Source organism: Paenibacillus sp. FSL P4-0176 (genome assembly GCF_037975265.1).
Classification (GTDB): Bacteria; Bacillota; Bacilli; order Paenibacillales; family Paenibacillaceae; genus Paenibacillus; species Paenibacillus amylolyticus.
Map to the genome: position 1 here is coordinate 4,671,391 of NZ_CP150242.1, position 230,686 is coordinate 4,902,076.

The window sequence follows — 230,686 nt, forward strand, 5'->3', positions numbered from 1 at the left end:
CATTGAAATTGTGAAAAAGAGACTGGGATCATTATTATTTTTTGCCGTTATCGTCCCTTGATTAGCGATACTATTTAGATTTGTATTCCACGATTTGGGCTGTGCGTAGCTATTAGTGTTGCTATAAGACCACTCCCAGTGGACATCGCCATACAAATCCTGTGTTACTGTATCGTAAAGGGTCTTAATAAACGTTGAACAATACGAGTAAAACTCATAACGACGCAGTGCACCTAACAAAATATTTTCAGCCAACTATCCCACCTCCTTAAGCACCAAATCGGATTTTCATTTCGTGAAAGATGTTCTCTTTAAGTACGATTAACAGAATTGATTTCACCATGTCACTTCTCTCTGTTATGAGATTCTCTTGATAAGACTGCTCTTTGTCCCCAGCTCCATCCTCTGTCTCCACACCACTAGCGGCCTCATGAATTTCAGGTAGCCCTTTAAGTGAAGGTAGAAACTTATGAGCCACATTATCAAACAGAATATTGCTTTCAAAAGCAAAGATTAGAATTTCAATTTCCTCTGTACTGAATGGCTCTAAGTGATTGCCCACTAATTTATCCATGATGGTATGTAGTGCAAACTTCACATCCTGCACGGTCCTCGTCACGTCAAATCACAACCTTTCTAATTTTTACTTGTTTGATGTTACCGCTAGCATCATATTCAAATCCCTTCTGAACTCCTTGGCCATCATAGATCAAGGTCTCAGTCTTAACGGTACCGTCTGCATTGTAAGTAAACGATGTTTTCTTCAATAGCTGTGGAGTCAATTCTAATGAGAACACTTCTTCTGACTCAATGTCACCATTAGAGAAGTAGTTATATATGACATCCAGCTCAAGTGTACTTCCTTCAAGAAAGACAAGTCTCCTCCGGATGTCCGTGTCATCGAAGGTAGCACCTCCTTGAAGCACATAATACTCTGCACCATTGTTGATTTCGCGCAGTACTCTACCCGTAATGTCACGCTGATACTCAATGGACTTGATCTGTCCGTTACTCTCAGTAACCTCCTGTCGTTCCAGATTTCCATCCGGGCTATAGAAGTGCTCAATGGTGCGGTTGATCCCTCCATCAATCTTCTCCGTATGCACTTTTCCATCTGGATAATAGGTATATTCGGTTACCGAAGTGGTGTTAATAATTGACCCACGACCAATGACAGTTACTCGGGCTTCTTTGGGCACATCAAAAGTAAACCGTATAAGCGTATCATTATATTCAATGTAATCGTCTCCTGCATCCATGCGTATTCCATCCAGAAATACCTCTGCAGAATCTGAACCAATCACATATCTGGGCACTTGAAAATCTCTAGTCGTCGACAACCTGCTGTTAGGAGCAGAAGTGAAATGGAATACGGATTGATGCTCCATAGTGCCTCGACTCTCAGCGAGTTCAAGACGACTCTGCATGTTGTCGAGTCTGTCCTTGAGAGCATCATAGACGACTCCATTTTTGTCTTCTCTTGAAACCACAACTTCTTTAGCAGTTGCTTCTAATTGGGCTTCCATCGCTTTGATCGCCGTATGATGTGTAACAATTGTTGTGGTTTGCTCACCAACGGTTTTTTCCAGATCATCTACACGAATTCCCAATGCTGACATGTCATTTTCAACAGATCCCTTTGTTAAGAAATACCTGAAATCCAAAGCCGTGAGTGAAGTTGTTGGAGAAACTCCAACATCGAGTCCACCAATGATCATGGCATCCTTGGGCTCTTCTTGATCTGAACTGTAAGAGTACTGCCCATTTTCATGAAGAAAAATATAATATGTCGTATTTGCCACAATGTCTGGAATGCTGAATGTCTGGGTAAATTGATCTACAATAACCTTGTTGATACTGGCTCGTCCTGCATTAATCGTAACTTGGACACTGTTATTTGCATCTAGGTACGTGGGGTTGGTAACACTGAGATCCTGAATGGGTTGCTTCACTACAACTTCAATCGCTTTCTCCAACGTGTCAAATCGATGATCTATGGATGCCTCTGCTCCACGTGCTTCTTTTATCTCCGTCTCCGCAAGACTCAATCTCTTTTCATGGTCATCCTGACTCTTGGAAATAGTATTGACATCTGCTCTTGCCGTCACAATATCCTGCTGAACATCATCCAATCGTGAGCTGTTTGAAATAACCTTAGTCTCGACATCGCCTAATCTCTGCTCATGATCTTTTACTGCGTCTCGGCTATCGTGTGCAGATTCTTCTACGAGTGTGATTCGATCACCTAGACTAAGCGCATTCCCTCTGGCTTCATCCAACTCTGCAAGATAGGAATCAATCTCATCATGCGTACGGACCCCAATATCACTTAATTCCTTATGACTCTTGGCGGATGATCGATGAGACTGGTTAATTCTTACTGACATTTGACCACCTCCATTCATGCCTTACATGATCTATACGTAATTACTCCAATACTATTAAGTCATATGTATGTCGAATACATCTGTAGCGAAAATTTGACCTGGGAAGCATACCTGTCTTGAGATTCTTCCCTTTCCATTCGCAGCCAGAATGGATAGGACGCTCCTGGCAAAATAGTAAACGCGGTGATCGAGAAGCTGAAGGACCCAGGAATGCCTTCAACATCAGGCGCAATCTGCACTTTATCCGTCCCGCTTGTGAGCGCAAAGATTACATTTTTAAAGTCTCCTGATATCATGGGGTTCTTGGCAAACATTCGAACTTCTTGTGTAACAGAACCACCTGCCGTTAAATAACCTAGAAACCTATCCGTGTTGGGATAAAGAAGCACATCGAAATCTTCTCCTGTTTCAGGATTCGATTCTTTGTAATATAAATCTGGTGTAACCTCAAAATACATTAGGTCTCCCTTGTATACCTTTATAGAATCCATCGCCTGAAACCGATTTCCATCCGGAAGCCTAATCCCGAAATTGCCCTCAAACGGATATGGATATGGATCCATGTTAAAATGTACAACCGTTTCTTCAGATCGGCATACTCTGGACTCAAGCACAACACCATTCTGATCGATTAGATAAACCACAGTTCCTTTGGTTAGATTGTCTACGGCAATAGATGTTCCTTTGTTGATTCGAATATACTGAATATGCATGGGGTGATCCCCTTCACCCTTCAGATACAGACCAATTTTAGGGGTTCCCACCAGTTCTACAGAACCAATGATGTTCCAAATCACGCCATCATCCGACCAATACGCCGTATAATAGTTATAATCTCGAATCAAACGTATCCACGGGTAAGTCTTCAGCAAAGGCTGTGGCAAGGACATATCCAAAAACTCTTCAATCTCCATGTAGTTATGTTCGTCTACAAACACGATAACTCCACCGTAACAACCCTCTGTATCGGGATTGTAACTGTTCTTCACATCCATGACGAATTGCTTCATATCTGTCAGAGGTTTATAGAACATATACAACGGATCTTGGCCATGTTTGAGCACCAGGCTGCCACTACCCGCTTCATAGCGAGTAGCATCGTTAGGGAGTACTTCCCATTTGGAATCCAGGTTGGGGCTTACGAACGCATCCTCATAAATCCTGCCTGACTCTTTCAATCTTGCAACACCCATACAGAACCTCCTTTCTTTACGTAAATAGCCAGATGCGTTTACCGATCACACACATCTTGGGCCTTGCTTTCCAAACTTCCAGCAAACATTTAATCAGTGCTTCAACACACTTGTCTCCCCCACCACCTTCGCAGTAAGGAATGACATAGACGTCATCACATATCCAGTTGGTCAGCTCCATCCAGTCCAGATTAGCATATTCATAACTACGCGTACCCACTTCCTGAAGTGAGGTGAACACCCATTTGAACTCATGTTTGCCTTTGGGCACTGGATGTGAAAATGTATAGTATCCACCCTCTTGGGTGAATGTTTTGATAAGCTCATCGTCAATGAAGAAGTCCAGTTGACAATCAAATGGTTCAGGTACCCACACCCATCTTTCGTAGGCTTTGAAGTCATGCACCCGGAAGGTGGTTAGATATCGTTTTCCTGTCCAATCGCTGATTTGCCCCTTCTGATCTGTTGTAATCTCCACCTTATACTTGCTATAAGGCTTGGGAGCTAGATCATTCAGTTCGAAGCCACGATACCCATCCCCGTAATACTTTTCATCCCATAACACTTTTCCGTCCTCGCGGGTAATTTTCACGCGCATATTACTGTTATCGCAGCCACCCATCCAGATCGGTTTGTTATTCCAAACTTCAAAGTGAGTCACCTCAGCCCAGGATGGATCAACTTTGCTAATATCGTCAAGTTGCATCGATCCGCCCCAGATCATCGCTCCATCTCCCGGGCAGCTCTGTTCAAATCGAATGCGAACCTCATAACTTTTCTTCTGATCTGATGTATTTTCTACCTCAATAGAAATGATTTGGTCATCTTCATTTGTGAATGGTCGAGTATCAATTACTTGGCCTTCTTCAAGAGTTTCGATGACAATTTTCGTTCCGGAACAAGCTCTACTTGTATTTTTATATAAACGAATTACATCGAGCCAGGCATGACTTCCACCATCTGGCGCAGTCGTAACTGGTCCGGGCGGATTCCATGAGTCTTCACTTGGATGTGGAGACTCTCCTTCTCCATACAGTAATCCCTGAGCGTCTCCGCAGAAAGCATCCCATGTCTCTAAAAAGCTACCTCCGCTGAGAGTGAATCCACCAGCATCCAATCCAGAAGCCGTAGTTTCACCCCTTTTTTTATGAAGGGTGTACTCAATTCGATAGGTATGACCAGGTGTTAAAGTTTTAAAGCTGTCTGTAAATTTTCTAGGCTCTCCGTTTAATAAATTATAAGTGGCACTTCCCGCTTGCATATCTAGTGTTAAATCCCATATTACTGCTTGTACTTTCGTTTCATAATCATAATCGGGATACCCAATCAAACTATTTTCATTTTTACTGTAAGGGTCTTCAGTATGTATCTGCAAATTACCAATAGTCGCATGATAGCGGACATTTTGCTTGTTTTGATCATTATCTGGATAGGTATCCGTAACTCCAATACTTACTGTATACCTACCTGGTCGGGGTACATTAATTACATCAGATTGATAGGATGCTGCCGATTTTTCCCAAAATTCATCGGTGAAACTGTCATAATCAACAGTGGTACTATTGTATCCTCTGTTGTTATTCTCTTCATGGATTAGCTTTTTTTGTTTTGACTGACCTTCAGGATAGAAATATACTCTAAGTTTAGCTCTTGGGTTCTTGTCTACAAGGTAACTAATAAATTTATAGTTAAGTCTGAATTTTCCTTCACAATGAAAAGAAATTTCTATTTTTTTCGTGTATTTACTATCAAAATCAGAATTATTATCTCCTGGCTCTGTACCTTTAACGTTTACAGAATAATAAGATGTTCCCAAAAATTTAGGGTATCTTACTCCTGAACTTGGAATGATAGTTGGAATAATTTTTCTTAGACCTTGAACTTTTTTATTTTTCACCGGATAAACGGTAATTTGCTCATTGTATAAGATACTTCCAGTAGGTGGAGCTTTAAAATACCGTGTGACTGTCTTACCTTCATCCAGCACTTTAATACCCTGCATACCATTATCACTATAAATTAATCCATCGTTCTTCCATCCCCACTGGCTAGACTGTGCTGAGTTTCCGTCATATGGGACTTGCCCATATTGAATTTTGTGAGTTTGAGTACCTGCTGGAAAACAGCTTTGTCCAAAAGGATCGGTGACTACATCTCTTATTTGCTCATTTGCTGGACCATCTCCACCGGTATTTCCAGAGCCTCCGGAGCCTCCTGAACTTCCCGCACTAGGAGTATATGCCTTCCCATCCTGGTATATCCAGCGGAATATATGATTACCAGCAGGGAGGGGATACATACAATCTGTACCTTTATCACCGTTGGATTGACTTCCTGTCCATACGCTGATGCCATCTATTTGTAGTTCCAACTTCTCCCCCGTATCAAAGTCGCCACCATACTGCCAGCATATATATCCAGAGTTATTCATTGAAGCTGTAAATTCACAAATAAAATTTTGGTTATGTCCCTGCGCCCACATTACACCATCTCCAACCGGGATTGGATCAGGGGGATTGTCAGGGTTATATTGCGGAGGTTTGATATCTTTCCATTTCCAACCACCAATAAATTTCAAAGACGGTTTATACACATCCTTTTTATTAAATAACTCTCCAAATATTTCGATATCTCTTGAAGTCCCTTTATCTGGGTCATAATTTGAATCCATTGCAGGATAGATTCGCATGTGCTCTTTAATTTTTAATTTGGCACCAGGATTGAGCTCTGCGCTGTATGTAATTGTATCTCCATTTGTTTGTGTAGATGCTCCAGCATCGGTTACATCCCATCCACGTGTCACATCAACATATGAACCTAGCGGTGACGTTGTACGGTATGTATTACCCGTGTTATTACCATAGGTGAACAAATGATTCTTCTGATACTTAAATGGCTCCTCTGTCAATCTATCTTGAATATGAAACTCTATGATGTTGTGTCCAGCCTCTAATGGAATACGCACTAGTTCCCTGGCACTTTGCATGGACGTATAATGTACTAACATTCCGTTAACTTTTACTTCAAAAGCTTCAGTAGGTCTAAGCAAATGCGCGTAACTGAATACAAACCACCCCTCATGATCTAATATCACCTCTGTCTGTGCTATCATATTCCCTTCCGTTGGTTCATCCAAACGTAAAATATCTTCTTTACGGATCCATCTCGGATTTCCCGACATTAACCATTGATATTTTCCAATTCCTTGTCCATAGTGAAACGGCTCCCAATGATCAATCTCTCGCGGAGGACAAGTTACTTCGAGCGAACCTCTCAAGTCCACGGTCGTATCCGGCCCTGCAACAATTTCATATTCGATTTTAGCCTGGTTAGTCTCCGTTTCTGAATATTCCCCATTCAGTCTCCACTCCACACCATGTACTGATGTAGCATAACTGCCATGATCTCCATCCCCGCGCTGAGTGCGTTCAAGCATTTTATCATCAAAAAATAACTGATAATCATGATCGGGATACGGCTCTTCATCCACCCCCATCTTGTAAGCAAATGAAACCGTTCCATCACATTCGTTATCCAGATCCATCGTCATGGTTTTCTTACGTAAATCATCCGTAATGAACTGTCCTTTAAAATGGGCCTGTGCCACACTTTGCGGTGATCTTACAACCCAGTTTCCATACTCATATACGTCCTCACCATCCAGATCGTAATCTTTCGGTGCAGGCGGCTTGCGTGTATCCACAATCTCAACGACTTCTACATCCTTGATATAGATGCCATTGTTCTGCCATACTTCGGGTCTCATTTTGCGGATCAGCCAGTCGAACTTGTACATCTGTCCTGGCTGCAACGTAAAAGCCGCTTCCTGCCATCCGCTATTCTCGCTCCATTCACCTCCGACTTGCTGCCCATTAATATAGAACAGCATGCCATTACCGCGCTTGGCACTAGCCAGGTACTTGAACCTGATCTGTCCATAACGCTTCACACGCCAGTTAAATGTGATTTTGGATGAGTTGCCAATCTCCAGAAGCCCTAAATCCAGTTTTAAGATCATCTCTGATCCAGATTGTTCATTTCGGCCTACGGAGTGGACAGCTACCCATTCCTGATCCTCCGTTGATGATACATATCTGAAGAAATCAGGGAATTTATTCGAGAACGGGACGTCCTTTTTCATTGAAAAGAGCGGAATCTCATATACCGTTGCATCAAAATGATTAAAGTAATTCCCACTAAAATGATGGTAGTAGGGTGCCGGACAGACGGGCAATGATACACCATGATGACTACCGCCAGGCTTCTGAGCATTTTCAAGAATCTTGTGAATACAATCTTTAATCATCTGCAGTACTCGCTGATATTGTGTTTTATCTGGAGGCTGCTGTTGTTCTACCCACCATTCAATCCTGCGATACATATTCCACAGTGCTTCACGGCATCGTACACTCGCATACCACGACTTATCTTTCAGATATTGCTCAATGATTTGATCAATACTGTTTTCCAGTGCATCCAATTGAACCGTCTGCCATCGTCCTATCTGACCGTAACCTGGATCACCCAGAATAGGATTATTTTCTTCGCCATGCCGGTCCGTTTCACTCCTCGGTGCATTGGGACTCTGCGGTAAATACGCAGGGTTATTGGGGTTGCCGTAACTTTCGTCCGCAATCTTCGCTCTCATATTGGCGAACAATACACCTTTCTGTGATTTGGAGAACAAACCAAATGTATGACCCATACCAATCACCTCCCAATCTCTCTATACGACAAAAAGAGCACCGAGTTAATCGGTGCCCGTCAGATCATATTGCAATTTCGAATCTGTGTAGATCTGGAGTTTATTTTTCATGACCGACACGGACAATGTATACCATTTATCCTTCTCCCACTTAAAGGGTTGCATCGGAGAGCCCACTGCAGTTGGATTACCAGCAACGATTTTATATAGCTGCATCGGCGTTCTCATATCCAGACTGTTATCGCTGTCTCCTCCGTGAACCATAAACATCCAATAATTATGTTCATCGAAGTATTTGAAAATAATTCCTGCGCCATCCCCATCCGTACTTGTATCCACCTTGAAATCAATGGAGAACTTATACGTCTCAGCCAGGAAATTATTGCGGTACCATCCACTGATGTCCTTCGTATCTGCCTTGGAATAAAACTTTCCAAGCAATGGATCCCGATCCCAATCACCTTGACCGAATTTAGTCCAATCGTCTGATTGGGATAATTCCAGCGCATCCATATCCTTGGAATACGGATAGTACACATTAAATGGATCATTCGGATCATAGTCCTCCGGCACACCCAAACCACCTTCCCAATCTTCAGGATCCATCCCTCGATCGAGCAGATCTTCCGAGTAATCGAATATGAGACCCTGTGCCATGGTATCCATCATTGGAATGTAAGCATCAGCGGATTCCCGTTCAGCCACCGGGTGATCAGTCAGTGTGAAGCTCTCACGCGGTTCCATCTTGGCTTCGTGATACATTTCCATAAGATGAGCTGTTCTCTCGGGAAGGAACGCGTGCAACTGTTCCAGATACTCTGCTCTTTTCTCAGGTCTTTCAGCGAAAATAAAACCTGTGATGACTTGAGAACAGCGTTCTTCAAATGAAGCCATGAGAGAATCAGGATCTTCAATTTCAGACAATCTGGCGTTCGCTATACCAGTCGGCAACTCTCTTGCAATGCTAGATTCACGTTCCTCTGTTATCCCTTCAAAATCATCTTCACTAAGATAACCCGGGTCTATTAACTTACTGCCAAAGCTCTCGCCGTCATTAACAATGTAACTTGTGTATGGAAGACTATTTCCGTAACTTAACTCCTCACTGGAGAAAGCAAACCTCTGGAGTGTGGTACCATATATCCCATCAAAATGCTCACCGGCTCGCTCACCCCCAACGCCACTTTCCATTTCATGTGAATGACCATATCGATCTATTTTCTCCGTTGCGAATTGCTCCCAATCCAGAGTCGTGCTTCTTAACAAGTTCATTCCAGAATCCAATTGATGGTTATACGCGTCATAAGAACTTCTGGAGCTCATGAACGAGTTATCTTCAATATGAACGTCTCTCGTTTTAAGGTAAGCATATTCGCTTTGGATCAGGTCTAGCTGTTTATATTGGAAGCCAACCAGTTCCATGTCCAAAATGGATTCATTAAATTCCTTGTTTCCGTAGAACATGTCCTGATCCAACGATCCATTTCGCAGTTTCACTACATCATTGATCGTCTCATGGGTATGCGCCCATCTTTCAGCTTTTACCGCCAAAAGGTTGTCATGAAGGAATGCTGACCTATCCTCTTTATTTAACTCAAGCGTTTGGATCAAATCAGCTTCATTACCGTTTTTAAACGCATGAATTTGCTCATCAATAGTGGAATCTTTGGCATTTTTCAGACCGTACATGTTCTCTTCCAAATATGCATATTGCGGTTTGTCGGCGAGCAGATTCTCTTCCATATTGCCGTACTGGGGTTTGTCCGCTGAGAGTACAATCTCTGTTGTTCCATACTTCAAGTTTGTTCCACCAACGATCTCAACTGGAACATCACCGTACTTCAGATTCGTTCCGCCAACAATCTCTACAGGTATATCTCCATAAGTGAGCCCCGTCCCACCCACAGATTCCACTGGAACATCTGCATATTTCAGATTTGTACCGCCTAGTGGTAACGTGAGGTCAAGGTAACCATTTTGCGGTTTATCCGCTATAAGTTGTTCTTCAAGATTAGCAATCTTTTCAATCGTGCTATCAGTTGTCTCATGAAGGTAAGCGTCATGAGTATGCTTGTATGCAAGAATCACATCATGATCCAGTGCTGAATCCTTTTTACTCTTTATCGAATCATAGATCAGTTCGACCAAGTCAGTATCTCTGATACCTTTACCACCGTACCAACCCTCACCATGCAATTCACTCAAGCGTAACTTGACAACTTCACTCTCAATTTCATGAACTGATGCCTCTTTCACGATTCTTGTAAAATGGTTATCTTCAAGCATGAGGGATAATCTGTTCATGTTATCCGAAATGATTTCAACGTTTAATTGTCCTTTGCGCATGATTGAATGAGCCGTCAGCATATCGTCAAGATACGCAGATTTCATTACAGTAGTGGCTAGAGATATCTCATCTTGCACCGATCCATATCGATCTACCCTAATCGCTTCAGGAGTAATATTTACCAACGTGGATTCCCAAGCTTGCCGCATACCTTCGTTAAACTCGATATCCATCGCACCTTCTCTTGCCCACGATGAACCAAGCGTATATCCAATCTCAGCTACTCCATCTCGATATTTCGAGCTGCTTATGGAATAATCCTCGCTGAGCAGCGCAGATCTCCATTTCAAAGTCGCCAGTGAGTAATCTATATCAATAGCTGCCTGACGTGGTTCAATCATGCCAATAGAGTAGCTCTCATTCAAATACAACTGTCTGATCTTGGCTGTGCCTATGGAGTACTCACCACTGATTAAACCTTCTCTTATTGGATTAGTAGCCATAAGTTGTTGATCATACGAGTATCCCTCACGAGTCTTTGACGTTCCAATAGCATATTCGCTGTTCAAAAGCATCTGGCGCAAGTTCGTGCCACCCATGGTGTATTCATCATCAATTATTCCATATCGATACCGGGAAACCCCGCCCATATTAAATTCGGTATGAATCACACTCTCACGGTTCATGTTGGAGCTCACGATATGATGGTCGAGAGCCATTCCGTCCCGTTTATATTTTGCGCCTATCCCGTACTCATCAAAGGTTTGTCCTCTGCGTTCAACTTGACTTCCTTCATACGCTGGGTCATCCGGGAATAATCCCCCTCCAGGATTCAGGTAACCTAATGAATCTTCAAACTCAATAATAGCCGGTCTTGCATTAAAATCTGCGCCGTAAATGACTTCCGTAATTTCGCCATGCTGATCTTCCTTTACTTTCACTCCCTCGAAAACGTCTGTCTCTAGAGTAGAATTACGTCTGTTCAGTTCAGCCGATCGAGATTCATCCTCAAGTACTGTTATGCTCAAATCTTTGGATGCTTCTGAGAGTTCCGTCCCTATATCACCAAGCTGAGATTCCTTCGCACCTTCGAAATTGAAGGAAATGATGCCTGATCTGCTTCCTTCTTTATCAGCTGTTAAGATCCCACAATCGATTAACGCATCTACCCGCTCTCTAATCCCGGCCAAAAACGGTTCATCAAAATAAACCGAAGCGTCTGCATTATTCACAGCTTCCATCATCATTTCCAGGATGACTGCCGGGCTGTTCTCCAAGATCTCCCCAACAATAAATTCCTCGTCCAGATATCCAGGGTATGCTTTATTCCCCAACCATCCTCCACCAACCAATTTGTCTAAAAGCTCGTCTCGAATCATGGTTGGTCGGCTATTATCTCGGATGGATTGCAGGATTGTTTCCAGGTGTAGCTTTTTAGACTCTCTATGTGATACAAGTGGTTTGTCAGTCAGATGTACATACTTCTGTTCATCGTTCTTTCCATACGAATTTAGCTTTTCGAGCATGGTAGAACGTAATAATTCTTTGTCAGCCAAATGGTCCTCAGACTCAGGTAACCACAAATCATGAGCCAACGCTCTTTCTGCCGTTGTTGAACCTGCCGTATAGCTTTCAAAGGATGCTTTTCTTTCTGCGCCTTCCTCGCTGTTCGGGATGAACAAATTCCTTTTTTCTGTTTTTGCAGTATGGAACTTGTCCTCAATATAGCTATCGAACTTGCTTTCCCTTTCACCAAGTGATTGCTTGTTGAGTATTTCAAGAGCCTCTGCAGTCACTCGTTTGCCTAACCTACTCTCCTTCTCTACATACCCAGGAACCTTACTGATCCTTCTGCTCTCCTGCAAATCTCTGAAAACAAAACCGTGCTCCTTACTTTCACGATAAGCCTGTTCTGCATGACGGTCCACCTCACTATGAACCACATAAATTCGTCGTGCCTTAGGACGCTTATGCTCAATATACATTTTCTCCACATAAACTCTTTGCCCCGTAGTCAAATCACCTATGACGTTCATATCTTCTACTTGATCTCGAACAGCCCAAGGAAACTGTCGTTCCACATCCGTAATAGTCCCTATATCTCTGGATGCCAAAATGATACCGGATGCTGTAGTTGCTGGATGTTTGTCTATAATTCTGTGAGCTTGGAGCGGATGCCAAAGGGTATCACTCGGACGAAAGACTAACGCATTTCGATGTTGGTCATGGCTGCTTTGACTGAGATCATCATGAAAGTAAAGTTGCTTGTTGACTTCTCGCGTACTTCTCATTTCGGTATGTAGAACAGTGGGGTACTGACGATCCTTCAGTTTGGCAAGAACATTCTCATGAGTTGTCATTTCATTCTCAATTACCCGCGTAGCCTGATTCAGTCGTGAAAGAAACATGTTCTCTTCGATGTCTCTGATTGCTTGAACAATTGTGCCTGTAGTCGTTCCACCAAAAGTTGTTTCTCGCACAGCTGTTCCCAGTGTATGCATGAGTGTCAATTGTGAAATGTTATCCACTCTTTGGGCTAACGGCAACGTCCGATCAAGGTGCATATACTTTATTTCCTGAAATCTACGAATATAAGCAGTCGACATATCAGAGAGAATGGATAATTGCTGATGATCATCTACCCTTTTCCCAATCATGGTAGCTTGATCAGCAAATGTTTCTTTATGATCATCACGTAAACCTAACAGGTCCTGATATAGAATTTCCACATCTTGTTTGCTTACTTTCCGGGACTGGAGACTTCTCTCAAGTTCTGTACTTCTGAAGTGGTCTTGAATGGCTTCTAACAAAAATTCATTTTGTGTGGATCGTCCAATGATCTTCTCCACTTTCTCGAAAACCTCTGCCACATCCATATCCGGTTTATCGTTTCGAACAGAGTGTATCAATTGTTTAATCACCAGTTCAGAGCTGTTATCTTGCTCTGCACTATCTGCATAGTCCGCAATCATCCCAAATTCACTAACCCTGAAACTGATTTTTCCAGGCTCCAGCTTATCCAGATTCTTAACAAAGTTACGAGTTAAACCCAAATTACGGACAATCTTCAGCTCTTTATCGTTATCTACGCGCCAGCCCTCTGACATATCTTCAGGAATGAATGAGTCCTTTAAACCTCCGGGTCTGTGGCCCTCATCTTGATGATCCATCTCCAAAGCTTCAATTAACGCAGACCGCTGCATTTCAAACGAAAATTCCATGACATCGCCTTGCTTGGTAGCTGAGCTCGATCCTTCCATGGAACTGTGCAGAAGTCCTTCTTTATCCTGTTTAGCTTCACTTAGGACAATAAATCGTTCTTCTCCTTCCAGATCCTTGCGAATCGCTTCCACAAGTTGATGATTAAATCCATGTGAGATCGATCTTGCCATGTAAAAATCAAGCATCAGGACACTTGGATACCGGCTGTAAGGCATGTATATAAATCGATAATCCTCAGGCCTGCTTCCTGTAGTTCCGACTGTAAACAGGTAACCGTACTGAGTTGTCGTGTAATCTATAACGGTGAAATCAAACTTATTGACTACTTGACTCACGTCACTGCCCCCTTCCAACTAAAAAAAAGGGAACCCCTGAGTGGAGTCTCAGAAAGTTCCCTCTCACTGAATCTATACGACTCAGCTTTGATTCAGTTTAACTTACGCCGTATAACGGACTTCCTTCAGAATAGCCACACCCATACGTTGGTTGGCAGACAGATTCATGAAATTCTGCGCTGTATCGGTATCGAAGTAACGATACACTTCTTGGTCCCAGGACTTGCCTTCCACATCAATAATTAACTCATCCAGGTGAAGGATATTATGCTTCGTAACCGCGATGCAGTTATCGAATTGACCGCGGTAGCCCTCGTAAGGGTGAACCACGTAGATCGGAGACAAGTGATATTTGGATGTCCATTTGGACGCCTGGAAGCCTTGAGGCTCCAGTTCCAACCCCGTATCCCCCAATTCCGGATCTTGATAAGCTTTACCTTTCGGTGGAGCTTGTGTGATAAAGGAAGGATAGTGCTGCTGGAATTCAATACCTGATTTGGTTTTCAACATCTGAAGTGTGTTGTTACCTGCAGAAGTATATTGACCGTAGTAATACGTTCCTGTTGTTGCAATCTGAGAGATATCTGGTTCTTCGATTACTGCTCCAGCTGTCAGCATTACGTTTCCGTCTACGTCATTCAGGTTGTATTTGAACGGTTTCAATGCACCTGCGTACAGGAAGGATTTTTTGTAATCAAGGAAGTTTACTGCTGGGTCAGCGACGAGAACCATCGCCAAGCGATTGTTCATGACATTTACATACATGTATACAGGTTTTTCTTTATTCCGATCCGTTGGTGTATAGTTTTCCAGTGCCCATTGGTAGAGTACCGGATGTCCTGTTAGCTTGAATGTAGGGCGAGTGGTAACTGGTAGTGTAGTTGGTTCGCTGCCTTCCAATCCTTCAAGCAGCTGAACAGTCAACGTACTATGCTCCTCATAGGCTGGAACTGGTGCAACGACGCGTGGTACCAGAGCATGATTAATGAAACTTACATAGAAATGTTTAGTAATCGGTGTTGCTTGTGTTCCAATGGTCATGATCCCGCGAAGAATAAGTTCCTGAATACGGTCACTACTGTCCTTTTCTTCGTAAAATACTTCCCACAGATTTTGTTCCTGAGACTCGCCTGCAGTGGATTCAAATGGGAAACTCTTAAACCCTGTAACTTCCTCTTTCAGTTTTGTCAACACGTCCTGTGAAGTAGTGATTGTTTCTACATATTTAAAATTTGCCATTATGTAATCCTCCTTATTTTATCTCTTTCAAAAATGCAATCGTAATTACATCTGGTGATGGGGAATGCTTGAATAGATTCAACGGACTCTTGATACTGAAAAACTTGTAAACCTCTGTCCATGTACCCAATGCAGGTTTGGAAGGATCTTTCAGAATTTCTGTGTCTACGATCAATTCATCGCGATTGACCAAATTATGGTCGTATATCGCAACTACACCGTCCATATAACCTCGGTATCCTTCTGCCTGATGCACAAGGTAGATTGGGCTCGCGTGATACTTTCCTGTCCATAGGGACTTCTGGAACCCATCCGTATCTACAATCAATTTCGAGAGGCCCGGGGGAAGTTTACCCACAGAAGGATAGTTCGGAAGATGCGAAATAAATGCCGGGTAATACCGCTGGAACAAGACATTACTGCGTGTCTTCAACATGGACATGGAGTCCATACCATTTGAAGTGTACTCACCGTATTCGGCATAGGTATCCGGATTAAGATCCGTGAGAATATCATTTTTCGTATAACCTGTCATATCTGTTCGCAGATCACCCATACCTACAGTGACACCAAAGTTGCCTCCATGGTCGTAATCATTGAACGGAACGATCTTGCCTATGTATCCAAAACTGCGGTAATAGCTGTGAATATTCGGTGAAGGATCACCTTCCAGAACAAGAACTACTCGATCATTGTTTACCGATAAAGTGTAAGCTACCAGGTAATCCGGTCTGCGTTTTTTGTTAGGCAACCATGACGTTGTAGAATGTCGTCCGTGGAAAAACCGAGCTGCAGGGCTTACGATCTCTGTCTTGCCGTCATAATCGAGCTTCCACTTCGTGGACGGTGGGATGAAAGGTTTAATGGCTGATGAATCATTCCATGTCAAATACATATAATGTGCCTTCAATTGGTCAATGACTGTAGGTGCCTTCCCAATCGTTATGGTTGCAGGATCACAGATCCCATCATACGTTTCGCGCTGGCTTCCTTGAGCAACTTTCCCCTCGAAACCTTCTCCATAGTAGATGTTAATGTAATTCCAGTCATGGGCTGGCTGTTCAAACATGACATAATAATCTCGAACCTGAATCCCTGTGGGAACTGTAGGAGTTGCTTTCACTACGGTCTGAGCAGTTACATTGTTCAATACATCAGCTGTATAGAACAGTTCATCGAACTTGTAAAGTTGCTTTACAGGTTCATAGGAATAATCCACAATATTACCCCAAGCCCAGTAAGGATTATATTGATAGTCGTTAACTCTTCTGGTTAAGTTGTATTGGTACTTGCCTTTAGACACTAGCTTGATTGCATATGCCCAATCTGTAGGCATCTCTGTGACAATCTCAAACTGATTCCATTCCTTTGTTGGTTTTGTTGTGCCATCCAGGTTTCCAATCACCTGTCGTACCAGATATGCTCTGTACCCATCAGGAACTGAATTATCTACAACAACAGTTACCAAACAACCAGGAACATCAACATATATTGTTTCATTTGTCTGAGCATCTTTGTAATTGAATTGTACAACCTGAATTTTACGTCCTGTCTTATAATTGCCGTAAGTTTTTCCGATGTTTGCTGTGCCAGGTTGAGTCATACCTTCAGCTGATTCGTCAAAATAGGTTTGTCTTACTTCCCATAAACACCCATCCGCATCTAAGGCAGATTCTCCTGTGTAATTTTTGGCTTCAGTCCAATCCGGAATTTTGTATACTTCATACTGATTTCCATCCGAATGGGTGTACATGCCAACAATACCTTTGTGATAACTTTTACTGTAGGTCACCCACTCAGCTCCGCTAGATTCGTATACCTTCTCCCAGCGATTGGCGTCAATCCCGCCCTCTACTTTGGGAATATCAGCACCTACGATTTCATCGGCCAGCGTGTTGATTAGTTTTTGTGCTTCCGACTCTCCGTCAATATAAGCGGCAAAGTTCGTCTGCGGTTTTTGCAGTGCCATCGTCACCCTCCTTATCTCAAAAATTTGATGTTGTACCAGACCGACTTGGCTTCAGCCACCGCGTTGTAGAAGTCAAACTTAATGGTCGTCCCCGCCGGAATCGGGTAGACAATTCCGAAACTGTTCCCCATAGAAACCGACTCGGGAAGTTCCTTCGCATAAATGGTGCGGCACACCTTTTCAGTCCCGATCATCAGCTCCCAGTAATCGCCGACACAGTAGTGGCTCGCAGCAAATGCAATGCTCAGAAACTCTGTGTCATACGCCAAGGTGAACGTATCAGACTTGGTGGTCTTGGCCGCCGGAATGTCCAACATCTGTCCCCGAATGAACGGGATCGTCTTTTTACTGAAGTGTGGGTACGGCAGCTCGCGCACTTTGTCGATGACGCCACCCGCGATGTAAGATACATTAAATGCCATGGAACCACCTCCTACATGTTATATACGACTTACGCTCGTTCCAGTTAAGCGTCCTTCGTCATCATAATTTAGACCAATATTGTAAGTGAACATCGACTCTCCACTCGGATCATATGTACGGGCCGTCACCTGCGTTAGTCTGAAATACTTGTAATAATCATAATCCGGGTGGGAATAGCCCACTCCGGAAGGAAAGTCTTCCTCATCCTCTGAGCCAAACTTCATCCAGATCGAAACCTTCCATGCCGATTCATACAAGAGGTCTGCTCCAGTCACCCTGTCCGGGTCCTGCATGTGCTCCCGATATAATGTAACGGAAGGTTCACCTTCAAGGGGAGAAACATTCGAATTGGAGATACTGCTATATTTGCGAAGCTCCCGGTGGATTAGATCCAGCACGGGAAATACAATATTTTCATTCACAATGCCGGCCATTACACCATCACTCCCTTTCTTGCCCACATCATATCAATGACCTGTAACATGCCACGGTCAACCGAATAACTGGTTTTAATACTTTTAATCGTATATACAGCTCGTGTGGTGGTCGTTTTATCCGTCACAATAACGTTGTCGAGCAGATCAAGCGCAGGATTCGCAGGAATGGACACCTGTAGCGTACGGCACATCCGTTTCATATCAAAAAAAGCTCGTTCTGCCACCTGTCTCTTGGCTTCAACCGTCTTCGCCCAAGGAACGGCCAGCACCATGGTTCGGATTTCTCCTTTGAGTTCGAGCAGAATCTCCTTGTCCACGAAACTGCTCTGACTATCATTCGAGTCGATAACAACAATGTGGCTTCTTCCTCTGGACCAATCCGTGGATTTGGTAATGGAGATCAGATTGTCATTCTCGGAAAACTCTGCCACGACCGGTTTGTCATAATTCAGGCGCTCCAGTCGGTACGTACCATAACGGTCACAATAGCTTCGATAGGGAATCTCCGAGATCACCTCCTGAACAGCTTCCGTAACTTTGGCAGACCATTGCTCAAACGTCCTGCCATACTCCTCAATAAATGGATTAAGCCATCCGTTCGGTGTCAGCACAGTGCTTGCGTCCTTGACTTCAAACTCACCTTCCTGACCCGGTACGGGGACAATGACCCTGCCCGTCTTTTGATTCACTTCAATCAGATAGGTCTCGTCAATCACGTAGTCAGGATAAGAGCGATCCTCACTGGTTGCCCGCCAACCCACCATACCCGCATGTTTAACCAGATCTAGTACAACCGTTGATTTGACCCAAGCCGGCTTTTCAAATTCTACAGGCTGAGCTGGTGTTGGTGTAACTGCCGGGGTGGAGGTTGCTGTAATGGTCCAGCTTGCCGGATCTGCGAGCATCTCCTGATAATAGGTCCATACCTTGTCCACCCAATTCTCCCGATCTTGACTCCAGGTCATGGGAGCAATGTCTCCACCATTGTGGAAATAAAGTACATCGGCTTTTGAAGTCACTTTTTTACCTCTGGAAGCTAGTGCTTTGGACATCCGTTCTGCTCCGCGCTTCATTTGCTCCTGAATTCCCTTGTAAAGGGGATTGCACTCGCTTTTACTAGGACAGCCATATCCAAGAATAAAGCTACCGTTCTCATCTTTACCCTTACCTTGTGTTCCGAGAACGGTCTCGTGCCTGCATATCGCAAGCAAAAACTTATGATCAGGTACACCATACGCTTCAGCTTGGGCCTGTGCGGCCTGAATTATGGATGATGTCCGGTCCGTGCCAACTGCTGCAGGCGGCACCGGATCTGGCACATTATCAATCTCATCTACTTCTGGATAAGCTTTTTTCTCGGAAATGACTTTCTCGATAATGCGCTTGTACATATCTCGGGCCGTAATCTCCAGCGTGGAGCCTTCGCCATTGATGTCCACCTTGTCAATCAGTCCAGTAAATACCCGCATCATGTGCTGACCATATCCCATATATATGCGTATCGGTGTATTTTCACTCAGCACCCCGATATGGAATCCGTTTGCGAAATAAGACCATGGAGACGGCACACCCCCAAGCTCAGGAAAATGAGCAGGATTATAATCCGGGGAGAAGAATCCTCTCGGATTGGAGATGGTCAGCCGTGCTTCCCTGGCTTCAGAATCAAACTGATCATCGATTTCGGCACTAATGATATTGGGAAGAACCTGCGTGTCCATATAGACAAAAGACCCGACCTGAATAACATCCGTCTCTGTCCTTCTATTATTGATAAAATCTCCGTAGCTGTTCGTTTGATAATATCCTTTAGACGGATCGAGCCCTTCTTCACTCTTTTGATTCTTCAACGGAGCAGGTAACAACTCTTGTATGCGAATATAATCAATGGCGAATTTTTTATACTTCTTACTCGAAGCAGGAACAGACCCGGTTGGGACAGTGGGGTTTTGTTTGCCCCCATAGGTCACCTTAATCTTGATACTCTTGGCTTTTGCAGGGATCACAATATTATTCAATTCCGTGAGTTTGGTCAGATCATATGCCCCGTTAAACTTATTGACAAAGGCATACGTTTTACCATCAATCACCACAGCGAAAGAATCCCCTTCCACTTCACTAAAATTAGTCCCCATTCCAATACTAAGCAGCCCTTGCGTAGGCATACTCAGTTTCGTAACGTTAATCTCAAATTCAGCTACGGCAGCTTTGCCTTCAAAGGTGTATAGCAACTTGCCTCCTGAATCAAACATAGTCCAGCCCGATTCAATCTTGGCATAATCCAAAAATTTCAATCCGATTGTATAAACGTTTTTCTCATGCCAGTTTCGCTTGTCGAACTTCTCATTCAGTTTGATCTCTCCAGGATATCCTTCGACCTGAACCGGCTTTATATCAGTAAATGTTGTTTTCGCATTTCCGTGCAACTTGCGCTGTCCCTTGAAATACAATTGAGGATTAACTGCCTTACCACCTTCTCCAGTTCTCGTTGTTGGATTGACTCCTTCCCAAATTTCAAAATGTAGATGTCGTCCCTTGCCCACCGCACGTTCAGCCGCAGACACCTTATGACCACCGGTATATACGCCACCCGTATTGCCTAGTGTTCCAATGACAGCCCCTTGAGCTACTTCATCATCCACCGAACAGAGTATCTCTTTTAAATGGAAATACTTAGTGATTACACCGTTTGCATGTCTTATATTTACGGCATTACCAGCACCCTTTGTTTTACTATAGGATATTCGAACAACCTTTCCAGCCCATGCAGCCAAAATCGGCGTTCCAATCTCATCAAACAAATCAATACCTTTATGAATTCTTGTACCTTTATCACGAGGAGAGCCAAAATTATCTGTAACTGTAATACTATCAATCGTTTTACCCTTAACCGGAAAAAAAATCTCCTGAGCATTCGCTTGAGTCGAACCGTTATATATACCATTACTCGACTCATCCACCCAAACGGATTCTGTACTGATGATGGGTACCTGCTCGGTTACGATATGCCTGAACTCTTCTGTCCGTCCCGGGATAAATGCCAGCCGATCTACTTCGACCCGGATATTGGGAAGCGCTCCTTCACCCAGCTTCAGACGCTGGGATAGCACATTCATAACCTCATCCGAAATTGGAATCATATTGTAATCTCCCCCTTACTTGAATCGCTCGATGGTCCATTTCATGAATCGGTCCAGGAAAGCTACGGCTTCAGCCCGGGTCATAGCGGAATTCCCAAGGAACCATACCTCTGCCTGCTCTGTGCCATTTGTAGGTCTCCCCATATCTGTTACTATCGCTGCACCATCCAGCTTGTTATTGATCGGAATGCCAGCAATTAGTGGATCATTGTTCGCAAATGTTTCGTCTTCCATTTCTGAGACGGCTATTTTCCAGAAGGCATCCTTGTTCTGTACAACTCGCTCCTCTTTGTCCCGATAATAAATGGCCGAATCTTTGCCGACGTCTGCGAACCTTTCGCTCACATCTTTGAGATAATAGAATGTCACTTCGTCGCCTTCTGAGAAAGGTTGATTAAAAACAACCGTGTGGTTGTCAATTTCCGAATAAGTCGGTGTTTCTTGGTCTTTATCTTTTTTTTCGTCTTTAAATTTCACTGTAACTTTAAGTTTCTTTTTACCTGCTGGATAATTGCCGTTAAGTCTAAAAACCCGTTGACCTTGAAATGCCGTAATAGGCTGATTAATCTCCGTCGTTGGTGCTTCCATGTCCGTAAATCTGGCATAGAACACCTTGCGTAACTTATTAATCAGATGAAAGGCTTCTCCCCGTTGTATAATGGCATTAGGAAAGAAACAATTGTTGTATGCTGGTTTGAGGGTTGTCGCTTTGATATCTTCACTCTTGAATTTGTTATTCTTCGTCCAATAATTGAACTTGCAAGTGACACCGTTCAGATTAAAAGGAAGAAACACCGATCCCCCCGGGCTGACACAATATACATCCGTTCGGTAACCAATAGCCTTTGTTGCAATTTTGGTTACCGCCGCGGCATCCCCCTTGGTATCACCCCATACCTCGGAAGGAATACTGAGTCTGCGAAGCGGTTGGCCTGCTGCATACAAATATTCCTGATGATTACGACTGAATGGATCGTAGAAATAGGTCGTCGCTGCACTAAGTTCAGCTCTGGGCAGATCTCCAGTCCAGGAGACGGGCGGCCTTTTCCAAGCACTGTCCAGCAACGGTTCACCATAACTACAGAAGGACACCACCTGTCCTGCTTTTACACCCGTATACAACTCCACATCAGTTAATCCCTTACTATTGGTTTCAGCCGTTTGGTAGATCGTTTGAACACCATCAATAAACACATACAGTGGATTGTCATCTGTTGGTTTAATCAGCACAGGCAGACTAAATGAGGTTTGCCCCGCTTTCCCTTTGATTTCTTCATATACAAAAGGCTTGCCTTCCTCAAACTTGTTATAGTTGATTCCGGCCACAAAGACTTCACCATCTTCCAAAACCATATTCGTGGCTTCCATAACATCGTTATAGAACCAGTCCCCTTCGTTTACATCAACCCATTTTCGTATGATAAACACCTCCTATCTTTAGAATAGACAGAAAAGAGAGTAGGTCACCCTACTCTCGAATTGTTCGTTCCAGCAAACGCTTAGTACGCATCAGGAAAGTAACAAACTCTGCTCTGGTTATGAAGTTTTCCGGTCTGAAATATAGAATGGGTGTGCCATCCAATTGTGTTACAACCGTCAGTCCCAAATCAGCCAAGCGTTCAATGGAATCTCTTGCCCAGTGGTCCTTCCCTTCTGTCGTCTGTAAATCCTGAAACTGTATGGCACTCTTACGGTCATAACCATCTTTTTTGATCAGGGTCATGGTCAATTCGACCTTGTACCCCTTCTGATCTTTATCCATCGTATCCTGATGGTAGAAAATAGGGTCAACTTTGATGGACTCTACTACACCAACATAAATATTGCCCTTCTCATCATAAAATTTGTGTGTCCAGCCTACGTACATGGCGTAGTCGTGATAGGATTGTTTATCTTTAAACAAGATGTTAATGATGGCCTTGTACGAAGACACGCCCATCTGATGAAAATGTGAGGGAGCATTAATCATTTTAATTTCCCTCACTTGTGGATTGGGCGAAGGTGAAGAGTACGGATCAATAATTCTTCCGTTCACTGGCTCAAACTTCATGCCTGTATCTACATACAGCTTTCTTTTATACCGGTCATTAACTAAGCCAAACGGATCTTGCTGAGTCATATCAGATTTCCTCCTTACCTATTTTATCTGGGGATATGATTGCTTCCCATTCTTGCACCTACATTGCTGGCCATTCGGTTTGCAATACCAGGACTGTTCTGCCGTAGTGTCTTGTCCAACGTAGATGTAAGTCTCTCCACATCTTTTGTGCTGCCTGTCATATTATCGATGTTCACATGAACCGTAACATCCCCCGAGCCAACCATCACACTTTTATGTGTATTGTTCGTCGTCATGTAGTCAAAGTAATCCATGACCTTAAGACCTGCTGGAATGTTGAATGAAGATATCGGTTTATCCATTTTTTTGCTAATTTCATACAAATTTTTGGACTGTTCTACACCCAATGATTGGATTTGTTTAAAAATCTGCATATATTCATCCGAGCCCGGTTTAAACACACCACTATTCAACAGATTCTTCCAATCTTGCTTGATCGAACTTATTTGTGAGTTCATTTCAGATGCACGGGATTTGTTCAATGCAATTAATTCTGGTGCATCTTCCTTACCCCCATTAGCCGCAAGGAGATCATACATTCGTTTATCATAATCCAACTGCGTCAACTCAAACTGATCATTCATCTTGCGTCTAAGCTCATCAATCTGGCTGTTTTTAACACCATTCAGTTCAAGCTCTGATTGTGCCTTCTGCTGTTTCTTCTCATTGATCTCCAGGCCCAGCTCATCTTTATCCTTACCTTCAGCCATCTTGTCGTACGTCTTCTGTAAATTTGCAATGGCCTTATCGAAGAACTTGATATTCTCTTGCAAATATTTCTCCATTAGCGCACGCATCTGACCAGAATCTTCGCGAACACCACTAATCAACAGACGGGATCGAGTGACTTGGTAATTGGTTTCGTTATCACTTGTCGATTTGTTAAGCTGCCGATTAATCTTGGCGATCATTTCATCAATACCATTGCTTTGCGGCTGAGGCCTATAACCGTTAGCAATAGTTCCTATTCCGCCCGCAGCAGGAATATACTGCATTTGAGGTTGAATGTATTGTATCTGCGGTTGTTGTTGTTGCTTGTTGTCCCCAGGCGGTTTTCCAGACTCTTTATCCATTTGAATCTGGGCTTCTTTTTTCTCCTGCTTGTAGTTGTATTCCTTGCCCAGTTTCTTCTCAACTGCATCTCCGCCATCTTCACTCCAAACCGCCTTAAATCCCTTCCAGTAATCCCCGAACTTGTTATTGGTAGCACTTTTTCCGAATATTGAACTCATTGTGCCAGACACAGCGGCATCCATCCCCAGGTTTAACCCTTTCCACACTTTCCCTACAAAAGATGACTGCTCCATATCCTTGAAATCTTTGGCCAACTCTTCTTTATTGGTTGCGCGAATACTCTGCTTCTCCGCTTCTGACTTACCCATGTTGTTTAATGGATCGACAAGACCAGAGACGACATCCATAGCGGTCATCGCTAACCCAAGTGCTGGTACAGCTTTTAAAGGCCTCAATAATCTCCCGCCGGATTTGACTAATTTCGAAAATTTTCCGGGTGTTTTAATCCCACGGGCAGCTTGCTCCGCATTGATGTCACGCTGAGTAATCGAGTTGCCTTGTCTATCTCGAAGAATATTTCCATCTTTATTACGGATCGGGGCATTGCTATCAAAAAATGCTTTGCGATTGCCTGTATCTTTCATATCCTTAAATCTGGAAAGAAGGCCTCTTTTGGGTGTGTTTTTATTCCCTTTTTTCGAGTCGCCCCCCGGATTGAATTCATCCATTATCGCGTCTTTCATGACATCTTTGATCAGGTCTTCATGACGAGCTACAAAGGTTTTGTTCTTGGGTTCTTCCTTGTCATCCTTAACAGGGGATCCAGGGGATCCAACGCTTCCTGCACCTTGAGTAACTAATAATCCTCCTGGACCACTCATCATACTCGCGAGCTGAACCTGTTCAAGTTCCTTCAGTTTGGATATGTATGCTGTAGCATCGATCATGCCTTGTCTAAAAGAAGCATTTAACTCATTGACTTCGGTTCTCAATGTGGAGAGAGCGTCATTCAATAGAGTTGACTGTTTACGCAGCTTCTGGATCTCGGATTCGTAGCGCTGAACATCGGTTGAACCGTATGTAAACTCAGCATTAAGGAAATACAACTTGTTTCGTAGTTCAACTGCATCCAGGTCCATGTCATCCATCGCCATCATCAAAACTCTAGCTTGGTGTTCAAGTTGCATCATTGCTCTACTCGTGTCATCCAGCTCTCGCCCAAGAAACTCAAGACTTCGCTTCGTCTTTGCAATCTGAATATCGAGTGAATGCATTTCTTCTCGCAACAGAAGAAGTTCTCGACTATACGTTTTGACTCGCTTCTCAGCTTCGTCACGTTTTTCTGCATGAATGGGAGAAGCCGCTGTATCCCCATTTTGTATAGCCTGATTGTACATTTTATGTTGATGATCTCGGTTAGTCCGTGCCTGAAGTACATCATCTTGCTTGGAGGCGGCCCTACTTTGAATTTCTGTTCTGCGATGTTCCAGCGTCTGCAGACGACTCTGCTGTCTGCCCATTTCTTGCGCTACACCAGCACGTTGCACATCCGTGACTCGAAGTGGCTCGGGAACATCGCTCCCCGTATTTTCGACTTTCCCTGGATCCGCATTTGTAGCACTGTATCGCTTCTGATCGCCTTCATTCATCACTTCACCGAACTTATCCCACGCAACCTGAACTCCGACTTCATCCATAATTCGGTTAAGCACTTCCATATGATCAACAATGCCACCCGTACGATCTCCAATTAACCGCATGACTGCGATAAGATAATCGCCCAGCTCGGCAAATTCCTCTTTCAACCCTTGCATCGCCTCATGTGTTGCAATCTGAAATGCGATTTCGATCTCTCGTTGTCGGAATTGAAGGTTGTCTCTGCTTCCAGTGCGCTGATGGACCGACGCGTTTGCATCCGTAGCCTTCAATTGTTCAGCAAGAAGATCGAATCTAACTCGATTCGATGCAAAGCCCTGCTGAGGATGATCTCCTTTTGACTGAACCAACAATCCAGCCTTGCTAATCCAGTTGGCTAATGCATCCTCTTGTGCAAGCGTTCCATCAGGGTTACCAGCCATTGGAAGGGTCTGACGCATCATATCCATCAAGTCCTGAATGCCAACATCCAACATCGTTGAAGCTCTGATCATCATGTCTGTGACTTGGGACAGATCAAAGCTACTGCTTCCCCATGCCGGAGTAACAGCTTCCAGACCTGTTGCCGTCTGTTCTACATCCATATTGCCCACTGAATGCAGCTTGGCTACTTCTTCAGCAAACGCGACAGCTTCAGATGAATGATCATAATTACGAGAACCAATACGATAGGCAAGACCTACATCTTCCTGATCCATACCATGTTTCAGTGCAATTCGTTGCAGATTTTTGACCGTTCCGGTTTGTGTGAATTGCCCACTGCCATTTGTAGTCCCAGACGATCTAAGCTCCAAATTTTGGTCGGCCCGGCTTATCTGTTGATCCATCTGCTGCGACGAGTCAAGGGATTTCTTAAGTAATGTTGTTGAATACCCCTTGGTTTCACCTGCTGAAATATATTTCATCGTATTCATCACGGAGTCTATCAACCCCTGTGAGCCAGCTGCAGATACATCCTTCATTTCACTGAACGCTCCACGATAAAAGTGCTCCAAATCGGTCGTCAGTGTTTCAATCATTTGCGACTGCATATCACTTCTGATTGTCTCCACTCGTCTAATCAGTGTGCTAACGCCTGAAGGGGAACTCTCTTTCAGTACTGCGTTTTGTCCAGTTAATTGATCCTTATCCGTTAATATTTCTTGTGTTAAGGAATGTTTATCTCCTTGTCCTTCTGTTTCAGTCAAAAGAATCACCGCCTTTATGCATAAATCCCGTTCTACCTTCATTTAGGCAAAACGGGATATCTCTCTCTTATCCTCCGAGCGCTTGTGCAAGCATACCGATATCATCTTCTGATATCTCTGCGTAATCCTCGTCATTGAAGGTTCTTTTACGTCTGACGGTCCCATCTTCTTCGACTTCCTCGCCCCCACCGCCACCGAACATGCGAAGAGGTGCTGTCATAAGCTCAACCTCAAATTGAATATATTTCTCGGCTGACTTGCACAGCTCCGCAACCTGAGGGAGTGTGTACTCCCAAATCTCCCACTTGTTCAGCCCACAGTGTTTATGGAGGGTGAAGAAGATTTCTCCCCAGTGAACAGGTTCCTGTGTTTCCGTATCACGGATTTCGGTTCCCTCCAAAGACTCCCCCTCGGTGCGTTCTACTTTTTTAAACCATTGAGTCCAATGAGCATATCAATGACTTTGCGAGCTGTGTTCAGATCAAGGTACTCATCCAGATACTCTCGATTGATGATATACTCACCATGCTCATCTTTGGTCACGATATGTGGATAGTTTTTGAATGCCATTGCCAATACATCAAATAAATCCTGCTGCCGCTTTTCATCCAGTTCATCATTCTCAGTCGGAATGAAGTTAAGAATAATGGCATCGATATTCACCGTTTTTAGCAACTTCATCAGACGGCGGGCATCCTTCAGGTTACATGGCGGAATACGATATTTCCGTCGATCCCGCAGCGTAATAATCTCATCATCTTCAAAGAATGCACGCTCAGCAGCTTCCACTTCCTCCGGAGTCACCCGTTTGTTTTCCGGATCATCTTTGATTCGTTTCGCCGCTTCCTCATTCAGCTTTTCCGCAAGCTCACGCTCGGATTTTTCTTGTTCTGTTTCCATGAATTTAAAGACCTCCCCAGGACATTCTCCCCCATATAATAAAAAACCTGGCAAGGCAAGGCTCTGTGAAGGGGAGGACACAGATGCCGTTTGATACCTTGCCAGGAGCAATCAACCTTATTTAGATATTAGATCTTGCTTGGTGCGCTGAAGCGTTTGATACTTCCGATTTTTCCGTCAGCACGTTCAGGATCAAGAATCTGCAAGGAGATTGCAGAAGCAGAAGCGGCAGCGCGCTGGGCATTGATGCTGAATGTACCTTTTGCACGGCACATGTACAGCTCGGTTTCAACACCTGCATACGAACCATCTTTTTGCTGGAACGTACCGTGATGAATGACAGAGATCGGGAATGGTACTTCGTCAACCAACAGATCAACCATGTCTACAATTTGATCTCGCTTGTAATTCAACACAATCTCTTTACCGATATGGACCGCATTCAGGATGACTACACCATTTGCTTCGTCGTAGAAGAACGCATTGGGTTCCACGGCCGTTCCTTTCGAAGTGAGTTGTTTCAACAACGTGTTGGAATCTTTGAGACGAACCGTGATGCCACCGTTGCTTCCATAGATTTCACTCGCATGCTTCGGTTTGGCTTCCGCAAATCCAGAATTGGAAACGCCTGCAGCCACTGTAGACTGCTCATTCAGCACCCATACATAAGACTTCACTTGCTCTTGTACCGTTGAACCCATCATCAGCTGGATCGCATCCAGATCGAATTTAGCATCTGTTGCCGATACTTCGATCGATTTCGACTTCACCAGTACATCAATGGCGAACAGACCGTCACCACCAAAGATGTCCTCAAGCTCCACGTTAAGGTCAATTTTCAGATCTTGCAGGGTGCCCAGGGTAACTACCTCAATTTCGCCCATCGGATCTTTTGGAAGGCGTTTAGCCATAAACGTACCTACACCTTTGATAATCATTTTTTTAGCCATTGAACAGTCCACTCCTTAGGATAGTATGTATTTTTAGCTACGGAGACTTGCTTAAGCCGGGATCAGGTTAAAGGACTTGATGATCGGGAGATCCATTTCGTTTAACCCGTCTGGCTGTTCGCCGTCTCTGCTTTTTATAGTGTAGAACGCTATCTTCAATCCCTAACGATAATGATCAAAGAAAAGACCCCTACATTAGAGGGGCCATTCTGTTTGGCAAAGCATCTATAATTTGCGCTACCTGTTCTGCACGTTCCTTGATCTCAAATTCATCGGCAGTAACCAGATGAACATGCGAGCAATATTTGCCATGCTCATAGATTCTCTCGGGTGTAATGAAGACAACGTCAGCAACAGCTTCCATCTTGTGTTTGTGCTTCTCGTACTGATCCGGATCAGTCAACGAATCAAATACGACTAGATCAGGATATGCTGTCTCGACAGAACTTGCCAGCCGGCTATCGTTCACCCAGTAGATCACGCGATCACCCTGAAACAGCGTACGGACATTCTGGCCCACACGGGCTACGACAAAGTTTGGAAGCTCCGGATATGGATACTCCAAGGCATCAACCTGATAGAACTCATCACTGGAGTTGATATATATTACATTGTAGCCTACTTCCGCGAGTGCTTTTAACAGCCGTTGTGGTCGACGCCCGAATCGTTCACTATGGAAATCGATCGCAGGCAGATATACAATCGTTGTATCCGTGTTTGGGGTGTATGTCGTAACATTGAACTCCGTCGCGTCAATCTCTATTTCTTCAAGCTCAATTGTCGGTGTAGTCGATTGGCTACCAAACATTCGTTTAAATATCTTTTTCATTTTTCATACCTCCTATGACCTGATTAATCATCTTCACGGCATCCATTGCCCTGCCATCCCAACTATTAGACTTAGCCACCCTTACTCTTGCCGCAATTTTGGAAGCACTATTCTCACGAATCGCTTTCTCCAACATCAATCCACAATTATGCTGATTCATAAAGTAAGTTACATCGCTGTACTTATGAACAATTTCCTCCATACGCGTTGTCAACACAGGTTTGCCCGCAGACAAATATTCATAATACTTGATCGGATCGCAGCCACGGATCATCTCTGTCAACTTAAATGGCACGATACAAACATCGAATTGAGCAATGTAGGCGGGAAGCACTTTATAATCTTTGTGCGGAAGACAAGTCACATTGGGATGCACAATATTTTTTTGATAGAGGGCATTGTTTCCAATCAAAACAACACGATAACCTTTATCTGCAATAGCGGTAATCAGCGAATAATCCACCCACGATGCCATTGCACCGTGGAAACCCACAATCTTTTGCCCATCATGAACATCGGGTAAGTCGGCCGGTTTGGGCAGAATTGTCCGCGCTTTCTCAAAATGTTGGTAATCTGCCCCGTTAGGGCACATAAAGATTGGTTTGCCGTCATGTTTATGTGCCTCGTACATCACCTTCGCAGTCGTCGCAATAAGATCTGCACGGTCAAAACATTTCGGGATGTAGGATTTCCACACAGCAAACTCATCAGCCGAATTATCAAGGTAATCAAATACGGTAAAATCAAACTTCCGTCCATCCGAATAATTGTACTGACCTGGATTCGAGAACCAGAGTACCTTCTTTCCTTTCACCAGGTGATCGTAGTTCACACCTTTTTGCACAAGGAACAGATTCTCATTTAACTTTTCAATCGGGCGGGTCTGCTTTCTGTACGTTTCTTCATTGATAAATATAGCCCGTATACCTGGAATATTAGAGAAGGCGGTCATCAATTGCTGCGGACGTTGGAACAAGAGGTTCCAGTCAAGTGCAGGCGGGTAAACAATGGTCATTTCTATACTTTCAAAAACCGGATTTTCTCGTTGTTTTCTACGAAGCAGCCAATTGAGCAATCAACTCCACCCCTTCCGCATAGGCATGAACGGGACGCAACCGAGTGTCTACAAACAATTGAAATCCCAATCTTCTAGCTTGCTCACAGAATGGTGCATCTTCACCTGTTGGATGGGAACCATAACGAACCCCAGCTTCGATCACTTCACGCTTAATCAAATATACGGCACCTGTCAGTTCTACCGGGAACAAACCCGCTTTGAATTCAGGTATATGTTTTCCGCCGCTCATTGCATTATGAGCCTTCAATTTTGGGTGATTCCGTATAAGCATTGCGCATATATCTTTGTCATTATCCATTAACTGCCGTAGGCTACCCTCAGGAATGATGATATCCGTATCAATTGAGAACAGATAATCACAGTCCGATTTCAGAAACTCATCTAGAAGCATATTCCTCAACAACGCCAGGTTGTGATAGGAATATTGTCCACGTATATGACCATATGTTCTCCCCAGATTATGAGTCAGATAAGGAATCTGATGACAATCAAGGATATGCTCCGTCTGATCTTCACTATCATTCAGGATGTACATATAATGCTTCTGCACTGCTTGTTGCTCAAGTGATTGCAAGTGCCGTTCCATAATCCAAGCCCGATTACGTACAGGACTACCTATAAATACGTTTTTCACAGTCCATCCCCTCTCCCTTTTTACATAGTCTAGACTGTTGCTCAATAACCTTCGCACATTGAACAAAAAAGGAGTGATTCCTCAAAAGAAGAGAGAGAACGAAGCATTTTTCCTATTCTAGTACAGAAGGAGTTGATGAATATGTATTCCAAAGAAACCATTATTCACACATGGGAAGAAGGTGACAGGCATGTTGGGGAGTGTAGAACTAATCCACAACTGGTTCCAAATGGCCTCTGATGGAGAAGCCCATGCTTCTGTTCGATTTGGGGATGCTTCCAACACCATTCTGGCCCACGATACCGTTCTGACTATGGATTTCATCAAGTCTCATTACGGCTGGTTGAACGACCCTACCTATTGCGGGATAACCTTACCCAATGCAAGTGCGAGAGAAATTATCGTACACTGCCTGCGAAAAGCGGATTACGTCGGACATCTGATCCAGACAGATCACTGGTATTTCAAGCCGTTATTCGATATGTGCCTTGAATATTACAAAGTTGAGCCCAGAGAGACCTTCTATGCTTTTGAGAATAATTACATCGCCCGATTCAAGTTATTCTACGAAACATTCAAGACCATGCCTATTCTGATCTGCGGAGCCAAGGCCGAGCAATATCGAGAAGTTCTGGAGCGGAGATACGGGTGGACAAGCATCGTGGGAACGGTGGACTGCCCCTCGTGGTCTCATGTGAGCACAGCATCCAAACAAATGGAAAATATCTACCAACAGACACCGTGGAAGCTTGCTTTGGTGTGTGCAGGTGCACCCGGCAAGGTACTGGTTATTAAGGCCAAAGAACTGCAAACCGTAGGTGTTGACTTTGGTTCCGGAGCAGATGTTACCATTCAAGCCGACAGCGAAAATCTGAACGCATGGGATTACAACGGATTTCCTGATTATTGGGAAGGCAGACCCAAAAAATGACCCTCTCCGGGTCTTTTTTTCTGGATAAAACTGTGATTCCAAATCCGATTTTATTGACTTAGTAGCTGTTGATAATTTAAACTATCTGCCTTATTATTGTTAAGATAACTCCTAATCTAACCTGGTTTAAACTTGCATGAAGAGGAGCTCTGCTAAGATATTCAAACCGTTGGAGGGAAATGTAATGGCGTACTCGCAGTCAAAGACCGAAATAGTAGCAACTCATTTACGAACAAGATTTATGGAAGGTAACGTGGAGGGACATGAGATCGTTGTTGCTTTGATCAGTATGGTCAAAGCTGAGAAGATTAATTTAGATGAAGTTGCCCCTATTCTCTCTACAGTCTTTTTTGAACAACCGCAAGGTATTCTGTTGGCACTCGAAAAAGCTAGCACTCTGATTGATGATGAATTAATTGATTCCATTCTCCACGAAGTAAACGAAAAAGCTTAATCTTACATACAAAGGAGAGCTTATCATCAGATTTTAATTTACAACAACCAGTTATTCTCTCCACACTTTTAGATTGAATAGATTCATCACTGAGAAATTGGAATTTCTCGTTATTTTCTGTCCTCCTCTGCTTATTCTAGTAGTATTACGAAGGAGGGGACACCAATCGAGACAGTGAATAAAGCCATTTTATTTTTAGCAGTTATTGAAACCATGCTTGAAGCGCTCCACCATACAGAAGTAGATCAGACAGAACTTGTGGATTCGCTTGTCATGTTAGGTTTTGATCCCATTGAGATGTTGTATGAGACAAATACCATTAGATCTTTCCAAAAGATATGCAGGGCTTTCGCAGAACTCCATCTTACAGATGAGGCCCTGGACACGTTCTCAAAAGAGTAGTTACATAACCAGAACCCCACATCACATTCGACGTGGGGTTCTGGTTTTTTTTGAATTTGAACCTTTTTTGAAACGGATCAGTTTAACCTTCCCCATCCTGCCTCGTATAGGTCATCTAGGGACTATGGACATCTCCATCGCCCCTGTTGACTCTGACTTAATAAACGAAAGGATGGTTGTATGAGCTCACCCACACCAACACATGTGATCGAAACAAATCAACTCGCTGTTATTGGAGTCGTCGATGAATCCTCGATTCAGACCCAATATGAACTTGAGTATCCTGATCATATCGTGATTATACAACATTTTTATTTTTTGAAAGATCCAGCACACTTTAACTCCTGGTTAACCAGCAGACAGGCATAACCTCTATCTGAGATGTACTTTAGGTCAGGACTTTTTACGTCTGCGCTCATCAATTAAAACTTTCAGTAACAGCAACTCTCCATAGGTTAACTTCTTCTTGCGTACCTTCTCTACCCATGCCCAATCTTCAATCACCTTGTCGTTGTAGGCATCTCCAATGTACTGATCAAGTTCATTCCAGGCCCATTGTGCGTAATTAAGAACGGTATTCATATCATCATCCTCCGTGACTGCTATTTCTTGCAGTGGGTTTAATTTTATATGTACTGCTTGCTTAAATCTTTCATATTCACCTGGTTGTTTAATCCATGGCAGCGGGCATTCCTTCCATCCAACCACTTCTTTATGTGTGAAGAAGACGGGTGGAAAGCCCCGTTCCCTGATTAGGTATACCGCGAGGTCTACAACGTTATTAAATGTATCTTCATGAATACTGCCATCCTTTTCAATGCACATCTCAATGCCCACTGTACTATTGTTAGGATATGTCCCAAGTTTGGCTATAGCTTCCTTCGTGTATGTTGCACTCCCGCAGTGGTAGGCCAGTTCATCATCCGGTAGACTGTTATATATCGAAGTTCGATCTACCGAGAAGTGCGCGCTTGCATAACGACCTTTCACTGCTTTATTGGAATCCTGCTGTGCCAGACTTGCAAAGTATTTGCTAATGTTCTTCGCGGGCGCTCCGGGAGAAGCCGTATAATGCATCACAATTCCACGTTTCGCTTTTAACTTAAGTCCGGCCCGACTGTATTTATTAACAGGTATGTAATCCTTGGTGATCTGTATCATGACATCTTCTCCTTATCTTCAACTTGATCTTCATTCCCTCGAAGCTTAAAGAGTGCTGAAGTGATAAACTTCGGTACAGGCAGGCCCAGTTTCCCCATGTTCTCCAAAATACTGATTCCTTCGGTACCAATGATGAACATTAACATTGCATCTCGCATAAAATCATTGGAATTGCCTGCAACCATATCCAGTTGATGTGCAATAATGACAAAAACAAATGTCAATGACTTACGAGCAAGCCCCCACCATCCAACCCTGCTGGATAACTCCTTCCTATACCATGCAGACAGTACCCCTGTGATGTAATCCAGCCCCACAAAGATGGTCACGGCAATAAACAGGTGATCAATTCCTCCTACCAAATACACGACTGCCGATAGCAGCCAGCCAAACAAAACCATAAACACGGTATCTCTGTGCATTAACGTTCCCCCTTTAATAACCTATTTCATGTCTAGGTTAGGCGGATCATAGACATAAGTCTCATGCAATACGGAAACCTCCGAAAAAACACTCACCATCCGCTATACAAACAGCAAAAATCCCTCACGCTTGGATGCGGGAGGGATCATAACGAAATGATTCAGCTGTACGTTGATGGATCTGGTGTAACCGGTACACCTGTAGTATTCGTTGGTGTTGTATTCCGTTGGAACATGCCTTGAATACGGTCCAGAACATAAGGGGTGGAGTCAATGAGTTTCTCAAACAGATGTGTGGAGTTATCAAGTGGTACAATGTGTACCCCCTGTTTACCTACCACCAGGAACGCAATAGGACGTATGGATACACCGCCCCCACTACCGCCACCAAACGGAGAAGCAACTTTAGCTGAACTCGCATGTTCAGCAGAGGTACCCGTAGCACCACTTTTGCCACTACTTTCTCCATTAACGTGAAAATCACTACCACCGGCAGCAAATCCGAATCCTACCTTACTGATTGGCAGAATCACGGTACCATCTGGTGTTTCGACTGCATCGCCAACAATTGTATTGACATCCACCATGGCCTTGATATTTTCCATTGCGGTTTCCATTAAGCCTTGAATTGGATGATCTGACATTTAAATTCCCTCCAGTTTCAATGTAAGCTAGGTTTGATCTAACCATATCATCCCCAAACTTGAAGGGACTTATGTAATAAGCATTTTAAATACACTCACCAAATCCCAACCTTACATTCCCAAAAACAGACCGACTATGATGGGTTTTTATACTGTTGTCCCACTAAGTTTCTTCTTTTGCTTCTCCTTATGCCTGCGGCGCTGTTCCTGAAGAAGCTTGAACCACATCCGCCATCCGCCTTCGACTTGAAACACACGGGTGAGTAGTGTAACTCCAGCGATCAGAACGGCTGTAATCCGAATTTTCACTCTGAAATCAAGTTCCGTTCTAAATTCCATTTCATCGGACCATACCGGCATAACCTGAAGCACAGGTGTTTCATCAAAGCGGATCTGATAGGTGAGAAAACCAATAATAATGGACTTGATACTCCACACCCAACCCGTCAGCACCGCTGTATATGCTGCATGACCAACGCCGATGTGGGTAGCCCAGGACAGTTGGGTCATATGTACGCGTGTGAGTGTTTGCTTCAGCCACAGCTTGAGCGCGTCCGTTGCCCTAAGCATAATTTTCACATCTTTAGCCCACTTCTTGACTTTGCGTTTGTTGACCCGCTCGCTACCCTGGGCCTCGCCTCTCAAATGATTCATGGATTGTTCGGTCTTGACCAGAAAACCTTCCTTCATATTGCGAAAAACGATACTCGGGATCTCATAGTTAATCCGCACAATCCCATAGAGAAGACGAACATTAATATTGGCGTAATCATCACTTTTATGTTTACTGAATGTAAAATGTACATGAACATTTGAGATGAGGACTGCGGCAATCAGCAATGCGAACAACAAACCGATTCCTCCAAGCCAAATCCACACAGGCCTTACCTCCAAGCCCTCAATTCTTTTCTCGTCTAGTATGGCACTCTGGATAGGAAAAAATTCACGTCTCTCCTAAAAATCCCATTACATATTTGTTTGGAAACTGTTCTATTCACCATTTATCTAAAACAATGCACAAAAAAACCGACTCCACTGATGGGTGTCGGTTAGTATGAGCTTGCAAATTAGAGTGAAGAATCGTTATTATCGTCTTCGTTGTCGATATGACTTAGATCATCCGCCGGATCAGCACTTTCCGGTTCCAGTTGTTGCAAATCCAGTTTGTTGAATAACAGTTGTGTCTCTTCTTCCAGGTTTTCCGAATCTTCGAACAAACCTGGTTCCGGAAGGTCTTTAATTGAAGCCAGTCCGAAATAATCCAGGAATGACTTGGTCGTTCCATACAGAATTGGTCGTCCGATCGCCTCGGCTCGTCCCACTTCAATAATTAGATCCTTATTCACAAGCGTATGGATGGCCCGCTCCGATTTTACACCGCGGATTTCCTCAATCTCTACCCGTGTAATGGGCTGCCGGTACGCTACAATAGCCAGCGTCTCCAGAGCCGCTTGGGATAAGGACGTACGCGCGGGAGAGTATGCCAGTTTCTCGAAATATACAGCGTGGTCAGGCAAGGTGCCCAACTGAACTACACCAGCGATCTTGAGAATCTGTACACCTCGTCCCTGCTGTGAAAATTCATGAATCATCTCCTCAATCGCGTCCGTTACAAGCTCCACTCGCTGGTCGACGATCTCGGCGATTTGTTTGATACTCAGACCTTCTTCTCCGGACAAAAACAGCAGGCCTTCAATAATCGATTTCAATTTCGGAAAATCCATGATTCTTTGTTTCCCCTCTCCACTCCATAACGATATCCTCAAACATCCGTTCCTGATAACAGACAATCTGCTTCATCTTCATCAGTTCCAGCACCGCCAGAAAAGTGACAACAATCTCATGGCGATAGATATGTTCATCCATCAACTTGGAGAATAACAGCCTGCCTCCCGGCCCCATACTTTCCAAAGCGCCGATGACATCCCGTATCCGATCCTTAACCGAAATCTCATCCCGTTTGATCCGGGTTACGGTTGTACGCTTCTCAGCCTTGCGTAGCGCCTTCTGAAATGCTGCAATCAGGTCAGAGGTGTGTAAACCCTCAACCGGGTTCGATTGGGCTTCTACGGGCATATAGGGGCGCAGATCCTCGGGCTCTTTGGAAAATATAAGACTGCGTTCCCACTCCCGTTCATGAAGATGACGCGCAATTCCCTTGTACTTGCGATATTCTATCAGACGCGCAATCAGCTCTGCACGTGGATCATAATCTTCTTCTTCCATATAATCATAATCCTCTAAGTCCTCAATGACCGGTGGTTTGGGCAGTAAAAGTTTGCTCTTGATCGACAGCAATGTTGCTGCCATGACCAGAAATTCACTCGTAATATCCAGTTCCAGTTCCTGCATCGAATGCAGATACGCCATGTATTGATCGGTAATATCGCTGATGGGAATATCCTGGATATGAATTTCAGCCTTATCAATCAGATGAAGCAGCAGATCCAAAGGCCCTTCAAAAGTCTCCAGTTTGTATGTAACTACCGTCACTAGACGAATCCTCCCGCCAGAAAAATCCAAAACCCTGCTAAGCCGTCCGAATCCGGTTTCCCGTGTTCGTCTGCGCAAAGCAGGGCACTACTATTAAATAAGCACTATTTTAGCTGTTTCGTCAAGTTTGCCATCTCAATTGCCGCCGTAGCTGCATCCCATCCTTTGTTACCCGCCTTGGTTCCGGCACGTTCAATCGCTTGTTCAATATTTTCTGTTGTAACCAGTCCAAAGATCGTAGGCACGCCAGTTTTCAGGTTAATTGCTGCTACCCCTTTAGCCATCTCGTTGCACACATAATCGTAATGCGTAGTTGATCCACGAATAACGGTTCCCAGGGTAATCACCGCATCATACTTGCCGCTCTCCGCCATTTTCTGCGCAATCAAAGGGATTTCGAACGCACCTGGAACCCAGGCTACATCCACTTCATCATCCTGCACGCCGTGGCGTTTGAATGCATCGAGTGCTGCGCTAAGCAATTTACTGGTAATGAATTCGTTAAAACGTCCAACGACAACTCCATATCTGGATCCTTCTGATACTAAATGTCCTTCAAAAAATTGTGGCATTCAAGTCATCTCCCTAACGGTATAATGTAATGTAAGTAACGGAAATCCCTAAGTAATCTCTTCCATAAATTACATGGTGAACGTTATTCATCTAAAATATATTTACTGTTCGTTCTGCTCGATATCATCAAACTTGAGCATATGCCCCAGCTTGGCTTGCTTGGTATGAAGATACACCGTATTGTCCTCGTTCTCCTCCATCTGGATCGCGACACGCTCTACGACTTCAAGTCCATATCCTTCAAGGCCTTTAATTTTACGAGGGTTGTTAGTTAGCAGTCTGATCTGACGAACCCCAAGGTCTTTCAGAATTTGAGCGCCAATTCCGTAATCACGCAAGTCAGCAGCAAAACCCAAACTCAGGTTTGCATCAACAGTATCCATACCTTCCTCTTGCAACTTATAGGCTTTGAGTTTGTTGATCAGGCCAATACCCCGACCTTCCTGTCTCATATAAAGCAGTACGCCATTGCCTTCCTCGTGGATCTGTTTGAGTGCCGCATCAAACTGCGGACCACAGTCACAACGATGCGAATGGAATACATCACCTGTCAAACATTCAGAGTGTACACGTACAAGTACGGGTTTCGAACCATCAATTTCTCCTTTGACCAGAGCCACATGTTCCTTATTGTCCACAGCGTTTGTATAAGCCACCGCTTGAAACTCACCAAAGTCCGTCGGCATACGCACAGCCACTTCACGTTGAACCAGTTGCTCTTTTTCGTTACGGTAACGAATCATGTCCTGAATACTGATCAGCTTCAGATCATGCTTGCGGGCAATCTCCTGCAGATCCGGAAGTCTGGCCATCGTGCCATCTTCCTTAATCACTTCACAAATAACGCCAGCAGGGTAGGAACCACACATGATAGCGAGATCTACAGCCGCTTCCGTATGTCCGGCACGACGAAGTACACCGCCGTCTTTTGCAATCAGCGGGAACATGTGACCAGGCTTACGGAAGTCCCCGGCTTTTGCCTCAGGATCGATTAGGCCTTTCACAGTAATAGAACGTTCATGTGCCGAGATACCTGTTGTTGTATCTTTGTGATCCACAGAGACGGTGAAGGCTGTTCCATGGAAATCCGTATTTTGTTGAACCATCGGTTTCAGGTTAAGTTCGTCCGCACGTTGTTGTGTAATCGGAACACAGACCAGACCTCTACCTTCGGTAATCATGAAATTAATGACTTCAGGCGTCGCCTTTTCGGCCAAAGCGATAAAATCGCCTTCATTCTCCCGATCTTCATCATCCACAACAATGACAGGTTTACCTCGCATGAGATCATATATGGCTTCTTCTATTGTGTCCAGAATGGATTGTTCTGACATTGGTCCACCTCCAGTTAATTTCTGTTCTCTATTTATGCAAATCCGTGATTGGAGAGAAAATCTTCACTGATACTGCGCGGCTTGCCAGCATCTGTCTCCCGATGTCCTCTCCCATACTGGAGCAGATGATCCACATATTTGCCCAAAATATCGCATTCGATATTAATGGTATCCCCTGTCTTTTTCACATTTAGTACAGTTTCACCAATGGTATGCGGGATAATGGAAACCGTGAATGCGGTATCCGACGTATGGACAACGGTCAAGCTAATGCCATCCAGTGTAACCGATCCTTTGGGGATCAGATATTTGAACAACTGGTGATCATCAGGCTTAATCTCAAACACAATTGCATTCTGATCACGTGTTATACTGCCAATCACTCCAGTACCATCAACATGGCCCTGTACGATATGTCCGCCAAAACGACCGCCTGATTGCATGGCCCGCTCCAGATTAACTTTACTGCCAGATTGCAGCTGACTGAGATTGGTATGGCGATAGGTTTCAGGCATTACATCGGCGGTAAAACCTCCACCTTCGAGCGTTGTCGCAGTTAAGCACACGCCGTTCACTGCTACACTATCACCAATCTTCAGATCGTCCATGATGGCGGAAGCTCCGATATTCAGGACCATCGCTTCGCCTTTCCGACCAATACGCCGGATCTGACCGACTTCTTCCACCAAACCGGTAAACATGCTGCCGCCTCCCTTTTTCAAGTTATAAAAAACCTAACTTTCTACTTTCAAATCCATTTATTTATTCAGGCCACACCGGAATACCACCAATGCTGATATTATCTCCAACTTGTTCAATCTCCAACTGATTCAATTGAATCGCCTGATTCATACGTTCCACACCCTCGAAGCGGAAGCTTCCAGGTGTATCATAACCGCCTACAATCTTCGGAGCGATAAACATAAGCAGTCGATCAACCAACCGTGCCTCCAACATGGCTCCATTCAAGGTGCCTCCACCTTCAAGCAAAATCGAACCTATATCACGTTCACCCAACTTGCTAAGTCCGCTCAACAGATCCACACGTGGTCCAGGACCACAGCGTATAATCTCGACGCCGTAGGCTTCCAAACGTTCAGCAGCTTCAGGACTGGCTTCGTCTGTTGTCAGCACCCATGTTAGAGCAAGACCATCCTTAACCATTTTGGCACCTACGGGAAGACGTAACTTGGAATCCACTACAATGCGCACTGGACTAATGCCTTCGACTTGCAAACGGGTAGTAAGTTCCGGATTATCGGCGATTACCGTGTCGACGCCAACCATGATTCCCTGGTGACGATGACGAAGGGCATGCACAATCTCACGAGCGGGCTCGTTAGAGATCCACTTGCTGTCTCCGCTGCGAGTAGCAATTTTCCCATCCAAAGTAGTAGCCGTTTTCAGTGTCACAAAAGGTAGACCCGTTGTAATAAACTTAATGAATTTTTCATTCATACGTCTTCCTCGCTCACGCAGTACGCCAACTTCAACTTCAATGCCTTGTTGACGAAGCATGCTTATGCCCCTGCCGGATACTTGCGGATTTGGATCTTCACAACATACCACAACACGTTTCACCTTTTCATGAATCAGGCGTTCACTACAAGGTGGCGTCTTGCCATAATGACTACAAGGCTCAAGTGTAACGTATACCGTACTTCCTTCTGCATCACTGCCTGCCATGTTAAGTGCATGCACCTCTGCATGACCGGTTCCACGTTTCAGATGGCTCCCCAGGCCTACAATACGACCCTCTTTCACAACTACACATCCAACAACCGGATTAATCCCGGTCTGTCCCTGTGCTCGTTCCGCCATATCCAATGCCAGTGCCATATAAAATTCATCATTGATCATTTCCAAATCCGTTCACCCCGCGGTTTAAAGTCTTGTTTATTAAAAAATCCCCGTCGAACAATCAGTTCGATGGGGATGATGAGAGACAAATGTCACCAGCAGGAGTGAAATGGATACAGCACGCCAACACTTTGCCCAAATCTTCATTTCGGGCAAGTGAAAATAGACACATACCTTAATGAACATCAATCACAGGTAAAGAGCTTTTATAGTGCGGCATATGTATGGAACTGTCCGGCGTATCCGGATCTTCCCTGCACAGTGCAAGACATCATAAAATCGTGACTGTGCAGCAATACTCCTGCTGAATGCAAACCTGTTAGGTCTGCACCTCTCCTTCTCCCATCCAGACTATACTGTCGGTTCTGGAATTACACCAGATCAGCCATCTGCCAATGGCAGACAGGTCACGGACTTTGCATCAAGTGCTGGACACATAGGTCCTTACACTTCCTGCATCACCGCCGGTAGGGAATTACACCCTGCCCTGAAGGATTGCTTTCGTTATTACTTGGATGTTAGCACTTTAATGCCAAAAAATCAATTGTTTTTTGTTCCTTTTTGTCACATACTAACTTTTAATAAGCTAAGAAACAACAAAAAACCGCTTCCTCTCAAGGAGGTACGGTTTTTGCTTGGTGGCCCATTTTCACATCCATCGCAACATTCTACATATCAGGAAAACACCAGCTCGCCATATGCTTTAATTCTTTGGCATTATGGAATGGAGTGCGGTCAGGTTCTTGCAGGGGCGAAGTCGGAAGCGGAAACTCTCTTGCCACCCTTCTGACCCAACTTGTGGAATCAATCGCAATAGCCGAGCATTTCCAGCGTCCATTCGCTCTCGGTCGAAACGTCCCATGCAAATCTGCTTTTCCCGGCATCTCTGGGAAGACTCCATCCAGATATTCGACAATGACGCGCTTGTCTCTGACTTCATGACAATATACAGTCACCCATACACCTTCCCGGACCCGAACAGCATACACATCGCCAGACTGTACCTCCCCGGTACCTGCATCAGGAGATGCCTTTGGTACTTTTCCGCGAACACTTCTCTTCTTCTCCAATGCCCCTAAGATCGTGTCCTTTACAGCTGGACTCTCATCAGGCTTATCCGCAAGTGATATGTTATTCAGATCAAAATCATGAAATATCTTGTTCAGGTTGTTCTCATTAATTCCGACAGATGAGTCCCACCACGCCAGAGGGGCCTGCACTTCAACCCGCACATTGGGGCGTGCGTCACGCTGCATGTAAGAGGTGAATTCCGTGATCATTCCAGGATGTTCCGGCGTATCCAATATGCCAATCAGAGCTAACGTCTCAAGTAAATCACGGTAGGCATATTCCTTCTGTGTAGGCAAAAGACGTTCCTTCTTGAGCGCTACTGCTGCCTTGCTGTAACGTGTTTTGGGAGGTAATTCGCGCAACACCGTTAACACCGCACGGAATGTCCAGCGGTCGTACTTATTGGGTATTGGAAGCTCCTGCGCGGTAGCCAGCTCTCGAAGTGCCAACACATATCCAAAAGGATCACCGTCCAACGGTGTTCCATTGGTCATCCGCCAATACCATTGTAGCGTTGTGTCGGTTGCTTGATCTACACTTAATCCGCAGATCTTACAAGTGTTCGAAGATGGATATGGCGTATGTTCATGGCTTGGCATACTGCTCGCAATAAGCTTGCCCGTAAGCAACGAACGCCAGATCATGGGTGCTGACCACAAAGAGGATACAAAGGCCTGCGCTGCATCATTGATCGTCCATTGATTCGCAACTTTTTTCAGCTCAGTAATCGTTTCATCATGTTGCGGACGTACAAAGCGATTCGGTTCATGCCCGGCTGCCTCAAGCGCTTCTCGATCCTTTACCGATAGACTATCCGGAACGACATGGCGCGATGCCTGCAGTTCTTCATCCCACAACGTGCGCTCACTATAAATTTGTTTTAACAAGCTTAGCTGAGTAACCATATCCAAGGTTATATTCATCCTTTCTAATTATCGATTTGAAGTATGTAAAAAATAAAAAAAGTGCTTCTATAAAAGAAGCACTTCATGTTTGGATCCAGTTAAGGTGAAGGTATTAAGCTTCTACAACTTCAACAGTTTCCATTTTGTCTTTACCTTCTAAAGCGTCCACGAACTCCATACCTTTAGTTACTTTACCAAATACAGTATGTTGTCCATCCAAATGTGGTTGTGGTTGGTAGCAGATGTAGAACTGGCTTCCACCTGTGTTACGGCCAGCATGTGCCATAGCAAGTGTTCCGCGCTCATGTTTGTTCGGGTTAATTTCACAGTTGATTGTGTAACCTGGGCCACCTGCACCGCTACCGTTAGGGCATCCGCCTTGAGCTACAAAGCCCGGAATAACGCGGTGGAATGTAAGACCATTGTAGAAACCGGAGTTAGCCAGTTTCTCAAAGTTTGCTACTGTGTTTGGAGCTTCTTGATCGAACAGATCGATCAGAACTTCTCCGCCGTTTGCCAATTTAATTTTCGCTTGTTTCGCCATATGTAAATGACTCCTTTCGTATTGACCATCGTTAATGGTGCCAGAACGCATGACCCTGGGCCAAGCATTACAGCACTTTTCTTAGTGTACACCGAAAATGTCTGGATCGCAAAAAAAACGGCAACTTTTTTCATGATTTAGCTCAAATACGCAAAAAGCAGACGAAAAAGGAAGTTCCCTTTTCATCTGCTTCAACTGCAAAATCCCTATATCTTGAATAATGCAGAATCGCATTATCTTTTGACGAATTAGCGAGTAACTGGCTGCTTTCCAATGCGCGCAGGTACCAGGTCATTCTGGATGATATCTTGATACGTCTCACGGCGTACCACGACATCCCCTTGACCGTCTTTGACAAATACAACGGCCGGACGACGAATCCGGTTGTAGTTGCTCGCCATGGAGTAGTTATACGCACCTGTGCAAGCTACAGCGAGCAGATCGCCACTTTCCACTTTTGGCAGGTCCAGATCCCAGATCAACATATCGCCACTCTCGCAACATTTACCCGCAACAGATACCGTTTCCTGAGCAGCCTCATTCGCACGGTTGGCAAGCACAGCTTCATACTTGGATTCATACAAAGCAGGACGTGGGTTATCAGTCATACCACCATCAACGGCAACGTATTTACGCACGCCTGGAATGTCTTTGCTTGTTCCAACGGTATACAGCGTTGTTCCCGCTTCACCCACGATGCTGCGGCCTGGCTCAACCCAGATCTCAGGTACGGCATAGCCGATTTGAGCAAAATGATTTTTAACGGCGTCTGTAATAGCCTTCACGTATTGTGCAACTTCAAGCGGCGTATCTCCATCGATATAACGGATTCCGAATCCACCACCAAGGTTAACCACTTTGAAAGCAACATTAAGACGCTCATATACACTTGCTGCAAATTCAGCAACACGTTGAACCGCCATCTGGAAGCCTTCAACTTCGAAGATCTGGGAACCGATGTGGGAATGCACACCGAGCAATACCAGGTTAGACTGCTTGGAAGCCAAGTCAATCGCTTCAAATGCTGTACCATTGCCGATATCAAATCCAAATTTCGAATCCGTTTGACCTGTGGAAATATATTCATGCGTATGTGCCTCAACACCAGGCGTCACACGAAGCAAAATGTTTACTTTACGATTTTTGTCCGCTGCTACAGCCTGCAACAGATGCAATTCATTGAAGTTATCAACAACAAAACATCCAATCTCTGCATCAAGAGCCATTTCGATCTCTTCCAGCGTTTTGTTGTTACCGTGGAAGTGAATGCGCTCAGCCGGGAATCCTGCTTGCAGTGCAGTAAACAGTTCACCGTCAGATACGACATCCAGGGAAAGTCCTTCTTCAGCTGCAAGGGCACACATCGCCATTACACAGAATGCTTTACTTGCGTAAGCAACCTGGAAGCCCAATCCGGAAGCACGGAATGCTTCCATGTACTCTCTGCAACGCTCGCGAACCAATTGCTCGTCCACAACGTACAGGGGAGTTCCAAACTGTTCTTTCAGATCTGTTGCATCAACTCCGCCAATCTCCAGATGTCCTTGCGCATTTATTTTACTTGTACCATGTAAATACATAATCTGCATTCCTCACTTTTTATATACTGGAACAATTGATATTCCAATGATTTTACACCAGTATATCAAATTAGGCAGCGAGATGAATGGATTTTTCGGAAGATCATTTGTGTTTTTTACTTTTTTGCAGTTCTCCGTCCGGATCATCGGACATTTTGGTGTTGTCACGGGTTTTATTGAATGATGGACGTTTTTTATTTTCCAGTAGCGGAAGCCGGAATAAAAAGTTGCCCAGGGCCTTTGCATTAAACGGTATAAAAGGCCAGAGATACGAAGAATTGTACGACCGGTGAACGGTGAGCGCCAATATGAGCAATGTACAGCCCACGACCAAACCCGGAACCTTGAATATCGCAACAGCGACTAGCAGAACCAGCCTGACCAGCCTATTGGCGAGACCCAATTCGTAACTTGGCGTGGCAAACATACCGATGGCTGCGATGGCCATATAGAGCACAACCTCATTGACAAAGTATCCTGTTTTGACGGCGATATCCCCAACTAGAATGGCCGCGATCAAGCCCATGGCCGATGCCAGAGGTGTAGGCGTATGAACCGCTGCCATCCGTAATAAATCGACGCCCAGTTCGATCAGGAGAAACTGTAGAATTAACGGCAGCTTTACATTTTCCTGCGGACCAATGAAGTCAAGTCCCATCGGTTTAATCGAAGGGTCAATAACCATGAGAAGCCATAATGGTAGCAAAAACAACGAGATGAGAATCCCTGCAAAACGCACCCATCGTAAATATGTTCCCATCAAGGCCGTCTGTCTGTTCTCCTCCGCATGCTCACATAGGTCGAAAAAGGTCGTTGGTAGAATCATCACACTGGGGGAAGTGTCTACGAAAATGACGACTCGTCCTTCCAGCAAATGAGAAGCTGTAACATCTGGTCGTTCCGAATAACGAACGAGTGGGAACGGATTCCATCCCTTGTTGATAATCGCTTCTTCCAGCTGTTTATCGGCGGCGGGAATACCATCGATATCCACTCGTTGAATTTTTTCCCGGACTGAATCCACCTGCACTTTATCCACAATATCGTCAATGTACACCACGCAGACATCGGTTTGTGTTCTCCGCCCCACCTGCATGATCTCAAATTTCAGTCCAGGGTCGCGTATTCTGCGACGCACTAAGGTCACGTTGGTCAAGAGCGTTTCGGTAAAGCCGTCTCTGGAACCGCGGACCACCCTTTCCAATGAAGGTTCTTCTGGTGAACGAACTGGGTAACTCCGGGTATCCATAATTAAGACCGAGCGATCTCCTTCAACGAACATTGCGCTCATACCGGTAAGGACCTTGTTGATGACAGCACTCATCTTCTCGACTTTTTCCACCTGAATGTGGGGAATGTAACATTCAAAATAGGATTTGAGTGCATGTCCTGAGACGTCATCCGGCGTGAGATAGGTTAATCTTTTCAAGACTTCAAGCAAAATCTCATCCTTGGCAAAGCCGGTGATCATCAGCAATCCAACGTGCTTACCACCTAGGACCATTTCCCTCATATTCACGTCGAACGATTCTCCAAGCCCCAGTACCTGTTGCAGTGTATATCTATTCTCACTCATGCGTGGGGAGATATCATCGTTTTCCTGCCAATATTGTACGGATTCCTCAATGCTGTCGGACATCTCATTTTGTTTTTTCTTATTGTACGCTTTCTCTTCTTCTTCCTTCTGAATCTCATAAGCAGACTTGTGTAACATCTCTTCCGTTATACCTTCACTATTTTCCTGGCCTGTGTGCTCCGTTCGTTCATCCATCTTCCATCCTCCTATGGCCACGAGTTACCGCTGATATATGAAAAAATCAAACAGGGAACCTGTCATTTTGCCCAAAATCATGGCGAGCAGTAATCCAAACAAATAAGGTTTCATGCCCAATCGTTTGGCTAGCACGGGCAGTACATTGAGTACCTCGGTGAGCGCTGCGGCGAGCAGACCGATGAACACGCCACAGAACAAACCAACGATTGGGCTGAGCAGCAGCACCCCATGCATTTTCCAATGCCAGAAGTCCGCCACCGTCCCGAGCAGTGAACCACCAATTATTGCCCCTTCGTACCAGTGAGTCTTGTCATAAGATTGCGTAAGTTGAGCCAACCTGGGAATCATATCGAGCACCAGAATGAGCGCAATTACGCCGCTCCCTACGGCAATTCCACCTGCAATACCCAATACAATGCTGATTGCTCCATTAAGAACGCTCATCCGCATTCATCTCCCTGCGTTCCTGCTCATGCATCCGTTCGCTCTCTTCAATCACCACATATTTATCTACATTTTGCTGGTATAGAAACATCTCCACTTCTAGCGGGGTAGGTTCCTCATTCCACTTTTTCTTGAACAAATGATTAAAAAATACGGCCATTCCGAATCCAATGCCAATGGAATACGCCACTTGGAACAGATAGGGATGTTCGTCCCGATGCCCAGTAAGCATCTCCACAATACGAATCTGTACTTCCTGCATGTTCACATCGGCATGAAAATTCATAATGGTTAAGGCCGATCCGAAGAACAGCAGCAGCCAAACCAATATGAACAGAGACTTGGAAGGTTGACCATTTCCCGCAATGACTTCAACCAACGTATGGCCTGATCCTATCAGTTCCACACTTACCTCCGGCAAGATGTGCCGAATTTGGGGAATAATCTGCAATATATCAATGAGGATCAGATTGCCATCCTCTGGTCCAGGGCTTAGCAGTTCAAGCTCCAATAGCCTGCCCTCTTGGTCTTCTGAAGAGGTCAGTACATGTGCAATGTCTCCAAGCTTGACTGCTCTGCCCCTCTGGATGCGAATACGGCTGCGTAGACGAATATAGACCATTGGAGTGGGTGTCTGGGACATCCATAGCACTCCTTTACTGCGTAATTTAGGTTAGTATTTGAAGAATGTGCAAATTTATTACAAACTGGTTGGAAAAAAGGTGGAATGTTTAGTTGACGCTGCGGGATGGATCGGTCATTGGTCGCTGTTGCTCGGGGGGAGGATACACGCAGACACTCCGACGGCAGACCAACCTTCTGATCGCTGTTGTCTCCAAATTCTTATGATTGATTTCTAAGTGTTAGAAATTTGGAGACAAAGGCGAACGCTTCGCTTCTTCAGGTCTAATCTGCCGCCTGCGTTGCTTATGTATCCTTAGATGAACCCTCACGCTTCGCTCCTTTCGACCGATTCCATCCCTCCGCTGCCCATCGTCCTCCCGTTTCCAAACGTTTGAAATAAATATGCTGGGGAGGTGGCAGGAAGGGAATTGAAAGATGAGCTTTTTGGGGGTGTTTTTCTCAAAATTCTATGACTTTTGAAGTTACCTTCTGCATGCGTCTTAGAATACAACTGGGTAGAAATTTGGAGACAAAGGCGCACGCTTCGCTTCTTCAGGTCTAATCTACCGCCTGCGTTGCTTATGTATCCTTAGATGAGCCCTCACGCTTCGCTCCTTTTGACCGATTCCATCCCTCCGCTGCCCATCGTCCTCCCGTTTCCAAACGTTTGAAATAAATATGCTGGGGAGTGGGCAGGGAGGGAATTGAAAGATGAGCTTTTTGGGGTTATTTTGCTCAAAATTCCATGACTTGTGAAGGTAGCTTCTGGATATTAATTTTAGAAATTTGGGGATTTGAAGCGCAACTGAGTGTGAAGCAAAAAGTCGCCGTATGGGCGACTCTTCGGTATTGGTAGATAGGTTCACGGATCATGAACAATAATTCAAGAATTATGTTCTTTTTCTCTTTTGTTCAATTCCCTTCTAAATCGTAAAGGGGTTGAATTCATTGTTTTGCGGAATTGGTTAATGTAATAACTCGTGCTGTTAAAACCAACCTCATAGGCAATTTCGGTGATGCTACGCTTGGAGGATTGCAATAGTTCAATGCTTCTTTGGATGCGGTACTCGATCACATATTGCATGGGTGTGGTTTTCAGGATTTGCTTGAAATAACGGCATGTCTCCGATCGACTTAACTGTCCGGCCTTCGCAATATCTTCAAGCTTAATTGGATCGGCATAATTGAGATTAATCCATTGCAACATGTCTTTCATTCGGTTGTTTCTGCTCATCTCTGATGGATCATGTTCAAGAGAATATCCGTTCATAATCAGCAGTTTCCACATATTAAGCACCGCCGAAGCAATATTCACTTCGTAAAAAGGAACTTGGTGCACTAGCTCCTTTCTAATCCATGCAACAGCATCCAAGATCTGTTCTCCCCAAGCGTTAGCTCTTTCGATATACAGAAAAGGCAAATTAGTTGCTGTTACATATGGATGTACGTACTTTATATACAAATCCGAAGGCATGATAACGTGTGGGGACAAATTCAGACATAAATAAATGCAGTTCTCGCTCACCCCGTGATCTTCGGCCATATGCATTATTCCACTGTTGATAAAAATCCCGTCACCTTTGGACAAAATCATCTTTTGATCGTTGATATGAAACAACGCCGTACCCTGAAGAACGGCAACAAACTGCAATTCATCATGCCAGTGGAGTGGAATATGTCTGTGAACATTTTGAACAATGGTTGTCTCATAACAAGCTATAGATAATGTATCGGTACGGTGTTCCGTCATTTCTTTCAAATGTTGATCAATGATAAATTCGATCTTCTGCATGGCCCTCATCTCAATATAGTTATATTTTTAAGTGTAATATTGATATAAATGTATCGTATTCCTCCTTAATATAACACTATTCTTATATTTAAGGTGAGGCGAACAAGAATGACAACTTCTGCAAAATCCAAAATTTCAGGTATCGTACTCGTTCTGACGGGAGCCATCTGCTGGGGCATTGGGGGTACGGTATCTCAAAAACTGTTTCAACTGGATGGAATTGAGGTCAATTGGTATGTCACTGTACGATTGTTGATTGCTGGGTTACTATTACTGGTTATTCAATCGTTTACAAATGGACGATTTCAGATTTTTGATGTATGGAGAAATAAAAAAACGGCTGGGCAGATGATCATTTTCGGATTGGTGGGCATGCTCGCCGTCCAGTATACGTACATGGCATCCATTAAACACGGCAATTCGGCGGTGGCTACACTCCTGCAGTACCTGTCCCCTATCATGATCATGATTTACATCGCACTCCGTAAGCAGTCGGTCCTCACACGCAATGACCTTGCATGCGCCGTTCTGGCTCTCAGTGGGTGTTTTCTCCTGCTCACGAATGGCTCGCTTACGCAGTTATCTGTCTCCTCGCTCGCAGTGATATGGGGACTGTTATCTGGGGTTTCAGCAGCATTTTATACGCTGTATGCCGTGCGACTGATTAAAAAGTTCGATTCACTTGTTGTGGTCGGCTGGGCTATGATCATCGGTGGTTTGGGAATGAGTTTTATTCACCCGCCCTGGAAAATGAATTTTGCTAACATCACGCTTGAAACCTACGGTTATTTGATATTTACGATCCTTTTTGGAACCATGATTGCTTTTTGGTTTTACATTGCGAGTCTCAAAAGTCTTACACCCAAGGAAACTAGCCTACTCGGGAGTGCAGAGCCCCTTGCTGCTGTTGGAACAACCGTCATATGGCTCCATGAACCTTTTGGATTCTATCAATGGATTGGTATGGCATGTATTCTTGGCATGATGCTGGTCATGCAGTCCAATCGTTTGAGATCTCCCCGTATTAACAACAAATAACCTCCCTCGCCATAATGCGCGATAGAAGGTTGTTAGTTGTCGTATAATGGTGTATATGCACCAATATTGTTGTTGCAACCCACGAAATCACTGCGCGATCTGGTCGCGGATGGATTGCAGTATTTTTTTCTCCAGACGTGATACCTGTACCTGAGATATACCCAACCTGCTAGCTACCTCGGACTGGGTCTGATCCCGGTAATACCTAAGATAAACGATTAATCGCTCCCGCTCGCTGAGACCACCGATGGCTTCGTTCAGAGCCAGCTTGTCAAACCAACGTTCCTGAGACTCGTCGGCAATCTGATCCATTAACGTAATGGGATCACCGTCATTCTCAAATACCGTCTCATGGATGGAGGTCGGTGGTTTGTTCGCTTCCTGGGCAAATACAACTTCCTCCGGGGTTACCCCCAGCTCTGCGGCAACTTCCTTAATCGTTGGTAAACGATCCAGATGTTTGGACAGTTCGTCCCTTTTTTTGCGGACTTTATTCGCCATCTCTTTCAGTGAACGACTGACCTTCAGGGTACCGTCATCCCGCAGGAATCGCTGGATTTCTCCGATGATCATCGGTACCGCGTAGGTTGAGAACTTCACGTCATAACTGAGATCGAATTTGTCCACTGACTTGAGCAGACCGATACAACCAATCTGGAACAGATCTTCCGGATCATATCCCCTGTTCATAAAACGCTGTACGACGGACCAGACGAGTCTGATGTTGCAGTTCACCAGCGTATCCCGTGAGACATGGTCACCCGACTGACTGAGCGCAATCAGCCGTTTGACCTCGGCATCGTCCAAATAGGTCTGTGAAGATGGTTTCACTTCAGCATCCATAAGAACACCAACCCCTAATTATACAATGCTTTCTTGGATTCAATCCTTTTTTTCATCTTGATGGAGGTGCCTCTGCCGGGCTCACTGCTGACTTCGAATTCATCCATAAAGTTTTCCATAATGGTGAAGCCCATGCCCGACCGCTCAAGTTCGGGTTTGGACGTATATAGCGGCTGCTTGGCCAGTTCAAGATCTTCGATTCCTTCACCGCGGTCTTCCACGATGATAGTGATCATGTCTTCCCGAATCTCCGCCTGGATGGACACCACACCCTCGGAGTTGTTGTTGTATCCGTGGATGATGCTGTTGGTCACGGCTTCCGAAATGACCGTCTTCAGGTCACTGAGCTCGTCCATCGTTGGATCAAGCTGGGAGATAAACGCAGCAACGGTTACCCGTGCAAACGACTCATTCTCTGACTTGGCCGCGAATTGCAGATTCATGAAATTTGTCCCTGTTCCTTCATTCATGAGACGACCTCCAGACCTGAGAGAGCAGTTCCCTCATTTTCGTATATCGGCATAATCTTAAACAGCCCCGACATTTCCAGCAAACGGTACACTGGCGAATTGACGTCACAGACCACCATCTTGCCACCTTTATTCTTAATGAGCTTGTATCTTCCCAAAATGACACCCAGACCTGAACTGTCCATAAATTGCAGATCTTTCAGGCTGAGTACGAGATGCTCGCTTTGTCTCCGCTGGATGGCTTCATCCATTTGCATCCGTACCATGTCAGCTGTATGGTGATCCAGCTCCCCGGATAATCGTACAATCAGAATCCCGCGATGGTGTTCCATTTCCACATGCAAGTTCACGTTTGCTCACTCTCCTCCCTGTCTTAGAACAAGGATTTCTACGCTTCCGAAGGCTTTTCCTGCCCCCCGACAAAACTAGAAGAAAACCCCTATTTAACTACAAAATATGTTCGAAGGATACGTGCAACTCGCAGAAATCGCCGTTTAGTCAAACAGATTGGACGTTGTCCGCTTAAACAGCTTCCACCAGCCCGCCTTATTCACATCCTGCGGAGCCTGAATGTCGAACTCCTTAATGACGTCATTACCCTGATAAACCACCAGTTTACCTATACTTTGCCCGGCTTTGATCGGAGCTTTCAATTCTTTGGCGACCAGCAATTCATGCCGGATGTCGTTGGATTTGGCTCCTTTGCGCATCAGCACACTATAATTTTGCGTGGCATTCAGAGGCAATTCGGCAACTTCACCTTTTTCGATATTCAGACTTCCCAGCAGATCCCCTGCCTTGTAGAGCGCCTTCATCGTATATTGACTAAACGCATAGTCAAACATCGAAGACACTTCACTGTTCCGTGTTTTGGTATTTGGTTCACCGAGTACCACGGAAACGACACGTAGTCCGTCCTTGGACGCTGTTGCGGAGAGACAGAACTTCGCTTCGGATGTGTAACCTGTTTTCAAACCATCTGCCCCTTCATAAAAACGAACCAGCTTGTTTGTATTCACCAGCCAGAAGGGCTTTTCCGTATCTTTGCGAAGGTAATCCTGATATGCACCGGTGTACTTCGTAATCCCGGAATGCTTCAGCAGTTCACGGCTCATGACGGCAATGTCATGGGCGGAAGAATAGTGATTATCGACCGGGAGGCCGTTACAGTTGGCAAAATGAGTATCCTTCATGCCCAGCTCCTTCGCCCGCTCATTCATCAGCTGTACAAAGGCTTCTTCCGAGCCAGCGATCTTCTCAGCCATCGCTACCGAGGCATCATTGCCCGAAGCCATCGCGATCCCTTTTAACATATCGTCGACCGTCATTTCTTCCCCAGGCTCCAGAAAGATCTGCGAACCGCCCATGGAAGCTGCGTATTCGCTTGTTCTTACTTTGTCGGTCAGCTTCAGCTTGCCTGAGTCGATCGCTTCGATCGTAAGTAGCATGGTCATAATCTTTGTAATGCTCGCTGGAGGCAGCTGATCATGACTGTTTTTCTCATAAATAACCGTTCCCGTATCTGCATCCATTAAGATCGCAGAGCGCGCCGACGGGGCCAGATCAGTTCCTCCCGCTGCCTTCGGTGTTTCTTCAGCCAATGCTGTTGATGCCATAAGGGACAGCAGGATACAAAGGGTCATGAACGATGCCATTATTCTTTTCTTCACAAGGTTACCTCCTCAAATGACTTGCTTACTGCATGTTCCATGCATGTACTGCTAATCATTGTCGGCCCGTTTCCAGTAAATTATTCCATGTAAAGCATGATTTCCCGAACTTTTATTGAAAATGTGGTCATAGCCAAAAAAACGCACTGTACTCAAGGAATGAGTAACCGTACGTTCAACACAACAAAAAAAGGTTACCCCCCGATGATTTCTCATCCAAAGAGGTAACCTTATCTACTCAAATCTTGCTTACATTTGTGGAATAACTGCCACTACCAGCGCCAGGAACGACTCACGCACACGTTCCGTCGTCTCCATAACCTCATCATGTGACAGCGGCTGGTCCAGAATTCCAGCAGCCATGTTGCTGATACAGGAAATACCGAGTACTTCCAGGCCCGCGTGGCGTGCCACAATCACTTCAGATACAGTGGACATGCCCACTGCGTCTGCGCCCAGTGTACGCAGCATTCTGATCTCTGCCGGTGTTTCATAGTTCGGACCGAGCATACCTGCGTATACCCCTTCACGTACGTTAAAACCTTGTGATGCGGCCGTATCCTTCGCCAGCGCACGCAAACGGCGGCTATATGCTTCGGACAGATCCGGGAAACGCACGCCCAGTGCAGCGTCATTTGGTCCGATCAGTGGATTTTTGCCTGTGAGATTCAAGTGATCCGAGATCAGCATCAAGTCTCCAGCTTCATACGACGTATTCACACCACCCGCAGCATTGGTTACAAGCAGGCTACTTACACCCAGTTCTTTCATAACCCGTACCGGGAAAGCTGTCAATTCCGGACCATATCCTTCGTACATATGGAAACGGCCTTTCATCATCACAACTGGACGACCTTTAATGGTTCCGACCAATAGTTCACCTTCATGTCCTTCTACTGTGGACACCGGAAAATGTGGAATATCCTGATAAGCGATACTTACGCCATCTTCAATCAGTTCTGCCAGTACGCCAAGACCCGAACCCAAAATCAAACCGACTTCCGGCTTGATGGAGCTTTTGCTTTGAATATAAGATGCTGCTTCCGAAATCATTTGTTGGTTTAATGCTGTCATGCGATGTATGTTCCTCCTTGAGTTGAAACGATCCGTCTTATGTATAACGGCGTTTGGATGTATTCAATTTATTTTATCCTAAATCGGCCCAATGTTCCGCATTTATTTGTGAATGCCCTGCGTCAAAATCTATCTTGCCCTCGGATGATGGGTTTCATAGATTTCTTTCATGGTTTTGCGACCATGATTGCCATATTGTTGTCCAGGTTGCTCCACGTGACCCAGCATGTCTTGAACCGCACGTGTATCCGCCCCATTGGCAATCAGGTGTGCTGCAAAAGAATGACGAAGGGTATGCGGCGTAATTTCTTCCGAGATTCCCGCATCCACCGCCGCTTTTTTGAGCAGCTTCCAGAAGCCCTGCCGGGTTAAACGTCTACCAGATACATTCACGAATAGTGCCTGCTCGTCCGAATCGGTTTTGAGCAACTTGTTGCGGAATTCCTCCACATATACACTTGCCCAATGTGCAGCTGGTGCACCAATGGGAAGGATACGTTCCTTGCCCGCCCCACCGCATCGTATAAAGCGCATCCCTGGCTGTACATCCCGAATGTCAAGGGCAATCAGTTCCGAGACCCTAATGCCTGTAGCATATAACAGTTCAAGCATCGCTCGATCTCTCACACCCTGCGGTGAACGAGTATCAGGCGCTGTCAGCAGCTGTTCGATCTCCTGGATACTTAACACCTGTGGTGGCGTCTTGTCCGCCTTGGGAGCTTCCACATCAAACGTAGGGTCCTGTATAATATCACCCCGTCGCATCAAAAAATGAAAGTAGGAGCGCAGAGATACGATGCTGCGGGCAATGGTTGCATTGGCACGTCCTGCCTGTTTGAGCTGACCTGCAAACAGGACGACATGTGTACGTCTGACCTGGTCGGCTTCGCGTATGCCATATTCCTTATCTGCAAATTCAATGAACTTGTCCACGTCTCGGAGATACGATTCAAGCGTGCTGCTCGACATCCCTTTATCATCTTCCAAGTATAAGGCATAGGCGTGTATCGTCTGTTTCATGTACAACGCTCCTCAACTGACAGATCTGCCGCTCTGGCAGACTGCTCCCGTATTTGCATCCCTGGCTGTTCGAAGCTACTCCCCGTACCAATAGAACAAACGGAGACGCTCTGCCATCGTAGGACGTCCTTCTCCATTACCCGGCCAATCCGTTTCCTGAAATACTTTGATTGCATTGCCAGTTGGCATCTGATACTGATCCACAGGTGAGATCCAGCCATTAAACAGATCCAGAACATGATAGAACAGATAAACTAATGCAGCAAAAAATATAATAAATCGAATAAAACGGAGCCCTCTCCGCACTGATATAATCATGGGCGCGTCCCCTCCTGATTCGAATCCGGTAATGTCCTTGAATCAGGGTATGTCCATAAACACAGGTTTATGCCATTTGGGCGAAACTCCAGATCATGTCCGGTGCCAAAAAAGCTCTCCCGTCAAAACCGCCGGTGAGAGCTTGAAGATATGCTATGTTATTCTTCATCTTTGGGTTTCTGTTCATTTTTAGCTTTGCAACGATAACAAATTCCATGAAAGTCCAGTCGGTGATCTACTACCGAAAAGTTGAATTCCCGCTCCAAACGCTCTTCAAGCGGTCCAAGCCAGTCTTCACGTATTTCATCCATACTTCCGCATTGAACACAGATTAAGTGATGATGGTGATGCTTGGATGTATCTCCGCGCAGATCATAACGCGCTACACCGTCGCCGAAGTTGATTTTCTCTACAACATGCAGCTCACTCAGCAGTTCGAGGGTACGGTACACGGTTGCCAGACCGATTTCGGGAGCCTTTTCTTTAACGAGCATGAATACATCTTCTGCGCTCAGATGATCTTCTTCATTCTCAAGAAGTACTCTTAAGGTGGCTTCCCGCTGGGGCGTTAATTTATATCCTTGGGACTGTAGTTGCTGCTTAATTTTATCAATCCGTGCTTCCATTTTCTCCCTCCCCCTAGGAAATCACTGCACACTGCAACTTAACCCACTCTTTTCATTATAGGGGGAGTGCGTAATTAAAGTCAACATTTTACACTATACGGTGCACGTTAGGCCGGTAGTAACATTGGCGTGACCCAACGCATCATTGCAGGTGTAACCCATGTTTCAAAAGACGCCACGCCGAGCAGCAATGCAGCCATAACCAAAGTTAACACTATATATGAAGCAAAAGGCCTTTGTCGACCAGGTGTTCGCTGCATCAAAACACGATTACGAATGATGTATAACGAGAACGTCATCGCCGCTACACTGCAGATCAGGAGGATCGGAATGACAAATAGATTATGCGGTGCCACGGACACCAGTGCAAACAGCAGCCCTTTCCAGGAATACTGTCCAACAAGGTACCCCACTGTGAATCCAATGAGCACACCTTTCAAAAAATCCAGAACCAGTATACCGGGTAGTCCAACGACGGATAAACCCAGAATAAAGATCAGACCCACCCATTTCAGATGGAGCATGGCAATGTCCCAATATGCCCCGGTCTCAGTCACTTGTGCACTGTGCTGCACGGTCATGAAGAAATTGCCGAGATAACCCTCCAAATCCTGACGTTGCTCAAGAGACAATGCGTTCACCATGAGCGCGCCAAAAATCACGCCGACCAGAAACAAGACAGCCACGAATACATATAACGAAGTCTGACCTTTAAATGTAAAGTAGGAAGAGCGCATACAGGTACGAGTCCCCTTTCCGGTATCATGCTGCAAGGATTCTCATTTACATCCTCATAGTCATTCTTATGAACCGGAATGCACCTGTATGACTTCTTGTCCAGATTGGACCTCTGTATAGCGAAAGCTATATGAGTTGAACTAAAGATTATTTACACCGGTCACTCCGAGGCTTTTTCCTGAACAGCAACCTTTCCATACGTACCGCCACCTCCGGAGGACAGCTCCAGTTGTCCGTTCCGTGCAGCCACAATCAAGCCTGCCAGCACAGGTCCAACAACCGCAGCAAGCTCTTCCTCACGCGTGCGATGAAGTACGTTCATTTCTGTACCAAAATGGTCCAGTAGCTGGCGCAGTTTGGCTTTGCCAAGTCCCGGAATGAACTCCAGTGGCACCTGATAATGATAGGCTGGTCTGTTTGCAGGAACATGAGGACTCTCTCGATCAGAGATCGCCAGGATGCGATCCAGCACCCCCTGCACCAGCTTCAGACTACCACAGTGCGGACAACGCTCTGCTGACATCGCTTGCTCGTCCATAATGCTGCCACATGCTGCACAGTAAGTACGGTGATATTTGCCTAGCCTTGGATTCAGTCCATAATTGGCAGCTATGCTCCTGCCGGCTTCTCCTTGAAGTGCCATACGGAATTCATCAAAAGAAGGGGCAGCCACTTGCAGTTCGTTATACTCCCGTCCAATCTTACCGAGTGAATGAGCATCCGAATTGGTCAGAAAAGGGACATGATCCAACTCCCGAATATAACTGGCCATGGATGAGTCCGAGCTTAACCCCAGCTCTACCGCATCCACGAGGCTAGTATCCAGCACTTCGCCCATACGGGGGGCTGTACTGCCATAGATGCCTTTATGCGGTGTAAACACATGTGCAGGCACAATAAGTCCCCCACGTGCCTTAATCTCGGCCTGCATCTCTAGAGCGGGCACGTACACCCGCTGAGAACTGAGATTCACATTTTTCATATAACGTTTCATCCAGTCCGTGAAGGACTTCATCCTTTTCAAATCACGGAAGTACGCCAGCATATGGAACTCACGCATTCCAGGCTCGCGCAGCTCAATCTCTGTACCCAGCAGAATGGTGGTGTCCTGGTAGGCAATACCGCCGCCCTCAATCTCGGACATGGTGCCACTCTCCAGCAATTGCTCGATATCCATCTGTACAACCGGAGAATGACAATCAATAACACCAAGCAAATGAATTCCTTTGCGATCCGATGCTTCCCGGGCAATATTCTCAAATGTCAGATCACGACTGCCACTGATTTTAACAGCCTCACCCCGAGAGGTTCGTCCGATGTGGATATGCAGGTCTGTATAACAGGGCTCCCACGTCGTGGACGTTTCCAGTTGGTCTTGCATGCCTAGAACCGTCCTGTCGTTCTGTAAAGGTCCCACGCGTACACGGCCATCATCGTTTTGGCATCGCTAATCCGGTTCTCGTCCATAAGCGCATAAGCTTCCTCCAGAGTTATTTCGGCAACTTCAAGGAATTCATCTTCGTCCAGCGCCATGTCCCCTGCTTCCAACTCTTCAGCGATGTAAAGATGAATAATCTCATCTGCGAACCCCGGTGACGTGTAAAACGAACGCAAATGACGCAGCGACTTGGCTACATATCCCGTCTCTTCTCGCAATTCACGTGCTGCGGCAACCTCTGGTTCTTCACCCGGGTCCAGTTTCCCCGCAGGAATCTCCACTTCGGTGCGTCCCATTGCCTGACGATACTGATCCACAACAAGCATGCGATCCCCATTCAGAGCGAGTACAGCTACCGCTCCAGGGTGCCGGATTATCTCACGTGTAGCCGTTTGGCCATTCGGCAGTTTAACGGTATCGACTTGAAGTGAAATCACTTTGCCCTCGAAGATTGGCTTAGTGGATACGGTCACTTCATCTAGTTTTGGATTGGCAGGTTGCGCCGCGTGGATGGATTGGGCAGATTGATTTGGTTTCATTGGTTCTTCAACTCCATATCGTAGAATTATATATTCGGTTAATGTATATATCTCTGATTTTGGGCATATGGTGAGCGTATAGAATTCTCACAGCAAATATAAACGAATCAGGGGGACTTTCAATGAATAGTTATATGACGCCTCAATCCTTACACGTGGTAGGACAAGCCCGGCAAGTACAGCTTATACTCAAACAATGGTTGCGCGAGTGGGGCCCGGATGCCAAGTTAATCGATCTGCTCGCTGGACGTAAATGAATGGGTCATTGATCCATTCATCCAATGATTCAATTTGACCCTAAATTAACGAGTCTTCTCCCTTGAAATATAACATGAATTCGCAAAAAGTCCGAATCCGATACAGACCGGGTTCGGACTTTTGTTTAACAACATGTGAGGTAACATGTGCTCTATATTATTTCTTGTCAGCTGCCGTTTCCTGAATAATAGCTACGACTACCTGGGATAACTTCACAATGTCTTCGGCACGAATACGTTCTTTGGTTGTATGAATATCCTCATACCCTACCGCCAAGTTCACTGTTGGAAGGTCGAATCCGTTAAAGATATTGGCATCACTGCCACCACCGGAAGCAAACGTACTTGTCTCCAGCCCAATACTGCGGATGGCACGCTGTGCAAGTTGTACAACTTCGTGTTCATCATGGAAGCCAAATGCAGGGTAAAGGATCTCACTTCTGAATTCAGCTGTTGCACCGTATTTGCGACAAGTCGTTTCCAACGCGTCACGCATCTGTGCAACCTGCAATTCAACTTTCTCCTGAACAATACTGCGAGCTTCCGCTTCAAGCTGTACAAAGTCACATACCACATTGAGTGCTGACCCACCCTGGAATTTGCCAATGTTTGCTGTTGTCTCGTCATCAATTCTGCCCAGTGTCATCGCTGCAATTGCTTTTGCGGCAACCTGAATGGCGCTGATCCCGTCTTCCGGATTCACGCCAGCATGGGCAGACTTACCATAGATGCTCATTTGAATTTCAGCTCTCGCTGGAGCAGCAACACAGATCGTGCCTACAGCTCCATTAGAATCCAGCGCATAACCGAACTCGGCATCGATATCCTTCGGATTCATGGCACGTGCACCCACCAGTCCAGACTCTTCGCCGACCGTAATGACAAATTGAATTTTACCATGTGGAATCTTGTTTTCCTGGATCACTCGAATCGCTTCAAACAATGCCGCAATCCCTGCTTTGTCATCTGCTCCCAGGATCGTTGTTCCATCACTGCGGATCCAGCCATCTTCACCCAGTTCAGGCTTGATTCCCTGTCCCGGCGTCACGGTGTCCATATGACATGTGAAAAAGATCGGTGCAACCCCTTCAGTTCCTTCGGCTTCCCAGGTAATGACGAGGTTTCCTGCGCCATGTCCGGTTTGCTCCATGGTATCATCCTCATAGACATGAAGACCAAGCTCTGCAAACTGTTCTTTTAACACCTTCGAGATGTTCTGTTCATTTTTCGTTTCACTATCAATCTGCACCAGTTCCATGAACTGATCGATAACACGTTGTTGTTTAATCATAGGACTTTCCTCCCTCTCGTAGATACGGTACAATACAATTACTATGGTTTGTTTACTTTATGTTGAAAGGAGTTCTCTCATCATGCAAAAAAAGAAATGGTTCAAAATCATCATCTATCTCATGCTGATCGCCATGATCGGGTCCACCCTTTTCATAGCTCTCGAACCGTTGCTGTTTGGATAGCAACCTAAAGCCTTTCGACGACCTGTTTACAGACGTTGAAGGGCTTCTTTTTCCGTGACCCAATTAATTTGATATGGAAAAATACGATTAAAGTACGGAACAATCTCCTGCGCTACTTGCTCCACCGCATAGGACTTGCCCGTTATATCCTCCAGTGAGGTAACGCCATACTGTTCAATCCCACAAGGAACAATCCCCTGAAAACCTGCATGTTGAATGCCTGAGCTGATGTTAAAAGCAAACCCGTGACTGGTCACAAAACCGCGGCGGTGTTTGCAACGATTAAACTTGATGCCGATTGCAGCAATCTTCATATCACCAATCCACACACCCGTGTACCCCTCTTTGCGTCCAGCTTCAATGCCCTGGTCTGCGAGATAATCCATAAGCACCTGCTCAAGTTTCCGTAGATAGCCGTGCAGATCCAGGTCTTCATCCCGACCAAGAATCAATAACGGGTAACCTACCAACTGGCCCGGGCCATGATAAGTAATATCACCGCCACGGTCAATTTGAAACAAAGAAATCCCTTGCTCACGCAACTCTTCCGGACTGAGAAGCAGATGCTCCGGATGATTTTGTGAGCCGATCGTATACGTTGGTGGATGCTGTAAAAGCAACATCTGCTCCGCTCCCTCGCCCTCGTCCAATCGCTGCACAATCGCTTTCTGGCGGTTCCAAGCCTCTTCATAATCAAGCATTGGTATGTATGCAACATCCAGCGGCTTGCTCATGATTCCCCACACCCTTCTGCTTCAGGTTCAGTGTACAATTGAGCACCTGTCCGTAGACAGCAGGAAAAGTGCACGGCCTCCGGCACATACACTTTCCCGACAACTATTTACTTAATACACCTTGGTCTCCATGGTATATCCTTCAAGGTTTTCTTTGACACGTTGCAAGAAACGTCCGCTGATTACCCCATCCAGGATTCGGTGATCCAGCGACAGACACAGGTTAGCCATCGAGCGAACAGCGATCATATCATTAATAACCACTGGTTTCTTGACAATCGACTCGAATGTAAGAATGGCTGCCTGCGGGTAGTTAATGATTGGCTGGGACAGGATCGAACCAAATGAACCGGTGTTGTTCACCGTGAACGTACCACCTTGCATATGGTCCAGCTTCAACGTACCTTCACGTGTTTTACGAGCTAGCTCATCGACTTCACGGGCCAGACCTGCAATATTTCGCTGATCGGCATGTTTGATTACGGGTGTAAGTACAGAATCTTCGGTTCCTACCGCCATGGACAGGTTAATGTCCCGTTTGACGATAATTTTGTCCACTGCCCATACCGAGTTCATGATTGGGTAGTCTTTAATCGCGTTAACGACTCCCTTCATCATGAAGGACAGATATGTCAGATTGATGCCTTCCTTACGCTTGAACTCATCCTTGAGTTTATTGCGCAGCATCACAAGATTGGTTACGTCCACTTCGATCATCGTCCATGCATGCGGGATTTCCGATACGCTTTGACGCATATTCCGGGCAATGGCATTACGCACAGGGGTAACATCGATGAAATACTCCGATCTTCCCTGGCCGCCACCTTCCACTTCGATCTGTGGAATTTTCGGACTTTCGGTTAGATGAATGCCTGAATGTCTCACAGGAACACCTGCATCGGACGCTGAGATCGCTTCTCCAGCGGTTAAACCCATTTCTCCATTTCCACGATTCACTCCGCTGAATGGAGAAGCAGACGGCACACCAGAAGGTGTATGCTGTGCTACAGGAGATGATGCTGGTGCAGACGATCCAGCCGCGTTACCTCCCTGTGCAACAAATGTCAGCACATCTTTGCGGGTAATACGGCCACCGGCACCGGTGCCTTGGATGCTTTGCAAGTTCAAGCCATGCTCTGCTGCCAAGGATTGCACTGCCGGGGAATACCGATTACGCATCGGCTGGTTCGGATCATGTCCTGCTGTATTTGACGCGGCAAGAGGAGTGGGGCTCGCATGTTGCTGCACTTGCTCCTGTTGCTGCGATACTTGTGTTACTTGCTCAGCCGCTTCTTCGTCAGAAGCTGCGACCTGCATGCGGCAGATTGCTTCACCAACAGCAATCGTTGTGCCCTCTTCCACCAAAAGGTCACCCATAATTCCATCCACAGTGGATGGAATCTCGGCATTAACTTTATCAGTGATTACTTCACAGATCGGCTCGTACTGTTCCACACGGTCGCCCGGTTTTTTCAACCATTTGCCTATGGTAGCCGAGACCAGCGATTCCGCCAATTGCGGCATAATGACCTCGATCCATTTCATACGTTCAGCCATTTGATTATCACTCCAAACTTTACTTTTAAACGATCCAAAAAACGAAATTAAAACTCGGCAAGTGTACGCATTGCTGCTTTGGCTTTGTCTTTGCTCAGCATGTAGAATTTCTCCAATGTTGGGCTAATTGGCATGGCCGGCACATCAGGTCCGCAGAGACGCTGAATCGGTGCATCCAGTTCAAATAGACATTCCTCACTAATAATTGCGGCAACTTCGGCACCTACACCACCCGTTTTGTTATCTTCGTGTACGATCAGCACTTTGCCTGTCAGACGAGCGGAAGCAATAATCGCTTCACGATCCAACGGTTGCAATGTGCGCAGATCGAGAACGTGTGCTGTAATGCCTTCTTCACGCTCCAGCTCCTCAGCAGCCTGCATGACAAAATGCAGCGGCTGACTGTAACCGATCACGGTAATATCCGCACCCTCACGAAGTACATTGGCCTTACCAATCGGAACGATGTAATCATCTTCAGGCACATCTTCCTTAATAAGTTTGTAGCATTTTTTATTTTCAAAAAAGAGTACCGGGTCCGGGTCGCGAATAGCGGCCTTGAGCAGTCCCTTAGCATCGTATGCCGAGTAGGGAGCTATAATTTTCAGACCAGGCGTACCAAAGAAAATCGATTCCGGACATTGGGAGTGATACAACCCACCGAAGATCCCGCCACCAATCGGCGCACGGATAACAATCGGACAGCTCCAGTCATTGTTGGAACGATAGCGAATTTTTGCCGCTTCACTAATGATCTGGTTGGTTGCTGGCAACATGAAGTCCGAATATTGCATTTCGGCAATCGGCTTCATGCCATACATCGCTGCACCAATGGCAACACCTGCAATAGCGGATTCAGACAATGGTGTGTCCATCACTCGCATTTCGCCAAACTGATCTTGCAGCCCTTTAGTTGTGGTAAACACACCACCTTTTAGACCTACGTCTTCACCAAGGATAAAAACATTCTCATCCCGTTCCATCTCTTCTTTCATCGCGAGACGGATTGCATCAATATATTCCATCACTGCCATACTTACCGTCCCCCTTCTTCGCTGTCCGCATAAACGTGCGTCAGAGTGTCCTCAGGTTTAGGATATGGCGCGTTGTCTGCATATTCAGTTGCTTCTTTCATTTCCATCGCAAGCTGGGAAGCCAGATCCGCATCCCGGGCTTCGTCCCAGATGCCACAATCGATCAAGTAGTTCTTCATGCGAGGAACGCCATCTTTCTTCCAGTTCTCCTCAACTTCCTCTTTAGTCCGGTAAGCCAGATCATTATCGGAGGTGGAGTGAGGTGACAACCGATACATCATCGCTTCAATCAGTGTCGGGCCTTCCCCGGCTATAGCACGGCGACGCGCTTCCTTCACTGCAGCATATACTTCTAATGCATCGTTACCATCTACACGCAGTCCGGGGAACCCGTATCCTTGTGCTCGATCGGATATTTTGCCGCTCAACTGTTTGTGAATCGGTACCGAAATTGCATATTGATTGTTCTCACACATAATAATGACAGGCAATTTATGCACACCTGCAAAGTTGGCTCCCTCATGGAAGTCACCCTGATTGCTTGATCCTTCGCCAAACGTAACAAAAGAAACAAATTCTTGCTTCTTCATTTTGGCAGCCAGTGCAAATCCAACAGCGTGCGGAACCTGTGTTGTAACCGGGCTGGAACCTGTCACAATCCGCAGCTTTTTGTGACCGAAGTGACCCGGCATTTGCCGACCGCCACTATTCGGATCTTCCGCCTTCGCAAAAGCAGACAACATCAACTCACGCGGAGTCATGCCTACCGCCAGTACAAAACCGTAATCGCGGTAATAAGGTAAATAATAATCGTGATCCCGATCCAGACCAAAAGCAGCGCCTACTTGCGCAGCTTCCTGTCCTACACCGGATACGTGAAAGTTAATTTTGCCAGCCCGTTGCAAGAGCAAGCAACGCTCGTCAAACTTGCGCGCGAGCAGCATGTATTTGTACATATCCAATACTTCACCATCGCTAAGTCCCAGCTGTTGATGCCGGTGGACCGCGTCTGCAGTACCTTGTGAACTCATATGAGGTACCTCCTTTTAATCAGAGCCTGTGCCACTCTTACTACCCGATCTTATAACCTGGTACTAAGACTTGGCTTAACCTTATTATAATCCCTTTTACCCAAAAAAGGAAAGGACCTTTCTCATAAGCTTGTTTGGCTTACATTCCAATGGCCTTTCCATCGACCGCCAACATGACTTCACCCATAATTTCCGACAGAGAAGGGTGCGGATGAATGGTTTGTCCGACTTCCCAAGGTGTGGCATCCAGCATCTGAGCCAGAGAAGCCTCAGCGATTAATTCCGTCACATGGGTGCCAATCATATGTACCCCCAATATATCATTCGTCTTGGCATCTGCGATCACCTTCACGAATCCATCCCGACTTCCGTGAATGAGTGATTTGCCAATAGCCGAAAATGGGAACTTGCCTGTTTTAATATCATAGCCACGTTCTTTGGCTTCACGCTCGGTGAATCCGATGCTTGCTGCTTCCGGACGTGTGTACACACAGCGCGGGATACGGTGGGATTCTACGGCATGTACCGTTTCGCCCGCCAGATGATCGACAGCGAGAATGCCTTCATGACTTGCGGCATGTGCAAGCTGTAAACCGCCGATGCAGTCACCAATGGCGTAGATGTGACCTTCACCGGTCTGTAACTGTTTGTTCACAGCGATGAACCCACGCTCCAGTTTGATATCTGTATTTTCGAGTCCGATATTTTCGACATTAGCCTGACGTCCAACCGATACGAGCATTTTCTCCGCTCTCAGCGTTTCCTGTTTATCTTCACCAAGCTGCACATCAATCTGGATGCCCTCTTGATCTGTGCTATATGTTTCCGTTAGAACAGTGGCACCTGTCAGGAAACGAACACCTCGTTTGCCGAGCAATCGCTGCATTTCTCTGGCAACATCCTCATCCTCGGCAGGCAACACGTGAGCAGCTGCTTCTACTACTGTGATGTCTACGCCAAAGTCATTCAGCATGGATGCCCACTCCAGTCCAATCACACCCCCACCGACAATGATGAGTGATGCAGGAAGTTCATCCATACGCAGTGCTTCGTCGCTGCTCATTATGAATTTGCCGTCCGGTTCCAGGCCCGGCAACACACGTGGACGCGAACCAGTGGCAATGATGAGATTGGTTGGAACTACCGTATCCATCTCGCCATCTTCAAACTCCACAGCGACTGCTCCGCTCTGCGGTGAGAAGATGGATGGTCCGATGACGCGACCTTTCGCGTGTACAACCTGGATTTTATTTTTTTTCATCAAATACTGAACGCCCTGATGGAGCTGTTCGACAATTGCATCCTTGCGCGCCTGTACTTTGGGAAATACAAGTGTAGCTCCAGCTGTCTCGATACCATACGTCTCGCTCTCCTGGATCTCGGCGTATACTTCCGCACTTTTCAGCAAAGCCTTACTCGGAATACAGCCTCGATGCAGACAGGTACCGCCAAGCTTGTCCTTCTCAATGATAACAACCTGTTTTCCCAGCTGTGCAGCCCGGATCGCGGCTACATATCCACCGGTTCCTCCTCCAAGAATTGCAACATCACATGTAATTGGCATCTCTCATGCTCTCCTCTATGAATCAAATTTCAATATAATTTATGATGGCTTAAATCATAGTTTAGCTTATACCCTCTATATGCCATTGTACTCTCCTTGAGCGGTCAACTCAAAGTTTGAACCAATCACACATGGACAGCCTATGCATTCCAAGCTATGATGGAATCAGGTATGATCTGTAAGCGTAACCTTTATTTAATGTCGACTTTGGCAGAAAGGGTATAATGCTCATGAATACAAGATTAGTCTTTGCGCGATTTTTGGCAATTGTTGTCCTGGTCATCCCCGGTTTAATGGCAATGAAGGGTTTTCTGATGATGAAAGATGCCCTGTTCCTATATTATGCCGAGCACGGGAACGAACTGATTTCACCAGGGTTCCAGTGGCTTTCCTTTGGTGGTGGACTTGTCCTTTTTGCCGCAGGTATGAGTTTTCTGGGAGGCTGGATCTTGTTCCGTGACCGCAAGCGTAATTATGTAGGTCCCCGTTTCCGGTCCAAAAGTGTACCCGAAAAAGCAGAGACGCCCGGAAGGACTCCATGAGTCCGGGCTTTTTGTGTGTTTAGACAACACACCGCCTACTTTACATAGACAGGATGGATCATCATGGTATCATTTCTAATCACGTTACAACGATTGCTCAAAGGCATTTTCCATGCGTTCAAAGACCCTAAGTTTCTGGCTCTGTTCGCGTTAACGGCAGCAACGTTGCTGTCAGGCACTTTATTTTACACTCGTGTTGAAGGTCTGCACTGGATCGATGCGTTATACTTCTGTGCGGTTACCCTGACTACGGTGGGACATCCTGAATTTGTGCCAACCACCGGATTCAGCAAAGCCTTTACCGTGATCTACATGTTTGCAGGCATTGGTCTCACCTTTGCCATGATTGCCAGAATTACAGCAGGTATTTTGTTCCCTCGCAAATTAAAGACAGAAGAGGACCCGGAGTAATCTCCGGGTCATTCGTATAAGGCATCCCGCAGTTTGGTAGACATACGTGATTCTTTGGAAGAAGACTTCAAGATCGTTCTACGCAAGGTAAGGTTACTTGCCTGCAGTCTCTCCGCTTCTGCGAACAGTTCTGCAAATAACGCCTGCGCCGCTTCATCTAGTGATCCCTGTTCTTTCAGGCTTTCATATCGCTCTTGAAGTGATGATAATGCTTCACTCATACTAAACACCTCTTTTCACAACTCCTGTTAACTAGCTGCCGTAACCAATACCTTAACAATCCATATAGTAACACAAAGCTGCGCAGATTAGTTCTGGCTCTTTTCAAAGATTTTGTGGTACTCTGTAAAGGTCGCTTTTTTTGTTGAATCCCGTATGTGAGAGGAGTAGCAGCACCGTGCAAACAGGACGTATTACCGTAATTACTGGACCCATGTTCAGTGAAAAATCCGGTGAACTCATTCGCCGTTGTCAGAAATTAATACAATTTGGCCGTAAAAAGGTTGTGGCCTACAAACCAGCCGAGGATAATCGGTTTGCCCAGGACGAGATCGTAAGCCGAATTGGTTATCGACTCCCTGCCCATTCCATTCCCCGGCAATTAACCCCGGAATCCGTAGAAATGATCTTGAACCAAACCATAGATGCTGATGTTGTTGCATTTGATGAAGTACAATTTTTCAGCAGTGCCATTATGGAACTTGTCTCGGAGTTAGCGTATTGTGGCAAACATGTCATTGTGGACGGACTTAATATGGATTACCGTGGTAAGGAATTCGGATATGTCGGTGGTTTGCTTGCCATGGCAGATGACATTGAGAAACTCTCGGCTTTCTGTGCGGTATGTGGCAGCCCAGATGCAGCCTTTACGCAACGTATCGTCAATGGGGAGCCTGTTACCTTGGGTCCGGTTGTAATGATTGGCGATTCAGAAGCTTACGAGCCACGCTGTCGTTGCTGCTTCATTCCTCCTCACAAAGTTGAATGCTCATCATAATTTCTAAAAGATCGATCTTAGATTTCTTCCAAAAAGGCCCCTTGGGGCTTTTTTTGTTATAGAAGTAACATCGCACAAAAAAGCACCGCTTCGCAGCGATGCTTCCAGAGTCACTTCCCGCTAGTCCCGGGAAACAAAATATTTGTTGGTCATGTAGTAAGCGTCACCACGCGACGTTTCCACCATTCCTTTTTTGGCATCCAAAAATACAATTTCTTTACACTTTGTACAGTACCATTTTGTGCGCTTGTATGGGGATTCCGTCACATAAGCCGTGCCACATTTACAATCAATCTTCATTAATAACTCGGTTGATTTATAAGCACTGGACAAGCGTTCCAGGTTATCCTGCTGCTGTGTAGGCATAATGGTCTGTTGATAATCCGATAAATGATTTTGAACCTTGAAGTCTGCTACCAATCCTGCATTCAATCCAAAAAACTCCTTGCCGATTTCGGTCACGAAGCGCTTCTCATTTCTGTAGCAATCCAGCCACTCAATAATCTGCTTATTAGACAGTGGAACCGTACCCTTGATACCGCTGTTTAAGGTGTAGGTCATGATGTATAAAGTATCGTCTTGTCTACCTGAGTACATTAGAATCCTCCTTCGAATACATTTGCTAATGTACTACAAAAACGCGCATAAATCAAAAAAATCTTATTTCCTGAGCGCATCTCTTCTTATTAAATGGGAAACATTCCACGTTCATCCGCCAAAGACTTACAAGAACTGCATACACCTGAAACATTTCCCTGTGGCGCCGCATAATGCACGACCGATTTAACGTTTTTCTTGCATATGGAACAGTAGTGCCTCCTTTCCTTTTTTGGGATATAGTCCGATAGCTTAACCACGTTTTTGTTCGGTCGGAATCGTTGTAAGAAACCCGGCCATTTCATCTCGCTTCACTCTTTCTTGTTCGTCTACTTCGTAGTCATTTTTTTCTCTGGGCTAATAATCATCTCGTCTTTTTTTATGTATACGATTCCAAGTTGTGCGTGCCTATCTCATAATCTATTCGACGTTTTGGGCGTTTTTCCTGTTTTTAATCTCTACACATATAAAAAAAACCGACAGAACCTGCTCTCCTTTTTTTCGGAAGAACAGTATTTTAGTCGGTTCCAGCCTTATTTATAAAAAGTTCCCAGAACGTCCAGCTCTGATGAACGCTCAATTCGAAATGGATAGATATAACCCTGATTCATTCGGGTAAATTTGCGGCTCCACAGATCCAGTCCCGATGTGAACTGATAGGCCTGATATATAAACTTGGAGCAGTAATTGCGCTCAATACTGCGCAGATTGGTCTGCAAACGGTAGAATTTTACCTGCTTGTAATGGTCGTGTACCCACCCGGCTGCTTTCATTCCTGCCTCATTCAGTCTGGAACGGAATACAATGAAACGATCTCCTTCATAAAAACGCGTGAGATACCACTCTAATGAATCAGCAAATACAGGCCCATAAGGGTGCACATGATACACCTTGCCGTCGAGGCCAATAATGCCCATATGCCCGGCGTAATACGTCGATTCTGAGCTTGGCGTGTACACAATATCCCCTGGCTCTAGCTTCATCTCGCCCAACACGTTAATAGGTAAGTCCTGATGCAGCCGTTTGGCTGCTGAACGTTCACGCCGCCCTTCAACCAACAAGCGATGAAGCGCACCAGCAAGTGCGAGATACATTTCAGACCATTTGATCTTTTTTTTATCAGATCGTTTGAACCACCGCTGGATGAAGGTGAAACCTCGTTGTGGCTGTGATCCCTTTTTCATACGCTGCACTCCACTCTGACCTAGTTATTGTATCTATATAAGTTGAATTAAAGTTTATTTACACTGACACTACGATGACAGAACAATCTTCCAATCGCTGTTATCCCCAGATTTTTTCGATTCCCTTTTTCTTAAGGGAAAATCCGGTGATAAAGGCGACCGCTTCGCTTTTTCAGATTTTTTCTGTCCTCTCCGTTATCGTGTAAATGATTATTTCAACTTATATAGTGTCATTCTACAGTTTCTCAGCCTTATTATAGACATTTGGTGGTTCATGTTCAATTCTAAGCGTGTTCTATCTTGTGCCATTATGCCTTCTTATTACCCATTTTATGCAAAAAAGATGACTTCGGAATGAACCGAGGCCACTGAAAAAGTCCAACATCTATAAACAGATATCCCTCCTCATTTTTTTGAGGAGGGATATTTGTTTTCCTGTATAATTAAATGATTAATTTCAGGTGGTGTCTCGGATGATTTCAAACCAACAATCTCTTAACCTTAGTGCATTTATGGACATATACGATATCGTCGTACCTAAAGATAATATGCTTCGTCAAATCAATGATCTCGTAGATTTTTCATTTGTTCAGGTAGAATTGCAGCATAGATACTGCCTCGACAATGGTCGCAATGCAGTGCCTCCCATTCGAATGTTCAAATACCTATTGTTGAAATCCATTTTCGATGTATCCGATGCGGATGTTGTGGAACGTTCTAAATATGACATGTCCTTTAAGTACTTTTTAGATATGGCGCCTGAAGATGAAGTCATTAATTCTAGTTCACTAACGAAGTTTCGCAAGCTTCGCTTGAAAGATGTGAACCTCCTCGACATACTAATTCAAAAGACCATGAAGATCGCGTTGGAGAAAGAAATTATCAAAAGCAGCGCAATTATTGTGGATGCCACCCATACGAAAGCGCGATTTAATCAGCTATCACCCAAAGAAATATTAATGCAAAAGTCTAAGTTGTTGAGAAAATCCGTTTACAAGATCGATGAAAAAATGAAGGATAAATTCCCACCGAAAACAACGACGAACGAATTATCTGATGAACTGGACTATTGCCAAAAAGTTGTAGATGCAGTAGAAAAAGAAGAATCTCTCCGTGAATACCCAAAGGTGAAAGAAAAGCTGAACTACTTAAAAGAAATCATAGCTGATCACCATGAGCACTTTCAACTCAGCAATGATCCAGATGCACGAATAGGTCACAAAACGGCAGACTCCTCGTTCTTCGGTTACAAAACACATTTTGCTATGAATGGAGAACGAATTATTACAGCTGCGGTAATTACGACTGGTGAGAAAAGTGATGGAAAACAACTCCAAACTCTCATTGAAAAAAGTCGTGACACAGGTATGAAGATCGATACCGTCATTGGAGATACTGCCTATTCTGAAAAAGATAATATTCAATATGCCAATCACAACGAACTACAATTAATATCAAAATTAAACCCTAATATCACACAAGGAACTCGTAAAAAAGAAGATGAATTTGAGTTTAATAAAGATGCATGTATGTACGTTTGTAAAGCTGGACATATGGCGATTCAAAGAGCGCGCACAGGTAAGAAAGGTATGAATAATAACCAAAAGAATACCTACATGTTTGACATTGAAAAATGCAAAGTATGCCCAATGAAAGACGGGTGCTATAAAGAAGGTGCGAAAAGTAAAACCTATTCTGTAACCATCAAATCGACCGAACATAAGGAACATGAGGCATTTCAAAGTAGCGATAGTTTCAAAGAAAAATCGAAAGAACGTTATAAAATTGAAGCGAAAAATAGCGAACTCAAGCACAGACACGGGTATGATGTTGCATCGTCCTCGGGTCTTGTTGGCATGCAAATGCAAGGTGCCATGGCCATATTTACTGTTAATCTCAAGCGAATCATTACACTCATGGAAGACTCAAAGTAAAAGGATAGAGAAAAAGGCTATATTCCGTTCCAATGTGAACGAAATATAGCCTTTTTGATTTAAAATGAATCTTAACAAATTAAAATCGTAAGTTTTTCAGTGGCCTCGAATGAACCCGAAGTCATCTTAATATAACCGATCGCAGACCTTTATTCTTCTACAACGCCAAGGGCTTTATTTTTCTCTTTAAAGCGACTGTTATGGGAAGAAACATAAGCCACTTTTTCCGCTTCAGGGTCCATGTATAGCTTCGCACTGTTTACCGCTAGGGCTGCATCTGTGAAAGTACCCGCAATCAGGTACAGTTTGCTACCATAATCTACAAAATCGCCTGCGCCAAACACGCCGGGAATATTGGTTTGCAATCTCTCTGTTGTAGTGACATGCCATTCGCCAAGATCAAGTCCCCAATCCCGGATTGGACCAAAGTCACTCTTCATGCCATGGTTTACAATGACAGCATCGACTTCAAGCAGTTCAGTTTCACCTGTATCCACGTGTGAGATGGTCACCTGTTCAATCACATCACCACTCATACTATGCAGTGTCTCTACCGCATATGGTGTACGGACATCTACAGAGGATTCTCTCATACGCAGTACATTACGCTCCAACCCGCCAAAGCGGTCACGACGATGCACAACCGTAACTTGCTCTGCCAGGGCTTCCAGTTCATTCGCCCAGTCCACAGCAGAGTCGCCTCCACCCGAGATCAACACACGTTTACCACGGAATGGCTCCAGTTCTTGCACAGTATAGTGGAGATTGCTAACCTCGTAACGGTCTGCACCTTCAAGCTCCAGCTTGGCCATTTTATATATACCATATCCGATTGCCAAAATGACGGTACGTGTCCAGTGTTGCTCACCTGTTGCAGAAGTTAACAGAATTGTGCCATCAGGTTGACGCTCGAATCCTTCGATCTGTTGTTCAAATACGAGGGTTGGCTCAAAAGTTCTCGCCTGTTCTTCCAATTGTTTGATCAGATCTTCACATAGAATTGGCGTCACACCCCCGACATCCCAGATCATTTTCTCCGGATAAAAGAGCATGCGACCTCCCAATCTGTCACGTGCCTCAATCAACTTGGTCTTCATATCTCGCATGCCGCTATAAAAGGCAGAGTACATGCCCGCAGGGCCACCGCCGATAATGGTTACATCATAAAGTTCCAACTGCTGATTCATATTAAAAATACCTCCGTTAATTCGATCCAGAACATCGAGTATTTGATATCGATTCTCATTATCACTTAAATCCTAGTGTAATGGTAATCTTATCAAAATACAATGGCTAAAAAACAAACATTTCTTGTACAAAAATTCTACGAACACATCTGCTCTTTACTATTGCGCTCTTGGAGCCGCCAACAACTTTTCAACAACAAAATCAAGTTGTTTATTAATTGAATAGATATCCGAATAGTAGAAGAAATCAAAATCAATCTCAATTAGGCGACCTTCTTTAACAGCCGGGATGCTACTCCATATTGGATCATCCGTAAGGTTATCTGCCCCTTCATACACCGAACGAAACACGTAGTCCCCGATATACTCAGGCAGTACTTCCATGGATAAATTGGAGCCTCCCGCTTCCGAAACTACATCAATTTTCTTTTGTACCACTTCAGGTGCTTTCATCCCCAAGTATTCATATAATGCCTGAGATCCTCGGCCATATTGCTTGCTCTCTACAACGACCATACCTTTCAAACCGCCCTCCACAATGGAAATCGTTTTGTCTAATATGCCTGCGTCTGCTAGTGTTTGCTTACTCTCTTCGACTTTGCTATTGAGATTATTGATTAATGTCTCAGCTTCCTGTTCTTTGCCAAAAATACTCGCTATACTCTGGAGTCTTTCTTCTGTTGTCATTTTCTCGTATGGAATATATACCGTAGGTGCGATATCCTTTAACAACGTATACGTCTCTTCTGATGGAACAATGATTAGATCCGGATCAAGGTCAATGACAGCTTCAGGATTCGGTTCGAACCAGGTACCTAGTGAATTTACACCTTCAAGCTCACTCTTGTAGGCAGCCCCGTTGAATACTTCAGATGTAGCAATTGGCTTAATTCCAAGCGCAACGACGTCTCCCTGGAGGTATAGTACAACAACCCGTTTAGGATTTGCTGGAACAACTACGTCACCCTTAACCGTCGAGACCGTGCGTGTTTCATTGTCTTTGTTTGTCTGGCTTCCTGTGTCGGATGATACTGCCGTACTACTGTTATTGGAACTGGCACCCGTTCCTTCGCCAGCTGCTGGTGTTGTTGCTGTACCTGAAGAGCAGGCTGCGAGGAGCATCGTTATGCTCAATAATGCAACCATAATCATACTGGAACTTGTTTTTCTTCTTTTCATTGGTGTAGACCCTCCGTCTATATATTGATAATGATTCTCATAATCAATATATCCCGACTTCCATCTTCGGCCAATGGACGATTCAGAGATTACCAATGGACGATCCTCTGTTCTCGCTTCTTCTCTCATCTTTCGTTGATACTGAATCGGAGAGATCCCCACATGTTTTTTGAAGATACGACTAAAATAATACACATCCGAATAACCCACTTCTGCTGAAATTTCACTCAGCGTTGCATCAGATCGTACAAGCAGATTCCGAGCCTTGGCGATTCGAGTCTGAATTAAATAATCAATGGGACTGTGACCCGTCTGTCGTTTGAATTGCATGGATAAATGTCGGGAGCTGTAGTTGAATTGTTCAGCCAGGAAATCAAGTGTGACCTGTTCCCTATAATGGTTCTGTATATAACGAAGTGTCTGTTTCACCGGGTCAGCAAGCTCTGTTTTGATCTCCTGCTCTGCCAACTGAACCATCATTTCATGAATGAATTGGTAAAATAAACTTTTGGTATGAAGCAGATCCAGACTGCCAGATTGAATCCATGCACCCTCAAGCTCATCAAGGTAACGTAACAACCCCAGCGGACTACTCGGTGCAAATCCATATTGCAAGGAGAACGGTGTAACTTCCGGCTGTGCCAATAACCACTTTTTACGATAACTAGGAAAGGCAAGAAATGCTCTGTAATAGAGCAGAATATATTCGAAATCTTCGTTGGTTTGGATATCCAGTGAAGATCCTTTCGCCCCATGAAGCATGTAGAACCGCTCTGCCTTGTATGTTTGTCCATCCAACTGAAGCACAGCCGATCCTCGAATCGTATATATAAAACCATTTGCCGGAAGTGTGTAGGAACTCAGTTGTGCCCCTGCCTCCATAACGATTCGGCGTATATCCAGAACCTTAACAGCGGCATGATTCCAGCATTTCATTTGTTCGTCTAATTGCATCGAATACTCTCCAATCCCAACCCCAACCTCACCCGGAATAAAGTCCTTACAAGGTCATCATTCTGCCACACATCCGATAACATATGTGTAGCAGAGGTTCACTAATATACCTTTATTATAAATGATAATAATTTTCATTATCAACTGAAATTTAGAGTGGAATTGGATTTCATCTCATCAATCACTTGTTGACTTAATTTGGTTCAGAGATCTTCGTAAACCACTCGGCCAATTCCTCTGTTTGATCCAATGTTGCAATCGGGTCAAAGTACCATGAACGATCCGGGCTCCAGATAAACACACGATCATTTTTAACCGCATCCAGTGAACTCCAGACCGGTTTCGATTTCAACTCTTCCAGGGTCAGATTATCTGCTGTTAGAATAATGTAGTCTCCGGCAAACTCAGGAATCGCTTCCGATGAAAATTCAACCAGTTGATCCTTCATTAAGATCTCTTTTTTATCTGCAGGAGGATTCAAACCAAGCGCGCTGTAGACTGCCTGACCTCCCCGACCAAAATTATCACCAAAGGCCAACGGTGCTTTATCATAGAACTGCATGACCGACACCTCGGCCTGCGGATCAATTGCCTCACCAACACGTTTCTTGGCATCTGCAATTCTTGCGTCATAATCGGCTAACCATGCCTCAGATTCTTTTTCTTTATTTAACACTTCACCGAAATAGGCAATTTCTTCGTGGGTGTTTTTCAATTCGCCATAAGGTACAACCAAGGTAGGTGCAATCTTGCTAAAGGAATCAAATAAATCAGGATTACCTGTCACAATGAGATCCGGTTCAAGTTCCAACACCTTTTCGAGAGAAATGGTTTCATATTCACCAATATTCTGCACACCCTCAAGTGATTTGATAAAATAAGGATTCTTCAGGTTCATCTCGGGTGTACCCACAGGTTTAATCCCCAGAGCGATCAAGCTTCCTAGATACAAGTCAACCACAATCCGTTTAGGTTCAGCAGGGATTGTAATATCTCCCTTCACCGTTGAGATTATACGTGGTTCAGATGTTTTGGTGTGATTATCCGCTGTTACTGTGTTCGTGGAACTTGATGCACTTTTGCTTCCGGAAGCATCCACGCTCGAATTACTTGCAACACCTGTTGAGCAGGCACTTAGCAGTAACGTAAGACTTAGTAAAATGCTAAGCAACATTCCCGTTCTTGTCTGTCTGTTCATATTTATTGACCCTCCGTGTTTATATTGATAATGATTATCACCATCAGTATAAACATACCTTCCACTTCCACCTCTGAAAATGTCATTTCGCGCCACACCTGATGTCAGATCAGGCCAATATAGGGGTGCTGAGGTCTTTTCTTTAAATTGCAAAGGAGAAAGACCTGTATTTTTCTTGAACATACGCCCCAAATAATATCCATCCGGATAACCGATTCCTACAGCGATCTCATCCAACGTGGCGTCCGTTTGCAGCAACATCTCTTTGGCTTTGAACAAACGAAACTGAATCAGATAATCGATGGGACTGGTTCCAGTCGACTGCTTGAACTTGCGTGACAAACTTCTTGGGCTGGTGCCAATCATTTCTGCCAAAACATGAAGTGTAAGTGGCTGGGTGTACGAAGACTCTACAATTTCAATGACTTTGCTGACCTGATCCAACATACTTGGATAGCGATTGGATACACGAGGAATCTGTGATGAGATCTGCTCCACAAATGCATAGAACAAACTCTTGGCCTGAAAGTGCTGAATAGGGTTCTTTTGATCCCACAAAAAGTGCATCTTTTTCCATTGCTCATATAGAATGGTTGGCATATCGGGGGTAAAGCCATAGTTCATTTGGAACGGATTGATTCGCTCCATTAACCTTCCCAGATCATTTCTCCCTCCACTAGGCAGGTTTGCTTTGTACATCAAGTAATATAGGCGCAATCCGGATTCGCCTGCTTGAATCACCAACTTACTCCCTTTTCCCCCATGGAAAATATAAAAGCGACTCACTTCATATGTTTGATTGTCAATCGTCACTCCAGCATCACCCTGAATGGTGAGTACAAAGGTACTTGTCGGAAATTTGTATTTCATCTCTTCATATGCCTCTAATTCCATGTAACGGATATCTGTTATACTCACCGCAGCATAGTTCCAGAGGATATAATAATCATTCCACATTTTGCTAACCCATCTCCGTCTACATAGATTGTGTCTGAACTTCCACTCACTTATTGATAACCATTATCAATTATTATGATGAAGTACGCAATACAACTGATCTCAATGAATCCATTCAGAAGAAAAAAGAGCTATTCAAATCCTTCTCTTAACATCCGATATATGTAAATAGAACCATGATAAAGCGGAGAAGGAGAACAGAGGATATGAATTCAATCTCATCTGCAACCAAAAGCAGTTTCACTCCCGGGAATCAAGTCTCCAATCGGGATAAAGAAATTCAGGGACTCATGCAGCAGAAGATCCGGCTCAATGAAGAAATGCAAGGTGTAAAAACCAATGACGAGTTGGATACCAAAACCAAAGCTCAGCGAATTAAATCCTTAACAAGCTCCATTTCCCAGATCGACAGCCAGATTGCCCAAATTAAAGCTGAAGAATTGCAAGAAAAGAACAAATTAAGACAGCCCGAAAAGGCTCAACAGCAACAACCCAAACCAACCGACGAGGCACAAGCCCCTTCACTCGATCATCTGATCAAGCATAGTCAGACTTATGATCAATTGGGTAAGCTGGTCGGTTTGCGTGATCGCATGCAGGGCTCCATTCAGACCACCGAAGGAGAAACCCGCTTTGACCGACTTGTTCTGGAGATCAATGCAGACAAAGATATAGGCAAATCAATGATGCTGGAAAATTCAGAACGCACCGTCTTTCAGGCAAAGCGAGAGACCGTCCAGGACATCAACTCCCAGTTAAACAAGGTTAATCAGAAGATTGGGGAACTGGTGGAAGAGATTCATCAGCCGGCACCTAAAAAAGGGGTACAACCACCTATCTCTGCAACATCTGGAGAAGAAGAGCAGGAAGTAAATGAAGGAAAGAAAACGGGAAGTAAGGAGCACCCATCAGATGGCGGAACCACAGATCAGGAATCAGGAAATGGTCCGCAAACTACGGCTTCTACATCTCATGCTGCTTCATATCCATCCGTCGATATTCGAGTCTGAATACGCATTGATCAAACATACTTATATGTATACATAATGAGCTTAAAGATTAAAGTGGCTCGTTTGCTACACAACCTTTAACTCGCATCCAATGATAGAACCGCTATTACAGGTGACTAACTCCTGATAAGTAGCGGTTTTTCTGTATTTTAACGTTTTGGGTATAGAGGCGAAGCCTCAGCTTCCGAAGAAGCTTTCTTACAGAAAGCTTTTAGACCCAGATCTTTAGGTTCTCTCTGTCCTCTACGTTCTCGTAATTTTATTTCTAGCACGGAGTACCGGCGGTATCATTTGCACAGATGATACTTCCAGCAATCGCTTTACAACCTTTTTTGATGCGTGTGGCCTCATCAATTATCTGATCTATGTTTTCATATTTTCGCTTGTTATTGGTTACAACGGCGATGGATACCGACACCAGAGGAATGGGCCGATTTAGCCCGGAACGTCCTTCCCCCAGAACATATTGATGATGCCAATCATGTTCGTTGTAAAATGTCTTTTTCATTTCCTCAAAACCTGAGATGACTTCCTCACTAATATATTTGTAATCATGGTGATTCAGGATCGTAATAAAATCATCACCACCGATATGTCCAAGAAAAGCTTCAGGGGGAACAAATAGCTTGCGAAGCAAGTTAGCTGTCGCCTGAATAAGCTGATCCCCCATTTTGAAGCCGTAGCTATCATTGTAGGATTTGAATTGATCGAGATCAACGTACAGTACGCTAAATTGGTCCATCTGAAGAGCCTGAGACAGCCTTTCATCTATGATATGATTACCAGGAAGACCAGTCAGCGGGTTCATAAAAATCGCCATTTCAGCCCGTACATCAGCAACAGCAAGTAGCAAACGCCGAATACTCACAGCTCCAAAGAAACTTTCTCCTGACGTGACCAACACAAGATCATATATTTCCCCTTCATCTCGATCCATGGCTAGAACACTGACATCTGTAATCTGTTCCGAATAATCCACGACCAGTGCCTGCGTATTCATCACCAGTTCTACAGGACGTCCCATATACAGATTATAGCCATACTGGGTGCCAATCTGCTGAAAGAATCGGGGCCGCATCATTAATGACACATCCTTCTCCCCCATAACAGCTATACCTTCCAGACTAGGTTTGGATTTGAAAAGATGATAGACGATATCACATTTTGTATCAGATTGTACTACAGGAATTGGATCAGCAATCTCCCCTATTTGCGTAAACATACTATTCTACTCCTCTGTTCGTAGCATCTAATCCGAACTTTTCAAATATATATGTAGGTCTTTGTCAATAGTCACATCGTACCACTTTCTACTTGAAAAAGCGTTAACTGAAGGTAAAAGTTTATGAAATATTTCCTTTTCTGAATTTTGCTATAGGGAGCTTACTTTAATGCTTGATCTCAAAATTCAGAAACAATCATGCAAAACTAAATTTCATCATCATGTTCTGTGTTATTTCGTTATGCAAAAATACCGTCATTTACTGGATATCTTTAATCCAATAATTGACGGTATTCGTTGGCATATATTACAGAAGTTTATCGGCATGAAATGAACGAATTCAGATATAGGCGGCCAAAAATCCATTTGGTTAGAATCAAAACTGAATCCAAACTATACTTGCCAGCTCACTACTCCTGACCCTTTCAGCTTACCTTATGCTCAATTCTCAGCTTATCAGCAACCATCGCAATGAATTCCGAGTTTGTCGGCTTCGACTTGCTGATATTGATCGTGTAACCAAACAAGTGGCTGATGCTGTCGATGTTACCGCGAGTCCATGCCACTTCAATGGCATGACGGATGGCACGTTCGACGCGGGACGGCGTGGTTTTGAATTTTTCGGCAATCGCCGGATACAGTGTTTTAGTGATGGCTCCCAAAATTTCGATATTGTTATACACCATCGTAATCGCTTCGCGCAAATACTGATATCCTTTAATATGCGCAGGAACGCCGATTTCATGTATGATGGACGTAATATTTGCATCCAGATTTTTGTGTTTGCCCATTGGCACAACATTGGATGATTTCATGAACATGGATGATCCGCTGCTTGTGGACATCGCCGTCTGTGTTCCCACCAGTTGACGCACACGATTCGCAAGCACTTCCATGTCAAACGGCTTAAGAATATAATAAGAAGCTCCGAGTTGCACGGCACGCTGTGTGATATTCTCTTGTCCGAATGCCGTAAGCATAATGACTTTAGGCTGTGGAGACAGGTTCAGGTCGCGCAAGCGCTCAAGCACACCCAGTCCGTCCAGGTGAGGCATGATAATATCCAGAATCAATACATCCGGCACATCCCGAGTTTGCTCCAGCAATTGCAGTACTTCTTCTCCATTGTATGCAATACCGGTTACTTCCATATCTTCCTGCTCAGATATATATTCGGCAAGCAAATTCGTAAATTCACGATTATCATCGGCCAGCAATACCTCAATTTTTTGCAAAACGGTATCCTCCTTTAAATTAAACATCGTTTCGTACATTTCCTTACACGTTTAATTTTCGACACAGCCAGTTAAATTCCTCCTGTCGAAAATTATTTTTCTTTATTTTTTTTTCTTGATCCTATATAATAAATAATTTATTTCATTATCCGATATATTATGTTTGCTTTCGACAAAAAAGAACCTCAGGGCTGTTTAGCCAGCCTTGAGGTTCTTATCGTTTTCCTTTTTCATCATAACGCCAGCATCTTGTAACATCCATTCAATGAAGCAACCGTAACCCGATTTTGGATCATTCACGAATACATGAGTAACTGCACCGATCAATTTACCATTTTGTACAATGGGGCTGCCACTCATCCCTTGAACGATACCTCCGGTCTTATCCAGCAGTTTCGGGTCCGTAATTCGAAGTACCAGACCTTTTGTTGCTGGTTCAGTTTGATCTGCCACATGAACAATGTCAATGGAGAAGCGTTCAACTTGTTGACCGTCAACCACGGTAAGTATTTCGGCCGGTCCTTCCTTTACTTCATGAGAAAAAGCGACGGGAATGCCTTTCGAATACAAACTGTGCTCAGGATTTCCAGACATTTTACCAAAGATACCAAAAGCCGTATTACGTTCAATATTGCCCAAAATTTTGCTTTCCTTGAGGAAATGAGCACGTTTTTCACCCGGATCACCGGTCTCGCTCTTCGAAATTGACGTTACATTGGACTGAACAATCTGACCACTACCCACAACAATAGATGTCTGTGTGTTCATATCTGTAATGACATGGCCCAGTGCGCCATATACGCCCTGATCGGGAGCATAGAAGGTAAGTGTGCCAACACCGGCTGCAGAATCACGAATGTACAATCCAAGCCTCCACGCTTGATCCTCGGAGTCATACGCCGGAGTTAATCGTGTCTTCACCGTTTCCTTACCACGTTTTAACACAACATCAATACCTTTTTTACTTTTCCCTGCAAGTTCAACGGCTTCAGAGACACCTGCTACGCCATCCAGACGTTTTCCATCCATATGCGTAATCAGATCTCCGAGCTTAATGCCCGCTGTTTCTCCGGGCGATACACGCTCATCCTGACCGGAACGGACCAGATGATGTCCAACCACCAGAATGCCTGCCGATTTAACCTTGACGCCAATCGTTTGTCCCCCGGGTACAACACGCAAATCCGGTATCACATTCACATGGACTGTTTTGACCGGAATTTTACCCCACAACTTCAACGTTAATTTGGCATGTCCCGTCTGTTGAGGGTGAAGATGCAAAGGTTGTTGCCTGGTAACATGCATCGCTGCCTGATCATCCAAACCAACGATATCAGGACGATCTACAACGGCGCTTGAAGCAGCAGGTACAGCGAGCCGGACATCCGCTTGCCTGCCAGCAAACACCTGCAATTCATCCGGCAGTGAAGCATAACTTTGCACAGGCTGAATGGCCTGGCTAATCACACAAAGAAAGAAGGCAAATAAAAGACCTAGCAATTTCTTCCTGAGGGGGGAATTCAATGGCTGTCACACTCCCTTTGCTTCTTTCGCTTGACGAAAGGTGGTCGCCAATTGCGTACCTATAAGATAACCTCGCCCCCAGGCTTTTATTACTGTCAATCATTACGCCAGCCGTCCGTTTCACCCTTTTTTGGCTTCCGCCAAATTCAGCATTTCCTGTGCGTGATGCAGCGTTTTTTCTGTAATTTCCACGCCGCCCAGCATACGTGCCAATTCCTTCACTCTGCCTTCGTCTGACAGCGATTCCACCTGCGTCATTGTCCGTCCATCGTAGACATGTTTCTCAATGAGATACTGATGATCTGCCATACAAGCCACTTGTGGTAAGTGAGTTATTGAGAAAACCTGACAAGTCGAAGACAAACGGAACAGTTTTTCCGCAATGGATTGAGCTGCTCTACCGCTAACTCCGGTATCAACTTCATCAAAAATCAACACAGGTATCCGGTCATGTCGCGCAAAGATACTCTTCATCGCCAGCATCATTCTCGACAACTCACCACCTGAAGCAATTTTGCCAAGTGGTCGTAATGGCTCGCCCGGGTTTGGTGAGATTAGGAATTCCGCATTGTCCGCACCATGACGATTCAGACGAATACGACGTCCATTCCATTCAATCCCCTTTGGATCTTCGAAAGGAGTAATTTGAACACGCAGTGTAGTCCGCTCCATTTGCAGATCCTTGAGTTCGCTTTCCACCTGTGCAGCAAGTTCCTCGGCGCATTGTTTGCGAACCTTGCTGAGCTCTTCAGCAGACTCCATCACAAGGTTAAGCATTTTGTCACGTTCAGCTCGCAATTTCTCCAGCCGTTCGTCCTTGTTCTCCAGTTGGTCGGTTTCATGGCTAATCTGATCATAATAACTCAGAATAAGTTCAACACTGTCCCCGTATTTCCGTCTGAGGCCAGAAATCAGATTCAGCCTTTGCTCCACTTCTTCCAGCCTTGCCGGATTAAATTCAATCTTCTCCCGGTAATCCCTTAACTGAAATGTCGCATCTTCCAATTGATAAAATGCAGATTGTAGCTGTTCTACGATTGGTTGCAGTCCTTTGCTATCATATCCAGAAATGTCTTCAATTCTTGAAAGAGCAATGCTCACAGCTTCAAGTCCGCGTTGACCACTGAGCAGATCATATGCACCAGCAACACTGTCCATCATTTTCTCACTATGGGATAGTTTGACCCGTTCTTCCCCGAGTAATTCATCCTCGCCTTGTGTAAGGCTTGCTGCTGCGATCTCCTCAAGCTGAAAGCGATACATGTCCAAGAGTTGATATGCCCGCTGACTGGACTCCTGAAGGGCACGCAGTTCTTTTTCCGCCGTGATAAACTTGCTGTAGCGCTCCTGGTACTTTGCTTTGATCGGTCCGATGACTTCCGAGCCATAAGTATCGAGAAGCCCCAGATGGCTCTCAGCGCGTAGCAAACTCTGATGTTCATGTTGTCCATGAATATTGATCAGCTTCTCGCCTACTTCCCGTAGCATGGTCAGATTGACCAATTGCCCATTAATGCGGGACGTACTTTTCCCCTGCGTGTTCAGTTCACGTCGAATAACCAGATGCTCTTCAGGCTCACAATGGATACCCAGCTTCTCTAATGTCTGCCATACCGGATGACTCTGCTCCATCTCGAACAAGGCTTCCATCTCTGCCTTATCACAACCGTACCGGATCAAATCAGCTGAACTTCGTCCACCAGCAATTAAGCCAAGTGCATCTATAATAATCGACTTACCTGCACCCGTTTCCCCTGAAAGTACATGGAATCCCGGATGGAATACAACGTCCACTTCTTCCACCACAGCCAGATTACGAATCGATAACGTAACTAACATCTGCAAAAACACCTCCGGATGACTAACTCAGATATTATGTTTTTGAACCATTGATTCAAGAGGTTGTTCAAAAAGTCCGCTTTTGATTACGAAGGATGCCTGGTGGCATCATCAGCATCGAATATGGAATTCAGCCGAAATAAGTGGGATGCTTACGAAGTATGTTTCCTTCGGAAACATTGCAGTTGCTCACGTAGTTTCCCTACGCCCCGCTACTCCATTTCTAGCTTCATCCCATCTTCTCGGTACTGAAAACCAATCTTTTTGAACACGCACTTTAAGCAATATAACCCATGATTCGCTCAATAACGGTCACACTGTTACCTTCAGTCCGGCAGATAATCAGAATGGTGTCATCTCCACAGATCGTGCCCATGACTTCATTCCACTCAATATTATCAAGCAAAGCTGCAATGGAGTTGGCTGTTCCGGGCAAACATTTCATCACAACCAGATTGTTTGTGTGATCAATGTGCAAGAAGTTGTCAACGAGTGCACGCTTCAACTTTTGAATCGGATTATATCGTTGATCTGTCGGTAAAGAGTACTTGTATCTTCCGTCATCCATCGGAATCTTGATTAACAGAAGTTCCTTGATATCCCGAGATACCGTCGCTTGAGTCACCTGAAAACCTGATTTGCGCAGTGCTTCAACCAGATCATCCTGGGTCTCAATTTCATTTTGACTAATGATTTCACGAATCTTGATGTGCCTTTGTCCTTTCATATATGCCTCCAGTTAGATGTATTGCAATAAAGCAGCATTTGTAATTCGCCGCAGACTTTGCCCTGCAATGTTCATTCTTTTATATTAGTCCAGATCATCCCCGTCATACACATCTTCCTGATAGTCCATGAGCCTGATTAACTTAATATCGGAATCCTCCACGTCAACATACAGCAATCCTTCACAGCCAGGATATAACAACAGATAATTGAGGAAGCGATCCCTTAGCGCAGGGCCGGTCATATCGATTGGCTGTCTGCGACGAGACGTTTTCACGAGGTATCTGAGATCCTCACGTTCTGCAACATAATCAATGAATAATCTGCTGTAATAAACGGATTCATTGGCCTCAAAAGCCAGAGGGACTTTCATTTTGCCACCGATAACTTCGTAGCCCTGTGCTTCAAGCAAATCCAAGGCCGGGGAATCTTGAATCTTCACGTTCAGTTGCATTCCAGACAAGCTTACCGGCGTCGGTCGGTTCACCCAATTACGCAAGCCAAAGAACAGCCACAAGATCAAACAGACAGCAAGTACACCTATAAAGATTGTGTCATATTGACCATCCATTATCGCTCACCTCGAAGACATATTCGAGGTTCAGTAATGATTTCCCTTTACGTCAATCACCTTTCCAGCGAAAAGAAACCCATCTTATGATGAGTTTCCCGTAAATGTATGAGCTGCTTCCTTTGCAACTTGCTCCGCAAGTGCGTCAAGTGAAGCTGGATCGATCTCTGGTTGTGTTGCCTCTGGTGCTTCCAGACGCCAATGTGCGAGAAATTCTATATTACCTTCTCCACCGGTTATCGGTGAAAAAGTTAAACTCTGCAGATGTAAACCAAGTTGACTGGAGAAATGAAGCATTGTCTGCAATACATCCTTGTGTACCTTCGTATCACGTACCACACCGGACTTGCCTACTTTTTCACGCCCTGCCTCAAATTGAGGTTTAATCAATGCAACGATATCTGCAGGTTGTTTCAAAAGAGCCAGAAGTGGCGGCAATATGATTCGCAGTGAAATGAACGACACATCAATGCTCGCAAAGTTCGGCACGGGTCCCGTCAGATCTTCAGGAGTCACATAGCGGAAATTAGTTCGTTCCATAACAGTAACTCGCTCATCATTACGCAAAGACCAGTCGAGCTGATTATAGCCCACATCAATAGCGTAGACGTGAGATGCGCCATGCTGAAGTGCACAATCCGTAAATCCACCGGTGGATGAACCAATGTCGAGCATGACAAGTCCATTCATATCAAGGTCGAAATGACGGATCGCTTTTTCGAGCTTCAATCCGCCTCTGCCGACGTAGGGATGTACCGAGCCTTTAACTTTCAGCTCGGCTTCCCTTGGAATTTTCATGCCCGCCTTTTCGATCGGCTCATTATTGGCATATACCAGTCCAGCCATGATTGCAGCTTTTGCCTTCTCACGACTTTCATAATAGCCCTGCTCAACCAGCAGAACATCAATTCGTTCTTTCGGGAGTGACATGTCTGTCTCCTATCATGTAAATTTACGAAGGAAAACGTGTTTTGGGTATGCCGTAAGATGATTGAACAGCCATCTTGCGCAGTTCAGCACATACATTTTCAACGGTAAGACCCACTTCCTCACGTTGTTCCTTAATACTGCCATGCTCGATGAAGCGATCCGGAATCCCCATCAATTGTACATGAACATCATGCAGTCCCTGCTCTGCATAAAACTCCAGAACTGCACTACCCATGCTACCTGCTTGAGATGTTTCTTCAAGTACAATCAATTTGGTGCCTCGAACAGCTAAATCACGCAACATTTGCTCGTCAAGAGGTTTCAGGAAGCGAGCGTTGATTACGCCTGCTGTGATACCTTCCCGCTTCACCATCTCTGCTGCTTCTTCTGCAAGCTGCACCATCGAACCTGAAGCGATGACAGCATATCCCTCGGATGGACGCAGTTGCTCCCATGATCCGATTGGAATCGGAACAAGTACATCATCCAAAGGTACACCGACCACATTGTTTCGTGGATAACGGTAAGCAATTGGACCTTCATTATAATCAAGCGCCGTTTTCATCATATGACGCAATTCATTTTCGTCTTTTGGCATCATCAGAACGATATTTGGAATATGGCGCATAAATGCCACATCGTATACCCCTTGATGTGTTTCCCCATCCGGACCAACAAACCCCGCACGGTCAATAGCAAACATCACGTTGGCGTTATGACGGCAAATATCATGTACAATCTGATCATAAGCACGTTGCATAAACGTAGAATACACGGCAAAGACCGGCTTCAAACCTTCCATAGCCAGTGCAGCACACATGGTCGCCGCGTGCTGTTCTGCAATACCTACGTCAATCATGCGATCGGGAAATTCCTTACTGAACGGAATAAGACCTGATCCTGTAGGCATTGCTGGCGTTACCGCTACGACCCGCTTATCCTGCTTCGCAAGATCAATTAACGTTTGACCAAACACTTCCGTGTACATCGGTTTTCCGACTGCCTTCAGCACTTGACCGGATTCAATTTTGTACGGAGAAATCCCGTGCCACTTGTGCGAATCGGCTTCTGCTGGCTGATAACCTTTGCCTTTGGTCGTGAGCACGTGAACGAGTACAGGACCATCAACGTTATCTGCCTGTTTGAAGGTTTCGATCAATTTGGGAATATCGTGCCCATCAATCGGTCCCAAATACGTGAAGCCCAGTTCTTCGAAAAGAACACCTGGTACCATCATATATTTGACACTATCTTTGATCCAGCTTGCCGATTTGGCCAAACGGTCCCCAATAGCTGGAATTTTTTTAAGCATCCCCTCGACATCATCTTTTGCTTTCAGATAATGACGATCCGAACGAATCTTGCTCAAATATTTATGCATGGCCCCAACGTTTGGAGCAATGGACATTTCATTATCATTCAGAATAACCATCAGTTTTCTCTGCTCATGACCAATATGATTGAGAGCCTCAAAAGCCATACCACCTGTAAGCGCTCCATCACCAATCATCGCGATGACTTGGTTGTCCTCACCTTTCAGATCACGTGCAAGGGCCATCCCCATCGCAGCGGACAATGAAGTACTGCTGTGTCCAGCTTCCCATACATCATGTTCACTTTCGTTGCGTTTGACAAACCCGCACAGACCGTTATGTTGACGCAATGTATCAAAGCGATCCATACGTCCTGTCAGGACTTTATGCACATAAGCCTGATGCCCTACATCAAAAATCATTTTGTCTGCTGGACTGTTATAACAGTAATGCAGGGCTACCGTGAGCTCAACCACGCCTAAGTTGGGTGCGAGATGCCCACCTGTAACAGACAGTTTCTCAATCAGAAACTGCCGGATCTCTGCCGACAAAAGGGCAAGATCATCCTGAGACATCGACTTTAGATCACTGGGTTGTTTAATTTGTGGAAGCAGCACGAGAATCTCCCCGCTTTCCTAGATTGTTTAGTTATTGTTGTAAATCGATATATACATTATGAATCAAATGACATTAAATCATTATAACATAAAAGAACAAGAATCATAATTTACTGCACTATACTCCCGATAACGAGCATTCTCGCCAGCAAGTTATTTAAAATTCTTCTCCATATGTATTCACGCATCCACTCGGGACAGACTTTTTCCATCCACTCGGAAAAAGAACATTACATTCATTACACGGTTACATAGATTTTGAAACAGACCGCTCCGTCAGAATCTAATGGTCACGACTCATCAGGTAATCTGCAATTTCCAACAATCTGGATGCATCAGGTAACTCGGCTCTTTCAAGTGCGTCTTTTGCAGATTGGGTAAGGGATTTCACTTCATCTACAGAAGCCTCCATGCCAATAAAATAAGGATATGTTACCTTCTGTTGATTCACATCGCTCTGTGTTTTCTTGCCCATCTTCTGCTCGTCACCCGTCAGGTCGAGAATATCATCCTGAATCTGAAATGCCAGCCCCAGATCACGGCCAAACACACGTAAGGCTTCCAATTGTCCTTCCGTTGCTCCACCAATTCGTGCTCCAGCAATGAGTGAGAAAACAATCAGATCACCCGTTTTGTGCAAATGGATATATTGGAGCTGTGAAAGATCGGTCATGCCTTGCTCGCCTTCCATATCCGCGACTTGGCCGCCGACCATACCTCTTGCTCCAGCAAGTTCGGACATGTCCTCTACGATGGACAGCAACGCATCTGCCGCTACACCGCTACGGCGTCCAGCTTGAACAATGCTATAAAAAGCATGGGTTAACAGCGCATCGCCTGCCAATATGGCTGTTGCCTCACCATATACCTTATGATTCGTTAATTTTCCCCTGCGGTAATCATCATTATCCATAGCAGGCAGGTCGTCGTGGATCAGTGAATACGTATGAACCATCTCCACGGCGCAGGCTACCGGCATTGCAGCTGTACGCTGTGCACCGAAGGCTTCCGCCGCAGCAACGACCAGAAGAGGACGAAGGCGTTTGCCTCCGGCCATGAGTGAGTACTGCATCGCATCCGTCAACGATTGGGGTACATCCCAGTGATCGGGAAGCGTGTGTTTCAACGCTTCTGTCACCGCAGCTGTGACCTCTTCGAGGTACACTTGAAACGAAGGACGATTACTCATGGACTTCACCGCTCTCATCGTCAGCAGTTCCGAAAGGCTTCTTGCGAAGCTCTCCATCTTCTTCTACGATCATCTCGATCTTGCGTTCCACTTGTTCCAGCTTAAGACCGCAAAGTTGCGAAAGTTTCATCCCGCGTTGAAACAGATCGATGGCCTGTTCCAACGGAACATCACCATGTTCCAGCTGACCTACGATGTCTTCCAATGCCGCCATTGCCTCTTCAAAATTCAATTCCGGTTCATTCGCCATGGGTATTGTCGTCCTCCTTCATTCCCCAAACCTGACAGTCCAGCTGTCCGTCTGTTAATTTAATCTTAATTGAATCTCCAGGCTGTACATCTTTCGTTGACTTGATCAATCGCTGTTCCTGCTCGTCATAGACAAGGCTGTATCCCCGTGACATGACTTTGAGTGGGCTAAGCGCATCCAGATGCCGCACAGATGATTTCCACTGTTGCTGCTTCGATCTGGCTATAGACCTGATCGCAAGTTCCAGTTGTCTGCGTGCTGCCGCATTCTCACGGCGTGCTACATTGACCTGCTCACGAGGATTGAATCGTTGCAGTGCTGCCCGCAGACGCTCCTGCTTCTCTCCTGTCCATTTCATACGTGTATCGACTGTTCTCAAAAGACGTTGGTGCATCATATCCAGTCGTTCCGTGTGCTGCATCAAGGTACGTCTTGGATGCACCAGCACTGGCGAACGCTGTAATCTTGCGAGCCGTTCACGTTTATGTACAGCACGCTGACGTAAGCTGTGCTGTAACTGGCGCTGACGTTGTCCGATCTGATCAAGCAACTCAGCTCTATTAGGTACAGCTAATTCAGCAGCTGCTGTAGGTGTAGCCGCACGCAAATCGGCTGCAAAATCAGCAATAGTGAAGTCCGTTTCGTGCCCAACCGCAGAAATGACAGGAATATCCGAAGCAATTATTGCTCTTGCCACAATCTCCTCGTTAAAGGCCCACAACTCCTCCAGTGAACCGCCTCCGCGTCCAACGATAAGTACATCGGCTTCTCCCATCCGGTTCAGGTTGCCAATCGCTTTGACAATGGAAGGTGCTGCACCCTTCCCTTGAACCAGAACAGGATATAAAACAACTTTGGCAGAAGGGTATCTGCGCTGGAGTGTGATCATAATGTCTCGCACCGCCGCTCCTGTCGGTGAAGTTACAACCCCGATGGTCTGTGGATAACGAGGGATCTGTCTTTTTCGAGAAGGTGAAAATAACCCTTCATCCTCAAGCTTTTTCTTCAGCTGTTCGTAAGCCAGATACAGACTTCCAATTCCGTCCGGCTGCATATGGGTAGCATAGAATTGATACTGCCCATCCCGTTCATACACCGAGACATTACCACGGGCAATAACCCTTGCACCCTCCTTCGGTACAAAGGGTAATCGCTGGTTATGGGACGCAAACATAATTGACTTGATCCGGCTGTCCTTGTCCTTCAATGTAAAATACATATGGCCGCTGGAGTGATGTGTGAAATTCGAAATCTCCCCGCGCAGCCAGACGTCCGACAGGACCTGATCCGATTCCAGTTTCATCCGGATGTATCGGTTCAGGTCTTTGATGGAGTAGATCTTTTGATCTGCCACAGACAAAACCCTAGGCCAATCCGTGAGCGCGCTTGGCAGCGATCAATGTATTTTGCATCAGCATTGTGATTGTCATCGGACCAACACCGCCAGGAACGGGTGTAATTGGACCAGAAACTTCTTTCACACTCTCGAAATCAACGTCTCCTGCCAGTTTGCCATTCTCCAAACGGTTCATGCCGACATCGATAACAACAGCACCTGGTTTCACAAAATCAGCATCCACAAAATTAGCACGGCCGATGGCTACAACTAAAATGTCCGCCTGACGTGTAATTTCTTTCATGTTGGCTGTACGGGAATGACACATGGTTACCGTCGCATTCTCACGTTGGAGCAACAGCGATACCGGTTTGCCAACGATGTTGCTTCTTCCGATAACCACTGCATGTTTACCGGACATTTCCAGTCCAGTACGTTTGATCAGTTCAATTACACCCGCTGGGGTACATGGAAGCAGACTATCGTCTCCAATTACGAGATTACCAACATTGACTGGATGGAATCCGTCTACGTCTTTATCCACGGCAATCGCATCAATGACCGCTTTCTCTTCGATGTGTTTCGGTAGTGGAAGTTGAACCAAAATTCCGTTAATGGATTGTTGATTGTTCAGCTTGTCCACCAGCGCAAGCAGATCTTCTTGGGACGTATCTGCATCCAAGCGATGCACTTCGGAGTAGAAACCGAGGTCGTGACATGCTTTTTCTTTATTACGCACATATACTTGGGATGCCGGATCTTCCCCGACGAGCACAACAGCCAGACCAGGTACTACCCCCTGTTCGCTAAGCTGTTTTACTTCTGTTGTCATGCTTGCGCGGATCTCTTGGGATACTTCTTTACCGTTAATAATAGATGCTGTCATTGTACTCTCTCTCCCTTATGTGAATATAAATTTAGAGGTTGTTCAAAAAGCCCGCTTTTGATTACGAAGGATACTGAAAACCGGTCTTTTTGAACACACACTATAATTAATCATAACTTAAGATAATTTTGCTTTAATCGCGTCAACTTCCTGAATCATGCGTCCAAGTACACCATTGACGAACTTGCCGGATTCTTCTGTACCAAAATATTTGGACAGTTCAATCGCTTCATTGACCGATACCTTTGCCGGAATGTCATCACGAAACACCATTTCATACGTTGACAGTCGTAGAATCTGGCGATCTACACGTGATAGACGGCTGATCTGCCAACCTTTCAAATAATCCACAAGCAGCCCGTCAATGGCTTCCTTATTGTTCCAGGCTCCTTGTACAATCTCAGTAACATAAGTACGCATTACATCTGCATCGCGAATAACTACTTCGGTTTCATTATCTTCAGCAGCTTCATTGATTAACATGTTCACAGCTTCTGCTGCACCTACCTCATTCATTTCCATCTGATACAGACTTTGTACTGCAATTTCCCTTGCCAAACGTCTTTTCATGTCCTGCCTCCTGCAGCGCTCCGTCTGGAGCGTCATCATGCTTATTTTATAATCCATGCAACCATCTCATCAAATCCTGTATTGGATTGATCGATGACTTCCACGGTATTGTTATTGTTATCCCTTTTCACAAAAAAACCTGCAATACGTATCCTCCAAAAAACGGGCAACCTAAACTACAGTTCTATTTTCGGAAGAAACATATTGCAGGGTTCAGGTAGGTCACTTAAACGGACGCCAGCGATCGCCCAGCCATTGCCCCCACTCCCTCCAGGGAATAGACGAACCCAGCTTCGAATCGCTTCGTCTGCCTAACGTATAACCGATGAACACCAAGAGTGCAAAGAACAACATATCCCAAAAACCGATCCATACATAAAGAAATCCAAAAAAGATGCCGCCGATAATTCCGGTAATTCGGCCTCTGTGACTATCCCAAATCTCTTTCCACAGCATCAGTGAAACTCACCTCATTCCACTCGACTCTTGTAGTTAGGCGACTGGGTTACATTAGCGATATACACCGTGACAAAAGAAACCGGGATGCCCGTAATCTCTTGTACATGATCATGTATCGCCTTTTGCAGATCAGAAGTCAGCGCAGGAATAGGTGTCTCACCATCCACTACTGCACGGATCATAATCTCCAGTCCTGACTCAACCACACGTATGCGTGCCTTGACATCACGTACTCCCCGGAAACGGGAAGTTGCCTTCAAACAGAGATTCTCAATCGTCTCCATCGAAATCTGTACATCACCAAACTCAGTACGTTGATCTACAGACGGCAACGATGCACGCTCACGCCGAACCGAGATGTAGAAAAATCGCAAACTCAGGATAAACAAAATCGCTGCTGCAATAACCGACGCAACAATAACGTTTTGTTCCTGCTGGTAATTCAATTCGTAAGGCAGCACACCGCTAATCAGAAGAATGACGGCTGCCGATATTGCTCCAACGCTTATGCTGTATATAAACAACAGAAGCCGATCCAGTATTTTAGCCACGAACTGCACAGCCTCCCTTGCTCACTAACATTACTTAACCTGTTCACTAGCAAAAAATCAGATCCTCATCTAGCTTTCGCTATAATGAAGACCTGTCCAAGACGGGATAACCCCCGGCAGATGATGCCGGGGGAATCTGTCTTCTTTTATTTTACGCGCTGACTGTTCAGGTCGATCTCTTCCACTTTCTCGGTGCTCTTGAACTGAACGTCATGAATGTGCACATTCACTTCATTCACATTCAATCCTGTCATGTTCTCGATGGAACGTTTCACGTTCTGTTGAATCTCCGTAGCTACTTGTGGCAGACGGTATCCGTACTCGATAATTACGGAAACATCAACTGCAGCTTCACGTTGGCCCACTTCAACTTTAACGCCTTTGGAAAGGTTTTTGCGACCAAGCAATTCAGCAAATCCGCCAGCGAATCCGCCACTCATGCCTGCAACACCTTTCACTTCAAGGGTCGCCAATCCAGCAATCACTTCAATAACTTCAGGTGCGATCTGGATTTCACCGATATCCGTTCGTTCAAATTCAGTCGGTAGTGTACTCATAACTGTTCAACACACCTTTCGCGAGATAAGTTTGCGGCCATCCGTCAGGGCGCTGGACTCAGGTTAATCAACCTTCAGAACCCTTCCGGTCCGGCTTTACCGGAACTCCTGCAAACATCCGCGAGGTGCGGGCTTATCCTTTGCAGGAGACATGCGCTCTTATTATTCATACTATATCATTTGGGCTACATTATGACAAACAAGCCCAATATACCTTTTAAATCTCGTTTTCCTCAAGAAATTTGATATCAAAGTCACCGCGAATGAACGTTGGGTGCTCCAGCAATTTCTGATGGAAAGGAATAGTTGTAGATATGCCTTCAATCGCAAATTCCCCAAGCGCACGTTTCATCTTGGCAATCGCCTCTTCACGATTCGCTCCCCACACGATCAATTTTGCGATCATGGAGTCATAGAAAGGTGAAATGGTATAACCCGGATAAGCAGCACTATCTACACGAACGCCAGGTCCTCCCGGTGCAAGGTAGAATCCGATTTTGCCTGGTGATGGCATAAAGTTACGGTCCGGATCTTCTGCATTGATACGACATTCAATGGACCAGCCATTGATAACCACGTCTTCCTGACGGAATGAGAGTGGGTTGCCTTCAGCTACCGAGATCATCTCACGGATCAGATCCACGCCAGTAACCATCTCAGTCACCGGGTGCTCTACCTGAATACGCGTATTCATCTCCATGAAATAGAACTCGCCATTCGGGCTGAGCAGGAACTCCAATGTACCCGCTCCCGAGTAATCCACAGCAAGGGCAGCCCGTACCGCAGCTTCACCCATCAGTGTGCGCACATCTTCGGAGAGAATCGGACACGGAGCTTCTTCTACCAATTTCTGGCGACGACGCTGAACCGAACAATCACGCTCTCCCAAATGTGCTGCATTTCCGTGTTTATCAGCAATGATCTGAATTTCCACGTGTTTCATACCTGTCAGGAATTTCTCCAGATATACACCTGCATTGCCAAATGCCTTTTGTGCTTCCTGCTGAGCAGCGGTAATCTGCTTAATCAGCGTTTCTTCATCTTCGGCAATACGAATTCCCTTACCTCCGCCACCAGCAGTAGCTTTGATAATAATAGGATATCCGATATCTCTAGCAATCATGATGGCTTCATCCATATTTTCAACAAGGCCGTCTGATCCAGGAATAACAGGTACTCCTGCATCTTTCATCGTCTGTTTGGCAACAGCCTTGTCTCCCATTTTGGTAATGGCTTCGGGTGAAGGCCCGATGAATGTAATATTGCAAGACTCACAAATTTCCGCAAAATCAGCATTCTCCGCCAAAAAACCGTATCCAGGGTGGATTGCATCACATTCCGTCAGCGTAGCTACACTCATCAGGTTTGTGAAGTTGAGGTAACTGTCCTTAGACAGTGTCGGTCCGATACAATAAGCCTCATCTGCAAGACGAACATGCAGAGAATCCTTGTCCGCTTCCGAGTAGACGGCTACCGTTGAGATACCGATTTCACGGCAGGCACGAATAATACGTACCGCAATCTCTCCACGGTTCGCAATCAGTATTTTTTGAAATTTCATTTCGTTTTGTCCTCCTTCGAAGCTCATGCGGTTAGCTGTTAACCAGCTATAACGGTTATTCCGGTTTCACCAGGAAAAGGGGCTGCCCATACTCGACCAGCTGTCCGTTCTCAACCAGCACTTCAACGATTTCTCCCTTGATGTCCGCATCAAGCTCGTTCATCAGCTTCATAGCTTCGATGATACATACCGTTGTTTTCTCAACAACTTTATCACCAGCGCTCACAAAAGGACCCGCTTCCGGCGAGGAAGCTCTGTAAAAAGTACCTACCATCGGAGATACAATTTTATGTAAATGACTTGTAGTATCGACCTGCGGTGCAGCTTCACTTACCACTGCTGCCGGCTGTACTTGCGGAGCAGCAATCATTTGCGGTTGCACAGCAGTTGCTTGAACATACTCCGTTTTGCCCGGTTTGCGGATTGATAACCGTGATCCTTCATTTTCAATTTCCAACTCTTGAACGGAACTTTCATCTACCAGTTTAATCAGTTCTTTGATTTCACTCAATTTAAACATTTCCATTATTCACTCCTTCGGCATCATGCCAGTCTCACTAGGACGGTCATATGGCTTTATGTATTATATCATAATCATTAAAAATGGAAAGAGCCCGAGAGTGCAACCAGCTCCCGGGACTGCATTTCCATGATTTGGATTACTGTTCTGTGACGTATTGCACGCTGATTTTGTTCTGTGAAACCGCCAATTCTTTCATGACCAGATCCACAATGGATACCGCCTGTTTTACATCCAGTTTGTCACTGAGGACCACAACCTTATACTTGTCGGAATCTTCTTGAACGATCGCATTAGCGTACTGTTGAGAGAGCGTCTCCTCAATGCCAGTGATTTTAGCTTCTTTTTCTTCCAGTGTACGGAGTTGCTCGGTTGCTTTGGCATTCTCCTCTGGCGTTTTGCTCAGATCACCTGCCACGGTCATCAGTTCCTCATACTTACGATTGTTGCTTTCCTCACGTTGCCACTGGTAGTTCTGGAACTGGCTGCTCGCAGATGCTGTCGTATTCTGCTCTTCCATTTCCTTGAGGACTTCCTCATCTGTCTTGGTTGCAGTGCCGCCTGCCTGACCGTCTGTCTCCGGTGTAGTTGTTGCGCCTTTGTCGGTCTCTTTGTTGGTTTCTTTACCTGTCTCACCCTTATTTTCGCCTGGTTCGACAGCAGGTGTTTTCTCTGTATTTCCAGCTTCTTTACCTTCCGTAGCCGATGGTTCCTCCACAGCGCCAACCGCACTTGGATCACTTTCAACTTCGCCGCTATTCACCACTTCATTTACAACCAAACCTTCTGTAGGATCAAGAATGCCTGCCGTCTCCTTTGCTTCCCCCTGCTTGATTCCATCCACTTGCTGACTGTCAGCCACCGGCGCGTTGACTGGACCGGAATCCTCAGTGAACAGATAATACGCGGACAAAATGACCATCAGACTCAGCATGGAAACGAGCCATACCGTTTGACGTTTGTTATTCATTAGAACTTCCTCCTCAAATTGGCTTCAATCTTATGAGAATTGAATCTTGTGATTCAACACATCAGATTAGTCTTGTTTGCGCGGTACAACCGAAATCCGGTAGGCTGCCACATTCAGTCCTTTTTCCACAGCATCGGTTATCAGGTCCTTCACAACCTTGTTCTCTGCACCCCTCGCAACCACAAGCACCCCACGGATCTGCGGTTTGAGCTTTTTGGTCACTATAGGTGTCTGATCCCCTGCTATTTCGTAAGTAATAATCTCGCCATCACGGGTATATTGCGTCATATGCCGTTTGCCCCCGCTAGCATCGGTTTCTTCGGTAAGTTGCTGAGAATCCTTCACGTTCCGCTGAACGACCAATTCTTCTGTGGAATCCACGGTAACCATCACATCAACCGTTCCCACACCAACAATGTTTTCCAGCACACCTTTGATTTTGTCTTCAAATGCAATTTCGATCGCCTGAAAAGGATTCTGTTCCGACGGATCACTCTGTATGGATGCCATGGATGTTGCCGGGTCCGGTGGTTCCCGACCGATATTTTCGGAATCAATTTTTTTGACATTGACGAAGGAATTGAACAGCATGATTCCCACCCCGATCAAACCCAGGATAATCAGCCAGCGGAAGGTTTGACTTCGCCTTGCCCCACCCTCTCCGCCACCCATCCAGGTTTCCATCTTTTTGAACCATTGTTTCATCGGACACCCTCCTTCTCAGAGCACTTCAGCACTTTTTGGTTCTGTCACTTGAACGTTGTTTGCATCAACATCCCACTTTTCAGTCAACAATGTAATAATCTGCACCGCATATTCGGACCTTGTGGATGTCTCACCTTGCTGCTTCGTCTCATCTGCTTGATCACGTATAACAGGCTCCGAAGACGCTTCATTTCCATCACGTTGCCCTCTACTCACATCAATCTGAACATCAGGCACTTCAATCTGACCGATCTGGATGGGCTGCTGTATTTGATGTGATTTATCCTTCTCGACTTCTGTGTCTGTTCCAAATATGGGTTGTGTGTTAGCAGCGACTTCTTGCTGCCCTGCCTTCACTTCTCCTTCTACACCCTCTCCGGCCATCTCGACCAACACACGCTGGATCACAGGCAGTTCGACTGATGAGGCAGCTTCCATCTCCGTTTCAAATTTACTCATGGTCAGCTGTACCTCTACGGACCGCACCTTGGCTCCTGTTGTTTCTTCAATCTGACCTTTCATGACATTAGCCAGTTCTTTGGCTGTCCATTGTAAGGATTGTTCCTGTTCATTGGATTGTAGCCGTTTGCCCTGAGCTAATATCTGTTCGAGTGTCGCATTCCCATTCGATGGAGCATCCATTGCAGACATTGCCCGTTTCAGTTCGCCAACCGGATCACTTTTGAGCAGCTTGGTTATGGGTGATAAAAGGGTCAGCAGGATGAGAAGGCTCAGCACAAGCTTGACATAACGTTCCATGGATCGATTGGGCAACAACATATCCACAAAAGTCGCCAGCAGAACGATCATAATCAAATCCTGGAGCCAGTTGCTCAGCCACCCCATCCTTTCCACCCCCTTTCTTGCCAACATACATTCAGCGCATCATGACAGTCAGATTGCCCGCGGTCAGCAAGATGGTAATGGCCAGGAAAAACATCAGCCCGACGGCTGCCAGCGCCGCAAATACGTAGATCATGCTCTTGCCGATGGCCTGGAGGCATCCTACAATCGGGGTGTCTCCTAGCGGTTGCATAATGGCACCAGTTACGTTGTATATCAAGGCAAGAGCCAGAATCTTGAGTGCCGGAAAGGCACATAGAAACAAAATGATGATCACTCCGGTGAGTCCAATTGCATTTTTGACAAGTAAAGAAGCTGTAATTACCGTATCCGTCGCATCCGCAAATGTTCTGCCCACGACAGGGACAAAGTTGCCTGCGATGTATTTGGCGGCCTTCAGGCTAACTCCATCCGCTACGGAGCCCGATGCTCCCTGAACCGAGATTACACCCAAAAACATCGTCAGCAGGATACCCAGCAGTGCCACACTAATATTGCGCAGGAGGTCTGCCAGCTGTGTCAGCTTGTACTTGTCAGACAATGAACTGACGAGATGCAGAACAGCTGAGAAGAAGAGTAACGGGAATACCAGCAAGTGAATCAACGTACTCACCAGATGAATCATGAAAATGATGAGTGGATGTGTCACCGAGACGGTGATGACATTACCCATGGACGCAAGCAGTGTGAATAACAAGGGAACCATGGCCATCATGAAGTTGATCATGCCGGTTATGGCATCCTTGGCGTATCCAATCGCCACACTGAAGCTGTTAATCGCAATAATGATGATGACCATATAACAGATGGAATAGGCGATTTTGCTAATATTATTTTTCTCAAATGCGGTCTGAAGTGTCTCCAGAATCATGCTGAGTACACTTAACATCACAATCGTGACCAGAAGTTTGCCATTATATAAAATTTCATGCAGCATGAAGGTTCCTATCGCTACAAACACCGATTTCAGGCTGAACCCTTCATTGCCGGGGATTAACATATCCATGAAGGAAGGGGTCTTCCCATCCGGGAAGAAACCACCGTATTGTTGCATCAGTTGATCCCAGTATTTCTCCACCTGATCCTTGGGAAGGTGATCGGCCTGCTGCTCCATCCACTCACCGGAAGGCGAGGTTGCAGTAACCTGTCCCAGGATACCAAACAGAAAACAGAGCATCAGCACAACCGTAAGGCGCCACTGCGGCTTAAGATGCATTGATTTCATATGAAGTCCGCACGCCCTTTCTACACCGGCATCAGCTTCATGACGGTTTCGATAATAATGCTGATGATCGGTATAGCAAGTACAAGGATCAGTACCTTACCAGCCAATTCGATCTTGGACGCAATGCTTTCTTGACCTGCATCCCTGACAATCTGTGCGCCAAATTCAGCGATGTACGCTATGCCAATAATTTTCAGCACCGTTTTCAGATAAATACTTTCCATGCCTGAATTCTCGGCAAGCCGCTTCAACACTTCGATGACTGCTCCGATTTTGCCAATCAACAACATGAAGATGACAATGCCGGTCGCGGCAGCAATCAGAAAGGCAAACATCGGTTTCTGTTCCTTAATGACCAGAATGAGCACTGTTGCGATGAGCGCCAAACCTACAACTTGGATAATTTCCACAGGTCACCACCATCCGGCTTCATGACCGTTTTTCATTGAAAAAGAAATATCGATTTGATCTCTTGTAGCAGGCTGTCCAGCATACGGACCACCATGAACAATACAACGACAAATCCGATTACGGTCACCCAGTGAGCCATATCTTCCTTTCCCATTTGTTTCAGTACCGTGTGAATCATGGCGATGATGATTCCGATACCCGCAATTTGAAAGATTGCGTTCACTTCTAGATTCATGACCTTGGCACCTCACTATCCCGGCTATTTCAGAAGATCAGAATGACGATTAACGCTCCGACAAGCATCCCGAGGCTTCGGCTCATTCGTTCATATTTCATTTGATCGGCCTGGGCGCGGGATTCCTCATGCATTAGTTGTTGAATGGCTAACGATATATGTTTGGTCTGATCCTGACGGTCACTTGTGCCAAGGCTGAAGCTTAATTGCAGCATCACTTCCTTCTCGTCAGCCTTCATGGCCGATCTTCCCCACGCCAGATCCACGCCTGACTGCAGACTTTCCCGGGCAGTGAGTCCATGAGGAGGTTCCATCTGTGTAGCTGCATGAAGAAACAACGTCTTTACAGGTTCTTTGGTCTGTGCTCCCATCTTCCCCATGGCATCGGGAAGTGGAGTGAGCCCATAGTTAATCTCCGTCATTAGTCGCTGGAGGGCTGCAATGAGTTCTCGCAACTGTCTCGGTCTTAATGCATACTGTCTGGCCTTGTAAAATCCGGCGAGGGTGCTGGCTAACAGAATAATTACCGCACCAAACATGTTAACCAAAGGCTTCACCTCCTGCCCCGGTCAGCTGCAACCCACGCATTTTGCCATCAGCCAGCCGAAAGGTCATGCCCCGGCTCGTCCGTTGCAGCTGGACATAACGTTGAAACATCTGCTCCGTAATTAAGGTTCTGAGGGCGGGTCTGGCCGACAGCTCCGATAGGTCACGGCCATGCGCAGTCGCAATCACTGAGACTCCTGCATGCAGGGCTTCCATCACAGCCTCGGCATCCTCCGGACGACCGATCTCGTCCACAATCAGGACATCGGGCGACATGGAGCGAAGCATCATCATCATGCCCTCAGCCTTCGGACAACCGTCCATCACATCTGTTCGGGGACCTACGTCGAAGCCAGGTACTCCTTTGTAGCTACCAGCGATTTCGGACCTTTCATCCACAATGCCCACTTTCAGACGTGGACGTATTCCCTGAACCAGTTCAGTTCCCCCTGTAAGCTTTGTACCACTACTAATTTGTCTCGCCAGATCTCGCAGCAACGTCGTTTTCCCTTGTTGTGGTGGTGATAGGATCAACGTGTGCAGGACCTGTCCGCTCTTCATATCGAGAAGATAAGGAAGGATACGATCAGCCACTCCATGTACCTCACGGGCTACGCGAACGTTAAACCCGTTGATGTCACGCAAGTATTCGACACGCCCACCGCTTAGTACCGTTCGTCCAGCAAGCCCGATTCGATGTCCCCCAGGTATGGTGATGAACCCTTTGCGCAGTTCCTCTTCCAATGTATAAAGTGAATGGTTACTGATCAGGTCCAGCAACCTGTGCGTCACTTCTTTCTGAGGAACATACGCTTCTTCAGGATTCCCGGTCGGACAACCTTGAGGTGTCAGGAAGTGGTATGTGTTGCCTGCATTAATCTCCAGGGGTCTGCCTTCACGAATACGTACTTCCTCCACTTGTTCCAATAGAGCGGGTGGCATTCTTCCAAGAATGGTTCGGATCGGTTCCGGAAAAAGTTCCCTCCAGTTCACCTTCATGAGTAGGCTCCTCCAACCTTGAGATCATTTGGTTCACACTTCTGGCGCTTGTTCATATCTCAAGTTTATGCCTGTACATTTAATTTATGACGCTGAAATCTATCAATTCTTCAGAATGCGGTTGAGAGTTGAAACCATAGATGCACCTTCTGTTCTAGGCACCCGTCTAGATGTGCATGCATATAGTAATTGCAGATAGGTAAGTTCCATTCCGGTTCAAAACAGAACTACCGATCCCCAGATACCAGAAAGGAGTTGTGGGGAGTGCGAGTTGATGTCGTTGGCAATGTGAATGAAGTACGTACCATTGATATTGCAGGGCGAAGTGCAGTTGTCATTGATGTATTGTGTACGACCAGTACGATTGTTACGGCTCTGGCGTATGACGCTTCGGCTGTGATTGCCGTAGAGACCGTTCCACAAGCCAAACAAATGGAAGTGAAAGATTGCATTCGAGGCGGGGAGCGTTTTGACAAAAAAATCACCGGATTCGAAGTGGGGAATTCCCCCTATGAATATATGACTGCAGGCATTGCAGATAAAACAATCATTCTAACCACAACCGATGGAACACGAGCTTTGATCAAGGCTTCCAAGGGGAAACATGTATTCGCTGGTTCATTTCTCAATGTGCAGGCTGTTGCAGCAGCTCTATGTGAACTTCAACGAGATGTATTGCTGTTATGTGCGGGGAACCAGGATGAATTTGCTCTGGAGGACGGCTTGTGTGCTGGATGTATCATCGATGAACTGCACCGTCAATCCTGTTCTCCCCTCCAACTTAACGATCTCGGCATAGTGCTTCATCAGGCGGTATCCCAACGTAGTGAGAGCATCCCGGAGTTGGTCCAGGGGTCTGTTAGCGGGCGGAGGCTTGAAAAGTTAGGCAGAGTTCATGATATTTCGTATTGTTCTCAATTAAACCTGCTGGATTGTGTTCCCGAGATGGGGGAGGGGAACCGCATGCAGCCTTATAGAGGCATACGCGGGGGAAAGATGTTCAAGTTGATGTGAGAATTGCCATGAGAAAAACAAATAAGGTGTACTGCTGCCCGTTGGCAACAGTACACCTTTGCTAATTTACATATATTGAAGATACTTATCTGCGATCTTGAGGTCCACCGATAACGGCTTGCTCGGCAGTGTCGAGATCATATGCTGTATGCAATGCCTTAATGACGTCATGCAGCTTATCTCCGTCAATAACACAAGATACTTTGATCTCGGAAGTGCTCACCATCTTGATACTCACGCCTTCAGCCGAAATGACTTTGAACATCTTCGCAGCTACACCAGGATGACTGACCATGCCTGCGCCAACAATGGAGATTTTAACGAGGTTCTCCTCAGATGTAACTTCACGGTAAGGCAAGCGGCTGTGAAGGCCTTCAATGACACGTAATGCGTTCTCACGATCAGACAGCGCCACAGAGAACGAGAAGTCCGCTTTGCCATCCATCACTCCGCTCTGAACGATAATGTCCACATCCAGCTGATTGGATGCAAGCGCACCAAATACTTCGGCCAGAACTCCTGGTACATCCGGCACACCCAGAATACTGATGCGAGCCACGTTTTTGTCATAGGCAATACCACTAACCACTACGCCTTGTTCCATTGCTGCTTCCTCCTTCACAACCGTTCCTTCATTATGGTTAAAGCTGGATCTTACGATTAAAGGTACACCGGAATGCTTCGCGTACTCTACTGCACGCGGATGCAACACCGCTGCTCCCAAATTAGCAAGTTCTAGCATTTCGTCATACGATATTTCCTTCAGCTTGCGCGCAACCTTAACGATCCGCGGGTCCGTAGAATAGATTCCGTCTACATCCGTATAGATCTCACACGCATCAGCCTTAATCGCTGCCGCCAGCGCTACAGCTGTTGTATCCGAACCACCACGACCGAGCGTTGTGATCTCGCCGTCTTCCGTCATGCCCTGGAAGCCTGCAACAATAACAATGTTGCCCTCGGCAAGTGCTGCATTCACACGGTCAGGTTGAATATCATGAATACGTGCTTTTCCGTGAACCGGCTCTGTGCGGAATCCCGCTTGCCAGCCCGTAAACGATACTGCCTTACGTCCAAGCGCTTGAATAGCCATCGATAACAAAGAGATCGAAATCTGTTCTCCTGTCGTTAAGAGCATATCCATCTCACGAGCAGGCAGTTCACTATTCAGTTGTTTTGCCTGATCAATCAAATCATCTGTTGTATCCCCCATGGCCGAAACCACAACTACACACCGATGTCCTTCATCAGCTTTTTCTACAACACGTCCGGCCACACGCTTCATGCGTTCTGTATCTCCGACCGAGCTACCCCCAAATTTCATGACGTACAATGACAACGCAAATCCACTCCCTACCTTGTGCAGTATGCATAATTAATGTCCATCGTCATTATTCTCTACGAGAAATGACTTTAACCCAGTATATTACGAAAGCGCCTGATAGGCTAATCTTTTTTCGAAAAAACCCTCTGCCAAAGGAATGGCAAAGGGTTGTTAATAACCTTTTTTAGCTTACAAGCTGTGAAAGTTACGCACGGGAAGAGTATTTACCTTCACGTGTGTCAATCAGGAGAACGTCACCTTCGTTAATGAACAAAGGAACCTGTACGTTCAAGCCTGTTTCCACTTTTGCATTTTTGGTAGCGCCTTGTGCAGTGTTACCTTTAACACTTGGCTCAGTCTCGATGACTTTCAACTCAACGCTTGTTGGCAAGTCAATTCCGAGAATTTCACCTTGGTAGCTAACAATCTTAACGACCATGTTTTCTTTCAGGAAGTTCAATTCCCATTCCAGTTGTTCACTAGTCAATGTGAACTGATCATATGTTTCGTTATCCATGAACGTGTGCTCTGTACCGCTTGCATACAGGTAGGATACGCCACGGTTTTCAATAATGGCACGACCAATCGTTTCGCCTGCACGGAATGTTTTTTCAACAGTGTTACCGTTACGCAGGTTTTTCAATTTGGAACGTACAAAGGCAGCGCCTTTACCTGGTTTAACGTGTTGGAAATCAAGTACGGTATAGATATCGTTATCTACTTGCACGGTCAAGCCTGTTTTAAAATCGTTTACTGAAATCACAAAAAATCCCTCCTGATATGGTTAAAAAGTAGGTGATATAAGACGATGGGTTAATGTTATATGTAAAATGAGCCCAAGAATGGCCACCTCGTTCACTTCGATTGCAGTACCATCCTCTGATCGCTGTTATCCCCAGATTTTTTTGATCCCATTATCAATGGGAAAATCCGGTGATAAAGGCGAACGCTTCGCTTCTTCAGATTGGTTCTGCACTCTCTGTTATGGTGAAATTTCTTATTTTCAATTTAAATAACACATTAAAAATCGTCTTATATCCCTGTGGCTGTAATTTAGCCGATTACGGTGAACTTCTTGTCCGACTTCGTGAGAATATGAATACCCGTCTCGGTAATCACTACGTCATCCTCGATACGCACGCCGCCAAGCCCGTCAATATATATACCCGGTTCAACGGTAACGACCATACCCGGTTTCAATACATCGTCGCTAAGCTTGGACAAGCGAGGAGCTTCGTGAACTTCCATACCCAGACCGTGGCCTGTGCTGTGTCCGAATTGATCTCCATATCCGTGACCTGCAATGATATCACGAGCCAATGCATCTGCTTCCCGTCCGGTCATGCCCGGTTTCAGGTTCTCCAGCGTATGTAACTGAGCTTCCAGTACAATGTCATAAATTTTGCGCAGTTCAGGTACAGGTGTACCTGTTGCAATGGTACGTGTCAGATCTGAACAGTATCCGTCCAAAAGTGCACCAAAGTCAAATGTAATTAACTCATTTTGTCCGATGACCTTGCTGCTCGCTACACCGTGAGGCATAGCAGAACGTTCACCCGATGCTACAATGGTGTCAAACGAAGAGGACGTTGCTCCATGCTTGCGCATGAAAAACTCCATCTCCAGATCCACTTCACGCTCCGTCATACCTGGTTTTGCAAACTGCAAAACGTGGCTGAACGTGGCATCCGCCAGATCTGCTGCTCTCTGCATAACCGCGATCTCATCTTCATCCTTGAACATACGAAGTTGTTCCACGATCCCGGATACAGCTTTCAGTTCGATAGATTGAAGTGCTTCAGCATAAGCGGAATGCGTGCCAAATGTGACACTATCCTGCTCGAAGCCCACTTCTTTGATATTTGCGGATGCCAGTAGTTCACGCACTGTATCCATCGGCTTGGCTCCATGCTCCACAACGGTGAATCCTTTGGCTTGTTGAGGCGCTTGTGACATATAACGGAAATCAGTCAGCAGATATGCATCCTGTTCCGTAATTAGCACATATCCCGCCGAGCCTGTAAAACCCGTCATATAACGACGGTTAATCGGGTTTGTAATCAGCATTGCAGTGAGTTCATGCTCACGCATGGCTTCACGCAACTTATTTACTCGTTTGTTTTCCATCGGTAACCCTTCTTTCTCTCACATTCCCGGGTTCCCGGCTCAGGTTTGTTTGTCCAGATGACGCACAAGAGCCAGCAATCCCAGTTCATAGCTTACTTCGCCAAATCCGGCAATCTGCCCGATTGTTTCCGCTGCAATCACTGAATGATGTCTGAACGCTTCGCGTGCATGAATGTTGGATAGATGTACTTCCACTGTAGGGACTTTTACAGCATTGATTGCATCACGTATAGCATAGCTATAATGGGTAAATGCTCCGGCATTCAGTATTATTCCGTCTGCCTCACCCATCGCTGCATGAATGCGGTCAATGATGTCCCCTTCATGGTTCGATTGATAAAAAGCGATGGAGACGCCAATTTCATCAGCCTGTCTGCGAATTTTGTCCTCAATATCCTTCAGACTAAGCGTTCCATAGATGCCCGGTTCGCGTACACCAAGCATGTTCAGGTTCGGACCATTGATCACAATAATTCGTTTCATCGCTGCTCCACCCTCTCTGCAAATAACCATCTGCTATTTTAACACAGCCATTGCCGGATTGAGAAGCTTTTTTGCGCTATGCCCCCGCTTGCTCCGGCTCGCGTTTGCGTTCGTCCGTGTACTCCATGGCTACCGTGTAACCAATGAACAGCCCCCATAACAAAAAGAAACAGAGTTCCGTGATGATTGAATCCCACGTTAAACCGTTCAAAGGTTTCATCATCCCCAGTTTTGGTCCGACCAGTATAAAGAGAATCAGCCACCAGACGATTCCATATACCATGCCGGGTAACGGTCCTTTCAGTTTTCTAATCGTGAACGTGTAGAGTAAGGATGCCAAGATGGAAAAGACGATAAAAAACAGCCAGCCTGTCAAATGTCCTGCTGCGGTATATATATATTCATGTTTGAAAAAAGGCTCGGCCAGAAATCCGACAGGTACAATCGTAAAATGCAACAGATAGAATAGCCAATGTAGCCCACCCCAGATAAAACCGGCAAAGAAGCCAAGCTCTAATGCAAAGGAAAATGGCTTCGTATAGTAGTGTGCTTGACCTTGCCTCTGGGTAGGGCGCCTGCCCTTGTCTTTTGGCTGCCGTTCTTTCTTACGTTGACCTTCATCTTGTGATGTATCTTCATGCTTACGTTCTGTCATCGATATTCTCCTTCATTCAGTTGATAATCCCGCATTATGCCTCGAATTTCCGCTCCGATTCTACGAGGTAGTATGTTCAAAACAGGACAATCTTAACAACATCCTTCAAGGTTTGACTCACAAACTAGAAATTGGTCTCAAAATTCGATACAATAGGGTTATTAAACTGCCTTTGATCGCGAAGGCCTAGAACAGAATAGGAAGGTGAATAATTTGCCTCAACAATCCAAGCCTGTCAGCTATGGGGGGCAAGCTGTCATTGAAGGCGTAATGTTCGGTGGGAAACATGTCAACGTTACAGCTGTTCGTAGAAAAGACGGCGAAATTACGTATCTGGAAGTTCCCAAGCAAGACAAGTCCTGGGTCACGAAATTGCGGCGGATTCCTTTATTACGCGGAATTGTCAGCATTATAGATTCAAGTGTCAAAGGTAGCAGACATCTCAATTATTCTGCTGACGCCTATGCTGATGATGAACTGGAACCGGAAGAGAAAGCCAATCAAAAAGAGAAAGAAGGTTCGGGCTGGAGCCTTAGCATGATCATTGGTGTGACCGCCGTTGCCATCCTTTCATTCCTTTTTGGTAAAGTTGTGCTCACATTGCTTCCTGTTGTTATCGAGAATTTTCTATTCAAAAATGCATTCGACAATCAGTTTTTGCATAATTTACTGGAAGGCGGCATTAAGCTGATCCTGTTACTCGCTTATCTGTGGTTAATCTCACAGACGCCGATGATTAAACGTCTCTTCCAGTATCATGGAGCGGAACACAAAGTAATCAGCGCACATGAAGCTGGTGAAGAACTGACACCGGAGAACGTGCAAAAGTACAGCCGACTGCACTACCGCTGCGGAAGCAGTTTCATTATGTTGACTGTCATTATTGGAGTGTTTCTATACTCCCTCTTCACGTACGATAACCTCTGGGAACGGATGGGTCAGCGTCTGTTGTTATTGCCAGTTGTGCTAGGCATTTCTTTTGAACTGTTAAAGCTCACGAATTCAGTACGTGATATTCCTGTACTGCGTTATCTCGGATACCCGGGATTGTGGCTGCAATTGCTGACAACAAAAGAGCCGACCAACGAACAGGTAGAAGTATCCATTGCTTCGTTTAACCGCATGCGTGAGTTGGATGCCAAGCTTGCCAATGTCTCTGCTACGTCAGAAGTACCTGTTGCAACACTCGATCCTGTGAAAGGGTGAATGATATGAACAAGCAGGCAATCTTATTTTGGACGTTCATCGCACTAGCTGCTGTTGGAGTCTTGACTTGGCTGGGGAACGCTAGTCCATCCAGGATCATTATTCCTCTGGTCGTGTTCGGAGCCGTATTCCTGCTGTACAAATATCCGCCTCGTCGCTGGGCAAGCAAAACCAAATCACCAAAGATTAAGCCATCGGCACGAACCATGGCAAAAGTCAATGCACAGTCCAGTGCCAGAAAGAGCAGCGGCTCTTCAAAGAAACGCAAGGATTATCCTTTCCAAGTGATTCAGGGACAAAAAGGGAAAAGCGATGAAGATATACCGAAATTTCACTAAAAGGTACTGAACAACCAAAAAAGCAATTCTCCCAACATGCGGAGAATTGCTTTTTTCACGTTTATACAGGAATCAGAGGTGGAGCTTCTGCCTGTTTCTTGCGCAATTCTTTTCTTTGTTTGTCCAGCTGTTCATCATACATTTTCATATTCCACCCATTGAAAAACTCGTTCCCTGCGGTTGCGCCTGATCGATATAAGGCTGTGCTATCCTGTAACGATAAATGAAATTGCGTCGGTTTAATGCCAAGCGTTGGTATCTTCACTGTGCGAAACCGGTTAATCTGTTCGATGTAGCGTTCATCATGTGCTGTGAGCATCGTCTCTACAAGGGCCTGAAGCATGCTTAGCGGTCCTTTAATCCGGGCAGGTTCCACTTCCGTCTTCCCCACCATTTTGAATCCGACAACCGGAATGACGTCTCCTCCTCGTTCGGAACGATCACCATCGAAGAGCCACAACGGAAAATTGCTAAGCAATCCACCATCCACGACATACACAAACTGATCTTGAAAAGGAAGTCCTTTGGAGAATACTGGTGATTTGCGTATGACTACCGGATCGAAAAAATACGGGATACTGCAACTCATACGAACCGCCTTTGCAACATCCAGCTTCGCAGGGTCAATGCCGAACCGCCGAATATCGTCTGGCAACACCAGAATGGTCCCATTGGATATATCGGATGCGGTAATAAGCAACTTACCTTGTGGCAAGTCAGCGAATGTGCGAATCCCTTTCTGCTCCAACATCTTGCGAATCCATGATTCCAGCGCTTCTCCCGAATATAGTCCTTTCTTCAAGAACAGCCTTGCCGCGGGTCCGATCCATCGGGTATTAAATATGGGGGAACGACGCAGCAATGAAACAAAGGGGGTATTCTCAATAATGACTTTCATCTCTTCGGCCCTGTAACCGGCCGCTAGCAGAGCAGCTACAATGGAACCGGATGATGTGCCTGCCACTCGATTAAACTGAATGCCGCAGTCTTGAGCACCCTGCACAGCACCTGCAAGCGAGATCCCTTTGACGCCTCCACCTTCAAACACCGCGTTAATTAACATAACAAAAAACCCCCGTTCTCCAGGCAGCCACGTTTCTACTGCCACTCTATGAGAACAAGGGTTTGTCTTATCACTGTATTGTTAAAATGTTTTATAGACCATAGTAGGCTTTTAATCTGGCAATCAAGCCGAGAGGGTTCTTCGTCAGGTACTGTGAACTGAAGAATATATCCCCTTTAACCGAAGAATACTTCTTGTTGTAGTTCAGCTGATCGATGATCTCCTGTGATGTCTGCCAGCCGATCTCTGGCGTACCTAACTTATAAGGAGAGTGACCGATATACAATTTTACATTTGTGTTAGCCACTTCATTCGCCCACCAGTCGACAACTTTGTCGTATCGGGCTACGTTCAATGTCATACTCCAATATACCTGAGGAGCAACATAGTCAATCCACTCCTGATTAATCCATGTCCGCACATCTGCATTCATGCTGTCATACGCGGTTACTCCTGCTTTGGTATCAGAACCTGTCAGATCAACAGATTTGTTACGCCACACACCAAATGGACTAATTCCATATTCAACGTTAGCTTTCACGCTGTGAATGCTCTGCCCGAGCTGCTTAACGAACTGATTGATATTGTCCCGACGCCATTCAGCACGGTCTTTGGTATTCAATGTGTTATAGGTTTTGAAGGCTGCATCATCATTAAAAGTCACATTGGACGGATAGAAATAATCATCCAGATGTACGCCATCAATATCATACTGATTGACCACTTCCATGATCGTATCGATAATATGCTGTCTGGCTTCCGGGATACCCGGGTTAATGTACATTTTGCCAGACGCATTCACAATCCAGTCTGGATGAAGCTTGGAGATGTGGTTTGCAGCCAAGTTTGACGTACTCGCTGAGTTCGTTGCTCTGAACGGATTAAACCAGGCGTGGAACTCCAGGCCCCGTTTGTGTGCTTCCTCAACCATAAAGGCGAGGGGATCATAACCAGGATCTTTACCTTGTGTTCCTGTCAATACGCTGTTCCAAGGTACCAGACCTGAAGGATAGATGGCATCCCCATTAGCTCTCACTTGGACAAATACGGCATTAATGCCCATACCTTGCAACGTATCTAGCTGTTTTGTATACTCCTGTTTTTGCTTCTCTACATTTCCCTTGGCACCGGATGTAGGCCAGTCTCCATTCACAGTGGAAATCCAGGCTCCCCGCATCTCTTCAGAAGCTGGTACAGTGCCCGTGCCTCCAGGCTCCGCTGGGGTTGCCGGGGTTGGTTCAGGAGTTGGGCCTGATTCGTCTCCTGTGTACAGATCAATAGTCTGGGCTGACTGATTCCAGTTCACTCGAATGCCCAGGTTCTCACTGACGAAACGAATGGGTACCATGACCCGACCTTGTTTCAATTCAACCGATGCATCCAGACCAACTACAGCGTTATCCACAGTCGCCTGTTGGCGTCCGCTTGTCATAGAGATGACCGAATCGGATTTCTGAATGGTCACGGTACGAGTGGCTTGAGACCATAGAACAGACGCACCCAGTCCTTCGCTAATAACACGCAGAGGCACCATCGTTACATTTACTTTGGGCAAGATGTAGGGTGATACATCCGATTCCAAACGGTTTCCGTCTAGAAAAATAGCGATTTCCTTCTGCCCGGCTGCTTGTGCCGTCATGCCTGCTGTCTGTAATCCAAGTACAAAAATGAGCAGCAGCATCAATCCTTTACGAACGTTCATTAGTGCAATCCTCCAAAATCATTATAAATTTGCGGTAAATTCTACTAGTTTAATAGACGCTCCTACCGTTCGTTTAGTTGCGAAAATCACCAAATTATGGTGTGATTGCACACAAAAAAATGCTTCCTGCCATTGAAACGGCAAGAAGCATCCTTTGATCACAGGATACAATTCATTGTAGATCACCATGTGTATTCCACTGCTGAAACTTAAGACTCCGTATTACTCATGACGTCCTGAAGGTTTTTGAGGTCACGCAACCGACTCTCATCCTGACGGAAGTATTCAACCAAGGACTCGATGCATGTAATGGAGTCCCAGCTCAGATGATGTTCAATGCCTTCAACATCATTGTAGATATTTTGTTCCTGAACACCAATCGTTGTCAAAAATTGTTCAAGCAGATGATGGCGCTCCATCAAACGTTTGCCCATCTTTTTGCCTTTTGGCGTAAGCACCAGTCCGCGGTACTTTTCATAGATCAGGTACTCGTCTTTGTCCAGCTTTTGGATCATCTTCGTCACCGATGAAGGATGTACTTCCAGTCCTTCAGCTATATCAGACACACGAGCATAGCCCTTTTCATCAATTAATTTGTATATACGCTCCAAATAATCTTCCATACTGGGCGTTGGCATCTGCTTCCCTCTTTTCTCTCTGACCGGCCCCTATTCGTGCCTGGTCCCTATCTTATAATGATACATGTTATCAATACGCATTGGCAAGTCCTGTACAGTTCGGAGCGCGCTGTTACACAAGTAATTGGCAGGCGTGACTTCTCCCCAAATGAGGCAAACTAAGCAAAGTTCCGCATCGAAAGGAGTGATTTCGTGAGTACAAGTGTAGCCTCACCGCCAGTTCGTAAAGCAAAAGGTACTAAACCCTTTATTCCCGATTTGGTGTATTTTGAACCCGGTGCGTTGGAATATGATAAGGGCAAACGGATTATGGAATGGGTGACATCCAAAAACATACCTTATCAGATGACCACATCCCATAACCGAATCACAAACTTGCCGGGTGAAACCGAACAAGAAAAATATCGGATGGCAAAGCGTACTCTGGTCGTCGGTGTGCGCAAAACACTCAAGTTTGACCAGTCGAAACCTTCAGCGGAATATGCCATTCCCATCTCTACAGGCTGTATGGGGCACTGCCATTATTGTTATCTTCAAACTACACTTGGTGCGAAACCTTATGTCCGTGTCTATGTCAATACCGAGGAGATCATTCAGGCTGCCAAAGGATACATTGAAGAACGCGCGCCTGAAATTACACGATTTGAAGCTGCCTGTACGTCTGATCCCGTAGGACTCGAGCATATCACGGAGAATTTAAGTGACCTGATTCGTTTTATGGCGGAAGAAGAATATGGGCGCTTGCGATTTGTAACCAAATATCATCACGTTGATCCGTTGCTGAACCTTAAACATAACGGCCACACCCGTATCCGGTTTAGTGTCAATTCGGATTATGTCATCAAAAACTTTGAACCGGCTACCTCCAGATTTGAGGAACGCATTGAAGCTGCTGGCAAAATTGCACACGCCGGTTATCCCCTGGGATTCATTATCGCTCCGATCATGTGGTATGAAGGCTGGGAAGAAGGATACTCGGATCTGTTGCAGAAGCTGGCAGATACGCTTCCAGAGGAAGCAACCAAGGATCTTACCTTTGAGATGATCCAGCACCGTTTTACCAAAACGGCCAAAGCAACCATTGAGAAACGTTATCCTAAAACCAAGCTGGAGATGGATATCGAGAAACGTAAGATGAAATGGGGCCGCTGGGGTCAGTACAAGTATGTGTATAAGGATGACCAGCAAGATGCGCTGCGCGAATTCATTACGGAACGGATCTTTGAACATTTCCCACTAGCCAGTATTGATTACTTCACCTAAACGAACAACAGGATTGCCCAAAATCATATTCAGTTAAAAGCATTCCTAACAAACGATTAAAAAGCAGGTTACATGACCCAGAGTGACTCTGGTGACATGTAGCCTGCTTTGTCATGCATTTTTTAATTCAAATTCAGTTCATCCGCTTAAATGATCATCCAGTCTGGTGTAATCTGCTGCAACCAGATCGTAATCTTCGTCATCTGATCTGTAAAAAGCAATACCCCAAGGAACAACATTAATGCTCCCCCAACTTTCATCATGACATTGGAATACCGTAAGATCCAACGTGTCGAACCAATGAAAAAGGCCAAAATGAAGAACGGGATTGCAAACCCTGCCGTATAACCTGTAATCAGCGCCAGCCAGGTTGTGGGCTCACTTGCAGCCATAGCAATGATTGCTGTTAGAATAGGGCCAATACACGGCGACCACCCTGCTGAGAAACCGATACCAAATATAAAAGAGCCCAGATAGCCTGCTGGTTTCCATTTCATATCCAGCTTGCGTTCCTTCATCAGAAACTGTGGCTTGAACACACCAAGCAAAAACAACCCCATAAGCATAATCAAAATCGCAGACAATTGCCGAATCAGTTCACGGTTATCATTGAAAAATTGGCCAAACAGTCCTGCACCCAGGCCAAGCGAATAAAATACAGCCGAGAAGCCTAAAATAAATGCCAGCGTATGCGTCATGGTCTTAAAGCGGACTTCGCGCTGATTGCGGTCATCCTTCAATTGTTGCACCGTCATACCTGTAATGTAGGAGAGGTATGATGGATACAGCGGAAGACAACATGGTGATATAAATGAGACTAAACCTGCTACAAAAGCCATCCATACATTAACATCAGGCATGAAGCGGATGTCTCCCTTCCCCGGGCTCACGTGCTTTCTCGTTCAGTCGTCAGGCTCGGAACCCTTTTTTTCCAATCATCGTCAGAATCAGCATCATGATCAGCAATAATACAATCGTTGCTCCAGGTGCGAGGTTCCAGATACCTGCTACAACCAGTCCAAGGACTACGGCAATTTCGCCAATCACCACGGACAAAATAATAGCGGATTTGAAACTTCGGGCCATCAACAGGCTGACTGCTACCGGAATCGTCAATAGCGCTGACACCAGAAGCGCACCGACAATCTTGATCGCCGTGCTTATGACAAGTGCTGTCATCACAGTGATCAACATGTTCAGAATTCTCACAGGCAACCCTGTAACCGCTGCCGCATCTTCCTCAAAGCTAAGCAGGAAAAATTCCTTATGTAACAATGCCACTACAATCACCACGATCAGCGTAACCACACCTACAAGCTTCAGATCCGTAGCGTCTAACGTATATATACTGCCGAACAAATAACTCATGACATCTGCATTATATCCTTTGCCCAGCGTGAAGAACAAGGAAGCAAGGGCCACGCCACCGGACATGATAATGGCAATCGATAATTCGGCGTAACTCTTGTACGCTTTGCGCAATTTCTCTATCGCAAATGAAGCAAGCACGGCAAATATCAAGCCTACCGCAATGGGATACACTTCAATCAGGAATCCAAGTGCAACACCGGCAATGGTCACATGAGACAAGGTGTCTCCAATCATGGATAACCGCCGTAAGACGAGGAACAGTCCGATTAACGGAGCGGTAATGCCAATTAACAACCCACCCGCCAGGGCACGCTGAAAAAAATCACTCATTAATATTTCCAAAACAAACACGACTCCTTCGGCCTTACTCTAATCTAATGGAATACGGCTAGCGTACCTGTGCAGTGGTATGTTGCAGATTGGTCTCAGCACAATCCTGTACCTCATGCGAATGACGGACATGAAAATTAATTTTGCCATTCGTTACCACAGCTTCAGAGCCCAGATAACTCTCCATCCGATCCATATCATGAGACACCATTAGAAAAGTCATTCGGTGATGTTCATGCATATGGGTAATCAGTTCAAAGAAACTGGCCTGTGATTCAGCATCAATACCTACGGTAGGTTCATCCAGAATCAACAGATCCGGGTGATTGATAAGCGCTCGTGCCAAAAATACACGCTGCTGCTGTCCGCCGGACAATTGACCAATACGTTTGTTCGCCAGATCCTCGATCCGCATGACCTGCATCGCATCCGTGCACTGTTGCTGACATTTGCGAGACATACGACGGAACATGTTTTTGTTATTATACAAGCCTGACATGACCACTTCACGAACGGTCGCAGGGAACAACGGGTTAAATGCATTCTTTTGAGGCACATACCCGATTCGGTCCCAGTCCTTGAACCTCCGGATCGACTGTCCGAATAGTTTGATATCTCCCTGCGCAGGAGGAAGAAGTCCTACCAGCATGCGCAGCAATGTCGTTTTACCAGCCCCATTGGAACCGATAATCCCGACAAAGTCCCGTTCCTGGGCCATAAAATCGAGATTCTCAATCACTCGCTGGTCCCCATAGGAAAATGATAGTTTCTCGATCTCTATAATTGGATCATGACATAGTGGCATGATTTGCTGCATGGCAAAGCCGCCCTTCATTATATATAAGAATCCCATAGCGTCCTAAGAGCCTTCACCGTGAACGGTAAAGACTCTTCGCTCTGAATTCTTCATTATATCTTATTTTAATGCGATCAGCAGATTTTGCAAATTTTTCTCCATGAGGGTGAAATAATCATCCCCGTTTGTTGCCTGCTCCTTGGTCAATCCCTCAACCGGATTAAGGACCATGGTCTCCACTCCTGCTTCACTTGCCAATGTTTTCGCCAATTTGTCAGATACCAGCTCTTCGAAGAAAATGTATTTAATGCCTTCATCTTTAACGAGTTTCGCAAGCTTCACAATATCCTGTCCTGTCGGTTCAGCATCCGGGGAAAGTCCCATAATGGCATGCTGGGTTAATCCATAATCACGTGCAAGGTAGCCAAACGCTTGGTGCGAGACAACAATTTCGTTGTTTGGTACGTTAGCCAATTCATCTGTAAAACGCTGATCCAGCGTCTCAAGCTTGGTACGAAGCTCTTCATAACGTTGTTCGTAACCTGCTTTGTGATCAGGATCTGCCTCGACCAGACTATTTTTGATGTTTTCAGCCATGATCATGGCTGATTTCGGACTAACCCACGTATGTGGATCAATATGATGATCAGCGACATCTTCACTTGCAGCCTCATCAGTATGTTCATCTGCATGCTCGTCTTCGTGCTCGTCTTCGTGCTCTTCGCCGTGACCGTGCCCATCATCACCCTCAGCAGTTAACAGCTTAACACCTTCACTGACGGCAACAGACTTCACCTGTGTATCGCTATTCAGCGACTTCAGGAAATTCGGAACCCATCCTTCCAGTCCAGCTCCATTATAGAGAAACAGCTGTGCCTTGGACGTATTAACGATATCCTGACTCTTCGGAGTCCAGTCATGTGGCTCTACTCCCGTTGGCAGCAGGTTAATAACATTGGCATCCTCACCACCAATTGCAGTCGTAAAAGCATATACAGGATAAAATGTCGTCACGACGTTTACCTTGCCTTCCACAATCTTCGCATTATTGGAACTATCCTGCCCACACGCTGACAATACCAGCAAAGTGAGAATAAGCAAACCCGTCCACAGTAACTTCATGTTGCCTCTTTTGCTCGTCTTCCCTATCCGGTTATCCTGAGCTTGATGTTGCACTTTATAAAATGTCATTATGATTCACTCCGCATCTCTTAATCGTAAACATTACTGAAAGAATTATAGGTAACCTGAACCTACTTGTCAAGCTATCCCGTCCTATTCATTCTTTCCTGAAGTACGGAGTTCATAACAGTATATGCTTGTTCTCTTCCCTTAAGATGCGATTTATATCAACAAAAAAAGGGGCCCGAATTACATCGGGCCACCTTGAGTCATTTTTATGACAGAATTTGAATCAATTTCATAACTAAATTCTTATTTCACTTGTGCGCCATTAGGCATGTTGTCTGGTACTGTAGCAAGTGTAAGCTGGTCGCCATGCGATGCTGCAAGGATCATTCCCTGAGACAGTTCACCACGAAGTTTCACCGGTTTGAGGTTGGTCACACAGATGACTTTGCGTCCAACCATCTCTTCTGGCGAATAGAACTTCGCAATTCCAGATACAACCTGGCGCTGCTCATAACCCAGATCGAGCTGCAATTTCAGCAACTTATCCGCTTTTTTGACCGGTTCGCAGGCAATGACTTGCGCGACACGCAGTTCAACTTTGGCAAAATCGTCAATACCGATCTCTTCGGTACCTTCAGGTGCAGTTACAGGTTCAACAGCTGCTGAAGCTCCAGCATTTGCTTGACTTACTTCAGGCTGTGCCGCTTTTTGGCCACCAGTCATTGCTTCGGAGATATAAGCAATTTCCTGTTCGGAATCCAAACGCGGGAAGATTGGATCACCTTTTTGCAATGCGTTTCCAGCTGGAACCAGACCCCATTGCTTGGCTGTATCCCAAGCCGTAAGTTCACCTTCCTGAATGCCGAGCTGTGCCCAGATTTTATGAGGAGCACGTGTCAGGAACGGTTGCAACAGAATCGAAGCAATTCGCAAGCTTTCGATCAGGTGAGCCATAACGGATGCCAATTCATCACGTTTTGCTTCATCACGAGCCAGCGCCCATGGCTGCGTCTCGTCAATATATTTGTTGGTGCGGCTGACAAACTGGCTGATCGCTGTCAGTGCTACGGAAAACTGCAGGTTTTCCATCGCCTGTTCCACTTTTTCCACCGTAGCATGGCCTGCTTCTTCCAGCGAAGCATCAAATTCCGTTACATTCGATGCAAACGCAGGGGCTTTGCCTTCAAAATATTTGTCTACCATGGCAACGGTACGGTTCAACAAGTTACCCAGATCGTTTGCGAGGTCGGAGTTAACACGTTCTACGAAGCTCTCTGGTGTAAAGGTACCATCGGAACCAAACGGTACTTCACGCAGCAGGTAATAACGCAGTGCATCGAGACCGTAACGGTCAATCAGAGTCACTGGATCAACGACATTGCCTTTTGATTTGGACATCTTGCCGTCCTTCATCAACAACCAGCCATGTGCAAACACTTTCTTCGGCAAAGGCAAGTCCAGCGCCATCAACATAATTGGCCAGTAGATCGTATGGAAACGAACAATTTCTTTCCCTACTAGATGAACATCCGCAGGCCAGAACTTGTTATACAGGGATGCATCGGATGAACCGTAGCCCAGTGCTGTAATATAGTTGGACAACGCATCAATCCACACATAAACCACGTGTTTTGGATCGTCTTTAACTTTGACGCCCCATTCAAATGTAGTCCGCGATACGGCCAAATCTTCAAGACCTGGCTTGATGAAGTTGTTGATCATCTCGTTCTTACGGGATTCCGGCTGAATAAAGCCCGGGTTCTCTTCATAATATTTCAACAAACGATCTGCATATTTGCTCATACGGAAGAAGTAAGATTCTTCTTTGACCAATTCAACCGGGTGTCCGCTATCCGGGCTCTTGGCCGAGATAATCTCACCCTTCTCATTTTTCTCTACATCCACCAGTTGAGTCTCTGTGTAATACGTCTCATCCGGAATGCTGTACCAGCCTTCGTACTCACCTTTGTAGATATCTCCCTGTTTCAGCAAACGGTCAAAGATATCCTGAACAATGGTTTTGTGACGCTCTTCGGTTGTACGGATAAAGTCGTCATTGGAAATGTCCAACTTGTTCCACAGTTCCTTGATCCCCACAACGATATCGTCGATAAAAGCTTGCGGTGTTTGTCCTTTCTCTTGTGCCTTGCGCTCAATCTTCTGGCCATGTTCATCGGTTCCTGTCAGATAATGAGCATCATAACCGCGTAGACGCTTGTAACGAACCATCGCATCTCCCGCCACAGTTGTATACGCATGCCCAATATGCAATTTGTCACTCGGATAATAAATCGGGGTTGTCAGATAAAATGTTTTTTGGTCAGCCATGAATGACTTCTCCTCCTTCAAATGTTCCTGCTTCATGTGATCCCTTCGTCCAAAACAACTAAAAAAGAACACAAAAAACTCCCGCCCCTATGGGACGAGAGTTGCTCTCACGTGTTACCACCCAAATTCCCCATGTTTTTCACAAAACACAGGCTCTGTCGGTCCTTCGACCGCCCATTAACGCTGGATCACGCCTCAGCCTTACGACAGCAGCTCTGAAATCACTGTCTGCACGCTCGAAAGAGGTTCCTCCGGGACCATATTCCATCCTCCTCCCAGACCGGTTCTCAGCTCATCCGGCTCTCTGCACTGGGGGTGTGTCTGTACTTATCCCTTCACTGGAAATCATATAGGAAAAATATACTGAAATGCGGACCCCTTTGTCAAGTGGACAGCATACTCAAGTTCAATCCTGGCCTGCTTCCAGGCCACCCGAATACTTCAAGCTACATCGTTACTCTGATACCATCATGGATTTCTCCGCCTTTGGTGGCACCAGATCTACACCGCCTGGATGAAACGGGTGACATTTGGCAATACGTTTCGCTGTTAACAACGAACCTTTGAGCGCACCGTGCACTTCAATCGCCTCCATGGCGTAAGCCGAACAGCTCGGATAGAACCGACATGTTGGCGGTGTTAATGGAGAGATATAGTTGCGGTACACCCGAATGGGTGCCTGAGCAATTCTGCGCGATAACTTCATGGTCAGTGCTTCCCATGAGCGTGCGTATGTCCCGATGCCGCTTTGGCCGGAGCATGCTCAGCACAGTCCTTGCAATATCCAAATACCTCGAACTTGTGGTCCACAACCTGAAATTGCTCAGGCGCATCCGCAAGCTGCATCGGGCAAAAAATAATAGGATATGTCTTCTGACACTTCAGACAGATCATATGATGGTGATGATGATCTTCACTACAGTGCGCTTTGAATTTAACGCCATCTTCGAAGATGACCTGTTCCAGTACACCCAGTTCCTGCATCACCCGCAAATTACGATATACTGTGTCAAAACTCAGTCCGCTGTATGTCTTACCCATATATTCATAGACGTCCTTGGGTGTAAGATACCCGGGAGACTCAGCAAATAACCGGGCCAGTGTTTTCCGCTGATCGGTAATGCGAAGCCCCTGTGAGGACATGGTCGAAATAATCTGTTCTGTCGACAGCATGATCTAAAGCACCTCCTGTCATACGAGCATTTTGCATCATTCATAGAGCGACAGTTTATTCGGCAAAAGCAAAAACTTTTGCTTTCTTGTATACCTCTAATAATGCATCAAATTACGATTAGAGTCAACGAAGACACCGGGTTAAGTCATTTTAACATCACATAAAAAGGACTCCATGCACATGCATTGCCATTAGTCTAGCTTGAGCTAATGACATTACATTTTGATGGAGTCCCTTCCTGACGGTTCAGATGATCAATCGTTCGGGCGACTTTTGGGGTGAACGGGTATATATGATATAAGCTTTCACTCCAAACCGTCCGTGCATGTTCATGGTATTACTTTTCAGCCGGAAGCGGCGTGAACAGCAGGTTAACAGGCAAGTTACTTCCTGGTGCCGCCGAGAAGAGAATAGTTACACTCTCGCCGTACGAACCTGTGCGATACATAACACTTTGCTCATTAGGTGCAGTTACAGATTTACCTGTGGAAATCTGAACGACCTGTCCATTCACGAGTGCCACACCTGAATATCTGCCTCCACGAGGGTTGAATGAAATCAACGTGCGCGGAGCAACATTATTCAATGTAATTTTGTACAATACACCGAAGTTACCCGCGTTGGACGCTTCAGTGAAAGCCATAGGGTCCGTTCCTACAAGGTTTGGATCACTTGCATTGTCTCCAAGTGGAAGACGTGCAGGTTTCGACCCTACTTCTTGATCATACGTAATGATCCGTGTTGCATTTGGATAGGTACCACGGTTGTGAACTCCATCACGATCCAGAACCGGCAGGCTCGATAACACTTCCATCGGGTCCTTGTTTTCTTCGATCATGATAATGTTGTAATCCAGTTCATAGTCACTGAATACATCCGAATACAAGGAAATGACTTGTCCCTGTTTCATCGGAAGAACGCTCAGATCATTAAGAATAAGCTTGCTTTCTCCTGGCTGGATGTACACTTTCTTTTGTCCGGTACCATTCTGCATCGACTGGAACCAACGGTCAATCGACAGCTTTCCAGCTACCGTTGCAAAAGGAGACGGTCCTGCAAAACCCATGTTTTGCTGGTCAATGGATGCCGTGTATGCATTGTTGTTTGTCGCTACAACATACATTTTTACGCTTTTGCCCGTGTTGTTCACATGGTGAATCATGAAGCGTGTCTGTCCAAAGGAAGATTCCTTGTACACAATGCCTTCCGTATTCACGGTTTCCGGGCTGTTACTGCGGATCAGCAGACTTGGTTCATCATAATAAGTGAAAGGTACTTTCTCCAATGCCGGTACTCCACCACCGTCAAAAGTGAACTTCTCACCGACTGGTGTGAACAATTGATTAAAGTCAGTCACACTATAAAGTGTTTCTCCCGTAATATTGATCATCTTGGTATAGCTATTGCTAGCACCATGTTTATCGGTAACTGTAATCGTTACGGTCTTCGGTCCTGGAACAAAGAATGCAAGTGCATTGTTATCCCATTCGGTTTTTACAATTGCATTCTCATCATCTGTGCTTTGATCAATATAAGTGATTTTCTCACCCATTTTGTATTCTTCTTTATCTGTCGTAAACATTGCCACAGGTGGCAAATTCGGTCTTTCAACCTTAATAGTAACCGAATACGGATCGCTCCATTGACCACTTGAATCCTGGACCGCATAGGTTACTGTGTATACACCTGGTTGGTCGAATGAATCCTGACGGCCTGTCCAACGCTCATCTACAATGCTGAGTCCCTTGGGAGAGCTGGATCTGGTTGTGTAGGTTACCTGGTCTCCGGCAAAGACCTCTTTTTGTACCGTGAAGCTTGCCACCGGTTTGGTACTCAGATTCAATACAACCGTTTTGGCAGATTGATTTACTTTATACGTAATGTCCAGAGCCTGTGTAATTGAAGTCAACGGCACCATGAACGTATTTTTTTGTTGATAAGCCGCGCCCTTCATCGTTCTGGACACACCATTAACGGTATAGATCTTGCTGTTTGTTTTGAAACGCAGCTCATCTTCACCACTAATAATGATCGTTTCTTTAGTTGTGTTATCATATTTGACATCATAGCCAACCCGATCAACGAGAGCACGGATCGCTACATAGGATACACCATTTTTTACAGCCATCGGCTGTCCAGCAAGATATGTTTTGCCATCTTGCATCATTTTATTACTGTTCATATAAAGAGTGAGGTCTCCACCCCGGCCTCCAGCAACAGATGAACCGCCTGTAGATGGTTGCTCCACTTCTACTGGTGCAGGTGCTGGTGTTTCCTCAGCTGTACCTTCTTCGTCCATAGGTTCAATTACCGGCTCAACAGGAGTCGCGTCTGTTCCTGTAGGAACATCTGTCTCAGGAGGGTTCACTTCTTCAGTTGTTTCATTATTTGATGTTGGAGTGTTTGTTCCGGATTTCACTTCGGATTCCGCGATGGTCTGTTCTTTCTTCACAACCTCCACGGATTTAACTTTGGCTGTATTCACTGATGTAGTATCGCTCTGATCTGCTGATTGTGCATTGGCAGGAATCACTGCAAACGCCTGAAACACAGCAAAAGCGGTAAGTATGGACAATTTCTTCTTCAAATTCATTCTTTGTCTTTGGCTCCTTCTGCTCCCATTTTATAAATATCCCCCTCAAAAAGTCATATTATTAGACGCTTGGAACCGGGAAAAGTTGCTAAAAAGTTAAGAGGAGAATTGTAAACTTTTAATAGAAGGAAAATACTATGAAAATAGTTATCTATCAATTATCTTTTTGGCATTCATATTCCAAAATTAACCAATAGAAAATTCCAACAAAAAAATCTCTCCAGGAGATGGTCAATCAGCACCATATCGCAGAGAGATGTAAGGATTAAATAGGTCTAGCGCAAACGGACAGGCAGACTTCCTGTTGGCTGCAGTCCACCGGTTAACACATGGGACAGTACCCGAACAACTGCAGGTGTATTCTCATACGTACACACATAACTTCCCGGCCTCGAAATCTCCAGCAGATCATATGGATTGCGCAGAGCAATTACAATCAGCGAATGATTTTCACTAAGCTTTTCAACCAAAAACTGTTGCCCTTTCGGAAGATGACCTGCCGATGTGTACGTACATACGATAACTTGTTCACTATCTGACACATCAGCCAATATCCGATCTGTTTCATCATAAGTGGGCTGCGTTGTAATTTTGTGCTCACGAACTCTGCCTCGCAGCTGCGATAACGCCATACCCAACGATTCTGTATGGGACCATGGTTCATCCACCTCTGTCCGTTGCACAACCTCAGGCCAGATGACATATACGCCCTTCTCTGGGTCCAACGGCAACAGCCCATCATTATGAACGATGGTAATACTGCTTGAAGCAATCTTGAACAACGTCAATTCGTTGGGCTCAGTGGGTTTAGTGCAATCAACAGGTTCAACATCGGTTGCTTCGACCGTTTCACTCGCTTTCGGCGAAACCAGATGATCATTCTGCTGGCCACAGCGCTTTTTTTTCCATGTCATAATGCGTTCAACCGCCTGATGAATAACCTCTTCCGAGATCCGGCCCGTTCGAACTGCTTCCACAATGGCTTCCAGCGCAGCAACCTGATCTTGCAAGGTATGACTCACCAGAATCAGATCTGCTCCTGCCTCCACAGCACGAATAGCAGCTTCAGCTACCCCATAGGGTTTGGATATTGCATGCATTTCAAGACAGTCTGTAATAATAATGCCTTCAAAACCCATTTCCTCACGTAGCAGACCCGTTAACACCTTATGTGACAACGTAGCCGGAATGGGCTCGGGCTCAATCGAAGGGAACATCACATGAGCTGTCATAATAGCATCAACTCCGGCCTCAATCGCCTTACGGAACGGTAACAACTCCATCTGTTCCAGCCTGTTTCGATCATGAGGTACCGTAACCATACCAAGATGAGAATCTACAGCGGTATCTCCATGTCCAGGAAAATGTTTGGCAGTAGCAGCTATGCCCTGTGATTGATATCCGGTGATGGCTGCTACGCCATGAGCGGCCACACTTTCAGCATGTTCACCATACGAACGCACACCGATAACCGGGTTAAGCGGGTTGTTATTCACGTCGACCACTGGCGCAAGGTTCATATCAATACCGATGTTTTTTAACTCACGACCCAGAATTTGAGCACACTCCAGAGTATATTCCGCATTGCCTGTCGCACCAAGCGCCATATTACCCGGCACTTGGGTCATTCCCTCTTGGTCAATCCGTGCAACCATGCCACCTTCCTGGTCCACCGAAATCATGAGTGGTAGAGCCCCTGCTTCAGCAGCCATCTCTTGCAGTTCGGCGGATAGCCGTGTCAATTGATCTACACTTTCGACATTACGCCGGAAATAAATGACACCCCCGACGTGATAGTCACGGATTAAACGAGTAATCTGTTCATCTGCGTGCTGACTGTGAAATCCACACATCAACAATTGTCCTACCTTTTGCTCCAATGTCAGATCATTCAAGGGTTTCATTCGACCTCTCCTCCCGTTTCCCTTGGTACTACAAACCCAATTGTTTACTCTGCCTGTACTCTGAGGGTTTCATGTGAAAGTGTTTATGAAACACCTTGGAGAAGTAACGGCGCTCCTTGAACCCTGTTGCTTCCCCAATCGCTGTTATGCTCCATTCGGTTGTACTCAACAATAAAGCGGCACTTTCCATCCGTTTCTGCGTCATATATTCCACAAAAGTAACACCCATTTGGGTTTTAAATAGCTGGCAAAAGTATCCCGGGCTGATTCCAAGCCAATCTGAGACTTCATCTATTCCCAAGTCCTGTTGCAGCCGTGCGTCCATATACTCACATGCAGAGAGGATCAGTTCCGATACAGAAGGACGTGGTTGCGTTTGTTTGCCCTGAGAGGCATGGGTAACGACCTCTGCAAGTTCAAGGAGTTCCCTCATGGATACAGCTCCTTGCAGTGCATTCCAAAAGTTCACTTCGTGCTCTTCAGCGAGGGCCTGTATTTCACGCAGTTCCCGAAGCACGTGTACAAGCATAAACCGAAGATTGGTTTCATCTATCCTGTTGAAGGATTGTCCTGAATTCCCCATTTGCTGTTTAAGCCGCTCCAATACATCACATAACCCCTGCTTGTTCCCTTGACGAATCCACCGAGTAACAAGCTCCAGATCTTCTCTTGTAATCCATGAGTTAGCCCCTTTGGAGGCCGTATGATCATACGATAAGGTGGTTTCGGGACAACTCGCCTTCAGCACCTTGTCTTCACTCTCCGAATGGGACATCAGTATTTTTTGACAATGCCGGTATCGCTCCAGAATTTCACTTTCCAGGTTCACGGGCACAGCACCCTGAACAACCCTGACCTTCACACTTGAATCCAAGGACAATATCGCATTTAATTCGAGACACAGTTGATGGGCCAGTTCCTCTGAGCGACGTTTCCACTCACCTGATGCCTCCAGCAAGATGCACCACTCCCCTTTGCGAGTCGAAAGAATCTGACAGTCCCCCTCAATTCTCTCTGCTACTTCCCTAAGTCTGGAACTTAAGGTCTCATGCCATCGTTGGTGCTGAAGCTCGGACCAGCCGATAGAATGGCGAAAATAACCGACCGCATCCACCAGCAGCAACGTATACGGTGTAGCAGTTGTTATGAATTCAGGAACAGAGGCAGGATAGGCAACCTTCAACGGTGCTTCTCCTCGCAACAGGTCAATCAACTGTTTGTGTCTGATCCAGCTTTCCATCTCTTGGCTGCGATAACGTTGCGATTCGTTTTCCAGACGTCTCTTCTGGATCTGTCCGGCAAGTTCACGCAGTTTATGTTCCAGATTCAAATAATCAATGGGCTTACATATGTATTCATGTACGTTATACTTGATAGCAGTTCGAGCATATTCAAACTGCTGATACCCGGTCAGCAAAATAATCTCACACGTTTCACCCTGCTCTCGCAGCAAACGAATAAGTTCCAATCCATCCATAGACGGCATTCGAATATCACACAAGAGAATGTCCGGATGACTTTCTGTTACTTTCCCCAGCGCTTCTACACCACTTCTCGCTGTACCTGTGATTTCAATCCCCATCTCTTCCCAGGGTAAAATGTAGTTCAGATTCTCCAGAATCGGCAGCTCATCGTCGACCAGCATTGCAGTCAGATTCATCCGGCTTCCTCCTGCTCATATAATGGAATGATGCATCGAATAACTGTGCCATACCCCGGTGCTGAACATATAAATATGCCATACCCGGCCCCGTATTGAATACGAATTCGATCTGCCACACTTCGTAATCCCAATCCCCTGCGTTCCGTTATGGACGATAATGATTCCGCCCCTTCCGCGAGCATATCTTCCGGTGGATCTTCTGCCATATACTCAAATCGTGCGAGCATTTCCTGGGGAATACCGATCCCATTATCCTCAACACATAACACCAGATGACCCCGTTCTGCATATGCGCTTATCCGCAGTACACCTGGATAGGTGATCCCCTCAAACCCATGTTGAATGCTATTTTCCACCAGAGGCTGAAGGGTAAGCTTAAGCAGAATTGAGCTGTATAGATGGGGTGGAATGTCAATCTCATAGGTGAACAAATCACTGAACCTGTACTGTTGAATCTCCAGATAACTCTGCAAATGTCTTATTTCCTCACCCAGCGGAATCTCCTCCTGATCCTGAATGCTGATACGAAGCATATTGCCAAGTCTGGTCACCATCTCGCTTACTTTACGGCCCTCCCCACGCAGCGCTAATCCATTAATGGATTCCAATGTGTTAAACAGAAAATGAGGTTTGATCTGGGCCTGTAATACACGTAGTTCCGCTTGGGCCTTCTGCTCTTGCTCTGCACGAACACGACGGAATAATCCCCCGATCCGATCCAATAGTTCATTGAACCCTTGCGCAAGCAGCTGCATTTCATCGAACCCTTTTCCTTCCACCCTTGCATTAAAATCACCATCATCCACACGACGCATAAACCTTACAAGTACAGCAATGTTACCCGTAATGCGATTCATGAAAAAAAGATTAAAGATCATCGCTGCGAGCAGACATGACAGAATAATGATGACAGACCAACCTGCAAAGGCATTGGTTTCCGCAGATAAGGCTTCCCATGAAGTCACACTGACGAGACTCCAGTTATAGTTCTTCAGATGATATTGTGAAATGATGCTCTCCTTGCCGTCAAAGACCGTTCTGACGCTACTAAAGCCAGGACCGTAACGGCTGGATTCAGCACCAAGGTTTTGCATGTTCTCACCGTTATATATACCTGCAGGATCATAGACAATCAGCCCTTCTTCATTAATTAACAGGAATGATGTATCCTGTGCCGAATCGCTGATTTGCAGGTGACGGAAGATCCGGTCGATCTCTCCTTTTTTGATCTGAACAACAAGCACGCCGATATTTTGAAAATAACTGAGTTCTTTGACCAGTCTGATCTGGGTGAAGACAGGCTCTACCCCGGTTAATTCGGGATATTCCAGAGGTGCGAGCCATTTAGGCACGCCATTAAGTTGCTGAATTTCGTTGAATAAGGGATGCACTTTGAATTGCTGAAAAGGAAGGGCTTGAAAATTTTCTTTGGTGAAAATGGAGACAATCTGGTTGTTCTCGGACGAACGCAAATCATATAAAAAGGCATAACTAATGAACGGATAATTATATAGAAGGGAACGGAAATTGCGCTGGCTGGCATTCAGGGATAACTGATTACCGGTTCCCAGATCCTGCTTGGTCGGATCTTTGGCATTCAACGCCATTTGAAAAACCGATGTCGCTATCCCGTTGTCGGTCACATTATTAATCTGCTGAAATACATTCTCGATATTGTAGCTGATGGCCTGAAGCGCATATTCGGCCTGTTGATTGTATTTTTTCTCAATCGTATGTGATGTGACCAGAAACATGCCAATGCCCAGCGCACACATCGGTACAATAATCAGCAGCAGAAATGCCAAAGCCAGCTTCATTCGCAAGTTCATATCCCGTTCTCCCTATTCACTGGTTCATGGTATTAACCTTTGACACCACCTGCAGTTACTCCTTCTATAATTTTCTCCTGGAGTATAGCGTAGATCACAAGTACAGGTACAACGCTGTATACAATACCTGCCGACATCTGAGCATAGTTCATCTGATATTGATCCCGAAACTGGACCATGCCCACTGGCAGCGTACGCAATTTATCGGTGGATAAAAAATAGTTGGCGAGTAAAAATTCGTTCCAGTTGCCGAGGAAATTAACGATAAAAACCGTAACAATGGCTGGAACTGTAAGAGGTATCACTATTTTAGCAAAGATACCCGGGGCCCTCAAGCCGTCCATGACCGCCGCTTCCTCAATTTCCCCAGGCAGAGAACGCATAAAAGCCGCCAGGATAATAATTGTAAAGGGGATCGCATTGGCCACATAGGGCACGATCAATGCCAGATGTGTATCCAATATGCCCATTTTGCGAACAAGCAGATAAATCGGAAGCATAAGTGCATTGTTGGGAATAAGCATGCCCGCCAGAATTAAACTGTACAGAAACAGGCTCCATCTCCGGTGTCTCATCCGGGTTACGGCAAAAGCAAACATGGCACCGAGCACAATCGTACACGCCGACGATAAAATCGAAATGTACAGGCTGTTCCAGAAATACGTGCCAATCTTGGCATTCACCCAGGCCTCCACGTAATTGTTAAACTCCCATGTTGTAGGCAAACCGAATGGATTCAGGGCGATTTCATTGTTATCCTGCTTGAAGGAAGAGAAAATTACAAATAAAAAGGGAAACAAAATCGCGATTAAATACAACATTAACAACACATGAGGTATACTGCTTCTTATGCTTTTCGCCATCAATATTCCACCTTCTCGCCCCGCCTCGCCACCAGCAGTTGATACACCGCAGTGAGCACAAGCGTCAGAGCAAAGATCAGCACTGCAATGGTATTGCCATAACCATATTTGAAGTTAGTAATTGCATATTTGATCATATATGTCGCCAGAACCTCGGTGGACCCAGCGGGCCCACCTTTGGTCATGACAATCACGATGTCGGCTGCTTTCATGGCACCTGCAATGGACAACATGATCACCACTGAAATGATCGGCCGGATCAGCGGCAACGTAATTCGAATTGCACGTTGTACTGCCGTTGCCCCATCAATTGCAGCCGCTTCATCCAGATCACGGGGAATCGCCAGTATGGCCGCCAACACCATGACAATGTAAAATCCCGTCCACTGCCAGGCATTGGTCACCAAGATCGACAACATGGCAAATCGGTTATCCGATAACCAGTAGATTGGATCGATTCCAAGCACATGAAGCATTTTGTTTAATAGCCCGATATTCGGTTCATAGATGAATCCCCATAAAATACCGATAACGGCTGTCGACATGATGGATGGTAAAAAAACAGCGGTTTTATACAGACCTTTCAGCCTTTTCACATTGGCAATCAGAAGCGAAAACAGGACGATTAGGGGTACCTGAATCAGTACCGAAAATCCGATGAAAAAGCCGTTATTCCGTGTGGAAATCCAAAAACGTTCATCGGTCAGTGCCTTCACATAATTGGATAAACCCACAAAACGTGGCTCAGCCGATACCCCATTCCAACTCGTCAGACTGTAATACAGGGAGCTAGCAATAGGGTATAGAAAGAACATTACAAACAGAATTAGGGCTGGCATTACAAACAACGTATAGATTAACGGGCTGCGGAGTGAAGTATTCATGGTCAGCCTCCTTCAGTCACTTCAACGATCGCAGTTTCGACTTGAATTGGTTTATTCCACTGAGGCGTTTGCTTCCTCTTGCACCTTTTGCAACTCTTCTGCCATTTTCTCTGGGGTGGTCTGCCCACCAATCAACTTCTGAATCTGCAGATTGCTGATCTCTGTCGTCACATCGGCCTGAACAAGTGCATCAAATGCCGGGAACGACGTCTTGGACGCATTAAGCACAGCCACAATTTCTTTCATCAGATCATCGGTAATGCTATCGGTCAGCACTTTCTCGTCCAGCTTCATGGCAGGCAACACACCGTCTTCCACAAGGCCGCGGATCTGCATATCTTCATTGTAGAAATTTTTGATAAAAGCTTTCACTGCGTCCAGCTTCTGCGGGTCATCCGCCACTGCTGCCGAGAATCCGTATCCATTGTTCACATCTCGCATCAAAGACGTCTGATCACCTGCTCCGTTCTCTACCGGAGGCATATTGAAGAATCCAACCTTGCCAATGAGCGATTCACCGCTCTGACCTTCCTTAAATACAGATGATTTCCATGTTCCGTCATACATTAATACCACTTCTCCACTTGTAAATTGCGTGGTATATTCGGCATACTCAAAGCCCAGCTCACCTTTTTTGAAATAACCCTTATCCACCCATTCCTTATGTTTGGCAAAACCTTGCACAACACCCGGATCGGTCCACTTCGCTTCACCTGTTGCAAACTTTGCAGTAATCTCCGGCCCGGCATACCGGGACCACAGATGGTTGGTTAACATAAGCGGCACCCAGCCCGCCTTAGATGCGGAAGCAAGCGGCACTTTGCCATCAGCCTTGATCTCAGCCAGTATATTGTCCAGTTCAGCCATGGTAGTTGGGGCTTTCCATCCTTTTTGTTCGAAGTACTCTTTATTATAGAAAAAACCTTCGCCCGAACCGCCAATCGGCAGTCCATATACTTTGCCTTCATACGTAAACGGTTCAAGGGATGTAAACTGGTCTTGAATGCCCAGCTCTTGCAGGATTGGGGTCAGATCAAGCAACATACTTTCCTTGGCATAAACTTTGGAATCCGGGCTACCGAACAGTTCAAATATATCCGGCGGGTTACCTGCCGCCATCTCTCCGCGAAGCTTTTCCTTACGATTCACATCGGATTCGACGCCATCCAGCGTAAAGGTCAGATTGAGTATCTCTCCCTCAACTTTGTCCACAACATCCTGCAGAATGGCCAGTCTTTTCTGTTTGTCGGCTCCCACCTGTGTGTGGCGGAGAAGCATTTCAACCGGTTCCTTACTTGTTTCCTCCACAGGTGTATTGCCTGCGCCTTGCTGTGGCTCGTTACTTGAGCTTGCACATCCCGCCAAAGTCCATGAAGTGATAAGCAATAATGAAAGCAGTAATGTCATTCTTTTTTTCATCTGGTTGACCCTCCTCAAGATATTGAGCGTTTGGCTTTACACTCTGATTATAAAAAGCCGGAGCTTACATCGTAAGGATGACAATTCATCAATGGAGGGATAAAATCCTTCACTGGACCCATAATCTTGCATTTACAATGGATAACAGCAAAAAAACAGCCCCTGCGAAACATGTTCGCAAGGACTGCTTGGGTTAAAATATAAGTTGAACTTAACAATAATTACACTTGCCACTCCGATGACAGAACAACCTTCCGATCGCTGTTATCCCCAGATTATTTTCAATTCACTTTTACAAAGGTGAGAATCTGGGGATAGCATATGCTTCCGATGTAGCTTTCTTGCGGAAGCTTTTAGGCGAACGCTCCGCTTCTTCAGCTTATTTCTGTCCTCTTCGTTCTCGTGTAAAAAATTAGTTCAAATTATATAGATCCTATATATAACGGTAGTTACTTACCTGAACAAGCCATGCCAGCCGTTTCCTGGCGACCTTGTTCGATCAGGCGATACGCCCGCTCCACTTCTTCTTCACTTGGTGAAGGAACTCCATCCAGTGGATATACTTTACCGAGCGCCTCCCATTTGTAGATCCCCATCTGATGGTATGGAAGAATTTCGAACTTCTCGACGCCATTTAATGTTCCAATAAACCGTCCGAGGTTAAGCAGATCCTCTTCCTCGTTATGAATGCCAGGCACATACACGTGCCGAATCCACATTTTCCGACCTTGCTCCGATAACCACTTGGCCGTTTTCAACGTTCTCTCGTTGGATTTGCCTGTCAACTTGATATGTTTCTCATCATCAATATGTTTGAGGTCCAGCAGAACCAGGTCTGTGTGATCCAACAGATCGTGAATCCGTTCCGGTTCGTTAAACCCGTTGCTATCCAGTGTCGTATGCAATCCCCAGCGCCGCTTCACTTCCTTGAAGATCTCGGCTACAAAGTGAGCCTGTAACGTTGGTTCTCCGCCAGATATCGTGAGCCCGCCTCCGGAGCTGCGGTAGTAAGACAGGTAAGGCTCAATTTCAGCCAGTACCTCCTCAAGCGTCATTTCTTTTCCGCCATCCAGCGCCCAAGTATCAGGGTTGTGGCAATATTGACATTTGAGTAGACATCCTTGCATAAAAAGCACAAAGCGGATGCCTGGGCCGTCAACCGTCCCGAAAGTTTCGAGTGAATGAATATGTCCGTTAACCATGCTGCCTCTTCCTTTCTGTATCCGCATCCGCTGTGCGTTTAATATGATTTGGAATACCTTGCTCTAGCGGTCTTCTACTAGCAAATTACTTACATCGAGCCATGGAACGTACGGTTGATGACATCCAACTGTTGTTCACGAGTCAATTTAATGAAGTTAACGGCATATCCGGATACCCGTATAGTCAGTTGTGGATAGTTTTCCGGGTGATCCATCGCATCAATCAATTGCTGACGATCAAATACGTTAACGTTCAGGTGATGAGCGTTTTGACCGAAGTAACCATCCATCATCGCAGTCAGATTGGATTTACGTGTAGTCTCCTCTTTACCCAATGCTTTTGGCACGATGGAGAAGGTATTGGAAATCCCGTCAAGACTGTGTTCATAAGGCAATTTGGCTACCGAGCCAAGGGATGCCAGTGCACCTTTTTTGTCACGACCATGCATTGGGTTTGCACCTGGAGCAAATGGTTCACCTGCTTTACGACCATCCGGTGTAGTCCCTGTTTTCTTACCATATACCACGTTGGAAGTGATCGTCAGAACGGATTGTGTTGGAACTGCGTTACGGTAAGCTTTGTGCTTGCGAATCATGCCCATGAAGTTCTCGACCAGTTCAACAGCAATGCTGTCTACGCTGTCTTCATTGTTACCGTAACAAGGGAAGTCTCCTTCGATTTCGAAATCAACAGCGATGCCTTGTTCGTTCCGAATTGGTTTTACTTTGGCATATTTGATCGCACTCAGTGAATCTGCTGTAACCGACAGACCAGCGATACCGCAAGCCATCGTACGTACAATGTCACGGTCATGTAATGCCATTTCGATACGCTCATAGCTGTATTTATCGTGCATGTAGTGAATGACGTTGAGGGTGTTCATATACAGCTTAGCCAGCCACTCCATCATTGGTTTGAAGCGTTTCATAACCTCATTGTAATCCAGCACTTCGCTAGTAATGGCAGGATACTCAGGTCCAACTTGTGCTCCGGATTTCTCGTCACGACCACCGTTGATCGCATACAGGAGAGCTTTTGCCAGATTGGCACGAGCGCCGAAGAATTGCATTTGTTTCCCGATCTTCATCGCCGACACACAGCAAGCAATACCGTAATCGTCACCGTAGATCGGACGCATCAGATCATCATTTTCATACTGGATTGAGCTGGTTTCGATGGATACTTTACTGCAATAATCTTTGAAAGCTTCTGGAAGTTTCGTTGACCAGAGAACAGTCAAGTTTGGTTCTGGTGCAGGACCCAGGTTGTGCAGTGTATGCAGGAAACGGAAGCTGTTTTTGGTTACACGTGTTTCACCATTCACGGACATACCACCGATGGACTCAGTCACCCATGTTGGATCTCCACTGAACAGTTCGTTGTAATCCGGTGTACGCAGGAATTTGACGATCCGCAGTTTCATTACGAAATGGTCAACCAATTCCTGAGCCTGTTCTTCGGACAAAATCCCTTCTTGCAGGTCACGTTCAATGTAGATATCCAGGAAAGAAGATACACGTCCGAGTGACATCGCAGCACCGTTCTGTTCTTTGATCGCAGCCAGATAACCGAAGTACAACCATTGGAATGCTTCTTTTGCTGTTGTCGCTGGCAAGGAAATATCGAACCCGTGCATATCGCCCAATTGTTTCAATTCTTGCAATGCACGAATCTGTTCAGACAATTCTTCCCGCAGACGAATGACATCTTCATCAATAACATCAACTTCGAGTGCATTCAGTTCGCCTTTTTTGTTACGAATCAGGAAGTCTACCCCGTACAAAGCTACACGACGATAGTCACCGATGATCCGGCCACGGCCGTAAGCATCTGGCAGACCTGTAATAATTCCTGCTTTACGCGCTGCACGCATGTCGGAAGTATAAGCATCGAATACACCTTGGTTATGTGTTTTGCGAATGTTTGTAAATATATCAATGACGCCCTGTGGCATTTCAAAGCCATATGCCTCACATGCGTCAATCATCATGCGAATTCCGCCTGTTGGTTGAATGGAACGTTTGAACGGAGCATCGGTCTGAACGCCGACAATCTGCTCTTTGGATTGATCCAGATAACCGGGTTGGTGAGAAATAATAGTACCTGGTGTGTTCACGTCAACGTCAAGGACACCGCCGTTATCCCGTTCTTTTTTGGTCAGATCAGATACGATCTCCCACAATTCTTTGGTATTCTGGGTTGCACCTGCGAGAAATGCTTCGTCACCGTAATACGGAGACAAGTTGTGTGCCAGAAAATCATTCACATCTACGGATTTGGTCCATGTTCCTTTGGTAAAGTTTCTCCAGCCTGTTTGTTGTTTGACATCTTTTTCAATCACCGACATCGTAATCCCTCCACTAATTTGGATTTCTGGACACATAACATCTTGCTTCATTCGTAGCATTGTGTGCCCAGAGCCGCGATTAATGTGAATTGTTTCACATAAACCGGAACATGTTCTCTCTACTTGGGAACCGGAACCGCGGGATGAATGTTTTTCTTACATTTTCAGTATACGACTTGGGGCTTTCATCATCTGTGATTTTTGTCACAAAGCCAGTGAACTAACTCACTCCACCTGCGCTGTGTCCCATTGACCCCTGTAAATTCACACTTAGCCACTGCGCGGGCAGAACAACTTCCGATCGCTGTTATCCCCGGATTTTTTCAATTTTATATTTCAAAGGGGAAAATCCGGGGATAAAGGCGAACGCTCCGCTTCTTCAGTTTTTTCTGCCCACTCCGTTATTATGTTAAAGACGGCAATCGGGGCTCCCCTCTCGGGGAACCCTGATCTTCTTGCCGTAAAGCACGCTTTGTTCTAAATTTATTATTCAAACTTTCCGTAGAAAGCGTTGCGGTATACATCAGCCAGTTCAGTTACCAGTGGCAACTTCGGATTGGCGGTTGTACATTGGTCTTCGAAGGCACGGTCTGCCAGATAATCGACATGTGCTTCAAAGTCTTTGGCATCGAATCCGATCTCTTGGAACGATTCTTCAATACCCAATGTTTTGTTCAGTTTGCGAATCGCATTGATGAGACTGGTTACGCCTTCTTCTGTTGTACGAGCAGGCAATCCCAAGATGCGGGCAATTTCGGCATACCGCTCATCCGCTACAAAGTGCGAATATTTCGGGAACGATGCAAATTTGGTCGGTTTTTTCGCGTTGTAACGAATGACGTGTGGCATAAGAATCGCATTGGTGCGTCCGTGTGCGGTGTGATACTGACCGCCCCATTTGTGCGCCAAGCTGTGGTTAATGCCCAGGAATGCGTTGGCAAACGCCATACCTGCAATTGTGGAAGCATTATGCATTTTCTCACGTGCCAGTTTATCGCCTTGCAGCGCAGATTGCTCCAGGTATTGGAACACCAGTTGGATTGCTTTGATCGCAAGTCCATCCGTGTAATCATTTGCCATAACAGATACATAAGCTTCAATCGCATGCGTCAGTACGTCCATACCTGTATCGGCAACCGCTGTTCTAGGCAGGGAGTATACAAACTCCGGATCGACAATCGCTACGTCTGGAGTCAGCTCATAGTCGGCCAATGGATATTTGGTGTTACCTTGATTTTTATCTGTGATAACCGCGAACGATGTCACTTCAGAACCTGTACCGGATGTTGTTGGGATTGCTACAAATTTCGCTTTTACGCCGAGACGTGGATATTTGTAGATCCGTTTGCGGATATCCATGAATTTTTGTTTCAGATCGTTGAAGTCCGTGTCCGGATATTCATAGAACAACCACATGGCTTTGGCAGCATCCATCGGTGATCCACCGCCGAGTGCGATAATGCAGTCTGGTTGGAAGCGGCGCATCATTTCGGTTCCGCGATCTACCGTTGTTGTGGATGGATCTGGCTCAACATCGGAGAACACTTCGATTGCTACCGGCATTTGGCGTTGACGCAGATAGTGTTCTACCTTTTCAACATATCCAAGCTTCACCATCATGGCATCCGTAATAATGGCCACACGTGTGATGTCAGGCATTTTGGCAAGATACTGCGTTGCCCCTTTTTCGAAGTAGACTTTGTTCGGCACTTTGAACCATTGCATATTCACGGTACGGCGAGCCACCCTTTTCACATTGATTAAGTTCACAGCGGTTACGTTGGAAGAAGTCGAGTTACGTCCGTATGATCCGCATCCCAGTGTCAATGAAGGCATGTTTGTGTTGTAGATATCCCCGATGGCACCGTGTGTGGATGGTGAGTTCACAATAATCCGTCCGGTTTGCAGACGATCTGCGAACTTGCCAATCACTTCTTCATTTGTGGAGTGGATAACCGAGGAGTGACCCATGCCGCCAAATGCAACCACTTCTGCTGCACGTTCAATGCCCTCTGCTGCCGTTTTAACTTTGTAACAAGCCAGTACCGGGCTTAATTTCTCAGCCGACAATGGGAATTTGGTACCTACCCCTTCAATTTCGGCCACGAGAATTTTGGTGCCTGCTGGAACTTCAATACCGCACAATTTGGCAATGCTCACCGCAGATTGACCAACAATCGCCGGGTTCACCGCACATTTCTCGGCATTAATCGCACCTGCTGTCAATTTTGCTGCTTCATCTTTGTTAACAAAGTAACAGCCATTTGCGATCATTTTTTTCTTCACTTGATCAAAGATCGGTTCTTCAATGATGACCGCTTGTTCAGAAGCACAGATCATGCCGTTATCGAAAGATTTGGACAGGATCAAATCCGTCACTGCCTGATTGATATCTGCGCTTTTCTCGATAAAGCAAGGTACGTTACCAGGTCCTACGCCCAGTGCAGGTTTACCACAGCTGTACGCTGCACGTACCATGCCTGATCCGCCTGTTGCCAGAATGAGAGCCACATCATTGTGATTCATCAGTTCGTTTGTACGATCCATGGAAGGATCATCAATCCACTGAATACAATCTGCTGGTGCACCATGTTTCACAGCCGCTTCCAGCAGGATTTTGGCAGCTTCCCGGCTACAATTCTGTGCAGATGGGTGAAAACCAAAGATGATCGGGTTACGCGTCTTGATGGAAATCAATGCTTTAAACATCGTCGTTGATGTTGGGTTGGTAACTGGTGTAATACCCATGATGATGCCGACCGGCTCCGCAATTTTTTGGAAGCTTTCATACTCGTTATCTTCAATCACACCTACGGTTTTATCGTACTTGATACTGTGGTACACATATTCTGTTGCAAATATATTTTTGGTGATTTTATCCTCATATACTCCGCGGCCAGTTTCTTCTACGGCCATCTTGGCGAGCATCATGTGTTTATCCAGACCCGCAAGCGCCATTGCTTGCACAATCCGGTCAATCTGCTTCTGGTCCATCTTCATGAATGCGGCGTGTGCTTTATTCGCTTTGTCGATTAACGTTTGAATATACTGACCTGCTGTCGGTTCTTTTGCTGGGGCGACTTCGTTCTTTACAGCCATCTCCCTCATCCTCCTAAAGGTTCGTATTAGTTTGTCTCTCTCGTTTACATTCACATCGTAACATGACAATAAACTTAATTATGTGATTTTTTTCACAAAGTATAACAAATTTAATTTAAGTTTTGTAGTGTCCTTCACACGACCATTTTTACTTCTTATTTAAAATATAGGGCTGTAAAATTCATCCTCTCCATTAAAAGTGAATTTTATCACAATGTTTGAAATTTCGTCATTTTTGCCCCCTTTCCTTCCCCCTCAAACGGTAAGATTAGGTATATACTGAACTTAAAAATTGAACCACCGCAATTTGTACCGTCCTTCCTCCCGGCCGAGATGACCCTGATCAGGACGGCAACGGTTTGCGGCGAACCTCGGAGGCTACTGCTTACTACAGAAGGTCGTCCGATGGACATAAAGGGGAGATAGACTTATGAGAGAACTAACAACTGTACTGGAAAAGCGCGGTAATACTAACTGTTTCTCGGAAGCAAATTTCAACCATCTGCTGGTTACCATGAAAGATAGAACCTATCCGGAAGGTACACATCTGTACTGGGAAGGCGACATCTCTGACAAACTTTATTATATGAAACGGGGCCGTGCCCAGATCACCAAATCCACGGATGAAGGCAAGGAACTGATCATGTACATGTATCAATCCGGTGATATGATTGGGCAGGCTGATCCCTTCTTTGGCTCTAAACACAGCTTCTCTGCGGAAGTATTAGAGGATAGTGAGATCGGTGTACTGGAGCATAAAGACCTGGAGATGTTAATCTGCCAGCATTGTGACTTTGCGATCGACTTCATGAAATGGATGGGCATCCACCACCGGTTGACACAGACCAAATTCCGGGATCTCATGTTATACGGCAAACCGGGTGCACTCTGCTCCACCCTCATTCGGTTGTCGAATTCGTATGGTGAGCCTCATGGAGAGCATGTCATTATTCACAAAAAAATTACTCACACGGACCTGTCCAATATGATTGGAGCCACTCGTGAAAGTGTAAACCGCATGTTAAGCGACCTGCGTAAGAAAGACGGGATTGAATATGACAATGGCATGATTGTCATCAAAGATCTGAAGATGCTACAAGGAATCTGTCACTGTGAGCTTTGCCCGAACGAGATCTGTCGTATTTAATACTTGACTATGCTGATCGGATCTTGCTTATATATTTCAATGAAAAAAAGCCCAGTTCTCTAAAAAGAGATTGGGCTTCTTGGTATACTTAGGATGCATTGGTTAATTCAAGCTTAACCGCATCACGTGGATTCAATTTCATGTCCAGACCATTTTCCATTAATTCTTTGTCATTCACCATAATGACCCACCGCTCATTCATACGAGGCGTGACATTCTCGACCGAAACGACAAATTTGTTATTCTCCGACATTCTTACAATGCCGCTGGACTTCAACACATCGCGAACTGTGCACTCTTGAACGTAGACGCCGGCATATTGACGATTAAGGGTTGGCATAATGTTTCCACCGCTAACCTTGAGTAACGTTGTCTGATATGCAACGCCATCCCCCCCACTGTCAGCGGCTTTCACGTAAATGATCACTTCATCTTTGGCATGAAGCTCCATGTCCCAATCTTGCTGCTCAATATCCTTGCCATTTAATTTGACAGCCCAGCTCAGCGAAGAATCCAGAGAAACTTCTCCGACGGATTGAATCCGTTTGCCATCTGCCGTAAAATCTACCAGTCCGCTATTGAGTAATGCTTTTTTGAGTGTCAAACCCTCACTAAAATCTCGCTTAATGGACTTTGTTGCATCAGGCAAAAACGTACTGCCATCTACAGCCACTGTGATCGTATTCGCTGTTTCTGTCTCCTTGACAATTGGCTGCTCAGAAGGCTGTGTCTCACTACAACCAGCCAAGATCGCCAGTAGGAGCAAACATACACCTATGTAACCGGGGATTTTCTTCATCATGTAGGTAACACCACCCTGCGTAAAATCATTCACCCTGTTGTCCATAACCTCTATTATGGCACAACCTTCGGCAAAAAAAAGTGTCAAAGCCGTTACTTTTATAGGGTACCGCCTCCAAATAAGGCTTGTACAAGAAAGAGAGCCTGCACACAGGCTCTCCAATCTATATCATTTTTATGTTCTCATTGGTTACGTTATCATTGGACACTAGCCTGCATGTATGTCCGTCCTCCATCTCCATCTTTCAGATATGGATTAAGCCCGAAGAACTGCTCCTCAGACACATAGACCCCTGTCAGCAATCGCCCTTCAAGTAATCCACCATCCACCTGTACGCAGCATGAAGGTGCGTCTACATACTCCTGATACAACGGAATCTGCCCATATTGTTGATGGACCTTAAATACCTTCCCTTGCTCATGCAAAGGGCGTTCCGAGAAATAGGTAGGCACAATGTAACGGGCAATGACATCCAGCTCCTGCACGCTATAAAAGGGTTCATCACCAAGCCATGGTGCAAACATTCGAATCTTCTCATATTGAGACCAGACAACCGCCTGAATCAGCATTTCTGCCTGAACCAACCGACCTTCTCCCACATCTAAAGCCAATTGCTTACCACGGATAGTTTCTTCCATCTGAGACATCGTTGAATCAGGTTGTCCCAGCTCACATCCGATACACTTCCAGCCCCTGGACGTTTGAATCCATTTTTGCAGCACCGCCGGAGCTAATCTCGGACCATCGCTGTTCACAGAATGCGTATTCACTTCGGCAAGATCATCCTTAACCGAACGGGAATATGCTGTGCGCTTAAACAACTCTGCAGCTTTTTTGTAAATTAGATGGACCTGAATGGATGCGCTCTCAAGTTCTGCAATATCTTTTTTGCCGTAGCGTACTTCACGGGATAAGCTTTCTTCTCTCATGACAAGTGGGCCTCCTTCGCTCCGGCCGTCTGTGGCCATTTTCTATAGATTATACTACAACTCATGACAACATGTGCATAGCCCAAGAGAAAAACGCCGATCAACATAGTACTTAAGACAAAAACCCCTGATTTCCACAGAAATCAGGAGTCTATGTCATTCATGCAACAAAAGTGGGTGATATTGCTTATGCGTTAGTCAACCCACTGCTCAGCCCAGTCTTGAATTTGATTCATAACAGGCTGGAGCGCTCTACCTTTATCCGTCAGTTCATATTCAATACGAACTGGCGTCTCGGGATAGACGTGACGAACCAGAATACCTTCACTCTCCAGATCTTTCATCCGTTCGGATAACATCTTATCACTCATGGATGGAATCAGATTGGAGATATCCTTGAATCGCTTCGAACCACTCATCAATGTTTGAATAATTAAACCATTCCAGCGCTTGCCCAAAAAAGAAAACGCCGTCTCAAAACGCGGACACATCCGCAAGTCTTGACCTTCCACATTAATCACCTCTTTAGAGATCACTCAAATCAACTTACATTTTGTTAGTATATTTCATAATAACATATTTAAGCTTCAAAGAAAACGCCTGCAACTAAAAAGTTTAAATTTTAGAAGCATATCATCCAAAATGGATCATACATCCCAGTATACATTACACGCTACGTCGTCACCATGGGAAATATCGTATAACTTCCCCATAGTACTATCTTACCCAAAAAGAACCCAGCTGCCACAGTCATCAATGACTCGGAGAAGGGTTCTTTTTGAATAAAACTTATAATTTCCATTACACGATTGAGTTAGTGAATTAGACCAGCACGCCACCAAATGGTCTTACAGGTTCGCTCTTGCCAAATTCCGGCTTAAAGCTGCGGGCAGGATATGCCCATTTCACAGCATTGCTGATCACTCTTAATATTTCCGGTTTGTAATAGGTCGGATACGTCTCATGACCTGGTCGGAAATAAAAGATTTTACCTTCACCACGCCGGAACGTACATCCGCTCCGGAATACTTCCCCACCCTGGAAGTTGCTCACAAACACCAGTTCATCCGGTACTGGAATATCGAAGAATTCACCGTACATCTCTTCTTTTTCCAATACAATCTTGCCTTCGATGCCATCCGCAATCGGATGAGATAGGTTAACACACCATACAATTTCCTGCTCGTCAGCTACACGCCACTTCAGATCGCAACTTGTTCCCATCAGCGCTTTGAATGGTTTGGAGAAATGACCTGAATGGAGCACAATCATTCCCATCCCGTTCAGCACTCGCTGCGCAACCTTCTGTGAGATCTCATCGCTTACGCGATCATGTGCCATATGTCCCCACCATATGAGCACATCTGTGGAATTCAGCACTTCATCACTTAATCCATGTTCAGGCTGATCAAGTGTAGCTGTACGAATAGCAAAGCCTTCGCCGCCAAGTCCGTCAGCCAGTGCTCGATGCAGACCATCCGGGTAGACTTCCCTTACTTCATCGTGAATTTTCTCATGGACAAATTCATTCCAAATGGTGACGTTGATCATATTCAATTTCCCCCTAGTGTAGCTCTAAACCCACCACATGTCGCCCAGCGGTTCTTCGATCAATACTTGCTGGAGATTTTGCACGGCTTTAGAGAATCCTTCTTCAACCGACATCAGACCGTCTTCGTGCTCAATACTTACTACATAATCATATCCGACTAGACGCAAGGCACTCATAATATCTGCCCAAGTCTTGTTATCATGTCCATAACCGACCGAGCGGAACTGCCAAGCCCGATCCAGCATATTGGTATAGTCCTGCATATCCGTTACACCGTGTTTGTTCACGTTTACCGGATCAATCGTTGTATCTTTTGCATGGAAGTGATGGATAGCTCCTTCACGTCCCAAGATGTGAATTGCCTGAACCGGATCAATACCTTGCCACCACATGTGACTTGGGTCCAGATTGGCTCCGATCACTTCACCTGCTGCTTCACGCAGTCTCAGCAAGGTTGCTGGTGTATGAACGGAGAATCCACCGTGCAGCTCCAATCCAACTTTTACGTTACGATCTGCTGCAAATTTACCCCACTCTGTCCAGTAAGGGATCACTTTGTTCTCCCACTGCCACTTCAGGATCTCCTGGAAGTCATTTGGCCATGGTGCAACAGGCCAGTTCGGATATTTGGCATCCTCATGGTCTCCCGGACAACCGGAGAATGTATTCACTACAGGTACTTCCAGCTTCTCAGCCAGTTCTACCGATTTAACAAAATCATCGTGAAATCCTTTGGCAATATCCTTTTGCGGATGTAGCGGGTTACCGTGACAGCTAAGTGCACTGATCGTCAAACCACGTGATTCCACTGCATTTTTGAAGTTTTTCAAGGCTGTAGGATTGCTTAACAACTCATCTGGCTTACAATGTGCATTGCCTGGATGTCCGCCTGTTCCGATCTCTACTGCTTTTAATCCCTTGGATGCTACATAATCAAGAGCATCCTCCAATTTACGTCCTCCGAATAGTACCAAAAATACGCCGAGTTTCAAGTGCGATTCCTCCCTGGATTAGATATCGTATGATTGCTGAATTCATGAATATTGAACTGTATACAATTACCGTTCAGATCACATGCCTGTTTGATTAGTGTGGAAAATCGAGAGTGTTTCTATCCTGAAATTGAACGTAAGAATACTGGTTATTCTGCTTCACTCGTAAGAGCATCAAGCTTCGAACACTTATTACTCAGACTAGTGGGATTCCACGGTTTCAATCTCAGTTTGAACTGTGCGAGTTACTGCAAAAGAATCATAGCTGCTCTCCAGATGTATGTGCTTGCCTTCAAGTGAAGAACGCTGGAATGAATGCATGGCTTCCAGAACGTGATAAGCTAGCTTGCCACTGGCTTTGTGTTCCCTTCCGGCACGAATGGATTCAACCATTTCCGTTACGCCGATGCCTCGTTCGTTTTGTCCACTTTCGAAGACTGGTTTGACTGTCTCCCAAGTGTCTTGACCGTATCTGCGAACCTTCACTTCCCCGTTGAAATAATTGGGGTCCGGTACACTAAGCGTACCTTCTGTACCATAGATTTCAATACGTGGCAGATCCGAAGCTCCGCGAATATCGAAACTGGTAATCATGGTTGCAATGGCACCTTCTGCAAAATCAATGGTTCCTGCCAAGTGAGTAGGCGTCTCTACTTGAAGCGCTGTGCCTTCCTTTGGCCCAGAGCCAATCTTGCGATCTGCAATCTGTATGCCTGCCGAGGCGCTGATTCTGCGTATCGGTCCAAGCAGCGTAATCAGAGCAGTCAGGTAGTAAGGTCCCATATCAAACATCGGTCCGCCACCTGCGACATAAAAGAACTCCGGATTAGGATGCCAAGCCTCTGGTCCTCCACCCATGAAGAATGAAGTCGCTGCAACCGGCTTACCAATCAGCCCATCCTCAATGGCTTTACGAGCTGTCTGTATGCCTGAACCAAGGAAGGTATCCGGTGCAGAACCAACATACAATCCCTTTTCCTCAGCCAACTCAACAACTTTGCGACCATCCTCAAGAGAAATTGCCAGCGGCTTCTCGGCATACACATGTTTGCCTGCTTCGAGTGCAGCCAGATCGGTCATGGCATGACTGCCAGGAACCGTAAGGTTCAACACAAGTTCAATTTCGTTATTTTGCAGCAACTCATCTACATTGTAAACGTTTGCGATATTAAATTCATCTGCCCGTTCCTGAGCGCGTTCACGAATCAAATCCGCAACAGCCACGACTTCAATGACCGGGTTGTTTTTGAGATTTTCCAAGTAGATGGCGCTGATGTTACCACACCCGATGATGCCTGCTTTCATTTTCTCCACTGTGACGTTCATCTCCTTACGCATGGTGAAAATCTGCGTTTGAATGGTTGAGATACATATGTTTTGTTGGATGTTTCCTGTTCCTTAAATCTAATACTATGGTATTCCGTTTCAGCTTCAATTAAAATGAATAATATGATTGAAACATGAACTATCTGGTCATAATTTTCAAATTGCAAGGAGTATGCCCATGCCGACAGATCAATCCTGCCAAGTTCTTACAGCAGGCTTTTCATTTCATCGTAAACCCTACGCTATGGTGCAGCCTGAAGGGGTGAAGAACTACCTGTTAAGACTGCAAACAGACGGACGTTGCCGTGCACGCATAGACGGGGACATGTCCCTGGTGGATGCGGGCGATCTGCTTCTTTTTGATCCTGACGAACCCTATGAGCTGAGAATAGACAATGAAACCAATCCGATGGGAGAACGACTGGTGGAGAGTGGTGACTATCACATCTTCTTTAATGGTTCCTGGGTGGATGAGTGGTGGAAACGGCACAAACGGCCGACCCGGATCAAAGTCGAACTGACGGAAAGTCTTTTGGTCCTGTTTCGACAGCTCGTACTGGAACAGCGCCGCATCTCCAATCCTTATCCGGAAATTTCAAGTTATTATATGCGAATTTTATGTCTGGAAGTGGATCGTCTGCTCGCGGAGCATCCAACGATAACCAACACCAATTATGTGGCTTATGAGATCAAAAACTACATTGAAGAAAACGCTTCCTCTTTATTCAAGCTCGATGATGTGGCAACACATATTGGCATTAGTGTCTCACGGGGTGTACATCTCTTCAAAGAAGCGTTTGGCAAAAGCATCATGCAATACACGCTTGACGTACGGCTGAATATGGCCAGGGAACGAATTATTTTCAGTCCAATGACCCTGGAGCAAGTGTCTGAGTCTTCCGGCTTTAACAACTATACCTATTTTCATCGGGTATTCCGTTCCCGGTTCGGCATGTCTCCGAAGGAATTCCGTGTCATTCACCGGGAACAGATGTAATCATACCAGTATACGTAAGTTGAACTTATTTGCGCGCGGCTATGGCCTCGGATACAACCATCGCCAGATCTTCATTGCCAAACATGGACAACACGCCAAGTACCGTATCATCCGGGATTTCACCGGCTTCCTCCTTGGATACAATCAGCTTCTGCACCTGCTGCAAACGCTCGTTGCTCTGCTGATCCGGGTAGGCTTGCCGGTACATCTCTTCCGGATCCAAACCATTATTGACACACCACTGGGCAAATACGAGGATCATCATCTCTTCTTCCTGTTTATAGGTTTCTACAACAGCTTCCTCGATCTGTTTATTACGTTCCTTTTCATATTCATCCATGACTTGTATTCCTCCGTATGTGTATTCTGCAATTATTTGCGAATCAATTGTTCCGCCAGTTCATGACTGTCCATGACATGACTTGCACTGATCAGGCAATCATCAGGTGAGTCCAGACAAGCCAGGAAATTATCAACTGCTCCGCTAAAACCTCTGCGTGTTAACACGGTGTCCCAGCTCCCGAACGTTTCTTTGGTTTCCAGACTCCCCTGTTCCATGTAGCTGATAATGTCCATGTTCACCACTTCAACAGATCGTCCACCACCATGCAATTCGATCTTCTCCAGATCTGTCCCAGCTTCACGCACCATATCGAATCGACCGTAGGCTGTTCTGCCCAGCTTGGCCGTTCCCGTTGCATGCAGCAGTCTGTCCCGATCATTCTTCCGAATCCATTGATGAAGCAACTCCACATTATGATCCGAGTACCACAACATCAGATCCAGTATATGGATGAGATCATCATAGATGGTTTCTGCCGCAGGACGATCCTGAATGCCTGTACGATGTTTGGTCACTGTCAAGGATTCAAAACCTTTTCCACCCTGCATCCATTCTTTCGCTTTTTGGTACATCGGTGCGAATCTGCGGTTGAAGCCCACGGCCAGTAGCAGCCCTTGTGCCTCGGCAAAAGCAGTCATCTCTTCCGACTCCCGAATCGTATAGGATAACGGTTTGTCTACGTACACGGCTAATCCCTGTTCCAGACATTGCATGACAATGTCAAAGTGCGCTTCCGTTGCTGTATGTACAAACACCGCATCCAAGTCCCAGGACAACAGTTCTTTCAGATCCGTTGTTCCCCGTTCTAATCGATACGCCTCCTGAACGGCTTTGACCGGCTCCGGAGATCGATTCATAATGCCTACAATCTCCACGTTCGGATGAGCTGTTAACAGCGGCAAATATACTTTACGTGCAATATCGCCGAGGCCGATAATTGCAACTCGTTTACGTTGGGTTGTTTCCATGATGATCATTCCACCTTCAGTTCGGTTCTATATTTCCACGTCCTATAGTGTAACCCTTCGGACAGCAACTTGCCAGTGATTGCAGCAGACTTCGCACGAATTGTTCAGACAATGGGCGAACGTGGTAAACTTAGGAGGAACAGCAGTACAGATCGGGACACGACCAGACCTGCCTGATCTGAAAGGAGCGTTTGGGATTTTGCGAAAATGGTTATGGCTTCTGTTATATGTTTTACTTGCAGGAGTCACGTTTATTTACAGATATGAACTGCTGGCCTGGACCGATCTTCATCAGTCCATTCCGCTGTTACTCGCCATGGCAACATTGTTTGCTCTTGTGCCTGTAATTCCTTATAAGTTTGTTATTATCGCCTTTGGTTACAGTTACGGTACCACCACAGCAGCCTGGATATGCTGGCTTGGCACCACACTTGCAGCCATGCTCGTTTACGGCGGAGCAAGAACCATCTTCAGACATCAGGCGAGATCGTACCTCGAACGTATTCGGGGTCTGAACCGTTTTACCACATGGATGGAAGCACATCCGTTCATGGGTGTCATGTCGATGCGACTGTTGCCGATCGTGCCTCAGATGGCCGTTAATATCTACGCAGGTATAACGTACACGCCATTCTGGGTCTTCATGCTTGCCACGGCCATTGGGAAAATGCCAGCGATTTTTGTATTTGCCTATGCAGGTGCACAAGCTGAAACCTCAATCTGGTTGAGCTTGGCCATCCTTGCCGGATATCTGGTGTTCATGGCCATTGTATTGCTCTTATTTCGCTTTCGGTCACGCAACAAAGCCTGAATTCAGAATTAGCAAACCGTTCAGATTCAGCTTGTTTTCATTCCGGCTTGGTTGGCTTGCCAATTCAGGATATAATAGAAGAGCAAGCCTAATGCTTGTGTAACAAGTTTTAATAAAACGGTAGATTGCTGGAGCTCGAACACGAGCGCTAAATCTTCATCAGAAATGGAGTGACTATAGCATGGAACAACATTCAAGTGAGTTAGCAACTTTTGCAGGCGGATGCTTCTGGTGTATGGTATCCCCCTTTGAAGAACTGCCCGGTATTCATAAGATCGTATCGGGTTATACAGGAGGACATACCGAGAATCCAACATATGAAGAGGTCTGCTCGGAGACAACAGGACATGTAGAGGCTGTACAAATTACGTTTGACCCTGCCATCTTCCCTTATAAGAAACTGGTTGAACTGTTCTGGCAGCAGATTGATCCTACGGATACAGGCGGACAATTCCATGACCGCGGATCTTCCTATCAGACGGCTATCTTCTATCACAGTGAAGAGCAGCGCCAGATTGCGGAAGCTTCCAAAGCGGAGCTGGGACAAAGTGGACGTTTTGACAAACCAATCTTCACACCCATTTTGCCAGCCAAACCGTTCTATGAAGCGGAAGAACATCATCAAAATTATCACCGGAAGAACCCTGCCCATTACAAACGCTACAGCAAAGGTTCTGGACGTGTAGATTTCATCGAACGTAACTGGACCGGTAACGTGGATAAAGACGGGCTGAAAGAGCGTTTGACGCCGCTTCAATATGAAGTTACGCAGAACAGCGCGACCGAGCCTGCATTCCATAACGAATTCTGGGATCACCACGGTGATGGTATCTATGTGGACATCGTATCTGGCGAGCCATTGTTCAGTTCTACCGACAAATACGACTCCGGCTGCGGCTGGCCGAGCTTCACACGTCCATTGCGTGACCACAACGTGAAGGAAAAAACCGATCTCAGCCACTTCATGATTCGTACCGAAGTGAGAAGTCGTGAGGGTGATTCCCATCTGGGTCACCTGTTCAACGATGGTCCTGCCGAAGCAGGTGGAATGCGTTATTGCATCAACTCTGCTGCACTTCGTTTTGTACCCAAAGAAGACTTGCAAAAAGAAGGTTACGGTGAGTACGCCGTCCTTTTCCAATAAGTTATAATACAAATACAAAAAAGCAGTGGGATGATCCCGCTGCTTTTTTGTCGTACATTCTTGTTTTTAATAGACGAACTATTGTTGCACAAGAATGCATTGATTAGGTTTGGCTCGAAGAGATTTCCGAATTCAATTGATTGGCAGGAGCCGTCTGATCATTACGAAATTGAATTCGCATCGCTGGAACAATACCCAGGATCATCACGGTAACCGAGATTGCGTAGACGATAAAAATGGATGTGCTGTTCATCAGTACACCTGCCATGGAAGATCCAAGAAGCATACTTCCTATGAATAAAGGTGTGATGGTGCCATTCACTCTCCCGATCAAATGCTCATCGATCCGAGTGACCAAGTATGTGGAGATGATGACGTTGATGAATGCCATACTGATTGAGCTTAAGAAGCTGATCAAAAGGGTCAACCAGAACCAACTGGATAACACTTCCCCCATCGTGGCTACAGCCAGACACAGCACACCTACAAGCAGAGTTAAGGTCTGGTTCAGCTTGGCACTTACAGCAGCCGCAATACCTCCTCCAATCAATAAACCTATTCCGGACGCTCCAGAGAGAAACTGTAACGACGTTGCTTCAAGTCCCAGACGTTCGGTGATCAGAAATATTCCAAGTGGGCTGATGAGACCCGCAGAAAGCCCTATACAGATGAATACCAAACTAAGCATTTTTAACGAGCGAGATCGAGCAACATATTGCCACCCCTCTTTGATATCCGCTAATAATGAGGTATTTGTTTCCCGCTGGGTGGCGTCTTTAGGAAGCAATGTGAGTAGAAGCGCAGAGATCAGGAATAGAATGAGTAATGCGTACATGGATGCCTGAATTCCCATTGCAGTGTATATAAACGTTCCAACGATTGGTCCGAGAATTAAAAACAACGATTGACCACTCTGTGTAATAGCAATTGCAGACTGCAAATGTTCTCCCTTTACATTTCGCCTCACAATCTTTAGAGAGGATGGTTGAGAAAACTGGCTAACGATAGAGGATACAAACGTGGCTACGTATAGAATCTGCCAATACCCGGAAGATAAAACACCGATAATCATGACAATAGACAACGCACTCAGAATATCCCCCAGTATCATCGTACGTTTGGGATTCCAGCGATCAGCAAGTGCACCACCAATGATGGAGAAAACAAAAATCGGAGCATATTCAAGTACGGTAATCAGCGAGACGGCTATTGGACTTCCCTGAGTTCTATCCATCACATAATAGAGGATCGCCATATTCCGGATCCATATCGCCAGATTTTGCAGCAGATCAGACCCTGTCACGATTAAAAAAGCTTTGTTTCTGAACAATGTGTTCATTCGCCATCTCCTCTTTTAAACCGACTGTCCGGTTTATTAATATTTAAAAAGAAAAACTGACGTTACATCAGCTTTTCATGGTTAACCTTGTTGAATACCTGCCAGCAGACTGGCCATGCCTTTGTGGTAAATACGACGAATATCTGTCAGGTCCTTCTCATAATAGAGTGTAGTCAATCCGCTAAACAGACCGTAGATGATGTGCATTACATCCTGTGGGTCATCCGGTTTTAACTCTCCATCTTCCATCCCTTTAGTAATAATGGACTCGTATGTCGCATACGGAATTCGGATCAGGGAAAGCATCTCATCAAGCATCTCCTGACTGACGACCTGACCCGAGACAAACTCGTTAATGGCGTGATTCAGCGGGTTAGCCAAATCATCTACATAATGGTCAGCAAGTCCGTACAGTTTGTCTATGGCAGTCTTATACCCGGATTCTTTGTCCAACCAAGCATCCATCCAATCTTCATTGTTAAGCTTGATTAGATACATGAATAACTCTTCTTTGCTTTTGAAATGATAATAGATGCTGCCTTTACTCCGATTGTTAATCGTACATATGTCTTCCATGGAAGTTGCACTATATCCCTTTTGGGCAAACAGTTCCTTGGTATTACGTGCAATGTCTTTTTTTATCTGGGCAACATCTTTTCTTCGTTTAACTTCGATTGGAAAAACCTCCATAAATTAAACCGACTATTCGGTCTAATAGTATCACAACACAAATACTCCGTCAATTCATTTTGCACAGGCACCCTCTCATTTGCTGTTTCAAAAGGGGGTACAAGAGAGTGCCTGGCTACAATTCAGGAAAGAAGAAGTCACATCATACTTACAATCCAACCGATCCAATACGCAAATGGAATTAATAACAACTGTGCCAACAGTGTACCGAATAAACGGGATACGAGCATGCAACCATAAATCTGATTCATGCGATCCAAACGGATCTCGCCACGTAATGATTTGTCACTAAGCAGGGAAATCCGCGGATCAATCAGGATGGTTAACAAAATAGTCGCTATTCCGTTAATTAACCCGGTTGATTGGGATGCAGCTACAGCCTGCCCTGGGTAAAGGTACGCTGCGTATAAGCTGGACAGGACACCTGTGGTATAGATTGCGGTTACCGCTACATTAAGCAGCATTAACCGTCTTGGCATCCCATGTTGTACCAATCGTTTGGCCATCTTCCAGGATGGCGGGGTGATGTAATACGTTGCATTTCTAATCTTGCTTCGCTTCAGCATACCGCGAACCATCGCAGGGATGGAACCGGCTGCTTCAAAATGTACAACCATTCTTGATGAGAGCTTCACCATAGTTGGAAAACACAATATGGCTAATGCCGTTCCAATTGTTGCCGCACCCATTAACCAGTGCAGCTGCGCCGCAAAGTGTGGATTGGTTCCACGTGTTGCAGTATCCACTAGATTACCTACCATCGGACCCTGGGCCATATTCGAGGTTCGAGAAACCAACAACAAGATACCTGCCAATGAAATGGCCAACGCGATTCTGCGGGTGCGTAGTCCACCAAGGCGGAGCGCGTATGACAAGCTGTCTGCGGCATGAATCAGCATGGTGAACAGCATAGGGATTGCCAGGCTAAGACTAAACATTATGTATGTACTCCTTTATATTCCTTTTGTTGAACTTATTTCTTTCATGGACAGCATTATACTCCTCTGGCTTGCAAAAGTATAGGAACGAGATCCTTCTATATAAGTCGAACTAAAGAATATTTACACTGGACACTCCGATGACAGAACAACCTTCCGATCGCTGTTATCCCCAGATTTTTTTATTCCTTTTATAAAGGAATAAATCCGGTGATAAAGGCGAACACTTCGTTTCTTCAGGTTTTTTCTGTCCTCTCCGTTTCGTGTGAATGTTTATTTCAATTTATATAGATCATCGGTAAATGCACTTACGACCTCGGATGTTCATCGTTTATCCTTCTCCTCACAGGGTAATATACAAATAATCCATTATTGTACAGGAGGGGTTCATATGCCTTGGAACAAACAGGATTATCCGGTATCCATGAAGAACCTGGAACCACGTATTAGACATAAAGCAATTGAGATTGCCAATGCTCTGCTCGATGACGGGTATGAGGAAGGACGCTCGATTGCCATAGCGACAGCTAAGGCAGAAGAATGGGATGAGAACCATCCCGCACCGGAAAGTTCGAAATCGGACTCCACATCTTCTTCCGATAACTCCAACTCTAAAAAGTCGTCTTCCACGGATCGTCGTCATTCTGAGCCCGTTTCTTCGTCCAAAAGTCATGACAACATCCATGTCGTGCCTACTGACTCCGGCTGGGCGATCAAAGAAGAAGGAAAGTCTACCTATCTGTCCACATTTGATACTAAGGCAGAAGCTGTAGATAAGGCCAAAGAACTGAGTAGCAAACAAAATATTCGAGCGATTATCCATAATCAGGATGGTCAGATTGCTTCTTCGATCAAGTCTTGAATGAATCGGATGACATCGGAAAATGGCTGTTTTCACAGTGGGCTATCATTCCACAGTTCAGCGAATATAAAATCATTCCATGCGCAAAAACAACAAAATCCCTTTTGCTGCTGAAGAGCAGTCAAAAGGGATTTTTGTATGAACTTTAACTATCAAGACCTGAATATGATGCATGCAGGTTATGGTTGTTCTGAGACGTATGGTTAATTGGATACCCCTCTAGCCACCGTAGTCCGTTGTGAAATAGCAGCAGCGTTAACTGCCTTGGCTGCAGCCGATGGCATCGGCAATTTCACCGCCGAAGTTGTAACCACGGTTCCGCGAGCCGGAACACTAACGACGTACGTGATGACTTTGCTGGCAATCCATACGGCCAGAATCGTATATAAAGTTTCTTTTACCGGAAGAAAGAAAAGCGACAATCCCAATACAAAAGCATCGCTGACAAAGAAAACTGTTCCCAGCTTCCATCCCTTCCAGCGGCTAACCAGCACGGCGAGAATATCGTCTCCACCTGTCGCTCCACCGAATCGAAGCACGATCCCAGCGCCTACCCCTGTCAATATACCGGATAGAACTGCCGGAATCCACAGATTTCCGTTAAACGACAATACCAGTGTGGAGTATCGTTCAAAGCCGTCATAGAATAGGGAAAATGCACCGACGCCAAGCAATGCCTGAATCATGAATTTCCAGCCTTTAAGGAACCAAGCCAGGATCATGACCGGAATGTCCAGTAACAACATACCGATAGCAGGTGATAAGCCTGTTGCGTATTTTCCGAGCAGGGCCAGACCAACAAATCCGCCCTCCGATAAATGATTCTGAAAGTTAATGTGATAATAAGCAAAAGCTAAAATAAATGTACCGAGTAGCATAATGGCGAATTTGATCGCCTCTGTTTTAACGTGTTGTAAGGTTAACGATGTTCTCTTCATTCAGGTTCCCTCGCAGTTTGTAGGTTGGTTTTTTAGACCGACCGTACCCTGCAAAAGGTAAGCCTGGAAGAAATCATCGTGTACGTCCTTCGAATATTCATTCCAATCCCCTCTTTCGCAGAGTCAGCCGTTTTTTTGAAACCGGTTGGTGTACTCTACAAGGGGCGCTATGTGTATGAGAGATCGTAACGTTTCCAGATCGTCCTTGGGGAGATTGTCCTTCGGGAACTCATGGTATCCTGATCCTTTCTGTTCTGTTGTGGTTAGCTGTGCTCAGTTAAACTGAAAAATAACTACAATGCGTAAGCTTGAACATTTAATTGTACACTTACACTTGGATTACAGTACCCTCTTTTGATCGCGGTTATCCCCGGATTTTTGGAATTCCATTTTCCCTCTGGGGAAAATCCGGTGATCGCTTATGCTTCCGAAGCTGCTTTCATTCAAAAAGCTTTCAGACGAACGCTTCGCTTCTACAGATGGGTTCTGCACTCTTCGTTCCTGTGTAAATTGTAAATCCAACTTACAGCAGTTGCAAGTTCATTCAGTTTAAACACCAAAGCTAACTTGCTTGTTCTTCTATTATATAACACCAACGTGACCGGGTCTAAACAGTAGACCCCTCAAAAACAGGCATAAAGCAGCCTTTGGACTGCTCCAGCAGTCATACGGCAACACCAGGATAAGCAATGCTTGCTAATGGTGCAACCTGCTCCTTTATTCTATGACCAAAGCTTCCAAAAATAACTGTCAGTCACCCAACTGTGACAAATTGGGGCCTTTTTTTATTTTCTTGCGCTTTTTAAAGGAATCATTTTCCTTTCACACATACACTATAGCAAACGTAATCGGCTTATTCTTTGTCCAGTTCAGACGTTTCCAGACTTACTCTGCTGTTTATGGTATAATATAACAATTGAATCCCACTACCGTTTAAGCGAGGCGGATTGATGAAAACGTTAAAGCCAAGAGTCTTTATTGGCTGCTCGCTGGAAGCGAAGCCGATTGCAGCCGCAGTACACGAAAACTTACGTTTTTCAGCCGAAGTTACCCCTTGGTATTCCGGGGTTTTTAATCCAAGTAGCTATACCATGGACGATCTGGAAGTAGAGGTCCGTACGACTGACTTTGCCATTTTTATTTTTCATCCGGATGATATATCCAAAATTCGCGGGAAGTACTACGCGTCAGTCCGGGATAATACAATGCTGGAAATGGGTCTGTTTATGGGTCGTCTGGGACGAAAACGTATTTTTTTCATTCTTCCTGAGGATATTACAGACATCAAGGACACAACCAAGGTCGAAGGATTGCGTATGCCCACAGATCTGCTGGGGTTAAATCCACTCGTATATGAAATCCGTTCTGACGGAAAGTGGGCACCAGCCGTGTCCGTGGCATGTTCCAAAATCGCAGACAGTATTGAGGAACAAGGACGCTGGAGTGATCCAGAATTGGAGAACATCATTGAGAAGCATAAACGCACTGAGGGAGAAGCAAGGTTACAACTGCTTAAGTTGCTGCGGTTCTTTAGGGAATTGCTGCGTACCCGCAAAGCAGATGCCAAGATGCTGGAGCGAATGAGCGATGCCTTACGTACTGCCTTTGTCTCTCATCCTCCATTCGCTGTACGTGGCACAGCCATATACCGTACAGATGACAGTGGTTACATCGAGCAATTATGTGGTAATGTTGGAGAACCGGGGAGAAAGTATGACTTGTCCGCTAACGACGACAAACAACCGGATGATCCCAAGCGCATCCTGGTGATTGATTCTTACCGGGAGAATAAAATCAAGATTAACCTGTATGATGATTACCTTGAGAAAGAGTATCTGCTATGCTATCCTGTAGCCAAGAGGTATGTTATCACCGTTCACATTATTGGACATATTGAAGCGGATGAGGCGGTATTTCAGCAGATTGACCTACAGAATCGTCAACTGTTCAACGCCATCAACGATTTGTTAGGAGGCGAACCGGAATGAAACCGGAAACGAAAAAAATAAGCAAGCGCTGGGGCAGCGAAAAAAAGGTACGCCTCAGTTCTGCGCCCGAATCATCACGACCGGTTCCGGAACCCAAGGAAGAAGATCGTTTCCACAAGCCGGCCGTACCGCTAACTACCATTGGGCCCTCCCTGAAGGGCAAGGAAAGACCTTATAAGGTCATCCTTGAAAAAGAGGCGTTCTACGAAAAGCCTCAATATCTTGCTTAATTTCTGAACACATCATCAAACCTGCCGCTGAATCGGCAGTATTCCATAGGCCCCGCCGCCCAAGGCAGGGGCTTTTTTGTTGCTCATTTTCGCTAAAAATAAAACTGCTTCTACTCGTTGACCTGGTGCCATCGTGTTAAGGTAAGACATCCTTGAATCATGATCGCAATTCATTGCAGTAATTCATTGCTTGTAATCACTTCTGTAGCAGACTACATTGCATAAGGCTTATTTGGTTTATGGCCTTAGGTTTCCTGCAAAACCCATAAATTATACCTTATTTTGGAGCAGGCTTGTCCCTAAATCCCTAGCTTCATTCATTATCTGTACCTTTAGGAAAATGCGGTAATGTGTGCTTCCAATATTTCTCGGTTGTATTGTGTATCTCCATTACATATATTGATTATAATATAGGAACACTTGTTCTGTAAATATAAAATTCCAATTAAAGGTTAAGGAAGTGAACATATGACATCCTCAACTTCCGCCCCATCCCCTGCGGATGAAGACCATCGTCTGATCAAAGGTCTGGTTGTGCGCACGCTTTTGCTGGATGTACTTGAACGAGATATTCACACACTGGATACGTTGCTGCTGAAGATGCCCGAAGTCTACATTCTGTCGCTGACCCGCATTCAGAACAATGTGCTCAAGGAGATGTTGGCCCTTCGTAAACAGATGAGAACCCGCGGTGTCAAAGTACTGGAAGAGAAACGGGAAGCCGAGGGTATCGAAACTCTGTATATGTGCAGAGGGTATTGGCAACGGTTCTATATGCTGTGGACATTCGCACGTAATGAAGTCAAAAAAGAACTCAGTCGGCATCTGCAGATGGACTTGGCGCAGACTTGATACAACTCTGACAATATAGAACCCATTCCCCAGCAAAACAAGTTGACCACGGAAGGTTACGTTCATTAAGATGGAATAGAGATATCCAACCATTCCAATAAGGCATGATATAGTTTCAACCGGATATACTCTCAACGTCTTATCAATCAAGGAGCTGTACTTCATGGATTTGAATACACATTCGATTAAACAAACACCCGCACATACAGGCATTGCCGCAGATGTAACAGAACTGATCGGCCAGACACCTGCCGTTAAACTGAACAGACTCACAGGCAGCAACTCTGCTGATGTATACGTGAAACTGGAATACTTCAACCCAAGTGGCAGCGTCAAAGACCGTGCCGCCTACAACCTGATCGTTCAGGCTGAACTTGCGGGACACTTGCTCCCTGGTGCTACCATTATTGAACCGACGAGCGGCAATACCGGGATTGGTCTTGCAATGAATGCCGCCGCCAAAGGATATAAAGCCATTCTGATTATGCCGGACAATATGTCCAAGGAACGCATCAACATCCTGAAAGCCTACGGCGCAGATGTGGTGCTCACCCCTGCTGCAGAGCGGATGCCAGGTGCGATTCGCAAAGCGAAAGAACTTCAGGCAGACATTCCAGGAAGTTTCATTCCGCAACAGTTCGAAAATCAGGCAAACCCGGATATTCACCGGATCACGACGGCTCCCGAGATTATGCAGCAGATGGAAGGCAGGCTGGATGCTTTCATCGCTACGGCGGGAACCGGCGGAACCATTACTGGCACCGGGGAAGAACTGCGTAAGCAGTTACCTGACATCCGCATCTATGCGGTGGAGCCCAAAGGTTCTCCGGTGTTGTCCGGTGGCGAGCCCGGACCACACAAGCTCGTCGGTACAAGTCCGGGGTTCATTCCGGACATCCTGAATACCGACGTATGGGATGCCATCATCCAGGTGTCCGATGAGGACGCACTGGATACGATGCGGCAGCTTGCTGCCAGGGAAGGGCTGTTGCTCGGCCCTTCCTCCGGCGCTTCGGTGTGGGCCTCCCTTCTCATCGCGAAGGAACTGGGGCCGGGGCACCGAGTGCTCTGCATTGCGCCGGATACCGGGGAACGGTATCTGAGCATGGGTATTTTTTAACACAGCATAAATCTATACACATCAAAAAGGGGCTTCCATGTCCCATAAGTCATGAGCATGACAGAGGCCCTCCCTTATTAGCGCTCATTGGTCATTGGTTCTAATGAACCTGACACACGCTATTCGCTCCTATTTGCGCAGGTCTGACGTGTAACGAATCACAGCGACGTTATTTCTCCAAATTCGGTCGATTTACAGGCTTAAGAGCTATTTTCGGCGGGATAACGTTACTGAGATTCGTTAGAATTTACATCTCTTCATTATCACCCTAATAAGGTGCGGTACGTTAGAATGTTGGAGCGATTGGTAGCGAGGAGCGAGGGAAAACCCCTCGAAAAAAAGGGAAGAGAAGTACGTTGAAGGAACCATCAAAACAAAAAATAAGCTCTTGCTCACATACGGATGGTGAATCCGCAGAGAACAAGAACTTATTTTGGCAAGAAACCTTATCATCGAAAATAAAGCAAGAACATTTAACGTAAGCTGGTTAGTGTGTCAGGGTTGTCCATTCCACACCTTCAGGAAGCAGGGCCGCAATGCGGTCTTTGGCTTCCTTTTTGGTATACAGCGATTCATCGAGAATGACCGCGGAACCAGAATCTGTGCTTGTCCGAATCAGACGTCCGAGACCTTGCTTCACACGCAAGAGCATATACGGAAGATCGATCTCTTCGTATGGTGCAGCCGACGCACTGCGTTTTGCATTGAAGACAGGGTCCTGTGGTGGATACGGAAGCGACCAGATCATGACATTGGATAATGACGGACCTGGAACGTCCAGTCCTTCCCACAGATTAACGGAGCACAACACACTCTCCTCATCCTGCTGGAATGCCGCGATCAGATCACTGATCTCCCGGTCGCCCTCATACATAAAGCGCAAACCTTCTGCTTCAGGTACATGAACGATGTCCTGCTTGAATGCACGTAGCTCTTCCATCGTACGGAACAGAACCAGCGCACGTCCCCCGCTCTCCTGAAGTAACGACACCGCATCACGCATGCGATTTTCGTTCTCCGGGTGACCCGGTATAGCTTCATCGGTAATTTTCATCTTCATTTTGTCCGCATAATCATACGGGGAAGCCACCGAGAATGATACAAAATCATCAACGCCCAGGCTGTCCGCCACATAACGGAATGAACTGTCCACAGATAACGTGGCAGAGGAGAACACGATTGGAATGCCTGTGTTGAACACACGCTCGTTCAGCATTTCCTTCACGGTGCGCGGCATGATCGATAAGGTCGTCTCATCCTCGCTCTCTTCCGCCCAACAGATGTAACCATCTTCCTTACGGAACAAAGCAAGCGCAGACTGAATCATATCGAGATGTTCTTCCACGACACGCATCTGGTAACCATCCAGCGAGAACAATCCGCTCTCAAATACCAATTCTTCGCCGATTGCATCCAGCACACTCGTCAGACGTTCAATCTCACGTAGCAGTGGCGGCTCTACCCGAACTTCTTTCCGTTCCGAACCAGGGATCGCCACCGTATACGTATCCAGCAACGCAAACAGTCGCTCACTGCTCTCAATCGCTTCATCCACACACTCCGCGAGGGATTCACGAATCTCTCCTTCTAACAGGCGAGTGACGAGTTCCTCGAAGATACGGTGTTTCAGCTTGTAGCTCAGTGCGTTCAGGGCTGCTTCTTCCAGCAAATGTCCTTCATCAAATACAACTGAGCTGTGATCAGGTAGCAGTGGTAATTGTCCCTCACGTTTGCGCGCATCATACGTCCACACATGCTCCATGTAATAATCATGGGAACAGATGATGATGTCTTTAGAACGACGGTAATGGTCACGCGACAGCGTCAGGCCGCAGCGTTGTCTTTTAGGACAAACAAAACAATCCTGGAACGGGTCCCAGTTGATTTTATTCCACTGACGATCGTTCAGATGTGGATACTGTTTGCGGTCACCATACGGATGGAAAGCCTGAAGTGTACCCGGCGTGTTCACAAAATCCGGCAGACTCTCATGCACTTCTTCAATAACGGGCGCATCTTCATCCGCAAATCGCATTGCACTTAATTTGTTCAAGCAAACGTATTGGTCCGGTGATTTGCCCAGACGTGCGTCCACTTCCAAGTCCAGATGTGCAGCCAGCTTCGCAATATCTCCACCGGGCTTCACAAGCTGTTCAATCAAGGACTCATCGGCACAAGCAATCACTGCCGGTTTGCCCGTATAACGTGCATAACAGACCGCGTAGAGCAGATAGACTAACGTCTTGCCTGTTCCGACACCGGCCTCCGCCATAATGGTCTTTTTATCTCCATAGGCCCGTTCGAGCTGGTACGCCATAAAAATCTGTTCATCCCGTACCTCGAAGCCGAACTCTGGCAAAATATCGTAAAAAACATCGGCGACCCATTCTCCCAGACGGGATACAAAAGGTTCAGCCGGATCATATGCAAAAGGATAACGTTGTGTAGACAATCCTAGGTCAGCCTCCATTCTTAGACGCGGTCCTCTTTCATTTTCCGTTCAAAAAAGGCCGCAGGGCAAAAGTTAATTATCTCACGCGATGAAGCGGGTGACAAGCTTTTTTTACGAGATTATTTGCGAGGTTTAATGTATAGAACCAATTTTCAGGGAAAATATATACAGGAATCCACTTTAAGGAAAGGCGGTGCTCCACTCCATGAATCATCAGTCTTCACAACCAGAGCATTCCTCAGACAAATCAGCTGAGACATTAACGGATCGACAAGGGCATCCCATTACGGACAATCAGAATGTACGAACCGTTGGCAGCCGGGGACCGACTACGCTGGAGAACTATCATTTTCTCGAAAAAATTACTCACTTCGACCGTGAACGTATTCCGGAACGTGTGGTCCATGCCCGTGGTGCTGGTGCTCATGGCGTATTTGAAGCGTATGGAACGGCCGGGGATGAACCGGTATCGAAGTACACACGTGCACGTCTATTTCAGGAAAAAGGCAAACTAACGCCCGTGTTCGTTCGCTTCTCTACCGTTATACATGGTGGACATTCACCGGAGACCCTGCGGGACCCGCGCGGATTTGCTGTAAAATTCTATACCGAAGATGGCAACTGGGATCTGGTGGGTAACAATCTGAAAATCTTTTTCATTCGTGACCCGCTCAAATTCCCGGATATGGTACACGCCTTCAAGCCAGACCCGTTGACCAATGCACAGGATATGGAGCGGTTTTTCGACTTTGTATCGCTAAGTCCTGAAGCTACCCATATGGTGACATTCCTCTTCTCTCCATGGGGCATTCCAGCGAATTATCGGCAGATGCAAGGCTCGGGCGTCAATACATATAAATGGGTCAATCAGGAAGGCACGGGCGTACTCATCAAATACCACTGGGAACCGCTCAATCAAGGGATACGCAACCTGCTGCAAAAAGACGCGAGCGAGATTCAAGGACAGAACTTCAATCATGCGACATTGGACCTGTATCACGCTATTGAAAAAGGGGAGTATCCCGAATGGGAGCTGTGCGTTCAAGTGATGGAGGACGGCGAGCATCCGGAGTTGGATTTCGACCCGCTGGACCCAACCAAGCTATGGCCGCAGGATCAGTTCCCTTTTCTACCTGTGGGCAAAATGACGTTGAATCGTAATCCCGAAGATTATTTCAATGAAGTGGAGCAAGCGGCGTTCGGCACAGGTGTCTTGGTGGACGGGCTGGATTTCTCAGATGACAAACTGCTGCAAGGACGCACCTTCTCCTATTCGGATACCCAGCGTCACCGGGTGGGTGCGAACTATCTGCAACTGCCTGTGAATGCACCGAAAAATCGGGTAGCCACGAATCAGAGCGGCGGACAGATGCAGTATCAAGTGGATCGTGCACCGGGGCAGAATCCGCATGTGAACTATGAGCCTTCATCGCTCGGTGGGTTAAAAGAAGCACCCCCACGTGGTAAGGAACATGAACCACTGGTGGAAGGCCGACTTGTCCGCGAGAAGATTGAGCGTACCAATGACTTTGGACAAGCGGGTGATACGTACCGGGCGTTCGAAGATTGGGAGCGGGATGAGTTGGTCAGCAACATGGTCGGGGCTTTGGCGCAATGCAAACCGGATATCCGGGAGCGCATGATCTCTTACTTCACCCAAGCGGATGCGGATTACGGTCGTCGCGTCTCTGAAGGGTTGGCCTCTGTACCAACCGATGATAGTACAACGGTCCAACCGAAACATGAACCAAGTGTCGAGCAAGCAGAGAAACGCAGTCGCGAGACGGACGGATATTAAAATAGCTGGACAGCGTTTAGGCTGATAAGTCTGACACTGTTAGTACATTTGAGTATTTTGAGTAAGCAAATTACGTTCTGAATTAAGCATAGCCCTGATCGTCAAGTTGCCCGTTGCAGCTGCTATCAGGGCTTTTTCATGACTAGCTTGAGTGTAATCTCCACTTCAGGATGCATGCAACTATGTATTTTAGGTTGAATGAAGTTCATAGGAGTGGATCGAAGGTAAGACTTGTGCTCGTGGGATGGAAAAGCGTACTTCTCTACGTTCATTTCAGATGATTCTTCGTTAAATGAGAGCTATCACCCAATGGAAAGATTACATAATTCACGTGATATTACAGGCATTGGAAGCTTGCAGGCCTGACCTGCCTGCATGTACCTCCATCTGATCAGATGATTATTGATGATAACGCTTACAACATTTACCATAAAGCTGTGTCCTAGAGATTACATCTAACCAGCCGGCATGACCTATCTCATAGGTAACGGTCTGGTACACGGCTACCACATGCTCTTCATTCTATTCCCAATTAACCAAGGAGGCTTACGTAATGAAATTATTCCCATCCACATCCACTCATGTATCTGCACGATCTGCACGTTCTCTGAAGGAACGCTCCCTCAAATCCAAAATGGCCCATATCTGTCTGAGTGCCGCGTTCCCTCTATTATTAATTGGTGGTGGATCGGCCGGTGCAGCAGAACTGATCGAGAGCAGCTTGCAAAATCCCTCTGAATCGGTGGCGACTTCTAATATCGCACTTGCTGCGGGTGATCTGTATGTGTCTCCTAACGGCTCAGCCAGCAATCCGGGTACGATCAACAGTCCAACGTCACTGGCTAACGCATTGACCCAGATCGCACCGGGCAAAACGATCTATCTACGCGGCGGTACCTATAACTTCTCCCAGACCATTACCATTGAACGTGGCAACAGCGGCACATCGAGCCAACGTAAAAACCTGGTGGCGTATGGATCGGAAAAACCGGTCTTTGATTTCTCCGCTCAAGCCTTCGCTTCCACCAACCGCGGGCTGCAAATGTTCGGAGACTACTGGTTCGTCAAAGGGCTTGAGGTGAAGGGTGCGGGCGACAACGGCATCTTCATCGGAGGCAGCTACAACCGCCTGGAGCAGATCGAGGCTCATCACAACCGGGATACGGGTATTCAAATGGGACGTTATGCTTCTACAGCCGCCAAGAGTGAATGGCCTGCATATAATGAGGTGATTCGTTCTTACTCCCACAACAACTATGACCCGGATGACGGCGAGGATGCCGACGGTTTTGCGGCCAAACTGACCGTAGGCCCGGGCAATGTCTTCGACGGTTGTATTGCGGCCTATAACGTGGACGATGGTTGGGATCTGTATAGCAAAACGGACACAGGCGCCATCGGCGCGGTCACGATCCGCAACAGCATCGCCTACGCCAATGGCGCAACCGCAGACGGCACTTCTACCTCCAACAGTGATGGTAACGGCTTCAAGCTAGGCGGCGAGAAGATTGCAGTGAATCATATCGTTGAGAACAGCATTGCGTTTAATAATAAAAAGCATGGCTTCACCTACAACAGCAATCCCGGTTCGATCCAGATGAAAAATAACACCTCCTGGAACAATGGGCAAAGCAACTTTGCCTTTGATGTAGGCACCCACATCTTCACCAACAACCTGTCCTTCCAAGGCGGCGCCAGTGACAAAACAAGCGGAACCGACGTCAGCAGCACCAATGTCTGGTGGAAGAACAAAAAAAGCGAGAACGCCAAAGGCCTGCTCGCCAGCGCAGCCGACTTTGTCTCCCTCGTTCCTTCGGTAACGCGTAGCGCGGACGGAACGCCTGTCTTGGGTAATTTCCTGAAGCTTGCGGGTGGCAGTGATTTGATTGGCTCGGGTACACCAGCGGGTAAGAATATTGGTGCGCGGTAAGTGGTAGGTAATAAAATAAAAAAATAATTTAAAAGCAAAATCCCCTCCCCCATGCCAGCCTGATAGGTGGTAATGGAGGAGGGGATTTTTGAATTGTTGTGTATTGTCTGCCGCTGGCTTATGAAGTAGGTAAATACTCACGGTTTAGCTAAAACCTCAATCATCAGTCTGCCGCCTGTGCGAAAACCTTGCTCAAACGCTGCTTCCACATACATGGATGTGGACTGTCCGATCAAGTCGATCAGTTGTTCCAAAGCATCGTATTCGTTCTCGCTAAGCTGTGTTTTGTAGTCCTGCATCAGGTCCGATATCTGGCGATTGATCTCCTGATACTCTTCTTGCTCAGGATGAATCGACTCGTCCAACCGCAGGTTTCCGTGAAACAAATCCTCGATAAGGTTTGACATGTTATCCTTCATGGTAAGGTCACCTCAGGAAGATTGTAACTCAAGGGATGAGGTTAGATGGGAATTTAGCGGGAAATCCGCTAAGTAAAGATTAAAAACAAAATTTCCTTGGCAAGGCACTAACGATTTGGAGATGAATTAAAGTTTAGTTACAGAGAAGTTGGATTTTTTTTATTAGATGAAGTCTTGTAATTAACTTGTAGTATTAGATACAAGATAAAGATATAATGACTTTATGGAAATTATAACAATTGGGGGCATTTTAAGTGAAATTAGTGTGGACTCAAATTAAAAACTTCAGATCAATTAAGGACTCTGGAAAAATATATTTTAATCCCAATTTAACAATTCTCGCTGGTAAAAACGAATCAGGAAAATCCAATATTTTGAAAGCTTTGGAATGTTTTTCTCTTGATAAATTTAATAAAGATACTGATTTCCCTATTGACTACATAGAAGAAGAATATCCAGAAGTTATTGTTCATTATCAATTAGAAGAAGATATAGTGATTGACCTTTGCGATACACTTAAAATAAATAAAGAAAATGCACACAAAATTAGTGGTGTTACAGTAACTAGAACATCTGAATTTTTAGAATCAATTGAAGTAGACATCTTTAAAGACACCCTTGAGTATGTTATTGATGCAGTAGGTGAGGCTATTAAAGTAATCAATAGAGAACTCAAAAGAACGTTTAAACTTGATATAAATTCTAAATCATCTTATTTGCTGTCTGATTTAATTGAAAAAATTGATAGTTACCTCTTAACTATCAAAGAATTTTTTAATGAAGAACAATCTAACAAGTTAAATTCAATAATTGAGGAAGTTGTTTCGCATTTAGAGATGTTGAATGGATTTTCTGATTATATCTCTGACAAAAAATTTAAAGCAACGATCCCTAATTTTATATATTTTAGTTCTTTTGAAGATATTATTCCCGATTCAATTTCAAGCAATGAAGAAATAACCCCTATTGTAAACAGGTTCTTCAAAGTCGTTAATCAAAATCCGAAACTTTTGTTCGATGAGTCCAACCCTCAGAGAAGGAGACTTTTATCTGACAAGATATCGGCAGGGATTTCGGGTGACTTTATGGATTACTACTCTCAAGACAGCGTTTCTCTTAAAATTAACTTAGACGGTGACGACCTTAACTTTTTTGTATATGGAACAGATACCCAGAAACCATTTCAGCCAAGACAGAGAAGTCAAGGTTTACAATGGTTCCTATCCTTTTATTTGACGCTTCAGGCGGAAATGAAAACAGGCAGCGTCTTACTAATTGACGAACCAGGTTTATATTTACATGCTTCAGCTCAAGAAGACCTTTTAGGTATGCTTAATAACCTTTCTGATAAAAGTCCCATCGTTATTTCCACACATAGCCATTGGTTGATGGACCCCAACAGATTAGAAAGAATCAGATTAGTCCTAAAAGTGAATGATCAGACTCAAGTAGAAAACAAAATCCATAAAGGGGCTGATGCTTACACCATGAAGCCTATTTTCTCAGCAATAGGCTTGGGGTTGAACAATGACATCAGTACTTTTGGAGAAAGATTAATTTTGGTTGAGGGCTATTCAGATTATTATTACCTAGAAGCAATGCGATATTATTTTCAGGAAATATTGGGAATAAAAATTAAAAATTTTAAAATATATCCGTGTTTAGGCTCTGCACAAATAATTAATGTTCTTACATTATTAGTTGATTCTGAAACGGAATACTTTATTTTATTAGATAATGATAAGGCAGGGAGGCAAACTGAAAAGAAATTGAAGGCTGAGTGTGGTATTGACGAAAATAAAATACTATTTACGCCGGTAAAAAGCAAGAATACCTCAGTAATTGAAGATATGTTTTCGCAAAAAGATTTTAGTGAAATTATTCTTGATACATTAGATACGAACAAATTTGATAAGGTTTTAGTCTCAAAGAAATTTAATGAGCGTATGCATAATAACGAGATTACAATACTCTCGGATGAAACAGTTTCAAATTTCAAAGAAATTCTTGATGTGATTGCTACACCAAAATTCTCCCATAGAGAAAATTAGTCTTAATTAGAGACAATATTGTTGAGAGGAGAGCTCCTACAGAGCTCTTCTCTCAACTAATTTTGGATTAATTTTATTTCACCCATGATTTGTCCCAAGTAGGAACCATCCTCATGTTGCTGTAAGGGTTCTTATTTTAAATTTTGATATTCTATTTCATTATCGCTTTTTGAAGTGTTATATCTATCTACTAACAGCCTCATGAATTTTCGCCTTATTTTCAGAGGACTAAGTAGCTAACTCACCAACAACTCTGTAGATCAACCCAATCCCATCAAAAAATAACCCCCCGAAAGTGAGATAACCAGCCGAGGCCTTGCATTTCTCTTACGATTCAAATGTTGTTCTATCTGGATATTGTCCATCTTCACTATACAGACATCTTGCCAACCTTTGAGCCGCTCTATCGAAATAAAACTTCGATTCGTGGTTGGCGTTTACTACTAGCTCCACTTCTTGAATGGTTTCCTTCTTTTTATTTAGTTCAATCTTTCCCATAACTTGTTCATTGGGGCAAAAATAATAGATAACCTTCTCATCATATTCTTAATCTTTCAATAATAATACAAATGAAGCCATTAGATTCCCTCCTATGGTCTCCAAATCCATTGTTTACCTCTTTAGGAGTATTCATGTCCCAATGGGTTATCTTAAATTTAACGCCTACGGGTACTATGTTATTTTAATGTAACAAGGTGAGATGACGTCTGGGTATTTATTTACTTCCGAATTCTTAACACGCTCAATTTTTTGTCCAAAATTGCGGATTTTGAAAATCTTCACTCGTGTAAAGTTCGGTTAAAACATTCGCCTCTTCCTGCCAATCAGGACCATACTGTAAAAGGTAATCTGTGAACCATTCATAGTAGGACCGGGTAGTTGGATTCAACAGAATCAATCTTTGATACATCATCATCACACAAGGGATCGGTAGAAAGAAATGAGTAAGCTCAACATTTTATCGCTTCTAATAAATGATCGGAGTCGTTCGTATGATCTATCTCGGATATGAGTTGAATGGACAGAGAGTCTACGTTCTCTCTCGTTGTTTTTAATTCTGGCTGATTAAATTTCGACCAATCCTGGTCAATCAACTGATGCAGCTCTTCCACTTTCTTTTGTATAGTCAAGGTTATCGTCCGTTCTCTTCATTAAATTCAGTCTATTTCTCACGCCGTCTAATAAATTGAAAATTTTCTCTTTTTCTTTTGGGTGTTCCTGAAGGTATCTCTCACTGCAAATTTCTAAGTAGTTATAAAATTCATCATATTCTATAACCGCCATTACATCTTCATCATATACTGGAGGCTCCCCAATAAAACACACTTTCTGATCGCCAATGCACCCTTCCTCTTCTGGCATGTGATAGGATGACAATTGTACTTCCAGTGGACCTGAACCACAACCATGTCTCTCATGGTCTCCAAAGTATTTTAATGCTCTGGGAAAATCAATAATCCAGAAATAAGATTCGACTAATTGATCTATTTCAGTTTTTGTTGTCAGTATTTTGTACATCAATTATCTCTTCCTTAATATTAATCGGAATGCAGGATCAAAATGCTTTATGTTCCCTTTGTCATCATTTAGAAGTTAGTCTTTGGGATTTTTATAACACCAATCCGGGTTATACGGTAAAGATTTCAGTTTTTGTATGTCCTCCCGGCTGTATACCCAATCATTGTATGCAATCCAAAAATAATCATCAGGATTCAGCTTGAGATATTCATAAATAAAATGAAGTATTAACTCTTGATTATCATAGATATCCTCAATGTGCCCGACCTGGCATAGTGATTCGTTAGGATCTAAACCTAAATCTTCGTGATAATAAAATTCAGTGCTTGGGCTACTAATGCTGTGAATATGGAAAATCAATGAAGATTCATTGTCCCCTGTAAATGACTTATGATTAATATTCAGCGTTGTATACAAAAATTCTCCTTCATTTGTATATGTTTTATTGTTATAGAAATAAAGAGCTGCGTCCGAATGAAAAGCTGCAACAATAGTATCAGCTAGAAGCTGCTCTGGAGAATATTTATCTTTCTTTGCTAAAATAACAGCTGAAGTCCCCATTTTCATTTCTCCCTATTCCGAATTGCAGTTTATCTGGTGAGACCACATTACAGGCAAGTTGAGCATAGAATCTATTCCTTACTCAAACTTTTGTCCTGCAACCACTTTATAGCTTCTTCACCCACCAGAATATTTGGTTCTTCTGGCGTTCCGATATTGATGCTTTTTATAAAAGCTTCTTCTATTCCCCTAAGCCCTGTTAAGTTAGCACCGTGCAACAAAGTTCCTTTAAACGACGCTGAACTGACATCTACCTGATTCATATTAGCATCTCGAAAATCTGTAAGGTACAGGGAGCTGGAAATTAGCTTTGCATTTGACAAATTCGCATTTGTAAAGATCGACTCAGAAAGATCCGCTTTGGCAAACCTTGCACCTTGGGCATCGGCATCTGTAAAATCGGCATAAGACAAATCTGCCTTATAGAAATCAGCATTTACTACGTTGGTGTTAGTAAAGCTGGATGAACATAACAACGATGATGACATGTCCATATGTTCCAAATTCATGCCATCAAATGCACATTCGGTCAAATAAGCTTGATCCAAAGGATATCCCGATAAATCGACATGACGAAAGTCTATTTCATCTACACCTAATTTTTCACCCTTTTCTCCAATGGTTTCAATCCACACTCGATGTGAATTTAATTGCTCTATCAGTTCTTGTTGGTTAGTTGATTTCATTACTACACCACCTTTATTATGGATACCAGATGATTCGTTCTGTAACTCCCGCATCTTTTACTGCCTCTTTTAGCTGCTTGATATGTTCAGGAACTAACTCCCGTGTATCAATAACAACATTATGACCACGATCAAACTCCTCGTTTATTTTATCCATAGATTTTACGACTGTAAATGCTCCCTTTCTCGGTGACGTATGACCATGAGGATAAGACTCAAAACTTTTCACGTCCCACTTTTGACCAGTAGTGACGTCAATAAATTCAGCGCCTTTATTTTCTTCAGGATCACGCATGATCTTTCCTAATTTACCTTGTTGCTCTAAATCTAGTCCTATCTCTCTTTCTTTCAAACCTTGATCTCTAATTTTTCCGCCATGTGAAGGATCGCCTGCCAAAACATCCAATTCCTTTTGTGTTCTACCTCCCGTATATTTTCCGTCCTTGTCATAAAGGTTAGACCCATTACCTTGCCCCTTACTCTCAGTAGCCCTCTTTTGCTCATTCGCTTTCCTCGCTTCAGCCGCTTCCATATTCTTTTTAATCTTCGCCACAGCTGGATGAGAAGAAGGTACGCGAAACGGCCCTTTGCCACCCGGCATACTCCCGCGAACCATCTGAAATGCCATAAATAGCTGACTGAACTTCAGAGAAGTCAACATCATCTGAGCATATTTATCGGATACAGGCTCGCCTGTGAAGGGATGAATTCCATTTTCAAAAGCTTTGATCTGCATCGCATAAATATCTTCCCCTGGCGCTTCAGCATCCGTAGCTTGCATCCGATTAAAATCCAAATGCCCCTGATCCTTCTTATATGCCTGCAAGGCTGCCTGATCCGTAACACCATTCTCATTCACAGGCATCCACATCAGCTTCCCAAACATATTGACTTGTGCCATCCGGTAGCCCTTATCATCCGAACCGGCATAATATCTTGAGGTCTTCATCATTACTCCCGCACCTAGAGCACTAACAGCACTGCTAAGACTCACTTTTTCAGCATCGACATTCTCAAATCGTGTGGCAATATCCTTTAATTCCTTAGAGGTGTTCACCATACTTTCCAGCGCCTTCTGCAATACAGGGCGTGACCGCGCAAACTCATCATAAAAACGCTCCTGCGTCACACCTAGCCACATCTGCTGAAGGAACATGATCTGTCTTGTGAGATCCTCCCGTATATGTTCCAATTGTTGTCTCGCCTGATCCACCTGATTCGATACGTGATGTAACTGTTCAGGGGTAACTTTAATGGTATTCATCCATTTTCACCGCTCATCTAATATATGATAAAACTATGTTAGCAGAAGTTTAATGGCAATTATATCCGGCTAACCTCCTGATTTCACTGCATGAATCCACGCTCAGAATGATTTATATCCGTCCCTCAGCCCCATACGATCTCTATGTAGGTGTATACATGTTCCAGAGGGTTTTCCTTTTACGACTACAGGATACTGTGGCATTTTACTACGACAAGCCGAAAACTTTAACAAATCATAGTATTAATGAAGAAACTTGACTCGTGCGGATGATTAGGTGTACTATATGTTTGTATAAATGGAATATATTACAATTTAAATATTTATTTTGGAATCTTATATTATCAAGATGGGTATCAGAGCCTATCATAACTAAGATATCAATGCGTATAAATGAGTTTTACATTTTGTCTGCAACACATAATCATTGGCAGGCATTCATTTTACATATACATTCCTACTTCATAGAGTTTTCTAGCCTGTAGAGTTCTACCATTTTCATAAGAGAGGAGGGCAAGAAGCTTTAATCTGCAAGCAGGTCTATTTGTCGTAACCGCATGTTTTGTAAAAGAATACCCATAACAAGAAAGGTGGAATTTATTGCTATGAGAAAATTATTTAGTTTAGCTCTTATTCTTGTTCTAGTGCTTTCATTTAATGTTGCTGCTTATGCAGACGGTGACGTGAGTCAAGCCAAACCGTTGACAAAGGAAGAAATTATTAATTCCAAAGAATTCCGTGAAGCTGTGAAAGCGGCTAAGGCTGAATTTGAATCGCAGAAGGCAGATAATGCGGGTGGTCCAGTTCTGTTTGCGCCTGCTCCGAAAGTATCTCACATTAATGTATACGGTGTCGTATCTCCTAATGGCGGTCAAGAAATTTACGGCTTCAATAACAACCCGCTCTCCACAACCAATGATCATGGTGGGGCTTGGATTCAGTGTATTACTTTCCAGATCGGTTATGACAGCAGTCACTACGGCACACTCGCCAGCAATACAATGACTAACAACTGGTCTGAAGCTATTGATCTGGACGGTGACCGTGTCGTAGATGCTTGGGCCCATTCTTGGGTTTATGAAGCGCCTAGTACAGGTGGACAATTTGTAGGTACGGTCTATTCCATTAATATTCCAACACAATGGACCGCTTGGATTAATGTTCGTTAACATGAAGGATGTAATCTGAATATTGGAGGAATTGGCTATCCTGAGGAATACGGGAAGTAAGCCCAAAAGCTCATCAGCTTTAGACACGGATTTGATTCTTGATCAGGCGCGGGGATATACATCCCCTGCGTCTTTTCTCATTGTGACCTTAAAGGGTCGACTTTGTATAGTAACCCACCGTTGCACTGTAGGCTACTTTCCCTCTGCTTGTATGAATACATACATATTCTCGTCGGATCGTTCTTCTGAAAAAGCGAAATTCAACCTATCAAAGTTTCTTACGTCCTTCACCTCTGTAATCTTGTGCTCTGCCATATAACGTACCATTTCACCTCTGGCCATTTTAGCCCAGGTTGCCTTTTCAACAAGCTTCCCATTGACCATTTGTCCGAATACACAAGTAATGAATCGTGTTTCCTCACTCAGAAAAGGTAAAATATTTTTGCTATACTCTTTGGAAGCCAGATTTAGGATGTAGTTGCTTTCTGATTGAAGCTGATCTGCGAGTTTGCTACCCCAGAATTGATAGAGTGATTTGAAACCCGGACCTTGCAGCTTGCCCTGCATCTCCAACCGATAAGGGGTAACCCCATCCAAAGGCCGTAACATGCCATAAAAACCGGATAAAATACGTAAATGCTGTTGAAGATACGCCAGTTCCTCATCTTGAAAAACACCCGGAGCCATATATTGATACTGAATGCCCTCATAGGCATAGATGGCTGGTGTCAGATTTGCTTTAATATTCATATTCCGAATCCGCTCCACGTTCTGTTCGGCGATTGCATCGTTACACTTCCACATCGCTTTGAGTTCGTCATAGGATAACTTTTGAAGCAGACTCAATAACTGTTCCGACTCGTTTATAAACTGTGGCATCTGCGCGATAGCCATAAGATCGGTATCAATCTTCATCTTTTTAGCTGGTGATATGATAATTCTCATCGTGCTGATCCATCCTTAATCTACCGTTGTTTTTGTCGTTATCCATTGTACAGGATTGGACAGGTGAATCCAATGCCAAGGCTTAACTAAATCCCTCATGGTACCTTTGAAAAGACTTAAAATGAACAAGTCAGCCCACGATTGGACCGGCTTGTTCATTAGAATTCAACACATTAAATTGGTGAGAAAGCAAGGGATGCATTTCAAACCGCTATTAGGGAGATACGCTCCCCCCGCCGCTATTTTGCTCAGTTTTTGTAGTCGGCAATTGAATCATTGGCGTATTTGACCCACTTACATATGGAAGGGCTCCATCCCATTTCTTAATGGTTTCATATTCAACGAGTTGACTCGATAATGATTGTTGAAGCTCTTTGTTTGCTTTAGCTTGACCTTCTGCTTCGATCAATAGTTTGTCTGCATTACCTTGCGCTTCCACCCGCTTGCGATCTGCTTCTTTCTTGGCGATCTCCAGTTCAGTCGTTTTACGTTCCAGTTCTTGAGAAGCTTCAACACGCTTATCGATTGCTTCCTGAGTCTTGGCGTCAGGTTGAGGAACACCTACAGTAACGTTGGATACAATAAAGCCTAATTCTTTAACGTCATCAGAAAAACGTTGTTGCACGTCTACTCCTGCTTCGGATGACTTTTCACCATACACATCAATGACTGTAAATTTGGAAATCCCCTTACGAGCTGCGTCACGGAAACGTGTTTTGAGATATGTATCCTCAATTTCTTGAATGCTAATTGGCCCAAATGTATTAAAGATAGAAGATACTTTACTTGGTTCTACTTGGTAGTTGTAAGCAAAATCGATTGTGATGTTTTTCCCGTCAGAAGTAGCAATCTGAATATCTCTGTATTCCACCGTTTGAATTCGGATAGGATATTTCGTCACTTTATCAAACGCTCCAACGAGTTTCCACCCTTGACTCAGTGTGCTATCTTTTACGCCTCCATTTGGTGAATATACGACCCCAACATATCCATTAGGAATTCGTGTTAAAAAGAAGGTCACCATTAGCACTCCCACTATAATAACTAATGCAACCGCAATTGCCCCTACCCTAAACGTCTTTGAATTTTTCATCACCATTCTCCTCTTGTTTGAATTTATTGTATTTCTTCAAAATTCTACTACCTATTTTATTGAATAACGGGAACATTAATGACCATAGAATAAATGCTAGGATAAAAATTAAAATGATTCCCCCAATAAATGGCATATCCGTCCTCCCCTCTATGGATGTAACCGAGTACAAATTTATAAATGGTAACTAATTATATCCTTCTTTATATATACTTTGTAAATTCGTATTAGGTTTCAAGGATATTCATCGCTTGAAGTACTATTAGGTTAAGTAGTGAAGAAAATGGTGAGTCAGTGACGTCCTATATCCGCTTATTCCGATAAAAGAAAGTGATCATCAATTCATCTGGGTATTATGGATCAGGAGTTGTATCCATTGCTCTTCTCTCTGGGTGTAGACATATTCCTGCGGATTGTCCTTAAATTGGACGACTACAGGATACTGTGGCATTTTACTGCGACGAGCAGCGATGCTAATGATATCATCTTCATCCATACTCTTTTCAACGATTAAATACGTTTCTTAAACCATCTTCAAGCTCCTTCATATCCTTTTTATATGAGCCGTACCATGTGACAGAAGCTATGACAACTAATATAAGTACAATCAGTGATCCTTTTAGAAACTTCTATTCTATCGGCCAAAAAGAAAAAACCTTAAGGACATTGCCCCAAGGTTTAAGCGTAGGAAATTATACATGTTCATTATAAGAAATAGACTCAAATAATTGACCAAATACAGGTATTAGTTTAGTTGCATACCAATTTACGTCAGTTATTTTGTTATAACTTTCTACATCAAGGACTTTTCGATTGATATCAGGACTCATAAGTATGGTACCATTCTCTTCAATTAAAAATGTTCCCCCTACATCAGTATCTTTCCAAGTCATTGCCACTCCAATTAATTCTCTTTTATTATCCTTTATGACTAAAATCTTTAGTAACTCCTCTAGAGGAATTGATTTGCTCCGCCAATTAAAGTCATTATCGTCTCCAATTGGTAGATAAGTTACTTTTCCTTGATCGTTATAAGACCAACCGAAATCTTCGAGTTTGCGAAGAATAGTCATTCTTGAGATTTGCTTTGATAAACTTATTTCAATGGATATTGAAACAGACATGCAAAATCCCCCTTATCTTTAATCTAAAAATCCCTTGAATCCAATCCCTTTTTTAGTTAGCCAATCTTTGATCTGCTGAGGTATTTTTCGTATTTGAATATAAGTAATTTATAAATTGCGGCATCTGCGCGATAGCCATAAGATCGGTGTCGATCTTCATCTTTTTAGCTGGTAATATGATAATTCTCATCGTGTTAATCCATCCTTAATCTACCGTTTTTTTTATCGTTATCCATTTTCCAGGATTGGACAGGCGAATCCAATGGTGAAGCATAATATCTTCTTTTGTCTTAGTAAGTATGATTGCTTTATTCATTCGGATTAGGCGTCAGCTGAATCCATTCATCTGTAAAGTTGTAGATATATTCCTGCGGATTGTCCTTGAATTTGACGACAACAGGATACATCGGCATTTTGCTTCGACGAGCGGTGATGCTTATAATCGTATTCCCATCTATTCCTTTTTCGGCGGTTAAATATGTTCTCAAATCATCCTCCAGCTTCTTCATGTCACTCTTATAAGAGCCATACCATGATAAAGAAGCGATGACAACTAGTGCAATTATAACTAATGAGGTCTTTAGCAACTTCATTTTACTCACCCTGACTTTAATTTATATTCTAATGATCCTAAATTTTAACAAACTGATTGAACCCGCTTATTTGGAATAGGCCCTTGCTACTATATCAGATCAAAACTTGTCAATATGCTATTACCTGAAGTTGGGTCGATATTCTCATGAGTCACCATGATCTGTTTTGTTATGATTATAAATAAAATACATTTAAATTAATAGGGTCTAAGAGAAAGGGTGCCGCTTCTTATGTTTATTGTTCAACTACTGCTCGCTCTCGCACTTTTGGGCGGTTCAGACAGCTCCAATGATACCACATCTACACAACTGGAAGTAAATCCGTTACTGCCTCACCCTGCTTATTCTGAACTTGTCTTGGAATCCGGTTTAAAGCCTTTCCGTTCTGAACTAACATACAAAGGACTTGAACCAGACTATAATCAATTTGAGCAGGCCGCTAAAATTCTTCAGGACAAGCTTTTGGAAAGCGCACTACCACCGCTTCTATCCAAATCCGGAGATACAGGTACATTTGATTACGGCGGACAATTAAAATTGTTGAAAACTGTCCCTCTGAAGCAAAGTATTGAATTCGGTCCTTTAACTATTCATATGATGGATGCTCAGTTATTAGAGGCTAGTGATATTCCAGATGATACCCGTAAAAACATTTCTATTCTGAATCATGAAGATGTTGGTCCTGATATAACTTATATCAAAATCATCTACAGTGTGGAAAATACAACGGATCAAAATATCGGATTTTACGGTTTGAATTCGATCCATCCGAACACAGGTAAACCTATCTCAGCGGATCGTAATTTCATGAGAAAACCCTATGTTTATCATCAATATGACGGCGTAGTCATGGATAATATGGGCTATGGTTTAGTATACACAGATGACCCCGACAAGCTGGAATCCATTGAATTGGTTTTCAATAGAATCTATGACTATGATACTGGAGAAACCATTGTAGAGCCTACTTCATTGAATATCCCTTTCACGGTCCAGAAGTAATATTAAACTTATATTTGCTTCAATTTTAAGATACCATTTTTCAACGATATAATAATTATTAAACCCCGGCCATGTACCTGCGGATGAGCAGCATACAGCCGGGGTTCCTTGTTGTATTAAGAAAATACATTTGTTCTATCTATAAACTCAAACTATCTCATCTCGTAAAATCATGCTGCCCAATGGTCAGCAGCGTAGGCCTGCTCTTACTCCACACCGACGTGGCAATCTTCGGATTGTAATAATAGAGCGCTCCGTTCGTCGGATCAGCACCGTTCAATGCCTTACGAGCAGCCCTGTAAGAGGTCTGGGTTGGCTTGGTATTAAACTGCCCATCGTCTATAGCCGTGAATTGTCCTTTCTGGAAAATAACCTTCGAAATAGACGACGGGAATTCACTCGAATGTACCCGATTCAACACAACCGCTCCTACAGCGACTTGCCCTTCAAAAGACTCCCCGCGCGCTTCACCGTGGATCAGCTTCGCCAACTGGCGCAGCGTCTCGCCCTCGGCTTTGGCCTTTTTGTTCAGCCTATTCAGCGTCGCTGGACCTGCAACGCCGTCTGCACTCAGTCCCTGCGCCTGCTGGAACTTGCGGACAGCACCTTTGGTGATGGTACCGTAATATCCAGTCATTCCAGCATCGAAGTAGCCCAGATCGCTTAATTGCTCCTGCAATTGCAGCACATGTTCGCTACGAACGCCCTGTTCCAGCTTCTGTGCTCCCGCAGAAGGAGCTGCCACGGTCAATCCCAGAGTCAATGCGCAGGCACCGAGAAGCATGCTGACCCGCCCTGCTCTTTTGCCAGCCATGTTACCCTTCCCATGAGTGACTTTCCGACTGACAGTGATAGGTTCCATGTTGTCAGCAAACGTTAATTGATCCAGCCCCTCATTTGTGCTATCAACTGTAGTCCGTTCATTACTGATCATATTGCTTCCCACCTTCATCTCTTTCATCTCACTCACGCTATCTAATTCACTTATCATATTCTTTTCATTGATTTCATTCGGTTGATCCATTCCAATATTATTCTTCATCATTCCATTAACCTCCACTTTTCTGAATCCAGATCCCACATCTTTCTCCTGAATCCTCACGGTTGGACATCCCGAGTGTCATTATAGGATATAGAAAAAATGAAGTCTATCGGACCGATGACGCAGTGAAAAAACGACACCGAACATAACAAAAAGAGGCATGAGCCCATGGTCACACCATGGTCATGCCCCTTCTTGTATCAACCATATACCGCTTGTCCAACCCGTTATTTCCATAGGCAGGCAGACCCGTACAAAAGTTGCGTTGTATTTATTGACAATTACTCGGCCAGTTCCTGACCCTTCGTTTCCCGGCCCCAGAACAGTACAGCCGCTGCGCCAATGAGGATTGTCACGAAGAAAATCGTGAAAATCAGGCTGATTGCCACTTCGCGTTGAACCAGCATACCGACCATTAATGGGGCAAGTACACCACCGATCCGACCAACCGATGTGGCAAGTCCAACACCTGTCGAACGAACGGAAGTCGGATACAATTCCGGGCTGTAGGCGTACAGACCACCCCAAGCTCCCAGATTGAAGAAGGAAAGACAGATTCCTGCGGTCAGGATCGTGGCTTCCGTTGTAGCCAATCCGAACGCAATCGCACTGAATGCAGTCAAGGTAAGGTACACAACCAGTACGAACTTGCGCCCGTAACGTTCAATAAAGTAAGCAGCGGTGAAGTAACCTGGCAACTGTGCAATCGTCATGATCAGCACGTATTGGAAACTTTTAACCAACGTAAATCCTTTTGCCATTACAACCGAAGGCAGCCACAGGAACATTCCATAATAAGAGAAAATGACGGTAAACCACAAAATCCAGAGCATCAACGTTGTACGGCGATGTGGTGCTGACCAGACGGTAGCCACTTTCTCGCGGAACGTGATTTTATGAAGCTTGGTATGATTCTTGTACCGCGGCGGGTCCTGAATGGCACGACGCAGATACAGTGCATAGAACGCCGGAAGCGCACCAATGGCAAAGGCAATTCTCCATCCGTACTCGGGGATAACAAAGTTGGCAATGAGTGCTGATACAATCCAGCCCCCTGCCCAGAAACTTTCCAATAATACAACGGCACGTCCCCGTTCCGCTGTAGGCATCGACTCCGATACCAGTGTGGATGCCACGGGCAACTCTCCGCCAAGTCCGATACCCGCAACCAGGCGCAGTGCACACAATACGGCGAATCCGGTCGCCAGTGCAGACAGACCGCTTGCAATCGTAAAGATTAACAAGGTCCACATCAGAATGGCCTTCCGTCCAAAACGGTCCGCAAGTGCACCTGCAAGCAAAGCACCGAGCGCCATACCGATCGAGTTAATACTCGTAAGCACGCCGACTTGTCCGGGACTGAGACTCCATTCCTTGGCAAGTGCAGCCACTATAAAGGAGATCATACCAACTTCCATCGCATCAAACAGCCAGCTCATGCCGGCACTGAACAGCAGCTTGCGCTGCTTGGGATTCCGCAATACTTCCAGTTTGCTCATCACTTATAGCTCCCTTGATCTCTATGTAGTCATTCTGACACTAAATCATTATTATGCAGAATGCTCCAGAAATCAATGCAAAATAAGCTTTTCCTTCCGATTTCTGCGATACCTCACCCCTTGAGTGAACCCGCTGTCAGACCTGCTACAAAGTAACGCTGGAGTAGAAGGAACAACGCAATCATCGGAATGGCGGTTACCAGCACACCCGTAAGCATCATCGGATAGTTCGTCACGTATTCCCCGCGGAACTGCATAAGCGCGAGCGGTAAAGTGAGCTTGGACTTACTGCTGAGCATCAGCATCGGAATAAGCAAGTCATTCCAGACCATGACGAGCAGGAACGTAGCCGTTGCCGCCAGCGAAGGTGTAGCCAGTGGCAGTGCAATCCGCGTATAGAGTCTCCATTCGCTGGCCCCATCCATACTGCCCGCTTCCAGAATCTCCGAATTGAGCATGCGCATGAAACCTGTCAGCATAAATACTGAGACAGGCATCAGCATCGCGGCAGAGACCACAATCAATCCCGTGAGACTGTCCGACCACCCGAGTGTACGCGTGAGAGAATAGATCGGCAACATACTCACTTGGGAAGGAACGATTAGACCGGCTACGAACAGAGCAAACACGATTTTTCCTACACTACCGCCCCAGCGGACAATGGCGTAAGCAATCATGCTACTCAGCAATAACTCAATGGCAACCGTACCAAGCGTCACGACCAAACTGTTCCCGAAATATTGCCACATCGGCTGATTGCGGAACATGCCGGTGATGTTATCCCACGTAAACGGGTCCGGCCAGCTGAACGGACTGGTGAAGAAGTTGCTGCTTGTTTTGAACGAGGATACAAATACAAAGTACAGCGGCACAAGGATCAGCAGCGCGTATACCAACAGGATCAGGCGATTGAACCATTTTAAAAACATGTGAACTCCCTTCTGCCTCGGTTGCAGGATGAATGCTCCAGCATTAACCTCAATAGCTCACCCGGTCAGCGCGTAGTGCCTTGAACTGCAATAACGTCAGCAACGCGAGCAACACCAGGAAGATCATGGAACCGGCAGAAGCCAGACCAAATGAATAGCTGCCAAAGGCGGTATGATAGATATATGTTGTCAAAATTTCAGTTGCGTAGTTCGGGCCTCCGTCCGTCATGGTGAAAATGAGGTCAAATGCCTTGAACGACTGAATGGTCGTATAGGCCACAACAATCGTTGCCGAAGGTGCCAGCAGTGGCCAAGTCACGGTACGGAATACCTGCCATTTGCTGCCGCCGTCCATGCGAGCCGCTTCATACAGTTCTGCCGGAATGCCTTGCAGACCTGCGATGAATACAATCATCATCTGTCCAGCATGGGCCCAGACTTGGACCGCAGCGATGGAATAGATGGCGATCTTAGGATCACCAATCCAGTTGCGAGCAATACTGCTCATCCCGGCTTCATTCAATCCATAGTTGATCAATCCAATGGATGGATCATACATAAATGCCCAAATCAATCCAACCGATACGGAGGACAGAATCGCAGGCAGGAAATACAATGCCCGAAGCACGATGCGTGTCTTGGTATTACGTACCAAGAGTAGAGCCAGGACAAGTGAAATAAAGGTTTGTGCAATAACAACCGTTAACATGAACTCCACGTTGTTACCAAAGGCTTTGCGGAATACGATGTTGCTGAGACTGTCCTTGTAATTATCCAGCCCTACAAATGCATACGACGGGGATACCCCGTCCCAATCCGTAAAGGAATAGAACAGCCCCGTCAATGTAGGAAATACGAACAATCCAACGTACAGCAGCAACCCAGGGATCAGAAACAGGGAAAGCTGAAGACGGTTTTTCATCGTTTATTTCCCGATATGCTGATCAATGATCGCTTGTGCCTGCTGTGCTGCTTCTTCTGGAGAAGTGCCGCTCAGTACAGCCTGGATGGAGTTGGTTACTGCTTTTTGATTATCTCCGTTCAAGATGGTGAACCGTGGCTGGAACACGGTCTTTTTGGTTGCCCATTCTCCGGCTACCTGAAGCTCAGGCGTATCGTACTTCACATCATTCACCGTTACATTTTGTCCCGTTTGGTTGGCATAGTCACTCGCTACATCGGGATTGCTAAGGAATTCGAGGAACTTCTTCGCTTCTTCCGGATGTTTTGACTTGCTGTTCACCGCGAGCATGAACGTAGTAGTATGCACTCCTTCATACTTCGCTTGATCTGCACTTACTGTAATCGGTGCAAGCAGTTTTTGCTCCAGGTTCGGATTCTGCTGTTTGTTCTGAGCCAATTGATACGATCCACTTGCCAGCATCGCTGCTTTCTCTTGAATAAACAGTGCGCCAGCCGCAGGGTCCTTCGTACCCAGTGCATCTTGCTGGAAGTAACCTTTATCGTTCAGTTCCTTGATTTGAGTCAACGTTTTCACCCAAAACTCATCCGTCAGTTTGGCTTCGCCCGCTTCTACTTTGGTAAAAATGTCGTCACTCGGTGCATTGTTCATCACCATTGTATTCATGAATTGCCCTGGGCCAATGTCCGCTCCGGCAAAGGCAATCGGAATGATGCCATTGTCTTTCAGCTTCTGGCAAAGTGCCAGAAAGCCTTCCCAATCGGTCGGCGGCGTCAAGCCGTATTGTTCAAACAGTTTTACATTATAAATTGGATCGTTATATACGAGTTGATACGGGATCGCATATTGCTTGCCATCGTGCTGTCCTGATTCAATCAACTTTGAATTGTAGGCCGACAGGAACGATGATCCGGTCAGATCCGTGAACAAGCCGGCTTTGGTGAAAGCTTCGAACTGTGCACCTGGGAAGGAGGCAAATACATCCCCTACCGAACCGTCACTGATTTTGGATTGTACGGTGGACTGGTATTGATCGGAGGGCAGTGTCTGCATCTCCACGTTGATGTTCGGGTTTTCTTTTTCAAATGCGTCAATAGTCTTGTTGAGTGCTTCGGAGTCTTCTCCACGCCAGTGCATGAAGCTGATCGTAACTTTACCTGAACCCGAGGAGCCGTTCTCTCCAGATGACGCGTTATCCCCACCGCCGCAAGCTGACAGCAGGATGGACATCACCAGCATACTGACGAGCGGCAGGATCAATTTTTTGTTTTTTTTCATGAAAGACGACCTCCTGAGGATGCTTGATATTTTAACTAAAGAATGTTTATACTGACCACTCCGATGACAGAATAACCTTCCGATCGCTGTTATCCCCAGATTTATTTGATTCCTTTTTATAAAAGGAAAAATCCGGGGATAAAGGCGAACGCTTCGCTTCTTCACGTTATTTCTGTCCTCTCCGTTTTCGTATAAAAAGATTAGTTAAACTTACTTAGTTAGTAGTAACTTGATGCTGCTTCTGTCTTGTTTTCCATTTCTCGCGAATGATCGGCATCACAGTCCGGCCGAAAATTTCGGCCTCTTCCAGATGCGGGTAACCGGACAGAATGAAAGTCGTAACGCCGAGATCTCCATATTCCATCAAACGCTCTGCGACCTGTTCGGCTGTACCTACAATGAGGATCGCACCGCCGGAACGCACAACGGACAAGCCTGTCCACAGGTTGGGACCTACGACAAACTGCTGCTTCTCGGACAGTTCCCGTAGCTCGTTCTGTCTGCGTTGGTTGGTTGCATCCGTCTCGGCAAAAGCGGCTTTGGCTTTCTCAATCGCTTCTGGTGGTACTTTGCTAATAATCTCCCACGCTGCTGCCCATGCTTCTTCTTCGGTATCCCGAATAAGTACCTGAGCACGCATGCCGTAACGGAGTTGACGATCTTGTCCGGTTTCCTCTTTCACCTGCTGACGAATGACCTCAATCTCTTCGATCTGCTCCTGAATCCAGTCATGGGGCTCGCCCCACATGAGAAACGTATCCGCATGTTCAACAGCGACCTTTTTCGCAATCGGAGAACTTCCTCCCAGATAAAATGGTGGATGCGGATTTTGCACCGTCTCCGGCATGCCTACCGGTCCTTTGAAGTTGTAATACTGGCCGTTGAATTCAGGATTGGGATCGCTGGGTGCGTCTGCACCAGATTTTGAACCACTTCCGGCAAACTCCGTCAGATTCATGCCCGTCGATTGGGTCCATGAACGCTTCATGACTTCCATATACTCGCTTGCCCGCACATACCGTTCATCATGCGCATGTGCCAGTGGATCGCCGAGTTCCTCCAGATCTCGAACGGAACTGCCTGTCACCACATTGATCATGGCGCGACCACCAGAGAGCTGATCCAGTGCCGCTCCCATTCGTGCAGCGAGTACGGGGGTAACCAATCCCGGGCGAATGGCGACAAGGGGACGCAATGTCTTCGTGTGACTCATCACAGCCGAGCCAACCACCCACGCGTCCAGACAGGCTCCCCCTGTCGGAATCAGTACAAATTCGAATCCTGCCTTCTCCGCCGTCTGTGCCACATCGACCAGATACTCCAGACTCGGTTCCCGTTCCGGGGCAACCCCAACATACTTACCATCCCCTGCTGTAGGCAAAAACCATCCAAACTTCATCTCTTCGTGTTCGCTCACAAAAGTCAATCCCTTCTATGAATAAATAAAGTCTCATGTTAAAAAAAGTTATTGTTACGCCTCCTTGACGTTCCGGGTACGAATCGTTCTTCCGATCACTGTTATCCTTGAATTTTTTGATTCTCCTTTTTTAAAGGTAAAATTCTAGGATAAAGGCGACCGCTTCGCTTCTTCAGAATCGATTTCGTCCCCTCCACTACGTTGGCATCTCTTGAAACTTATTTTTAAAGTGCGCCTAATTTCCGATCATTTTATTCGTATGAAAGCTCCAAATACCGATTAATTAACTTGGTTTAATAGGTATGGACATCATAACAATTGATTTGTCTGTGAGCAATGTCATTTCGCGGCAATTTTATTTTGTCATTTTGTGGTCTTTTCTCAGATTTAGGTCTTCCTGATCTTGAATATATATAAAACCCACCTGTATAATAGGTTTAAATACATGTTCAAAAAGTCTGGTTTTCAGTACCGAGAAGATGGAATGAAGCTAGAAATGGAGTAGTGGAGCGTAGGAAAACTACGTGAGCAACCACAATGTTTCCAAAGGAAACATACTTCGTAAGCCTCCCGCTTATCTCGGCTGAATTTCAGCTTCGATGTTGATGATGCCACTAGGCATGATTCGTAATCAAAAGTGGACTTTTTGAACTACATCTGTAAGCGAAACTTTTGGAATGTACAAACGATACTTATACAATAAAGAGGTGTTCCTAATGACCGAGAGCATGAAGGAGGACCACCATGAGTTTTTGGATATTATTTTCTTCACTCCATCTGAATTCGAGAAAGCTGGTGGCGCCTGGCCGATCCGCATCGGCCGTAATATAGCCAAGACCAACTATCATATTGGCCCGCGCACCACACCTTATTATTATTTGCTATTTGTGCTGGAGGGGGAAGGTACATTCATACAGAACGGACAGCGTCACGCCCTTCGTGCCAGGGATGCGTTCTGTCTGTTTCCACATGTTACCCATGAGTACTGGACGGACCCCGAGGATACGTTGCAGAAAATATTTATTGCCTTTGATGGTGCACATGCAGCCGAACTGCTTTCCCGAATTGGACTTACACCCGACTCACCATACCGTTCAGGTGTACTTACCCCGGAGACTGCAAGTGCCATGCGCTCATTCATGGAGGATGTTCGCAAACCGCAGGACGGAGCGAGTGATCTGGGACGACTCACCCGGTTTCTAACTCTATTCGACCGGATTGCCCGCTCCCCCGCAACCAAAGGATTGCAACCGGATTCAGCCACGCCTTGGCTCCAGAAAGGCAAGGAATACATGGACATTCATTTTGCAGGCGGCATCTCCGTGGAAGGTGTGTCCGCTCATGCGGGTGTGGATCGAACCCATTTTGCCAAACAGTTCCGCAAAGCCTATGGTCTGTCCCCTGTGCAATATATCCAGCAATTGAAAATGACCCAAGCCAAACGTCTACTCGTGCAGACGCCGCTAAGCTTAACTGAAGTGGCTCATTCGGTAGGTTACCCGGACTTGTTCTCCTTCTCCAAAGCGTTCAAAAAGCAAGTCGGTTTGCCGCCCAATCGCTATCGCACAGCGGAGAGCAGTAAAGAGTAAGTCCATAAAGAAAAGTGGAATCTATTTATTGATATGGCTAGAAACAATAAAAGGCAAGTTCCTTCGATCATTTGACCGTGGACTTGCCTTATTTTTTGAACTATATAATTGTAATTAACGCTCCTACATATATGTTAGCAACACTAAACAATATGTGTATATAAGAAAAATGAATATAACCTACATAAATGAAACAAAATTCAAGTTTAGGAGTTACAGATGGTAGATTCACATTTCATTCATATGTATAAAATAAGTTCCTGTGCGTCTCAACTATAGGAGATTCGTTTTCGTTCAGAACACATTTAAGGGATCTCCCCCTAATAAAGCGGTATTCCTTTTAAAAACTGAATTCACTTAAAAACACACATGCCAGCACAATAAATTACATTATAAAAAAAATAATCGCTACTTTAATCTGTACTATATTTGTATATTTCGCTATTTATCCCTTCTTTGTGACTTTCAATGGGTAAGAAAGAAAAGTGAATTTTGCTATATTTCAAATATTTTATCTAGTTCATAGGCTCTAGATGCTTTGGATTGTCACTTGAAGAGCTGAACTGTTCAATATTCCCGTCTTTGAAAATGATGTATTGATACTTATCATTAGGCTCGTCAGCGAATGTTACGGCAGCACCATAAGGAGCTTCTGAGCTTTTGAAGGAATACGTGCCGGATATATCTTTAAGCTCCTCAGGTGAATAGCCTTTTTGTTGAATTAAATAGGCTCTCACTTTCTCTTCAGCATCATTTTTTGTGATTGGATTACCAAATAAACTTAAATATCCCCATCCTGATATAACTACAACTAACGCTAGAATAGATAGCAAACTGATTTTAATTCTTTTAGTCATATAAAGTCCTCCTATTATGAGAGTCGAAACTTAGAAATAATTCACAGTTAAGCCCCAAAAGGAGCTTAACTGTGAATATAAGAAATATTTGAACTATTTAGAAGTTACTTCCCCAAGAACCAGCCAATGAGAAACCTTTTTCATTCAGAAAATGATAGGGGCCATAAATACCACTCCAAAATGGTCCATGCCCATCAATAGATACGCCTCCACCAAAATAATAAGCGTTCCAAGCAATTTTAGAACAGTACATTTCTTTTTCGTAGGATCCAATTGTATTGATTAGGCCATACTCTACCACACTTCTATAATTTGTATAGTAGGAAGCAGCCCAAACTCCAGCTTTGCTAGCTATGCTTGAATTTTTATAACGCATAATTTTTGTATTCGCATTTCTACTCTTCCAAGTAGAAATAGATATCTTCTCTAGAGGCAACTTGTAACCACCAATTTAAACGACGCTGCCCCCAGCGTCCGTTACAATGCCAGCATGTCCTGTCAGACCTTTTGAACTAGTATTGTTGGTAACTAGTACATCTCCAACACGAATAGGTGTAGAAGTTCCTGGATAATACTCATCCGGTATTGCGAATACTCCTACGGAGTCATCCTTCTGTTCTGTAATAACAGTATTATTGTTATTAAAATCTGAGGCTCTCGCTGCCGGAGATTCAGTAATTTGTTGTTCGGCATATGTAGTAGTTTCTGCACTAGCCATACCGATAGAAAAAATAGAGAAGATCATTAGCAACAAGAAACTAGTTAACAATGTTGTTCTTTTCATTATTTATCTCCAAAATGAAATATTTCGAACTCCGACCGATGTCGATAAAGGAATAATATTACAATATAAAAGATATGTAAATAGTATAATAAATCTATTGATAATAACAAAAAAGGATATTATTAGGTGTCAAGATTGAAAACTCGGTGTTCCCCCCAGATAATTTGAATCGAATGAAGCTTTACTATTGGCTTATATATGATTTAAGTCCCTTTAAGTACTATAGCTTGGATTCATATTTTTAGGATTTCATCCCATTTTTTTGATAATCACTATTCCAAATAACCGTTCGCTATCCATATGATAGCAAAATAATACTTATATAGATTTATTCACTGAAACAACTAAAAGGTAATGTCACATTGGGGTACAGAAAAAGAAAGTACTGTCCTTAAGCTCAAGCTACTATGATTAATTTTCCCACTAACTGTCTTATGTAAAAAACCCTTTTGAGCTACAGACGGAAGGAACGAATTCCTTTTGCTCAAAAGGGATGGATAAATAACGTTGAAACTCGTCTTGTATGTTGTAATTGTATGTCTTGTTTATGCATGTTCTCGCTTAATACTATTCCTTCTCCTCATTCTTGCGCGCAAGCGGAATACCGTTCTTCTTGGCATACCATGCTTCATAATGATGCACAGCCACACCTGCAAAAGAAGAATGAGAGGAACCCAGATCGAACACCTTTGCCATCTCTTCATTCATATTGCTAACCGGTTTACGGAAAAAGGTCAGGTGATCCCCCTCGTGTGTATCCGCGAGTTCCGCTCCGATCCAGACTTTCTTGCCGAGATCATCCGCTTCGTCCAGTTCTTCCTTGGACAGATCATACATCTGCTGCCCACTATCCCGGTAAGCCATAATGGCCACCGCATCAAAGTGGGAGATCACCCAGCGACTGAATGTACCTCCTTCAGCCGACTGACGGGCATCAAGCCAGAACGGAATGGCAGCGCTCATGTACAGTCCGGCATCCTCGCCGGCTTTTGTCCAGGCCTTCATGTTGTTCTGCCACTCTGCAATGACGCTGCTCTCCTCGTTCTCCCAGCGCTTCAACTGATACGGCTCCACATCAAGTTGAATGCCTTCGAAGCGTTCATTCTTGGCCGAAGCTGCATTGTATGCTCTTACTCGCTCGATAAAAGCAAGCCCTTCATCCCGCTTCTCCTCATAGGCCCAGTCTGCATGACCGTTAAGTCCATGCACTTCAATCTCAGCCTGTCGGGCAGCCGCAATGAATTTGCGGTATGTTGCGTCAGGCAACTCATCCTGGATTTGCAGGAAGATGGTATCGACGCCCTGTTCTTTGGAGAAAGCAATAATCTCAGGTGTCTGCTCTGCAATAATGGACGCGTCCCACAGCCAGGTCGCTTTATGCTCCTCCGCCTGGAACCATTTGAACATCCAGGACAGAAGCAGCAGGCACAACACCACAGCCAGAATGGCCCATTTCGCCATACCCACCAGTTTGCCCCGTTGCCTCATATATTTCCTCAGACGAGCAACGCTTCACTTGGTTCAAGCACAGGATGCTGTACCGAGTGACCAATCTTGTAGATATGCGGATGTGTGTATGAACGGAACGCATTACGTGTATCCAGAATCGGTACACCCATCTCGGCAATATCAAAGTAAGGCAAATCGCTGTGGTTGGTGATCAGCACGATGCAATCGTACTTCTTGAACTGTTCCAGATTGAACGCTTCGCTGTGTACGGTCTCGCCATGTTTGTCCTGGAAGGAATCCGCATGTGGATCGTAGTAGCTAACGTTAGCTCCACTTTCCTTGAACAGTTCATATACTTCCAGTCCTGGTGATTCACGCAGGTCGGCAATATTTGGTTTATACGACATACCGAGGAGCAGAATATTGGATTTACGTACGGATTTAGCGTATTCGTTCAGAATCGTTGACGTTTTGTTTAGCACATAATATGGCATGTTGTCATTGGTGGATTGCGCCAGCTCAATGAATTTGCTATAGAAACGGAAGCCTTTGGCCTTCCATGACAGGTACATCGGATCAAGTGGAATGCAGTGTCCACCGATGCCTGGGCCTGGATAGAATGGCATGAAACCAAATGGTTTCGTCGCCGCCGCGTCAATAACTTCCCAGATATCGATGCCCATGCGGTCACACATCATCGCCATTTCATTTACAAAGGCAATGTTCACACTGCGGAATGTGTTCTCCAGCAGTTTGGACATCTCAGCCACTTTTGGTGAAGATACCGGTACTACGGTTTCTACGTATTTGCTATACAGTGCTGTTCCGAGCTTCAAGCAAGCTTCAGTTGTGCCACCGATTACTTTCGGCGTATTAAATGTTGTGAAACGTCCGTTCGACGGGTCCACACGTTCAGGTGAGAAGCAGAGGAAATAGTCTTTACCTGCTTCTTGTCCGATCTTGTCCAGCTGCTGCTGGATCAGTTCTTCGGTTGTACCTGGATAAGTGGTGCTCTCCAGCGTAATCAGCATGCCTGGTTTCATGTGCAGTTTGATCTGATCCACAACCGTCTCGATGTAAGACGTATCCGGGTCCTGATTCTCACTAAGCGGTGTAGGTACGCAGATACTGAGGGCGTCGATCACACGCAGCATGCTGTAATCTGTCGTTGGCTGGAAACGACCGCTTTGCATTACTTTTTTCAACTCATCAGACGAAATATCGTGAATATAGGAATCTCCTTGATAGATACTCTCTACTTTGGACGCATCCAGATCAATTCCGATTACCGTGAAACCTTGATTGACCATTTCCACGGCAAGTGGAAGTCCTACGTAACCGAGCCCGACGACGCCGAGTACAGCTTCTTTATTTTCAATCGCATTCAGTAATGTGTGGAATTGTTGATTCTCCATGATATTCCCTCCGGGCAGTGTATTTGGTGGTGCTTAAAATCCATATAAATAGATGAGTGTCTGTGCTCTAAATGTTGCTCTAATCTATCTGATTCATAGTGTAAAAAAAGCTCTTACTTTGCACTTCACACAATCAGCTTATTCAAGCCGTCTTCTAATGCAGGCAGCGTCTGATTCGGGCATCCAGCTCTACAGGTGAGAACGGTTTAGTCATGTAATCATCGACTCCGCTGCGGAAGCATTGACTGATCGTCTGCTCGACACGTTGTTCGGTCAACACGACAATTTTGGGTGGCTGCTCCATCTCCAGGTTCTGAATATGATGGATGAACGGCAGACCGTCGATGCCATACAGATTCAGCTCGGTGAGCACCAGGTCTGGTGTGACTTTCTCGATCAACTCCAGTGCAGACAGTCCATCAACAGCTTCATAGGTTTCATATCCCTGCATTTTCAGACGCAGTTGCAGGAATTCGCGTACCGTAGGATCGTTATCCACAATCAAAATTCGTTCCGGCTCGTCCGCCGTATTGTCCAGCGTGTAGATATGAATCTCCGACGAATCTATGAGCTTCGAGGATTCAGCCATATGTTGAATGGTTGCCTTCGAAGGGCGCTCCCCTTCCGGAAAACTGGCCAGTGTAATCTGTGGATCGGCACCGGGCACAGTCTCTTGCAACTCATGTTTGATCCGAAGTCCTTCATAATGAACTTCATCCAGTGACAACCCTGGCAGCAGGACGGCAATCGCCTGGGTAGCCCCATCCTTCCACACCTGGAAGGCAGACTCACTCGTTTGCTCCAGATGTGTCCTGACCTGCTGCTCAGGTTGAGAGTTTCCTGCACAATGGATGAACATTAAGCCGCATGTTTCGGCACCCGTTTCCTTCAATCCCTGTTCTACACTTCGGTACACATTAACGGCAGCCTCACGCTGCAATGTCGCCGTATTTGGCATGTTCTTTTCCACCCTTCTCCTCGATTATCTATATAAGTCCAAAAAATATTATTTACACTGACACTCCGATGACAGAACAGCCTTTCGATCACTGTTATCCCCAGATTTTTTGATTCCTTTATACAAGGGGAAATCCGGGGATAAGCGTATGCTTTCGATGCAGCTTTCTTTCAGAAAGCTTTTAGGTGCACGCTTCGCTTCTTCAGGCTTTTTCTGCCCTCTCCGTTATCGTGTAAATGTCTAGTTGGACATATAATTGCTTTGATTATTCTTTAATCAAGCGGCTTCGCTTGTTTTCTTCTCATCCTCGGACCAGCTTTGACGTGTCATAGTACCCCATGAGTTGTTGTTTTGCATGAACTGCACATGTCCCTGCAATCTCCACAGTACACCGAGCTGGTGGTAACCCACGAATTTCAACGCGGAGTAGACCAGCATTTTGACCAGATCGGAGAGTTTGTTGTATCGCTTGAAAGCAATCTCCTCCAGGACAAGTGCGCCTACACTCAGCAGATAACCACTCACAAAGTTCAGCAGTCCGAACAGAACCAGAATTGGCCATTGCGTCATATCCAGAAGGACATATCCAGCGAGAGCCAGAAGGCCGGTAATCCGGAAATACGGGTTGAGCGCTTCAAAAAGGACGTTATATGGCATGGTCACCATACCCATAACCTTATATTTCGGATTGAACAACATGCCACGATTCTCGATCATGTTCTTCAGATTCCCGCGGCCCCAGCGCTTACGCTGACTGGACAAGATCCGGTAGGAATCCGGTGCCTGCGTCCAACATACGGCCTCAGGACAGAAGGCAATGCGGTACTTCAATTTGTTTTCCAGCATGTAACGGTGAAGTTTGATGATGATGTTCATGTCTTCCCCAGGATAACCATCCCGGTATCCACCTACGGCGATAACAGCGTCCTTACGGAACATACCGAAGGCACCGGAGACAATGATCAGACCGTTCATGTGACTCCAGCCAATCCGTCCGCCCAGGAAGGCTTTGAGATATTCAATCGACTGGAACATGGGCCAGATTTTGCGTGGCAGCGATACATCTTGCACTGCCCCGTTTTCAATTTTGCAGCCATTGGCGATTCTTACATCTCCACCGATAGCTACCGTCTCTTCCGGATTCTCCATATACATGCGTGCCATGCGGATCAGGGCATCCTTCTCCAGCAACGAATCGGCATCGATGGAAGAGATCAACGGATAATGAGACAGGTTGATCCCGGCATTGAGGGAATCGGCCTTACCGCCGTTTTCCTTGTCAATGACATACAGATCCGGGAACTCTGGATTATGGTAGATCCCACGAATTTTCTGACAGGCGATCTTGCCCCGAATCTTCGTATTGGGTACTGGCTTCAGACGATATTCTTTCAACAGGATATTCAGTGTCGCATCACTGGAGCCATCATTCACAACAATGACTTCATACGTTGGATAATTCAGCGTCATCAGGCAGTTCACATTTTCAATAATCGTCAGTTCCTCGTTGTATGCCGGTACCAGCAGAGAAACGGAAGGTACCAGTTCCGAGCCTGACAATGTATTGTATTTGGAATAATGCGACCGCCGGAAGATCGTCCAGATGTTACGGAACGATAAGGCCAGAATGGAAAAATAGAGCGTATTTACAAAAACAACATAGTAGATTGCGACCATGCCGTAGATTAATAGTAGATCCCTAAGCAGTGTAATCCCCTCCTACCGTAGCGACACCTGTGCGTTTCTTGCTGGTTCTGTTCTCTCGTACAGGGCCAAAATAGCGATCGTACAGCAGTCTTTTTTTGTTATGTGCAATCATCTGCTCTACAGCTCTGTCATCGGTTCTCGTGTGCTGCATGGTACTCTCAATCTGCTGCATCGCAATCTCGCGCTCAGCAACTGTACCTTGCACCGCAGCCTGACACAGCGCTTCGAATCCCGGTTCACCGAGCTTGCTCAGACTCTCCGCACTGTTATATCGAACTCTCCAGTCTTCATCCCGAAGCGCTTTGCGCAGCAATGGAATGCTGCCAGATGCATGCTTGTAACCAAGCGCTTGTACCACTTCGGCGCGAACTTCCGGATCGGGGTCCTGGATCAGCTTCAGGATTGTCTCATCCCGGAGTGCCGGACTTGCGCTAAGATACAGCTTCACCGCCTCGGCACGTACATCCTGATGTTCTGCGCCTACCAGTCTGTCGAGTGCAGGCATCACTTCAGGTACAGCCTGTCCCCACATGGCAACCAGTCCGACTTTGACAAAATCAGGATTCCGGTCTTCCAGCAATTCAATTAGAACTCTGCTCGTATCCAGACTCGTTTCGAGCAGAATATCTGCTGCCAGATGGTGAATGGACTTACCTTTGGTTAACAGCAAAGCGAGCATGTCTTTCAGTTCACCTTGCCGAGTCGTACATCTGGAGATGGATCGACCAATCATAATGGCCATCGGGCCCGGTTTCTCATCCTTCAGTAATTCCATCAAACCCGGAACGGCTTCGGGACAACGCATGCCACCCAAGCGATACGCTGCATCGATCTGGCGACCGTAACGCAGACGGCCCAGTTCCTTCAGATCATGCTCTACGAATCCTGCTTCGCGGCACAGTGCAATTAATTTGTCGCGATACTCACCCTTGAACTGGTCGATCCATTCAATCAGTCTGTCCTGAATGACTCTGCGTTCCAGCGGAGCCAGTTTGCCTGGTGGCAATTTGAGTGGACTATTCTCAGTCAAGGCTGTTTGCAGATAGGTGAAGTAGTCACGCTGCTTCAATTCATAAAACGCCGTCTTGCGTCGTTTGCCATTGTGGGACATTTTCATGGCAAACAATACGATGACGCCTACAACAACAAGTGCGATACAGATGTACAAAAACAGATAGGCCAAAGCCAAACTTGGAAACATGTGAAAAGGTCCTCCTTTATACTCATTTATTCGATCTGAAAACTAGGAATTTTTTCATAGCTCTTCTTCATTTTTTCGTAGCTTAGCTTCAGGCGTTCACTATACTGCACCTGTTCCCAAGGCTGCCAGCTATATACCGGCAATGTCTTCAGATCCAGGGTCGTCTGTTCACCCCCAGGCCAAGATACTTTCTTCGTGGCGCGGTCCGTTAACCACGGAATGAGCGTAACGCCTTCCACAGCAACTGTGGAGAACTCACGTCCATTCTTGAGCGGTCCATAATCGATCGCTTGCAGCGAACTCGGATCACCGAACCCGAGCAGCATCCAGGGAATTCGCATCTCCACCTGATTGCCGTTATACTGCCATGCCGTTAATGAATCCGTATCAGGCTGACCGGGAGCTGTCGTTCCCCGTTTCAATGTTCCGACCTTTTCATTCATGAACGGTTGAGCAGATCGGGTATCCGGCGGTGTCATCCTCAGGCTGACTGCCAGATTCCATGGGTGGAACGGATTATCTGCGGAATCTGACTGCTGATCTGGCAGCATATCGTATCCTTCTTTGCCGTACAGACGCTGATTAAAGTCATAATCCTTGGCAATCTCCACCTGTGATTCTTCATCCTGCCCCAGTGTAATCACTGTCTCAAGACCATCACTGAGTGTCCGGCCCGGGAGTAACTTGTCAGGCTGACTGCCTCCAGCAAGTGTATCTGTGCCAATTCGCAGCACTGTCTTCTCCGGGTCAAACGGTTGATCCAAGGTCAGCCCAATATACAGATAGGCTTCATCATGAGTCATCTTCATTTCCTGAATGCCGTCCACTTGGCCCTGCCAGGTCGTGACCTCTTCATCCTTCAGATCATCCCAGTCATCCAGTGATCCGTCGATGGTCAACTGTTCCTGTTTACCCGGGTCCATGGCAAGCAGACCAAACATCTTCTCGTTTGTCAGTACGTTCAACCAATATGCACGGCGATCAGCCGGGATTTCCAGTGGCATCGTGTTCCATGTTTTTTTGAACCATTCATCCTGCCACATGAACACAATTGCTCCCGAGTATCCTTCATCATAGATATCCTGCGTCAGTGACGCGTCGATATCTCCCTGCTCTACTTCGTTATGTCCACCCTGATTCCGTCCTCCCATACCCAGATGGGAAATACCAAGAGAAGAGGGTACGCCATACTCTGTAATCATTACAGGCATATCGGAAAACTCGGCTTTTAGCTTGCGCAGATAACTTTTGTACGTGTTGTACTCACCGTTCTCATCCTTGATCGTTTGGAGTGTTTTATCGATATGGAACAGATCCGGGTAATATGGGTACACATGGTAGGCTGCAAAATAACCTCCCTGCCATGCCTCCGGCTGAATATGTCGGGCATCCACACTGACGAGATCCTCTTCATACAGCGGCTCGCCGGGATGATCCAACACATCGGTCGTTACCCAGTTGGTGAAGGTCATCGGATGTTCCCATCCATACTTCTTCTCCAGGACCGCCGTATGATCCAGCAGCTCTGCGAGCCAGTTCTCGAACGGTGACGCTTCTGGACTCGCCGAGAAATGAACTCCCTTGTACTGCGGCACATCCGCATGTTTTGCGTTTGTGTTGTCTACCATCGCCGGGTCCCATTCCGTCCCCACATGCCAGGCCATCAGGTATTTTCCTGCATTCGTCTTGTATTTGCCGCTGGACTCTCCCTGCTTGGCAGGAATGTCCGCATCGCCATAGACAGCAGATACGGCCTTTTCAATCTCCTGCTTGAACGTCTGCTCAATATGCGCCGCATAGGCATCCTGCTTCTCAATTAACTCTTCTTCAGGTGACCATATGCCCTGTATAAAATATAACGGTTGCTCCCGGCCGCGGTTATATTCGACTAATGCGGAGTAGAAAATTGGTTCGTGAACCGTGTATACCCGGATTACATTGGCTCCCAGATCCTCGATCTGCTGGAACCACCGCAAGTAATCCTCTTTGGTCAGCGGGAATTCTCCCGGGTAATGTCCCGGTGAAGTTGCGCCCAGGTTGACACCTTTGACGAACATCTCCCTCCACGTTCCATCCGGCCCGTATTCCATGAACCGGTCTCCATCGGTCTTGAATTTCATCTCCGTGCCGTTCTCCGCTGTGTACGTAACGAGCTTGGGTTGCATATAGTGCCATCCGGCAAATATCCCGCCAGTCACCACCACTGCTCCCGTCAACACCGTTAAAAACCAGCGTCTTCGTCTTTGTCTGCTCATGTCTTTAGATTGCTCACCTCTCTAATATGCATCCTGCTTCAACATCGAATGGTCCAACATGAAGTTTACGAATCTTTCCGCTTCGGATGTCCGCTTGGTAGAGATGTCAGCGGTGTAGTTCTCACTATAGCGCTAAGACTCTGCATTTGTATCTAGGCTGATGGAAGCAAACATGATATGGAACATTCTGCCCATAATTCGTAAAAAGCGCCATCAACTAGCACCCGAAAGCCTCCAGGATACGTCTGATTCCCAAACACTAATATTTGCTGTAATCGCATGGATCAGATACCCTGCTGATCTTGCACTTCTGGAACCTTTATTGTTATGTGCAACGCGGGTACAGGCAACGTTTGCCGTTTGATCACATACCCCATTAAACGCGAATCATATGTTAAAGTTGCGGACCTTTTTACAGTATTAACCATAAAGATTACAAAATTGATACTATAGTCCGATAACGCATCAGCGATATTCCGCGTCACATCAAGGTTTTCTGAAAAATGCAGAAAACCAAAAAAGGACGTCAGTCCCCCTCTATAGGACTGTACCCATTTATAAACCTTTTACAAAAACCTAAATGAACGCCCGGTCATCACCCAGAGGTCACAGATCTCTCACATTAAATGTAAAAAAGCACATCTTATTTCCTAATTTCTGCCTCTAATATGGCTAACCCATAATTGTGTCCAATTTGCAAAATAATTCCGGTTGCCGCATTTCGAATTGTCAGATATGCTTATAAAACAAGAACACTTGTTCCATACTGTAAATAAACTGTTAATTATCGATGTTCAAATGAAAATAATTGCTTCTTAACATAAGAGCTTAGCATCACGAATAAGGAGAGAAGTCTTATGCCCCGCCAAGACAGACGTGTCATCATGCTGGCAGACTGCCAGTCATTCTATGCCAGTGTGGAGAAGTCTGCACATCCCGAATACAAGGACCGCCCCCTCGTAGTCGCGGGAGATCCGGCGCGCCGTTCGGGTATTATTCTTGCGGCCTGTCCACTCGCCAAGTCCTATGGAATTACGACAGCAGAACGACTGGGCGAAGCGCTCGCCAAATGTCCAGATGTTGTTGTTGTTCGCCCCCGGATGGCCGAATACATTCGGGTATCCCTTCATATTACGCGTATCCTTCAGTCTTACACCGATCTGGTGGAACCCTATAGTATTGATGAACAGTTTCTCGATGTCACCGGAAGCCTGGATCTGTTCGGCAGTCCCGAGACGATTGCACGCAGCATTCAATCGAGGGTGATGGATGAGACGGGTGTGTATATTCGAATCGGTATCAGCGATACCAAGGTCGTTAGCAAGATGGCCTGTGATCTATATGCCAAAAAAGTCCCTGGCGGCATCTGCACGTTGCCTCGCAAAGATCTGCCTTCAACCATCTGGGAAAAGCCTGTTCGAGACATGTTCATGGTTGGTTCCCGCATGGCGCAGCATCTCTACAAGATGGGCATTCATACCATTGGTGATCTGGCCCAGACCCCACTGTCCCGACTAAGAGAACGTTGGGGGGTGAATGGCGAGGTACTGTGGCGTATCGCTCGCGGTATTGACGATTCCCCGGTCAAACCCGGGACCTATGCTCATCAGCAACAGGGGATCGGACATCAAATGACGCTGCCCCAGGACTATGACTCCTGGGAAGATATCAAAGTGGTACTGCTTGAACTGGCAGAGCTCGTCAGTCGACGTTCCCGGGACAAATCACTCATGGGCCATGTGGTCTCGGTTGGATGTCGCGGACAGGATTATGATCGGCCAACTGGTTTCTCCCGCCAGATGAAGGTGAATGAACCCACCAACATTACGGATGAAGTATACGATGCGGCAGCAGCTCTGTTCCTGCGCCATTGGGACGGATTACCCATCCGCCGCATCAGCGTGTCATTGACCGGACTTATACCCGATTCTGAAGTGCAGCTGTCCTGGTTCGATGATCGTGAACGTAAAAGAGAACTGGAACGTGCCACGGATGATATCAAGCGCAGGTACGGAGAAACCGCCATCATGCGGGCATCCTCCCTCTGCTCTTCCGCGCAAGCCCATGAACGTTCTCATAAAATTGGAGGTCATTATAAATGAGTAAAAAATTGCAGCACAACGGTATCTTCGAGTCCTCACGCATGATGCTCCCCGAACACCGGGAAGCCTACATTCTTCATCAGGAACAACTTGCTCCTCGTACCCGCCCATCCCTGGATGCCCAGGCCGCGGAAGAAATGTCCCGTTTGCTCAGCAACTCGATGATGCTTGGAGATATCGTTACCATTACGTTGTTTCACGAACATGACGATATCCGTTACACGGGGCAGGTGCTTCGGCTGGACCGTCCTGCCCGGACCCTCAGACTACTGATGGAAGATGGGTCCCGGGATATTCAGATGAACCTCATTACAGATGTGGCCCTAGCCGATGACTGAAGGGGGATATACCCACCCCGATGTTGTGGATATTCCATGATAGATGCAGCATACCCGTTGCCATGCAGGACTGTCTTCCTACACTTCCAGGTGAATACCAAAAGTAGCCGACGAGACATATCCAGACCATTCACTTCGTTCTAAAGAAGCAAAATATCAGATATGTGATTCATCGGCTACATATAAGGGTAATGCTTCTTTTTTCTGAAAAACTTCTTAGAAAAAGCTCCAGTCGAATTCCTTGGACAGACGCTCCAGCAGATGCACGCCGGCAATACTGTTGCCTTTGCGATTCAGAGCCGGGCCAACAAGACCTATGCCGAATTGTCCCGGTACAAGGGTCAATATCCCTCCGGATACTCCACTTTTGGCGGGCAAGCCAACCTCGATGGCAAATTCGCCTGATGCATTATACATACCACAGGTGGTCATGAAGGTTTTGGCAATCTGAACATAGCGACGAGGGATGAGTTCTTCTCCCGTAATTGGATCTGTTCCATTATAGGCCAGAACGAGTGACATTCGAGACAGATCTGCACACGTCACTTCAATGGAGCAATGACGGAAATACACGGCAAGCACGTCTTCAACGTCATCCTTAATGACTCCGTTGTGCTTCAAAAAGTAGCCAAGTGAACGATTCATATGACCACTCTCCGATTCGGACTGAAACACCTCTTCGTTATAGCCCAGCTGATCATTATTCGCCAGTTTGCGGAAAAACTCCAGAATACGGCGTGATTTTTCTTCCTTACAGTCTCCTCCAACAAGCGAGGACACCGTAATCGCACCCGCATTGATTAATGGATTAAATGGGATTCCGGGTTCAACCAATTCAAGCTTGATCATCGAATCGTAATCGTCGCCTGTCGGTTCTTTTCCTACATTAAAGAAAACCGCTTCTTCCCCATGATCCATCAGGGCCAGAATAAGGGTAAATACTTTGGAGATACTTTGCATCGTAAATGGAACACCGCAATCCCCTGCCGACACATGGTTCCCTTCGGCGTCCATGATATGTATACCAAGCTCATCCTGAGAGGCTTTGACAAGCTCCGGGATATAAGAAGCCACCTTACCTTGCCCGGTGTGCAAACGACTGGTCTCCAGCCACTCCGGCAGTAATGCATTCAGACGTCCCATGGTTGAATTGCTCATATGTCATCTCCTCCACATCTCTATATAAGCAAGCATCTTGCATGAAATGTACATGGGTGAACCCATGCACCATGATGATAATGAGTTCCAGCCATCTCATGCAAGATGTCCTGTATTATCTGATTACCCTCAGAACAGTTCCTTTACCGCTTCGTTTGAAGATTTAACTCCAAAATCTCACCAGGAAGACCATCGTAATCGCCTGTCCAAGTGGATATAAAGTTCTGTCTGGTCAAGATCCGGCGAGAAGCAGCGTTACCCGGATCGATAACTGCATAGAGTGATCCAATCCCTGCGGCTTGTGCCTGAATAATCAACCGTGACGCTATGGATGTGCCTTGACCTTTGCCCCAATGTTCAGGTAGGATCATGTAACCTATCTCAGCCTTGGTCGGGTCCTCCTGATCCGGAATCAATTTGGCATACGCCACACCGGCACCATCTTCACTATATACTCGGTAATGTCCGCAAGTGGAACGCTCATTAAACTCCAGCATAGACTCAAATTGCGTTCTCGCCTCTTGCTCAGGTATTGCACGTTCTGTAATCTGTTTCATTACTTCCATATTGGAAACCAATGCATAATAATCATCAAAATCAGGTTGTGTGTATTTAATGAACTTCATGATGTGCCTCCTCTAGGGTACATAACTTATCTTGGTCTTGTTGAATTCACCTAGAGTATAACAGATGCGAATGATGGAATGCACACAAGGCACCACGCTTGCAGGCAGCCAGATGATCCGATAGGCCAACAAGTCAGCAATCTGACAACTGTAGATACCAAAAAGCGGCCTCATCTGGAGACCGCTTTGTTTTTAATTTGCTTTTTAAGATGAAGAAATATCCTCAGTTCCGTACTTCCAGTGCATGTTGTTAGCTTGCCCGTGATGAAGGGTTAAGGTTCATCTGTTTTTCACGTTGACGAGCACGACGACCTTCACCTGGAGGGGTGATGATCAGTGCGAGCAACAGCGAGACAGCACAGAGTACAGCAATCACGATGAAGGTCAGATGGAATCCGCCCAGCAGGGCGCTGATGAATGATCCAGCCAAAGCACCAAATCCAAATCCCTGATAGATGACACCATAGTTTTTGCTCTGATTTTTCAATCCGAAGTAATCGGCCACAATCGCCGGGAATACCGTAATGTTACCACCGAAGCAGAATGCAACGGCCGCCACACAGGCGAAGAAGATCCCGAAGGTCAGTGGAACCAGACTAAGTGTCATGACAGCTACGGCTGTAACCAGCAGCGCACCAGCGATGACTTTCATTCGTCCTACTTTATCCGACAGCGCACCGAGAATAATACGTCCTGCCGTGTTAAAGATTGCAACCATGGCCACTGCGTTTGCAGCGGTAGCTACATCAAGACCTGCAAGCTGTACACCGATATCTTTAACAATACCGATCAGGTACAGACCGCTCATACACGCCGTGAAGAAAATAACAAACAGCATGTACGCTTCTTTTGTACGCAGCATCTCTTTCACCGTGTAATCATGACGTGCTACGACTTGTTTGGATCCTTCCTTGCTTGCCAGAGCCTGTTCACGAACAACCGCTTCACGGATCAGGAATGATCCCGCAACGACCAGAACCAGAACGATAATGCCCCAGTACATAAATGCCTGAGCAGGACCAACGGCACCAATCAATGCCGTGTTCACATATTTGAACAATAAACTACCGGTACCAAAGGCTCCGACCGAGATCCCCGAGATCAGACCTTTACGCTCCGGGAACCATTTGATCAGATTAGACAGCGACGTAATATACGCCGTACCATCTGCAAAACCAACAACAAATCCAGCCAAAATGTACAGCAGTGTTAACGAGGTGACTTGAGAACTCAGAATAAGACCCAGCCCAAGCACAACCCCGGCTACACGGATCAGACGCTGAAGACCCCAACGTTCCTGCAATCGTCCTGCAAACAATGTGGCAAAAGCCAAAGCAAAACTGGTAATTGAAAAAGTTATCGCGACCGAGCTGACGTCCCATCCGAAATGATCAGACAACGGTTGATTAAATAAACTCCAAGTATAGATGGTTCCAAGACCCATTTGTACAATGATGGTCCCCAATACAATAAGCCAGCGGTTCATTTTTGTAGGTGCAGAAGTTGATTCAGGTGTTGATGAAACGGATGAAATTGTTGCTTTCATCGTGATCTCCCCTTTGCCGATGTCATATACATGAATGCGTTCACAAGCTAATCATACATGAAAGGGGATTCATCACACCGTTTTGAGCATGAGTTGCATCAGATGCGGAATGAAATGCTTCTAGATGCGCATGAGTTGCCTGAATTCTTTGACCTTCCCACGACTCACGGGCACTTCAGCTTCCAAATCGCGCAGACGGAGCAGATACGTATTGTTGAACCAAGGTACAATTTCACGGATTTGCGACAGATTTACGACGTACGAACGGTGGCAGCGAAAGAACGTATCCTGTGGCAGACGGCTGTGAAAATCCGATATGCTCACTGGCATGGTGAACTCCCCATTTTTGGTATATACCTTCGTCACTTTCTCTTGTGCTTCCGCATAGTAGATATCTGCCGTATCCGTAACAATAATATTGTCATTCCGCAGCAAATTAATTCTTCTATCTGTATGGGAATTCGTATCTCGTTCTCGTACCAGTTCACCATGCGCAGCAGATCCGTCCGCCGTAGGGGCTGGTCCATCCTCAACATGTTGCTTCACCGGCGCATGATCACGTTTGAATGCGAGCTCCAGCTTATGGAGCATTGCAGCAATTCGTTTCTCGTCATACGGCTTCAGAATATAATCAAATGCCTCCAACTCAAAGGCTTCCGCTGCATGTTCCTTATACGCCGTCGTAAATACAATGTAGGGTTTCGTTGCAAAATTCCCAATATGATGGGCCAGCATCATACCGTCCAGCGAGGGAATATTGATATCAAGGAAAATGACATCTACTTCTTGTTCCTGCAAAAATTTCAGTACATCCAGCCCGTCTTCAAGGCGGTCCACAACTTCAATCTGACTATGTTCCTGGATTAAATAATTCAATTCCTCACTTGCCAGAATCTCGTCTTCCACAATAAGAGCTCTCATTGATCCATCATCACCTTGTTACGACATCTCCTTTGGGCACATCAAATAAAATATCGGTTCCTTGTTCCAGCCTTGTAATGGTTACACCTTGTCCGTAGATAAGCTTGACCCGGCGATGCACATTATATAGCCCGATCTGGTTACCAGGCATACGGTCGTGGTAGACCCGTTCAATAATATCTGCACTGATGCCTGCACCTGTATCACTGACACTAATTCGCACAAACTCCGGATAATCTTGTACCCGAATTCGAACAGTCCCGGGTCCTTTGACCTTGAGAATGCCATGAATAATTGCATTTTCGACGAGCGGCTGGATAACGAGACTCGGAATATGCACCGCGACCTCATCAATGTCATAGATCACGTTAAGTCGGCTACCAAAGCGAGCTTTCTCAATCTCTACATAATTACGGACCTGCTCCAGTTCCTTATGAATATCAATTAACTCATCCGACAGCTCCAGATTGTAGCGCATGTACCCGGATAGGTTCACAATCAGCTCGCGCGCTCGATCCGGTTTGGTTCGGATGGACGATGCAATCGCATTTAATGCATTAAACAGAAAATGAGGATGAATGGTTGTCTGTAACGCACGTAGCTCTGCTTTGTTGGCAGCAGCCTTGATCTCTTCTACCCGCGAAACCTCCATCTGGGTCGAGATGATCTGCGATAGACCTACAGCCATCGTTTGTAATGGATACGTAATTTTGTACGCTTTGCGATAATAGATTTTGAGCGCACCTGTAATGTCTCCTCGTTCTTTGAGCGGAATGATTAACAGTGAGTGGATATCGGGTGTTTTTTCATCAATCACATCATTACTGATCGTAATCTCCCCGCTAGATATCGTCTTCTTGGTCATCTCACTTATAATTTCATTACCGATATGATATCGTTCCTCGCCAAATCCTACATAAGCCAGTACATTCCGGGTATCCGTAATTGCAACCGCGTCAGCCTGAATATCCTCCTGAATAATCCGGCAAATTTTGCGCAGAGAATCCTCATCAATCGAACGGAAATACGGCAAGGTTTTGTTTGCAATCTCCAGCGCGAGCTTCGCCTGACGAGCCGCAATCATTTCCTTTTCCCCTTCAACACTCTGCACCAAGAGCACAATCAGCCCAATGTTGACTTCACCCAGAATCATAGGCAGCGCAATCTTCGATACAATATCGGCACCCAGTGGATCGGGATAGGAAAATAGCAGGATTAATAACATCGTGAGCGCTTCACAGATCATTCCGGCACCAATACCGATAATCCATCGCTTAGGCTTAGGCGTGTACTTATGTATATATCCGGAGACCAGACCTGCCAAGATACTCGTGATTAGACACGGTATAGCTGTGACTCCATCCATATCGATCAAATACCGATGCACCCCGGAGACAATCCCCGTAATAATACCCACAGGCGCTCCGAACAAAATACCACCCGATAACACGGCGATGATCCGCACATTCACCAGTGAACCTTCAACATTAATGCCCGTATATGTCCCGAAAATGGCAAAAGCACAGAATAACAAGGTAACCGCAATAGACTCCTGCCACCTTAATTTCCCCTTTTGCAGAATCTGCCTAAACCTTGGCACCCTCGACAGAAAGAATAAAAATATAATCAACAGCGCCGCCCGTTCAAATAAACCCAGCAGCATCGTAAACATTTCCAATCGTACTTCCTCCACATCTGTTTGAAACATAAAATGCATACCGACACAGCCACGCCTTTTTGACTTAAAATCCAGGACATTAATCCATAGGCTCGTATGCAACAGTTTACCGCTCCCCCCAGTGGAAAGCAAAGTCCATCTTGTGAAAATGCATCAACAAGACTGCACCAAGCACACCATAGTTCGTCCCTTAACTTCTATGAAAATGTCCGACTCCAGAAAAACCTATGTTATAATCAGTTGTCATGTTATTCCAATTATTCCCGATCGCTCATCGGCGATTGTCCTGCGAATAATCTTAAGCATCTCAACTCTGACACTCATCGTTCAAGTCTACAACCTTAAAGGAAACCCATATAACTTTATTTTAATATTCGTATTTATCGCTTCATTAATAACCACTCGTTCTTTTAACGTTACGAACAAAAACAGATAAAAATAAAAACAATAGGCCATGGCAGGCTCTATACGATCTGAAACTAATCCAAAAAGGCCAACCAGACGTACCTGGTTGACCTCAAGTCCAAAATTCATGAAAAATTTCGCCTGATAAAATAACTTGGTGTGCAGCTCCAAGCATGGCAATAACTGTTGACCAAATTGCTACCATAAGGAGAATACGTTTTGTCGTCCGGGTCGTAGAGCTCCCAGAAAGTGTCCGCTCCATCCTTCAGCATACCGCCCCAATACCTTCGGATCTGCTCCAGTGCCTTCTCCTCTTCCCCGCACATTATTAATGCATCAACATAATGATGAACCATGTACGGCGTGGTCATGCCAATAGCTTCTTCGTTACTCATTAACCGATCAAGTAATTGCCGGGAAGCTGGAGCATCCATGATCTCAGCCAGTACCATCCATACTTGCGATGCCCAGGATACCTGTCTTTTTTCACCACTGACGAAAAAGCCCTTTTCACCATCCCACAGATATGTGTGGGCTGCTTGCTCAGCGTCTTTGATGTGTGCGTTAATCCATTGCTCAGACTCCGGCAACTCTAGTTCTTTGGCAATCGACCTTCCCCTTTTCATACTATAGATGAGAACTGCCTGAGCACCGGCCTGTTTATTTAGTTCTTCATGCCAGTCCAGAAAACAATACCATGTATCGTCATCCCTTACGATGCCCCGCTCATCAAGTCGTTTAAGCCCAATCTCAATCTGTTCTCTAGCCACCGGCCAAAGTTCTTCCAACGTTTCCCTGTCCTTGGTAGCTTCAAAATAGTCCCATAATGTCGCAATAAAGAACAACGCATAGTCATATAGGTAAATGTCGTCCACGTACGGTTCCGGTTGTTCGTACAAACAGGCTCCTACCTGGCCTCCCTCTAATCTCGTTCCGGCAAAGAGATAGAGACAGCGCTTGACGAGATCATTACAGCCGAATGTTTCATAATTGACGAGGGCCTGAAGGCGAAGATCTCCGATCCATAAACGTCGATCGCGCTTCGGTCCATCTTCGAATACCATCTGCATGCAATCCCGGAGTGTCTTCACGGACACGCGATCTATTTCCAGCAGCTCCGTGTCGATATCTTCAGGCAATTGAGGTACTGCCCCTATGTCTGCTGAGGTCACCGTCATGCAATATATATCGTTAATTCGAATATCGTAACGTATCGACGTTTCTACCACCTCGATTTTCAGATACCGAAAGGCATACCGACGGTCCAGTGTTAGCGTGCCAGGTAACACATCCATATTCACGATCTCGTCCTGAAGCCATGAACGGCTAAGCCAACCCGAATATTCTGCAAAATCCTCACCGACCTCACAGGGCATTTCTCCAAATGTGAGCTTCAACCTGAGAGGTGCATCTGCATTGCTACGTTCGTTAAGAAGCGACAAGGTCAGATAACCGACGAGATGCTCCCCGAAATCCAGCGTAACACTGTCTCCCTTGCACAACACTTGATCAGATAGTTGTTCTGCTAAGCCGAGTGGTTCGATACGCCATCCCTGAAAAGCCGACGCATCCGGAACTGCGCTCACGATATGTTCCGGATAGACCTTTTGCTGGTGAAGCTCCGGCATTAGACGCTGTGCTTTTTCCAGCCAGGCGTTGTTTATCACTTTTTCATTCATTGCAGTGTCCTCCTTAACCTTTGACCGCCCCAACGGTCATGCCACCGATAAAATATTTTTGCAGGAACAAGAACGCCAGCAGCAACGGTAGTGCGCACAGAAAGCACGCTGCAAACAGGACATTCCACTGCGTGGGATTTTGCTGATCGCCCAAAAATCCGAGCATGGCCAGTGGTAACGGTGAATCTCCTGCGCTGGAAATAAAGATCATATTGAAGAAATAATCGTTCCAAATCCAGACACCTTGCGTAATAATGACCGAAACCGTTACCGGAATGAGTAAGGGGAACACGACGGTCCAGAACCGTTGGAATAATCCCGCCCCATCGATGTGCGCCGCTTCTTCTACCTCCTCAGGCACACCACTTCGAATGAAGCCCGTGTACAGGAAAGTTGAAAACGGCAGACTGCACGTAATGAACATGAAAATAGGCGTATATTGATTCGTTGGAATATGCAGTGCATTGATCATTTGCACGATCGGTATCAATACCATTTGCGCAGGTACCACGAGTCCGGACAAAAAAAACAAATACATGAACTTACTTAGCTTTGTCTTCAAACGGGCCATCGGGTAGGCCGCCATCGCCGCAAACAGGACAACAAACACGACCGATACGCCGGTTAACACCACGCTGTTCCATAGCGCTTCCGGAAAGTGCATGCGATCGAAGGCAGCCTTGTAACTTGCAAAAGACATCTCCCGGAACAGGACCAGCGGATTTGTGTTGTTGCTTGGATCGCGGAGTGATGTCGAAAAGGCAATAATTAACGGAATCAGGTTTAATGCCATCACCAACAACACAACAACCTGAACGGACCCTTTCCCCAAAACTTTACGAAGCATCATGCCGACACCTCCCGTTTGTTCATTTTCAGGACAAAAACAGCGGTAATGACGATAATCACGGCAAAGGAAATAACGCCAAGAGCCGAAGCTTTACCAAAGAGTTGTTCGGTAAATGCCATCTTGTAGATGGTATAAATCAGCGTGTTGGTAGCCGTGCCGGGACCGCCATTTGTCATGATAAACGGGAAGTCGAACGCTTTGAGTCCATTGATCAAACTTAACGTCACGTTGATTGTAATCGCTGTTGCCAGTAATGGAATCTTCACATGTCGCAGCAATCTCCATGAGCCGCAGCCATCAATCCGTCCGGCTTCCAAAAGGTCGCTCGGAACAGTCTGTAGTCCTGCAAGGAAGATAATCATTGTCGTTCCGATCGTCTTCCAGATTTCCACGAAGATAATAGAATACAGTGCGGTCGAGTAATCACCCAGGAAATTCAGTTCATTTGCGATACCCAGTTTATCGAGAAAGGAAGAAATCAGCCCGTAATCCGGCATATAGACGTAACTCCACAAAAAGCCGACGACAATCGCACTGAACAAAGTGGGAATATACGCCAGGGAACGGTAAATCCCGGTTCCTCTTATTTTCATGTTTAACAGTAATGCCATTGCCAAACCGATGATATTGCCAGCTATGACGGTGACAAACGTATAGATCAGTGTATTTTTTAAAGAAATGCCTAGGATGTCGCTCCGGAACAATTCCTTATAGTTGTCGAAACCGATATAGTTATAGGCTTGGGCGTACCCGTTATAGTCCGTTATACTGTACTGGAACAACCGCAGGATCGGGAAGATCCAGAAGGTCAGGTAGAAGATCAATGCCGGCAAAGCAAACCAGTACATGGACTTTTTCATTACAGTAGAGCTCATCCTGCTCCATCCTTTCCAAGGGGCCTGCGGCAAGGGAAGAAGGACAATCATTCTCCCCTTTACAGCAGACAGCATCGTTTGGTTCTAGTTTTTCCATAGCTCTCTAAACTTGGTTTCCATGGCGTTTGCCACATCTTCTGGTGTTGTTTTCTGTCCAGCAATAATTTCGGCAAACTTAGCCTGCATGACGTCCGATACTCCGGCTGGCCACATCTGGTTGCTAAAGTAGATGGAATTTCCAGTTTGTTGATAGTTGTCATTCACTTCCTTAAACAATTCATTTTCAAGTTCTACGTCCTTATAGACGCTGATGGAACTGTTGGCTTCCACAAATGCTTTGAACAGATCGGATTCACCATCAAACAGGTAGTTCAGTACTTCCTTGGCTGCATCCAGGTTTGCCGATTTGGCGTTCAAAGCGTATCCGGCAGATGTTGCAGCAGATACAAACACCGGCTGTTCCGGCTCGTTACCTGGTAATGAAGCGAATCCGCGAGTAAATTCGGCAGCGCCTTTGGACGTCATGGAGGCATAATCCCATGTTCCCGTAAAGGTCATTGCTGCTTTCCCGTCGATAAACAACTGCGCAGATTGGGCACTACCAATGCCAAGTGAGTTTTTGACGACGTAGTTGTTATCATAGAGCTCTTTGTATTTGGATATGGTTTGAATCCACTTTGGATCAGTCAGCGATTTTTCACCGTTCTGCAATTTGACATCAAAATCCAGCTCATTCGGATACACGACATTCGCTGCAATCGGATACATTCCGAATTGGATCATCCAAGGGTCCTTGTCTCCCATCGCAATTGGCGTTACGCCCGCTGCCTGCAACTTTTGACACAAATCCAGAAACGAAGGCCAATCCTTCGGAAACTCGGAATATCCCGCTTGTTGTAACAACTCCTTATTGTAGTAAACGCCCAAGAAGTCCAACCCTTCGGCCACGCCGTAAGGTTTACCCTCATAGGACATATCTTCCTTCGCTCCTTGGCTGATGTTGTCCCAGAACTTTAGATCTGACAGATCCGCAGCGAAGCCTGCCTTTGCAAAATCAATGACACCGCCAGCCGCATTTTTCGGGAAAATCCAGAAAATGTCCGGTCCCTGTCCAGCCGCAAGCTTGGTTCGAACAGATGTATTGTATTGATCATCAGGCAACTTTTGTACTTCCAAGTTAATGTTCGGGAACTTCTCTTTGACTAGGCGCGGCAAGGTCTCCAGCTCGAAATCCTCTCCCTCGGATGCCTTGTTTCCCGAAAGCATCATCGTCAACGTAATTGGCTTTCCTGACTCATCTGTACTCCCGTTATTGGTATCCGTACCGCCCCCCTCCTCGCTACTGGAGCTGCATGCGCTCAGAAACATCAAGAGCAGTACCAAAGTTAGGGACCACAGTCGTTTTCTTTTTTTCATCTTGTCATTCCCCCAATTCATGTTTATTCTTGCTTTGTGCACATTCTCATCATACGGTGGGCAAAAGTGCATTTGCTTTGGCTCGTATGGTGCACTATTTTTAGAATTGACAAATGGCGGGAGGAGCACGTATGATTCTGTTCAACATCAAAACTAAACTTTTTCTGGTCCTCGTCCTCGTATCAATCGTGCCAATTATCGTTGTGTCTGTCAGTTCCTATCGCAGTTACACGAAGCTGGTGAATGAGCAGACCTCTCTCGTGACGTCGACAACTATAGGCAATTCGGTCAAGAGCATGGAGGAAATTTTGCAGAACATCGACCGGATCTCTGTCACACTCCTTCAGCAGTCTTCCAATGCAACCGCTTACAGCACTGTGAGTGATGAACTAATCAAGTTGAACGGTACCAACGATCAATATGAAATCTTCATGATCCGCAGCAAATTGAAATTGATCTTTGAAAACATTCTGCTTGGTTACAATTACATCAATGGTTTGTACCTTTTCACACCTGATGGCAAATGGATAAGCTATGGCAGTAGCGGTACAGACCTACGCCTCGATTATGTAGCACTTCGGGATGAGTGGTATCTGGATACGATCCAGCGTAAAGGCGATTTGTATATTGGTGAAGTAGGCGTCAAACCTTACATCATTAACGCCAAGGAATCCATTGGCTTCTCCAGAGCCCTCTACGATCCCAACAACAACGAGTTCCTAGGCGTGTTTATGCTGGATTGCAGTATGAACATTTTTGACGGTCTAAAACGTAACCCGGCACCAAGCTTGTCCAATCTATATCTGGCGAACGACGCTGGCGAGATCCTGTACTCCAGCGACGGAAGTAGAGTTGGCACTCCTCTCTCCGATACTCTGGCTGCGGCAACGCATCAAGTCGGAAACAGTTCACAGTACAAATCAATCCAAGATAACATGATGACGGTAATCCAGAAAGTTCCTGGTCGCAATTGGAACGTGATTGCCAACATCTCTATGGATCGGTTGTATGAGGAGTACAACATCTCACAAAAGTTGCTGTTATACGTGGCCGTAAGCTGTGCCGTCATTTTCCTTCTACTTTCCTTTTTCTTGTCCAACCTGATCACCAAACCCATCATCGAATTGACCAAACTGATGCGCAAAACCAAATCTCATCGTTTTGTGACCATCAAGCCTCAAGTAACAAGGCAAGTCGATGAAATAGGCATCCTTTACCACGAGTTCAACAAAATGATGAAAGATATCGATACACATATCCGAGAGAGTTACCAGAATAAAATCCTCATGCTGGACTCCCAGATGAAGGCATTGGAAGCACAGATCAACTCCCATTTCCTCTACAATACGCTGGAGTCGATTAATAGCATTGCCGAGATCGAAGAAGTCGAGAGTATTGTTGTGATGACCAAGTCACTCGGGGACATGTTCCGCTACAGCATCAAAACGGACAGCGAGCTGGTCGCGGTCAGCGAAGAACTTCAACATGTAGAAAACTACATGGCCATCCAGCAGATTCGGTATGGTGACAAGTTCGCGTTCAACCTGAATGTAGACCCGGAAATTCGGAGTCGTCGCATGCTGAAACTTCTGTTGCAACCACTCGTGGAAAATGCCATCTATCACGGGTTGGAGAACAAACGTGGGAAGGGTTCCGTTACCATTACCGGTTTGTTTCAGGGGGACAGCATCGTGTTCGAGATCTGGGACGATGGCGTGGGCATGTCCTCAACACAAGCGGAGGAACTTCGACAATTGCTCCAGCAGCCACCTGAATTCGTCACCGTTGGTCAAAGGCATAAACAAAGCATCGGCATCAAAAACGTGCATTCACGAATTGCTTTGTATTACGGAGAGGGTTACGGCCTTTCGTTTCATACCGATTTGAATACAGGAACTCGAATTACACTCGAAATTCCGGCCAATTGGGAAAAGAGGTGACCAAGAGATGTACACGTATATCGTTGTGGACGATGAACCCTTGATCCGCAAAGGTTTGTTGAAAAAAATCGGGACTTTTGAGCACTCGCTTGAACTCTTAGGCGAAGCAGATAACGGGGCAGATGCCTTGGCTTTGATTGAATCGTTCAAGCCGGACATTATCTTTACGGACATGCGCATGCCTGAGGTCGACGGCAAGCTGTTGATCAGGACAGTATGCCAGCAATATCCGCGTATCAAATTAATTGTCATTAGCGGACATACCGATTTTGATTATATGCAGGAGGCCATCTCTGCGAAAGTTGTAAATTACCTGCTGAAGCCTTTTAGCCGGGATGAGATCCACGGTACGCTTCACCAAGCCATCCAAGCCATCGAACAGGAGCGCTCTCTTCAGCGGGAAGTCGTTCTAAGAGAAGTAGAAACGGAGCAGATGAAAAGGGATGCAGACATGCAAGCCTTCCTGAATTATGTGCTGGCTCCCCATTCATCCATCAAAACACCTGTGTTCCGCTCTGCGGAATTTGCCGCCATCATGGCATCTGACCAGTTCATTTTATTGACGATTTATGGTCCTCAACCGCTTACAGCACAGCAACTACCTACCTTTTCGAATGGCCTGTACATTCCTCATCCACAAACGGATCAGGTACTGTTTTTCCTGATGCATGATCTGGATTGCTCAGGCCAGCTTGATTTGCAGAAAATGGCGGAACAAACTGCGAGTATCATTTTGACCAAATCCGAAACTACGGATTGTTGTGTGGGGATCAGCTTGCCTCATACAGGCATTGGTGGGGTCCGAGAAGCTCATCATCAAACGATCCTTGCGTTGGACGAACGAGCCATTACCGATTTTGGCAAATGTTACGTATTTTCACGGGAGCAATTTCCTTTACATCAACTGAAGTGGGCTCGAACATATGAACTGTTATTTTTTATAGAGAGCGGGAATGTGCCGAAGGTGGAAGAGCTCATCACCGATTTCTTTGCTTTCTACATACGCCAGCCTGACGCTTTGCTTGCCCACCTGAAAGAGCAGTGCAGAGACATTATCACGGAAACCAAACGGCTGCTGAGTAACTATATCCAGAACGGAGGTAACAGTAGCGCCTCTTCCAGCTTGGAGGCCGTCCTGAACGTCTCGTTCGATATGGAGTGCATTAGGCATTACATGGTAAAGGTGCTGACGGGAACAGCTCTTCTGCTTAAAGAAGACAACCCCTACGCATCAGATCAAGTGATCGACAACGTCAGGACATATATCGATAATCACTATACCAAGGATTTAACGCTGGAATGGGTATCGTCCCTGTTCTACCTGAACCCGAGTTACCTCAGTCATTTATTTAAAGAAAAGACATCCGAGAACTTCACTGATTACGTAAACAGACTACGGATCAGGCAAGCCAAGCAGCTCTTAACGAGCACAGACGATAAAATCTATCGGGTTGCCAAACAGCTGGGTTACGACAATCCAAAATATTTTTTTCGGGTGTTTAAAAAATTGACCGGTTGGACTCCAGAGGAATACCGAAAGCAACACAAATCCTTCACCGCAAACAACAAGGAACCAGGCCATGTATGATGGCCCAGTTCCTTGTTTTCGTTGTTCTGGTTCTTAGTGATCCAGCCGTTCTATTATCCGGTCATGCACACGGACAATAACAGTTGCAAGTTGTGCCCGTGTAAGGGTGCTCTGTGGTTGTAACAGTTTATCCGGCGTACCTTGAAATATACCAAGCTGAATGGCCGTTGCCATGACTGCCCGGTTATTTGGTGTCAGCTGGGCCTGATCCTTAAAATCTTCCAGCCATGATTCAACCTCTGCTTTCGGCAGTTTCGTATCCACCCCAGACAAGTTCAGCGCACGAATGAGCACCATTGCCATATCCTCACGTGACATTGGGGCATTTGGCAGGTACTGCCCTTCTTCCATCAGGCCATATTCCTTGGAGGCTCGCAAAATCGGATCAAACCATTTCTCGTTTGCTGCCGCTCCCCCCGGCTCAATTCCTAACGCATTCAATGCAGCCATCAACGTTTGAGCTGATGTTGTCGTACCCTGGGGTTGCATGCAGCGTTCCGATACGCCATTGATCAACAGCAAGCTGTTGGCTTTGGCTATATCTTTGGCATACCAAGCTGAAGGTTTAACATCAACAAATTCGCGGAGCGAGTGAATCGCAACGTACGTGCCTCCTTGGTTTAGCAGTACTTTCCATACCTTGTTTCCGTTTGTGTCTTTGGTCAACACGCCAGGCACCGGCGTAATTTGGCCTCCTGCTCCAACATATGCGATTGCTGTGGAGTTTGCAGCTACGACATCGTTAACAGGCAGCGCTGCAATGACATACGTGTTCTGCTTATCTTTGATGGATACGTTCCATGGATCACCGATGACCCGGATGCCAGATGAGCGGATACTTGCTGCCTTAGCTTGATCAGCAACATCCCCCGTTTGCACGGTCACGACAGCAGAAACATTGCCCTCCGAATCCGTTTCTCCTTCAGTCTTGGACCCGGATGCTGGTGGCTTGGCAGGAGTTCCAACACTACCTGATCCAGGCGTGCTTGGCGAATCAGGATTCGTTCCTGGATTTCCTGGATTTGTTCCCGGCTCTTTCAACGTAAATGACAAACCGTCAATCCGAAGATCTGGTTCATGAAACACCAGATACAGATCATGTACGCCGCTCACGGCAGCAGAAATATCCGCCTCTACGTCAACGTACCCTAATTCTTTGACCGTTACGTTAGCATTGCTAATCTTGTAGGAGACAGGTTCTGTCACCGGTACGTTCCATACAGCAAGCGGTGCGGTATCGAGCGCATCCGCATGCAACGAGATCGTGCCACCTTGCACATTAGATGCGACAGTTGCCCTAACCTTCTGCGCACCTGTCAGGTCAGCCTTAGGCAACGCGATCCACGATCCATTTTGTTTGGACCGAACTGCGTAATAACCTCCAACAATCGCTTTGGCTTTTAATTGAGCTGCCGTGCGTTCCTTGGACACTTCGTGGTAAACGACTTCATTTGAAGCAAACGCATGATCAAATACATTTATGGGTTGGGTAAGGGGTAAGGTCGCAATCGACTTCCCACCAATGCTTAATGCCTTCGATACTTGCACGTCTGCATCCGCTGCCGAGGTCCCAATCATGAATTCATAACTGCCCTGTTCAACGATCCATTCACTCCGATTCACATCCCATAATGCCAGCGTTTGTGGATCAACTTGCAACAGGACTTCTTTTGTTTCACCCGGAGTGAGATGAATCTTCTCAAATGAAACCAGCTTCTTTTTAGGCGCATGTGCGCCGTATGCAGAGTTGCTGTTACGGGTGTACAGCTGCACAACCTCGGAAGTGGCTACGTCTCCTGTATTGGTTACGCGGACCGACACCGTGAATGGTTCATCTCCCGTTACAGAAGACGATACGGTCAGGGAATCGTACGTAAAATCAGCATATGATAACCCGTAACCAAACGGATAGGTCACTGTGGCATCTGTATACATATAAGTCAACTCAGATTCAATGGGGTCTGCATTCGTCATATCAACCGTAAATCGGGGGTCGATGTCGTCAAGACCAGTAGAATTCCCTTCTGGTACGACATAAGAACTAATAGATGGAAAAGCATCCATGCCTGCATACCATGTGGACGTCAGGCGGCCTGTCGGCGCGTAATCTCCGTACAACACCTGAGCCAGAGCATACGAATCGTATTGACCCCCATATGGCTGGTAAACGATCGCCGAGACGTTAGGGTTGTTCTGAATGCGCTCCATGTTTACAGGGAAGCTCGATTTAACCACGACAATGGTTTTCTTACCCTGGGTTGCAAAGGCAGCAGATACTTTGTCGACCAGTTCATAATCTGCCTCGCACATATCGAGGGTAGACCGGTCGTTACCTTCTCCTGCGCTATGTCGTGGAATTGCGCCGACAAAGACGATGGCATAATCGTCTTCCGTGGCTCTTGCTGCTACCTCTTCGCCCACGTTCTTCACCACGGCCTTCTCAAACTTCACCTCGTCCGGGCGATTCGCAGCGTTATCCTTGCTTCCCAGTGGAGATGATGTTGTCACGAGCTTACCAGCATCATCTACCTTGATAAAGCGTCCGTTGGCATAATACCAATTTGTAAAGTCACCAGAGAATCCTGTACGGTACCCATTGGTAACAATAGACATTGAGCCATCCTCGTTCGTTTCCATTCGTAATGTTGGGGGTATGGCACTCGTATCACCCATCATCTCAGGAAGGTTCCAATCATTGTTCGTCAGATTGAGGCTGGTACGATCCGTATTGCCAACTGCTGCATGATTTGTCGCAGGGGAAGTCACCCAACGCTGGTTATACAGCGACAATAAACTTGAACCCGCCTGACCCCAATCGTACACTCGGAACAAGTGGGAGAAACTGGTCTCATCTGGGGCATCCGACGTTGTGATGAGCTGCGCTCCCTCCGTGCCTGCATTTGGACTATACACGTCCGCTGTGACCGTTTGTTGATTCGCTTTAGAGGTTAGTGAAATGACTTCATTTCCTGGGGCATAGTTTACGTTACTGCTGCCATTCATTTTAATGATTGAGAGCAGTGGAGATTCACCGGAGTTTTCCAGCGCAGGTGTCGCGCCAACTGAATACGTCGTCTTGAAGCGTGCGTCGGCATACACCCCAGAAACAGCAGCGTCATTTCCTTTTTCCAGCGGAAGTGTGCCGTCATTTTTCAACAAAACAACGCTCTCCTGTGCCGCTTGAAGTGCTATTTTCTGATGGTTCACTTGGTTATAATCGGAAGGCGGAGACGTCCTGACATCCCTTGCTTCCTGGGCAAAAAGATAGTTTTTCGGTATGCCCTGCTCATCAGTTTCATTAAAAATCCCCAAGCGCACCAGCTGGTTTACATGTGGTCTGGCTGCTTCTATAAGTTCTTCCTCGGTAATTCCATATTCCCCTTGCTCTACGAGCGCCACGAGATCGGTCACATCCGCAGGTGTCGTCCCTGATGGCCGACCCGCATTCGCCTGAGCAAGCGCCATGAGAACGGTTGCATGACCGCGGTCCACGGCATAGCGGTCGTCATATCCATTTCCGAGTTGGTTCGCGTTGGATACAATTGCATCTCCATTGAAATCGGGCGAGCTGTATACGCCATATTTGGCGTCCAAATTGGCTAATAATTGTAGCGGGGAAAGGATGTTTGGAATGCCGTTAGTCCGGCCATAAGATGTCATTGTGCCCGCCAGCGCACCTGATTCAAATCCAGGGAGCGCGGCTCTGGTTTGGTACTCAAACAATGAACGCGCGCTTGCACTGTTATTCGCTGTCTGCCTGAACCACTGCGCGTTATATACGGAGTAATGCTTTGTCCCCACCGCAGCCCTCATCCAGAACCCATCTTCGCTGGTGGACTGATCAATTCCGCTAAGACCCGAAGCCATCTTGTCGATCAAGACTCCGGCCATATTGGGATCTTCAGAGAACCCTTCATCGAAGCGACCGCTAAGCGGATTGATACGCATATCACTGACCACACTGAACGCCACGCTGAGGGAAGGATCATTGCCCCCATGAATGTTGGATTCGCCCTGCTTGACCTTTAATTTGCTGATTTTCTCGTTCCCCATCACTTCACCGATATCGGACAAAAGTTCTTTGTTCCAGCTCTGTCCCATGCCAATCAGAGCAGGAAAATCGGTCGAGACACCCTGAACATTATCTGCAGCAGATAATGCACCGGGAATGACCTTGCCCGCATGTTTCCCCTGCTTCAATGTGTAATGGTTTCGCGAACCCGTCACATAAACGGCTGGACCTTCGAGGCCAGTGTATTCGAAATAGGTGTCTACGTATGCATCCAGATGCGCTGGCACGCCATCAAATAATGGCATCCCGTCAAAGACACCTCCCTGCTGAGTTTGGAACTTTAACGTACTTGTCGTAGATGCTGATAGTGGCGTGGCTCCCCAGGACCCCCATGTCAGACTGACCACGGTGATGACCGCAATCACTTTGCCGCTAATCTTCTGCTTGAAACCTCTAGTCAAAGTCAATGTTACCCCTCCTTTATTTGTAATCGCTTACAATTTGGTACTCACTCATTATAGTTGGAGGAATGGTACATTTTGTTTATGGGTTGAGGTACAGTATTTTTAGATATTACGGTTATGTATCGTTAAAGGATAAATTTGGATTCATATTAAATATAAGCCTCATACTCCACCCATCACTGTACTAAGATGCTCGATTTAACCAACATAACTACTCATTGAAAACTTTGTTTTCGTGGTAATACAAGCCAGGTCATGGGTCATTCGATAACTACAACGAATGTTCAACCAAGTAATGCCACAAGGCTTGTCTCTAGTTATAACAATCAAAAGGGCGTTCCATAAGTCATCTTCCTGACTTATGGAACGCCCCACCCACTAAAATTACTTCATAAACATTCGATGTAATTTGGTTTTGTAAAATAAATCAATTTACACAACAACGGAAAGGACAGAAATAACCTAAAGAAGCGAAGCGTGCGCCTTTATCACCGGATTTTACCCTTGGAAAGGGTCAATCAAAAAATCCGGGGATAACAGCGCTCGGAAGGTTATTCTGTCATCGTAGTGCCCTCGTGTAAACGAATGTTTTACCCCACCCAACATTACATAGAATCCCTACCTAAACATCCCCCACAGCTTAATCAAATGAAACGTATTGTTCGGATCAATCTTCTGTGCAAGCACAAAAGCAACAAACTGCTCCTCCTGCGCCGGAGAGAAATTCTCATTCATAATGACTGCCGAAGACTTGACCAACCTTCTGACCTTGGCCTTATCTTGCAGATCAGACTTGGTCACGCCATCAATCAACTTTTTGATACGCTCTTTGACAGCGGGATTTTTCATCTTTAATTTGATCCGCTCCACCAGCTGCGGACTAATTCCATATTGTTGATAACCCAAAACGTATAGCACCTCCCAAAAGAATGAACTCACTTCTTATTCATATGTCGGGAGGGCTTGTACACTTGTCTTTTTTTACAAAGGTAATACGAAAAACCCGCTATTATGGCAAGCTTTAGTCAATCAGATCACCCTTGAATACTTGCTGTTGCTGTAGGAAATCACGCAGAGGTGCATAGTCCATAGAGGTCCAGAAGGTCGCATCCTCAATTAAATGGGTCACGTCATCTCTGGCTTGTTCGAGCACAGCAAAATCGGCAACCATATCGGCAAGACGAAACTCGGGCAGTCCGCTCTGTTTGGTACCAAAGAAATCACCCGGACCCCGGAGATCCAGATCCCGACGAGATACCTCGAATCCATCCTCGGTTTCCGTCATGACCTTCATGCGTTCCTGTCCGACCTCCGTCTTGGGATCAGCAATGAGTACACAATAGGAAGCATGCGCACCACGACCGACCCGACCACGAAGCTGATGCAACTGGGAGAGACCGAAGCGGTCCGCGTCCATAATGACCATCAACGTGGCATTTGGCACATCGACCCCAACCTCGACAACGGTGGTGGAGACAAGCAACTGAATATCATTGCTGTAGAAGTCCCGCATCATCTCTTCTTTCTCCGCAGCCGTCATCCGGCCATGCAGCAGACCTACACGATATTTCGGAAAGTTCTGCTGCATCTGCACATGCAGATCAATAGCATTCTGCACATCCAGCTTCTCCGACTCTTCAATGAGCGGACAGATTAGATAGGCCTGCCGGCCCTGATCCACTTCTCTGGAGATAAACCCGAGCACCCGCTCCATCATATCGTGTTTAACCCAATACGTAGAGATGGGAATCCGTCCTTTCGGACGCTCCGAGATCGTGGATACTTCAATATCCCCAAAAGCAGTAATCGCAAGTGTCCGTGGAATTGGCGTTGCCGTCATCGTTAACACATCCGGGTTATATCCTTTGCGTCGTAAAACGCTGCGCTGATTCACCCCGAAGCGATGCTGCTCGTCCGTCACCACAAGACCCAGATCACGGAAGAAAACATCTTCCTGAATCAGGGCGTGTGTACCCACCACGATATCAATCATGCCCATTTGCAATGAGGCGATCAGATCTTTGCGTTTGCGTCCATTTACACTGCCCGTTAACAGCCCTACGGTTACCCCAAACGGTTCAAACAGCTTTTGCAGTGAGCGCATATGCTGCTCCGCCAGAATCTCTGTAGGCACCATCAGAGCCCCTTGGAACCCAGATCGAACAGTCGTGTATAGCGCAATTGCCGCAATAACCGTTTTACCCGATCCGACATCACCCTGCAATAACCGATTCATTGCATAGGGCGAACGCATATCATGCAGAATTTCAAGCTCCACCTTTTTCTGAGCATCTGTCAATTCAAAAGGTAAACTGCGTACAAACTCACGAATCGTCGTATTATCCGTGGTATGCACTACACCATCCATGCGATTTCGGTTGAGCGCACGATACGCCTGCATTTTCAACTGGAACAAAAACAGCTCTTCATACACCATACGCTGTCTGGCCTGCTGACCTTCCCGGTTGTCCTGTGGACGATGAATTCCCGCAATCGCTTGTTTACGAGGCATCAAGCTGTATTTCCTCATCAAGGACTGAGGCAGAATCTCAGGAATCATATCTCCGAATTGAATTAATCCCTGATTGATCGTTTTCCGCATCCATTGTTGCGTCAGTTTGCCGGTTACCGAATATACAGGTTGCAATGTACCTGAACGCCCATCGCCTTTATCGGGGAACTCCGAGTCAGTCACGGTCATCTGCATGCGTTTTTGTTCCCATTTTCCCGTAATCACAATCTCCCGATTGGGGGTTAGTTGTTCTTTGAGGAAATGGCGATTGAACCAGGTGGCTGTAATCATCCACTCTTCCGTCATGATCTTACAGGTAAGACGGGACTTTTTACCGTATCGTTGTAATACAGGAATACCCATTACCTGTCCCTGGACCGTAATCTTGTCCCCATCCTTCACTTCACTAAGTGAACGCAGACGATAATCCTCGTAACGGAACGGATAATATTCAAGCAGGTCTCTAACAGTAGAGATGCCAAAGGCGTGAAGCTCTCCCTCTTTGAGAGCACTCACGCCGTTAATTTGCTTAACTGATATTTCTTCCAATTTCATGTCTAATCCCTCATTCCGGAACAGGCCACATAAAGATCGCAATGACACCAGGTCCAACATGACTGCCTATTACGGCTCCAATATTGGTATAGATCACTTCATTCAGTGTAAAATGACCCCGTAGCTGCTCTGCACAAGCGATCGCTGATCCCGGGTCAGCGGTATGACCTACCGCCAGGTTAACCCGTTTGCCTGCAAGATCCTTCTGGAACAGCTCAATAATGCGTGCCATTGCTTTTTTATGACCTCTGACTTTCTCAACTGCGTAGATAACGCCTTCTTCATCAATAGACAGGATCGGCTTAATGTTAAGCAACGTTCCCAAGATGGCTGAAGCTTTGCCAATCCGACCGCCCTTTTGCAGATACTCCAAAGTATCTACAAGAAAGAACAACTTGCGAGATTGTTGCATCCCTTCAATAGCCGCAGCGATTTCGACTGCTGACTTGCCCTGTTCGGCAAGTTCAGCAGCCTGTACCACCATTAGACCGTATCCATAAGATGCTGACTTCGAATCCAGCACGGTGATGTCACCCTCAGTCTCAAGCAAAGACTTGCCAAGCATGGCCGATTGATAGGTACCACTCATGCCGGATGACAGGTGGATCGATACAATCGGGCGTTCCGGGTTCTCATCAAGAAGTGATTGGTACACATCCATGAAATCGGTTGGAGATGGCTGTGAAGTTGTAGGCAACACAGATACCTTCTTCAACTTTTCGTAGAACTGTTCCGAAGTCAGATCAACGCCATCTGCATAGGTCTCTTCACCAAACAGAACACGTAGCGGAACAATATGAATCCCGTATTTGCGAATGAGTTCTTCGGGAATATCTGCCGTACTGTCTGTTACTATCGTAACCTTGTGGCTCATGACTCTCCTCCTCTTCGCTAGAGTGCTATTAGGACTCTACGGAGAACAAATAATAATACACCGGCTGTCCTCCAAGATGTACCTCTACCTCAGCATCAGGATACTGTACTTCAAGCCATGCAGCGAGGGCAGCAGTAACCTCAGGGTCAGCTTCGTCCCCTTCAAGGATCGTCACCACTTCATCTCCACTCTCCATCATCTGTTTGAGCAGACCTTCACATGCTTGAAGCATGGTTTCATCCGTCGCTACAATTTTGGAGTTATGAATACCGATATAGTGCCCCGCCTTGATATCCAATTCATCATATTGCGTATCACGAACCGCATGAGTCACTTGACCGGACTGTACCCGGCTGATGGCCTCCAACATTTGGTCACGGTTTGTTTCCGCAGACTCATCTTCTTGGAAAGCAAAAGCAGCAGCCATTCCCTGTGGAATGGTCTTACTTGGAATAACCGTAATCCGGCGCTCATCTTCAAGCAATTCACGAGCCTGCTCCGCAGCCAGTACAATATTCGAGTTATTCGGGAGTATAAATATCTGCTCCGCAGCAATGGAACGAACGGCTTTTACAAAATCCTCAGTACTCGGATTCATCGTCTGTCCACCGGACAGAACAACATCAACGCCAAGACTTTGGAAAATCTCAGCAATACCGTCACCGGAGGATACCGCAATAAAACCATACGGTGCCATCTCATCTGCAGGAAGCACAGCCTCTTCCATACTGCGCGCTGCCTCAGGTGGAATCTCTGCAAACAATTCAGGTGATGGAGCAATGTCCATGCCTGCTGTCAGGAGATCCCGATGCTGTTCACGCATATTGAGAATATGAATCTGTGTAATCTCACCATAATGCAGCGCCAGGTTTAATACATCGCCTGGTGTCTTGGAATGGACATGAACTTTGATGACTTCATCATCAGCAATAATAATGATCGAATCTCCATTAACTGACAACGCTTTCCGGAATGCTTCGTCATCAAATGCCACTCCTGCGTTCTCTCCAAGCTCACGATTAATGAAGAATTCCATATCATACAGGAATTCAATATCTTCCGTTTCCAGTCTCGCCTGAGCAGACAATGGCATCTCCGGTGCAATCACCTGCTGTGCAGGCTTCTTGATATCCACTGCTGTCGGTGCAGCCGGTTTCAAAGCAGATGCTGCCACGGATGGGGTTACTTCTTTGTTCAGTGAAGTACGACTCCCTCCGTCACTTTGCAGCAATACTTCCATAAAGCCCTCGTAGATATATACAAGCCCCTGACCACCTGAATCCACAACACCAACCTGTTTCAGTACAGGCAGTAATTCCGGAGTCATTGCCAGTGCTTCTTTTGCTTTTAACAAAACTTCATTCATTAATTCAGTAATATCATTCGTCCGTCTTGCATAGTAGTTGGCATGTTTCGCCGCTTCCTTGGCTACGGTAAGAATGGTCCCTTCAACGGGCTTTACGACTGCTTTGTAAGCTGCGTCAACACCGTTCTGCAGGGCTGCTGCAAATTGGAGCGTATTCAGTTCCTCATAGGGAGCAGCTGAACGACTAAAACCACGGAACAATTGCGACAGAATAACTCCTGAATTCCCCCGTGCGCCCATAAGCAGGCCTTTCGATAGAATACCGGCAGCTTCGCCGATGGAGGCAGAACTTTTTCTTTTAATCTCTGCGACTCCTGCACTCATTGTCAAATTCATGTTCGTTCCCGTGTCACCATCCGGCACAGGGAAAACATTCAGGGAATTGACGTGCTCTGCATGCTGTCCAAGTTGTTCCGCTCCGGCAAGTACCATTGCGGTGAAATCTGTTCCATTTAAAGAACGTATACTCAAGTGAGAATTCCCCTTCCTAGCTTGATACACGAACACCTTGCACCAAGATGTGTCTGGTCTGTTCATGCGCTAACGCGGACTGCGTTATTCTTCGTCCATACCTTGTCCGGCACAGGCATACAATACAACATGTCAGCCGGATTAACGGTCTGGGCGGCCGGGCTACCAATATCCTGCACTCTCTGCACCCCTAACTTCGGGGCATACGGATATGCACCGGTATCAAGAGCCGGCATGAATGCCGCATGGAGACTGGTGCCAATGATGGAATGCCGCAGCTCACAGCGTTGCCAAAAAGCAGACCACCGACCTCTAAGTACGGTTTATTCTCCGACTTCCTCGCGGCAACAGCCTGTTCACCACTGTATTATGGACTACTCAACATTGTACTATATTAGACAGGAGAAATAAATAAAGTTTTTGGATCAGTTGACGAAGCTTTTTTAATTATGATATTATATTCAAGTATTGTTTTATGCAGGTTAAGTAATGGAAATGATCCGGTTCATGCCGGCTTAAACAACGCCATTAGCTACTGAAACCTGATCTTTATGATCAGGAAGAACAATTTAGTCCTTATGGAATGACTTTTCGTTTCTGAAGGCAACTGGTTATTTTAGGATAGGAGGTGTAATCTATGTCTCGCAAATGTTATGTGACAGGTAAGAAACCGGGCACCGGTAACCACGTATCCCACGCTAACAACCGTAACCGTCGTACTTGGGGCGTAAACGTTCAGAAGGTCCGCATTCTCGTTGACGGCAAACCAAAACGTGTATACGTAAGCACCCGTGCACTGAAAGCCGGTAAAGTGACTCGCGTATAATCACGCAAAGCTACTATAAATCGGGTAAGCAAAAAGCACCTTGTTCCTTGCAGGTGCTTTTTTGGTATTCAAAAAAGGGATTCTTGAATACGCTCATTAACATGTGAATGGCCGCCGCATGGCGCTTCGCAGGTACGAATTCCAGATAAGCCTGAGCCAAAGCGGCGGTATTCCCTGTTACCTTATCAATCGGATCAGTGCTTTTGAAACGTATTAAGAATCGCCTTTACAAACCCTCCCAAAAACTTCGGCAGTTTGAATGTGTAAAATTTCATAATTCACCCTCCCCATCATGCTCATGCGTCCGCCGTATCCTATGCTTCAGGCCTTCTTTACCTCAAACACGACAAAAAAGGCTACATGAGAAACCTGCTCATGTAACCATATTTATGCGGAACCTTCGATCCCTATTCCACAATGACAAGCCCGAAGATCAGGTCATTTACGTTTGGGCAGGAATATATTGATAGGCAGCGATCATGAAAACACTCAGTAAATAATACAGTATGCCGAAAATGACAAAAGTAACCCGATGTCCCGTACGATCAAATTTGCGGAAATACATAATAACAACGCCTACCCCGATTAATGACGTAATAGCATTAAACGGGGATTGAATAACCGCAAACAAAGCAAGCACAAGTCCCGTCACGAGACTCGCAGCCATCGTCCACAGTGTCTCCTTGAGGGTCATAGATCACCCTCCGTAGCTACGGCGAATTTCAGTAATCGCGGCAGCACGATCCTCACGTCCAAATACGGCACTCCCAGCAACGAGCACATCTGCTCCAGCTTCCACCACAAGTGGAGCTGTATCGGCAGCAATTCCGCCATCTACTTCGATATGTACATCATGGCGTCCCTTTTCGTTCAACCAGGTACGAATCTGCTTGATTTTGTTCATCGTACCCGAGATAAATGCCTGTCCGCCAAAGCCAGGATTGACCGTCATAACAAGAACCATGTCCACATCATCCAGAACTTCGAGAATGGCAGACGCTGGCGTTCCTGGATTAAGGGCAACTCCTGCCTTCACTCCTTGCTCCTTAATTAGATGAATAACGCGGTGTAAATGCACACAAGCCTCAGCATGAACGGTAATTACCGCTGCACCCGCTTTGGCAAATTCCTCAACATAACGCTCCGGATTCTCAATCATCAAATGCACATCGAGCGGCAAGCTTGTATGTGGAGCGATTGCCTTCACAATCGCAGGTCCAAGCGTAATGTTAGGGACGAAATGACCGTCCATAACGTCAACATGAATCCAGTCTCCTCCTGCAGCTTGAGCTTCTGCAACTTCCGCACCAAGGCGGGCAAAATCAGCTGATAATATCGATGGGGCAATTTTAATCATGTTAATACCTCCGCTTCTTATCTTTCATTTCGTTCAGGAACAGCACATAGTGCTGATATCGGCTTTCGGAGATCAAACCTTCCTCCTTGGCCGCAAGCACACGACAGCCTGGTTCATGTGTATGGGTACAACCTCGGAATTTGCACTGATCTGCAAACTGGGCGAATTCGCGGAAACAAGTGGAGAGTTCCTCCACACCGATCTCCAGAAAGTCCAGTTGGCTGAATCCTGGCGTATCTGCAACAAATCCACCATTATCCAACGGAATAAGCTCCACGTGCCTGGTGGTGTGTTTCCCTCGTCCTAGACGCATGCTGATCGCATTTGTCTCCAGCGTCAGGCCCGGCATCAATGCATTTAACATCGAAGACTTGCCTACACCCGATTGTCCGGAGAATACGCTGATCTTACCAGCCAGACGGTCTCTGAGCAATTCACTGCCTTCACCGGTACGTGAACTTGTGGAGATCACTTCATAACCAACCTGCTCATACAATGCTTTCACTTCAGCAACAGTGTCTTTGGCTGGATCAGCCAAATCAAGTTTGGTCAACACAATGAGTGCATCCAGCCCCGCCTGCTCGATATGAACAAGGAACTTGTCCAACAGGTTCAGGTTCATATCCGGTTCCTTCACAGAAAACACGAGAACAGCCAAACTTACATTGGCTACAGGAGGACGGATAAGTTCCGTCTCACGCTTCCGAATTTCATCAACCGTTCCTTCTCCGTTCTCAGTCAACATGTAGCTGACGCGATCACCTACAAGCGGTGATGTTCCCCGCTTTCTGAAGATACCTCTGGCTCGACATTGAACGGCGGAACCTTCAACCGAAGGAACCCCGTTGTCTTCCACTGGCATGACATAATAGTAACCGCTTAGCGCTTTAACGATGATACCTTCTGGCATAGCTCCGACGCCCTCCTTTAGATGGTGGTACATTTACTCCAGACGCCAGCATAAGCCGCCCTTATGGACGGCTTGATGCGTTAATGACTTCCTTTTTCTTCTCTTTTTCCTTGCCGTGCCCCTTACCATTATTCATGGCAGAAGTGTCCTCATCTACACTGTCACCCTCACCGTCTGCCGGTGTGGACTCAGGTTCACCTTCCTGATTGGGATCAACACTTCCACTTCCCTCATCAACGCTACCTTCACCTGGATCAGGCTCATTTTCTGGCGGCGTCTCAGTGCTTTGTTCCGGGTCAATGGAAGGTACATTTACTGTTCCGTTTTTGGCTTCACTGTAGGAGACAAGATACGTATCCAGGAACTGTCCATCACGATATACGGACACAGCCCCATTTTCATTTGGAGCGAGCACAAGTGGAATGGTCAAGGTCTGGGTTGAGTTCACGGTGCGTGTTCCCCATTCCTGATTCTTGCCGCGTGCGTCTTCATATGTGATACGGATTTTACTGTTTTTGCCCTCTTCTTTGGGTGAAACATTGATATTAAAAGGATATTTCAGCGCTTCGGGCGGATAACCGGTACTGATAAAGATCGTAATCTTATCGCCAGGACTCACATCTGTGCCGGCTTCCACAGGCCACTGCTGCGTCACTTTCCCCTGGTCCACCGTATAACTTGATTCTTCCTGCACCTGAGCAAGCACAAGTCCAAAAGATTTCAGTTTTTCTTCGGCTTCATTGCGGGTAAGGTCTTTCAGGTCAGGCATTTTGACCGTCTCAGTACCTTTACTTACGATTAACTCAATCTGAACTATAGCAGGATCAAATTCCTCATTCACACCCGGTGTCTGGGAAATAACAGAACCTGAAGCCACATCATTGGAGAACTCTTCTTTCCGCTGAATCTGATCTTCCTTAATGCCAAGCGCAGTCAACTTCTTGACAGCCTCATCATAAGTTTCTTGTTTGACATCAATCATCTTCACAAGTTCTTTTTCTGCACCAACACTGATCTGGACTTCGGAGCCTTCTTTGACAACATCGCCTTCTTTTCTGCTCTGGTCAAACACAATACCGGGTTCGACACCTTCCTGGTACAAACGGATGACCTCATCACTGACGACGAGTCCTTTCTCCTCAAGCATTTCCCGAGCCTTTTCTTCAGTCTGGGTGATCACGTTAGGTACGATAACTTCAGGTACAACCAACATACCCTTGACATACCATACAACACCCACCATGGCGATTAGAATAAGAACGGTTAATGAAATGAGTAGAGCTGGCTTCTTCCAGCTCTTCGATTTCGCTTTACCCTTGCCAGTTTCTTCGTCAGATTCCATCACAGGCACCGCACCCGTCGATGTAACTCCACGCGGTTCAGGCTTGATCGCTGGCATTACGCGAGTCTGGTCTATATCATCCTCATCCGGAAAATCAATCTTCGTTTCATTTCGTCTCTCCGGCATCAGGCAAGTTTCCAGATCGGTCTGCATTTCTTTGGCCGACTGATAACGTTCC

206 protein-coding genes, 1 pseudogene and 1 riboswitch (2 of these 208 running past the window's edge) are annotated in these 230,686 nt (G+C 45.6%); of the genes and pseudogenes, 36 read left to right on the forward strand and 171 right to left on the reverse strand.

All coding sequences use genetic code 11. The features are described from left to right. The 20 genes from MKY95_RS21715 to MKY95_RS21810 all read right to left on the reverse strand — a co-directional run. Positions 1-255: the 5' end (the start) of a hypothetical protein gene (locus tag MKY95_RS21715; RefSeq protein WP_036607777.1), read on the reverse strand. 828 nt of this gene lie to the left of the window's left edge; only the first 255 of its 1,083 coding nucleotides appear in the window; its start codon is at positions 253-255; its stop codon lies off the left edge, out of view. 13 nt (positions 256-268) lie between these two features. Continuing rightward, positions 269-574: a hypothetical protein gene (locus tag MKY95_RS21720; RefSeq protein WP_155985031.1), complete on the reverse strand. Its 306-nt coding sequence runs from the start codon at positions 572-574 to the stop codon at positions 269-271. A 46-nt stretch (positions 575-620) separates the two neighbouring features. After that, a complete protein-coding gene (locus MKY95_RS21725) occupies positions 621-2,387 on the reverse strand; it encodes a hypothetical protein (protein WP_076318997.1) in 1,767 nt (588 codons plus the stop codon). A 59-nt stretch (positions 2,388-2,446) separates the two neighbouring features. Then, positions 2,447-3,580: a hypothetical protein gene (locus MKY95_RS21730; protein ID WP_076318996.1), complete on the reverse strand. Its 1,134-nt coding sequence runs from the start codon at positions 3,578-3,580 to the stop codon at positions 2,447-2,449. A 16-nt stretch (positions 3,581-3,596) separates the two neighbouring features. After that, a complete protein-coding gene (locus MKY95_RS21735; protein WP_076318995.1) occupies positions 3,597-8,285 on the reverse strand; it encodes a hypothetical protein in 4,689 nt (1,562 codons plus the stop codon). A gap of 45 nt (positions 8,286-8,330) precedes the next feature. Beyond that, positions 8,331-14,129, reverse strand: a complete 5,799-nt coding sequence (locus MKY95_RS21740) for a hypothetical protein (protein WP_036607787.1) — start codon at positions 14,127-14,129, stop codon at positions 8,331-8,333. Positions 14,130-14,231: 102 nt separating this feature from the next. Continuing rightward, positions 14,232-15,368, reverse strand: a complete 1,137-nt coding sequence (locus MKY95_RS21745) for a hypothetical protein (protein ID WP_036607790.1) — start codon at positions 15,366-15,368, stop codon at positions 14,232-14,234. Positions 15,369-15,381: 13 nt separating this feature from the next. After that, a complete protein-coding gene (locus MKY95_RS21750) occupies positions 15,382-17,337 on the reverse strand; it encodes a hypothetical protein (protein ID WP_036607793.1) in 1,956 nt (651 codons plus the stop codon). A gap of 11 nt (positions 17,338-17,348) precedes the next feature. Then, positions 17,349-17,759 (reverse strand): hypothetical protein, encoded by a 411-nt coding sequence (locus MKY95_RS21755; RefSeq protein ID WP_036607796.1) that lies wholly within the window; start codon positions 17,757-17,759, stop codon positions 17,349-17,351. A gap of 18 nt (positions 17,760-17,777) precedes the next feature. After that, positions 17,778-18,194, reverse strand: coding sequence for a hypothetical protein (locus tag MKY95_RS21760; RefSeq protein ID WP_036607798.1), 417 nt, complete (start codon positions 18,192-18,194; stop codon positions 17,778-17,780). Beyond that, positions 18,194-21,334: a M23 family metallopeptidase gene (locus MKY95_RS21765; protein ID WP_036607801.1), complete on the reverse strand. Its 3,141-nt coding sequence runs from the start codon at positions 21,332-21,334 to the stop codon at positions 18,194-18,196. The genes MKY95_RS21760 and MKY95_RS21765 overlap by 1 nt, the downstream gene beginning before the upstream one ends. A gap of 15 nt (positions 21,335-21,349) precedes the next feature. Further along, positions 21,350-22,702 carry a hypothetical protein gene (locus MKY95_RS21770; RefSeq protein ID WP_155985032.1) on the reverse strand — a complete coding sequence of 451 codons (1,353 nt, stop codon included), beginning with the start codon at positions 22,700-22,702 and terminating at the stop codon, positions 21,350-21,352. Positions 22,703-22,802: 100 nt separating this feature from the next. Continuing rightward, the gene (locus MKY95_RS21775; protein ID WP_036607803.1) at positions 22,803-23,453 is read right to left on the reverse strand and encodes an S-layer homology domain-containing protein; all 651 of its coding nucleotides are present in this window, start codon (positions 23,451-23,453) and stop codon (positions 22,803-22,805) included. A gap of 23 nt (positions 23,454-23,476) precedes the next feature. Continuing rightward, positions 23,477-27,310, reverse strand: a complete 3,834-nt coding sequence (locus MKY95_RS21780) for a hypothetical protein (RefSeq protein ID WP_339194376.1) — start codon at positions 27,308-27,310, stop codon at positions 23,477-23,479. A 67-nt stretch (positions 27,311-27,377) separates the two neighbouring features. Further along, positions 27,378-27,710, reverse strand: coding sequence for a hypothetical protein (locus tag MKY95_RS21785; protein WP_235200726.1), 333 nt, complete (start codon positions 27,708-27,710; stop codon positions 27,378-27,380). Between the two features lie 20 nt (positions 27,711-27,730). Further along, on the reverse strand, positions 27,731-28,210 hold the full coding sequence (locus tag MKY95_RS21790) for a hypothetical protein (protein ID WP_036607808.1): 480 nt from the start codon (positions 28,208-28,210) through the stop codon (positions 27,731-27,733). A 128-nt stretch (positions 28,211-28,338) separates the two neighbouring features. Continuing rightward, positions 28,339-29,160: a hypothetical protein gene (locus tag MKY95_RS21795; RefSeq protein WP_036607809.1), complete on the reverse strand. Its 822-nt coding sequence runs from the start codon at positions 29,158-29,160 to the stop codon at positions 28,339-28,341. A gap of 190 nt (positions 29,161-29,350) precedes the next feature. Next, positions 29,351-29,989: a hypothetical protein gene (locus MKY95_RS21800; protein ID WP_036607811.1), complete on the reverse strand. Its 639-nt coding sequence runs from the start codon at positions 29,987-29,989 to the stop codon at positions 29,351-29,353. Beyond that, positions 29,973-31,004 carry a glycosyltransferase gene (locus tag MKY95_RS21805; protein WP_339194383.1) on the reverse strand — a complete coding sequence of 344 codons (1,032 nt, stop codon included), beginning with the start codon at positions 31,002-31,004 and terminating at the stop codon, positions 29,973-29,975. Before MKY95_RS21805 ends, MKY95_RS21800 begins: the two co-directional genes overlap by 17 nt. A 37-nt stretch (positions 31,005-31,041) precedes the next feature. Next, complete coding sequence (locus MKY95_RS21810; RefSeq protein WP_036607816.1) at positions 31,042-31,701, reverse strand: hypothetical protein; 660 nt, start codon at positions 31,699-31,701, stop codon at positions 31,042-31,044. A gap of 190 nt (positions 31,702-31,891) precedes the next feature. Here MKY95_RS21810 and MKY95_RS21815 point away from each other — a divergent pair, with 190 nt between their 5' ends. The 4 genes from MKY95_RS21815 to MKY95_RS21830 all read left to right on the forward strand — a co-directional run bounded on the left by MKY95_RS21815 (position 31,892) and on the right by MKY95_RS21830 (position 33,857). Continuing rightward, positions 31,892-32,632 carry a GT-D fold domain-containing glycosyltransferase gene (locus MKY95_RS21815; protein ID WP_036607819.1) on the forward strand — a complete coding sequence of 247 codons (741 nt, stop codon included), beginning with the start codon at positions 31,892-31,894 and terminating at the stop codon, positions 32,630-32,632. 184 nt (positions 32,633-32,816) lie between these two features. After that, positions 32,817-33,086, forward strand: coding sequence for a hypothetical protein (locus MKY95_RS21820; protein WP_036607821.1), 270 nt, complete (start codon positions 32,817-32,819; stop codon positions 33,084-33,086). 174 nt (positions 33,087-33,260) lie between these two features. Continuing rightward, a complete protein-coding gene (locus tag MKY95_RS21825; RefSeq protein ID WP_036607823.1) occupies positions 33,261-33,488 on the forward strand; it encodes a hypothetical protein in 228 nt (75 codons plus the stop codon). A 180-nt stretch (positions 33,489-33,668) separates the two neighbouring features. Next, on the forward strand, positions 33,669-33,857 hold the full coding sequence (locus tag MKY95_RS21830; protein ID WP_036607825.1) for a hypothetical protein: 189 nt from the start codon (positions 33,669-33,671) through the stop codon (positions 33,855-33,857). A 24-nt stretch (positions 33,858-33,881) separates the two neighbouring features. On the opposite strand, the gene MKY95_RS21835 is transcribed toward MKY95_RS21830, so the two are convergent. The 17 genes from MKY95_RS21835 to MKY95_RS21915 all read right to left on the reverse strand — a co-directional run bounded on the left by MKY95_RS21835 (position 33,882) and on the right by MKY95_RS21915 (position 50,709). After that, positions 33,882-34,649: an N-acetylmuramoyl-L-alanine amidase gene (locus MKY95_RS21835; RefSeq protein ID WP_051447056.1), complete on the reverse strand. Its 768-nt coding sequence runs from the start codon at positions 34,647-34,649 to the stop codon at positions 33,882-33,884. After that, the gene (locus tag MKY95_RS21840) at positions 34,646-35,071 is read right to left on the reverse strand and encodes a phage holin family protein (protein ID WP_036607828.1); all 426 of its coding nucleotides are present in this window, start codon (positions 35,069-35,071) and stop codon (positions 34,646-34,648) included. Before MKY95_RS21840 ends, MKY95_RS21835 begins: the two co-directional genes overlap by 4 nt. A gap of 161 nt (positions 35,072-35,232) precedes the next feature. Beyond that, positions 35,233-35,715: a GerW family sporulation protein gene (gene ytfJ, locus MKY95_RS21845; protein WP_036607830.1), complete on the reverse strand. Its 483-nt coding sequence runs from the start codon at positions 35,713-35,715 to the stop codon at positions 35,233-35,235. Between the two features lie 147 nt (positions 35,716-35,862). Beyond that, positions 35,863-36,594, reverse strand: a complete 732-nt coding sequence (locus MKY95_RS21850) for a DUF2953 domain-containing protein (protein ID WP_339194388.1) — start codon at positions 36,592-36,594, stop codon at positions 35,863-35,865. 188 nt (positions 36,595-36,782) lie between these two features. Next, positions 36,783-37,439, reverse strand: coding sequence for an SMC-Scp complex subunit ScpB (scpB, locus tag MKY95_RS21855; RefSeq protein WP_036607834.1), 657 nt, complete (start codon positions 37,437-37,439; stop codon positions 36,783-36,785). Continuing rightward, positions 37,408-38,208 (reverse strand): segregation/condensation protein A, encoded by an 801-nt coding sequence (locus tag MKY95_RS21860; RefSeq protein ID WP_051447057.1) that lies wholly within the window; start codon positions 38,206-38,208, stop codon positions 37,408-37,410. The genes scpB and MKY95_RS21860 overlap by 32 nt, the downstream gene beginning before the upstream one ends. A gap of 104 nt (positions 38,209-38,312) precedes the next feature. Then, positions 38,313-38,780 (reverse strand): 6,7-dimethyl-8-ribityllumazine synthase, encoded by a 468-nt coding sequence (ribE, locus tag MKY95_RS21865; RefSeq protein WP_017687651.1) that lies wholly within the window; start codon positions 38,778-38,780, stop codon positions 38,313-38,315. Positions 38,781-38,882: 102 nt separating this feature from the next. Then, positions 38,883-40,115, reverse strand: coding sequence for a bifunctional 3,4-dihydroxy-2-butanone-4-phosphate synthase/GTP cyclohydrolase II (locus MKY95_RS21870; RefSeq protein ID WP_076318983.1), 1,233 nt, complete (start codon positions 40,113-40,115; stop codon positions 38,883-38,885). Positions 40,116-40,147: 32 nt separating this feature from the next. After that, positions 40,148-40,816: a riboflavin synthase gene (gene ribE / locus MKY95_RS21875; RefSeq protein WP_074095672.1), complete on the reverse strand. Its 669-nt coding sequence runs from the start codon at positions 40,814-40,816 to the stop codon at positions 40,148-40,150. 61 nt (positions 40,817-40,877) lie between these two features. Then, entirely contained in the window at positions 40,878-41,981 is a 1,104-nt protein-coding gene (ribD, locus tag MKY95_RS21880) for a bifunctional diaminohydroxyphosphoribosylaminopyrimidine deaminase/5-amino-6-(5-phosphoribosylamino)uracil reductase RibD (protein ID WP_339194393.1), read from the reverse strand. 324 nt (positions 41,982-42,305) lie between these two features. Continuing rightward, positions 42,306-42,474, reverse strand: a riboswitch (FMN riboswitch). Between the two features lie 169 nt (positions 42,475-42,643). Then, on the reverse strand, positions 42,644-43,933 hold the full coding sequence (locus MKY95_RS21885; RefSeq protein WP_339194395.1) for a hypothetical protein: 1,290 nt from the start codon (positions 43,931-43,933) through the stop codon (positions 42,644-42,646). Between the two features lie 130 nt (positions 43,934-44,063). Then, entirely contained in the window at positions 44,064-44,495 is a 432-nt protein-coding gene (locus MKY95_RS21890) for a peptidylprolyl isomerase (protein ID WP_017687646.1), read from the reverse strand. 248 nt (positions 44,496-44,743) lie between these two features. Beyond that, complete coding sequence (gene lysA, locus MKY95_RS21895) at positions 44,744-46,075, reverse strand: diaminopimelate decarboxylase (protein WP_017687645.1); 1,332 nt, start codon at positions 46,073-46,075, stop codon at positions 44,744-44,746. Between the two features lie 103 nt (positions 46,076-46,178). Continuing rightward, entirely contained in the window at positions 46,179-47,846 is a 1,668-nt protein-coding gene (locus MKY95_RS21900) for a spore germination protein (protein WP_017687644.1), read from the reverse strand. Between the two features lie 24 nt (positions 47,847-47,870). Then, positions 47,871-48,299, reverse strand: coding sequence for a stage V sporulation protein AB (locus MKY95_RS21905; protein ID WP_339194397.1), 429 nt, complete (start codon positions 48,297-48,299; stop codon positions 47,871-47,873). After that, positions 48,280-48,936 carry a stage V sporulation protein AA gene (locus MKY95_RS21910; RefSeq protein WP_017687642.1) on the reverse strand — a complete coding sequence of 219 codons (657 nt, stop codon included), beginning with the start codon at positions 48,934-48,936 and terminating at the stop codon, positions 48,280-48,282. The genes MKY95_RS21905 and MKY95_RS21910 overlap by 20 nt, the downstream gene beginning before the upstream one ends. A gap of 864 nt (positions 48,937-49,800) precedes the next feature. Further along, positions 49,801-50,709 (reverse strand): AraC family transcriptional regulator, encoded by a 909-nt coding sequence (locus tag MKY95_RS21915; RefSeq protein ID WP_339194400.1) that lies wholly within the window; start codon positions 50,707-50,709, stop codon positions 49,801-49,803. Between the two features lie 108 nt (positions 50,710-50,817). Here MKY95_RS21915 and MKY95_RS21920 point away from each other — a divergent pair, with 108 nt between their 5' ends. Then, positions 50,818-51,747 carry an EamA family transporter gene (locus MKY95_RS21920; protein ID WP_339194402.1) on the forward strand — a complete coding sequence of 310 codons (930 nt, stop codon included), beginning with the start codon at positions 50,818-50,820 and terminating at the stop codon, positions 51,745-51,747. A gap of 87 nt (positions 51,748-51,834) precedes the next feature. Here the strand turns inward: MKY95_RS21920 and sigF are convergent, their stop codons facing one another. The 11 genes from sigF to MKY95_RS21975 all read right to left on the reverse strand — a co-directional run bounded on the left by sigF (position 51,835) and on the right by MKY95_RS21975 (position 60,483). Continuing rightward, positions 51,835-52,590, reverse strand: coding sequence for an RNA polymerase sporulation sigma factor SigF (sigF, locus tag MKY95_RS21925; RefSeq protein ID WP_036607856.1), 756 nt, complete (start codon positions 52,588-52,590; stop codon positions 51,835-51,837). Between the two features lie 14 nt (positions 52,591-52,604). After that, positions 52,605-53,060 (reverse strand): anti-sigma F factor, encoded by a 456-nt coding sequence (spoIIAB, locus tag MKY95_RS21930; protein WP_036672324.1) that lies wholly within the window; start codon positions 53,058-53,060, stop codon positions 52,605-52,607. Continuing rightward, the gene (gene spoIIAA, locus MKY95_RS21935; protein WP_017687636.1) at positions 53,057-53,410 is read right to left on the reverse strand and encodes an anti-sigma F factor antagonist; all 354 of its coding nucleotides are present in this window, start codon (positions 53,408-53,410) and stop codon (positions 53,057-53,059) included. The genes spoIIAB and spoIIAA overlap by 4 nt, the downstream gene beginning before the upstream one ends. 144 nt (positions 53,411-53,554) lie before the next feature. Beyond that, a complete protein-coding gene (locus MKY95_RS21940; RefSeq protein ID WP_339200027.1) occupies positions 53,555-54,676 on the reverse strand; it encodes a D-alanyl-D-alanine carboxypeptidase family protein in 1,122 nt (373 codons plus the stop codon). 303 nt (positions 54,677-54,979) lie between these two features. Further along, a complete protein-coding gene (locus MKY95_RS21945) occupies positions 54,980-55,804 on the reverse strand; it encodes a purine-nucleoside phosphorylase (RefSeq protein WP_036607861.1) in 825 nt (274 codons plus the stop codon). Positions 55,805-55,933: 129 nt separating this feature from the next. Then, positions 55,934-56,824: a tyrosine recombinase gene (locus tag MKY95_RS21950; protein WP_036607863.1), complete on the reverse strand. Its 891-nt coding sequence runs from the start codon at positions 56,822-56,824 to the stop codon at positions 55,934-55,936. Positions 56,825-56,899: 75 nt separating this feature from the next. Beyond that, complete coding sequence (locus tag MKY95_RS21955; RefSeq protein ID WP_017687632.1) at positions 56,900-57,142, reverse strand: DUF4227 family protein; 243 nt, start codon at positions 57,140-57,142, stop codon at positions 56,900-56,902. Between the two features lie 158 nt (positions 57,143-57,300). Next, positions 57,301-57,768 carry a Fur family transcriptional regulator gene (locus MKY95_RS21960; RefSeq protein ID WP_036607866.1) on the reverse strand — a complete coding sequence of 156 codons (468 nt, stop codon included), beginning with the start codon at positions 57,766-57,768 and terminating at the stop codon, positions 57,301-57,303. A gap of 107 nt (positions 57,769-57,875) precedes the next feature. After that, on the reverse strand, positions 57,876-58,505 hold the full coding sequence (spoIIM, locus tag MKY95_RS21965; protein ID WP_017687629.1) for a stage II sporulation protein M: 630 nt from the start codon (positions 58,503-58,505) through the stop codon (positions 57,876-57,878). A 161-nt stretch (positions 58,506-58,666) separates the two neighbouring features. After that, positions 58,667-59,887, reverse strand: a complete 1,221-nt coding sequence (locus tag MKY95_RS21970; RefSeq protein ID WP_339194407.1) for an endonuclease Q family protein — start codon at positions 59,885-59,887, stop codon at positions 58,667-58,669. Positions 59,888-59,889: 2 nt separating this feature from the next. Continuing rightward, the gene (locus MKY95_RS21975; RefSeq protein WP_051447058.1) at positions 59,890-60,483 is read right to left on the reverse strand and encodes an NUDIX hydrolase; all 594 of its coding nucleotides are present in this window, start codon (positions 60,481-60,483) and stop codon (positions 59,890-59,892) included. A gap of 122 nt (positions 60,484-60,605) precedes the next feature. Here MKY95_RS21975 and MKY95_RS21980 point away from each other — a divergent pair, with 122 nt between their 5' ends. Further along, positions 60,606-60,740, forward strand: a complete 135-nt coding sequence (locus MKY95_RS21980; RefSeq protein WP_100527202.1) for a Z-ring formation inhibitor MciZ — start codon at positions 60,606-60,608, stop codon at positions 60,738-60,740. A gap of 157 nt (positions 60,741-60,897) precedes the next feature. On the opposite strand, the gene MKY95_RS21985 is transcribed toward MKY95_RS21980, so the two are convergent. Next, a complete protein-coding gene (locus tag MKY95_RS21985; RefSeq protein ID WP_036607871.1) occupies positions 60,898-62,031 on the reverse strand; it encodes a M20/M25/M40 family metallo-hydrolase in 1,134 nt (377 codons plus the stop codon). Positions 62,032-62,113: 82 nt separating this feature from the next. On the opposite strand from MKY95_RS21985, the gene prli42 reads away from it, so the two are divergent. After that, positions 62,114-62,215 (forward strand): stressosome-associated protein Prli42, encoded by a 102-nt coding sequence (gene prli42 / locus MKY95_RS21990; RefSeq protein ID WP_017687624.1) that lies wholly within the window; start codon positions 62,114-62,116, stop codon positions 62,213-62,215. 26 nt (positions 62,216-62,241) lie between these two features. On the opposite strand, the gene lipB is transcribed toward prli42, so the two are convergent. The 5 genes from lipB to lpdA all read right to left on the reverse strand — a co-directional run bounded on the left by lipB (position 62,242) and on the right by lpdA (position 68,135). Beyond that, complete coding sequence (gene lipB / locus MKY95_RS21995) at positions 62,242-62,949, reverse strand: lipoyl(octanoyl) transferase LipB (RefSeq protein ID WP_036607873.1); 708 nt, start codon at positions 62,947-62,949, stop codon at positions 62,242-62,244. 111 nt (positions 62,950-63,060) lie between these two features. Next, complete coding sequence (locus tag MKY95_RS22000) at positions 63,061-64,506, reverse strand: dihydrolipoamide acetyltransferase family protein (protein ID WP_036607875.1); 1,446 nt, start codon at positions 64,504-64,506, stop codon at positions 63,061-63,063. A 47-nt stretch (positions 64,507-64,553) separates the two neighbouring features. Continuing rightward, complete coding sequence (locus MKY95_RS22005) at positions 64,554-65,540, reverse strand: alpha-ketoacid dehydrogenase subunit beta (RefSeq protein ID WP_017687621.1); 987 nt, start codon at positions 65,538-65,540, stop codon at positions 64,554-64,556. Positions 65,541-65,542: 2 nt separating this feature from the next. Next, a complete protein-coding gene (locus MKY95_RS22010; RefSeq protein ID WP_036607878.1) occupies positions 65,543-66,571 on the reverse strand; it encodes a thiamine pyrophosphate-dependent dehydrogenase E1 component subunit alpha in 1,029 nt (342 codons plus the stop codon). Between the two features lie 139 nt (positions 66,572-66,710). Beyond that, on the reverse strand, positions 66,711-68,135 hold the full coding sequence (gene lpdA / locus MKY95_RS22015) for a dihydrolipoyl dehydrogenase (RefSeq protein ID WP_339194411.1): 1,425 nt from the start codon (positions 68,133-68,135) through the stop codon (positions 66,711-66,713). Between the two features lie 230 nt (positions 68,136-68,365). Here lpdA and MKY95_RS22020 point away from each other — a divergent pair, with 230 nt between their 5' ends. Beyond that, positions 68,366-68,677 (forward strand): DUF2627 domain-containing protein, encoded by a 312-nt coding sequence (locus MKY95_RS22020; RefSeq protein WP_036607881.1) that lies wholly within the window; start codon positions 68,366-68,368, stop codon positions 68,675-68,677. Between the two features lie 63 nt (positions 68,678-68,740). After that, a complete protein-coding gene (locus MKY95_RS22025) occupies positions 68,741-69,088 on the forward strand; it encodes a potassium channel family protein (RefSeq protein ID WP_036607883.1) in 348 nt (115 codons plus the stop codon). A gap of 8 nt (positions 69,089-69,096) precedes the next feature. On the opposite strand, the gene MKY95_RS22030 is transcribed toward MKY95_RS22025, so the two are convergent. Then, a complete protein-coding gene (locus MKY95_RS22030; protein WP_076318970.1) occupies positions 69,097-69,309 on the reverse strand; it encodes a hypothetical protein in 213 nt (70 codons plus the stop codon). Positions 69,310-69,485: 176 nt separating this feature from the next. Here MKY95_RS22030 and MKY95_RS22035 point away from each other — a divergent pair, with 176 nt between their 5' ends. Beyond that, on the forward strand, positions 69,486-70,085 hold the full coding sequence (locus MKY95_RS22035) for a thymidine kinase (protein ID WP_017687615.1): 600 nt from the start codon (positions 69,486-69,488) through the stop codon (positions 70,083-70,085). Between the two features lie 120 nt (positions 70,086-70,205). Here the strand turns inward: MKY95_RS22035 and MKY95_RS22040 are convergent, their stop codons facing one another. Both MKY95_RS22040 and MKY95_RS22045 read right to left on the reverse strand, forming a co-directional pair. Then, positions 70,206-70,682 carry a hypothetical protein gene (locus MKY95_RS22040; RefSeq protein WP_017687614.1) on the reverse strand — a complete coding sequence of 159 codons (477 nt, stop codon included), beginning with the start codon at positions 70,680-70,682 and terminating at the stop codon, positions 70,206-70,208. A 533-nt stretch (positions 70,683-71,215) separates the two neighbouring features. After that, positions 71,216-71,866: a hypothetical protein gene (locus tag MKY95_RS22045; RefSeq protein ID WP_036672336.1), complete on the reverse strand. Its 651-nt coding sequence runs from the start codon at positions 71,864-71,866 to the stop codon at positions 71,216-71,218. A 473-nt stretch (positions 71,867-72,339) separates the two neighbouring features. On the opposite strand from MKY95_RS22045, the gene MKY95_RS22050 reads away from it, so the two are divergent. Further along, the gene (locus tag MKY95_RS22050) at positions 72,340-73,800 is read left to right on the forward strand and encodes an IS1182 family transposase (protein ID WP_339194416.1); all 1,461 of its coding nucleotides are present in this window, start codon (positions 72,340-72,342) and stop codon (positions 73,798-73,800) included. Between the two features lie 149 nt (positions 73,801-73,949). On the opposite strand, the gene MKY95_RS22055 is transcribed toward MKY95_RS22050, so the two are convergent. From MKY95_RS22055 to MKY95_RS22065, 3 genes are all read right to left on the reverse strand, one after another. After that, on the reverse strand, positions 73,950-74,987 hold the full coding sequence (locus MKY95_RS22055) for an NAD(P)/FAD-dependent oxidoreductase (protein ID WP_338706487.1): 1,038 nt from the start codon (positions 74,985-74,987) through the stop codon (positions 73,950-73,952). Between the two features lie 159 nt (positions 74,988-75,146). Then, positions 75,147-77,120 (reverse strand): AraC family transcriptional regulator, encoded by a 1,974-nt coding sequence (locus MKY95_RS22060; protein WP_339194419.1) that lies wholly within the window; start codon positions 77,118-77,120, stop codon positions 75,147-75,149. Positions 77,121-77,313: 193 nt separating this feature from the next. Beyond that, positions 77,314-79,212: an AraC family transcriptional regulator gene (locus tag MKY95_RS22065; RefSeq protein WP_339194422.1), complete on the reverse strand. Its 1,899-nt coding sequence runs from the start codon at positions 79,210-79,212 to the stop codon at positions 77,314-77,316. A gap of 269 nt (positions 79,213-79,481) precedes the next feature. Between MKY95_RS22065 and MKY95_RS22070 the strand changes: the two genes are divergently transcribed. Beyond that, positions 79,482-80,285 carry a hypothetical protein gene (locus tag MKY95_RS22070; RefSeq protein ID WP_076318965.1) on the forward strand — a complete coding sequence of 268 codons (804 nt, stop codon included), beginning with the start codon at positions 79,482-79,484 and terminating at the stop codon, positions 80,283-80,285. A 265-nt stretch (positions 80,286-80,550) separates the two neighbouring features. On the opposite strand, the gene MKY95_RS22075 is transcribed toward MKY95_RS22070, so the two are convergent. The 26 genes from MKY95_RS22075 to spoIIIAA form a co-directional block, all read right to left on the reverse strand. Continuing rightward, the gene (locus tag MKY95_RS22075) at positions 80,551-81,507 is read right to left on the reverse strand and encodes a GGDEF domain-containing protein (RefSeq protein ID WP_076318964.1); all 957 of its coding nucleotides are present in this window, start codon (positions 81,505-81,507) and stop codon (positions 80,551-80,553) included. A 425-nt stretch (positions 81,508-81,932) separates the two neighbouring features. Next, positions 81,933-82,742, reverse strand: coding sequence for a sporulation transcription factor Spo0A (gene spo0A, locus MKY95_RS22080; protein ID WP_036614349.1), 810 nt, complete (start codon positions 82,740-82,742; stop codon positions 81,933-81,935). A 195-nt stretch (positions 82,743-82,937) separates the two neighbouring features. Then, on the reverse strand, positions 82,938-84,266 hold the full coding sequence (spoIVB, locus tag MKY95_RS22085; protein ID WP_036614352.1) for a SpoIVB peptidase: 1,329 nt from the start codon (positions 84,264-84,266) through the stop codon (positions 82,938-82,940). 120 nt (positions 84,267-84,386) lie between these two features. Further along, positions 84,387-86,105, reverse strand: coding sequence for a DNA repair protein RecN (gene recN / locus MKY95_RS22090; RefSeq protein WP_076318963.1), 1,719 nt, complete (start codon positions 86,103-86,105; stop codon positions 84,387-84,389). 277 nt (positions 86,106-86,382) lie between these two features. After that, positions 86,383-86,832 carry a transcriptional regulator ArgR gene (gene argR, locus MKY95_RS22095; RefSeq protein ID WP_017687604.1) on the reverse strand — a complete coding sequence of 150 codons (450 nt, stop codon included), beginning with the start codon at positions 86,830-86,832 and terminating at the stop codon, positions 86,383-86,385. A gap of 84 nt (positions 86,833-86,916) precedes the next feature. Beyond that, the gene (locus MKY95_RS22100) at positions 86,917-87,402 is read right to left on the reverse strand and encodes a hypothetical protein (RefSeq protein WP_036614357.1); all 486 of its coding nucleotides are present in this window, start codon (positions 87,400-87,402) and stop codon (positions 86,917-86,919) included. An 84-nt stretch (positions 87,403-87,486) separates the two neighbouring features. Next, a complete protein-coding gene (locus tag MKY95_RS22105) occupies positions 87,487-88,332 on the reverse strand; it encodes a TlyA family RNA methyltransferase (RefSeq protein WP_036614359.1) in 846 nt (281 codons plus the stop codon). Positions 88,333-88,354: 22 nt separating this feature from the next. Next, a complete protein-coding gene (gene dxs, locus MKY95_RS22110) occupies positions 88,355-90,262 on the reverse strand; it encodes a 1-deoxy-D-xylulose-5-phosphate synthase (RefSeq protein ID WP_036614362.1) in 1,908 nt (635 codons plus the stop codon). Positions 90,263-90,545: 283 nt separating this feature from the next. Further along, positions 90,546-91,469: a polyprenyl synthetase family protein gene (locus MKY95_RS22115; RefSeq protein WP_083669823.1), complete on the reverse strand. Its 924-nt coding sequence runs from the start codon at positions 91,467-91,469 to the stop codon at positions 90,546-90,548. Then, complete coding sequence (gene xseB, locus MKY95_RS22120) at positions 91,444-91,701, reverse strand: exodeoxyribonuclease VII small subunit (protein WP_017687599.1); 258 nt, start codon at positions 91,699-91,701, stop codon at positions 91,444-91,446. The genes MKY95_RS22115 and xseB overlap by 26 nt, the downstream gene beginning before the upstream one ends. Continuing rightward, positions 91,691-93,055, reverse strand: coding sequence for an exodeoxyribonuclease VII large subunit (gene xseA, locus MKY95_RS22125; RefSeq protein ID WP_076318962.1), 1,365 nt, complete (start codon positions 93,053-93,055; stop codon positions 91,691-91,693). The genes xseB and xseA overlap by 11 nt, the downstream gene beginning before the upstream one ends. A gap of 10 nt (positions 93,056-93,065) precedes the next feature. Continuing rightward, complete coding sequence (gene folD / locus MKY95_RS22130) at positions 93,066-93,923, reverse strand: bifunctional methylenetetrahydrofolate dehydrogenase/methenyltetrahydrofolate cyclohydrolase FolD (RefSeq protein ID WP_017687597.1); 858 nt, start codon at positions 93,921-93,923, stop codon at positions 93,066-93,068. A gap of 117 nt (positions 93,924-94,040) precedes the next feature. Next, on the reverse strand, positions 94,041-94,493 hold the full coding sequence (nusB, locus tag MKY95_RS22135) for a transcription antitermination factor NusB (protein ID WP_017687596.1): 453 nt from the start codon (positions 94,491-94,493) through the stop codon (positions 94,041-94,043). 222 nt (positions 94,494-94,715) lie between these two features. Next, positions 94,716-94,949, reverse strand: a complete 234-nt coding sequence (locus MKY95_RS22140; RefSeq protein WP_017687595.1) for a DUF2273 domain-containing protein — start codon at positions 94,947-94,949, stop codon at positions 94,716-94,718. 14 nt (positions 94,950-94,963) lie between these two features. After that, complete coding sequence (gene amaP / locus MKY95_RS22145) at positions 94,964-95,503, reverse strand: alkaline shock response membrane anchor protein AmaP (protein ID WP_017687594.1); 540 nt, start codon at positions 95,501-95,503, stop codon at positions 94,964-94,966. Positions 95,504-95,649: 146 nt separating this feature from the next. Then, positions 95,650-96,060 carry an Asp23/Gls24 family envelope stress response protein gene (locus tag MKY95_RS22150; RefSeq protein WP_017687593.1) on the reverse strand — a complete coding sequence of 137 codons (411 nt, stop codon included), beginning with the start codon at positions 96,058-96,060 and terminating at the stop codon, positions 95,650-95,652. 217 nt (positions 96,061-96,277) lie between these two features. Next, positions 96,278-97,621: an acetyl-CoA carboxylase biotin carboxylase subunit gene (gene accC / locus MKY95_RS22155; RefSeq protein ID WP_036614375.1), complete on the reverse strand. Its 1,344-nt coding sequence runs from the start codon at positions 97,619-97,621 to the stop codon at positions 96,278-96,280. Between the two features lie 55 nt (positions 97,622-97,676). After that, complete coding sequence (gene accB / locus MKY95_RS22160) at positions 97,677-98,141, reverse strand: acetyl-CoA carboxylase biotin carboxyl carrier protein (protein ID WP_076251231.1); 465 nt, start codon at positions 98,139-98,141, stop codon at positions 97,677-97,679. Positions 98,142-98,280: 139 nt separating this feature from the next. Further along, entirely contained in the window at positions 98,281-99,111 is an 831-nt protein-coding gene (locus tag MKY95_RS22165; protein WP_076251024.1) for a SpoIIIAH-like family protein, read from the reverse strand. A gap of 66 nt (positions 99,112-99,177) precedes the next feature. Next, a complete protein-coding gene (gene spoIIIAG / locus MKY95_RS22170) occupies positions 99,178-99,816 on the reverse strand; it encodes a stage III sporulation protein AG (RefSeq protein WP_036614381.1) in 639 nt (212 codons plus the stop codon). A 15-nt stretch (positions 99,817-99,831) separates the two neighbouring features. Beyond that, a complete protein-coding gene (gene spoIIIAF / locus MKY95_RS22175) occupies positions 99,832-100,662 on the reverse strand; it encodes a stage III sporulation protein AF (RefSeq protein WP_076251022.1) in 831 nt (276 codons plus the stop codon). Between the two features lie 31 nt (positions 100,663-100,693). Continuing rightward, the gene (gene spoIIIAE, locus MKY95_RS22180; protein WP_036674993.1) at positions 100,694-101,884 is read right to left on the reverse strand and encodes a stage III sporulation protein AE; all 1,191 of its coding nucleotides are present in this window, start codon (positions 101,882-101,884) and stop codon (positions 100,694-100,696) included. Positions 101,885-101,904: 20 nt separating this feature from the next. Next, the gene (gene spoIIIAD, locus MKY95_RS22185) at positions 101,905-102,294 is read right to left on the reverse strand and encodes a stage III sporulation protein AD (RefSeq protein ID WP_017687586.1); all 390 of its coding nucleotides are present in this window, start codon (positions 102,292-102,294) and stop codon (positions 101,905-101,907) included. Positions 102,295-102,326: 32 nt separating this feature from the next. Next, positions 102,327-102,530 carry a stage III sporulation protein AC gene (gene spoIIIAC, locus MKY95_RS22190; RefSeq protein ID WP_017687585.1) on the reverse strand — a complete coding sequence of 68 codons (204 nt, stop codon included), beginning with the start codon at positions 102,528-102,530 and terminating at the stop codon, positions 102,327-102,329. A gap of 29 nt (positions 102,531-102,559) precedes the next feature. Next, positions 102,560-103,078, reverse strand: coding sequence for a stage III sporulation protein SpoIIIAB (gene spoIIIAB / locus MKY95_RS22195; protein WP_036614389.1), 519 nt, complete (start codon positions 103,076-103,078; stop codon positions 102,560-102,562). After that, on the reverse strand, positions 103,071-104,075 hold the full coding sequence (gene spoIIIAA / locus MKY95_RS22200; RefSeq protein ID WP_036614390.1) for a stage III sporulation protein AA: 1,005 nt from the start codon (positions 104,073-104,075) through the stop codon (positions 103,071-103,073). Before spoIIIAA ends, spoIIIAB begins: the two co-directional genes overlap by 8 nt. Before the next feature lie 264 nt (positions 104,076-104,339). Here spoIIIAA and MKY95_RS22205 point away from each other — a divergent pair, with 264 nt between their 5' ends. Next, positions 104,340-105,089 carry a 2-phosphosulfolactate phosphatase gene (locus tag MKY95_RS22205; RefSeq protein ID WP_076251020.1) on the forward strand — a complete coding sequence of 250 codons (750 nt, stop codon included), beginning with the start codon at positions 104,340-104,342 and terminating at the stop codon, positions 105,087-105,089. Positions 105,090-105,174: 85 nt separating this feature from the next. Here the strand turns inward: MKY95_RS22205 and MKY95_RS22210 are convergent, their stop codons facing one another. The 5 genes from MKY95_RS22210 to MKY95_RS22230 form a co-directional block, all read right to left on the reverse strand. Beyond that, positions 105,175-106,428, reverse strand: a complete 1,254-nt coding sequence (locus tag MKY95_RS22210; protein WP_036614392.1) for an aspartate kinase — start codon at positions 106,426-106,428, stop codon at positions 105,175-105,177. 190 nt (positions 106,429-106,618) lie between these two features. Further along, positions 106,619-107,176 (reverse strand): elongation factor P, encoded by a 558-nt coding sequence (gene efp, locus MKY95_RS22215; protein WP_036614394.1) that lies wholly within the window; start codon positions 107,174-107,176, stop codon positions 106,619-106,621. A 290-nt stretch (positions 107,177-107,466) separates the two neighbouring features. Beyond that, entirely contained in the window at positions 107,467-108,540 is a 1,074-nt protein-coding gene (locus tag MKY95_RS22220; protein WP_036614396.1) for a Xaa-Pro peptidase family protein, read from the reverse strand. A 39-nt stretch (positions 108,541-108,579) separates the two neighbouring features. Next, complete coding sequence (gene aroQ, locus MKY95_RS22225; RefSeq protein ID WP_036614400.1) at positions 108,580-109,023, reverse strand: type II 3-dehydroquinate dehydratase; 444 nt, start codon at positions 109,021-109,023, stop codon at positions 108,580-108,582. 76 nt (positions 109,024-109,099) lie between these two features. After that, a complete protein-coding gene (locus MKY95_RS22230; protein WP_036614402.1) occupies positions 109,100-109,678 on the reverse strand; it encodes a YqhR family membrane protein in 579 nt (192 codons plus the stop codon). Between the two features lie 213 nt (positions 109,679-109,891). On the opposite strand from MKY95_RS22230, the gene MKY95_RS22235 reads away from it, so the two are divergent. Beyond that, on the forward strand, positions 109,892-110,884 hold the full coding sequence (locus MKY95_RS22235) for a DUF1385 domain-containing protein (RefSeq protein WP_036614405.1): 993 nt from the start codon (positions 109,892-109,894) through the stop codon (positions 110,882-110,884). Positions 110,885-110,889: 5 nt separating this feature from the next. After that, positions 110,890-111,222 carry a hypothetical protein gene (locus MKY95_RS22240; protein WP_036614407.1) on the forward strand — a complete coding sequence of 111 codons (333 nt, stop codon included), beginning with the start codon at positions 110,890-110,892 and terminating at the stop codon, positions 111,220-111,222. 61 nt (positions 111,223-111,283) lie between these two features. Here the strand turns inward: MKY95_RS22240 and MKY95_RS22245 are convergent, their stop codons facing one another. The 3 genes from MKY95_RS22245 to mntR all read right to left on the reverse strand — a co-directional run bounded on the left by MKY95_RS22245 (position 111,284) and on the right by mntR (position 114,625). Continuing rightward, complete coding sequence (locus MKY95_RS22245) at positions 111,284-112,285, reverse strand: patatin-like phospholipase family protein (RefSeq protein WP_036614410.1); 1,002 nt, start codon at positions 112,283-112,285, stop codon at positions 111,284-111,286. Between the two features lie 91 nt (positions 112,286-112,376). Beyond that, complete coding sequence (locus MKY95_RS22250) at positions 112,377-113,987, reverse strand: family 10 glycosylhydrolase (RefSeq protein ID WP_036614413.1); 1,611 nt, start codon at positions 113,985-113,987, stop codon at positions 112,377-112,379. Positions 113,988-114,196: 209 nt separating this feature from the next. Next, positions 114,197-114,625: a transcriptional regulator MntR gene (gene mntR, locus MKY95_RS22255; protein ID WP_036614415.1), complete on the reverse strand. Its 429-nt coding sequence runs from the start codon at positions 114,623-114,625 to the stop codon at positions 114,197-114,199. 192 nt (positions 114,626-114,817) lie between these two features. On the opposite strand from mntR, the gene splB reads away from it, so the two are divergent. Beyond that, on the forward strand, positions 114,818-115,888 hold the full coding sequence (gene splB / locus MKY95_RS22260) for a spore photoproduct lyase (RefSeq protein ID WP_036614416.1): 1,071 nt from the start codon (positions 114,818-114,820) through the stop codon (positions 115,886-115,888). 146 nt (positions 115,889-116,034) lie between these two features. Here the strand turns inward: splB and MKY95_RS22265 are convergent, their stop codons facing one another. From MKY95_RS22265 to adhE, 17 genes are all read right to left on the reverse strand, one after another. Beyond that, on the reverse strand, positions 116,035-116,748 hold the full coding sequence (locus MKY95_RS22265) for a cytochrome c biogenesis protein CcdA (protein WP_036614418.1): 714 nt from the start codon (positions 116,746-116,748) through the stop codon (positions 116,035-116,037). A 49-nt stretch (positions 116,749-116,797) separates the two neighbouring features. Beyond that, complete coding sequence (locus MKY95_RS22270) at positions 116,798-117,601, reverse strand: metal ABC transporter permease (protein WP_017687569.1); 804 nt, start codon at positions 117,599-117,601, stop codon at positions 116,798-116,800. Positions 117,602-117,647: 46 nt separating this feature from the next. Next, positions 117,648-118,406, reverse strand: coding sequence for a metal ABC transporter ATP-binding protein (locus MKY95_RS22275; RefSeq protein WP_036614907.1), 759 nt, complete (start codon positions 118,404-118,406; stop codon positions 117,648-117,650). A gap of 99 nt (positions 118,407-118,505) precedes the next feature. Further along, entirely contained in the window at positions 118,506-119,507 is a 1,002-nt protein-coding gene (locus MKY95_RS22280; RefSeq protein ID WP_076319013.1) for a zinc ABC transporter substrate-binding protein, read from the reverse strand. A 312-nt stretch (positions 119,508-119,819) separates the two neighbouring features. After that, the gene (gene metG / locus MKY95_RS22285; RefSeq protein WP_076318961.1) at positions 119,820-121,880 is read right to left on the reverse strand and encodes a methionine--tRNA ligase; all 2,061 of its coding nucleotides are present in this window, start codon (positions 121,878-121,880) and stop codon (positions 119,820-119,822) included. Positions 121,881-122,298: 418 nt separating this feature from the next. Continuing rightward, positions 122,299-122,550 carry a membrane protein insertion efficiency factor YidD gene (gene yidD / locus MKY95_RS22290; protein ID WP_017687565.1) on the reverse strand — a complete coding sequence of 84 codons (252 nt, stop codon included), beginning with the start codon at positions 122,548-122,550 and terminating at the stop codon, positions 122,299-122,301. 2 nt (positions 122,551-122,552) lie between these two features. Further along, positions 122,553-123,017, reverse strand: coding sequence for a Fur family transcriptional regulator (locus tag MKY95_RS22295; protein ID WP_017687564.1), 465 nt, complete (start codon positions 123,015-123,017; stop codon positions 122,553-122,555). A 338-nt stretch (positions 123,018-123,355) separates the two neighbouring features. Continuing rightward, positions 123,356-125,611, reverse strand: a complete 2,256-nt coding sequence (locus MKY95_RS22300) for a stalk domain-containing protein (RefSeq protein WP_036674972.1) — start codon at positions 125,609-125,611, stop codon at positions 123,356-123,358. A 275-nt stretch (positions 125,612-125,886) separates the two neighbouring features. Further along, the gene (nagZ, locus tag MKY95_RS22305; RefSeq protein WP_036674971.1) at positions 125,887-127,515 is read right to left on the reverse strand and encodes a beta-N-acetylhexosaminidase; all 1,629 of its coding nucleotides are present in this window, start codon (positions 127,513-127,515) and stop codon (positions 125,887-125,889) included. Between the two features lie 28 nt (positions 127,516-127,543). Then, positions 127,544-129,175: a response regulator gene (locus MKY95_RS22310; protein ID WP_076318960.1), complete on the reverse strand. Its 1,632-nt coding sequence runs from the start codon at positions 129,173-129,175 to the stop codon at positions 127,544-127,546. Then, on the reverse strand, positions 129,172-131,007 hold the full coding sequence (locus MKY95_RS22315; RefSeq protein ID WP_036674969.1) for a sensor histidine kinase: 1,836 nt from the start codon (positions 131,005-131,007) through the stop codon (positions 129,172-129,174). The genes MKY95_RS22310 and MKY95_RS22315 overlap by 4 nt, the downstream gene beginning before the upstream one ends. 32 nt (positions 131,008-131,039) lie before the next feature. Then, positions 131,040-131,870 carry a carbohydrate ABC transporter permease gene (locus MKY95_RS22320; protein ID WP_076318959.1) on the reverse strand — a complete coding sequence of 277 codons (831 nt, stop codon included), beginning with the start codon at positions 131,868-131,870 and terminating at the stop codon, positions 131,040-131,042. Continuing rightward, positions 131,870-132,754, reverse strand: a complete 885-nt coding sequence (locus MKY95_RS22325) for a sugar ABC transporter permease (RefSeq protein WP_339194453.1) — start codon at positions 132,752-132,754, stop codon at positions 131,870-131,872. The genes MKY95_RS22320 and MKY95_RS22325 overlap by 1 nt, the downstream gene beginning before the upstream one ends. 51 nt (positions 132,755-132,805) lie before the next feature. Continuing rightward, positions 132,806-134,173: an extracellular solute-binding protein gene (locus MKY95_RS22330; protein WP_076318957.1), complete on the reverse strand. Its 1,368-nt coding sequence runs from the start codon at positions 134,171-134,173 to the stop codon at positions 132,806-132,808. A 449-nt stretch (positions 134,174-134,622) separates the two neighbouring features. Further along, positions 134,623-135,375 (reverse strand): pyruvate formate-lyase-activating protein, encoded by a 753-nt coding sequence (gene pflA / locus MKY95_RS22335; protein WP_036614436.1) that lies wholly within the window; start codon positions 135,373-135,375, stop codon positions 134,623-134,625. A gap of 89 nt (positions 135,376-135,464) precedes the next feature. Beyond that, positions 135,465-137,723: a formate C-acetyltransferase gene (pflB, locus tag MKY95_RS22340; RefSeq protein WP_036614438.1), complete on the reverse strand. Its 2,259-nt coding sequence runs from the start codon at positions 137,721-137,723 to the stop codon at positions 135,465-135,467. A gap of 486 nt (positions 137,724-138,209) precedes the next feature. Continuing rightward, complete coding sequence (adhE, locus tag MKY95_RS22345) at positions 138,210-140,822, reverse strand: bifunctional acetaldehyde-CoA/alcohol dehydrogenase (protein ID WP_074095716.1); 2,613 nt, start codon at positions 140,820-140,822, stop codon at positions 138,210-138,212. 430 nt (positions 140,823-141,252) lie between these two features. On the opposite strand from adhE, the gene MKY95_RS22350 reads away from it, so the two are divergent. Next, a complete protein-coding gene (locus MKY95_RS22350; RefSeq protein ID WP_036614443.1) occupies positions 141,253-141,969 on the forward strand; it encodes a Crp/Fnr family transcriptional regulator in 717 nt (238 codons plus the stop codon). A gap of 88 nt (positions 141,970-142,057) precedes the next feature. Here the strand turns inward: MKY95_RS22350 and MKY95_RS22355 are convergent, their stop codons facing one another. The 6 genes from MKY95_RS22355 to MKY95_RS22380 all read right to left on the reverse strand — a co-directional run bounded on the left by MKY95_RS22355 (position 142,058) and on the right by MKY95_RS22380 (position 147,558). Continuing rightward, the gene (locus tag MKY95_RS22355) at positions 142,058-142,771 is read right to left on the reverse strand and encodes a hypothetical protein (RefSeq protein WP_076318956.1); all 714 of its coding nucleotides are present in this window, start codon (positions 142,769-142,771) and stop codon (positions 142,058-142,060) included. Between the two features lie 197 nt (positions 142,772-142,968). Then, positions 142,969-143,700: a hypothetical protein gene (locus MKY95_RS22360; RefSeq protein ID WP_076318955.1), complete on the reverse strand. Its 732-nt coding sequence runs from the start codon at positions 143,698-143,700 to the stop codon at positions 142,969-142,971. A 194-nt stretch (positions 143,701-143,894) separates the two neighbouring features. After that, on the reverse strand, positions 143,895-144,191 hold the full coding sequence (locus MKY95_RS22365) for a helix-turn-helix domain-containing protein (protein WP_074096966.1): 297 nt from the start codon (positions 144,189-144,191) through the stop codon (positions 143,895-143,897). Positions 144,192-144,522: 331 nt separating this feature from the next. Further along, positions 144,523-145,251: a ThuA domain-containing protein gene (locus MKY95_RS22370; RefSeq protein ID WP_076318954.1), complete on the reverse strand. Its 729-nt coding sequence runs from the start codon at positions 145,249-145,251 to the stop codon at positions 144,523-144,525. Between the two features lie 24 nt (positions 145,252-145,275). Next, entirely contained in the window at positions 145,276-146,244 is a 969-nt protein-coding gene (locus MKY95_RS22375) for a sugar phosphate isomerase/epimerase (RefSeq protein ID WP_017687548.1), read from the reverse strand. Between the two features lie 201 nt (positions 146,245-146,445). Then, the gene (locus tag MKY95_RS22380; protein ID WP_036614448.1) at positions 146,446-147,558 is read right to left on the reverse strand and encodes a Gfo/Idh/MocA family oxidoreductase; all 1,113 of its coding nucleotides are present in this window, start codon (positions 147,556-147,558) and stop codon (positions 146,446-146,448) included. A gap of 190 nt (positions 147,559-147,748) precedes the next feature. On the opposite strand from MKY95_RS22380, the gene MKY95_RS22385 reads away from it, so the two are divergent. Next, on the forward strand, positions 147,749-148,567 hold the full coding sequence (locus MKY95_RS22385; RefSeq protein WP_017687546.1) for an AraC family transcriptional regulator: 819 nt from the start codon (positions 147,749-147,751) through the stop codon (positions 148,565-148,567). Between the two features lie 25 nt (positions 148,568-148,592). On the opposite strand, the gene MKY95_RS22390 is transcribed toward MKY95_RS22385, so the two are convergent. Both MKY95_RS22390 and MKY95_RS22395 read right to left on the reverse strand, forming a co-directional pair. After that, positions 148,593-148,907 (reverse strand): hypothetical protein, encoded by a 315-nt coding sequence (locus tag MKY95_RS22390; protein ID WP_036674958.1) that lies wholly within the window; start codon positions 148,905-148,907, stop codon positions 148,593-148,595. A gap of 32 nt (positions 148,908-148,939) precedes the next feature. Next, entirely contained in the window at positions 148,940-149,878 is a 939-nt protein-coding gene (locus MKY95_RS22395) for a Gfo/Idh/MocA family oxidoreductase (protein ID WP_036614452.1), read from the reverse strand. 121 nt (positions 149,879-149,999) lie between these two features. Here MKY95_RS22395 and MKY95_RS22400 point away from each other — a divergent pair, with 121 nt between their 5' ends. Together MKY95_RS22400 and msrA are read left to right on the forward strand one after the other, a co-directional pair. Next, positions 150,000-150,689, forward strand: a complete 690-nt coding sequence (locus MKY95_RS22400; protein ID WP_143781418.1) for a VTT domain-containing protein — start codon at positions 150,000-150,002, stop codon at positions 150,687-150,689. 181 nt (positions 150,690-150,870) lie between these two features. Further along, positions 150,871-151,833, forward strand: a complete 963-nt coding sequence (gene msrA / locus MKY95_RS22405) for a peptide-methionine (S)-S-oxide reductase MsrA (protein ID WP_036614455.1) — start codon at positions 150,871-150,873, stop codon at positions 151,831-151,833. 103 nt (positions 151,834-151,936) lie between these two features. On the opposite strand, the gene MKY95_RS22410 is transcribed toward msrA, so the two are convergent. The 3 genes from MKY95_RS22410 to MKY95_RS22420 all read right to left on the reverse strand — a co-directional run bounded on the left by MKY95_RS22410 (position 151,937) and on the right by MKY95_RS22420 (position 154,800). Further along, complete coding sequence (locus MKY95_RS22410; protein WP_076318953.1) at positions 151,937-153,172, reverse strand: MFS transporter; 1,236 nt, start codon at positions 153,170-153,172, stop codon at positions 151,937-151,939. Between the two features lie 81 nt (positions 153,173-153,253). Then, positions 153,254-153,862 carry a TetR/AcrR family transcriptional regulator gene (locus MKY95_RS22415; protein ID WP_036614459.1) on the reverse strand — a complete coding sequence of 203 codons (609 nt, stop codon included), beginning with the start codon at positions 153,860-153,862 and terminating at the stop codon, positions 153,254-153,256. Between the two features lie 137 nt (positions 153,863-153,999). Continuing rightward, complete coding sequence (locus MKY95_RS22420; protein WP_036614460.1) at positions 154,000-154,800, reverse strand: lipid II flippase Amj family protein; 801 nt, start codon at positions 154,798-154,800, stop codon at positions 154,000-154,002. Between the two features lie 391 nt (positions 154,801-155,191). On the opposite strand from MKY95_RS22420, the gene MKY95_RS22425 reads away from it, so the two are divergent. Next, complete coding sequence (locus MKY95_RS22425; RefSeq protein WP_076318952.1) at positions 155,192-155,662, forward strand: DUF2188 domain-containing protein; 471 nt, start codon at positions 155,192-155,194, stop codon at positions 155,660-155,662. A 203-nt stretch (positions 155,663-155,865) separates the two neighbouring features. Here MKY95_RS22425 and MKY95_RS22430 read toward each other — a convergent pair whose 3' ends face one another. Next, a complete protein-coding gene (locus tag MKY95_RS22430; RefSeq protein ID WP_036614465.1) occupies positions 155,866-156,600 on the reverse strand; it encodes a YitT family protein in 735 nt (244 codons plus the stop codon). Positions 156,601-157,550: 950 nt separating this feature from the next. Between MKY95_RS22430 and MKY95_RS22435 the strand changes: the two genes are divergently transcribed. Together MKY95_RS22435 and MKY95_RS22440 are read left to right on the forward strand one after the other, a co-directional pair. Beyond that, a complete protein-coding gene (locus MKY95_RS22435; protein ID WP_051447360.1) occupies positions 157,551-158,588 on the forward strand; it encodes a nucleotide-binding protein in 1,038 nt (345 codons plus the stop codon). Then, complete coding sequence (locus tag MKY95_RS22440) at positions 158,585-158,818, forward strand: hypothetical protein (protein WP_017687536.1); 234 nt, start codon at positions 158,585-158,587, stop codon at positions 158,816-158,818. The genes MKY95_RS22435 and MKY95_RS22440 overlap by 4 nt, the downstream gene beginning before the upstream one ends. Positions 158,819-158,833: 15 nt before the next feature. Here MKY95_RS22440 and MKY95_RS22445 read toward each other — a convergent pair whose 3' ends face one another. Then, the gene (locus MKY95_RS22445) at positions 158,834-158,968 is read right to left on the reverse strand and encodes a hypothetical protein (RefSeq protein WP_339194465.1); all 135 of its coding nucleotides are present in this window, start codon (positions 158,966-158,968) and stop codon (positions 158,834-158,836) included. A gap of 318 nt (positions 158,969-159,286) precedes the next feature. On the opposite strand from MKY95_RS22445, the gene MKY95_RS22450 reads away from it, so the two are divergent. Next, positions 159,287-159,670 carry a hypothetical protein gene (locus MKY95_RS22450; protein WP_036674948.1) on the forward strand — a complete coding sequence of 128 codons (384 nt, stop codon included), beginning with the start codon at positions 159,287-159,289 and terminating at the stop codon, positions 159,668-159,670. A gap of 163 nt (positions 159,671-159,833) precedes the next feature. After that, entirely contained in the window at positions 159,834-160,790 is a 957-nt protein-coding gene (gene cysK / locus MKY95_RS22455; protein WP_076318951.1) for a cysteine synthase A, read from the forward strand. A 487-nt stretch (positions 160,791-161,277) separates the two neighbouring features. Here the strand turns inward: cysK and MKY95_RS22460 are convergent, their stop codons facing one another. Further along, positions 161,278-163,260 carry an ATP-dependent DNA helicase gene (locus MKY95_RS22460; protein WP_076318950.1) on the reverse strand — a complete coding sequence of 661 codons (1,983 nt, stop codon included), beginning with the start codon at positions 163,258-163,260 and terminating at the stop codon, positions 161,278-161,280. A 187-nt stretch (positions 163,261-163,447) separates the two neighbouring features. On the opposite strand from MKY95_RS22460, the pseudogene MKY95_RS22465 reads away from it, so the two are divergent. Then, positions 163,448-164,938, forward strand: a pseudogene (locus tag MKY95_RS22465) (catalase); the annotation flags it as partial. 655 nt (positions 164,939-165,593) lie between these two features. Further along, positions 165,594-166,970 (forward strand): right-handed parallel beta-helix repeat-containing protein, encoded by a 1,377-nt coding sequence (locus tag MKY95_RS22470; protein ID WP_036614480.1) that lies wholly within the window; start codon positions 165,594-165,596, stop codon positions 166,968-166,970. Between the two features lie 137 nt (positions 166,971-167,107). Here MKY95_RS22470 and MKY95_RS22475 read toward each other — a convergent pair whose 3' ends face one another. Continuing rightward, positions 167,108-167,389 (reverse strand): DUF6809 family protein, encoded by a 282-nt coding sequence (locus MKY95_RS22475; protein ID WP_051447362.1) that lies wholly within the window; start codon positions 167,387-167,389, stop codon positions 167,108-167,110. 254 nt (positions 167,390-167,643) lie between these two features. Between MKY95_RS22475 and MKY95_RS22480 the strand changes: the two genes are divergently transcribed. Next, entirely contained in the window at positions 167,644-169,440 is a 1,797-nt protein-coding gene (locus MKY95_RS22480; protein WP_036614482.1) for an AAA family ATPase, read from the forward strand. 327 nt (positions 169,441-169,767) lie between these two features. Here the strand turns inward: MKY95_RS22480 and MKY95_RS22485 are convergent, their stop codons facing one another. The 5 genes from MKY95_RS22485 to MKY95_RS22505 all read right to left on the reverse strand — a co-directional run bounded on the left by MKY95_RS22485 (position 169,768) and on the right by MKY95_RS22505 (position 173,469). Beyond that, positions 169,768-169,938, reverse strand: coding sequence for a hypothetical protein (locus MKY95_RS22485; RefSeq protein WP_339194472.1), 171 nt, complete (start codon positions 169,936-169,938; stop codon positions 169,768-169,770). 588 nt (positions 169,939-170,526) lie between these two features. Then, a complete protein-coding gene (gene cdiI, locus MKY95_RS22490) occupies positions 170,527-170,958 on the reverse strand; it encodes a ribonuclease toxin immunity protein CdiI (RefSeq protein ID WP_339194474.1) in 432 nt (143 codons plus the stop codon). Positions 170,959-171,033: 75 nt separating this feature from the next. Beyond that, entirely contained in the window at positions 171,034-171,519 is a 486-nt protein-coding gene (locus MKY95_RS22495; RefSeq protein WP_036614484.1) for a hypothetical protein, read from the reverse strand. Between the two features lie 71 nt (positions 171,520-171,590). Continuing rightward, complete coding sequence (locus MKY95_RS22500) at positions 171,591-172,205, reverse strand: pentapeptide repeat-containing protein (protein ID WP_051447371.1); 615 nt, start codon at positions 172,203-172,205, stop codon at positions 171,591-171,593. A 16-nt stretch (positions 172,206-172,221) separates the two neighbouring features. Continuing rightward, complete coding sequence (locus MKY95_RS22505) at positions 172,222-173,469, reverse strand: WXG100 family type VII secretion target (RefSeq protein WP_339194479.1); 1,248 nt, start codon at positions 173,467-173,469, stop codon at positions 172,222-172,224. A 605-nt stretch (positions 173,470-174,074) separates the two neighbouring features. On the opposite strand from MKY95_RS22505, the gene MKY95_RS22510 reads away from it, so the two are divergent. Next, on the forward strand, positions 174,075-174,638 hold the full coding sequence (locus MKY95_RS22510; RefSeq protein ID WP_076318937.1) for a DUF4879 domain-containing protein: 564 nt from the start codon (positions 174,075-174,077) through the stop codon (positions 174,636-174,638). Positions 174,639-174,830: 192 nt separating this feature from the next. On the opposite strand, the gene yaaA is transcribed toward MKY95_RS22510, so the two are convergent. From yaaA to MKY95_RS22535, 5 genes are all read right to left on the reverse strand, one after another. Further along, positions 174,831-175,583, reverse strand: a complete 753-nt coding sequence (gene yaaA, locus MKY95_RS22515) for a peroxide stress protein YaaA (RefSeq protein ID WP_076318936.1) — start codon at positions 175,581-175,583, stop codon at positions 174,831-174,833. Positions 175,584-175,797: 214 nt separating this feature from the next. Next, on the reverse strand, positions 175,798-176,676 hold the full coding sequence (locus MKY95_RS22520) for a prohibitin family protein (RefSeq protein WP_083669817.1): 879 nt from the start codon (positions 176,674-176,676) through the stop codon (positions 175,798-175,800). A 337-nt stretch (positions 176,677-177,013) separates the two neighbouring features. Next, positions 177,014-177,172 carry a hypothetical protein gene (locus MKY95_RS22525; protein WP_179088667.1) on the reverse strand — a complete coding sequence of 53 codons (159 nt, stop codon included), beginning with the start codon at positions 177,170-177,172 and terminating at the stop codon, positions 177,014-177,016. A 196-nt stretch (positions 177,173-177,368) separates the two neighbouring features. Then, positions 177,369-177,800, reverse strand: a complete 432-nt coding sequence (locus MKY95_RS22530) for a hypothetical protein (protein WP_036614532.1) — start codon at positions 177,798-177,800, stop codon at positions 177,369-177,371. 308 nt (positions 177,801-178,108) lie between these two features. Then, a complete protein-coding gene (locus MKY95_RS22535) occupies positions 178,109-178,393 on the reverse strand; it encodes a DUF3139 domain-containing protein (protein ID WP_047843660.1) in 285 nt (94 codons plus the stop codon). A gap of 231 nt (positions 178,394-178,624) precedes the next feature. On the opposite strand from MKY95_RS22535, the gene MKY95_RS22540 reads away from it, so the two are divergent. After that, on the forward strand, positions 178,625-179,395 hold the full coding sequence (locus tag MKY95_RS22540; RefSeq protein WP_036614535.1) for a hypothetical protein: 771 nt from the start codon (positions 178,625-178,627) through the stop codon (positions 179,393-179,395). Between the two features lie 157 nt (positions 179,396-179,552). Here the strand turns inward: MKY95_RS22540 and MKY95_RS22545 are convergent, their stop codons facing one another. The 6 genes from MKY95_RS22545 to MKY95_RS22570 all read right to left on the reverse strand — a co-directional run bounded on the left by MKY95_RS22545 (position 179,553) and on the right by MKY95_RS22570 (position 186,464). Next, complete coding sequence (locus tag MKY95_RS22545) at positions 179,553-180,440, reverse strand: cell wall hydrolase (protein WP_256721302.1); 888 nt, start codon at positions 180,438-180,440, stop codon at positions 179,553-179,555. A gap of 278 nt (positions 180,441-180,718) precedes the next feature. Next, positions 180,719-181,936: an MFS transporter gene (locus MKY95_RS22550; protein WP_036614537.1), complete on the reverse strand. Its 1,218-nt coding sequence runs from the start codon at positions 181,934-181,936 to the stop codon at positions 180,719-180,721. Positions 181,937-182,049: 113 nt separating this feature from the next. Next, positions 182,050-182,865 (reverse strand): carbohydrate ABC transporter permease, encoded by an 816-nt coding sequence (locus tag MKY95_RS22555; RefSeq protein ID WP_076318935.1) that lies wholly within the window; start codon positions 182,863-182,865, stop codon positions 182,050-182,052. Positions 182,866-182,914: 49 nt separating this feature from the next. Then, on the reverse strand, positions 182,915-183,787 hold the full coding sequence (locus tag MKY95_RS22560) for a sugar ABC transporter permease (protein ID WP_179088666.1): 873 nt from the start codon (positions 183,785-183,787) through the stop codon (positions 182,915-182,917). Positions 183,788-183,790: 3 nt separating this feature from the next. Further along, positions 183,791-185,065 (reverse strand): sugar ABC transporter substrate-binding protein, encoded by a 1,275-nt coding sequence (locus MKY95_RS22565; RefSeq protein WP_076318934.1) that lies wholly within the window; start codon positions 185,063-185,065, stop codon positions 183,791-183,793. A gap of 214 nt (positions 185,066-185,279) precedes the next feature. After that, positions 185,280-186,464, reverse strand: a complete 1,185-nt coding sequence (locus MKY95_RS22570; protein ID WP_076319011.1) for an LLM class flavin-dependent oxidoreductase — start codon at positions 186,462-186,464, stop codon at positions 185,280-185,282. 734 nt (positions 186,465-187,198) lie between these two features. Between MKY95_RS22570 and MKY95_RS22575 the strand changes: the two genes are divergently transcribed. Continuing rightward, positions 187,199-188,071, forward strand: coding sequence for an AraC family transcriptional regulator (locus MKY95_RS22575; RefSeq protein WP_076318933.1), 873 nt, complete (start codon positions 187,199-187,201; stop codon positions 188,069-188,071). 515 nt (positions 188,072-188,586) lie between these two features. Here the strand turns inward: MKY95_RS22575 and MKY95_RS22580 are convergent. The 9 genes from MKY95_RS22580 to MKY95_RS22620 form a co-directional block, all read right to left on the reverse strand. After that, positions 188,587-188,928, reverse strand: a complete 342-nt coding sequence (locus MKY95_RS22580) for a DUF3139 domain-containing protein (protein ID WP_076318932.1) — start codon at positions 188,926-188,928, stop codon at positions 188,587-188,589. A gap of 97 nt (positions 188,929-189,025) precedes the next feature. Beyond that, a complete protein-coding gene (locus MKY95_RS22585; RefSeq protein ID WP_076318931.1) occupies positions 189,026-189,364 on the reverse strand; it encodes a hypothetical protein in 339 nt (112 codons plus the stop codon). Between the two features lie 15 nt (positions 189,365-189,379). After that, the gene (locus tag MKY95_RS22590) at positions 189,380-189,712 is read right to left on the reverse strand and encodes a CHAP domain-containing protein (RefSeq protein WP_076318930.1); all 333 of its coding nucleotides are present in this window, start codon (positions 189,710-189,712) and stop codon (positions 189,380-189,382) included. 567 nt (positions 189,713-190,279) lie between these two features. Continuing rightward, a complete protein-coding gene (locus tag MKY95_RS22595; RefSeq protein WP_076318929.1) occupies positions 190,280-191,200 on the reverse strand; it encodes a hypothetical protein in 921 nt (306 codons plus the stop codon). An 8-nt stretch (positions 191,201-191,208) separates the two neighbouring features. Next, the gene (locus MKY95_RS22600; RefSeq protein WP_076318928.1) at positions 191,209-192,576 is read right to left on the reverse strand and encodes a nucleotide sugar dehydrogenase; all 1,368 of its coding nucleotides are present in this window, start codon (positions 192,574-192,576) and stop codon (positions 191,209-191,211) included. Positions 192,577-192,730: 154 nt separating this feature from the next. Further along, positions 192,731-193,534: a response regulator gene (locus MKY95_RS22605; protein ID WP_076318927.1), complete on the reverse strand. Its 804-nt coding sequence runs from the start codon at positions 193,532-193,534 to the stop codon at positions 192,731-192,733. Between the two features lie 276 nt (positions 193,535-193,810). Next, positions 193,811-195,211 (reverse strand): glycosyltransferase, encoded by a 1,401-nt coding sequence (locus MKY95_RS22610; protein ID WP_179088526.1) that lies wholly within the window; start codon positions 195,209-195,211, stop codon positions 193,811-193,813. A gap of 22 nt (positions 195,212-195,233) precedes the next feature. Further along, positions 195,234-196,442: a HEAT repeat domain-containing protein gene (locus MKY95_RS22615; protein WP_076318926.1), complete on the reverse strand. Its 1,209-nt coding sequence runs from the start codon at positions 196,440-196,442 to the stop codon at positions 195,234-195,236. A 26-nt stretch (positions 196,443-196,468) separates the two neighbouring features. Continuing rightward, positions 196,469-198,697: a hypothetical protein gene (locus MKY95_RS22620; protein ID WP_076318925.1), complete on the reverse strand. Its 2,229-nt coding sequence runs from the start codon at positions 198,695-198,697 to the stop codon at positions 196,469-196,471. 857 nt (positions 198,698-199,554) lie between these two features. On the opposite strand from MKY95_RS22620, the gene MKY95_RS22625 reads away from it, so the two are divergent. Together MKY95_RS22625 and MKY95_RS22630 are read left to right on the forward strand one after the other, a co-directional pair. Next, positions 199,555-200,799 carry a DNA polymerase IV gene (locus MKY95_RS22625; RefSeq protein ID WP_076318923.1) on the forward strand — a complete coding sequence of 415 codons (1,245 nt, stop codon included), beginning with the start codon at positions 199,555-199,557 and terminating at the stop codon, positions 200,797-200,799. Next, positions 200,796-201,137 carry a YolD-like family protein gene (locus tag MKY95_RS22630; RefSeq protein WP_076318922.1) on the forward strand — a complete coding sequence of 114 codons (342 nt, stop codon included), beginning with the start codon at positions 200,796-200,798 and terminating at the stop codon, positions 201,135-201,137. The genes MKY95_RS22625 and MKY95_RS22630 overlap by 4 nt, the downstream gene beginning before the upstream one ends. 216 nt (positions 201,138-201,353) lie before the next feature. On the opposite strand, the gene glsA is transcribed toward MKY95_RS22630, so the two are convergent. From glsA to MKY95_RS22675, 9 genes are all read right to left on the reverse strand, one after another. Beyond that, positions 201,354-202,295, reverse strand: a complete 942-nt coding sequence (gene glsA / locus MKY95_RS22635; RefSeq protein ID WP_076318921.1) for a glutaminase A — start codon at positions 202,293-202,295, stop codon at positions 201,354-201,356. Between the two features lie 143 nt (positions 202,296-202,438). Next, positions 202,439-202,921, reverse strand: coding sequence for a GNAT family N-acetyltransferase (locus tag MKY95_RS22640; RefSeq protein ID WP_076318920.1), 483 nt, complete (start codon positions 202,919-202,921; stop codon positions 202,439-202,441). Between the two features lie 250 nt (positions 202,922-203,171). Then, positions 203,172-204,407, reverse strand: a complete 1,236-nt coding sequence (locus tag MKY95_RS22645; RefSeq protein ID WP_076319010.1) for an OFA family MFS transporter — start codon at positions 204,405-204,407, stop codon at positions 203,172-203,174. 180 nt (positions 204,408-204,587) lie between these two features. Then, positions 204,588-205,388, reverse strand: coding sequence for a LytTR family DNA-binding domain-containing protein (locus MKY95_RS22650; RefSeq protein WP_339194493.1), 801 nt, complete (start codon positions 205,386-205,388; stop codon positions 204,588-204,590). A gap of 10 nt (positions 205,389-205,398) precedes the next feature. Further along, positions 205,399-207,060 carry a sensor histidine kinase gene (locus MKY95_RS22655; protein WP_235193990.1) on the reverse strand — a complete coding sequence of 554 codons (1,662 nt, stop codon included), beginning with the start codon at positions 207,058-207,060 and terminating at the stop codon, positions 205,399-205,401. Between the two features lie 536 nt (positions 207,061-207,596). Next, entirely contained in the window at positions 207,597-209,150 is a 1,554-nt protein-coding gene (locus tag MKY95_RS22660; protein WP_076318918.1) for a family 78 glycoside hydrolase catalytic domain, read from the reverse strand. A gap of 13 nt (positions 209,151-209,163) precedes the next feature. Next, positions 209,164-210,000, reverse strand: coding sequence for a carbohydrate ABC transporter permease (locus tag MKY95_RS22665; protein ID WP_076318917.1), 837 nt, complete (start codon positions 209,998-210,000; stop codon positions 209,164-209,166). After that, positions 209,997-210,848: a sugar ABC transporter permease gene (locus MKY95_RS22670; RefSeq protein WP_339194495.1), complete on the reverse strand. Its 852-nt coding sequence runs from the start codon at positions 210,846-210,848 to the stop codon at positions 209,997-209,999. Before MKY95_RS22670 ends, MKY95_RS22665 begins: the two co-directional genes overlap by 4 nt. Positions 210,849-210,959: 111 nt before the next feature. Then, positions 210,960-212,291, reverse strand: coding sequence for an extracellular solute-binding protein (locus MKY95_RS22675; protein ID WP_036614581.1), 1,332 nt, complete (start codon positions 212,289-212,291; stop codon positions 210,960-210,962). A gap of 131 nt (positions 212,292-212,422) precedes the next feature. On the opposite strand from MKY95_RS22675, the gene MKY95_RS22680 reads away from it, so the two are divergent. Continuing rightward, a complete protein-coding gene (locus MKY95_RS22680; RefSeq protein ID WP_076318916.1) occupies positions 212,423-214,231 on the forward strand; it encodes a sensor histidine kinase in 1,809 nt (602 codons plus the stop codon). Positions 214,232-214,238: 7 nt separating this feature from the next. Beyond that, positions 214,239-215,819: a response regulator gene (locus MKY95_RS22685; RefSeq protein ID WP_036674908.1), complete on the forward strand. Its 1,581-nt coding sequence runs from the start codon at positions 214,239-214,241 to the stop codon at positions 215,817-215,819. A 33-nt stretch (positions 215,820-215,852) separates the two neighbouring features. On the opposite strand, the gene MKY95_RS22690 is transcribed toward MKY95_RS22685, so the two are convergent. The 6 genes from MKY95_RS22690 to MKY95_RS22715 form a co-directional block, all read right to left on the reverse strand. Beyond that, on the reverse strand, positions 215,853-220,298 hold the full coding sequence (locus MKY95_RS22690; RefSeq protein WP_076318915.1) for a glycoside hydrolase family 3 C-terminal domain-containing protein: 4,446 nt from the start codon (positions 220,296-220,298) through the stop codon (positions 215,853-215,855). A 615-nt stretch (positions 220,299-220,913) separates the two neighbouring features. Further along, positions 220,914-221,201, reverse strand: coding sequence for a stage VI sporulation protein F (locus MKY95_RS22695; RefSeq protein WP_036614589.1), 288 nt, complete (start codon positions 221,199-221,201; stop codon positions 220,914-220,916). Between the two features lie 115 nt (positions 221,202-221,316). Then, positions 221,317-223,362 (reverse strand): ATP-dependent DNA helicase RecG, encoded by a 2,046-nt coding sequence (gene recG / locus MKY95_RS22700; RefSeq protein WP_076328022.1) that lies wholly within the window; start codon positions 223,360-223,362, stop codon positions 221,317-221,319. 10 nt (positions 223,363-223,372) lie between these two features. Further along, on the reverse strand, positions 223,373-224,236 hold the full coding sequence (locus MKY95_RS22705; RefSeq protein WP_036674905.1) for a DegV family protein: 864 nt from the start codon (positions 224,234-224,236) through the stop codon (positions 223,373-223,375). Between the two features lie 28 nt (positions 224,237-224,264). Continuing rightward, a complete protein-coding gene (locus MKY95_RS22710) occupies positions 224,265-226,073 on the reverse strand; it encodes a DAK2 domain-containing protein (protein ID WP_076328023.1) in 1,809 nt (602 codons plus the stop codon). Positions 226,074-226,135: 62 nt separating this feature from the next. Beyond that, positions 226,136-226,309, reverse strand: a complete 174-nt coding sequence (locus MKY95_RS22715) for a hypothetical protein (protein ID WP_155985128.1) — start codon at positions 226,307-226,309, stop codon at positions 226,136-226,138. A 401-nt stretch (positions 226,310-226,710) separates the two neighbouring features. Here MKY95_RS22715 and rpmB point away from each other — a divergent pair, with 401 nt between their 5' ends. Further along, on the forward strand, positions 226,711-226,899 hold the full coding sequence (gene rpmB, locus MKY95_RS22720; protein WP_017687459.1) for a 50S ribosomal protein L28: 189 nt from the start codon (positions 226,711-226,713) through the stop codon (positions 226,897-226,899). A gap of 194 nt (positions 226,900-227,093) precedes the next feature. On the opposite strand, the gene spoVM is transcribed toward rpmB, so the two are convergent. From spoVM to pknB, 5 genes are all read right to left on the reverse strand, one after another. Then, positions 227,094-227,174, reverse strand: a complete 81-nt coding sequence (gene spoVM / locus MKY95_RS22725; RefSeq protein WP_017687458.1) for a stage V sporulation protein SpoVM — start codon at positions 227,172-227,174, stop codon at positions 227,094-227,096. A 167-nt stretch (positions 227,175-227,341) separates the two neighbouring features. Beyond that, positions 227,342-227,593: a hypothetical protein gene (locus MKY95_RS22730; protein ID WP_047843680.1), complete on the reverse strand. Its 252-nt coding sequence runs from the start codon at positions 227,591-227,593 to the stop codon at positions 227,342-227,344. A 3-nt stretch (positions 227,594-227,596) separates the two neighbouring features. Then, complete coding sequence (gene rpe / locus MKY95_RS22735; protein ID WP_017687456.1) at positions 227,597-228,256, reverse strand: ribulose-phosphate 3-epimerase; 660 nt, start codon at positions 228,254-228,256, stop codon at positions 227,597-227,599. Between the two features lies 1 nt (position 228,257). Further along, positions 228,258-229,166 carry a ribosome small subunit-dependent GTPase A gene (rsgA, locus tag MKY95_RS22740; RefSeq protein ID WP_076328024.1) on the reverse strand — a complete coding sequence of 303 codons (909 nt, stop codon included), beginning with the start codon at positions 229,164-229,166 and terminating at the stop codon, positions 228,258-228,260. Positions 229,167-229,227: 61 nt separating this feature from the next. Next, positions 229,228-230,686, reverse strand: partial view of a Stk1 family PASTA domain-containing Ser/Thr kinase gene (pknB, locus tag MKY95_RS22745; RefSeq protein ID WP_076328025.1) — the 3' portion only. It continues 758 nt past the right edge of the window; only the last 1,459 of its 2,217 coding nucleotides appear in the window; the start codon falls outside the window, past its right edge; its stop codon occupies positions 229,228-229,230.

Coding starts and splice junctions, on each gene's coding strand:
- MKY95_RS21720 (WP_155985031.1), bottom strand. CDS start 574: ATGGATAAATTAGTGGGCAATCACTTAGAGCCATTCAGTACAGAGGAA.
- MKY95_RS21725 (WP_076318997.1), bottom strand. CDS start 2,387: ATGTCAGTAAGAATTAACCAGTCTCATCGATCATCCGCCAAGAGTCAT.
- MKY95_RS21730 (WP_076318996.1), bottom strand. CDS start 3,580: ATGGGTGTTGCAAGATTGAAAGAGTCAGGCAGGATTTATGAGGATGCG.
- MKY95_RS21735 (WP_076318995.1), bottom strand. CDS start 8,285: ATGGGTCATACATTTGGTTTGTTCTCCAAATCACAGAAAGGTGTATTG.
- MKY95_RS21745 (WP_036607790.1), bottom strand. CDS start 15,368: ATGGCAAATTTTAAATATGTAGAAACAATCACTACTTCACAGGACGTG.
- MKY95_RS21750 (WP_036607793.1), bottom strand. CDS start 17,337: ATGGCACTGCAAAAACCGCAGACGAACTTTGCCGCTTATATTGACGGA.
- MKY95_RS21755 (WP_036607796.1), bottom strand. CDS start 17,759: ATGGCATTTAATGTATCTTACATCGCGGGTGGCGTCATCGACAAAGTG.
- MKY95_RS21760 (WP_036607798.1), bottom strand. CDS start 18,194: ATGGCCGGCATTGTGAATGAAAATATTGTATTTCCCGTGCTGGATCTA.
- MKY95_RS21765 (WP_036607801.1), bottom strand. CDS start 21,334: ATGATTCCAATTTCGGATGAGGTTATGAATGTGCTATCCCAGCGTCTG.
- MKY95_RS21770 (WP_155985032.1), bottom strand. CDS start 22,702: ATGGAAGCCACGAATATGGTTTTGGAAGATGGTGAAGTCTTTGTGGCC.
- MKY95_RS21775 (WP_036607803.1), bottom strand. CDS start 23,453: ATGACTCAGCAAGATCCGTTTGGCTTAGTTAATGACCGGTATAAAAGA.
- MKY95_RS21790 (WP_036607808.1), bottom strand. CDS start 28,210: ATGGAAACAGAACAAGAAAAATCCGAGCGTGAGCTTGCGGAAAAGCTG.
- MKY95_RS21795 (WP_036607809.1), bottom strand. CDS start 29,160: ATGGCTAAAAAAATGATTATCAAAGGTGTAGGTACGTTTATGGCTAAA.
- MKY95_RS21800 (WP_036607811.1), bottom strand. CDS start 29,989: ATGAAAAAGATATTTAAACGAATGTTTGGTAGCCAATCGACTACACCG.
- MKY95_RS21805 (WP_339194383.1), bottom strand. CDS start 31,004: ATGACCATTGTTTACCCGCCTGCACTTGACTGGAACCTCTTGTTCCAA.
- MKY95_RS21815 (WP_036607819.1), top strand. CDS start 31,892: ATGTTGGGGAGTGTAGAACTAATCCACAACTGGTTCCAAATGGCCTCT.
- MKY95_RS21820 (WP_036607821.1), top strand. CDS start 32,817: ATGGCGTACTCGCAGTCAAAGACCGAAATAGTAGCAACTCATTTACGA.
- MKY95_RS21830 (WP_036607825.1), top strand. CDS start 33,669: ATGAGCTCACCCACACCAACACATGTGATCGAAACAAATCAACTCGCT.
- MKY95_RS21835 (WP_051447056.1), bottom strand. CDS start 34,649: ATGATACAGATCACCAAGGATTACATACCTGTTAATAAATACAGTCGG.
- MKY95_RS21840 (WP_036607828.1), bottom strand. CDS start 35,071: ATGCACAGAGATACCGTGTTTATGGTTTTGTTTGGCTGGCTGCTATCG.
- ytfJ (WP_036607830.1), bottom strand. CDS start 35,715: ATGTCAGATCATCCAATTCAAGGCTTAATGGAAACCGCAATGGAAAAT.
- scpB (WP_036607834.1), bottom strand. CDS start 37,439: ATGGATTTTCCGAAATTGAAATCGATTATTGAAGGCCTGCTGTTTTTG.
- ribE (WP_017687651.1), bottom strand. CDS start 38,780: ATGCCACAATTTTTTGAAGGACATTTAGTATCAGAAGGATCCAGATAT.
- MKY95_RS21870 (WP_076318983.1), bottom strand. CDS start 40,115: ATGTCAGAACAATCCATTCTGGACACAATAGAAGAAGCCATATATGAT.
- ribE (WP_074095672.1), bottom strand. CDS start 40,816: ATGTTTACCGGTTTGGTGGAAGAAGTCGGTCAGATCCGGCGTATTGGT.
- MKY95_RS21890 (WP_017687646.1), bottom strand. CDS start 44,495: ATGGCGAAACAAGCGAAAATTAAATTGGCAAACGGCGGAGAAGTTCTG.
- lysA (WP_017687645.1), bottom strand. CDS start 46,075: ATGTATTTACATGGTACAAGTAAAATAAATGCGCAAGGACATCTGGAG.
- MKY95_RS21900 (WP_017687644.1), bottom strand. CDS start 47,846: ATGGATGAACGAACGGAGCACACAGGCCAGGAAAATAGTGAAGGTATA.
- MKY95_RS21905 (WP_339194397.1), bottom strand. CDS start 48,299: ATGCGGATGAGCGTTCTTAATGGAGCAATCAGCATTGTATTGGGTATT.
- MKY95_RS21910 (WP_017687642.1), bottom strand. CDS start 48,936: ATGTCCCAGACACCCACTCCAATGGTCTATATTCGTCTACGCAGCCGT.
- MKY95_RS21915 (WP_339194400.1), bottom strand. CDS start 50,709: ATGCAGAAGATCGAATTTATCATTGATCAACATTTGAAAGAAATGACG.
- MKY95_RS21920 (WP_339194402.1), top strand. CDS start 50,818: ATGACAACTTCTGCAAAATCCAAAATTTCAGGTATCGTACTCGTTCTG.
- sigF (WP_036607856.1), bottom strand. CDS start 52,590: ATGGATGCTGAAGTGAAACCATCTTCACAGACCTATTTGGACGATGCC.
- spoIIAB (WP_036672324.1), bottom strand. CDS start 53,060: ATGAATGAAGGAACAGGGACAAATTTCATGAATCTGCAATTCGCGGCC.
- MKY95_RS21940 (WP_339200027.1), bottom strand. CDS start 54,676: ATGGCATCAACAGCATTGGCTGAAGAAACACCGAAGGCAGCGGGAGGA.
- MKY95_RS21945 (WP_036607861.1), bottom strand. CDS start 55,804: ATGACAGCATTAAACCAACAAATGATTTCGGAAGCAGCATCTTATATT.
- MKY95_RS21950 (WP_036607863.1), bottom strand. CDS start 56,824: ATGAAACAGACGATACACGCCTATGCCTTATACTTGGAAGATGATAAA.
- MKY95_RS21955 (WP_017687632.1), bottom strand. CDS start 57,142: ATGATTATATCAGTGCGGAGAGGGCTCCGTTTTATTCGATTTATTATA.
- MKY95_RS21960 (WP_036607866.1), bottom strand. CDS start 57,768: ATGGAAGCACGGATTGATAAAATTAAGCAGCAACTACAGTCCCAAGGA.
- spoIIM (WP_017687629.1), bottom strand. CDS start 58,505: ATGCGCTCTTCCTACTTTACATTTAAAGGTCAGACTTCGTTATATGTA.
- MKY95_RS21970 (WP_339194407.1), bottom strand. CDS start 59,887: ATGCAAGACCAACTGGAAACGTCCACGACGTGGGAGCCCTGTTATACA.
- MKY95_RS21975 (WP_051447058.1), bottom strand. CDS start 60,483: ATGAAACCAAATCAATCTGCCCAATCCATCCACGCGGCGCAACCTGCC.
- MKY95_RS21980 (WP_100527202.1), top strand. CDS start 60,606: ATGAATAGTTATATGACGCCTCAATCCTTACACGTGGTAGGACAAGCC.
- MKY95_RS21985 (WP_036607871.1), bottom strand. CDS start 62,031: ATGATTAAACAACAACGTGTTATCGATCAGTTCATGGAACTGGTGCAG.
- prli42 (WP_017687624.1), top strand. CDS start 62,114: ATGCAAAAAAAGAAATGGTTCAAAATCATCATCTATCTCATGCTGATC.
- lipB (WP_036607873.1), bottom strand. CDS start 62,949: ATGAGCAAGCCGCTGGATGTTGCATACATACCAATGCTTGATTATGAA.
- MKY95_RS22000 (WP_036607875.1), bottom strand. CDS start 64,506: ATGGCTGAACGTATGAAATGGATCGAGGTCATTATGCCGCAATTGGCG.
- MKY95_RS22005 (WP_017687621.1), bottom strand. CDS start 65,540: ATGGCAGTGATGGAATATATTGATGCAATCCGTCTCGCGATGAAAGAA.
- MKY95_RS22010 (WP_036607878.1), bottom strand. CDS start 66,571: ATGAGTTCACAAGGTACTGCAGACGCGGTCCACCGGCATCAACAGCTG.
- lpdA (WP_339194411.1), bottom strand. CDS start 68,135: ATGCCAATTACATGTGATGTTGCAATTCTTGGAGGAGGAACCGGTGGA.
- MKY95_RS22020 (WP_036607881.1), top strand. CDS start 68,366: ATGAATACAAGATTAGTCTTTGCGCGATTTTTGGCAATTGTTGTCCTG.
- MKY95_RS22025 (WP_036607883.1), top strand. CDS start 68,741: ATGGTATCATTTCTAATCACGTTACAACGATTGCTCAAAGGCATTTTC.
- MKY95_RS22030 (WP_076318970.1), bottom strand. CDS start 69,309: ATGAGTGAAGCATTATCATCACTTCAAGAGCGATATGAAAGCCTGAAA.
- MKY95_RS22040 (WP_017687614.1), bottom strand. CDS start 70,682: ATGTACTCAGGTAGACAAGACGATACTTTATACATCATGACCTACACC.
- MKY95_RS22045 (WP_036672336.1), bottom strand. CDS start 71,866: ATGAAAAAGGGATCACAGCCACAACGAGGTTTCACCTTCATCCAGCGG.
- MKY95_RS22050 (WP_339194416.1), top strand. CDS start 72,340: ATGATTTCAAACCAACAATCTCTTAACCTTAGTGCATTTATGGACATA.
- MKY95_RS22055 (WP_338706487.1), bottom strand. CDS start 74,987: ATGAATCAGCAGTTGGAACTTTATGATGTAACCATTATCGGCGGTGGC.
- MKY95_RS22060 (WP_339194419.1), bottom strand. CDS start 77,120: ATGCAATTAGACGAACAAATGAAATGCTGGAATCATGCCGCTGTTAAG.
- MKY95_RS22065 (WP_339194422.1), bottom strand. CDS start 79,212: ATGGAATTAGAGGCATATGAAGAGATGAAATACAAATTTCCGACAAGT.
- MKY95_RS22070 (WP_076318965.1), top strand. CDS start 79,482: ATGAATTCAATCTCATCTGCAACCAAAAGCAGTTTCACTCCCGGGAAT.
- MKY95_RS22075 (WP_076318964.1), bottom strand. CDS start 81,507: ATGTTTACGCAAATAGGGGAGATTGCTGATCCAATTCCTGTAGTACAA.
- recN (WP_076318963.1), bottom strand. CDS start 86,105: ATGTTAGTTACGTTATCGATTCGTAATCTGGCTGTGGTGGAAGAAGTG.
- argR (WP_017687604.1), bottom strand. CDS start 86,832: ATGAAAGGACAAAGGCACATCAAGATTCGTGAAATCATTAGTCAAAAT.
- MKY95_RS22100 (WP_036614357.1), bottom strand. CDS start 87,402: ATGGATGGTCAATATGACACAATCTTTATAGGTGTACTTGCTGTCTGT.
- MKY95_RS22105 (WP_036614359.1), bottom strand. CDS start 88,332: ATGTCACTCCCGAAAGAACGAATTGATGTTCTGCTGGTTGAGCAGGGC.
- MKY95_RS22115 (WP_083669823.1), bottom strand. CDS start 91,469: ATGAGAGCGGTGAAGTCCATGAGTAATCGTCCTTCGTTTCAAGTGTAC.
- xseB (WP_017687599.1), bottom strand. CDS start 91,701: ATGGCGAATGAACCGGAATTGAATTTTGAAGAGGCAATGGCGGCATTG.
- folD (WP_017687597.1), bottom strand. CDS start 93,923: ATGACAGCATCTATTATTAACGGTAAAGAAGTATCCCAAGAGATCCGC.
- nusB (WP_017687596.1), bottom strand. CDS start 94,493: ATGAAAAGACGTTTGGCAAGGGAAATTGCAGTACAAAGTCTGTATCAG.
- MKY95_RS22140 (WP_017687595.1), bottom strand. CDS start 94,949: ATGCTGTGGAAAGAGATTTGGGATAGTCACAGAGGCCGAATTACCGGA.
- MKY95_RS22150 (WP_017687593.1), bottom strand. CDS start 96,060: ATGAGTACACTACCGACTGAATTTGAACGAACGGATATCGGTGAAATC.
- accC (WP_036614375.1), bottom strand. CDS start 97,621: ATGAAATTTCAAAAAATACTGATTGCGAACCGTGGAGAGATTGCGGTA.
- accB (WP_076251231.1), bottom strand. CDS start 98,141: ATGTTTAAATTGAGTGAAATCAAAGAACTGATTAAACTGGTAGATGAA.
- MKY95_RS22165 (WP_076251024.1), bottom strand. CDS start 99,111: ATGAATAACAAACGTCAAACGGTATGGCTCGTTTCCATGCTGAGTCTG.
- spoIIIAG (WP_036614381.1), bottom strand. CDS start 99,816: ATGAAACAATGGTTCAAAAAGATGGAAACCTGGATGGGTGGCGGAGAG.
- spoIIIAF (WP_076251022.1), bottom strand. CDS start 100,662: ATGGGGTGGCTGAGCAACTGGCTCCAGGATTTGATTATGATCGTTCTG.
- spoIIIAE (WP_036674993.1), bottom strand. CDS start 101,884: ATGAAATCAATGCATCTTAAGCCGCAGTGGCGCCTTACGGTTGTGCTG.
- spoIIIAC (WP_017687585.1), bottom strand. CDS start 102,530: ATGAATCTAGAAGTGAACGCAATCTTTCAAATTGCGGGTATCGGAATC.
- spoIIIAA (WP_036614390.1), bottom strand. CDS start 104,075: ATGAAGGTGAACTGGAGGGAACTTTTTCCGGAACCGATCCGAACCATT.
- MKY95_RS22220 (WP_036614396.1), bottom strand. CDS start 108,540: ATGGAAAACAAACGAGTAAATAAGTTGCGTGAAGCCATGCGTGAGCAT.
- aroQ (WP_036614400.1), bottom strand. CDS start 109,023: ATGAAACGAATTATTGTGATCAATGGTCCGAACCTGAACATGCTTGGT.
- MKY95_RS22230 (WP_036614402.1), bottom strand. CDS start 109,678: ATGACAGAACGTAAGCATGAAGATACATCACAAGATGAAGGTCAACGT.
- MKY95_RS22240 (WP_036614407.1), top strand. CDS start 110,890: ATGAACAAGCAGGCAATCTTATTTTGGACGTTCATCGCACTAGCTGCT.
- MKY95_RS22245 (WP_036614410.1), bottom strand. CDS start 112,285: ATGTTAATTAACGCGGTGTTTGAAGGTGGAGGCGTCAAAGGGATCTCG.
- MKY95_RS22250 (WP_036614413.1), bottom strand. CDS start 113,987: ATGAACGTTCGTAAAGGATTGATGCTGCTGCTCATTTTTGTACTTGGA.
- mntR (WP_036614415.1), bottom strand. CDS start 114,625: ATGCCAACGCCCAGTATGGAAGATTATTTGGAGCGTATATACAAATTA.
- MKY95_RS22265 (WP_036614418.1), bottom strand. CDS start 116,748: ATGCCTGATGTTAATGTATGGATGGCTTTTGTAGCAGGTTTAGTCTCA.
- MKY95_RS22275 (WP_036614907.1), bottom strand. CDS start 118,406: ATGCAGCAAATCATGCCACTATGTCATGATCCAATTATAGAGATCGAG.
- MKY95_RS22280 (WP_076319013.1), bottom strand. CDS start 119,507: ATGAAGTTACTGTGGACGGGTTTGCTTATTCTCACTTTGCTGGTATTG.
- metG (WP_076318961.1), bottom strand. CDS start 121,880: ATGAAGCAGGAACATTTGAAGGAGGAGAAGTCATTCATGGCTGACCAA.
- yidD (WP_017687565.1), bottom strand. CDS start 122,550: ATGAAGTTATCGCGCAGAATTGCTCAGGCACCCATTCGGGTGTACCGC.
- MKY95_RS22295 (WP_017687564.1), bottom strand. CDS start 123,017: ATGCTGTCGACAGAACAGATTATTTCGACCATGTCCTCACAGGGGCTT.
- MKY95_RS22300 (WP_036674972.1), bottom strand. CDS start 125,611: ATGAATTTGAAGAAGAAATTGTCCATACTTACCGCTTTTGCTGTGTTT.
- nagZ (WP_036674971.1), bottom strand. CDS start 127,515: ATGAAACCCTTGAATGATCTGACATTGGAGCAAAAGGTAGGACAATTG.
- MKY95_RS22310 (WP_076318960.1), bottom strand. CDS start 129,175: ATGAATCTGACTGCAATGCTGGTCGACGATGAGCTGCCGATTCTGGAG.
- MKY95_RS22315 (WP_036674969.1), bottom strand. CDS start 131,007: ATGAACTTGCGAATGAAGCTGGCTTTGGCATTTCTGCTGCTGATTATT.
- MKY95_RS22320 (WP_076318959.1), bottom strand. CDS start 131,870: ATGGCGAAAAGCATAAGAAGCAGTATACCTCATGTGTTGTTAATGTTG.
- MKY95_RS22325 (WP_339194453.1), bottom strand. CDS start 132,754: ATGAATACTTCACTCCGCAGCCCGTTAATCTATACGTTGTTTGTAATG.
- MKY95_RS22330 (WP_076318957.1), bottom strand. CDS start 134,173: ATGAAAAAAAGAATGACATTACTGCTTTCATTATTGCTTATCACTTCA.
- pflA (WP_036614436.1), bottom strand. CDS start 135,375: ATGGTTAACGGACATATTCATTCACTCGAAACTTTCGGGACGGTTGAC.
- pflB (WP_036614438.1), bottom strand. CDS start 137,723: ATGTCGGTGATTGAAAAAGATGTCAAACAACAAACAGGCTGGAGAAAC.
- adhE (WP_074095716.1), bottom strand. CDS start 140,822: ATGGCTGTAAAGAACGAAGTCGCCCCAGCAAAAGAACCGACAGCAGGT.
- MKY95_RS22350 (WP_036614443.1), top strand. CDS start 141,253: ATGAGAGAACTAACAACTGTACTGGAAAAGCGCGGTAATACTAACTGT.
- MKY95_RS22355 (WP_076318956.1), bottom strand. CDS start 142,771: ATGATGAAGAAAATCCCCGGTTACATAGGTGTATGTTTGCTCCTACTG.
- MKY95_RS22360 (WP_076318955.1), bottom strand. CDS start 143,700: ATGAGAGAAGAAAGCTTATCCCGTGAAGTACGCTACGGCAAAAAAGAT.
- MKY95_RS22365 (WP_074096966.1), bottom strand. CDS start 144,191: ATGTGTCCGCGTTTTGAGACGGCGTTTTCTTTTTTGGGCAAGCGCTGG.
- MKY95_RS22370 (WP_076318954.1), bottom strand. CDS start 145,251: ATGATCAACGTCACCATTTGGAATGAATTTGTCCATGAGAAAATTCAC.
- MKY95_RS22385 (WP_017687546.1), top strand. CDS start 147,749: ATGCCGACAGATCAATCCTGCCAAGTTCTTACAGCAGGCTTTTCATTT.
- MKY95_RS22390 (WP_036674958.1), bottom strand. CDS start 148,907: ATGGATGAATATGAAAAGGAACGTAATAAACAGATCGAGGAAGCTGTT.
- MKY95_RS22395 (WP_036614452.1), bottom strand. CDS start 149,878: ATGGAAACAACCCAACGTAAACGAGTTGCAATTATCGGCCTCGGCGAT.
- msrA (WP_036614455.1), top strand. CDS start 150,871: ATGGAACAACATTCAAGTGAGTTAGCAACTTTTGCAGGCGGATGCTTC.
- MKY95_RS22410 (WP_076318953.1), bottom strand. CDS start 153,172: ATGAACACATTGTTCAGAAACAAAGCTTTTTTAATCGTGACAGGGTCT.
- MKY95_RS22415 (WP_036614459.1), bottom strand. CDS start 153,862: ATGGAGGTTTTTCCAATCGAAGTTAAACGAAGAAAAGATGTTGCCCAG.
- MKY95_RS22420 (WP_036614460.1), bottom strand. CDS start 154,800: ATGTTTAGTCTTAGCCTGGCAATCCCTATGCTGTTCACCATGCTGATT.
- MKY95_RS22425 (WP_076318952.1), top strand. CDS start 155,192: ATGCCTTGGAACAAACAGGATTATCCGGTATCCATGAAGAACCTGGAA.
- MKY95_RS22430 (WP_036614465.1), bottom strand. CDS start 156,600: ATGAAGAGAACATCGTTAACCTTACAACACGTTAAAACAGAGGCGATC.
- MKY95_RS22435 (WP_051447360.1), top strand. CDS start 157,551: ATGAAAACGTTAAAGCCAAGAGTCTTTATTGGCTGCTCGCTGGAAGCG.
- MKY95_RS22440 (WP_017687536.1), top strand. CDS start 158,585: ATGAAACCGGAAACGAAAAAAATAAGCAAGCGCTGGGGCAGCGAAAAA.
- MKY95_RS22445 (WP_339194465.1), bottom strand. CDS start 158,968: ATGTCTTACCTTAACACGATGGCACCAGGTCAACGAGTAGAAGCAGTT.
- MKY95_RS22450 (WP_036674948.1), top strand. CDS start 159,287: ATGACATCCTCAACTTCCGCCCCATCCCCTGCGGATGAAGACCATCGT.
- cysK (WP_076318951.1), top strand. CDS start 159,834: ATGGATTTGAATACACATTCGATTAAACAAACACCCGCACATACAGGC.
- MKY95_RS22460 (WP_076318950.1), bottom strand. CDS start 163,260: ATGGAGGCTGACCTAGGATTGTCTACACAACGTTATCCTTTTGCATAT.
- MKY95_RS22470 (WP_036614480.1), top strand. CDS start 165,594: ATGAAATTATTCCCATCCACATCCACTCATGTATCTGCACGATCTGCA.
- MKY95_RS22475 (WP_051447362.1), bottom strand. CDS start 167,389: ATGAAGGATAACATGTCAAACCTTATCGAGGATTTGTTTCACGGAAAC.
- MKY95_RS22485 (WP_339194472.1), bottom strand. CDS start 169,938: ATGGGAAAGATTGAACTAAATAAAAAGAAGGAAACCATTCAAGAAGTG.
- cdiI (WP_339194474.1), bottom strand. CDS start 170,958: ATGTACAAAATACTGACAACAAAAACTGAAATAGATCAATTAGTCGAA.
- MKY95_RS22495 (WP_036614484.1), bottom strand. CDS start 171,519: ATGGGGACTTCAGCTGTTATTTTAGCAAAGAAAGATAAATATTCTCCA.
- MKY95_RS22500 (WP_051447371.1), bottom strand. CDS start 172,205: ATGAAATCAACTAACCAACAAGAACTGATAGAGCAATTAAATTCACAT.
- MKY95_RS22505 (WP_339194479.1), bottom strand. CDS start 173,469: ATGAATACCATTAAAGTTACCCCTGAACAGTTACATCACGTATCGAAT.
- MKY95_RS22510 (WP_076318937.1), top strand. CDS start 174,075: ATGAGAAAATTATTTAGTTTAGCTCTTATTCTTGTTCTAGTGCTTTCA.
- yaaA (WP_076318936.1), bottom strand. CDS start 175,583: ATGAGAATTATCATATCACCAGCTAAAAAGATGAAGATTGATACCGAT.
- MKY95_RS22520 (WP_083669817.1), bottom strand. CDS start 176,676: ATGAAAAATTCAAAGACGTTTAGGGTAGGGGCAATTGCGGTTGCATTA.
- MKY95_RS22525 (WP_179088667.1), bottom strand. CDS start 177,172: ATGGATGAAGATGATATCATTAGCATCGCTGCTCGTCGCAGTAAAATG.
- MKY95_RS22530 (WP_036614532.1), bottom strand. CDS start 177,800: ATGTCTGTTTCAATATCCATTGAAATAAGTTTATCAAAGCAAATCTCA.
- MKY95_RS22535 (WP_047843660.1), bottom strand. CDS start 178,393: ATGAAGTTGCTAAAGACCTCATTAGTTATAATTGCACTAGTTGTCATC.
- MKY95_RS22540 (WP_036614535.1), top strand. CDS start 178,625: ATGTTTATTGTTCAACTACTGCTCGCTCTCGCACTTTTGGGCGGTTCA.
- MKY95_RS22545 (WP_256721302.1), bottom strand. CDS start 180,440: ATGATGAAGAATAATATTGGAATGGATCAACCGAATGAAATCAATGAA.
- MKY95_RS22550 (WP_036614537.1), bottom strand. CDS start 181,936: ATGAGCAAACTGGAAGTATTGCGGAATCCCAAGCAGCGCAAGCTGCTG.
- MKY95_RS22555 (WP_076318935.1), bottom strand. CDS start 182,865: ATGTTTTTAAAATGGTTCAATCGCCTGATCCTGTTGGTATACGCGCTG.
- MKY95_RS22560 (WP_179088666.1), bottom strand. CDS start 183,787: ATGAAAAACCGTCTTCAGCTTTCCCTGTTTCTGATCCCTGGGTTGCTG.
- MKY95_RS22565 (WP_076318934.1), bottom strand. CDS start 185,065: ATGAAAAAAAACAAAAAATTGATCCTGCCGCTCGTCAGTATGCTGGTG.
- MKY95_RS22570 (WP_076319011.1), bottom strand. CDS start 186,464: ATGAAGTTTGGATGGTTTTTGCCTACAGCAGGGGATGGTAAGTATGTT.
- MKY95_RS22575 (WP_076318933.1), top strand. CDS start 187,199: ATGACCGAGAGCATGAAGGAGGACCACCATGAGTTTTTGGATATTATT.
- MKY95_RS22580 (WP_076318932.1), bottom strand. CDS start 188,928: ATGACTAAAAGAATTAAAATCAGTTTGCTATCTATTCTAGCGTTAGTT.
- MKY95_RS22590 (WP_076318930.1), bottom strand. CDS start 189,712: ATGAAAAGAACAACATTGTTAACTAGTTTCTTGTTGCTAATGATCTTC.
- MKY95_RS22595 (WP_076318929.1), bottom strand. CDS start 191,200: ATGAGGCAACGGGGCAAACTGGTGGGTATGGCGAAATGGGCCATTCTG.
- MKY95_RS22600 (WP_076318928.1), bottom strand. CDS start 192,576: ATGGAGAATCAACAATTCCACACATTACTGAATGCGATTGAAAATAAA.
- MKY95_RS22605 (WP_076318927.1), bottom strand. CDS start 193,534: ATGCCAAATACGGCGACATTGCAGCGTGAGGCTGCCGTTAATGTGTAC.
- MKY95_RS22610 (WP_179088526.1), bottom strand. CDS start 195,211: ATGGTCGCAATCTACTATGTTGTTTTTGTAAATACGCTCTATTTTTCC.
- MKY95_RS22615 (WP_076318926.1), bottom strand. CDS start 196,442: ATGTTTCCAAGTTTGGCTTTGGCCTATCTGTTTTTGTACATCTGTATC.
- MKY95_RS22620 (WP_076318925.1), bottom strand. CDS start 198,697: ATGAGCAGACAAAGACGAAGACGCTGGTTTTTAACGGTGTTGACGGGA.
- MKY95_RS22625 (WP_076318923.1), top strand. CDS start 199,555: ATGCCCCGCCAAGACAGACGTGTCATCATGCTGGCAGACTGCCAGTCA.
- MKY95_RS22630 (WP_076318922.1), top strand. CDS start 200,796: ATGAGTAAAAAATTGCAGCACAACGGTATCTTCGAGTCCTCACGCATG.
- glsA (WP_076318921.1), bottom strand. CDS start 202,295: ATGAGCAATTCAACCATGGGACGTCTGAATGCATTACTGCCGGAGTGG.
- MKY95_RS22640 (WP_076318920.1), bottom strand. CDS start 202,921: ATGAAGTTCATTAAATACACACAACCTGATTTTGATGATTATTATGCA.
- MKY95_RS22645 (WP_076319010.1), bottom strand. CDS start 204,407: ATGAACCGCTGGCTTATTGTATTGGGGACCATCATTGTACAAATGGGT.
- MKY95_RS22650 (WP_339194493.1), bottom strand. CDS start 205,388: ATGAGAGCTCTTATTGTGGAAGACGAGATTCTGGCAAGTGAGGAATTG.
- MKY95_RS22655 (WP_235193990.1), bottom strand. CDS start 207,060: ATGTTTACGATGCTGCTGGGTTTATTTGAACGGGCGGCGCTGTTGATT.
- MKY95_RS22660 (WP_076318918.1), bottom strand. CDS start 209,150: ATGAATGAAAAAGTGATAAACAACGCCTGGCTGGAAAAAGCACAGCGT.
- MKY95_RS22665 (WP_076318917.1), bottom strand. CDS start 210,000: ATGATGCTTCGTAAAGTTTTGGGGAAAGGGTCCGTTCAGGTTGTTGTG.
- MKY95_RS22670 (WP_339194495.1), bottom strand. CDS start 210,848: ATGTACTGGTTTGCTTTGCCGGCATTGATCTTCTACCTGACCTTCTGG.
- MKY95_RS22675 (WP_036614581.1), bottom strand. CDS start 212,291: ATGAAAAAAAGAAAACGACTGTGGTCCCTAACTTTGGTACTGCTCTTG.
- MKY95_RS22680 (WP_076318916.1), top strand. CDS start 212,423: ATGATTCTGTTCAACATCAAAACTAAACTTTTTCTGGTCCTCGTCCTC.
- MKY95_RS22685 (WP_036674908.1), top strand. CDS start 214,239: ATGTACACGTATATCGTTGTGGACGATGAACCCTTGATCCGCAAAGGT.
- recG (WP_076328022.1), bottom strand. CDS start 223,362: ATGAAATTGGAAGAAATATCAGTTAAGCAAATTAACGGCGTGAGTGCT.
- MKY95_RS22705 (WP_036674905.1), bottom strand. CDS start 224,236: ATGAGCCACAAGGTTACGATAGTAACAGACAGTACGGCAGATATTCCC.
- MKY95_RS22715 (WP_155985128.1), bottom strand. CDS start 226,309: ATGCCGGCTCTTGATACCGGTGCATATCCGTATGCCCCGAAGTTAGGG.
- rpmB (WP_017687459.1), top strand. CDS start 226,711: ATGTCTCGCAAATGTTATGTGACAGGTAAGAAACCGGGCACCGGTAAC.
- spoVM (WP_017687458.1), bottom strand. CDS start 227,174: ATGAAATTTTACACATTCAAACTGCCGAAGTTTTTGGGAGGGTTTGTA.
- MKY95_RS22730 (WP_047843680.1), bottom strand. CDS start 227,593: ATGACCCTCAAGGAGACACTGTGGACGATGGCTGCGAGTCTCGTGACG.
- rpe (WP_017687456.1), bottom strand. CDS start 228,256: ATGATTAAAATTGCCCCATCGATATTATCAGCTGATTTTGCCCGCCTT.
- rsgA (WP_076328024.1), bottom strand. CDS start 229,166: ATGCCAGAAGGTATCATCGTTAAAGCGCTAAGCGGTTACTATTATGTC.